This is a genomic window from Pseudomonas sp. S1_G07, from assembly GCF_054668565.1.
Genome location: NZ_CP162778.1, coordinates 1,998,969 through 2,229,654, shown reverse-complemented (window position 1 = coordinate 2,229,654; position 230,686 = coordinate 1,998,969). Strand labels below are relative to the sequence as shown.

General features: G+C 61.0%; 210 protein-coding genes, 1 other RNA gene and 1 riboswitch (2 of these 212 only partly in view). Of the genes, 83 read left to right on the top strand and 128 right to left on the bottom strand.

The features are described from left to right. Window positions 1–138, bottom strand: the start of a protein-coding gene (locus AB4O05_RS10160; RefSeq protein WP_460131261.1) for a Pr6Pr family membrane protein. It extends 486 nt beyond the left edge of the window; the window shows 138 of its 624 coding nt (coding positions 1–138); its start codon is at window positions 136–138; the stop codon falls past the left edge of the window. A gap of 4 nt (window positions 139–142) precedes the next feature. Further along, window positions 143–376 (bottom strand): VF530 family protein, encoded by a 234-nt coding sequence (locus AB4O05_RS10155; RefSeq protein WP_460131262.1) that lies wholly within the window; start codon window positions 374–376, stop codon window positions 143–145. Window positions 377–859: 483 nt separating this feature from the next. On the opposite strand from AB4O05_RS10155, the gene AB4O05_RS10150 reads away from it, so the two are divergent. Then, window positions 860–3,271 carry a glucose/quinate/shikimate family membrane-bound PQQ-dependent dehydrogenase gene (locus AB4O05_RS10150; RefSeq protein ID WP_460131263.1) on the top strand — a complete coding sequence of 804 codons (2,412 nt, stop codon included), beginning with the start codon at window positions 860–862 and terminating at the stop codon, window positions 3,269–3,271. Window positions 3,272–3,389: 118 nt separating this feature from the next. Here the strand turns inward: AB4O05_RS10150 and AB4O05_RS10145 are convergent, their stop codons facing one another. Beyond that, window positions 3,390–5,726 carry a putative bifunctional diguanylate cyclase/phosphodiesterase gene (locus AB4O05_RS10145; RefSeq protein ID WP_460131264.1) on the bottom strand — a complete coding sequence of 779 codons (2,337 nt, stop codon included), beginning with the start codon at window positions 5,724–5,726 and terminating at the stop codon, window positions 3,390–3,392. A 332-nt stretch (window positions 5,727–6,058) separates the two neighbouring features. Between AB4O05_RS10145 and AB4O05_RS10140 the strand changes: the two genes are divergently transcribed. The 6 genes from AB4O05_RS10140 to AB4O05_RS10115 all read left to right on the top strand — a co-directional run bounded on the left by AB4O05_RS10140 (window position 6,059) and on the right by AB4O05_RS10115 (window position 13,236). Then, window positions 6,059–7,285: a hydroxymethylglutaryl-CoA reductase gene (locus AB4O05_RS10140; protein ID WP_460131265.1), complete on the top strand. Its 1,227-nt coding sequence runs from the start codon at window positions 6,059–6,061 to the stop codon at window positions 7,283–7,285. Window positions 7,286–7,289: 4 nt separating this feature from the next. Then, window positions 7,290–8,345, top strand: a complete 1,056-nt coding sequence (locus AB4O05_RS10135) for a mevalonate kinase family protein (protein ID WP_460131266.1) — start codon at window positions 7,290–7,292, stop codon at window positions 8,343–8,345. After that, the gene (gene mvaD / locus AB4O05_RS10130) at window positions 8,345–9,346 is read left to right on the top strand and encodes a diphosphomevalonate decarboxylase (RefSeq protein ID WP_460164868.1); all 1,002 of its coding nucleotides are present in this window, start codon (window positions 8,345–8,347) and stop codon (window positions 9,344–9,346) included. The genes AB4O05_RS10135 and mvaD overlap by 1 nt, the downstream gene beginning before the upstream one ends. Before the next feature lie 215 nt (window positions 9,347–9,561). Then, window positions 9,562–11,982: an endopeptidase La gene (gene lon, locus AB4O05_RS10125; RefSeq protein WP_460131269.1), complete on the top strand. Its 2,421-nt coding sequence runs from the start codon at window positions 9,562–9,564 to the stop codon at window positions 11,980–11,982. Between the two features lie 203 nt (window positions 11,983–12,185). After that, window positions 12,186–12,575 (top strand): protease inhibitor I42 family protein, encoded by a 390-nt coding sequence (locus tag AB4O05_RS10120; protein WP_460131270.1) that lies wholly within the window; start codon window positions 12,186–12,188, stop codon window positions 12,573–12,575. Window position 12,576: 1 nt separating this feature from the next. Continuing rightward, complete coding sequence (locus AB4O05_RS10115) at window positions 12,577–13,236, top strand: lysoplasmalogenase (protein ID WP_460131271.1); 660 nt, start codon at window positions 12,577–12,579, stop codon at window positions 13,234–13,236. A 29-nt stretch (window positions 13,237–13,265) separates the two neighbouring features. Here AB4O05_RS10115 and AB4O05_RS10110 read toward each other — a convergent pair whose 3' ends face one another. Then, entirely contained in the window at window positions 13,266–13,634 is a 369-nt protein-coding gene (locus tag AB4O05_RS10110) for a hypothetical protein (RefSeq protein ID WP_460131272.1), read from the bottom strand. 195 nt (window positions 13,635–13,829) lie between these two features. On the opposite strand from AB4O05_RS10110, the gene cmoA reads away from it, so the two are divergent. Continuing rightward, window positions 13,830–14,573: a carboxy-S-adenosyl-L-methionine synthase CmoA gene (gene cmoA / locus AB4O05_RS10105; RefSeq protein ID WP_460131273.1), complete on the top strand. Its 744-nt coding sequence runs from the start codon at window positions 13,830–13,832 to the stop codon at window positions 14,571–14,573. After that, window positions 14,570–15,526, top strand: a complete 957-nt coding sequence (cmoB, locus tag AB4O05_RS10100) for a tRNA 5-methoxyuridine(34)/uridine 5-oxyacetic acid(34) synthase CmoB (protein WP_460131274.1) — start codon at window positions 14,570–14,572, stop codon at window positions 15,524–15,526. The genes cmoA and cmoB overlap by 4 nt, the downstream gene beginning before the upstream one ends. 39 nt (window positions 15,527–15,565) lie before the next feature. On the opposite strand, the gene tadA is transcribed toward cmoB, so the two are convergent. The 10 genes from tadA to lptF form a co-directional block, all read right to left on the bottom strand. Next, on the bottom strand, window positions 15,566–16,063 hold the full coding sequence (gene tadA, locus AB4O05_RS10095) for a tRNA adenosine(34) deaminase TadA (protein WP_460131275.1): 498 nt from the start codon (window positions 16,061–16,063) through the stop codon (window positions 15,566–15,568). Continuing rightward, complete coding sequence (locus AB4O05_RS10090; RefSeq protein WP_460131276.1) at window positions 16,063–17,445, bottom strand: multicopper oxidase family protein; 1,383 nt, start codon at window positions 17,443–17,445, stop codon at window positions 16,063–16,065. Before AB4O05_RS10090 ends, tadA begins: the two co-directional genes overlap by 1 nt. 154 nt (window positions 17,446–17,599) lie before the next feature. Next, on the bottom strand, window positions 17,600–18,343 hold the full coding sequence (gene pdxJ, locus AB4O05_RS10085) for a pyridoxine 5'-phosphate synthase (protein WP_065906925.1): 744 nt from the start codon (window positions 18,341–18,343) through the stop codon (window positions 17,600–17,602). Between the two features lie 52 nt (window positions 18,344–18,395). Then, entirely contained in the window at window positions 18,396–19,076 is a 681-nt protein-coding gene (recO, locus tag AB4O05_RS10080) for a DNA repair protein RecO (protein ID WP_460164903.1), read from the bottom strand. A 174-nt stretch (window positions 19,077–19,250) separates the two neighbouring features. After that, entirely contained in the window at window positions 19,251–20,153 is a 903-nt protein-coding gene (gene era / locus AB4O05_RS10075; protein WP_438869754.1) for a GTPase Era, read from the bottom strand. Continuing rightward, complete coding sequence (rnc, locus tag AB4O05_RS10070; RefSeq protein WP_460131279.1) at window positions 20,146–20,835, bottom strand: ribonuclease III; 690 nt, start codon at window positions 20,833–20,835, stop codon at window positions 20,146–20,148. The genes era and rnc overlap by 8 nt, the downstream gene beginning before the upstream one ends. A gap of 167 nt (window positions 20,836–21,002) precedes the next feature. After that, window positions 21,003–21,854 (bottom strand): signal peptidase I, encoded by an 852-nt coding sequence (gene lepB / locus AB4O05_RS10065; protein ID WP_460131280.1) that lies wholly within the window; start codon window positions 21,852–21,854, stop codon window positions 21,003–21,005. Between the two features lie 5 nt (window positions 21,855–21,859). Further along, a complete protein-coding gene (gene lepA, locus AB4O05_RS10060; RefSeq protein ID WP_042946587.1) occupies window positions 21,860–23,659 on the bottom strand; it encodes a translation elongation factor 4 in 1,800 nt (599 codons plus the stop codon). 152 nt (window positions 23,660–23,811) lie between these two features. After that, entirely contained in the window at window positions 23,812–24,891 is a 1,080-nt protein-coding gene (gene lptG, locus AB4O05_RS10055; protein WP_460131281.1) for an LPS export ABC transporter permease LptG, read from the bottom strand. Beyond that, complete coding sequence (gene lptF / locus AB4O05_RS10050; RefSeq protein ID WP_460131282.1) at window positions 24,884–26,002, bottom strand: LPS export ABC transporter permease LptF; 1,119 nt, start codon at window positions 26,000–26,002, stop codon at window positions 24,884–24,886. Before lptF ends, lptG begins: the two co-directional genes overlap by 8 nt. Window positions 26,003–26,285: 283 nt before the next feature. On the opposite strand from lptF, the gene AB4O05_RS10045 reads away from it, so the two are divergent. The 5 genes from AB4O05_RS10045 to rlmF all read left to right on the top strand — a co-directional run bounded on the left by AB4O05_RS10045 (window position 26,286) and on the right by rlmF (window position 32,921). After that, window positions 26,286–27,776 (top strand): leucyl aminopeptidase, encoded by a 1,491-nt coding sequence (locus tag AB4O05_RS10045; protein WP_460131283.1) that lies wholly within the window; start codon window positions 26,286–26,288, stop codon window positions 27,774–27,776. Window positions 27,777–27,827: 51 nt separating this feature from the next. Further along, window positions 27,828–28,256, top strand: a complete 429-nt coding sequence (locus AB4O05_RS10040) for a DNA polymerase III subunit chi (protein ID WP_460131284.1) — start codon at window positions 27,828–27,830, stop codon at window positions 28,254–28,256. Window positions 28,257–28,263: 7 nt separating this feature from the next. Continuing rightward, on the top strand, window positions 28,264–28,656 hold the full coding sequence (locus AB4O05_RS10035) for a DNA polymerase III subunit chi (protein WP_460131285.1): 393 nt from the start codon (window positions 28,264–28,266) through the stop codon (window positions 28,654–28,656). A gap of 174 nt (window positions 28,657–28,830) precedes the next feature. Beyond that, on the top strand, window positions 28,831–31,677 hold the full coding sequence (locus AB4O05_RS10030) for a valine--tRNA ligase (protein WP_460131286.1): 2,847 nt from the start codon (window positions 28,831–28,833) through the stop codon (window positions 31,675–31,677). Window positions 31,678–31,904: 227 nt separating this feature from the next. Further along, window positions 31,905–32,921 (top strand): 23S rRNA (adenine(1618)-N(6))-methyltransferase RlmF, encoded by a 1,017-nt coding sequence (gene rlmF / locus AB4O05_RS10025; RefSeq protein ID WP_460131287.1) that lies wholly within the window; start codon window positions 31,905–31,907, stop codon window positions 32,919–32,921. A gap of 179 nt (window positions 32,922–33,100) precedes the next feature. Here the strand turns inward: rlmF and AB4O05_RS10020 are convergent, their stop codons facing one another. Continuing rightward, window positions 33,101–33,382 carry an HU family DNA-binding protein gene (locus AB4O05_RS10020; protein WP_460131288.1) on the bottom strand — a complete coding sequence of 94 codons (282 nt, stop codon included), beginning with the start codon at window positions 33,380–33,382 and terminating at the stop codon, window positions 33,101–33,103. 395 nt (window positions 33,383–33,777) lie between these two features. Between AB4O05_RS10020 and yejK the strand changes: the two genes are divergently transcribed. Beyond that, window positions 33,778–34,782 carry a nucleoid-associated protein YejK gene (gene yejK / locus AB4O05_RS10015; RefSeq protein WP_010212893.1) on the top strand — a complete coding sequence of 335 codons (1,005 nt, stop codon included), beginning with the start codon at window positions 33,778–33,780 and terminating at the stop codon, window positions 34,780–34,782. Next, window positions 34,782–35,132 (top strand): glutaredoxin family protein, encoded by a 351-nt coding sequence (locus AB4O05_RS10010; protein WP_460131289.1) that lies wholly within the window; start codon window positions 34,782–34,784, stop codon window positions 35,130–35,132. The genes yejK and AB4O05_RS10010 overlap by 1 nt, the downstream gene beginning before the upstream one ends. On the opposite strand, the gene AB4O05_RS10005 is transcribed toward AB4O05_RS10010, so the two are convergent. From AB4O05_RS10005 to AB4O05_RS09985, 5 genes are read right to left on the bottom strand one after another with little or no spacing between them, the layout of a single operon-like run. Then, window positions 35,133–36,110, bottom strand: a complete 978-nt coding sequence (locus AB4O05_RS10005) for a FecR family protein (RefSeq protein ID WP_460131290.1) — start codon at window positions 36,108–36,110, stop codon at window positions 35,133–35,135. Further along, a complete protein-coding gene (locus tag AB4O05_RS10000) occupies window positions 36,107–36,685 on the bottom strand; it encodes an RNA polymerase sigma factor (RefSeq protein ID WP_460131291.1) in 579 nt (192 codons plus the stop codon). Before AB4O05_RS10000 ends, AB4O05_RS10005 begins: the two co-directional genes overlap by 4 nt. Then, entirely contained in the window at window positions 36,682–37,020 is a 339-nt protein-coding gene (locus AB4O05_RS09995) for a DUF3325 domain-containing protein (protein ID WP_460131292.1), read from the bottom strand. Before AB4O05_RS09995 ends, AB4O05_RS10000 begins: the two co-directional genes overlap by 4 nt. After that, window positions 37,021–38,598: a PepSY-associated TM helix domain-containing protein gene (locus AB4O05_RS09990; protein ID WP_460131294.1), complete on the bottom strand. Its 1,578-nt coding sequence runs from the start codon at window positions 38,596–38,598 to the stop codon at window positions 37,021–37,023. Beyond that, window positions 38,595–38,897: a DUF3649 domain-containing protein gene (locus AB4O05_RS09985; protein ID WP_460131296.1), complete on the bottom strand. Its 303-nt coding sequence runs from the start codon at window positions 38,895–38,897 to the stop codon at window positions 38,595–38,597. Before AB4O05_RS09985 ends, AB4O05_RS09990 begins: the two co-directional genes overlap by 4 nt. Window positions 38,898–39,066: 169 nt before the next feature. Here AB4O05_RS09985 and AB4O05_RS09980 point away from each other — a divergent pair, with 169 nt between their 5' ends. The 3 genes from AB4O05_RS09980 to fecA all read left to right on the top strand — a co-directional run bounded on the left by AB4O05_RS09980 (window position 39,067) and on the right by fecA (window position 42,923). Beyond that, window positions 39,067–39,555 (top strand): sigma-70 family RNA polymerase sigma factor, encoded by a 489-nt coding sequence (locus AB4O05_RS09980; RefSeq protein ID WP_460137624.1) that lies wholly within the window; start codon window positions 39,067–39,069, stop codon window positions 39,553–39,555. Next, complete coding sequence (locus AB4O05_RS09975) at window positions 39,552–40,493, top strand: FecR domain-containing protein (protein ID WP_460131297.1); 942 nt, start codon at window positions 39,552–39,554, stop codon at window positions 40,491–40,493. The genes AB4O05_RS09980 and AB4O05_RS09975 overlap by 4 nt, the downstream gene beginning before the upstream one ends. Before the next feature lie 90 nt (window positions 40,494–40,583). Continuing rightward, window positions 40,584–42,923, top strand: coding sequence for a TonB-dependent Fe(3+) dicitrate receptor FecA (gene fecA, locus AB4O05_RS09970; protein WP_460131299.1), 2,340 nt, complete (start codon window positions 40,584–40,586; stop codon window positions 42,921–42,923). Between the two features lie 64 nt (window positions 42,924–42,987). Here the strand turns inward: fecA and AB4O05_RS09965 are convergent, their stop codons facing one another. Beyond that, complete coding sequence (locus AB4O05_RS09965) at window positions 42,988–43,398, bottom strand: HPF/RaiA family ribosome-associated protein (RefSeq protein WP_460131301.1); 411 nt, start codon at window positions 43,396–43,398, stop codon at window positions 42,988–42,990. A 611-nt stretch (window positions 43,399–44,009) separates the two neighbouring features. On the opposite strand from AB4O05_RS09965, the gene AB4O05_RS09960 reads away from it, so the two are divergent. After that, window positions 44,010–44,327, top strand: a complete 318-nt coding sequence (locus AB4O05_RS09960; protein WP_460131302.1) for a DUF3509 domain-containing protein — start codon at window positions 44,010–44,012, stop codon at window positions 44,325–44,327. Here the strand turns inward: AB4O05_RS09960 and AB4O05_RS09955 are convergent. Continuing rightward, window positions 44,324–44,812, bottom strand: coding sequence for a phosphate-starvation-inducible protein PsiE (locus AB4O05_RS09955; protein ID WP_460131303.1), 489 nt, complete (start codon window positions 44,810–44,812; stop codon window positions 44,324–44,326). The genes AB4O05_RS09960 and AB4O05_RS09955 overlap by 4 nt on opposite strands. Window positions 44,813–44,931: 119 nt before the next feature. Next, a complete protein-coding gene (locus tag AB4O05_RS09950) occupies window positions 44,932–45,078 on the bottom strand; it encodes an antitoxin PaaA2 family protein (RefSeq protein WP_460131304.1) in 147 nt (48 codons plus the stop codon). 118 nt (window positions 45,079–45,196) lie between these two features. Here AB4O05_RS09950 and AB4O05_RS09945 point away from each other — a divergent pair, with 118 nt between their 5' ends. After that, window positions 45,197–45,457: a YebG family protein gene (locus AB4O05_RS09945; protein ID WP_003188807.1), complete on the top strand. Its 261-nt coding sequence runs from the start codon at window positions 45,197–45,199 to the stop codon at window positions 45,455–45,457. A 54-nt stretch (window positions 45,458–45,511) separates the two neighbouring features. Here AB4O05_RS09945 and AB4O05_RS09940 read toward each other — a convergent pair whose 3' ends face one another. After that, window positions 45,512–46,531, bottom strand: coding sequence for a Leu/Phe/Val dehydrogenase (locus tag AB4O05_RS09940; RefSeq protein WP_460131305.1), 1,020 nt, complete (start codon window positions 46,529–46,531; stop codon window positions 45,512–45,514). Window positions 46,532–46,716: 185 nt separating this feature from the next. On the opposite strand from AB4O05_RS09940, the gene AB4O05_RS09935 reads away from it, so the two are divergent. After that, entirely contained in the window at window positions 46,717–47,520 is an 804-nt protein-coding gene (locus AB4O05_RS09935) for a SirB1 family protein (RefSeq protein WP_460131306.1), read from the top strand. A 15-nt stretch (window positions 47,521–47,535) separates the two neighbouring features. On the opposite strand, the gene maiA is transcribed toward AB4O05_RS09935, so the two are convergent. The 3 genes from maiA to hmgA are packed head-to-tail and all read right to left on the bottom strand — an operon-like array spanning window position 47,536 to window position 50,766. Next, window positions 47,536–48,180: a maleylacetoacetate isomerase gene (gene maiA, locus AB4O05_RS09930; RefSeq protein ID WP_460131308.1), complete on the bottom strand. Its 645-nt coding sequence runs from the start codon at window positions 48,178–48,180 to the stop codon at window positions 47,536–47,538. Between the two features lie 12 nt (window positions 48,181–48,192). Next, window positions 48,193–49,479, bottom strand: a complete 1,287-nt coding sequence (gene fahA, locus AB4O05_RS09925; protein WP_460131309.1) for a fumarylacetoacetase — start codon at window positions 49,477–49,479, stop codon at window positions 48,193–48,195. A 3-nt stretch (window positions 49,480–49,482) separates the two neighbouring features. After that, a complete protein-coding gene (hmgA, locus tag AB4O05_RS09920) occupies window positions 49,483–50,766 on the bottom strand; it encodes a homogentisate 1,2-dioxygenase (RefSeq protein ID WP_460131311.1) in 1,284 nt (427 codons plus the stop codon). A 121-nt stretch (window positions 50,767–50,887) separates the two neighbouring features. On the opposite strand from hmgA, the gene AB4O05_RS09915 reads away from it, so the two are divergent. Beyond that, window positions 50,888–51,667 (top strand): IclR family transcriptional regulator, encoded by a 780-nt coding sequence (locus AB4O05_RS09915; RefSeq protein ID WP_460131312.1) that lies wholly within the window; start codon window positions 50,888–50,890, stop codon window positions 51,665–51,667. A gap of 1 nt (window position 51,668) precedes the next feature. Here AB4O05_RS09915 and dacB read toward each other — a convergent pair whose 3' ends face one another. From dacB to AB4O05_RS09860, 11 genes are all read right to left on the bottom strand, one after another. Continuing rightward, window positions 51,669–53,114, bottom strand: coding sequence for a D-alanyl-D-alanine carboxypeptidase/D-alanyl-D-alanine endopeptidase (gene dacB, locus AB4O05_RS09910; protein ID WP_460131314.1), 1,446 nt, complete (start codon window positions 53,112–53,114; stop codon window positions 51,669–51,671). A 110-nt stretch (window positions 53,115–53,224) separates the two neighbouring features. Further along, a complete protein-coding gene (locus AB4O05_RS09905; RefSeq protein ID WP_460131315.1) occupies window positions 53,225–55,642 on the bottom strand; it encodes a TonB-dependent siderophore receptor in 2,418 nt (805 codons plus the stop codon). A gap of 109 nt (window positions 55,643–55,751) precedes the next feature. Beyond that, window positions 55,752–56,687: a glutathione S-transferase family protein gene (locus AB4O05_RS09900; RefSeq protein WP_460131316.1), complete on the bottom strand. Its 936-nt coding sequence runs from the start codon at window positions 56,685–56,687 to the stop codon at window positions 55,752–55,754. Window positions 56,688–56,762: 75 nt separating this feature from the next. Continuing rightward, the gene (locus AB4O05_RS09895; protein WP_460131317.1) at window positions 56,763–57,038 is read right to left on the bottom strand and encodes a GIY-YIG nuclease family protein; all 276 of its coding nucleotides are present in this window, start codon (window positions 57,036–57,038) and stop codon (window positions 56,763–56,765) included. A 36-nt stretch (window positions 57,039–57,074) separates the two neighbouring features. Next, the gene (locus tag AB4O05_RS09890; RefSeq protein ID WP_460131319.1) at window positions 57,075–57,545 is read right to left on the bottom strand and encodes a nuclear transport factor 2 family protein; all 471 of its coding nucleotides are present in this window, start codon (window positions 57,543–57,545) and stop codon (window positions 57,075–57,077) included. A gap of 117 nt (window positions 57,546–57,662) precedes the next feature. Continuing rightward, window positions 57,663–58,928, bottom strand: coding sequence for a CynX/NimT family MFS transporter (locus tag AB4O05_RS09885; protein WP_460131320.1), 1,266 nt, complete (start codon window positions 58,926–58,928; stop codon window positions 57,663–57,665). After that, on the bottom strand, window positions 58,918–59,577 hold the full coding sequence (locus AB4O05_RS09880; protein ID WP_460131321.1) for a FadR/GntR family transcriptional regulator: 660 nt from the start codon (window positions 59,575–59,577) through the stop codon (window positions 58,918–58,920). The genes AB4O05_RS09885 and AB4O05_RS09880 overlap by 11 nt, the downstream gene beginning before the upstream one ends. 144 nt (window positions 59,578–59,721) lie before the next feature. Then, a complete protein-coding gene (locus AB4O05_RS09875; RefSeq protein WP_003171943.1) occupies window positions 59,722–60,486 on the bottom strand; it encodes an amino acid ABC transporter ATP-binding protein in 765 nt (254 codons plus the stop codon). 11 nt (window positions 60,487–60,497) lie between these two features. Then, the gene (locus AB4O05_RS09870) at window positions 60,498–61,595 is read right to left on the bottom strand and encodes an amino acid ABC transporter permease (protein WP_460131322.1); all 1,098 of its coding nucleotides are present in this window, start codon (window positions 61,593–61,595) and stop codon (window positions 60,498–60,500) included. A 10-nt stretch (window positions 61,596–61,605) separates the two neighbouring features. Next, entirely contained in the window at window positions 61,606–62,787 is a 1,182-nt protein-coding gene (locus AB4O05_RS09865; RefSeq protein WP_460131323.1) for an amino acid ABC transporter permease, read from the bottom strand. A 72-nt stretch (window positions 62,788–62,859) separates the two neighbouring features. Then, entirely contained in the window at window positions 62,860–63,891 is a 1,032-nt protein-coding gene (locus tag AB4O05_RS09860; RefSeq protein WP_460131325.1) for an amino acid ABC transporter substrate-binding protein, read from the bottom strand. A gap of 346 nt (window positions 63,892–64,237) precedes the next feature. Between AB4O05_RS09860 and AB4O05_RS09855 the strand changes: the two genes are divergently transcribed. After that, complete coding sequence (locus tag AB4O05_RS09855) at window positions 64,238–64,894, top strand: alpha/beta hydrolase (RefSeq protein ID WP_460131327.1); 657 nt, start codon at window positions 64,238–64,240, stop codon at window positions 64,892–64,894. 95 nt (window positions 64,895–64,989) lie between these two features. After that, on the top strand, window positions 64,990–66,465 hold the full coding sequence (gene rhlB, locus AB4O05_RS09850) for an ATP-dependent RNA helicase RhlB (protein ID WP_460137626.1): 1,476 nt from the start codon (window positions 64,990–64,992) through the stop codon (window positions 66,463–66,465). Window positions 66,466–66,515: 50 nt separating this feature from the next. Here the strand turns inward: rhlB and moaE are convergent, their stop codons facing one another. From moaE to AB4O05_RS09825, 5 genes are all read right to left on the bottom strand, one after another. Further along, complete coding sequence (gene moaE / locus AB4O05_RS09845; protein ID WP_460131328.1) at window positions 66,516–66,965, bottom strand: molybdopterin synthase catalytic subunit MoaE; 450 nt, start codon at window positions 66,963–66,965, stop codon at window positions 66,516–66,518. Between the two features lie 2 nt (window positions 66,966–66,967). Continuing rightward, entirely contained in the window at window positions 66,968–67,210 is a 243-nt protein-coding gene (moaD, locus tag AB4O05_RS09840) for a molybdopterin converting factor subunit 1 (RefSeq protein ID WP_460131330.1), read from the bottom strand. After that, complete coding sequence (moaC, locus tag AB4O05_RS09835; RefSeq protein WP_460131331.1) at window positions 67,207–67,680, bottom strand: cyclic pyranopterin monophosphate synthase MoaC; 474 nt, start codon at window positions 67,678–67,680, stop codon at window positions 67,207–67,209. The genes moaD and moaC overlap by 4 nt, the downstream gene beginning before the upstream one ends. 139 nt (window positions 67,681–67,819) lie before the next feature. After that, on the bottom strand, window positions 67,820–69,214 hold the full coding sequence (locus AB4O05_RS09830) for a PhoH family protein (RefSeq protein WP_005785025.1): 1,395 nt from the start codon (window positions 69,212–69,214) through the stop codon (window positions 67,820–67,822). Window positions 69,215–69,563: 349 nt separating this feature from the next. Next, a complete protein-coding gene (locus tag AB4O05_RS09825) occupies window positions 69,564–70,688 on the bottom strand; it encodes a polysaccharide deacetylase family protein (RefSeq protein WP_460131333.1) in 1,125 nt (374 codons plus the stop codon). Between the two features lie 120 nt (window positions 70,689–70,808). Here AB4O05_RS09825 and yaaA point away from each other — a divergent pair, with 120 nt between their 5' ends. The 13 genes from yaaA to AB4O05_RS09760 all read left to right on the top strand — a co-directional run bounded on the left by yaaA (window position 70,809) and on the right by AB4O05_RS09760 (window position 88,699). Beyond that, window positions 70,809–71,588, top strand: a complete 780-nt coding sequence (gene yaaA / locus AB4O05_RS09820) for a peroxide stress protein YaaA (RefSeq protein WP_460131334.1) — start codon at window positions 70,809–70,811, stop codon at window positions 71,586–71,588. Window positions 71,589–72,420: 832 nt separating this feature from the next. Further along, window positions 72,421–73,737 carry a nucleotide sugar dehydrogenase gene (locus tag AB4O05_RS09815; RefSeq protein WP_460131335.1) on the top strand — a complete coding sequence of 439 codons (1,317 nt, stop codon included), beginning with the start codon at window positions 72,421–72,423 and terminating at the stop codon, window positions 73,735–73,737. Between the two features lie 104 nt (window positions 73,738–73,841). Continuing rightward, complete coding sequence (gene alg8 / locus AB4O05_RS09810; protein ID WP_460131336.1) at window positions 73,842–75,311, top strand: mannuronan synthase; 1,470 nt, start codon at window positions 73,842–73,844, stop codon at window positions 75,309–75,311. 37 nt (window positions 75,312–75,348) lie between these two features. Beyond that, window positions 75,349–76,515: a PilZ domain-containing protein gene (locus tag AB4O05_RS09805; protein WP_460131338.1), complete on the top strand. Its 1,167-nt coding sequence runs from the start codon at window positions 75,349–75,351 to the stop codon at window positions 76,513–76,515. A gap of 2 nt (window positions 76,516–76,517) precedes the next feature. Beyond that, window positions 76,518–77,912, top strand: a complete 1,395-nt coding sequence (gene algK / locus AB4O05_RS09800) for an alginate biosynthesis TPR repeat lipoprotein AlgK (RefSeq protein WP_460131340.1) — start codon at window positions 76,518–76,520, stop codon at window positions 77,910–77,912. After that, window positions 77,909–79,396 (top strand): alginate export family protein, encoded by a 1,488-nt coding sequence (locus AB4O05_RS09795; RefSeq protein ID WP_460131341.1) that lies wholly within the window; start codon window positions 77,909–77,911, stop codon window positions 79,394–79,396. The genes algK and AB4O05_RS09795 overlap by 4 nt, the downstream gene beginning before the upstream one ends. Beyond that, window positions 79,396–80,985: a mannuronan 5-epimerase AlgG gene (gene algG, locus AB4O05_RS09790; RefSeq protein ID WP_460131342.1), complete on the top strand. Its 1,590-nt coding sequence runs from the start codon at window positions 79,396–79,398 to the stop codon at window positions 80,983–80,985. Before AB4O05_RS09795 ends, algG begins: the two co-directional genes overlap by 1 nt. Before the next feature lie 11 nt (window positions 80,986–80,996). Next, the gene (locus tag AB4O05_RS09785; RefSeq protein ID WP_460137627.1) at window positions 80,997–82,445 is read left to right on the top strand and encodes an alginate O-acetyltransferase; all 1,449 of its coding nucleotides are present in this window, start codon (window positions 80,997–80,999) and stop codon (window positions 82,443–82,445) included. An 8-nt stretch (window positions 82,446–82,453) separates the two neighbouring features. Further along, entirely contained in the window at window positions 82,454–83,563 is a 1,110-nt protein-coding gene (locus AB4O05_RS09780) for a mannuronate-specific alginate lyase (protein WP_460131343.1), read from the top strand. A gap of 191 nt (window positions 83,564–83,754) precedes the next feature. Further along, entirely contained in the window at window positions 83,755–85,287 is a 1,533-nt protein-coding gene (locus AB4O05_RS09775; protein ID WP_460131344.1) for an MBOAT family O-acyltransferase, read from the top strand. An 11-nt stretch (window positions 85,288–85,298) separates the two neighbouring features. Beyond that, window positions 85,299–86,474 (top strand): alginate O-acetyltransferase, encoded by a 1,176-nt coding sequence (locus tag AB4O05_RS09770; RefSeq protein ID WP_460131345.1) that lies wholly within the window; start codon window positions 85,299–85,301, stop codon window positions 86,472–86,474. Between the two features lie 16 nt (window positions 86,475–86,490). Beyond that, entirely contained in the window at window positions 86,491–87,147 is a 657-nt protein-coding gene (locus tag AB4O05_RS09765; protein WP_460131346.1) for an alginate O-acetyltransferase AlgF, read from the top strand. Window positions 87,148–87,247: 100 nt separating this feature from the next. Continuing rightward, window positions 87,248–88,699, top strand: a complete 1,452-nt coding sequence (locus AB4O05_RS09760; RefSeq protein WP_460131347.1) for a mannose-1-phosphate guanylyltransferase/mannose-6-phosphate isomerase — start codon at window positions 87,248–87,250, stop codon at window positions 88,697–88,699. Window positions 88,700–88,892: 193 nt separating this feature from the next. Here the strand turns inward: AB4O05_RS09760 and AB4O05_RS09755 are convergent, their stop codons facing one another. Genes AB4O05_RS09755 through AB4O05_RS09740 form a run of 4 tightly spaced genes read right to left on the bottom strand, consistent with a single transcriptional unit; the run spans window position 88,893 to window position 105,021 of the window. Continuing rightward, entirely contained in the window at window positions 88,893–91,658 is a 2,766-nt protein-coding gene (locus AB4O05_RS09755; protein WP_460131348.1) for an RHS repeat domain-containing protein, read from the bottom strand. Beyond that, window positions 91,655–96,190: a SpvB/TcaC N-terminal domain-containing protein gene (locus AB4O05_RS09750; RefSeq protein WP_460131350.1), complete on the bottom strand. Its 4,536-nt coding sequence runs from the start codon at window positions 96,188–96,190 to the stop codon at window positions 91,655–91,657. Before AB4O05_RS09750 ends, AB4O05_RS09755 begins: the two co-directional genes overlap by 4 nt. Window positions 96,191–96,195: 5 nt before the next feature. Further along, on the bottom strand, window positions 96,196–101,046 hold the full coding sequence (locus AB4O05_RS09745) for a Tc toxin subunit A-related protein (protein ID WP_460131351.1): 4,851 nt from the start codon (window positions 101,044–101,046) through the stop codon (window positions 96,196–96,198). A gap of 30 nt (window positions 101,047–101,076) precedes the next feature. After that, on the bottom strand, window positions 101,077–105,021 hold the full coding sequence (locus tag AB4O05_RS09740; RefSeq protein WP_460164867.1) for a Tc toxin subunit A: 3,945 nt from the start codon (window positions 105,019–105,021) through the stop codon (window positions 101,077–101,079). A 235-nt stretch (window positions 105,022–105,256) separates the two neighbouring features. On the opposite strand from AB4O05_RS09740, the gene AB4O05_RS09735 reads away from it, so the two are divergent. Next, entirely contained in the window at window positions 105,257–106,069 is an 813-nt protein-coding gene (locus AB4O05_RS09735) for an SDR family oxidoreductase (protein WP_460131355.1), read from the top strand. After that, window positions 106,070–106,471 carry a DUF4440 domain-containing protein gene (locus tag AB4O05_RS09730; RefSeq protein ID WP_104501731.1) on the top strand — a complete coding sequence of 134 codons (402 nt, stop codon included), beginning with the start codon at window positions 106,070–106,072 and terminating at the stop codon, window positions 106,469–106,471. Window positions 106,472–106,485: 14 nt separating this feature from the next. Here the strand turns inward: AB4O05_RS09730 and AB4O05_RS09725 are convergent, their stop codons facing one another. The 4 genes from AB4O05_RS09725 to AB4O05_RS09710 are packed head-to-tail and all read right to left on the bottom strand — an operon-like array spanning window position 106,486 to window position 111,270. Beyond that, the gene (locus tag AB4O05_RS09725; protein ID WP_460131356.1) at window positions 106,486–107,346 is read right to left on the bottom strand and encodes an efflux RND transporter periplasmic adaptor subunit; all 861 of its coding nucleotides are present in this window, start codon (window positions 107,344–107,346) and stop codon (window positions 106,486–106,488) included. 10 nt (window positions 107,347–107,356) lie between these two features. After that, complete coding sequence (locus tag AB4O05_RS09720) at window positions 107,357–107,557, bottom strand: DUF1656 domain-containing protein (RefSeq protein WP_460131358.1); 201 nt, start codon at window positions 107,555–107,557, stop codon at window positions 107,357–107,359. After that, window positions 107,547–109,724 carry an FUSC family protein gene (locus tag AB4O05_RS09715; protein ID WP_460131359.1) on the bottom strand — a complete coding sequence of 726 codons (2,178 nt, stop codon included), beginning with the start codon at window positions 109,722–109,724 and terminating at the stop codon, window positions 107,547–107,549. Before AB4O05_RS09715 ends, AB4O05_RS09720 begins: the two co-directional genes overlap by 11 nt. Before the next feature lie 10 nt (window positions 109,725–109,734). Beyond that, window positions 109,735–111,270, bottom strand: a complete 1,536-nt coding sequence (locus AB4O05_RS09710; protein WP_460131360.1) for an efflux transporter outer membrane subunit — start codon at window positions 111,268–111,270, stop codon at window positions 109,735–109,737. Between the two features lie 183 nt (window positions 111,271–111,453). Between AB4O05_RS09710 and AB4O05_RS09705 the strand changes: the two genes are divergently transcribed. From AB4O05_RS09705 to AB4O05_RS09685, 5 genes are all read left to right on the top strand, one after another. After that, window positions 111,454–112,422 carry a LysR family transcriptional regulator gene (locus AB4O05_RS09705; protein WP_460131361.1) on the top strand — a complete coding sequence of 323 codons (969 nt, stop codon included), beginning with the start codon at window positions 111,454–111,456 and terminating at the stop codon, window positions 112,420–112,422. A 108-nt stretch (window positions 112,423–112,530) separates the two neighbouring features. Next, window positions 112,531–113,505, top strand: coding sequence for a 2-hydroxyacid dehydrogenase (locus tag AB4O05_RS09700; RefSeq protein WP_460131363.1), 975 nt, complete (start codon window positions 112,531–112,533; stop codon window positions 113,503–113,505). Between the two features lie 92 nt (window positions 113,506–113,597). Beyond that, window positions 113,598–114,500, top strand: coding sequence for a chemotaxis protein CheW (locus AB4O05_RS09695; RefSeq protein ID WP_460131364.1), 903 nt, complete (start codon window positions 113,598–113,600; stop codon window positions 114,498–114,500). Between the two features lie 3 nt (window positions 114,501–114,503). Then, entirely contained in the window at window positions 114,504–114,986 is a 483-nt protein-coding gene (locus AB4O05_RS09690; RefSeq protein WP_460131365.1) for a GNAT family N-acetyltransferase, read from the top strand. Between the two features lie 109 nt (window positions 114,987–115,095). Beyond that, the gene (locus AB4O05_RS09685; protein WP_460131366.1) at window positions 115,096–115,839 is read left to right on the top strand and encodes a YkgJ family cysteine cluster protein; all 744 of its coding nucleotides are present in this window, start codon (window positions 115,096–115,098) and stop codon (window positions 115,837–115,839) included. A 40-nt stretch (window positions 115,840–115,879) separates the two neighbouring features. Here the strand turns inward: AB4O05_RS09685 and AB4O05_RS09680 are convergent, their stop codons facing one another. Both AB4O05_RS09680 and AB4O05_RS09675 read right to left on the bottom strand, forming a co-directional pair. Next, complete coding sequence (locus tag AB4O05_RS09680; RefSeq protein WP_460131367.1) at window positions 115,880–116,662, bottom strand: transporter substrate-binding domain-containing protein; 783 nt, start codon at window positions 116,660–116,662, stop codon at window positions 115,880–115,882. Window positions 116,663–116,834: 172 nt separating this feature from the next. Beyond that, window positions 116,835–117,068, bottom strand: a complete 234-nt coding sequence (locus AB4O05_RS09675; protein ID WP_460131368.1) for a hypothetical protein — start codon at window positions 117,066–117,068, stop codon at window positions 116,835–116,837. A gap of 213 nt (window positions 117,069–117,281) precedes the next feature. On the opposite strand from AB4O05_RS09675, the gene AB4O05_RS09670 reads away from it, so the two are divergent. The 5 genes from AB4O05_RS09670 (at window position 117,282) to AB4O05_RS09650 (ending at window position 125,216) form a co-directional block, all read left to right on the top strand. Then, window positions 117,282–118,448: an efflux RND transporter periplasmic adaptor subunit gene (locus AB4O05_RS09670; protein ID WP_460131370.1), complete on the top strand. Its 1,167-nt coding sequence runs from the start codon at window positions 117,282–117,284 to the stop codon at window positions 118,446–118,448. Continuing rightward, entirely contained in the window at window positions 118,445–121,534 is a 3,090-nt protein-coding gene (locus AB4O05_RS09665) for a multidrug efflux RND transporter permease subunit (protein ID WP_460131371.1), read from the top strand. The genes AB4O05_RS09670 and AB4O05_RS09665 overlap by 4 nt, the downstream gene beginning before the upstream one ends. Before the next feature lie 9 nt (window positions 121,535–121,543). Then, window positions 121,544–122,221: a heavy metal response regulator transcription factor gene (locus AB4O05_RS09660; protein ID WP_460131372.1), complete on the top strand. Its 678-nt coding sequence runs from the start codon at window positions 121,544–121,546 to the stop codon at window positions 122,219–122,221. Then, entirely contained in the window at window positions 122,211–123,575 is a 1,365-nt protein-coding gene (locus AB4O05_RS09655) for a heavy metal sensor histidine kinase (protein ID WP_460131374.1), read from the top strand. Before AB4O05_RS09660 ends, AB4O05_RS09655 begins: the two co-directional genes overlap by 11 nt. 147 nt (window positions 123,576–123,722) lie before the next feature. Then, a complete protein-coding gene (locus AB4O05_RS09650) occupies window positions 123,723–125,216 on the top strand; it encodes a sensor domain-containing diguanylate cyclase (RefSeq protein WP_460131376.1) in 1,494 nt (497 codons plus the stop codon). Between the two features lie 86 nt (window positions 125,217–125,302). Here the strand turns inward: AB4O05_RS09650 and lpxC are convergent, their stop codons facing one another. The 18 genes from lpxC to rsmI form a co-directional block, all read right to left on the bottom strand. After that, a complete protein-coding gene (lpxC, locus tag AB4O05_RS09645) occupies window positions 125,303–126,214 on the bottom strand; it encodes a UDP-3-O-acyl-N-acetylglucosamine deacetylase (protein WP_003171886.1) in 912 nt (303 codons plus the stop codon). Window positions 126,215–126,326: 112 nt separating this feature from the next. Next, window positions 126,327–127,523 carry a cell division protein FtsZ gene (ftsZ, locus tag AB4O05_RS09640; RefSeq protein ID WP_078823296.1) on the bottom strand — a complete coding sequence of 399 codons (1,197 nt, stop codon included), beginning with the start codon at window positions 127,521–127,523 and terminating at the stop codon, window positions 126,327–126,329. Between the two features lie 162 nt (window positions 127,524–127,685). Beyond that, window positions 127,686–128,948 carry a cell division protein FtsA gene (ftsA, locus tag AB4O05_RS09635; protein WP_460131378.1) on the bottom strand — a complete coding sequence of 421 codons (1,263 nt, stop codon included), beginning with the start codon at window positions 128,946–128,948 and terminating at the stop codon, window positions 127,686–127,688. Between the two features lie 15 nt (window positions 128,949–128,963). Further along, window positions 128,964–129,833, bottom strand: a complete 870-nt coding sequence (locus AB4O05_RS09630; RefSeq protein WP_460131380.1) for a cell division protein FtsQ/DivIB — start codon at window positions 129,831–129,833, stop codon at window positions 128,964–128,966. A 3-nt stretch (window positions 129,834–129,836) separates the two neighbouring features. Then, window positions 129,837–130,805 carry a D-alanine--D-alanine ligase gene (locus tag AB4O05_RS09625; RefSeq protein WP_460131382.1) on the bottom strand — a complete coding sequence of 323 codons (969 nt, stop codon included), beginning with the start codon at window positions 130,803–130,805 and terminating at the stop codon, window positions 129,837–129,839. Beyond that, a complete protein-coding gene (gene murC / locus AB4O05_RS09620; RefSeq protein WP_460131383.1) occupies window positions 130,802–132,247 on the bottom strand; it encodes a UDP-N-acetylmuramate--L-alanine ligase in 1,446 nt (481 codons plus the stop codon). The genes AB4O05_RS09625 and murC overlap by 4 nt, the downstream gene beginning before the upstream one ends. Next, window positions 132,240–133,310: an undecaprenyldiphospho-muramoylpentapeptide beta-N-acetylglucosaminyltransferase gene (gene murG / locus AB4O05_RS09615; protein WP_460131385.1), complete on the bottom strand. Its 1,071-nt coding sequence runs from the start codon at window positions 133,308–133,310 to the stop codon at window positions 132,240–132,242. Before murG ends, murC begins: the two co-directional genes overlap by 8 nt. Next, the gene (gene ftsW, locus AB4O05_RS09610) at window positions 133,300–134,523 is read right to left on the bottom strand and encodes a putative lipid II flippase FtsW (RefSeq protein ID WP_460131387.1); all 1,224 of its coding nucleotides are present in this window, start codon (window positions 134,521–134,523) and stop codon (window positions 133,300–133,302) included. The genes murG and ftsW overlap by 11 nt, the downstream gene beginning before the upstream one ends. Beyond that, window positions 134,520–135,866 (bottom strand): UDP-N-acetylmuramoyl-L-alanine--D-glutamate ligase, encoded by a 1,347-nt coding sequence (gene murD, locus AB4O05_RS09605; RefSeq protein WP_460131388.1) that lies wholly within the window; start codon window positions 135,864–135,866, stop codon window positions 134,520–134,522. The genes ftsW and murD overlap by 4 nt, the downstream gene beginning before the upstream one ends. Window positions 135,867–135,872: 6 nt before the next feature. After that, window positions 135,873–136,955 carry a phospho-N-acetylmuramoyl-pentapeptide-transferase gene (gene mraY / locus AB4O05_RS09600; protein ID WP_057724619.1) on the bottom strand — a complete coding sequence of 361 codons (1,083 nt, stop codon included), beginning with the start codon at window positions 136,953–136,955 and terminating at the stop codon, window positions 135,873–135,875. Next, window positions 136,955–138,325, bottom strand: coding sequence for a UDP-N-acetylmuramoyl-tripeptide--D-alanyl-D-alanine ligase (locus AB4O05_RS09595; RefSeq protein WP_460131390.1), 1,371 nt, complete (start codon window positions 138,323–138,325; stop codon window positions 136,955–136,957). The genes mraY and AB4O05_RS09595 overlap by 1 nt, the downstream gene beginning before the upstream one ends. Next, window positions 138,318–139,781: a UDP-N-acetylmuramoyl-L-alanyl-D-glutamate--2,6-diaminopimelate ligase gene (locus AB4O05_RS09590; RefSeq protein WP_460131392.1), complete on the bottom strand. Its 1,464-nt coding sequence runs from the start codon at window positions 139,779–139,781 to the stop codon at window positions 138,318–138,320. The genes AB4O05_RS09595 and AB4O05_RS09590 overlap by 8 nt, the downstream gene beginning before the upstream one ends. Further along, window positions 139,781–141,523, bottom strand: coding sequence for a peptidoglycan D,D-transpeptidase FtsI family protein (locus tag AB4O05_RS09585; RefSeq protein ID WP_460137628.1), 1,743 nt, complete (start codon window positions 141,521–141,523; stop codon window positions 139,781–139,783). Before AB4O05_RS09585 ends, AB4O05_RS09590 begins: the two co-directional genes overlap by 1 nt. Next, window positions 141,523–141,816, bottom strand: a complete 294-nt coding sequence (gene ftsL, locus AB4O05_RS09580) for a cell division protein FtsL (protein ID WP_460131393.1) — start codon at window positions 141,814–141,816, stop codon at window positions 141,523–141,525. Before ftsL ends, AB4O05_RS09585 begins: the two co-directional genes overlap by 1 nt. Continuing rightward, window positions 141,813–142,760, bottom strand: a complete 948-nt coding sequence (gene rsmH / locus AB4O05_RS09575) for a 16S rRNA (cytosine(1402)-N(4))-methyltransferase RsmH (RefSeq protein WP_460131395.1) — start codon at window positions 142,758–142,760, stop codon at window positions 141,813–141,815. Before rsmH ends, ftsL begins: the two co-directional genes overlap by 4 nt. Further along, window positions 142,757–143,212: a division/cell wall cluster transcriptional repressor MraZ gene (mraZ, locus tag AB4O05_RS09570; RefSeq protein ID WP_460131397.1), complete on the bottom strand. Its 456-nt coding sequence runs from the start codon at window positions 143,210–143,212 to the stop codon at window positions 142,757–142,759. The genes rsmH and mraZ overlap by 4 nt, the downstream gene beginning before the upstream one ends. A gap of 354 nt (window positions 143,213–143,566) precedes the next feature. Further along, window positions 143,567–143,919, bottom strand: an RNA gene (gene rnpB / locus AB4O05_RS09565) — RNase P RNA component class A. A 95-nt stretch (window positions 143,920–144,014) separates the two neighbouring features. Then, window positions 144,015–144,920 carry a 16S rRNA (cytidine(1402)-2'-O)-methyltransferase gene (gene rsmI, locus AB4O05_RS09560; protein WP_460131398.1) on the bottom strand — a complete coding sequence of 302 codons (906 nt, stop codon included), beginning with the start codon at window positions 144,918–144,920 and terminating at the stop codon, window positions 144,015–144,017. Between the two features lie 176 nt (window positions 144,921–145,096). Between rsmI and AB4O05_RS09555 the strand changes: the two genes are divergently transcribed. From AB4O05_RS09555 to AB4O05_RS09540, 4 genes are all read left to right on the top strand, one after another. After that, entirely contained in the window at window positions 145,097–146,908 is a 1,812-nt protein-coding gene (locus AB4O05_RS09555) for a penicillin-binding protein activator (RefSeq protein ID WP_460131400.1), read from the top strand. Beyond that, a complete protein-coding gene (locus AB4O05_RS09550; RefSeq protein WP_460164866.1) occupies window positions 146,908–147,279 on the top strand; it encodes a YraN family protein in 372 nt (123 codons plus the stop codon). The genes AB4O05_RS09555 and AB4O05_RS09550 overlap by 1 nt, the downstream gene beginning before the upstream one ends. Before the next feature lie 92 nt (window positions 147,280–147,371). Continuing rightward, window positions 147,372–147,965, top strand: a complete 594-nt coding sequence (locus AB4O05_RS09545; RefSeq protein ID WP_007904374.1) for a phosphoheptose isomerase — start codon at window positions 147,372–147,374, stop codon at window positions 147,963–147,965. Then, window positions 147,962–148,543 (top strand): BON domain-containing protein, encoded by a 582-nt coding sequence (locus AB4O05_RS09540; RefSeq protein WP_460131402.1) that lies wholly within the window; start codon window positions 147,962–147,964, stop codon window positions 148,541–148,543. The genes AB4O05_RS09545 and AB4O05_RS09540 overlap by 4 nt, the downstream gene beginning before the upstream one ends. A gap of 68 nt (window positions 148,544–148,611) precedes the next feature. On the opposite strand, the gene AB4O05_RS09535 is transcribed toward AB4O05_RS09540, so the two are convergent. The 7 genes from AB4O05_RS09535 to AB4O05_RS09505 all read right to left on the bottom strand — a co-directional run bounded on the left by AB4O05_RS09535 (window position 148,612) and on the right by AB4O05_RS09505 (window position 159,341). Next, entirely contained in the window at window positions 148,612–149,382 is a 771-nt protein-coding gene (locus AB4O05_RS09535; protein WP_460131403.1) for an OmpA family protein, read from the bottom strand. Window positions 149,383–149,601: 219 nt separating this feature from the next. Then, window positions 149,602–150,246: an MBL fold metallo-hydrolase gene (locus AB4O05_RS09530; protein WP_460131404.1), complete on the bottom strand. Its 645-nt coding sequence runs from the start codon at window positions 150,244–150,246 to the stop codon at window positions 149,602–149,604. 92 nt (window positions 150,247–150,338) lie between these two features. Continuing rightward, window positions 150,339–153,068 carry a LuxR C-terminal-related transcriptional regulator gene (locus AB4O05_RS09525; RefSeq protein WP_460131405.1) on the bottom strand — a complete coding sequence of 910 codons (2,730 nt, stop codon included), beginning with the start codon at window positions 153,066–153,068 and terminating at the stop codon, window positions 150,339–150,341. A gap of 224 nt (window positions 153,069–153,292) precedes the next feature. Continuing rightward, window positions 153,293–154,657, bottom strand: a complete 1,365-nt coding sequence (locus AB4O05_RS09520) for a DUF1329 domain-containing protein (RefSeq protein ID WP_460131406.1) — start codon at window positions 154,655–154,657, stop codon at window positions 153,293–153,295. Between the two features lie 44 nt (window positions 154,658–154,701). Beyond that, window positions 154,702–156,564: a DUF1302 domain-containing protein gene (locus AB4O05_RS09515; protein ID WP_460131408.1), complete on the bottom strand. Its 1,863-nt coding sequence runs from the start codon at window positions 156,562–156,564 to the stop codon at window positions 154,702–154,704. A gap of 330 nt (window positions 156,565–156,894) precedes the next feature. Continuing rightward, on the bottom strand, window positions 156,895–158,577 hold the full coding sequence (locus AB4O05_RS09510; protein WP_460131409.1) for a fatty acid--CoA ligase: 1,683 nt from the start codon (window positions 158,575–158,577) through the stop codon (window positions 156,895–156,897). A gap of 131 nt (window positions 158,578–158,708) precedes the next feature. After that, window positions 158,709–159,341 (bottom strand): LysE family translocator, encoded by a 633-nt coding sequence (locus AB4O05_RS09505; RefSeq protein ID WP_460131410.1) that lies wholly within the window; start codon window positions 159,339–159,341, stop codon window positions 158,709–158,711. 83 nt (window positions 159,342–159,424) lie between these two features. On the opposite strand from AB4O05_RS09505, the gene AB4O05_RS09500 reads away from it, so the two are divergent. From AB4O05_RS09500 to AB4O05_RS09490, 3 genes are all read left to right on the top strand, one after another. Further along, entirely contained in the window at window positions 159,425–160,390 is a 966-nt protein-coding gene (locus AB4O05_RS09500) for a 2-hydroxyacid dehydrogenase (RefSeq protein ID WP_460131412.1), read from the top strand. 30 nt (window positions 160,391–160,420) lie between these two features. Next, entirely contained in the window at window positions 160,421–161,419 is a 999-nt protein-coding gene (locus tag AB4O05_RS09495; protein WP_460131414.1) for a methyltransferase, read from the top strand. 50 nt (window positions 161,420–161,469) lie between these two features. Then, window positions 161,470–161,591, top strand: a riboswitch (yybP-ykoY riboswitch). A gap of 88 nt (window positions 161,592–161,679) precedes the next feature. Continuing rightward, window positions 161,680–162,264 carry a TMEM165/GDT1 family protein gene (locus AB4O05_RS09490; RefSeq protein ID WP_005784895.1) on the top strand — a complete coding sequence of 195 codons (585 nt, stop codon included), beginning with the start codon at window positions 161,680–161,682 and terminating at the stop codon, window positions 162,262–162,264. A gap of 129 nt (window positions 162,265–162,393) precedes the next feature. Here the strand turns inward: AB4O05_RS09490 and AB4O05_RS09485 are convergent, their stop codons facing one another. From AB4O05_RS09485 to AB4O05_RS09470, 4 genes are all read right to left on the bottom strand, one after another. Continuing rightward, on the bottom strand, window positions 162,394–163,212 hold the full coding sequence (locus tag AB4O05_RS09485) for a M48 family metallopeptidase (protein ID WP_460131415.1): 819 nt from the start codon (window positions 163,210–163,212) through the stop codon (window positions 162,394–162,396). 128 nt (window positions 163,213–163,340) lie between these two features. After that, window positions 163,341–163,961, bottom strand: coding sequence for an SOS response-associated peptidase (locus AB4O05_RS09480; protein WP_460131417.1), 621 nt, complete (start codon window positions 163,959–163,961; stop codon window positions 163,341–163,343). A gap of 36 nt (window positions 163,962–163,997) precedes the next feature. After that, the gene (locus tag AB4O05_RS09475) at window positions 163,998–164,258 is read right to left on the bottom strand and encodes a putative signal transducing protein (RefSeq protein WP_460131418.1); all 261 of its coding nucleotides are present in this window, start codon (window positions 164,256–164,258) and stop codon (window positions 163,998–164,000) included. An 11-nt stretch (window positions 164,259–164,269) separates the two neighbouring features. After that, the gene (locus AB4O05_RS09470) at window positions 164,270–164,452 is read right to left on the bottom strand and encodes a CPXCG motif-containing cysteine-rich protein (RefSeq protein WP_460131420.1); all 183 of its coding nucleotides are present in this window, start codon (window positions 164,450–164,452) and stop codon (window positions 164,270–164,272) included. Between the two features lie 133 nt (window positions 164,453–164,585). Between AB4O05_RS09470 and AB4O05_RS09465 the strand changes: the two genes are divergently transcribed. Continuing rightward, window positions 164,586–165,749 carry a 1-acyl-sn-glycerol-3-phosphate acyltransferase gene (locus tag AB4O05_RS09465; RefSeq protein ID WP_460131421.1) on the top strand — a complete coding sequence of 388 codons (1,164 nt, stop codon included), beginning with the start codon at window positions 164,586–164,588 and terminating at the stop codon, window positions 165,747–165,749. Window positions 165,750–165,809: 60 nt separating this feature from the next. On the opposite strand, the gene AB4O05_RS09460 is transcribed toward AB4O05_RS09465, so the two are convergent. Further along, entirely contained in the window at window positions 165,810–166,067 is a 258-nt protein-coding gene (locus tag AB4O05_RS09460; RefSeq protein ID WP_460131422.1) for a hypothetical protein, read from the bottom strand. Window positions 166,068–166,239: 172 nt separating this feature from the next. Between AB4O05_RS09460 and AB4O05_RS09455 the strand changes: the two genes are divergently transcribed. After that, window positions 166,240–166,449 carry a hypothetical protein gene (locus AB4O05_RS09455; protein WP_078731597.1) on the top strand — a complete coding sequence of 70 codons (210 nt, stop codon included), beginning with the start codon at window positions 166,240–166,242 and terminating at the stop codon, window positions 166,447–166,449. A 53-nt stretch (window positions 166,450–166,502) separates the two neighbouring features. Here the strand turns inward: AB4O05_RS09455 and AB4O05_RS09450 are convergent, their stop codons facing one another. Next, on the bottom strand, window positions 166,503–167,087 hold the full coding sequence (locus tag AB4O05_RS09450) for a YajG family lipoprotein (protein ID WP_460131423.1): 585 nt from the start codon (window positions 167,085–167,087) through the stop codon (window positions 166,503–166,505). A 194-nt stretch (window positions 167,088–167,281) separates the two neighbouring features. Between AB4O05_RS09450 and AB4O05_RS09445 the strand changes: the two genes are divergently transcribed. Both AB4O05_RS09445 and mqo read left to right on the top strand, forming a co-directional pair. Then, window positions 167,282–167,515: a hypothetical protein gene (locus tag AB4O05_RS09445; protein WP_460131425.1), complete on the top strand. Its 234-nt coding sequence runs from the start codon at window positions 167,282–167,284 to the stop codon at window positions 167,513–167,515. 729 nt (window positions 167,516–168,244) lie between these two features. Beyond that, window positions 168,245–169,753 (top strand): malate dehydrogenase (quinone), encoded by a 1,509-nt coding sequence (gene mqo, locus AB4O05_RS09440; RefSeq protein WP_460131426.1) that lies wholly within the window; start codon window positions 168,245–168,247, stop codon window positions 169,751–169,753. Between the two features lie 57 nt (window positions 169,754–169,810). On the opposite strand, the gene AB4O05_RS09435 is transcribed toward mqo, so the two are convergent. The 4 genes from AB4O05_RS09435 to AB4O05_RS09420 all read right to left on the bottom strand — a co-directional run bounded on the left by AB4O05_RS09435 (window position 169,811) and on the right by AB4O05_RS09420 (window position 171,753). Beyond that, window positions 169,811–170,098, bottom strand: coding sequence for a PA4642 family protein (locus AB4O05_RS09435; RefSeq protein WP_460131427.1), 288 nt, complete (start codon window positions 170,096–170,098; stop codon window positions 169,811–169,813). Between the two features lie 105 nt (window positions 170,099–170,203). Beyond that, window positions 170,204–170,689: a hypothetical protein gene (locus AB4O05_RS09430; protein WP_460131428.1), complete on the bottom strand. Its 486-nt coding sequence runs from the start codon at window positions 170,687–170,689 to the stop codon at window positions 170,204–170,206. A 35-nt stretch (window positions 170,690–170,724) separates the two neighbouring features. After that, entirely contained in the window at window positions 170,725–171,192 is a 468-nt protein-coding gene (locus AB4O05_RS09425) for a WbuC family cupin fold metalloprotein (RefSeq protein ID WP_460131429.1), read from the bottom strand. A 3-nt stretch (window positions 171,193–171,195) separates the two neighbouring features. After that, window positions 171,196–171,753, bottom strand: a complete 558-nt coding sequence (locus tag AB4O05_RS09420; protein ID WP_339417533.1) for a hypoxanthine-guanine phosphoribosyltransferase — start codon at window positions 171,751–171,753, stop codon at window positions 171,196–171,198. Between the two features lie 164 nt (window positions 171,754–171,917). Here AB4O05_RS09420 and upp point away from each other — a divergent pair, with 164 nt between their 5' ends. Together upp and AB4O05_RS09410 are read left to right on the top strand one after the other, a co-directional pair. Next, window positions 171,918–172,556 (top strand): uracil phosphoribosyltransferase, encoded by a 639-nt coding sequence (gene upp / locus AB4O05_RS09415; protein ID WP_460131430.1) that lies wholly within the window; start codon window positions 171,918–171,920, stop codon window positions 172,554–172,556. Window positions 172,557–172,558: 2 nt separating this feature from the next. Beyond that, a complete protein-coding gene (locus AB4O05_RS09410; protein WP_460131431.1) occupies window positions 172,559–173,833 on the top strand; it encodes a uracil-xanthine permease family protein in 1,275 nt (424 codons plus the stop codon). 127 nt (window positions 173,834–173,960) lie between these two features. Here AB4O05_RS09410 and hisC read toward each other — a convergent pair whose 3' ends face one another. The 10 genes from hisC to AB4O05_RS09360 form a co-directional block, all read right to left on the bottom strand. Then, entirely contained in the window at window positions 173,961–175,013 is a 1,053-nt protein-coding gene (hisC, locus tag AB4O05_RS09405; RefSeq protein WP_460131433.1) for a histidinol-phosphate transaminase, read from the bottom strand. A gap of 3 nt (window positions 175,014–175,016) precedes the next feature. Continuing rightward, entirely contained in the window at window positions 175,017–176,333 is a 1,317-nt protein-coding gene (gene hisD / locus AB4O05_RS09400; RefSeq protein WP_460131434.1) for a histidinol dehydrogenase, read from the bottom strand. 126 nt (window positions 176,334–176,459) lie between these two features. After that, entirely contained in the window at window positions 176,460–177,095 is a 636-nt protein-coding gene (gene hisG / locus AB4O05_RS09395; RefSeq protein ID WP_003188599.1) for an ATP phosphoribosyltransferase, read from the bottom strand. Window positions 177,096–177,321: 226 nt separating this feature from the next. Beyond that, complete coding sequence (gene murA, locus AB4O05_RS09390; protein WP_071494136.1) at window positions 177,322–178,587, bottom strand: UDP-N-acetylglucosamine 1-carboxyvinyltransferase; 1,266 nt, start codon at window positions 178,585–178,587, stop codon at window positions 177,322–177,324. A gap of 23 nt (window positions 178,588–178,610) precedes the next feature. Next, window positions 178,611–178,850 carry a BolA family protein gene (locus AB4O05_RS09385; protein WP_027604803.1) on the bottom strand — a complete coding sequence of 80 codons (240 nt, stop codon included), beginning with the start codon at window positions 178,848–178,850 and terminating at the stop codon, window positions 178,611–178,613. Window positions 178,851–178,963: 113 nt separating this feature from the next. After that, window positions 178,964–179,269: an STAS domain-containing protein gene (locus AB4O05_RS09380; protein ID WP_460131437.1), complete on the bottom strand. Its 306-nt coding sequence runs from the start codon at window positions 179,267–179,269 to the stop codon at window positions 178,964–178,966. Next, window positions 179,266–179,913 carry an MlaC/ttg2D family ABC transporter substrate-binding protein gene (locus AB4O05_RS09375; RefSeq protein WP_460131438.1) on the bottom strand — a complete coding sequence of 216 codons (648 nt, stop codon included), beginning with the start codon at window positions 179,911–179,913 and terminating at the stop codon, window positions 179,266–179,268. The genes AB4O05_RS09380 and AB4O05_RS09375 overlap by 4 nt, the downstream gene beginning before the upstream one ends. An 11-nt stretch (window positions 179,914–179,924) precedes the next feature. Continuing rightward, window positions 179,925–180,392: an outer membrane lipid asymmetry maintenance protein MlaD gene (gene mlaD / locus AB4O05_RS09370; RefSeq protein ID WP_247395982.1), complete on the bottom strand. Its 468-nt coding sequence runs from the start codon at window positions 180,390–180,392 to the stop codon at window positions 179,925–179,927. After that, complete coding sequence (gene mlaE, locus AB4O05_RS09365; RefSeq protein ID WP_460131439.1) at window positions 180,392–181,189, bottom strand: lipid asymmetry maintenance ABC transporter permease subunit MlaE; 798 nt, start codon at window positions 181,187–181,189, stop codon at window positions 180,392–180,394. Before mlaE ends, mlaD begins: the two co-directional genes overlap by 1 nt. After that, on the bottom strand, window positions 181,189–181,998 hold the full coding sequence (locus AB4O05_RS09360) for an ATP-binding cassette domain-containing protein (protein WP_247395984.1): 810 nt from the start codon (window positions 181,996–181,998) through the stop codon (window positions 181,189–181,191). The genes mlaE and AB4O05_RS09360 overlap by 1 nt, the downstream gene beginning before the upstream one ends. A gap of 310 nt (window positions 181,999–182,308) precedes the next feature. Between AB4O05_RS09360 and AB4O05_RS09355 the strand changes: the two genes are divergently transcribed. The 10 genes from AB4O05_RS09355 to AB4O05_RS09310 all read left to right on the top strand — a co-directional run bounded on the left by AB4O05_RS09355 (window position 182,309) and on the right by AB4O05_RS09310 (window position 189,329). Beyond that, the gene (locus tag AB4O05_RS09355; RefSeq protein WP_460131441.1) at window positions 182,309–183,283 is read left to right on the top strand and encodes a KpsF/GutQ family sugar-phosphate isomerase; all 975 of its coding nucleotides are present in this window, start codon (window positions 182,309–182,311) and stop codon (window positions 183,281–183,283) included. Continuing rightward, window positions 183,284–183,808 carry a KdsC family phosphatase gene (locus tag AB4O05_RS09350; protein ID WP_460131443.1) on the top strand — a complete coding sequence of 175 codons (525 nt, stop codon included), beginning with the start codon at window positions 183,284–183,286 and terminating at the stop codon, window positions 183,806–183,808. It abuts the gene before it with no gap. An 8-nt stretch (window positions 183,809–183,816) separates the two neighbouring features. Next, entirely contained in the window at window positions 183,817–184,389 is a 573-nt protein-coding gene (gene lptC / locus AB4O05_RS09345; protein ID WP_460131445.1) for an LPS export ABC transporter periplasmic protein LptC, read from the top strand. Continuing rightward, complete coding sequence (lptA, locus tag AB4O05_RS09340) at window positions 184,376–184,909, top strand: lipopolysaccharide transport periplasmic protein LptA (RefSeq protein ID WP_460131446.1); 534 nt, start codon at window positions 184,376–184,378, stop codon at window positions 184,907–184,909. Before lptC ends, lptA begins: the two co-directional genes overlap by 14 nt. Then, window positions 184,909–185,634, top strand: a complete 726-nt coding sequence (lptB, locus tag AB4O05_RS09335; protein WP_004372092.1) for an LPS export ABC transporter ATP-binding protein — start codon at window positions 184,909–184,911, stop codon at window positions 185,632–185,634. Before lptA ends, lptB begins: the two co-directional genes overlap by 1 nt. Window positions 185,635–185,831: 197 nt before the next feature. Next, window positions 185,832–187,325 carry an RNA polymerase factor sigma-54 gene (locus AB4O05_RS09330; protein WP_460131448.1) on the top strand — a complete coding sequence of 498 codons (1,494 nt, stop codon included), beginning with the start codon at window positions 185,832–185,834 and terminating at the stop codon, window positions 187,323–187,325. Window positions 187,326–187,400: 75 nt separating this feature from the next. After that, the gene (gene hpf / locus AB4O05_RS09325) at window positions 187,401–187,706 is read left to right on the top strand and encodes a ribosome hibernation-promoting factor, HPF/YfiA family (RefSeq protein ID WP_003171804.1); all 306 of its coding nucleotides are present in this window, start codon (window positions 187,401–187,403) and stop codon (window positions 187,704–187,706) included. 9 nt (window positions 187,707–187,715) lie between these two features. Beyond that, window positions 187,716–188,180: a PTS IIA-like nitrogen regulatory protein PtsN gene (ptsN, locus tag AB4O05_RS09320; RefSeq protein WP_460131449.1), complete on the top strand. Its 465-nt coding sequence runs from the start codon at window positions 187,716–187,718 to the stop codon at window positions 188,178–188,180. Window positions 188,181–188,182: 2 nt separating this feature from the next. Then, a complete protein-coding gene (gene rapZ, locus AB4O05_RS09315; RefSeq protein WP_460131450.1) occupies window positions 188,183–189,040 on the top strand; it encodes an RNase adapter RapZ in 858 nt (285 codons plus the stop codon). 16 nt (window positions 189,041–189,056) lie between these two features. Beyond that, on the top strand, window positions 189,057–189,329 hold the full coding sequence (locus AB4O05_RS09310) for an HPr family phosphocarrier protein (protein ID WP_460131452.1): 273 nt from the start codon (window positions 189,057–189,059) through the stop codon (window positions 189,327–189,329). Between the two features lie 46 nt (window positions 189,330–189,375). Here AB4O05_RS09310 and AB4O05_RS09305 read toward each other — a convergent pair whose 3' ends face one another. The 6 genes from AB4O05_RS09305 to pmbA form a co-directional block, all read right to left on the bottom strand. Continuing rightward, window positions 189,376–190,269, bottom strand: coding sequence for a ZIP family metal transporter (locus AB4O05_RS09305; protein ID WP_460131453.1), 894 nt, complete (start codon window positions 190,267–190,269; stop codon window positions 189,376–189,378). Window positions 190,270–190,302: 33 nt separating this feature from the next. Beyond that, window positions 190,303–190,914: a superoxide dismutase gene (locus tag AB4O05_RS09300; protein ID WP_460131454.1), complete on the bottom strand. Its 612-nt coding sequence runs from the start codon at window positions 190,912–190,914 to the stop codon at window positions 190,303–190,305. A gap of 1 nt (window position 190,915) precedes the next feature. Further along, window positions 190,916–191,344 (bottom strand): hypothetical protein, encoded by a 429-nt coding sequence (locus AB4O05_RS09295; protein ID WP_460131455.1) that lies wholly within the window; start codon window positions 191,342–191,344, stop codon window positions 190,916–190,918. Between the two features lie 27 nt (window positions 191,345–191,371). Beyond that, window positions 191,372–192,748: a class II fumarate hydratase gene (locus AB4O05_RS09290; protein WP_460131456.1), complete on the bottom strand. Its 1,377-nt coding sequence runs from the start codon at window positions 192,746–192,748 to the stop codon at window positions 191,372–191,374. After that, entirely contained in the window at window positions 192,741–193,136 is a 396-nt protein-coding gene (locus tag AB4O05_RS09285; RefSeq protein WP_460131457.1) for a FagA protein, read from the bottom strand. Before AB4O05_RS09285 ends, AB4O05_RS09290 begins: the two co-directional genes overlap by 8 nt. 147 nt (window positions 193,137–193,283) lie before the next feature. After that, on the bottom strand, window positions 193,284–194,630 hold the full coding sequence (pmbA, locus tag AB4O05_RS09280) for a metalloprotease PmbA (protein WP_460131458.1): 1,347 nt from the start codon (window positions 194,628–194,630) through the stop codon (window positions 193,284–193,286). Between the two features lie 108 nt (window positions 194,631–194,738). On the opposite strand from pmbA, the gene yjgA reads away from it, so the two are divergent. Further along, window positions 194,739–195,260: a ribosome biogenesis factor YjgA gene (yjgA, locus tag AB4O05_RS09275; RefSeq protein WP_460131459.1), complete on the top strand. Its 522-nt coding sequence runs from the start codon at window positions 194,739–194,741 to the stop codon at window positions 195,258–195,260. Between the two features lie 45 nt (window positions 195,261–195,305). Here the strand turns inward: yjgA and tldD are convergent, their stop codons facing one another. The 8 genes from tldD to mreB form a co-directional block, all read right to left on the bottom strand. Beyond that, window positions 195,306–196,748, bottom strand: a complete 1,443-nt coding sequence (tldD, locus tag AB4O05_RS09270) for a metalloprotease TldD (protein ID WP_460131460.1) — start codon at window positions 196,746–196,748, stop codon at window positions 195,306–195,308. Between the two features lie 16 nt (window positions 196,749–196,764). After that, on the bottom strand, window positions 196,765–197,613 hold the full coding sequence (locus AB4O05_RS09265) for a carbon-nitrogen hydrolase family protein (protein WP_460131461.1): 849 nt from the start codon (window positions 197,611–197,613) through the stop codon (window positions 196,765–196,767). 48 nt (window positions 197,614–197,661) lie between these two features. Next, window positions 197,662–201,477, bottom strand: coding sequence for a YhdP family protein (locus tag AB4O05_RS09260; protein ID WP_460131462.1), 3,816 nt, complete (start codon window positions 201,475–201,477; stop codon window positions 197,662–197,664). Between the two features lie 75 nt (window positions 201,478–201,552). Continuing rightward, on the bottom strand, window positions 201,553–203,010 hold the full coding sequence (rng, locus tag AB4O05_RS09255) for a ribonuclease G (RefSeq protein WP_460131464.1): 1,458 nt from the start codon (window positions 203,008–203,010) through the stop codon (window positions 201,553–201,555). A 70-nt stretch (window positions 203,011–203,080) separates the two neighbouring features. Beyond that, window positions 203,081–203,677: a Maf family protein gene (locus AB4O05_RS09250; protein ID WP_460131466.1), complete on the bottom strand. Its 597-nt coding sequence runs from the start codon at window positions 203,675–203,677 to the stop codon at window positions 203,081–203,083. Between the two features lie 51 nt (window positions 203,678–203,728). Continuing rightward, window positions 203,729–204,217, bottom strand: a complete 489-nt coding sequence (gene mreD / locus AB4O05_RS09245; RefSeq protein ID WP_460131467.1) for a rod shape-determining protein MreD — start codon at window positions 204,215–204,217, stop codon at window positions 203,729–203,731. Next, the gene (gene mreC, locus AB4O05_RS09240; RefSeq protein WP_460164902.1) at window positions 204,217–205,329 is read right to left on the bottom strand and encodes a rod shape-determining protein MreC; all 1,113 of its coding nucleotides are present in this window, start codon (window positions 205,327–205,329) and stop codon (window positions 204,217–204,219) included. Before mreC ends, mreD begins: the two co-directional genes overlap by 1 nt. Window positions 205,330–205,467: 138 nt before the next feature. Continuing rightward, entirely contained in the window at window positions 205,468–206,505 is a 1,038-nt protein-coding gene (mreB, locus tag AB4O05_RS09235; protein WP_002555108.1) for a rod shape-determining protein MreB, read from the bottom strand. Between the two features lie 210 nt (window positions 206,506–206,715). On the opposite strand from mreB, the gene gatC reads away from it, so the two are divergent. From gatC to AB4O05_RS09205, 6 genes are all read left to right on the top strand, one after another. After that, the gene (gatC, locus tag AB4O05_RS09230) at window positions 206,716–207,003 is read left to right on the top strand and encodes an Asp-tRNA(Asn)/Glu-tRNA(Gln) amidotransferase subunit GatC (RefSeq protein WP_460131471.1); all 288 of its coding nucleotides are present in this window, start codon (window positions 206,716–206,718) and stop codon (window positions 207,001–207,003) included. Window positions 207,004–207,019: 16 nt separating this feature from the next. Further along, entirely contained in the window at window positions 207,020–208,471 is a 1,452-nt protein-coding gene (gatA, locus tag AB4O05_RS09225; protein WP_460131472.1) for an Asp-tRNA(Asn)/Glu-tRNA(Gln) amidotransferase subunit GatA, read from the top strand. 10 nt (window positions 208,472–208,481) lie between these two features. Then, on the top strand, window positions 208,482–209,927 hold the full coding sequence (gene gatB, locus AB4O05_RS09220; RefSeq protein WP_460131474.1) for an Asp-tRNA(Asn)/Glu-tRNA(Gln) amidotransferase subunit GatB: 1,446 nt from the start codon (window positions 208,482–208,484) through the stop codon (window positions 209,925–209,927). Between the two features lie 159 nt (window positions 209,928–210,086). Continuing rightward, complete coding sequence (locus tag AB4O05_RS09215; RefSeq protein WP_460131476.1) at window positions 210,087–210,458, top strand: septal ring lytic transglycosylase RlpA family protein; 372 nt, start codon at window positions 210,087–210,089, stop codon at window positions 210,456–210,458. Window positions 210,459–210,530: 72 nt separating this feature from the next. Beyond that, window positions 210,531–211,577 (top strand): calcium/sodium antiporter, encoded by a 1,047-nt coding sequence (locus tag AB4O05_RS09210; RefSeq protein ID WP_460137630.1) that lies wholly within the window; start codon window positions 210,531–210,533, stop codon window positions 211,575–211,577. Next, a complete protein-coding gene (locus AB4O05_RS09205) occupies window positions 211,574–211,954 on the top strand; it encodes a carboxymuconolactone decarboxylase family protein (RefSeq protein ID WP_460131478.1) in 381 nt (126 codons plus the stop codon). The genes AB4O05_RS09210 and AB4O05_RS09205 overlap by 4 nt, the downstream gene beginning before the upstream one ends. On the opposite strand, the gene AB4O05_RS09200 is transcribed toward AB4O05_RS09205, so the two are convergent. The 5 genes from AB4O05_RS09200 to kdgD form a co-directional block, all read right to left on the bottom strand. After that, window positions 211,951–212,892, bottom strand: a complete 942-nt coding sequence (locus AB4O05_RS09200; RefSeq protein WP_460131480.1) for an AEC family transporter — start codon at window positions 212,890–212,892, stop codon at window positions 211,951–211,953. The two genes, AB4O05_RS09205 and AB4O05_RS09200, sit on opposite strands and share 4 nt — an antisense overlap. 175 nt (window positions 212,893–213,067) lie before the next feature. Next, on the bottom strand, window positions 213,068–214,621 hold the full coding sequence (gene garD, locus AB4O05_RS09195) for a galactarate dehydratase (protein WP_460131482.1): 1,554 nt from the start codon (window positions 214,619–214,621) through the stop codon (window positions 213,068–213,070). Window positions 214,622–214,631: 10 nt separating this feature from the next. Beyond that, window positions 214,632–215,996, bottom strand: coding sequence for an MFS transporter (locus AB4O05_RS09190; protein ID WP_460131483.1), 1,365 nt, complete (start codon window positions 215,994–215,996; stop codon window positions 214,632–214,634). Between the two features lie 169 nt (window positions 215,997–216,165). Continuing rightward, on the bottom strand, window positions 216,166–217,611 hold the full coding sequence (locus tag AB4O05_RS09185) for an aldehyde dehydrogenase family protein (protein WP_460131484.1): 1,446 nt from the start codon (window positions 217,609–217,611) through the stop codon (window positions 216,166–216,168). A 55-nt stretch (window positions 217,612–217,666) separates the two neighbouring features. Next, window positions 217,667–218,578, bottom strand: a complete 912-nt coding sequence (gene kdgD / locus AB4O05_RS09180; protein ID WP_460131485.1) for a 5-dehydro-4-deoxyglucarate dehydratase — start codon at window positions 218,576–218,578, stop codon at window positions 217,667–217,669. Between the two features lie 399 nt (window positions 218,579–218,977). Between kdgD and AB4O05_RS09175 the strand changes: the two genes are divergently transcribed. Beyond that, window positions 218,978–219,310, top strand: a complete 333-nt coding sequence (locus AB4O05_RS09175) for a hypothetical protein (RefSeq protein WP_460131486.1) — start codon at window positions 218,978–218,980, stop codon at window positions 219,308–219,310. A 15-nt stretch (window positions 219,311–219,325) separates the two neighbouring features. Here AB4O05_RS09175 and AB4O05_RS09170 read toward each other — a convergent pair whose 3' ends face one another. The 8 genes from AB4O05_RS09170 to rplM form a co-directional block, all read right to left on the bottom strand. Beyond that, window positions 219,326–220,075 carry a FadR/GntR family transcriptional regulator gene (locus AB4O05_RS09170; RefSeq protein ID WP_460131487.1) on the bottom strand — a complete coding sequence of 250 codons (750 nt, stop codon included), beginning with the start codon at window positions 220,073–220,075 and terminating at the stop codon, window positions 219,326–219,328. A gap of 156 nt (window positions 220,076–220,231) precedes the next feature. Then, window positions 220,232–220,651, bottom strand: a complete 420-nt coding sequence (locus AB4O05_RS09165) for a ClpXP protease specificity-enhancing factor (protein ID WP_460131488.1) — start codon at window positions 220,649–220,651, stop codon at window positions 220,232–220,234. 17 nt (window positions 220,652–220,668) lie between these two features. Then, complete coding sequence (locus AB4O05_RS09160) at window positions 220,669–221,286, bottom strand: glutathione S-transferase N-terminal domain-containing protein (protein WP_460131490.1); 618 nt, start codon at window positions 221,284–221,286, stop codon at window positions 220,669–220,671. Between the two features lie 146 nt (window positions 221,287–221,432). Continuing rightward, window positions 221,433–222,212 (bottom strand): cytochrome c1, encoded by a 780-nt coding sequence (locus AB4O05_RS09155; protein ID WP_460131492.1) that lies wholly within the window; start codon window positions 222,210–222,212, stop codon window positions 221,433–221,435. Beyond that, a complete protein-coding gene (locus AB4O05_RS09150; protein ID WP_460131494.1) occupies window positions 222,212–223,423 on the bottom strand; it encodes a cytochrome b in 1,212 nt (403 codons plus the stop codon). Before AB4O05_RS09150 ends, AB4O05_RS09155 begins: the two co-directional genes overlap by 1 nt. Beyond that, window positions 223,423–224,016: a ubiquinol-cytochrome c reductase iron-sulfur subunit gene (gene petA, locus AB4O05_RS09145; protein WP_460131496.1), complete on the bottom strand. Its 594-nt coding sequence runs from the start codon at window positions 224,014–224,016 to the stop codon at window positions 223,423–223,425. The genes AB4O05_RS09150 and petA overlap by 1 nt, the downstream gene beginning before the upstream one ends. A 266-nt stretch (window positions 224,017–224,282) precedes the next feature. Continuing rightward, entirely contained in the window at window positions 224,283–224,675 is a 393-nt protein-coding gene (rpsI, locus tag AB4O05_RS09140) for a 30S ribosomal protein S9 (protein WP_002555064.1), read from the bottom strand. A gap of 14 nt (window positions 224,676–224,689) precedes the next feature. After that, entirely contained in the window at window positions 224,690–225,118 is a 429-nt protein-coding gene (gene rplM / locus AB4O05_RS09135; RefSeq protein ID WP_003171742.1) for a 50S ribosomal protein L13, read from the bottom strand. A gap of 247 nt (window positions 225,119–225,365) precedes the next feature. Between rplM and AB4O05_RS09130 the strand changes: the two genes are divergently transcribed. After that, window positions 225,366–226,406, top strand: a complete 1,041-nt coding sequence (locus AB4O05_RS09130) for an NADP(H)-dependent aldo-keto reductase (protein WP_460131498.1) — start codon at window positions 225,366–225,368, stop codon at window positions 226,404–226,406. A 110-nt stretch (window positions 226,407–226,516) separates the two neighbouring features. Here the strand turns inward: AB4O05_RS09130 and AB4O05_RS09125 are convergent, their stop codons facing one another. Beyond that, a complete protein-coding gene (locus AB4O05_RS09125; protein WP_460131500.1) occupies window positions 226,517–227,653 on the bottom strand; it encodes an acyl-CoA dehydrogenase family protein in 1,137 nt (378 codons plus the stop codon). 243 nt (window positions 227,654–227,896) lie between these two features. On the opposite strand from AB4O05_RS09125, the gene AB4O05_RS09120 reads away from it, so the two are divergent. Beyond that, window positions 227,897–228,793, top strand: a complete 897-nt coding sequence (locus tag AB4O05_RS09120; protein WP_460137632.1) for a GlxA family transcriptional regulator — start codon at window positions 227,897–227,899, stop codon at window positions 228,791–228,793. Between the two features lie 131 nt (window positions 228,794–228,924). Here AB4O05_RS09120 and zapE read toward each other — a convergent pair whose 3' ends face one another. Together zapE and AB4O05_RS09110 are read right to left on the bottom strand one after the other, a co-directional pair. Further along, complete coding sequence (gene zapE / locus AB4O05_RS09115; RefSeq protein WP_460131501.1) at window positions 228,925–230,019, bottom strand: cell division protein ZapE; 1,095 nt, start codon at window positions 230,017–230,019, stop codon at window positions 228,925–228,927. A gap of 79 nt (window positions 230,020–230,098) precedes the next feature. Then, on the bottom strand, window positions 230,099–230,686 hold the 3' portion of the coding sequence (locus AB4O05_RS09110) for a tryptophan--tRNA ligase (protein WP_460131503.1). 768 nt of this gene lie beyond the right edge of the window; 588 of the gene's 1,356 nt are visible here — the last part of the coding sequence; its start codon lies beyond the right edge, outside the window — the gene reads right to left on this strand; its stop codon occupies window positions 230,099–230,101.

Here is a 230,686-nt window from a genome sequence, read left to right as displayed (position 1 = left end):
GGTGAAGAAACTGAAGAAGTTGATCAGCCCGCCCAGCAGGCTGGCGTCGGTGGTCCAGCGCGAATAGAAAATCAGGTACTGCTGAATCGCCAACCCCGCCCAACCCGCGAGTGCCGCTGCCGCCACATACCGCTTCATGGGGTCAATCCAACGGGCGTTTGGTGCGCATCAGCTTCACGTACAAACCCTCGACTTTCTCACGCGCCCACGGCGTTTTGCGCAGGAACGTGAGGCTCGACTTGAGGCTCGGGTCACTCTTGAAGCAGCGGATATCGATGCGCTCGGCCAGGCCCTCCCATTCGTAGTGTTCCACCAGGGTGGTGAGCACGTGTTGCAGGGTCACGCCATGGAGCGGGTCGTTGCTTGTCGCGGTCATGCCAGGCCTTTTGCAAAAAGAGGAAACACAGCCGCGCACCTTAGCCGACGGGGCGTACCGGTGGAAGCACTGCATTGAATATAGCCCCCCAGGCAAGGTTGCCTTGCCGACAAACACCGTCCCCCCTTCGGGAGCAGGCCCTCTTGCCTTATTCGGCAGCGACACTGGGTCACTGTTACCAGATCTGAAATGATGCATCTTGCGATTTACGCTTTCTCTCGGCCGTCACTCCCTTTATCCTTCGCACCAACCTGAAACGTTTCACTCCCCCGGTCGACCCCATCTTGCGGATTATTCCCAACTACAAAGACAGCGCTGTCTTACCCCCGAGTGCGCCTGGGGATAAATCGTCCGCCTGTGGATAACCCTCGCCGGTTCCAGAAAAACCGAATTACCGCTGAACCAAGCCGGTGCCGAATCGTCATCTACAGTGAGTGAAGCACGGGGTTACATAATTATTCCAACGTCACGGAGAAACACACTATGAGCACTGATGGTGCTTCAAGTCCAAGCCGCCTGCTGCCCAGGCTGCTAGGCGTCTTGCTGCTAATCATGGGCCTGGCCTTGTTGGCCGGCGGTATCAAGCTGACGATGCTCGGCGGGTCGCTGTACTACCTGCTGGCCGGTATCGGCATCACCTTGACCGGCCTCCTGCTGCTGGCCACCCGCCGCGCTGCGCTGGGCCTGTACGCACTGGTGCTGTTCGCCAGTACCGTGTGGGCCCTGTGGGAAGTCGGCCTGGACTGGTGGCAACTGGTACCGCGCCTGGCGCTGCTGTTCGCCCTGGGCATCGTCATGCTGCTCCCATGGTTTCGCCGTCCATTGCTGCGTGGCCAATCGGCTCCGCTGGCTACCGGCGCACTGAGTGTGGCCGTGGTACTGGCCGGCGCCGCCGCCGTTGCCAGCCAGTTCACCAACCCGGGTGAGATCAAAGGCCAACTGGACCGCGACGCGGTACCGGGCATGGCCAGTGCCGCACCGTCCCAGGCCGATGGCGACTGGAACTCCTACGGCCGTTCGGCGTTTGGCGACCGCTACTCGCCGCTGGCGCAGATCACCCCGGAAAACGCCCACACGCTGGAGCCGGCGTGGACCTACCGCACCGGCGACATCCCTGGCCCGAACGATCCGGGCGAGACCACCGCGGAAAACACCCCGCTGAAAGTCAACGGCATGCTCTACGTGTGCACGCCGCACAGTCAGGTGATCGCGCTGGACCCGGATACCGGCAAGGAAATCTGGCGTTTCGACCCCAAGCTCAGCACCCAGGGTGCCGAGAACTTCAAGGGGTGGGCGCACATGACCTGCCGTGGCGTGGCGTATCACGATGACGCCGTCTATGCCTCCGAGCAGAGCCCGACCGGCAGCGCCAGCTCGGCCGCCGCGCCGAACGCCTGCCCTAAGCGCATCTTCGTACCGACCGCCGACACCCGTCTGATCGCCCTGAACGCCGACACCGGCAAGATGTGTGAAGACTTCGGTGACAAAGGCCAGGTCGACCTGCGCGCCAACATCGGCAGCTTCGCCCCAGGCGGTTACTACTCCACGTCGCCACCGGCGGTGACCAGGAATTTGGTGGTGATCGGCGGCCACGTGACCGACAACGTCTCCATCGACGAGCCCAGCGGCGTGATCCGTGCGTTCGACGTCCACACCGGCAAACTGGTGTGGAACTGGGACAGCGGCAACCCGGACGACACTACCCCGTTGGCCGAGGGCAAGACCTACACCCGTAATTCGCCGAATATGTGGTCCATGTTCGCCGTGGATGAAAAACTCGGCATGCTCTACCTGCCGATGGGCAACCAGATGCCCGACCAATACGGCGGCGACCGTACCGACGATTCCGAGAAGTACGCCGCTGGCCTGACCGCCCTGGACATCGACAGCGGCCATGTAAAGTGGACCTTCCAGTTCACTCACCATGACCTGTGGGACATGGACGTGGGCGGCCAACCAAGCCTGATCGACATCAAGACCGAAGCCGGCGTGAAGCAAGCGGTGATGGCGTCGACCAAGCAAGGCAGCATCTACGTGCTGGACCGCGCCACCGGGCAACCGGTCGTGCCGATCCACGAAGTGGCGGTACCGCAAGGCGCGGTGGCGGGCGACCGCACCTCCCCGACCCAACCGAAGTCTGAGCTGAACTTCATGCCACCGCCGCTCAAAGAGCGTGACATGTGGGGCGTGACGCCGTTCGACCAGATGCTGTGCCGTATCGACTTCAAATCCATGCGTTACGACGGCGCTTTCACGCCGCCTTCGCTGCAGGGTTCCATCGTGTACCCCGGCAACTTCGGCGTGTTCGACTGGGGCGGCATTTCCGTCGACCCGGTACGCCAGATCGCGTTCGTCAACCCAAGCTTCATGGCATTCAAATCGAAACTGATCCCGGCCGCCGAGATCGCCAAGCAAGGCCCACGGGTCAGCGAAACCGAAGGCGTGCAGCCGAACAAAGGCGCGCCGTACGGCGTGATCCTCGAAGCCCTGCTGTCGCCAATGGGCCTGCCGTGCCAGGCACCGGCGTGGGGTTATGTGGCCGCGGTCGACCTGACCACCCACAAGACCCTCTGGATGCACAAGAACGGCACCGTGCGTGACAGCTCGCCGGTTCCGATCCCTCTGAGCATGGGCGTGCCCAGCCTGGGCGGCACCTTTACCACCGCCGGTGGCGTGGCGTTCCTCAGCGGTACCCTCGACCAGTACCTGCGTGCCTATGACGTGAAAAACGGCAAGCAGCTATGGGAAGGCCGCCTGCCAGCAGGCGCGCAAACCACACCGATGACCTACACCGGCAAGGACGGCAAGCAGTACGTGCTGGTCGTGGCCGGTGGTCATGGTTCCCTGGGCACCAAGCAGGGTGACTATGTGATGGCGTTCAAACTGCCGGACTAAGCAATACCGGCGGTAAAACACAGGCGGCTACCCTCACGGGTAGCCGCCTTTTTAATCAGCCATGAAAAGCACAATGGCAGCAGAGCCTGCCCCCTCCCCCTTGGGTTTGCGCCGCTCTTCAGAGCGGCGCACGCTCGCGGCGCATCCACATTTCAAAGGCCATGGCATTCAATGGCCGGCTGATGAGAAACCCCTGGACGGTGTCGCAGTTCCACTGTTTGAGTAACTTGAGGCTGGGCTCGAACTCAACGCCTTCGGCCACCACCTTGAGCCCCAGGTTGTGGCTCATTTCGATGGTGGAGCGCACGATCACGCCGTCGCCGCTGGTGCTGTCGAGGTTGCGCACGAAGGATTGATCGATCTTCAACTCCTGCACCGGCAGGCGCTGCAATTGCGCCAGGGAGGAGTAACCTGTGCCGAAGTCATCCACCGACAGGCTGATGCCACAACCGCGCAGTTGCTCCAGCACGCTGAGGGCCTGTTGCGGGTTGTGCATGATCGCACTTTCGGTGATCTCGAAAATCAGCTGCTGGGCCAACACGCCGTGCTGCATCAGCAAGGTGGTGACGCGAATGGCCAGGTCGTCATTGGCCAGGTCGTCCACCGAGATATTCACCGACAACTGGACCGGCATGCCGCGCTGCGCCCATTCGGCGATCTGGCGGATGGCCTCTTCGATCACCCACTGGGTCAGGCCCGCCATGCTGCCGGTGCGCTCGGCCAGGGGGATGAATTCGGCGGGCGTCACCAGCCCCAGCGTCGGATGCTGCCAACGCAGCAAGGCTTCGGCCTGGAGTACCTGGCCCTGTTTGAGGTCGAGCTTGGGCTGATAACACAGGTACAACTCACCTTCGACGGCAGCCCGGCGCAGGTCACGGATCAGGGTGATCTGGCGCTGGTGAGCGAGGTCGCGGTCCTGCTGGTAAATCTGCAAATAGCCGGGAAAGGTCGCCGCATCATGGCGGGCGATGGCGGCGCGGCTGATCAACTCTTCCACCTGCTGGCCGTCGGTGGGGTAGGCGGCAATGCCCATGCTCACCTCGTGAGTCAGTTCGTCGTTGCCGATGCGCCGAGGTTCGGTGAGCAGCGCGTAGAGGCGATCGGCGCGGGCCACGGCGCGGTCGACCTCGATGTTCTCCAGCAACAGCAGGAACTCACTGCCGGCGATGCGCGCGGCGGTGTCGCTGGCCAACAGGCACATGGACAGGCAGCGGCTGGCTTCACGCAGCATCTCTTCTACGCCCTGGGGGCCGAAACCTTCGTTGATCACCCGGTAGTTCTCGATGCCGACGTACACCACCACCACCGACCGCCGCGCGCTGATCGCACTGCCCAGTCGCTCCATGGCCAGGGCGCGATTGGGCAGGCCGGTGAGTGGGTCATGCAACGCGTTGTGCGCCAGTTGCCGCTCGCGCACGGCAATCCCGCTCTGCATGGCGTTGAAGGCGCGGGCCAACAGGCCGAATTCATCGTGGCCGCGCACCCGCACCGGCGTGTGGTAATCACCCGCGCCGATACGCCCGGCCGCCTCTACCAGCGCATTGAGCGGGCGCGACACGCGCCGCGCCAGGAACAACGCGCCGGCCAACGACACCAGCAGCACCGCCAGGGCAATTCCGAGAAATTGCCGGTCCAGCGGGGCAAAGGATTCCAGGGCATGGTCCAGCGGGCTTTGCAGCAAAACCCGCACTTCATCGCCGGCTCCCGTATTGGCCAGCGGCAGCACCTGGCTGAGCACGCGTCGGCCGTAGAAGCGGTGGATGCGTGGCGCGGGGTTGATGGGCTTCTCGCGCAACAGGCTGAGCAGGTTGGCCTGGTAGGCGTCGGGCTGGGTGCTGAACAGCGCGCCGGGCTTGCCGTCCTGCACACTGAGGAACGACACCTCCAGATTGCTCATGGAACGCAGTTCGTTGGCGAACAGCGTATCCATGGGCAAGCCCATGACGACGCGTGCGATGGGCAGCGGGTCGAGCACGTCATCCTGCACCAGCAAGTAAGGCCGCCCGTTCATGGCCACGATCAACATCTGCAGGCCGGTACGTCGCGCATGGCGCAGCGCGTCGTCATAGGGAAAAAACTGCCCGCGCACCAGCACGGGCAAGGTGCTGACCATCACCTTGCCCTCCAGGCCGAGCACAAACACTTCACTGGAGCGGATGCCGGTGCCATGCCGACGCAGCGCCGCCAGGATCGGCACCGTCTTGCCCTCGGCCACCGCAGCCTTGAACGGGCCATCGGCGGTCAACCAATCGAGGCCGTATTGCAGGCGGCGCCCGCGCAGCTCAATCAGGCGTTCGAACACCTGGCTACCGATCTTGAGTTGGACTTGCGCCTGATTCTCCACGGCGCGAGTGGTGGCGACCTTGACGGCGAAGTAGGTGGCGGCGACCACCAACAGCAACAACAACGCCAGCACCCCGGCGATACGGGTTTGAAACGTGTGGCGCCACGTCATGGCTGTGCCCTCTGGCAGCGTTCGTCTCTTACTGCCACTACGTCCCTGTGTCATGTGCGGTCCTTGCCACAGCTGACTGGCGTCAAAAAAACATCCAACCTGATTGGATATTTAGTTTGAGCAGATTAGCTGGGACAAAGCACATGTGCACCCAATAAAACCAGGGATTTTACTGCCATTTTATTGGCGGCACTTAATTTACGCCTGCTGAGCGAGCCCCCACCTGTGAACTCTGACAGTAGCGGCAGCGTTTGCCGCCGTGAAAGACTTTTGTTCATCGATTGCCGAGCCCGAGCCGCCCGTCACCGCAGCCAGGAAAGAGGACCCACGCCATGCCTGCCCCCCTTTCGACTGAAGACTGGGTCGATGTGCTGACACAAGGCAAACTCCGCTTGCACCAGCTGCCCGCACACCTATCGCCAAGGCAAGCGGCGACGATTCGCCAACGAGCGTTGGAGAAGATCGCCAATACCTCGCTGTCTTGCATCGGCGACTTCAGCTTCGACCCCCACCCCGCCAAATGCGAAAACCTGATAGGCGCCATTCAGGTTCCGGTGGGTGTCGCCGGCCCGCTGCTGGTGCGGGGCCAGCACATCACACCGCAAGAACCGGTGTTCGTGCCGCTGGCGACCACCGAGGGCGCCCTGATCGCCAGCGTCGGCCGCGGTTGCAGCGCACTGCGCGCCGCAGGGGGCGCGCTGGTGCGGGTGCGCGACCGGGGAATCAGCCGTGCGCCGGTGTTTCGCTCCAGCGGGATCGAGCAAACCGATACCTTTATCGCCTGGGTCAACGAGCACTTCGAGGACATCGCGCAATGCTGTGAACAGGTCAGTCGCCACCTCACCTTGCTGGATATCCGCCCCGCAGTGGTGGGTACCACGATTTACCTGCGTTTTCGCTTCGATACCGCCGATGCCATGGGCATGAACATGGCGACCCTGGCCTGCGCTCGCGCCATCGAGCAGTTGATCGTCCCCGTAACAGGCGTGCCCTGCATCAGTATTTCCGGCAATTACTGCACCGATAAGAAACCGTCCATGGTCAACTTCCTGCTGGGGCGCGGCAAACACATCCACGCCGAGGCACACTTGAGCGCCGACATTTTGCGGGACCTGCTCAAGACCGACGCCGCCGCGTTGGTGGAAGTGCAATACCGCAAGAACCTGCTGGGCTCCATCATGGCTGGCGCATTGGGCTTCAACGCCCATCACGCCAATATGCTGGCCGCCTTTTTTATCGCCACCGGCCAGGATCTGGGCCAGGTGGCCGAAAGCGCCGTGGGGGTCACCTGCCTTGAAGCCCGTGACAACGGCGCCCTGTATGCCAGTGTCATGCTGCCGGATACGCCACTGGGGACTGTCGGCGGCGGCACCGGCCTGAGTACCCAACGCGAGGCGTTGGCGCTGCTGGGGATTTATCCGGGCCGCAGAGAACCCGGAGCCGACTGCCTGCGCCTGGCCGAAGTGCTGGGGGCCGTAGTGCTGGCTGGCGAATTGTCGATCATGGCCGCGCAAGCCGGGCATCAACTGGCTGCCGCCCACCAGCGGTTGGGGCGGTAAGGCGATGGTCCAGGCATGCGCACCCGGCAAAGTCATTCTGATGGGCGAACATGCGGTGCTGCATGGCTGCCCCGCGCTGGCCATGGCCATCGGGCTGCGCAGCTGCGCGAGCGCGTCCCTGCGCAAAGATCGGCTGATCAATGCTCAGTTGTGCACGCTGGGGCTGAGCCGCAGCTACCACCGCGAGGCATTGCTGCGCTATACCCGACAGGTGCGCCAGGCCTGGGCGCGGGCAAGACAAAAACCGCTGTCGCACCCTTTCGCCCTGGTCAGGGGCAACGATGCCGATCATCTGATCAAATGCGCCTTGGGCGAAAGCCTGGAACGCTTCAGCGACACAGATAGCCCCGGCCTGGACCTGACCCTGCACTCGGACCTGCCCCTCAATGCCGGGTTTGGCAGCTCTGCGGCCCTGGCTGTCTGCGTGCCCGCAGCGCTGGCCAGTCTGTACGGTTCCCCGGCCACACGGGCAACCTTGCAGACATTGGCGATGATCATTGAGGGCTATCAACACGGCCAACCGTCGGGAATCGACCATATGACGGCCTTGCTCGGTTCGATCATCGAAGTACAACCCCGCCCTCGGGGCCAGCTGCACGTCAGCCCAATGCCCGCAGGCACGGCCGCGCTTCACTTGGCCGGCGCTCAGCTCTACCACACCGGCTGCGCGCGGGAGAGTACCGGTGAAGTCATCGTCGGCACCCGCGCCAGACTGGCCGGGCGCAATAACCCGCTGCTCGCCGATATGCGCCAAACCATCCAGGCGTTCAGCCAATTGCTGCGTGCCCCCAAGGCCGATCGTCCCAGATTGCTGGCGTTGATCCGCGGCTACCAGCAAGCGCTTGAGCAATTGGGCGTGGTCCCCGAGAGTATCCGCCAGGCGGTGCGGGCCGTGGAGCGCGCCGGCGGCGCCGCCAAGCTGTGTGGCGCAGGGGCGTTGTCCGGCGAGAGCGCGGGTTGCCTGCTGGTATTCCCGAGCGCGCAGCCCCTTTTCGAACTGGCCGCTTACCCAAGGATCGACACCGTACTGGCGGCCCCCGGGCTACAGGTGAAAGGGTGATGGAGAAAATCAGCGTTGCAGCCCCCAGCAATATCGCGCTGATCAAATACTGGGGGATGAGCGACAGCCGGCAGACGCTGCCCAACAACCCCTCCCTCTCGATGACGCTGAACCATTGTGTCAGCCATTGCACCGTTGAGCCGTTACCTGCGGCTGGCTGCGACGAAATCCTGTGGAAACCCACGACCGGAGCGCTCGCCCCCGCCCAAGGCGACATGCGCCGTGGCATGGAAAATCACCTGGCGCGCCTACGCCACCACCTGGGCTATCACACCCCCTTGCGTATCGCCACCCGTAACAACTTCCCTACCGGTGCAGGAATCGCCTCCTCGGCCTCCGGCTTCGCCGCCGTGGCACTGGCGTTTGCCCAATTGTGTGGCAAGGCGCTCGATGACCCCGAATCCAGCCTGCTGGCCAGACTGTCCGGCTCAGGTTCGGCGGCACGCTCAGTGTTGGGCGGTTTTGTACAATGGCCCGGAAACACCACGGACCTTGCCGGTCCCGCCCGGAGCATCGCCCCGGCCGCCCATTGGCCATTGGTGGACTTAATCGCGGTGGTCGACAGCAGCCCCAAGCGCGTCAGCTCCCTTGAGGGGCATCGCCGCGCCCTCAGCAGCCCCTTTTACCCGACCCGGCTGAGCTTGTTGCCCGAGCGATTGTTGAAGCTTCGCCAAGCCATACAGCAGCGGGACTTCAAGACGTTGGCCGAGGTTGTCGAGCTGGAAGCCATCGAGTTGCACATGATTGCCATGACCTCGACCCCGCCGATCTTCTACTGGCTGCCAGCCACCTTGCGGCTACTCGCACGGGTCCGGCGACTGCGGCTTGAGGGTCTCGATGTCTGCGCAACCCTGGATGCGGGCCCAAATGTGCACATCCTATGTGAAGCGGCTGATCGCGAGGTGGTGTTTGCCGAGTTGCGCGCAACGCCGCAGGTTCAGGAGTGGATCATCGACACCGTGGGGGACGGCCCGAAACGCCTGCCCGACCATCTGTTTTAGCCCGACCCTCAACCGCGCGCCCGCATGAACCCCTCCCATGCCCGGCCAGTGCACCTGCCATATCTTCATCAACTGCCAGGCTGCTATCGCCGGCAAGCCACAGTGACCGAGCCGCGCCGGTAATTTCATGCAATATGTTGCTATCGCGCGCCCACCATTGAAACCACCACTGCCCTGCCCCATCTAAGCACCATACTTCCTTATGCAGGTGCCCCATGAGCGACCAGCAAGAACTACCCGATATCGACCTCAACGACTACGCCGACCCCGAAAACGCTGAAACCACTTCGTCCAATACCGGTTTGGCCCTTCCTGGGCAAAACCTGCCGGACAAGGTCTATATCATCCCGATTCACAACCGGCCGTTCTTTCCGGCCCAAGTGCTGCCGGTAATCGTCAATGAAGAGCCATGGGCCGAAACCCTCGAGTTGGTGAGCAAATCCGATCACCATTCCCTGGCCCTGTTCTTCATGGACACCCCACCGGAAGATCCGCGCCACTTCGATACCTCCGCGCTGCCGCTGTACGGCACCCTGGTGAAGGTACACCACGCCAGCCGCGAGAACGGCAAGCTGCAATTCGTCGCCCAGGGCCTGACCCGCGTGAGGATTCGCACCTGGCTCAAGCACCACCGCCCGCCGTACCTGGTGGAGGTCGAATACCCGCACCAGCCCACCGAGCCGACCGACGAGGTCAAGGCCTACGGCATGGCGCTGATCAATGCGATCAAGGAACTGCTGCCGCTCAACCCGCTGTACAGCGAAGAGCTGAAGAACTACCTCAACCGCTTCAGCCCCAACGACCCGTCGCCCCTTACCGACTTCGCCGCCGCGCTGACCTCGGCCACCGGTAACGAGCTGCAGGAAGTGCTGGACTGCGTGCCCATGCTCAAGCGCATGGAGAAAGTGCTGCCGATGTTGCGCAAAGAGGTGGAAGTCGCGCGCCTGCAAAAAGAAATTTCCGCCGAGGTGAACCGCAAGATCGGCGAGCACCAGCGTGAGTTCTTCCTCAAGGAACAGCTCAAGGTGATCCAGCAGGAACTGGGCCTGACCAAGGACGACCGCAGTGCGGATGTCGAGCAGTTCGAGCAGCGCCTGGAAGGCAAGGTGCTGCCGGCCCAGGCGCAAAAACGCATCGACGAAGAACTGAACAAACTGTCGATCCTGGAAACCGGTTCGCCGGAATATGCGGTAACGCGCAACTACCTGGACTGGGCCACGTCGGTGCCATGGGGCGTGTACGGCGAAGACAAGCTCGACCTGAAACACGCGCGCAAGGTGCTGGACCAGCACCACGCGGGCCTGGATGACATCAAGAGCCGTATCCTCGAGTTCCTCGCGGTGGGCGCCTATAAAGGCGAGGTCTCCGGCTCCATCGTGCTGCTGGTGGGCCCGCCGGGCGTGGGCAAGACCAGCGTGGGTAAATCCATCGCCGAATCCCTGGGCCGGCCGTTCTATCGCTTCAGCGTCGGCGGCATGCGCGACGAGGCCGAGATCAAGGGTCATCGCCGCACCTACATCGGTGCCATGCCGGGCAAGCTGGTGCAAGCGCTCAAGGACGTTGAGGTGATGAACCCGGTGATCATGCTCGACGAGATCGACAAGATGGGCCAGAGCTTCCAGGGCGACCCCGCGTCGGCGCTGCTGGAGACCCTGGACCCGGAGCAGAACGTCGAATTCCTCGACCACTACCTGGACCTGCGCCTGGACCTGTCCAAAGTGCTGTTCGTGTGCACCGCCAACACCCTGGACTCGATCCCCGGCCCGTTGCTCGACCGCATGGAAGTGATTCGCCTGTCGGGCTATATCACCGAAGAGAAAGTCGCCATCGCCAAGCGCCACCTGTGGCCGAAGCAGTTGGCAAAAGCCGGCGTGGCGAAAAACAGCCTGAGCATCAGCGACGGTGCCCTGCGCGCCTTGATCGACGGCTACGCCCGCGAAGCCGGGGTGCGCCAGCTGGAGAAACAGCTGGGCAAGCTGGTGCGCAAAGCGGTGGTCAAGCTGTTGGATGAGCCCAAGTCGGTGATCAAGATCGGCACCAAGGACCTGGAAAGCTCCCTGGGCATCCCGGTGTTCCGCAACGAGCAGGTGCTGTCCGGCACCGGCGTGATCACAGGCCTGGCCTGGACCAGCATGGGCGGCGCCACCTTGCCGATCGAGGCGACGCGCATCCACACCCTCAACCGCGGCTTCAAGCTCACCGGGCAGTTGGGTGAGGTGATGAAGGAATCCGCCGAAATCGCCTACAGCTATATCAGCTCCAACCTCAAGTCGTTCGGCGGTGATCCGAAGTTTTTCGACGAAGCCTTCGTGCACTTGCATGTGCCGGAAGGCGCCACACCCAAGGACGGCCCGAGCGCCGGCGTGACCATGGCCAGTGCGCTGCTGTCGCTGGCGCGTAACCAGCCGCCGAAGAAAGGCGTGGCCATGACCGGCGAACTGACGTTGACCGGGCATGTACTGCCGATTGGCGGCGTGCGTGAGAAAGTGATTGCCGCGCGCCGCCAGAAGATCCACGAGTTGATTCTGCCGGAGCCGAATCGGGGCAGTTTTGAAGAGTTGCCGGAGTACCTCAAGGAAGGCATGACCGTGCACTTTGCCAAGCGCTTTGCGGATGTGGCGAAGGTGCTCTTCTGATAGTTATCTAGTGCCTGAGCTGGCCCTTTCGCGAGCAAGCCCGCTCCCACATGTGGACCGCATTCCAAAGAATGTACTCGGTCAAGTGTGGGAGCGGGCTTGCTCGCGAAGAGGCCAGCCTAATCAACACAACACCCCGCCTTGTCACACCTTGTCTCATCTTCGGTTATGCTCGCCCTTCGTCGTGAATGAACGGAGCCCCCATGACCGCTGCCCGCCTGTTTCTCCCCTTGAGCCTTGCCCTGCTGGCCGCCTGCGCCAGCGCCCCCAAGCAAAACGTCAGCGTGGAAAACCAGAGCGCCTGCCCGCTCCAGCTTAAAAACGGGCAAAACCTGATCCTCACCCTGCCAAGCAACCCCACCACCGGTTATCGCTGGGCTGTCCAGGATTCTGCCGGCGGCGTGCTGCGCGCGTTGAGCCCCGAGGTCTACAGCAGCACAGAATCCGGCGTGGTTGGCGGCGGCGGCCAGTCCACCTGGCGCTTCCAGGCGTTCGCGGCGGGTCAGGGCCGTTTACGCCTGACCTCCCAGCAACCCTGGGAGCCGGAAGCCGAGCCTGTCGAGACCTTCGAATGCGCTATCACGGTGAACTGATATGCCATGGCTGATTCTTGCGCTGATGGGCGCCGTCACCTTTATCTACGGCCTGAGCACCCACGCGGCGTTATTGTGCCTGCTGGTCAAACCCTTGCCGGTGCTGGCGCTGTTGGGTTGGCTGCATGATGCGCCGCCCACCGACTATCGACGCTGGGTCAGCCTGGGGCTGATTTTCTCTCTGGTGGGCGATGTGTTGCTGGCGTGGCCGGGCGACCTGTTTATCTTCGGCCTGGGCGCGTTTCTATTGGCGCACCTGGCGTACCTCAAAGCCTATCTCAGCGATTGCCGGCGTTTGGCCCTGCTGCCACTGATCATCGCACTGGGCATGGGGACGGTGCTGCTGAGCATCCTGATCGCCCATGGCCTCGGCGACCTGCTGATTCCCGTCGTGGTCTACGCCTTGGTGATCAGCGCGATGCTCTGGCGCGCGCTGGCGCGGTTGGGCAGCAGCGTGCCGAAGCGCTCGGCACTGCTGGCGGCGGCGGGGGCCGTGTCATTCGTGTTGTCGGACACGCTGATTGGCATCAATCGGTTCGTGCTGGCGTTCGAGGCGGCGCCGTATCTGTTGATCACCACGTATTGGCTTGGCCAGTGGGGCATCACGGCGTCCGTGTTCGGACAGACGTCCGACAGCGAGGTTTGGCGCGCTTCCCGGTAAAGCCTGAGGAGCCCGCCAAACTTCTGCTTCTACAATCGTTCCAGCATCGATTTGTAGCTGATCACGGTGTAAGCCAGCTGGACTTCAACGGCTTTCTTCAACAGCGCCTTTTCGGCTTCTTTTACGGCATTTTTTGCAGGGTCGGCGTTATCCCGCACGCCCAGATCAAGACGACGCGCTTCCTGGGTGAGCATTTTGATCGCATCCGCGAGGATGTCGGCCGCATTGGAGATGATCCGTAAGTTATCTTTGAAATCCAGGCGTTTGCTCTTCGCGACCTCATCATCCGCGTGCTTTCTGAAATTACTGAACTCTAAGACAGAGACATTTTCATCCTTCAGGATCGCCTTGATCTGCGCATCCAGTTCCGAATCGGTCGAAACAATTGTAAGACTCATCTTCCAAGCCCTCTAACCAAGTCATCGTAGTGTTCACTGCCCAGCTCAATTCAATTTAGAGCGCAGGCTAAGAGGGCGTCTACTGTCAGAACTGACAGGTAGACCCGGTTGCCTGACTAACGGTCCGATCAATCATGCATCCCCCAGCCAACTTGGCTAAAATGCCGGCCTTTCCCCATCGCCGCCGGACCCACCGTGAGCAAAGAACCCGATCGCCTTTTCGCCCAGCCCCTGCCCCAGGTGCCGGACTTCGCCTTCAACGAAGATGTGGTGCGGGTGTTCCCGGACATGATCAAGCGCTCGGTGCCCGGTTACCCGACCATCGTTGAAAACCTTGGCGTGCTCGCCGCGCAATTCGCCCAGCCGGGCAGCGTGCTCTACGACCTGGGTTCATCGCTGGGCGCCGTGACTCAAGCCCTGCGCCGTCACGTGCGCACCGACGGATGCAAAGTGATCGCTGTGGATAACTCGGCGGCGATGGTCGAGCGCTGCCGCGAATACCTCAACGGCCAGGACTCGATGTTCCAGGAGTTGCTGCCGGTGGAGGTGATCGAGGGCGATATTCTCGCCTTGCAGTTCCAGCCGGCGTCGGTGGTGGCGTTGAACTTCACCCTGCAATTTATCGCCCCCGAAGAGCGTCTGGCGTTGCTCGGGCGTATTCGCCAGGCGTTGTTGCCCGGCGGTGCGTTGATCCTCTCGGAAAAGCTGCGCTTCAACGACACTGAAGAACATGCGCTGCTCACCGACCTGCATATCGCGTTCAAGCGCGCCAACGGCTACAGCGAACTGGAAATTGCCCAGAAGCGCAGCGCCATCGAAAACGTCATGAAGCCCGACAGCCTCGAAGAACACCGCGAACGCCTGCTGGCAGCCGGGTTCTCGAAAGTCGTGCCGTGGTTCCAGTGTCTTAACTTTGCCTCGTTGATTGCCCTGCCATGATTGATTTGTCCCCCCTCGCCCGCCACCTGGTCGGCACTCCTTTGGCCGTGTGGGCCCAGGGCCTGCAAGCGCAACTCGACAGCAAAATGGAAAAGGGTCATGGCGACCTGGAGCGTTGGCAGAGTGCGTTGGATGCGCTGCCGCAGATTCAGCCCAGCAATGTCGACTTGTTGAACGGCCTGGTGCTGGATACCGATTGCGACGAGGCGACCCGCACGCAAATGCACAGCGCCCTGATGGGCTTGAGCCCATGGCGCAAAGGCCCGTTCCACCTGTTCGGCGTGCACGTGGACACCGAATGGCGCTCGGACTGGAAATGGTCCCGCGTGGCGCCGCACCTGAACCTCAAGGGCAAGCGCATTCTGGATGTCGGTTGCGGCAACGGCTATTACATGTGGCGCATGCTCGGCGCCGGTGCCGACAGCGTGATTGGCGTGGACCCGAACTGGCTGTTCTTCTGCCAGTTCCAGGCGGTGCAGCGCTACCTGTCCGAGCCTAAGGCGTGGCATTTGCCGTTCCCGTTCGAAGACTTGCCGGCGAACCTGGAAGGCTTCGACACGGTGTTTTCCATGGGTGTGTTCTACCACCGCCGCTCGCCCATCGAACACCTGCTGGCGTTGAAGGACACACTGGTCAAGGGTGGCGAGCTGGTATTGGAAACCCTGGTGGTGGAAGGCGATCAGCAGCAGGTGCTGGTGCCGGAAGACCGTTATGCACAAATGCGCAACGTGTGGTTCCTGCCTTCGGTACCCGCGCTGATGCTGTGGCTGCGTCGCGCCGGGTTCAGTGATGTGCGTTGCGTGGATGTGAGCGTCACCACGGTCGAGGAACAGCGGGGAACGGAGTGGATGAAGTTTCAGTCGCTGAGTGATTACCTCGATCCTGAGGATCACAGCAGGACCATTGAAGGGCTGCCGGCGCCGATGCGGGCAGTGATCATCGCCAAGAAGTAGGCCCTGATTTCCCTGAATAAATGGAAATCCCTTGGTTCTTCAGAGTGCCGGCTTGGCGCGGCGGGCCTTGAAGAACTCACTCAACACCGTACCGCACTCCTCGGCCAGCACACCGCCTTCGAACAGCACCCGATGGTTGAGAAAGCCCTGGGTAAAGAACTGCCCCTGGCTCTGCACAATCCCGGCCTTGGGCTCCAGCGCGCCATACACCACCCGTGCAATGCGCGAATGCACGATCAGGCCCGCGCACATGCTGCACGGCTCCAGGGTCACATAGAGTGTGCTGCCCGGCAGGCGGTAGTTGCTGACGGCCTGCGCCGCGGCGCGGATGGCGACCATCTCGGCATGGGCGCTGGGGTCGTTGCCGCTGATCGGGCAATTGAAGCCGCGGCCGATGATTTCACCGTCCTGCACCAGCACCGCGCCCACCGGCACTTCGCCCAGCGCCGCGCCTTGCGCGGCGAGTGCCAGGGCTTCGCGCATGAAATCCTGATCGCGGCTGCGGTCGATGATCGCGTTGGAACGAAACTGGCGCATCACGCCACCTCGATGGCGGCCATCAGGCCGGTTTCCATGTGGTCGATCACGTGGCAATGGAACATCCACACCCCCGGATTATCCGCCACCAACGCCACGCGGGCGCGTTCGTTCTTGCCCAGCAGGTAGGTGTCGGTGAAATAAGGAATCACCTTGTGACGGTTCGACGCGATGACCTTGAAGCTCATGCCGTGCAGGTGGATCGGGTGCTGGTACTGGGTCATGTTCTTCAATTCGAAAATGTAGCTCTTGCCTTTCTCCAGCTTGGCAATCGGGCGGTCGGCGCAGGTCTTGTCGGTGATGTCCCAGGCCTGGCCGTTGATCTGCCACAGGCTCGGCGGCTTGCCGTTGTCGACGTTGACCGACACCGAGCCCACCCACTCGAAATTGAAGTTGAGTTTCTCGGCGTTGGCCAGGTCCGGCTCGGCAACCGGGTTGGCCGGCAACGCCGGTGGCCACTCGGTGGGTGCGTCGGTGTTGGTCACCGAGCGGAAGGTGCCCAGGCGCACCGGGCCGTTACGGATAGACAACTCTTCACCCGCCGGCGGCGCCTTGATCGCCAGGCAGATGCGCATGCCGGGGCCCAGCCAGTATTCCTTGCCCAGGGGGCGTGGCTCGATGGGATTGCCGTCCAGCGCGTAGATCTGTGCTTCGACGTCGGGAATATTGATGCGGTAAGTCAGGGTGTTGTCGAGGTTGAGCAGACGCACGCGGGTGATCTGCCCGGCCGGCAAGTCGATCACCGCCTGGGATACGCCATTGATGCTCGACAAACGCCCGGCGGTACCGCCACGCGCCGCCTCACGGGGAACGCTGAAGGCGACGAAAGCGCCCTCTTCGTCCACGTGCCAGCTTTTCAGGCTGAGAGTGCGTTCGTGCTTGAAACCGGTGGGTTCGCGCTCTTCGATGATCAGCGGGCCGACCAGGCCACGGCCCAGTTCTTCGCTGCTGTTCACATGGGGGTGATACCAGTAGCTGCCAGCGTCCGGCACGCGGAACTTGTAGTCGAAGTATTCGCCAGGCAGCACCGGCAATTGCGAGACGTAGGGCACGCCGTCCATTTCCAGCGGCAGGCGGATGCCATGCCAATGGATGGTGGTCGCGACCGGCAGGTGGTTGATAAAGCGCACCCGCAGCCATTCGCCCTGACGCACGCGCAGCTCAGTGCCCGGTGCCGAGGGGCCGAATGCCCAGGCTTGGGTCGTGTGGCCCGGCACCAGTTCGACATCCAAGGGTGCGGCGATCAGTTCGTAATCGTGCCCGGCCTCGGCCTCGGCGACTTTCCCCAGCCAGTAGCGATAGCCGCCACCGGCACCGACGCCCACTACGGCCAGGCCTGCAAGACCACCCAGGATTTGTCGACGGGAAAAGGATCGGGACACAACAACCTCACGTATATACCGCAAGCCAGCGGCCTGCAAAGGGCCGATACGATACACCTGCATCGGCTAAACAGTAAGGCTTCGCATTGCCGCATAGCACAAAGACGGCTGAAACCTGTAGGAGCGAGGGGGACGCCTACAGGTTGATGTGCGGTCAGGCCTTGGCGGCGGCCAGGATCAGGGCTTTCATCTCGGCCACCGCGCCTTTGAACCCGACGAACAGCGCGTGCGCCACCAGGGCATGGCCGATATTCAGCTCGTTGATGCCCTTGATCGCGGCCACCGCTTCGACGTTGTGATAGTGCAAGCCATGGCCGGCATTGACGATCAGGCCTTCATTAAGGCCGCAGTTCACACCGTCGATGATGCGTTGCAGCTCATCGGCCACTTCGGTCGGGGTGGTGGCGTCGGCGTAGCGGCCGGTGTGCAACTCGATGGCTGGCGCGCCGACTCGGCGCGAGGCTTCGATCTGGCGCTCATCAGCGTCGATGAACAGCGACACTTCGCTGCCGATCTTTGACAGGCGCTCCACCGCCGCCTTGATCCGCGCTTCCTGGCCGGCCACATCCAGGCCGCCCTCGGTGGTGAGTTCCTGGCGGGTTTCCGGCACCAGGCAGATATGCGCCGGGCGGATGCGTTCGGCGAAGGCCATCATTTCTTCGGTGACGCCCATCTCGAAGTTCATGCGGGTTTGCAGCACGTCCTTGAGCAGCAGCACGTCGCGCTCCTGGATGTGCCGGCGGTCTTCGCGCAGGTGCACGGTGATACCGTCGGCGCCCGCTTCTTCGGCGTCCAGCGCGGCCTTGACCGGGTCAGGGTAACGAGTGCCCCGGGCCTGGCGCAGGGTGGCGACGTGGTCGATGTTGACGCCAAGAAGAATGCGATTGCTGGTGGTCACGGAAGCGCTCCTGAAAAGGGGAAAGAAACGCTGCACAGCATACACGGGGATGTCAGGGCTTTCGAAACAACTCGCGGCTGACCAGTGGCCGGCCGCCCAGATGCACGGCCAGGGCCTGGCGCATTAAGCGCTTGGCGGCCGATAACGCCCCCGGCGCGGTCCAATCCGCTTCGCTCATGGCCAGCAGCTCGGCGCCTTGGAACAGGCCCGGTTGCAGCAGGTAGACGCGCTCCAGGCCCGCATCCACCTGCAGACGGTACAGGCCGTCGGCGGCGATGGGCTCACCGTGCAGGTCGTTGCTTAGTTCGAAGCCGTAGCCCAGGTCGTCGAGCAGGCGCCATTCGAAGGCACGCAGCAATGGCTCCAGCGGGCGGCCTTCGGCCAGTGCGAGCAAGGTGGCGGCGTAGTGATCGAAGACCGCTGGGTGCGGGTCTTCGGCGGGCAGCAGGCGGATCAGCAGTTCATTGAGGTAGAGGCCGCTGAACAGCGCATCGCCATTGAGCCAGGCGGACGTGCCGACGCTTTCCAGGCGGCCGACGTTTTTCAGCTCGCCCTTGCCGCGAAACTCCACATCCAGGGCCACGAAGGGCCGCGCCAATGTTCCCGCCTTGCCCCGCGCGCTGCGCAACACCGCGCGCAGGCGGCCCTGGGGCGTGAGGAAGTCCACCAGGGCGCTGGTCTCGCGGTAGGCGCGGCTGTGCAGGACGTAGGCGAGTTGGCTGGGGGTGGAGATTGGGACATGAGGTTCTCGTTGACGGAACACGGTCTTGAAAACTACGACTATCCAATGTGGGAACGGGCTTGCTCGCGAATGCGCAGTGCCAGCCCATACATCAGGTGACTGATCCACTGCATTCGCGAGCAAGCCCGCTCCCACATTTTGCCCTGCGGTGTTACTGAAGAGCGCTTACAGGTCGCCGTAGCCAAGGGAACGCAGTGCGCGCTCGTCGTCGGACCAGCCACCCTTCACCTTCACCCACAGGTTGAGCATGATCTTGGAGTCGAACAGCAACTCCATGTCCTTGCGCGCCTCGGTGCCGATGCGCTTGATGCGCTCGCCTTTGTCACCAATGATGATTTTCTTCTGGCCGTCACGCTCGACGAGGATCAGCGCATGGATATGCAAGGTCTTGCCCTGCTGCTTGAACTCTTCGATTTCGACGGTGATCTGGTACGGCAGCTCGGCACCCATCTGGCGCATGATTTTCTCGCGGACCAGTTCGGCGGCAAGGAAACGGCTGCTGCGGTCGGTGATCTGGTCTTCCGGGAAAAAATGCTCGTTCTCCGGCAGGTGCTGGGCGATCACGCGTTCCAGGGCATCGAGGTTGTGACCGTGCTGGGCCGAGATCGGGATGATCTGGGCGTTCGGCAGTTGTTCCTGCAGCCAGCTCAGGTGCGGCATCAGTTCGGCTTTGTCTTCGATGCGATCGGTCTTGTTCAGCGCGACGATCAACGGGCCGGTCACGTATTGCACGCGCTCGAGCACCATCTGGTCTTCGTCGGTCCACTTGGTGCGGTCGACCACGAAGATCACCACGTCGACGTCTTTCAACGCCGCCGAAGCGGTCTTGTTCATGTAGCGGTTAAGGGCTTTCTCGCCCCCCTTGTGCATGCCCGGGGTGTCGACGTAGACCGCCTGCACGTTGCCTTCGGTCTTGATACCCAGCATGTTGTGACGGGTGGTCTGCGGTTTGCGCGAGGTGATCGCCAGCTTCTGGCCCAGGATGTGGTTCAGCAGCGTGGACTTGCCCACGTTCGGGCGACCGACGATGGCAACATAGCCACAGCGTGTTGCGGTTGAATCAGTCATGGCCATTCTCCACGCCCAGGGCAATCAGTGCTGCAGCGGCCGCTACCTGTTCGGCAATACGACGGCTCACACCCTGACCTCGGCTTTTTTCATTCAATAAGGTGATTTCACATTCCACGAAGAATACGCGGCAATGGGGCTCACCCTGGATATCCACCACTTCGTAGCGTGGCAGTTCGCAGCCGCGTGATTGCAGGAACTCCTGCAGGCGGGTCTTGGGATCTTTGTTGGTGTCGACCAACGTGAGGCTTTCGATCTCGGAGGTCAGCCACGCGGTGACGCGCTCCTTGGCCGCATCCATGCCCGCATCCAGGTAGATGGCACCGATCAGCGCTTCGAGGGCATCGGCCAAAATCGATTCGCGGCGGAAACCACCGCTTTTCAATTCACCGGACCCCAGGCGCAGGTACTCGCCCAGGCCGAAACCGCGGGCCAGCACGGCCAGGGTCTCGCCTTTTACCAGGCGTGCGCGCAGGCGTGACAACTGGCCTTCACGGGCTTGCGGGAAGCGCTCGAACAGCGCTTCACCGGCAACGAAATTGAGGATGGCATCACCGAGGAATTCCAGGCGCTCGTTATTGCGCCCTGCAAAACTGCGGTGTGTGAGGGCAAGGATCATCAGTTCCTGATCCTTGAAGGTGTAGCCGAGCTGGCGCTCGAGACGACTTAGAGAAACGCTCACGGTTTAGCCATACCTGGTTGATGCATATCGAGTTCGTGGCACCGGGGGCCAGCGACGATTGACGCAGTGTTCACATTCAAATCCTGGTGGGTGCTGCATGAGGCCGGACAACGATTTGTCCCGGCCCCAGAAAAGCATTCGGCGCTGTGTTCACAGCGCCGCTGGTTTTACTTGATCAGCCCGACTCGCGAGAAATTCGGAAAGTGGCTGAGTTTGGGCTCGGGCCAGCTCATCCAGACCGCGAAGGCCTTGCCGACGATATTTTCGTCGGGGACCATGCCGAGCATCTCCTTGGGAATGCTGGCGTCATCCCAATAACGGCTGTCATTGGAGTTGTCACGGTTGTCACCCATCATGAAGTAGTGACCTGCCGGGACGGTCCATTGCCCACCGGGCATGGAACGCCCCATGGCTTTATGGACAAGGTGCTCGGACGCGCCGACCTGCTCCTTGTAGACCGCCACATCACCCAATTGCGGATCGTAGGTGGTGCCGATCATCTGGTCGGTGATCAACTGACCGTTGACGTACAGGTGCTTGTCGTTGGTATACCGCACGGTATCACCGGGCAAGCCGATGACACGCTTGATGTAGTTGACGCTGGGGTCGGCCGGGTAGCGGAACACCATCACGTCGCCGCGCTGCGGGTCGCCGATCTGAATGACTTTCTTGTCGAGCACCGGCAGGCGAATCCCGTAGGAGAACTTGTTCACCAGGATGAAGTCGCCGACGTCCAAGGTAGGTTTCATCGACCCCGAAGGGATCTGAAACGGCTCCACCAGGAACGAACGCAGCACCAGCACGATGAACAACACCGGGAAGAAGGACTTGCCGTATTCAACCAGCAAAGGCTCTTTGTTCAGCTTCTCGATCACCACGCCATCGGGCTGGCTGACGCTGCCCTGATAGGACGCGATAGCCGCCCGCCGACGCGGGGCGAAGAACACCAGATCGAGCAACGCCAGGAGACCGCAAACGGCAACGGCGATGACCAGCAACAGCGGGAAATTTAGCGACATAGGACCTAACTATCCAACCTGAGCACCGCAAGGAAGGCTTCTTGTGGAATTTCCACGTTGCCCACTTGCTTCATGCGTTTTTTACCGGCCTTTTGCTTCTCAAGCAGCTTGCGCTTACGGCTTACGTCACCGCCGTAGCATTTGGCCAGTACGTTCTTTCTGAGAGCCTTGACGGAGGTCCGCGCAATGATCTGCCCGCCAATGGCGGCCTGGATCGCAACGTCGAACATCTGGCGCGGAATCAGTTCTTTCATCTTTTCGGTCAACTGGCGCCCTTTATAGTGCGCGTTGTCCTTGTGCACGATCAGTGCCAGTGCATCAACCTTGTCGCCGTTGATCAGCACATCCAGTTTCACCAGATTAGCCGATTGGTAACGATCGAAATGGTAATCCAGCGAAGCATAGCCGCGACTGGTGGATTTGAGACGGTCGAAGAAGTCCAGGACCACTTCGTTCATCGGCAAATCGTAGGTCACTTGCACCTGGGTACCGAGGAACAGCATGTCGTGCTGAACGCCACGCTTTTCGATACACAGGGTAATGACGTTGCCCAGGTGTTCCTGCGGCACAAGAATATTGGCCCGCACGATCGGTTCGCGCATGTCTTCGATGGAGGACAGGTCTGGAAGCTTGGACGGGTTATCGACGTAAATCGTTTCACCGTTTTTCAGCAATAGTTCGAAAATAACGGTCGGCGCGGTGGTGATCAGGTCCAGGTCGTATTCGCGCTCGAGGCGCTCCTGGATGATCTCCATGTGCAGCATGCCGAGGAACCCGCAACGGAAGCCGAAGCCCAGGGCGTCGGAGCTTTCCGGGGTGTACTGCAACGACGAGTCGTTGAGGGTGAGCTTTTGCAGGGCTTCGCGGAAGTCTTCGAAGTCGTCGGAGCTGACCGGGAACAGGCCGGCGTAGACCTGCGGCTGAATACGCTTGAAGCCCGGCAGCACATCGACGTCCGGGGTGGAGCTCAAGGTCAGGGTGTCACCGACCGGCGCACCGTGAATGTCCTTGATACCGGCGATGATGAAGCCGACTTCACCGGCCTTCAGGTCAACGGTGGCGGTGTGCTTGGGGTTGAACACACCGACGCTGTCCACCAGGTGGATCTTGCCGGTGGACTTGACCAGGATCTTGTCGCCCTTCTTCACGCGGCCGTGGCGCACGCGGACCAGGGAGACAACGCCCAGGTAGTTGTCGAACCAGGAGTCGATGATCAACGCCTGCAGCGGATCTTCGATGTTGCCGGTCGGCGCGGGGATGGTCTTGACCAGGCGCTCGAGCACTTCGTCGACGCCCAGGCCCGTCTTGGCGCTGCATTCGACGGCGTCGGTGGCGTCAATGCCGATGATTTTTTCGATTTCTTCCTTTACGCGGTCCGGATCGGCCTGGGGCAGGTCGATCTTGTTCAGCACCGGCATGACTTCCAGGCCTTGCTCGATGGCGGTGTAGCAGTTGGCCACGGACTGGGCTTCAACGCCCTGCCCTGCGTCCACCACCAGCAGCGCGCCTTCGCAGGCCGCCAGGGAACGGCTGACTTCATAGGTAAAGTCGACGTGGCCTGGGGTGTCAATGAAGTTCAACTGGTACTTGATACCGTCTTTGGCGGTGTAGTACAGGGTAACGCTGTGGGCCTTGATGGTGATCCCGCGCTCGCGTTCGAGGTCCATGGAGTCCAGTACCTGGGCTTCCATTTCACGCTCGGCAAGGCCGCCGCACATCTGGATGAATCGATCGGCCAGCGTCGACTTACCATGGTCAATGTGGGCGATGATGGAGAAATTGCGGATATGACTCAAATCACTCACGGATCAACACTCAAAAAGGCTGCAGGCAGATTGCCCGCTGAAAAATAGCCGGGAATTGTACCTGATGCTCAGGCCAGACGTCATCTTTGCTGACCAGAACAAAAAATGCCCCGATCTCTCGAGCGGGGCATTTTTTGTTCATAAGCGTGCTATCAACCGGCTCTGCGCAGCAGCCAGAACCCTGCCAAGGCGCAGATGGCGGTCGGCACCAGCACCGCAAACAGCGGTGAGAAGCCGAATACCAGGCTCGACGGGCCCAGCAGGTCCTGGGCGATGCGGAAGGTGAAGCCTACCAGCACGCCGGTAAATACCCGCTGGCCGAGGGTCACGGAGCGCAACGGGCCAAAGATGAACGAGATCGCCATCAGCACCAGCGCGGCGGTCACCACCGGCTGCAGCACCTTGACCCAGAACGCCAGCCAATAGCGGCCATTGTTCAAGCCCTGGTCCTTGAGGTAGTGGATATAGCTCCAGAGCCCGGAGATCGGCAGGCTTTCGGGGATCATCACCACCGTATTGAGCAATTCGGGCTTGAGCGCGATGTCCCACTCCTGGCTCGGCACATTGATCACTTCGGTGCTGGCCTTGGTACCCTGGCCGACATTATGGAAGTACGTGGTGGTGATATCGTTCAATTGCCATTTTTCGCCACTGTATTGCGCACGTTTGGCGAAACTCGACGATAGCATGTGACGCTCATTGTCAAACGTATAGCGCGTCACCCCAATCAACAGGCCGCCCGGTTGCACGGCGTTGATGTGGATGAACTCTTCACCCTGACGGTGCCACAGGCCGTGCTTGGCGCTCTGCGCATCACCCGACCCCTGGGCCAGGGCACGATTGGCCTGAGCGGTGCTTTCGGCCGGCGGCGCCACGTATTCGCCGATCAGCACGCTGCATGCCATCAGCAGCAGCATGGGTTTCATCACCGCCCAGACGATACGGCCGATGGACACCCCGGCGGCACGCATGATGGTCAGTTCGCTGGCACTGGCCAGGCCGCCCAGACCGATCAGGCAGCCGATCAGCGCGGCCATGGGCATCATGTCGTAGAGACGACGCGGCGCGGTGAGCGCCACGTAGCTCAGCACGTCCCACACCGTGTAGGTATCGCTGACGTTGCCCACTTCATCGATGAAGGCGAACAACGAGGCCAGGCCCAGGATGATGCCCAGTACCGCCAGGATGGCGATCAGGACGCTGCTACCAATGTAGCGATCGAGCTTAGCCACGAGCCAACTCCTTCTGGCCACGACGGCTCGACATTTTCAGACGTATAGGTTCCCAGTAAAGCAGCCCCAGGCCGATCATCAGGAAGATCCCGTGCACCCACCACAGGCCCAGGGTCGGCGACAGGTTGCCCTTCTCCAGGGAGCCGCGGGCGGAAATCAGGATGGTGAGGTAAGCCATGTACAGCAGGATCGCCGGCAACAGCTTGAGGAAACGGCCCTGGCGTGGGTTGACGCGCGACAGCGGCACGGCCATCAAGGTCACGATAAACACCAGCAGCGGCAGGGAAATACGCCATTGCAGCTCGGCGATGGAGCGCAATTCCTTGCTGCCCAACAGGTCCTGGGTGGGGATTGCATCGCGGTCGGTGACTTCGCTGCTGACGTCCGGGCGGGCGAGCATCACGCCATAGGTGTCGTATTTGATCGCGCGGTAATCGGCCTGGCCGGGGCTGCCGTCATAACGGTAGCCGTTTTCCAGGATCAGGTAGCGACTGCCGTCCGGGCGCACTTCCTGGCGGCCGGAGTCGGCCACCAATACGGAAATGCCACGGTCTTTCTTGTCCTGGCCCAGGCGCTTTTCGGAGATGAACACCCCGCCCAGGTTCGCACGGTCTTCGGTGAGGGTTTCGGTGTAGGTCACCCGGGTGCCGTCATTGAGCGCCTGGAAGCGGCCCGGCTCGAGGGTGTCGAACTCGGTCATCGCATCCTGCTTGTTCAGCACCAGCTGGAACTGCATGGCACCCTGGGGGGCCAGGCTCAGGCTCAGCCAGGCAACGATCAGCGCAACGCCGGCAGCCGGGATCATGGTCATGCCCAGCAGGCGCTGCTGGCTCATGCCGGTAGCCGACAGCACGGTCATCTCGCTTTCAAGGTACAGGCGGCCGTAGGCCAGCAGGATCCCGAGGAACAGGCCCAATGGCAGGATCAGTTGCAGGAACCCCGGCAGGCGAAAGCCCATGATCAGGAACAGCGAGCCTGGGTCCAGGGCGCCGGAAGCAGCCTGGGCCAGGTATTTGACGAAACGACCACTCATGATGATGACCAGCAATACCGCACTCACGGCACTCAGGGTCAACAGGACTTCGCGGGACAGATAACGGAAGACGATCAAACCAGACACTCCAGGGTTGTCAGGCTAAGGCGGCCAAACAAGCAAGCATACCGAGTCAGCCCGTTTACAAGGGCCGGCTAAAAAGATGGCGCATTATCCTGTGATTGACCGCGCCTGTCACTGCGCAACCTCATGTGCACGCACAAAGCCTGCGCCAAGGGTTGTCAGGCTCCGCCGGCGAGGTTCAAACTGCGGCCTTTGTCGCGGGCGGCTTACACAGCTGCCACGTTTTAAAGCCTGGGTACCCACGCCAGGCTCCCAGACCTTTATAAGGGACCCGAAAATGGAATTGGTTGTAAAAAGCGTTAGCCCCGAAACGTTGAAAACCGCCACCCTCGTGGTCGCCATCGGCGAAGGCCGCAAGCTCGGCGTTGCCGCCAAGCAACTCGACGAACTGAGCGGCGGCGCCATCAGCGCGGTGCTCAAGCGCGGCGACCTGGCCGGCAAAGTCGGTCAAAGCCTGCTGCTGCAAAGCCTGCCCAACCTCAAGGCCGACCGTGTTTTGCTGGTGGGCGTGGGCAAGGATGCCGAATTGGGCGACCGCCCGTTCCGCAAGATCATCAGCGGTATCCTCAGCACCCTCAAGGGCCTGGGTGGCAGCGAAGCGACGCTGGCGCTGGATGAAATCGTGGTAAAAGGCCGTGACAGCTATGGCAAGACCCGCCTGCTGGCCGAAACCCTGGTGGATGGCGGTTATATTTTCGAGCAGTTCAAGAGCCAGAAAGCCGACCCCCGTGCCCTGAAAAAAATCACCGTGCTGACCATCAAGGCCGCCCAGGCTGAAGTCCAGCGCGCCGTGACCCACGCCCAGGCCATCGCCAACGGCATGTCGTTCACCCGCGATTTGGGCAACCTGCCGCCGAACATCTGCCACCCCACCTACCTGGGCGAACAGGCCAAGGCATTGGGCAAAGAGTTCAAGGGCCTGAAGGTCGAGGTGCTGGACGAGAAGAAAATCAAGGAACTGGGCATGGGCTCGTTCTATGCCGTGGGCCAGGGCAGCGACCAGCCGCCACGCCTGATCGTGATGCAATACAACGGCGGCAAGAAGACCGAGAAGCCTTACGCCCTGGTGGGTAAAGGCATCACCTTCGACACCGGCGGCATCAGCCTCAAGCCGGGCCTGGGCATGGACGAGATGAAGTACGACATGGGCGGCGCCGCCAGCGTGTTCGGTACCCTGCGTGCCGTGCTGGAACTCAAGCTGCCGATCAACCTGGTGTGCATCCTGGCCTGCGCCGAGAACATGCCAAGCGGCGGCGCGTCCCGTCCGGGCGATATCGTGACCACCCTGAGCGGCCAGACCGTCGAGATCCTCAACACCGACGCCGAAGGCCGCCTGGTGCTGTGCGATGCCCTGACCTACGCCGAGCGCTTCAAGCCCCAGGCAGTGATCGATATCGCCACCCTGACCGGCGCGTGCATCGTTGCCCTGGGCTCCCACACCTCGGGCCTGCTGGGCAACAACGACGAGCTGATCGAGCAACTGCTCAGCGCCGGCAAGGCCGCCGACGACCGCGCCTGGCAACTGCCGCTGTTCGATGAGTATCAGGAACAACTGGACAGCCCGTTCGCCGACATCGCCAACATTGGCGGCCCGAAAGCCGGCACCATCACCGCGGCTTGCTTCCTGTCGCGCTTTGCCAAGAACTTCAACTGGGCTCACCTGGACATCGCCGGCACCGCCTGGACCAGCGGCGGCAAGGACAAGGGCGCAACCGGTCGTCCGGTTCCGCTGCTGACCCAATACCTGCTGGATCGCGCCAAGGCCTGACACTGAAGATTCCGGGGCGGCCATCACGCCGCCCCGGTCTCAGGAAACGTAATGACCCAAGTCGACTTCTATATATTGCCCAGCGCCGACCCGCTCGCGCGCCTGGACTTTGCCTGCAAACTTACCGAAAAAGCCTGGCGCATGGGCCACCGCATTTACCTGCATTGCAGCGATGCCGCCCAACGTGACGAGCTTGACGCCCGCCTGTGGCGCTTCAAGGGCGAAAGTTTCGTGCCCCACGGCCCCGCCGAGTCCGAACCCGAAGGCCAGGTAGCCCTGGGCGTGGGCGACAGTTGCGGCGATCACCATGACCTGCTGGTCAACCTGGACCTGAAAGTACCGCCGTTTGCCAAAGCTTTCGCCCGTGTGGCGGAAGTGGTGGTGGAAGATCCGGCTATTCGTCAGGCCGCACGGGAGAGTTTCCGTTTCTACCGCGAACAGGGCTATCCTTTGCAGGATCACCGGCTACAACGACTTTGAGCACACGATGGACACTTCCAACCCTGTAAAAAAAGATGACCACCTGCTGGACGACCTTGAGTCGATCCGTCAGTTGCTGGGTGATGATGACCGGCAACCGCCGCTGCTGACCGAATCGCTCAATGGCGAGGTACAGATCCCGCTGTTGTTCGACATGGTCGGTGGCAAGCAGGTCGCGCCGGAGCCGGTCGTCGAAGCCGCCGCCGAAACCGAGGCCGCGCCGCCCGCCGCCGAAAAGACGCCCGATGCCCTGCTCCTGCACCTGGACAAGGAACTGCGCGCCGCCGCGCAACTGATCATGCAAGACGTGATCGACGACTTTGCCCCGCATATCGAAACCGAGATCAAGCGCCGGATGGATGCGCGGATGGAACGGCTGCTCAGCCAATACCAGAACTAGCGCCCCTGTAGGAGCGAGCTTGCTCGCGAAAATCGTCAACGATGGCGCGGGCATCCTGAATGAACGCGCCGCCCTCCAGTTTTTCGCGAGCAAGCTCGCTCCTACCCCTCTCCCCTATCCCCCGTTATACTTGCCGGCTTTCCTGAATTAATGCCAACTAGGGTCCCGCCGCGCATGGATAAGACCTACCAGCCGCACGCTATTGAAACTTCCTGGTACAACACCTGGGAGTCCGAGAACTATTTCGCTCCGCAAGGCGCGGGCGAGTCCTACACCATCATGATTCCGCCACCGAACGTCACTGGCAGCCTGCACATGGGCCATGGCTTCAACAATGCGATCATGGATGCGTTGATCCGTTTCCGCCGCATGCAGGGCCGCAACACCCTGTGGCAGCCAGGCACCGACCACGCCGGTATCGCCACCCAGATGCTCGTGGAGCGCCAACTCGAAGCCACCGGCCAGAACCGCCACGACCTGGGTCGCGAGAAATTCCTGGAGAAAGTCTGGGAATGGAAAGACCAGTCCGGCGGCAACATCAGCCGTCAAATCCGTCGCCTGGGCTCGTCCGTCGACTGGAGCCGCGAGCGCTTCACCATGGACGACGGCCTGTCCGAAGCCGTGAAAGAAGCCTTCGTGCGCCTGCATGAAGACGGCCTGATCTACCGCGGCAAGCGCCTGGTCAACTGGGACACCAAGTTGCACACGGCGATCTCCGACCTCGAAGTGGAAAACCACGACGAGAAAGGTTTCCTGTGGAACCTCAAGTACCCGCTGGCCGACGGCGCCAAGACCGCCGAAGGCAACGACTACCTGATCGTCGCCACCACCCGTCCGGAAACCATGCTCGGCGACGCCGCCGTAGCGGTTAACCCGAACGACGAGCGCTACCAGGCGCTGATCGGCAAGTTTGTCGAGCTGCCACTGGTTGGCCGCCGTATCCCGATCATCGCCGACGACTACTGCGACCCTGAATTCGGCACCGGCTGCGTGAAAATCACCCCGGCCCACGATTTCAACGACTACGAAGTCGGCAAGCGCCACAACCTGCCGCTGCTGAATATCTTCGACAAAAACGCCGCCATCCTGCCGGCCTGCCAGGTGTTCAACCTGGACGGCACGCTGAACGACAGCATCGACGGCAAGATCCCGGCCGAATACGCCGGCCTCGACCGTTTCGAAGCACGCAAGCAGATCGTGGCCGCCTTCGACGCCGCCGGTTTGCTGGTGAGCGTCGACGACCACGGCCTGAAAGTGCCGAAGGGCGACCGCTCCGGTACCGTGATCGAGCCGTGGCTGACCGACCAATGGTACGTGTCCACCAAGCCGCTGGCAGAACCTGCCATCGCTGCGGTGGAAGACGGCCGTATCCAGTTCGTGCCTAAGCAGTACGAAAACATGTACTTCTCGTGGATGCGCGACATCCAGGACTGGTGCATCAGCCGTCAACTGTGGTGGGGCCACCGCATTCCGGCCTGGTACGACGAGTCTGGCAAGGTCTATGTCGGCCGCGACGAAGCCGAAGTGCGTGCCAAGCACAACCTCGGCCCGGATGTAGCGCTGCAACAGGACAACGACGTCCTGGACACCTGGTTCAGCTCGGGCCTGTGGACCTTCTCGACCCTGGGCTGGCCGCAGCAGACCGAATTCCTGAAGAAATTCCACTCCACTGACGTACTGGTCACCGGCTTCGACATCATTTTCTTCTGGGTTGCCCGGATGATCATGCTGACCATGCACTTGGTGAAGAACGAAGATGGCACGCCGCAGGTTCCGTTCAAGACCGTGTACGTGCACGGCCTGGTCCGCGATGGTCAGGGCCAGAAGATGTCCAAGTCCAAGGGCAACGTCCTGGACCCGCTGGATATCATCGACGGCATCGACCTGGAAAGCCTGGTGCAGAAACGTACCTCGGGCCTGATGCAACCGAAACTGGCCAAGAAGATCGAGAAGCAGACCCGCGACGAGTTCGCCGACGGCATCGCCAGCTACGGCACCGACGCCCTGCGCTTTACCTTCTGCTCGCTGGCTTCCACCGGTCGTGACATCAAGTTCGACATGGGCCGCGTCGAAGGCTATCGCAACTTCTGCAACAAGATCTGGAACGCTGCGCGCTACGTGCTGGATAAAGGCGAGGACTGCGGCCAGAACGGCGAAGCCTATGAGCTGAGCCTGGCCGACCGCTGGATCATCTCGCAGTTGCAACGCACCGAAGCCGAAGTGACCCGCCAGCTCGACCAGTTCCGTTTCGACCTGGCCGCACAGGCCTTGTACGAGTTCATCTGGAACCAGTATTGCGACTGGTACCTGGAACTGTCCAAGCCTGTGCTGTGGGACGAAAACGCCCCGATCGAACGCCAGCGCGGCACCCGTCGCACCCTGGTGCGCGTGCTCGAAGTGGCGCTGCGCCTGGCGCACCCGTTCATGCCGTTCATCACCGAAGAGATCTGGCAGCGCCTCGCGCCACTGGCCGGTATCGAAGGCAAGACCATCATGCTGCAACCTTGGCCGGTGGCCAACGAAGCCCGCATCGATGAGGCCGCCGAAAGCGATATCGAATGGCTCAAGGCCCTGATGCTCGGCACGCGCAACATCCGCGCCGAGATGAACATCGGGCCGGGCAAGCCACTGGCGGTGTTCGTGAAGAACGCCAGTGCCGAAGACCAGCGCCGTCTCAGCGAGAACGATGCGCTGCTCAAGAAGCTGGCGAAGCTGGAGTCGATCACCGTACTGGCTGATGGCGCCGAGGCACCGTTGTCCGCCACCGCATTGGTCGGCGAGATGGAAGTGTTGGTGCCGATGGCCGGCCTGATCGACAAAGGCGCGGAACTGGCCCGTCTGGACAAGGAAATTGCACGCCTGCAAGGCGAAGTGCAGCGGGTGGGCGGCAAGCTGTCCAACGCAGCGTTCGTCGACAAGGCGCCGGCGGAAGTGATCGACAAAGAACGCGCCAAACTGGCCGAGGCTGAGCAGGCCTTGGGCAAATTGGCCGAGCAACATGCGCGGATTGCCAGCCTGTAAGGTGGATGCAGTGTAAGAAAGGGGCCTTCGGGCCTCTTTTTTTTGAGCTTGAAACCCAATCATTGTGGGAGCGGGCTTGCTCGCGAATGCGATGCGACAGTCGACATCTTCATTGACTGACACACCGCATTCGCGAGCACGCCCGCTCCCACATTTAACCGAGGTGAACTTCGGAATGTGTGACAATAGCCGCCACTTTTGAAGCAACCCCAGAATCGACGTAGCCCATGACCGCCCCCAGCACGCCAAAACCTCCACGTAAGAAGCCTAAAACCGCCGCCACGGCCAAACCCGTCGCGCCGCGCAAAGAGGCTACCCTGCACCCGCGCAACCGCCACACGGGGCGTTACGACTTCCCGGCGTTGATCAAGACCACGCCGGAACTGGCGCAGTACGTGATCCTCAACCCCTATGGCAAAGAGAGCATCGACTTCGCCAGCCCGGACGCGGTGCGCGTGTTCAACCGTGCGCTGCTGAAAGCGTTCTATGGCATCCAGCATTGGGACATCCCGGCCGATTACCTGTGCCCGCCGGTCCCTGGGCGTGCGGATTACGTGCACTTTCTGGCCGACCTGCTGGCCAGCGTCAACGACGGCAAGATTCCCCGTGGCTCAATCATCAAGGTGCTGGACATCGGCATGGGCGCCAACTGCGTCTACCCGCTGATTGGCTACATGGAGTACCGCTGGAATTTCCTCGGCTCGGAGGTCGACCCTACCGCGGTGGCCGCGGCCAGGGCGATCGTGCAGTCCAACGACCTGAGCAAGGTCATCCAGCTGCGCCAGCAAACCAACCCCAAGCACATCCTGCTGGGCTTGCTGGAGCCGGGCGAGCGTTTTGACCTGACCATGTGCAACCCGCCGTTCCATGCGTCCATGGACGAAGCCACCAAGGGCAGCGAGCGTAAGTGGCGTGCCCTGGGCAAGGCCGATCCCAAGCGCAAATTGCCGGTGCTGAACTTCGGTGGCCAATCGGCCGAGTTATGGTGCGAAGGCGGCGAAGCACGCTTTGTGACGCAGCTTATCGCTGAAAGTGCGCACTTTGCCCACAAGGTGTTGTGGTTCAGCACCCTGGTGTCAAAAGCGTCGAACTTGCCCGCAATCGAGATCGCCTTGAAAAAAGCCGGCGTGCTGGAAAGCCAGGTAGTGGAGATGTCTCAGGGGCAGAAGCAGAGCCGTTTCGTCGCCTGGACCTTCCAGACCAAGAACGAACAGCAGATCTGGCGCCAGCGCTGGGTGCGCTGACGCCAACCTGTAGGAGCGAGCTTGCTCGCGAAAAACGCCAAGACACCGCATTCATCCGGGATGGCCGCGTTATCGTTAACGGCCTTCGCGAGCAAGCTCGCTCCTACAGGTAAAAAATCCCAGGCAACAAAAAACCGTGCCCGGATCGCTCCGGTGCACGGTTTTTTTAATGCTGCGTCTTACTTGTTAACAGCGTCGGTCAGGCCTTTGGCCACAACCAGCTTGATAACTTTCTTGGCAGCGATTTCGATGGCAGCGCCAGTCGAAGGGTTACGGCCAGTACGGGCAGGACGCTCGGTCAATTTCAGCTTGCCAACACCTGGCAGAGTGATTTCGCCGCCATTTTCCAGCTGATCAGCAACAACTTGGCTCAGTTGGTCCAGCAGAGCGCGCACGGTGGTTTTCGGTGCGTCTACTGCTTCAGCCAGGTCAGCGATCAGTTGGTCTTTAGTAATAGCCATTGTGGTGTTCCTTCCCTATCAAATTCATATGGATTGCAGAGTGCAGTGTCAGCCGTCGAGCCCGACCGTCACGGCCTGGCACCCCCGGCTATAACCACGGAGATCGGGGTTATAGATGCTTGAAACGGGGATTGGTTCGACCTGACAGATGCTGAATGCACGCTTAACGCCGAGACGTGGCGTAAGACGGGGCAAAACTAGCACAGAGACGGGGAAATATCCGCCTCTACCTACCCATTTGGTCAGCTTTATCGCTCTAAACCGTAAAAAAAAGGTATATGCCCCGCCGGACGTTGGCCAAAACCGCCGTCGAGGCCCGTCTTGCCCAATGGTGCGGTACACTTGGCGACTTTTCGGGGAGGCCCACCGCTCCCCTTCAACCAGCCGAGAAGCCTATGCCGATCCGTCATTGCATCGTCCACCTGATCGACAAAAAACCCGACGGCACACCCGCAGTTCTCCATGCCCGCGACTCCGAGCTTGCCGAGTCGGCCGCCATCGAGAACATGCTTGCCGACCTCAACGAGAGCTACAACGCCAAACAAGGCAAGGCCTGGGGGTTCTTCCATGCCGAGTCGGGCGCGCACCCGTTCAGCGGCTGGTTGAAGGAGTATTTCGACGGTGGCCAGGATTTCACCACCTTCAGCCGCACTGCGGTCGAACACCTGCAGAAGCTGATGGAGGAGTCCAACCTCTCCACCGGCGGCCACGTGCTGTTTGCCCATTACCAGCAAGGCATGACCGACTACCTGGCCATCGCCCTGCTGCACCACAGCGAAGGCGTGGCGGTGACCGACGAGCTTGACGTGACCCCGTCCCGTCACCTGGACCTGGGCCAGTTGCACCTGGCGGCGCGCATCAACGTGTCCGAATGGCAGAACAACAAACAGTCCAAGCAGTACATCTCGTTTATCAAGGGCAAGAACGGCAAAAAGGTCTCGGAGTATTTCCGCGACTTTATCGGCTGCCAGGAAGGCGTCGACGGCCCGGGTGAAACCCGCACCCTGCTCAAGGCGTTCAGTGACTTCGTGGAAAGCGAGGACCTGCCGGACGAATCCGCCCGGGAAAAAACCAAGACCCTGGTGGACTACGCCAGCAGCCAGGCCAAGCTCGGCGAGCCCATGGGCCTGGAAGAACTCTCGGGTTTGATCGATGAGGATCGGCCAAAGGCGTTCTACGACCATATCCGCAACAAGGACTACGGCCTGTCGCCGGAAATCCCGGCCGATAAGCGCACACTCAACCAGTTCCGCCGCTTCACCGGGCGCGCCGAGGGACTGTCGATCAGCTTTGAAGCGCACCTGCTGGGCGACAAGATCGAGTACGACGAAGCCGCCGGCACCTTGATCATCAAGGGCCTGCCGACCCAACTGACCGACCAGCTCAAGCGCCGTAACTGATGCTCGGCGGGGTGTTCAAGAAAGTCCTGCTGGTGTTGCTGGTCGTGGTGGCGGTGCAGAACTGGGGCAAGATCGAGCGGGTGTTCAACCCCTCGCAAGTGGCTCCGGAGCCGATACGCGCCTCGGCGCGCGTGGTGCTCTACACCACCGAATGGTGTGGCTACTGCAAACAGATCCGCCGCTTCCTGGACCAGAAAGGCATTCCGTACCAGGCGTTCGATATCGAGAAGGACGCCCAGGCGCGCAAGACCTATGAGGCGCTGGGGGGCGGCGGGATTCCGTTTGTGGACGTGAACGGGACGCTGATTCGCGATTACAACCCTGACGCGATCATGGCGGCGCTGAAGTAATCAGCGCACCACGATTATCCGCCCCAGCAGGCTGTGCTGCTCAAACCCAAGCACTGCCTGCAGCGCATTCAGCACCGCCTGCGGGTCGTTGCTCGGGAAGCTGCCACTGACGCGCCTGGCACCCATCTCGTCGTTGAGCAGCAGGATGCGGCCCGGGAAGTAACGCCCCAAATCGTTGAGCACATCGGCCAACGGCGCCTTGTAGTAGTTGAGCCAACCCTCGCGCCAGGCCAGGCGCGACGCGCTGTCCACCGTGTGCGGGGGCTCAGCCACGCCATCGGCGTAGGCCACTTGCTGATCCGCCGTCAGAATGTGCTGTTGGCCCTGTTTCGACGGGGTCACGCCGACCCGGCCGGACAACACTGTCACCTGCGCCCCCGCCGGTTGCAACCGCACCTCGAACTGCGTGCCGAGCACCCGCGCTTCGCCGCCGCCGGCTTGCACCACAAACGGCTCGCCCGTGTGGGTGACGCTGAAAAAAACCGCGCCGCGACGCAGTTGGATATGCCGCTCGCCATGACTGAAATCCACGGCAATCGCGCTGTCGGCGTCGAGGGTGACTTGGGATTGATCGGCCAGGGTGACGCTCTTCACCTGCCCCGGCGCCGTGACGTAATCGGCGCCGAAGTCATCGACCCAGCGCGACGGCTGCCAACCGGCGCCCATCGACACCATCAGCAGCAGGCCGGCGGCCATGGCCAAGGCGCCGGTCCAGCGCAGCCCCCGTGAGCGCTTCGGGGTATCCAGCGCATTGAGGTAGCCCTGCAACGCCAGGGCCTCTTCGTCGGCCAGCTGGCGCGCGGGCACTTCGCTCAATTCCCACAGCACCTGGGCCTGGGCATAGGCCTCGGCATGTGCCGGGTCAGCGCGCAACCAGCGGCTGAACGTCGCCTGGTCGCCGCTGCTGGGCTGGTCGTGCAGCAGGCTGAGCCAGGCCAGTGCGGCGCGTTCCTGGTCGGGCGTGGGGGTGATGTTCACGGTGCTGTCCCTGGCGTGCGTGGGGGCGGTGGCTCACGAAGGCTGGCCTTGCAGGCTTCGAGGGCCCGCATCATATGTTTTTCCACGGCACTTTGGGACAGCCCCATGGCCTTGGCGATTTGCGCATACTTGCGGCCGTGAATGCGGTTGAGCAGGAAAATCTGGCGGGTGCGCTCGGGCAGGCTGCGCAAGGCGGCTTCGACATGCCGCAGATCGTTGCCGGCCTCCAGTGCGGCCTGGGGTTCACAGCCTTGGTGGTCCTGTTGTTCCGGCAACCAGCCTTCGCTGCTGCGCGCTCGTGCGCCTTCGCTGCGCAGGTGGTCAATGGCGATATTGCCCGCGCACCGCAGCAGGTAGGTGCTGAGTTCTTCGACCTGCACCAGGGGTCGTCGCCAGAAGCGCAGGAACAGGTCCTGCACCAGGTCGGCCGCCGTGGCGCGGCAGCCCACGCGGCGGCTCACCAGGGCTTCCATCTGCGAACGCTGGGACAAAAACACCTGCAGGAAATGCGCACGCCCGCCCGCCGTATCAGCCTGCGGGCGGTCCTGGGGTTCGGGTGGCGTGCTGATCATCATGGCAGGGGGCAGCGGGTGGCGAAGGCCGCAACGGGGCTCGCCAGCAGGCCGATGCCCGCCAGGATCAAGGCCAGCCTTGGCCAATACGGCAGCAACAACACCAGCAACAGTGCGCTGAACATCAGCACCGCACACCACTCCACCAGGCCCTGGCCCCAACCGGCGCCGGTCACGGCGGGCCAGATCGAGACGCTCAACAGCAACCCTCCCGCCACGCGCAAACTCTGGCGGCGACGGGGCGACGGCTGGCTGTGCAGCAGTTCGCCATGGTGACGGTCGGTGGCCAGGCACAGTGCGGCAAATCCGGCGTAGCACATCATTAGCGCGATGAGCATTCAGTGCACCTGCTGCTTGAGGCGCAATGAGCGCGCGCGTTCGGCCTTGGACTGCCGGGGCGCCGTGCGACACTGCATCTTCCAGGCCGCCCAGGCGAGGAACACGCCGCTGGCCAGGCAGGTCAGGTCAACACCCGCCATGGCCCAATCGCCCCGGGCGATTGAGATACCGAGGTGGTCAGGCGTGGTGAGCGCGTTGAGCAACGGCACGCCAGTAAACAGCAGCGCGGCGACGCTCAATTGCTCGACCCAGCCCTGGCGGCCTCGGCGCAGGAGCGCATGCGCCAGGCTCAAGCCCCAGGCGATAAAGAAGGTCTGCACTTCCCAGCCCGAGCGCTCGGCAAGGCTCACCGGCAGCAAGCGGTTGGCACAAAAGAACGCGGCAATGGCGATCAATAACCCAGCCATGCTGGCGATGTTGAGCACCTCAACCAGCCGCAGCTCAAACGGCATCACAGCGTTTTTTGCGTGCTTGAGCTGGCGTTTGCCGAGCCAGATCACCAGCCCGGTGCCGATCATCGCGGTGCCCGCCAGGCCACAGATAAAGTACAACCAGCGCAGCACCGGGCCGGCGAAATGGCCCATGTGCAGGCCATAGAAACTGCCCCCGATGACCGCCGGCAGCGACGGTTCGCCGCTCACCCGCAACAGCTCACCGGTGCTGCCGTTGAACGACACGGTACTGCCGACATCATGGACCACGCTGTCGGAGCCGGCGCGGAACACGCTCACCGAGGCGTTGACATCACTCGGGTTATTCACCGCGATACGTCCGACGTGCCCGCCCGCCCACTGCGCCCGCGCTTGCTCGTACATCGGCAGCAGCGGCAGCAGTTTGCCCGGCTGGCCCTGCGCAGGTGGGGTGTGGGTCGCCGGGAAGACCTCATTGAAGAAGGCGCGGCTGTCGTTGCCATAGGCGGCCAGGATCGGCGCCGGCATCACCATGTTCATGAAGATCACCAGGCTGCTGTAGGTGATCATCAGGTGAAACGGCAACACCAGCACGCCCACCGCGTTATGCCCATCGAGCCAGGAACGCTGGCCCTTGCGGGGGCGGAAGGTGAAGAAGTCCTTGAAGATTTTCTTGTGGGTGATGATGCCGGTGATCAGCGCCACGAGCATCATCATCGCGGCACTGGCGGACAACCAGCGGCCCCAGGGGTACGGCATCTGCAGCTGGAAGTGGAAACGGTAGAAAAACTCGCCGCCCATGCTTTCACGCGCTTCGACGGCCTGGCCGGTGATGGGGTCGATGGTTCTTTGCGTGAAGTCGCCACGTTTGCCGGGATCGACCTTGTCTTGCCACATCACCGACAGGCGGGGGTCGCGGCTGTCCGGCAGCGTGATGAACCAGCGTGCGGCCGTGGGTGCGGTGTGCTGCAGGTAGGTTTGGGCGACGCTCAGGCTGCGCGCGTCATCCAAGGAATGGGCCTGCACCTCGGGTTGCATCCAGTGGCTGATTTCAGCCTTGAAGTAGGCCAGGGTGCCCGTCAGGAAAATCGCAAACAGCAACCAGCCGAAGATCAACCCGGCCCAGGTATGCAGCCAGGCCATGGCTTGGCGAAATCCCTCTTTCATGGGCGCGCCATCCACAGCCCCACACCCGCGAGGGTGGCCAATGCCGCGCTCGGCAGCATCACGCCGAACCAGGCGCGCGCGGCACTGCGGCAGGCAAAACACCAGAGCACGGCGAGTAAATAGAACACGAACGAACTCATCATCCCGGTGATCACTGCATCCGCACGGGCGCCGGGCATCCACAGCGCCAGGCAGATGCTGGCCAGGGAAGCCAACAGATAACCGCCGATCACAGCCGCCAACACGCGCGAGGTCACGGCAAAGCGGTAAGCAAGGGGCAGTGAGGTTTTGCTTTTCATACGGGACGCGCCAGGTTCTTCAGCGCGCAATATTAATGATAAATATTCTCATAAGCAAAACACAACGGATGAATCACTGCCGAGACGGATTGCCGAACCCTGTTTTGCCCCCTACAATGCGAACAATTCTTGTTCTCTAAAGCATGTCAATGCGTACGGAGTGTTCGTGTTGCAGCAGTCCAACACCGTCGAAGTCCTGTACAACGACCACCACCCCTGGCTCATCGGTTGGTTGCGACGCAAGCTTGGCTGCCCGGAAAGTGCCGCTGACCTGGCGCAGGACACCTTCCTGCGCGTCCTGACTGCCCGTGAAACGCCCACGCTGATCGAGCCCCGCGCCTTCCTCACCACGGTCGCCAAGCGCGTGTTGTTCAACTTCTACCGGCGCCAGGACCTGGAACGCGCCTACCTCGACGCCTTGGCGCAGATGCCAGAACACATAGCGCCCAGCGAGGAAGAACGCGCGATCATCCTGCAAACCCTGATCGAGCTGGACCAACTGCTCGACGGCTTGCCCATTCAGGTCAAACGCGCCTTCCTGCTGGCACAGCTCGATGGCCTGACCTACGCACAGATCGGCACTGAACTGGGCATCTCCGTGGCCACCGTCAAACGTCACCTGAACAAAGCGGCCATGCGCTGCTACTTCGCCCTATGAATTTCTCGACCCAAACCGCCGAACAAGCCGTGCATTGGCTGATGGAAATGCAGCAAGGCGCCCTCAGCCCACGCCAGCAGGCCGCCTGGCAGCACTGGTTGAATGCCCACAGCGAACACCAGCGCGCCTGGGACCACATCCAGCGCGTCAACCAACGCCTGCGTGGCATGCCCTCGCCGCTGGCCCATGCGGCGTTGAATGCGCCGACCTCCAGCAGTCGACGCCAGGCACTGAAGTTGTTGTTGATCCTCGGCGCCGGGTCGGGCCTCGCCTGGGGCCTGCGCCAGCAACACATCCTGCCGCCGATGAGCGCCGACTACCGCAGCCCTGTCGGACAGCGTCGCAAGGTGCAATTGGCCGATGGCAGCCAGTTGCAGCTCAATACCGGCAGCGCGGTGGATGTGCATTTCGATGGCCGGCAGCGCCTGATCCGCCTGCTCGAAGGCGAGATCCTGCTGGCCACCCAGGCAGACAACATGCCACTGCACGTGCTCACCGACCAAGGCGTGCTGACCAGCCTGGCGGCGCGCCTGAACGTGCGCCAGTTCAACGACCACACCCAACTGGCGGTGCTCGATGGCCAGGTCGAGGTGATGCCCACTACCTACAGCGGCTTGCCGCTGACAGTCGCGGCCGCGCGTCAGGTCAACTTCACCCGTAAAGGCTGGGACAGCCCGCGCCCTACCGACGCCAACAGCGGCGCCTGGGCCGATGGCATGCTCGTCGCCGCGCACATGCGCCTGGAGGACTTCCTTGGCGAACTGGGCCGCTACCGGCGTGGCCAGGTCAATTGCGATCCGCAGGTCGCCAACCTGCTGATCTCCGGCAGCTACCCGCTGGACGACAGCGAACGCATCCTCGACCTGCTGGAAGTCAGTTTGCCGGTGACAGTGCGGCGATTTACCCGCTACTGGGTGACCGTACAGGCACGCGTCTGAATTAATTTAAAAAACGGTGAGCCGTTTTCCCAGCCTCGCGTGACAGAGAAGGAAAGCCACCTTGATCCTTCCTTCTCAGGACCGCTCTTCATGCCCCAGCAGCCAACCCTCATCGCCCGCACCTTGCGCCAACTGTTACTGGGCGCCAGCCTCAGTTTCACCATGCTGCCTTGCGTATTGGCGGCCGACGCCAAGCCTTATCACATCGCCCCGACCTCGCTTGAGGCCGCGCTGAACCAGTTTGGCCGCGAAGCCGGCGTGCTGATTTCGTTCGGCTCCGACGTCACGGCGGGCATGCACAGCCCTGGGTTGTCCGGCAACTACAGTGCCGCAGAGGGCCTGCAAAAACTGCTGGAAGGCACCGGCCTGCAAGCCCGTGCCGAAGGTGACAATGCCTTCAGCCTGCAACCGGCCGCAGTGCCGGCGGCAATCGAGTTGGCGACCTCCAGCGTAGTCGGCGACTGGCTCGGCGAGGCGGCGCAGACCAACGTATTCGAACACCCCGGCGCCCGCGATGTGATCCGCCGCGAGGCATTCGAACGCCAGGGCGCCACCCAGGCCAAGGACGTGCTCAACCGCATTCCCGGCGTCAATGCCCCGGACAACAATGGCACCGGCAGCCACGACATGGCGCTGAACTTCGGCATTCGCGGGCTCAACCCGCGCCTGGCGTCACGCTCAACGGTGCTGATGGACGGCATCCCGGTGCCTTTCGCGCCGTACGGTCAGCCGCAGCTGTCCTTTGCGCCGATCAGCATGGGCAACATGGACGCCGTGGACGTAGTGCGCGGCGGCGGTGCCGTGCGTTACGGCCCGCAGAACGTCGGGGGCGTGGTCAACTTCGTGACCCGCGCGATCCCGGATGCCCCCACGGTCAAAGGCGGCTTGCAGACCGAGACCAGCCCGTCCTCCAGCCACGACGGCTTCAAGACCACCGGCAACCTGCTGGCCGGCGGCACCGCCGACAACGGCCTGGGCGGCGCGCTGCTGTACTCCGGCACCCGCGGCGGCGATTGGCGCGAAAACAGTAATACGCGCATTGACGATCTGATCCTCAAGGGCAAATACCAGCTCGACGACGCCAACAGCTTCAACGCCATGGCGCAGTACTACGAAGGCCAGGCCGATATGCCCGGCGGCTTGAACGTGGCGAACTACAAGGCCGACCCGTATCAGTCCACACGGCCCTACGACAAATTCTGGGGCCGCCGTACGATGTTCAATGTCGGTTACCGCTATGAACAGGACCGCCGCGAATTCACCGTCAACAGCTTCTTCACCAAGACCCTGCGCAGCGGCTACCTGGACCAGGGCACGTTCCTCTCGCTGTCCCCTCGGGAGTATTGGGTACGCGGCCTGGAAACCCGTTTCGCCCAAGGCTTTGACCTGGGCCCGACCCGTCATGAAGTGGGCGTGGGCCACCGCTACATCAACGAAGCCGGCCACGAACTGCGCTACCGCACACCGATTTCGGCCAACAACCAGCAAATCCCCACGACCAACAGTCGCAACGACCGCGACACCCGCGGCGGCACCGAAGCCAATGCATTTTTCATCGACGACCGGATCGATATCGGCAAATGGACCATCACCCCGGGCATTCGCTACGAGATGATCGAGTCCCAGCAAACCAACAACCTGAGCAACGTCAAATACAAGGGCGACTACAACACCGCCCTGCCGGCGCTGAACGTGCTGTATCACCTCACGGACGACTGGAACCTCTACGCCAACACCGAAGGCTCGTTCGGCAGCGTGCAGTACAGCCAGATGCCCAACCGCGTGACCAGCGGCGAAGTGAAACCGGAAAAAGCCCGCACCTGGGAACTCGGCACACGCTACGACGACGGCACCCTGCGTGCAGAGATCGGTGCGTTCCTGATCAACTTCGACAACCAGTATGAAAGCAACCAGACCAACGACTCGGTGATCGCCCGTGGAGAAACCCGTCACCAGGGCATCGAGACCAGCGTCAACTATGCTCTCGACGGCTTGAGCCCGGCGCTGGCCGGTTTCGATGTATACGCCACCTACGCCTACGTCGACGCCACCATCCGCGAAGACGGCCCGAACAAGGGCAACCGCGTGCCCTTCTCGTCCAGGCACAAAGGCACCCTCGGTGTGGGTTACACCGAAGGTCGTTGGAAACTCAATGTGGACAGCAGCTACCAGAGCAGCCAGTTCGCCGACAACGCCAATACCCAGGCAGAAAGCGCAGACGGCGCCAACGGGCGCATCCCCGGCTACATGCTGTTCAGCAGCCGCGCGGCGTATGACTTCGGCCCGCAGCTGTCGGATTTGAATGTGGCGGTGGGCGTGAAGAACATCTTCAACAAGCAGTACTTCACGCGCTCGTTCGACGACAACAACAAGGGCAAATACGTAGGTGAACCACGCACAGTGTATGTGCAGACGTCCATCGCGTTTTAAGGCACACCAACGAAAACGGGCCTGCATTGGCAGGCCCGTTTGTAGGGGGGGGGTGAAAAACCCGTCAGCCGTTGATCACAGCATTTTCGTTTTCCAGGAATTCCTCTTCCAGCGCATCTTCATTCACTTTGTTGATGGGCTGGTTTTTTCCGACAGCGCGGGGCTTGCCTTGCAGTTTGCCGAACAGATGTTCCAATGCGTGTTCAAGCTTGGTCGCAGCACTGTCAATCGCCTGTTCCAGGGTATCGCCCTTGGCGGACACTGACAGCGGTTGATGACCTTTTGGCCGTGCTTCCAGGCGGCAACTTAAATCGTGGGGACCGGGCTTGTCGCCGTTCTCATCCCGCAGGTAGACCTCCACTCGGGTCAGGTCTTCTTCATAACGTTCGAGCGTGCTCTCAATGGTCGTACGTACCCACTCCTCCAGTCGGATGCTGCTTTCAATATGGTTATCGCTATTGACTTGGATTTGCATAGTTCTTCCCTTATTTCAGCTAGCTCGCGAGAGGTCACAAACTGCAACACCGGGGTGGTGAAACCATGACCTCCTGATTACACAATTGAGCAGCCAGCGAAACAATTCAACCCCTTTGCAAAGATAAATCCTACATTACAAATTAACCCTGACGACGAGCAAAAACGCTGTTAGGGTAGGGAGTTAGTTACATCTCCTTACGCCTCGCGATCCTCATCGTTACCCCTCCCCGCGCGCCATCTTTACGCCAGTATTCACGCCAACGGCCGAACCTGTCTGTGCAGGTGATTAGCTTGACTGCGCTGTCCGCGACCGTTTTTTCCGTGCCGCCCTGAAATAGATCACTGACCTGAAAAAAACATAAAACAACGGTACTAGAGGGCTTGCTCCGATCGATGTCTTTGCACCGAGCATTCATTGGCGAATGCACCGTCATCGGGAGCAAACCTGCTCCCATATTCGGCGCTCACCGCCTGGAAGACCGCTATACGGCACGCCCCTTGCTGTAGAGCTAACGAGGGAGACGGACTTTGGCCGGTGGTCAGGCAACGCGAACTAATCCCGACACCGGTCGTCAATGACTGCATGTTCTTATCAGGCGGTAACGCACCATGGACAATCCTTTTCAGATCATCACCGACACCTTCACCCCGACATACCGGGTCAATCTGAGTATTCAACGACTGGACGGCAGCATCATGCTCACCCTGTCCAATGAGGAGGGCGTGGTGGCCAAGCGCATGATCAGCGCCGAACAACGCAACGATCCGCAACGGCTCAAACGCCTGGTGCAGAGCATCCAGTTCGGCATTGCCATCGAGCAGGGCCACAGCGCCATGGAGATCCTGGCAATGATGACGGATGGGGATACCCACAAACTGCCGCAGCGACCGCCCACCCGCACCCTGCCCTTCAGCGTCGGGCTTTAAAGCTCGCCCTTCTCCGTTTCCAGGCTCGCCTCGCCCTTGCGACGCGGGCCCTCGACCTTCACCGAAGGGAACGACGACGACGCATAGCGCACCACCAGAATTGCAAAGGCCAACAGTAGAATGCCGCCGCACAGGTAGATGATACCCAGGTCAGGCGGGTTGTGGTGCGACACGTTGGAGATCAGCAGCCGCGTCAGCGCAGTGATCGCCACGTAGATCAGGAAGCGCACCGGCATGTGGTTGGTCTTGAAGTAAATCCCGACCATCGCCCCCAATTCGAGGTAGATGAACAGCAGCAAGATGTCATCGATCTTGATGTGCCCGTTCTCCAGCATCCCCAAAAATTCCATCACCGCCGCCCACGCAGTCACCGCACCAATGGCGAACAGCGCCAGGTAGTGGAACGTCTCCACAAACAGATTGCCCAGCGACTCGGCCAGCCCATGGACTTGATGACGCAGCTTTTCGGCCCAGTTGATTTTCACGAAGGTACTTCCTTAGGTCGGTTCGACCGGATAATGCGGGTTGGACGTGACGGTTGTTCTGCATGCAGAAAAAAGGCCAGGGCTGGGAAGTGAGAGGGTGGCCGGGTGATATTAGGCACTTAATCGGCTGGATGGGTTGAAAGCCTGGAGTCGATCAGTGCTTTCATCTCACTCATGGCTTCTTCATGAGGAATACCTGGGCGAGGGTCATCCAAGGCCGCTTGCACTTGCTCGCGCTGGGGTGCGAAGCGCCCCCACCTCCCCATTTCCCGACTACATTAAAAAACCTACTATCCAAACCCCCGCGTTTGGCATATGCTTTTAGCTGTATATCAATACAGTAGTAGCAAAAGACAACTATCGTGAAGGCATGTGAGGTGGTAAATGGCCGTCGAAGTGGTATACCGCAGCAGCCGAGATCTGGAGCGTTTGTTCATGGATAAAGCCGAAGCTGACCGTCATGACAAGATGCTTGAACTCGCTGAGTTGCTGGCAGAAGTGTTGCAAAAAGCCGTGCCGTCCCTGAGCGAGCAGCAGGTGGAGGAAGCCGGGATCTACATGGCGAAGAACCGCGATGTATTTGCCAAGGCGTTCAAGAGCCAGCCGGACGCGTTGTCCGAGTTGCTGAACCCGGCGGCAGAATAAAGCCCGAATTGAACAGGCCCTGAATCACTGATTCAGGGCCTTTTTAATGCCCGGTCATTGGTAGAGCAGGCGTTCGGCCAGTTCGTCCGCCACCCGTGCGGGGGAGCGTTTTTCCGCCTGGGCGTGAGCGTAGATCTCGGTCAGGCGCTTGCCGATGTTGGACAGGTGCGCGGTGATGGTCGGCAGTTCGGCGCCGCTGTGTTTGAGGGCGACGTAGATCAGGCCGCCGGAGTTGATCACGTAGTCCGGGGCGTAGAGGATGCCGCGACCTTCCAGTTGGTCGGCCACTTGCAGGTTGGTCAGTTGCGCGCTGGCAGAGCCGGCCACGGCGGCGCAACGCAGTTGGCCGACGCTGGTGCGGTTGAACACGGCGCCCAGGCCACAAGGCGCGAGGATGTCACAAGGGGTGCTGAGCAAGGCGTCGTTGGCGATGGGGTGCGCGCCAAGCTGCTCCATGGCCAATTGCACCTTGCCATGGTCGATGTCGCTGACCAGTAATTCGGCGCCGGCGGCGTGCAGTTGTTCGGCCAGGGCATAGCCGACGTTACCCAGGCCCTGGATCGCCACGCGCAGGCCTTCAAGGTTATCACTGCCCAGGCGCGCCATCGCGGTGGTGCGGATACCGGCGAACACGCCCATGGCCGCATGGGGCGAAGGGTCGCCGGCGGCGGTGGTGCTGGTGACGAAACGGGTGTGCTGGGCGATGCAATCCATGTCGGCCACCGAGGTGCCACTGTCGATCGCGGTAATGTAGCGGCCCTCGAGTTGCTCGATACAGCGCCCAAAAGCTTCAAACAACGCCGCGCGACTTTCCACATGGGCGGGGCGCAGGATCACAGCGGTGCCGCCCCCCACTGGCAACCCGGCCAGGGCAGCCTTGTAGCTCATGCCTTGGGCCAGGCGCGCGGCATCGGCCACGGCGCTTTCGTCGTCGGGGTAGGCGAGATAGCGACAGCCGCCCAAGGCGGGCCCCAGGCGGCTGTTGTGAATGGCGATAACCGCCTTGAGCCCGGTAACCGGGTCGACGCTCAGGTGCAGCGACTCAAGGCGGTTGCTGTGCATGAGAGCAAACATCGACGAGCTCCCGAATCACTTCTTGTGTCGCCAAGTATAGGCTTGCGGTAGAAAACTGCCGAAGTGCGCTGGAATAAGTCACCCGGTTTTGCGGGCCTTGGGGCATAAGCAGGCGGGATATTTCTTAAGCCACTGGACGAACATTCACAGCAAGGCTAAAACGAGGGCATCCGTCGGAGAAAGCAATGAAGCCCCGCCAAGCCTTTTTCGCCTGCCTGCAACGTTCGCCTCCGGCGCTGTTCGAGGCCGCGCTGTGGATCGCCGCCGAGCACGACCCGACAGTGCAGCCGATGACCGTCCTGCAGGAACTGCTGGTGCTGCAGCAACAGGTCAGCCAGGGCATGCCCATGCTGCCGGCAGATGAATTGGGCCAGCCGCTGCTGCGGTGCCTGAATGACCTGGGATTCGCCCAGGACGACTTTACCCCGCTGCGCCCCGCCGCCGCGCTGCTGGACAAAGTGTTGCAGCGCAAGCGCGGGCAGCCCCTGGCCATGGGCCTGATTGCCATGGAACTGGCGCGACGCCTGGGTATCCCCATGGCTGGTGTGAACTTTCCCGGCCACTTCCTGGTGCGGGTACCTGGCGCCGATCACCTGCTCGACCCTTGCGGCGGCCGCCGTCTGTACCCCAAAGACTGCCGCGAACTGCTGCACCGCCAATACGGCCCCAACCTCAAGTTGCAGGCTGACCACCTGCTCCCAGCCGACCCGCGTTCAATCCTGCAACGGCTGTCGCGCAACCTGCGGCAACTGCACCTCGCCAACGACGCACCGCTCGATGCCCTGATCGACGCCGAACGCGTGCTGGAACTGGGCAACGCCAATGCCGCCGATTACCTGGCGCGAGCCAGTCTGTACCAGCGCCTGGATTGCCCCAACGCCGAGCGTTTCGACCTGGAACATGCATTGATGCTCAGCGAAGACCCGATTCAGCGCCTGCGCCTGACCGAGCGGCTGGGGCATCTGCCGCCCAATTCCGTGGTGCATTGAGCGCCAGGCGCGACGCTAGGGCGTATCAGGGGTATCAGGCTGGTTGGCCGGGTGCGCCTGGATAAAGGCCGGATGCTGCGCCGCCAAGGCCGCCACCCGTCCGATGCGCGGGTACGCCAGCAAGGGCACCTTGAAGCGCTGCGCCGCATACACCTGGGGAATCAGAAACGCATCGGCCATCCCCGGCTGCTCGCCAAAGCAAAACCCCGTATCGCCGATCAACTGCTCCACGGCGCCAAGCCCCCGGCTGATCCAATGGTCGATCCATTCGAGCAGTTGCCCCTCATCGTGGCCCCACTGGCGCAGCAGGTGCTGGGTACTGGAGTTGTGCAGCGGGTGAATATCGCAGCCGATGATCGACGCCACCGCCCGGGCATGGGCGCGGGTGGCCAGGTCGCTGGAAAGCAGCGGCGCCTGTGGATAACGTTCCTCCAGGTACTCGATGATCGCCAGCGACTGGATCAACAGCCCGTCGTCATCGGTACGCAAGGCCGGCACGCGGCCTTGCGGGTTGATCGCCAGGTACTCCGGCTGACGATTGGCACCGCCCGCCGGTACCAGGAGGTTGACCGGCACCGCCGTGAAATCCAGGCCCTTGAGCGTCAGCGCAATGCGCACCCGGTACGACGCCGTGGAACGGTAGTAGGTATAGAGTTCCATCCCCCTGCCCTCTTAACGTGCCGCGACCACGGTGCCCCGGCATTCGCCAAAGCCGATGGAGGCAAAGCCTTCACGGCTGCAGCGGGCGCGCAGGATAATTTCGTCGCCATCTTCGAGGAACCTGCGCACCTCGCCGGAAGGCAATTCGATGACCGTCTTACCGCCTTCGGTCATCTCCAGCAGGCTGCCGAACTGCCCGGCCTGCGGGCCGGACAAAGTGCCTGAACCGAACAGGTCACCGGCCTGCAGCTGGCAGCCGTTGACGCTGTGGTGTGCCACCAATTGCGCCACGGTCCAGTACATATGCAGGCTGTTGCTCAGGGCCAGGCGATGGGCCGGCAGGTCCTGTTCACGCATGACGGCGGTGGTCAGCAGCACCTCCAGCTCGATATCCAGCGCGCCGTTCGCCTGGTCACGTTTATCCAACAGGTACGACAACGGTTGCGGGTCGCCCTCGGGGCGCGCCGGTTGCGCCTTGCGGAACGGCTGCAGGGCTTCGGCCGTGACAACCCAAGGTGAAACGCTGGTGATGAAACTCTTCGACAGGAACGGCCCCAGCGGCTGGTATTCCCAGGCCTGGATGTCCCGCGCCGACCAGTCGTTGAGCAGGCAGAAACCGGCGATGTGCTCGGCCGCGTCGCCAATGGCAATCGAGTCGCCCATGGCATTGCCCTGGCCGATCCAGATACCCAGTTCCAGCTCGTAATCCAACCGCGCGCACGGGCCGAAGGTCGGTTCGGTGTGGCCGGCCGGCAAGGTCTGGCCCTTGGGGCGGCGCACCTCGGCACCCGAGGCGCGAATGGTCGAGGCACGGCCGTGATAACCAATCGGCACGTATTTGTAGTTGGGCAGCAACGGGTTGTCGGGGCGAAACAGTTTGCCGACGTTGCGCGCATGCTCGATGCCGACGTAGAAATCGGTGTAGTCGTTGATCTTCGCCGGCAAGTGCATCTGGCAATCGACTGCGCGGTGCAGCACCTGTGCCTCACGGGCTTGCAACGCGCTGCCTTCGGCCAGCAGTTCCAGCAGACGCTCACGCAAGGCCACGCGAGGGCCACGGCCCAGTTCGAAAAAACCATTCAGTTGGCCGCCAGCGGTGGCTTCAACGGCGCGCCGGGCTTCGCCGTCAAAGGCGTCCAGCGCGGCATGCAGGTCGAGGATAGAGTCGCCGATCGCCACGCCGCTGCGCGGTGCCGAACCGTTGAGGCTGAACACGCCCAACGGCAGGTTTTGCAAAGGAAAGTCGCGGTGCCCGTTGGCGGAGGCCACCCAGCTGCGGGCAAGCGTTGGTTGAGTCATGGGTTATCTCCGGTCCGGGTTGAAGGTGGTGGGCAGCGAGGCCCAGCACGCGTCATAAGAAGGTTGCAGTTGCACGCAGTCCAGGGCGAACCGGGTCGGGCGCAGCACCTGGCTGGTCTCGAACATGAAGGCCATGGTGTTATCGATCTTGTGCGGCGCCAGGTCGACGTTGATGGCCTTGGTGCAGGTCTCGCCGTCCGGACCGTGGGCACTCATGCAGCTGTGCAGTGACGCGCCGCCAGGCAGGAAACCTTCGGCCTTGGCATCGTAGGCGCCCTGGATCAGGCCCATGTATTCGTTCATCAGATTGCGATGAAACCAGGGCGGTCGAAAGGTGTTCTCGGCCACCATCCAGCGCGGCGGGAAGATCACAAAGTCGAGGTTGGCCAGGCCGTGGGTGCTGGTGGGCGAGGTCAATACGGTGAAGATCGACGGGTCCGGGTGGTCGAAGCTCACGGTGCCGAGGGTGTTGAAACGGCGCAGGTCGTATTTGTACGGCACGTTGTTGCCGTGCCAGGCCACCACGTTCAGCGGTGAATGGTCCAGCTCGCACGCCCACAGTTCACCGAGGAATTTCTGCACCAGCGTGGTCGGTTGCTTGAGGTCTTCGTAGTGGGCGACCGGCGTGAGGAAATCGCGCGGGTTGGCCAGGCCGTTGCTGCCAATCGGCCCCAGATCAGGCAGGCGCAGTGGCGCACCATGGTTTTCGGCAACGTAACCGCGAGCTTGCGCATCCAGCAGTTCAACGCGAAATTTGAGGCCACGGGGCAGCACGACAATCTCCAGCGGCTCGACGTCCAGCACGCCCAGTTCGGTGGCGATGCGCAGGCGGCCCTGCTCGGGCACGATCAACAGTTCGCCGTCGGCATTGAAGAACACACGGTCCATCGACCGATTGGCGCAGTAGTTATAGATGCTGATACCTGAGGGGTTTTCCGACCCTGAGTTGGCGACCATGCCGACCAGGCCGTCGATAAAGTCCGTCGGCTCACTCGGAATATCCAATGGGTTCCAGCGCAGCCGATTGGGCGTCACCGCGCCCAACGGCCCACCGACCAATTGCCGTTCCAGTTTGGTAAACGCCGGGTGGTTGGCCGACGGCTGGATACGGTACAACCAGGTGCGCCGGGCTTCGTTGCGCGCCATGGTGAAGGCGGTACCGGAGAAGAGTTCAGTGTAGAGCCCATAGGGCGCTTTCTGCGGGGAGTTTTGCCCAACGGGCAGCGCGCCGGGCAAGGCTTCGCTGGCGAATTCATTGCCGAAGCCCGACAGGTATTCGAGGTTCATGGATCGTCCTCTGTGCGGAAGTTGTTTTTATCGTAATCCAGTTACGCATAACGTAATTTGATCACTGTCGACCGTCAAGCTATAAAGACGCCCATTCATCTCTCGGATTCTCGCCCCCTCCATGGAAAAGCCCCGCGACACCGGTAAACAGAAAGTCCGCTCGGCCGAAGTGGGCACCGATATCCTCAAGGCCCTGGCCGAACTGTCGCCGGCCACCTCGCTGTCGCGCCTGGCCGAGCACGTGCAGATGCCGGCGAGCAAAGTGCATCGCTACCTGCAAGCGCTGATCGCCTCGGGTTTTGCCGAACAGAACACCGCCACCAACCATTACGGCCTGGGCCGCGAAGCGTTGCGCGTGGGCCTGGCCGCGCTGGGCAGCATGGACGTGCTGAAAGTCGGCGCCCTGCCCCTGGCGGAGTTGCGCGACGAATTGAATGAAACCTGCTTTCTGGCGGTATGGGGCAACCAAGGCGCGACCGTGGTGCACATCGAACCGGCGGTGCGCGCGGTCACGGTGGTGACGCAGTTGGGGTCGGTGCTGCCGCTGCTCAGCTCTTCCACCGGCCTGGTGTTCAGCGCGTTCCTGCCCGCGCGGGAGACCGTGGAGCTGCGCGAGCGCGAGATCCAGGCCGGCATCGCCCATGCCCTGGCGGACGACCAGGCCTACGCCACCACGTGCGAACAGATCCGCAACCGTGGCCTGCACTTTGTACATGGTTTGCTGATGCCGGGGGTGGATGCGTTGTCCGCACCGGTGTTCAACGCGGTGGGGCAAGTGGCGGCGGTGATGACCGTGGTCGGCCCTACCTCGCTGTTCCATGCCGACGAAGATGGCCCGGCGGCGCAGCGTTTGCTGGCGGCGACCCGGGCCGTGAGTTGGCGGATGGGCTATCAGCCCTGAGTCAGTCGTGCCACTGCGTCAGGGCCACGGCCAGGCGATTTTCCAAGGCGCGGATCGGCGCAGCGTCGCTCAGGTAGTTGTTGCTGACCATCGAAAACACCAGGCGCCGCCCCTGGGCGTCGGTGATGTAGCCGCTCAACGATGACACCCCGGCCATGGAGCCGGTCTTGGCGTGCAGGTTATTGTCGGCCGCTGTGCCGCGCAGGCGATAGCGCAGGCTGCCGCCGGTCATGCGGTCCGCGTTACCGGCAACCGGCAAGGCGTTGTACCAGGCCTCGAACCAGGGCTGTCTGGCCGTGGCCAGCAGCAGGTCAGTCAGGTTCTGCGATGACAGCAGATTGCGCCGCGACAAGCCCGAGCCGTCCACCTGGCTCAGCGTCGTCGGGTCCATGCCCTGACGTTTCATGAACGCCGCCACTGCTGCCACACCCGCCTGCGCGGTGCCTGCATTGGCGGTCTTGCGCCCCATGGCCTTGAGCAAGGCTTCAGACATAGCGTTGTTCGACAGTTTGAGCAGCGGCGTGATCAATGCCTGCAACGGCGCCGACTGGTGCTCTGCCAATAGCGTTGCCGTGGCCGGAGTCGCACCGCCGATCACCCGTCGGCCCACTATCTGGATGCCCTGCTGCGCCAACGCCTGTTCAAACAGGTTGGCCACCAGTTGCGTCGGCTCCCACACGCTGACCCACTGCCGGCTTTGCTTGCCCGGCGCCAGCGCGCCGGTCAGTTGCAACAGGTTGGTACCGTGCTGGCGGGTGATGGCATACGTGTTGCCAGGGCCACTGACCGCGCGATTGCTCAGTTGCACATAATCGGTTGCAGGGCTCACCACGACGCTCACCGGCTGGCCAGCTATGCCAGGTGCCTTGGCCGTAACGATCAGCGTACCGGCATCAAAGTCCGTATTCGGCGACACCGTCAGCGCTGAAATCTGCGCGCCATAGTAGGTGCTTTCGTCATCCTGGGCCCAGTCGATGCCCAGGCGTTCGGCGTCGAACCAGGTGTCGTCGAACACCAGTTCGCCTTGCACCTGGCGCACGCCCTGGCTCGCCAGTTGCGCGGCCAGCGCCTGGTAGTCGGCGAACTGCAGGGTCGGGTCGCCCAGGCCGCGCAGGTAGAGGTTGCCGGTCAGGCGCTCGCCTTGCCGCATGCCGTCACTCAGCAACTGCGTGGAGAACCGGTACTGCGGCCCCAGCACATCCATCGCCGCGGCGGTGGTCAGCAATTTGAGGTTGGAGGCGGGAATCAGGCGCGTGCGCGGGTTGTGTTGATAAAGCGTGCGGCCGCTGCCAGCGTCGCGCACCATCAGGGAAACGGTGGCGCCGCTGAGGGCCGGGTCGGCCACGAGATGGTCGAGGCTGACGGAGGTGGAGGGTTGCGAAAAGCCGGCGCAACCACTCAGTAAAAAGCTCAAGCCAACCAGGTGTAACCATCGTCCATAGTGCATCAGTCACGCGTTCCGCAAAGCTATCAGTGGCGGCAACGCTAACAGCTCACATCCCTTGTGGCGAGCGGGGCTGTTGCGGCAAGCCCGTCACTCGCACTCCATCAACAGGGTCAGAATTGCAAGGTACTGGACACCGACACCTGCCGCGCATCCCCCATGGATACAAACAAGCGGCTGGCCGCCGAGGTGTAGTAGGTGCGGTCAAACAGGTTCTTCACGTTGAGCTGGAACTTGACCTTCTGCCCTTCGATCCTGGTGTCGTACGTGGCGAACGCATCCGCCACGGTGTAACCCGGCAGGTTGAAATCGTTGGCGGCGTCGCCTGCGCGCTCGCCCACATAACGAGCGCCCGCGCCCACGCGCAACTGGTCGCCGCCGAACACGTTGCCAAAGTCATACACCGCCGACAGCGAGCCGGTGTGCTTGGCCACGTTTTGCAGGCGGTTGCCTTGCAGGGTCGGGTCGTTGTCCTTGATGTCTTCGGCGTCGGTGAAGGCGTAGCTGCCGATCACGCTCCAGCGCTCGGTCAACTGGCCGCTGGCGTCCAGTTCCAGGCCACGGGAGCGCACCTGGCCGGCGATGCTGTAGAGGGTGTTCGGGCCGGAACCCATCGAGACCAGCACATTGCGCTTGTCGATATTGAACAACGCCGCGCTGGCGGTAATGCGCCCTGGGATGTCGAGCTTGGCGCCCAGTTCCCACGACTTGGACTCCTCCGGCGTGAGGTCGCCGGTCAACGTGCTGCCATCAAGCAATGGGGCGATGGTGGAGTTGGGCTTGAACGACTCGGTGTAGCTGCCATAGAACGACAGCTCATCGGTGTAGCGATACACCAGCCCCGCGCGTGGCACCCAGGCCTGGCCGTTGCCATTGGTGTTGACCTTGAACGGCACGCCCTTGCCGGCGTACTGGTCGTAAATCTGGTAACGCGCACCGGCCACGAAAATCCACTGGTCGGTGAGGTGAATCGCGTCCTGGAAGAACAGCGAATCGCTGCGCAGCAGGTCGGTCTGGGCACTGTCGGCGGGGCTGACGCTGGTGCCCGCCACTTCGTTGCCGTACACCGGGCTGTTGTAGTTGAACGTTGTGCGCGAGGCCTGGCGAATCAGGTCGGCGCGGTAGATCTTGCGGTACTCGTCGTCCAGGCCGAACACCAGGTCATGCTGCATGCCCAGCACATTGACCTTGCCTTGCAGGCTGGCAGTGGTGAAACGGTCGGTGGTGATCGCGCCTTGGGTGCCGTCCATCTTGCGAGTCAGCGTGCCATCGGCGTTCACCGCGCTGACGCGCACCTGGCTGGCGTCGTAGGTCTCGCGGTTCCAGCTGTAGCCGAAGTGGGCTTTCCAGTCGTCGTTCAAGTCGTGGTCGGCTTCGAAGCGGTACAGGTCGGAGCGGCCTTCCATGTCGTTGAACGGCTCATCCAGGCGCCGCGTGGACGGAATGTCCAGCGGGTGGTTGGATTTGTCGATGGCGGTGCCACGGTCGAACGGCGAGAGAAATTCGCGGTGCTCATAGGCAAACAGCAGCGTGGTGGTGTCGCCGTACCAGGCGAGGGACGGTGCCAGCAAGGTCTCGCGGTGAGTACCGAAGTTGCGCCAGTAGTCTTCGTCTTCATGGTCGACGATCAGGCGATAAGCCAGCCCGGAATCACCGACCGGCCCGGTGGTGTCGAGGCTGCCGCCGCTGCCGTTCTTGCCGTCACCGAAGGTGGAGCCGCGTACCGTCAGGGCGGTGGATTGGGTCAGTTCGGGCTTTTTGCTGACGATGTTCACCACGCCGCCTGGGTCCTGGATGCCATACAGCAATGAGGACGGGCCCTTGAGCACTTCGACGCGCTCCGCGGTGGCGTTCAAGGCGCGGCCCTGCACCACCGGCATGCCGTCGCGCATGATCGAGCCGTTACGGTTGTCGCCAAAGCCGCGCAGCATCACCGCGTCCTGGGTGCTGGCCAAGGTGTTGGCCTGGGTGATGCCGCTGACATTGCCCAGGGCGTCATCCAAATTGCGCGGGGTTTGATCGCGCAACACTTGGGCCGGCACCACGTTGACGGTTTGCGGGGTTTCCAGCAGCAAGGCACGCGAACGCATCACCGAACTGGTAGGCGGCGGCTGGTAGCTGGTGCTGTCCTCAGGTTGGCCAATGCCGCTGATAGTGGTGGCGCCGAGGCTGATCGCACCGTCGGTGGGCACGGGTTCCAGAGCCAGGGTGCGCGCGTCGATACGACGGAAGGTGAAGCCGGAGTTGCCCAGCAGGTGTTGCAGAGCCTGGGTTGCGCTCATCTGCCCGTTGACCGCCGAGGCACTGAGGCCGTAGGGCGCTTCATCGGTGTAGATCACGCTGATTCCGGTGACCCGGCTGAAATCGCTCAGGGCCTGGGGCAGCGGTTTGGCCGCCAGGGCAAAGTTGAACTGGGTGCTTTGCTGCTCCTGCGCCTGAGCCACGCACAGGGGCAGCAAGGCCAACCCCGACACCGCCAATACCGAGGCTCCCAGCCACTGTTTAACCAAACCGCCCGCCGTCGACTTCATGCTGTGAGAACCCGTGTAGAAAACGCTGTTAATGCGAATAGATCGCAGTTTCAAGCACTACACGGATGGGCCGACGATTTACCTCACATTTATGTGCAAATATTTTTGGTTATTGCGCCTGAATGCGGAAACCCAAGCGCGGGAAGTGCACGTGCAACGTGCCGCCGCGCGGGTCGGTGCGGCGCAGGATCATCTCCTCGCGCCCGGCAAAGAGCAATTCACCGGCGACCGGATCGACGCCGTAATCGATGGCGCTGATGGTGACCTGCTGACCGGCCTGGAAGCCATTCAAGTCCTCGAATACCTCTTCCGGCAACGGCGCCGGTGTGGCGGTGCGCGCAACCTCCAACGCTTGGTCAGCGCTCATCTGGCTGGCCGTGCCGTGGCCAAAACCGAGCACGCGCCCCAGCCACGCCGACACGGCGGGATACGCCTCCACCAACGGCGCAGTCACCGGTGTGGCCTTGAGGAACCACAGCGAATGGGCCAGGGCAAAATCGGCAATCGACGGCTCGCCAAACAGGAAGTCTCCCGGCTCGCGCTGCAACTGCTGCTCCAGCCGCGCCATGATCGCCGGCCATTGGTGCTTGGCCAGTTCGGCCGGCAGTTTGCTCGCGCTGCCACCACTGAACAGCGCGGCGCGGTCGGCAAGGAACGCCTTGATCGCTTCCGGCGGCAATTTGCCGAAGCGTACCGCCACCGATTCCGGCTGGAACACCAGGCTCACCGCGTGGCCAAACACCACGCTGTCGGCCCAGGCGGCGAAGGTTTGGGTGACCATTTCCTGGCCCAGCGGGAACAGCGCCGGCACCGCTTTTTCCTGCTCCAGCCGGCGGGCGATCAGCGCAGTGTCGCAATAGATATCGGCGCCGACCTGCAGCACCGGGGTTTTACGGTAGCCACCGGTCAAGGCGGTCAGGTCCGGTTTGGGCATCACCGGCGAGATGTGCACTGAATGCCAGGACAAGCCTTTGAAGCCCAGCAGCAGCCGAGCTTTTTCCGCAAAGGGCGAGGTTGGATAGTGGTGCAGGATTAGCTCAGACATACTGGGGCCCATTTAACAAATGAACCCACAGCTTAGCGCGCAAACAGCGGTGAAGGAGTGATGGACGCCCATCAGTCAAATCAATGAGCCACTGGCCGCCAGGCATTCCTTGGCGCTCTTCTTCAATTTCTTGATCAAGCGCTCCTGTCGCAACGCCTCGCCCTTGCTCACACATTGTTCGGTGTACACCAGCGCTACCGCCGGGCTGGAGAGAAAAAAGCGCGCGCCCTTGCCGCGCTGGTGCGAGGCGAAGCGGCGTACCGGGTCATTGCTGATACCGCAATACAGCGCGCCATTGGCGGCGCGCACCAGGTAGACGAACCAGGGTTTGGTTTCAGGAGTATCAGTCACGGGTCGGTTCAACACAGCACAAGAGCGCCAAGTTTATCAACGACTGGCCTGGAAAGCCTTCAAGCCTTTGTTTGCCTGAGTGCGCACGGCATTCTTCACCAGTGGCGTCCAGCCCAGCAACAGGCCCTTGGTGCCCAATGCCTGGCGCGACCAGCGCCACAGGTCGAAGCTGTCGTGGTGCTCGCAGATTTTGCCGTCGCGGAACCCAAAACGCGCCTGGATATCGTTGACCACTGTGTTGCCGGTGGCGCTGAACAGGTAGGTGGCGACCCAATGCGCGCCGCCGCTGCGGTCATCGCTGCGCACGTTGTCGAAGGTCAGGGAGAAATCCTTGGCGCGGGTGGTCAGCATGCGCCACATGTCGCCGGCATCCCGCCCGCGCAGTTCGCCGAAGACGGGGTCACTGAACACCACGTCGTCGGTGTAGCAGGCGGCCATGGCTTCGGCGTCCAGGCGCTGGAACGCCTGGTAAAAACGGGTGATCAGGGCGGTGTGGGCATCACTCATGGGTGGGTTCCGTGATTATCGACAAGTGTGCAGCACGATAATCCGCGGCGGCGGGGAAAGCCATATTCATTCACCCGCGCAATAACACATCCTCGGCACGGCCTGGCAGTGGCGGCGTCACGCCTTCTCGCTGGTCACGCCCACGTACAACGCCCGGCCGGCACCACACCCGGTGATGATCGCGCCCAGGCCGATCACGCCAAACACCCAGCCGGTGGCACCCCAGCCACCGGTCCAGTCATGCAGCACACCTACCGCCAACGGCCCCATGGACGCCAGGGTGTACCCGATGCCCTGAGCCATGCTCGACAGGTTTGCGGCCACATGGGCGTCCCGCGAGCGCAGCACGATCAGGGTCAGCGCCAGGCTGAAAGTACCGCCCTGCCCCAGCCCCAGCAGGATTGCCCAGCCCCACAACCCGTCGAGCGGCGCATACAGGCAGCCGAACAGGCCGCCCAGCGTCAGCAGCATCACCACCACGATCGCCGGGCGCTGGTCCGTGCCACGGGTGGCCAGCCAGGGCGCCGCCAGGGAGCTGACCAACTGCACGATGATCGAACCGGACAGCGCCAATCCCGCTTCGGTGGCGCTCAGGCCACGACCGATCAAGATCGACGGCAGCCAGCCAAACACGATATAGGACAGCGAAGATTGCAGGCCCATGTACAAGGTGACCTGCCAGGCCAATGGGTCGCGCAATAGCCCCCTCACCCGATAAGCGACACGGTGCGTGCCGTGCTTATGCCGGATTTGCGGTAACCAGAACAACGCCGCTACCAGCGCCGGCAGGAACCAGAAGCCCAGGCCAAGTGCCCAACTGCCGCCGAAGTACTGACTGAGCGGCACCGAAGCCCCGGCCGCCAGTGCCGCGCCCAGACACAGCGCCATGGTGTAGACGCCAGTCATGGCGCCCGCCTGCCTGGAAAAATCACGCTTGACGATGCCCGGCAAGAGCACGCCGATAATGCCGATACTCGCCCCAGCGATCAGGCTGCCGGCGAACAACCCGACTTCGCCGAACGAGCTGCGCAGGATGATCCCGGCGGCCAGGGTCAGCAGGATGCCCAGCACCACACGCTCGGCCCCAAAGCGTCGCGCCAGGATCGGTGCGGTGGGCGCGAACAGGCCCAGGCACAGCACCGGCAAGGTGGTCAGCAAACCGGCCTTGGCGGCCGACAATCCGAGGCTGCCGGACACCTCGCTGAGCAGTGGCGACAAGCTCGACAACGCCGGGCGCAGGTTCAGTGCCACCAGTACCAGGCCCACCAGCAACAACCAGGGGCGGCTCACTATCGGCTGCATCTGTTGCACCACATCGTCGTCGGCTTCGGCGTCGATCAACAGCTCTTCGAGTTCGGTTGTGCGCTGGGTTTCAAGGTTCATTGATCAACTGCCGGCAAAGGGATTTGGCACGTTCCGCGTCCTGGTGTTCCACCGCGTCGAGCAGAGCGATGTGCAAGTCGAACACCGCCTGGCGACGCGGCGAAATATTCAGGGTCTGGCGCAACTGGGCACCGACGATGGCGGAAAAGTAGTGATACAGCTCGCTCAACGCCGGGTTATGCGCGGCGTCCACCAGGCGTTTGTGGAACACCAGGTCGGCGCTGATGTAAGCCTCCAGGTCGCCGTGATACAGCTCGGCGCTGGCGTCGAGGGCCCGACGCAGCTCGCCGAGATCCTCTTCGGTACGGCGCAGCGCCGCGAGACCGATGGCCTCGACTTCGAGGATCTGCCGCGTCTCTTGCGCCTGCTCCAACGTGCAATGGGACAACGCCCGCATCGCCCCCAGCGGGTCGGTCATCGAGCGCAGGTAACTGCCATCGCCCTGACGGATCTCGATCAACCCGGAAAACGCCAGCACGCGCATCGCCTCGCGCACGGTATTGCGGCTGATGCCCAGCTCGGCGGACAACTCGGGCTCGGTGGGCAGGCGCTCGCCGACCGTCCACAGGCCCTGGGAGATACGCAGGCGCAGTTGCTCCAGAGCCTGGTCGACCAGGGAGCGTTTGATCAGGGGTGCGATGTCTGTCATGGATTTTGCGCTTTCGTCCAATCATAGGATGAATTTTCCCACAGGCTATTAGGAGTTTCGTGCAAAGACAAGGCAGCAGGGCTTCAGACAGGCAAAAATAAACCCGGCGCCAGGCCGGGTTTATGTTCAAGCGTCAACCATCGATCAATGCAAAATCTGGCTCAGGAACAACTTGGTCCGATCATTCTGCGGGTTGTCGAAGAAGTCATTCGGCGCTGCCTGCTCAACGATCTCGCCCTTGTCCATGAAGATCACGCGGTTGGCCACGGTGCGGGCAAAGCCCATTTCGTGGGTCACGCACAACATGGTCATGCCGTCTTCGGCCAGGCCGATCATGGTGTCCAATACTTCCTTCACCATTTCCGGGTCCAGCGCCGAGGTCGGCTCGTCAAACAGCATGATTTTCGGCTTCATGCACAACGCGCGAGCAATCGCCACACGCTGTTGCTGGCCGCCGGACAATTGCCCCGGAAACTTGTGCGCCTGCTCCGGGATGCGCACGCGCTCCAGATAGTGCATGGCGATTTCTTCGGCCTTGCGCTTGGGCATCTTGCGCACCCACATCGGCGCCAGCGTGCAGTTCTGCAGGATGGTCAGGTGCGGGAACAGGTTGAAGTGCTGGAACACCATGCCGACTTCGCGGCGGATCGCTTCGATCTGCTTGAGGTCGTTGGTCAGTTCCACGCCGTCGACCACGATGCGGCCCTGCTGGTGCTCTTCCAGACGGTTGAGGCAGCGGATGGTGGTGGACTTGCCCGAGCCCGACGGGCCGCACAGCACGATACGCTCGCCCTGCTTGACGTTGAGGTTGATGTCTTTCAACACGTGGAACTGGCCGTACCACTTGTTGACGCCCTGCATCTGGATAATGCCTTCAGGGCTCACAGGCTGTTTGATCGCTTCGCTCATAACAACAACTCCTAACGCTTGTGGCCTGTGTCGAGCTTGTGTTCCAAATGAATGGAATAGCGCGACATACCAAAACAGAAAATCCAGAACACCAGGGCGGCAAACACGTAGCCTTCAGTGGCCATGCCCAACCATTTCGGGTCGGCGGCGGCTTGCTTGACGCTGTTGAGCAAGTCGAACAGGCCGATGATGATCACAAGGCTGGTGTCCTTGAACAATGCGATAAACGTGTTGACGATGCCCGGGATCACCATTTTCAGGGCCTGCGGCAGAATCACCAGGCCCATGCTGCGCCAGTAACCCAGGCCCATCGCCGCAGCGGCTTCGTACTGCCCCTTGGGAATCGCCTGCAACCCGCCGCGCACCACCTCGGCCACGTAGGCCGACTGGAACAGGATCACGCCGATCAGCGCCCGCAGCAGCTTGTCGATGCCCATGCCCTCCGGCAGGAACAACGGCAACATCACCGAGGACATGAACAGCACCGTGATCAACGGCACGCCGCGCCAGAATTCGATGAAGGTCACGCAGACCACCCGAATCGCCGGCATGTTCGAGCGCCGGCCCAAGGCCAGCACAATGCCCAGCGGCAAGGCACCGGCGATGCCGACGGTGGCAATCACCAGGGTCAGCATCAAACCGCCCCATTGGCTGGTCGCCACATTCGTCAGGCCGAAGATCCCGCCATGCAACAGGAAGTAGGCAATGATCGGGTACAGCACCAGGAAGCCCAGGCCGTAGATCGCCTTGCGTGGGAAACGCGAGATGAACAACGGCGCCACGCCGACAATGGCCAGCCACACGGTGAGGTCTACACGCCAGCGCAGGTCGCCGGGGTAGTAGCCGTACATGAACTGCCCGAAGCGCTGTTGGATGAACACCCAGCAGGCGCCGCCCTTGGTGCAGTCGGCGCGAGTCGTCCCGACCCAGTTGGCGTCCAGGATCGCCCAGCTCAGGATCGGCGGCACCACCAGATAGATCAGGTAGAACGCCAGCAACGTCAACAGGGTATTGAACCAACTGGAAAACAGGTTGGCGCGCATCCATGCCATCGGCCCGAACACTTTGTTCGGCGGCGGCATATCAGGTTTGAAAGTATGCGAACTCATGTGCGTTTCCTCACCGCTCGATCAGCGCAATGCGCTTGTTGTACCAGTTCATCAGCAGGGAAATGCTGATGCTGATCGCCAGGTACACGCTCATGGTGATGGCAATGACTTCGATGGCCTGGCCGGTCTGGTTGAGGACCGTGCCGGCAAACAGCGAAACCATTTCCGGGTAACCGATACCGGCGGCCAGCGACGAGTTTTTCGCCAGGTTCAGGTACTGGCTGGTCAGCGGCGGGATGATCACCCGCAGGGCCTGCGGGATGATGACCTTGCGCAACGTTGGCCCAGGGCGCAGGCCCAGGGAACGCGCGGCTTCGGTCTGGCCATGGCTGACCGACTTGATGCCCGAACGCACGATCTCGGCGATAAACGCCGCCGTGTACACGGTCAGCGCCAGGGTCAGGGCCAGCAGTTCAGGGATCAGTACCCAGCCGCCGACAAAGTTGAAACCTTGCAGCTTGGGCATTTCCCAGTGCAGCGGCGCGCCGAAGATCAAGGCACACAACGCCGGGATCACGATGAACAGTGCCAGGCCCGCCCAGAACTTATGGAAGGGTACGCCGGTCGCTTCAAAACGTTTGTTGGCCCAACGCGCCATCAACACGATTGCCACGATGGCAACGACGATGCTGGCCACAAACGGCCAGAACCCGTCAGCGGCCAGCGCTGCCGGCATGTTCAGGCCACGGCTGCTGACAAAGAAGGTGTCGCCGAAGTTATGGCTATTGCGTGGTCCCGGCATGGTCAGGAACACCGCGAAATACCAGAACAGGATCTGCAGCAACGGCGGAATGTTGCGGAACACTTCCACATATACCGTCGCCAGCTTGTTGATCATCCAGTTCGGTGACAGGCGCGCCACGCCGATGATAAAGCCGAGCAGGGTCGCCAGGACCACACCGATCACAGTCACCAGCAAGGTATTAAGCAGACCGATCACGAAGACCCGGGCATAGCTGTCCGATTCGGTGTAGTCGATCAAATGCTGCGCGATGCCGAAGCCGGCACTGCGTTCAAGAAAGTCGAAACCCGAGGTAATGCCCCGGTGTTGAAGGTTGGTTTGGGTATTGTTGAAGAGGTACCAGCCCAGCGAGACCACCGCCACAATCGTGATGATCTGGAAGAGCCACGCACGCACTTTAGGATCGCTGAAGCTGAGCTTCTGCTTTGGTGCGCCGATTTGATTTTGCATGAAGTGCCCCGGAAAGAATGGAACAGAACATCACCCGGCGGTTGGCCCACCGGGTGACAGAACCATCAGCGATCAGCGCACAGGCGGTGCGTATTGAATGCCGCCGTTGTTCCACAGCGCGTTCAGGCCACGGTCGATTTCCAGCGGAGTGCTCTTGCCGAGGTTGCGCTCGAACACTTCGCCGTAGTTACCCACTTGCTTGACGATCTGTACGACCCAGTCTTTCTTCACTTTCAGGTCTTTGCCGTATTCGCCGTCAGCACCGAGCAGACGGGCAACGTCCGGGTTCTTGGTGGACTTGGCTTCAGCTTCAACGTTTTTCGAGGTGATACCCGCCTCTTCAGCGTTGAGCATTGCGTAGCCAACCCAGCGCACGATGGCCAGCCACTCGTCGTCGCCATTACGCACGACCGGGCCCAGCGGTTCCTTGGAAATGGTTTCCGGCAGAACCACGTAGTCCGTAGGCGTTGCCAGCTTGCTGCGCTGGGCAAACAGTTGGGATTTGTCGGAGGTCAACACGTCGCAACGACCGGATTCCAGCGACTTGGCGCTTTCATCGGACGTATCGAAAGTGATCGGGGTGTATTTCAGACCGTTGCCACGGAAGTAGTCGGAAACGTTCAGCTCAGTCGTGGTACCGGCCTGGATGCAGATGGTTGCACCGTCCAGTTCCTTGGCGCTCTTGACGCCCAGCTTTTTGTTTACCAGGAAGCCGATGCCGTCATAGTAGGTAATGAAACCTGGGAATTTCAGGCCCATGCCCGCGTCGCGGGAGCTGGTCATGGTGGTGTTACGGGAGAGGATGTCGACTTCACCGGATTGAAGCGCGGTGAAACGCTCCTTGGCGTTCAACTGGCTGAACTTGACCTTGGTCGCATCGCCGAAAACAGCTGCGGCCACGGCACGGCAAACGTCAGCGTCGATCCCGAGGATCTTGCCGGTAGCATCCGGTACCGAGAAACCCGGCAAGCCGTCACTCACGCCACATTGCACAAAGCCTTTCTTCTGCACGGCGTCCAGGGTGGCGCCGGCTTGGGCAAAACCACTGACACCCAATACAGCGGCCGCGGAAACGATGGCCAGGGTGGATTTCAATACCTTCATTCAAACCTCCAGTTGCTCTTGTTGTGTCGGAGCTCGAACCTCAGCGCACCCTTATGAGGCGATATCGACCCGTGTTGGCTTTTTTTAGGGTCAAGCGGCATGAGGCTGTCGCGGTAATTCCAGCGGCTATCCCACAAGCGGCAGTCACTGATAGTGTTACCGTCTTGAGGATAGTTCTGACATCGACCTACACGTAGCAAGGCCCGTACCAGAGTGGCGGCTGAGTCGATTCAGCCTGTGGTCAATAGAAAAAGAGTCAACCTTGCGACATTCTCTTAACAGATCAACCTGTCGCGCACCGTTACATCGCACTCAATCGGAGCGCGCGCACACTTATGGAGCAAACATGACCGACCCCTTGATTCTTCAGCCCGCCAAGTCCGCGGACGCCTGCGTAATCTGGTTGCATGGCCTGGGTGCCGATCGTTACGACTTCCTGCCGGTGGCCGAAGCACTGCAGAAAACGCTACTGAGCACGCGCTTCGTTTTACCCCAGGCACCCACCCGCCCGGTGACCATCAATGGCGGCTACGAGATGCCCAGCTGGTACGACATCAAGGCGATGAGCCCGGCCCGCTCCATCAGCCTGGAAGAGCTGGAAGAGTCGGCAAAAATGCTCACTGGCCTGATCAAGGAGCAGAAAAGCAGCGGAATAGACGCCTCAAGAATTTTCCTCGCGGGTTTTTCCCAAGGCGGCGCGGTGGTTTTCCACACGGCATTCAAGAAATGGCAAGGTGCCTTGGGTGGCGTTATTGCCCTCTCTACCTACGCGCCCACCTTTGACGATGCGCTGGAATTATCCGCCAGCCAACAGCGCATTCCCGCCCTGTGCCTGCACGGCCAGTACGACGAGGTGGTGCAGAACGCCATGGGGCGCAGTGCTTATGAGCACTTGAAACACCGTGGTGTCACCGTGACATGGCAGGAATACCCAATGGGCCACGAAGTGTTACCCCAAGAGATACACGATATCGGCACCTGGTTGAGCGAACGCCTGCGCTGAAACCCGCGTTTATGTAGCCGTATGACAGACGCACTACGCCGCGCCCGATTCTTGCATTACACTGGCCGGCGTACATTCCTTAACCAATTAATGAGATCACCGTGCTCAAAGCACTCAAGAAGATGTTCGGCAAAAGCGAGGCTGAGCCGCTCGCGCCTGTTCCCAGTGCTCCTGTGTCGACAACCGGCAGCCGCAATGACGGTCAACAGCCCGGCCGCACCGCACCTGTCGCCCAGCCGAAGAAGCCGACGGTGACACCGCCTGAACAGGCACCGGCTGCCGTGGTCGAGGCCGCACCCGCCCCTCAGCCCAAAGCGCCTCGCCGCGAACGCGCGCCCAAACCCGTGGTGATTCCCTGGAAACTCGAAGACTTCGTCGTCGAACCCCAGGAAGGCAAGACCCGTTTCCATGACTTCAAACTGGCCCCGGAACTGATGCACGCCATCCAGGACCTGGGCTTCCCTTACTGCACGCCGATCCAGGCGCAGGTGCTGGGCTTTACCCTGGCGGGCAAGGATGCCATCGGCCGCGCCCAGACCGGCACCGGCAAGACCGCCGCGTTCCTGATCTCGATCATCACCCAGTTGCTGCAAACGCCGCCGCCCAAAGAACGCTATATGGGTGAACCGCGCGCGCTGATCATTGCCCCCACCCGGGAACTGGTGGTGCAGATCGCCAAGGACGCCGCCGACCTGACCAAGTACACCGGCCTCAACGTCATGACGTTCGTCGGCGGCATGGACTTCGACAAGCAACTCAAGCACCTCGAAGCCCGTCACTGCGACATCCTGGTGGCCACCCCGGGCCGCCTGCTGGACTTCAACCAGCGCGGCGACGTGCACCTGGACATGGTCGAAGTGATGGTGCTGGACGAAGCCGACCGCATGCTCGACATGGGCTTTATCCCGCAGGTGCGCCAGATCATTCGCCAGACCCCGCCAAAGGCCGAGCGTCAGACCCTGCTGTTCTCCGCGACCTTCACCGAAGACGTGATGAACCTGGCCAAACAGTGGACCACCGACCCGTCCATCGTCGAGATCGAGGCGTTGAACGTCGCCAGCGAAAACGTCGAACAGCACATCTATGCCGTCGCTGGCGCTGACAAGTACAAGCTGCTCTACAACCTGGTCAATGACAACGGCTGGGAACGCGTAATGGTGTTCGCCAACCGCAAGGACGAAGTGCGCCGCATCGAAGAGCGCCTGGTGCGCGATGGCGTCAACGCCGCGCAACTCTCGGGCGACGTGCCGCAGCACAAACGCATCAAGACCCTGGAAGGCTTTCGCGAAGGCAAGATTCGCGTGCTGGTGGCCACCGACGTGGCCGGGCGCGGGATTCACATCGACGGCATCAGCCACGTGATCAACTTCACCCTGCCGGAAGTGCCGGATGACTACGTGCACCGTATTGGCCGTACCGGTCGCGCGGGAGCTGCGGGAGTGTCGATCAGCTTTGCCGGGGAGGATGACTCGTATCAGTTGCCGTCGATCGAGACCTTGCTGGGGCGCAAGATCAGCTGCGAGACACCGCCGACGCACTTGCTGCGGGCTGTAGAACGCAAACGCCCATAAGCTGAATGCGATAAAAATTTGGGAGGGGGCTTGCTTCTGTGTTCGGCTGGTTATTTCCAGCGATCCGCTGCAGCGTGGTCGCTGTCCCGCCCTTCCACCCAGCGCGCGCCCTCACTGGTGTTTTCCTTCTTCCAGAACGGCGCACGGGTCTTCAAGTAGTCCATCACAAACGCACAAGCATCGAATGCCGCCTGGCGATGGGCGCTGGCAGCCGCGACAAACACGATGGGCTCACCTGGCTCCAGGGCACCGACGCGGTGCAGCACCTCCAGCTTGAGTAATGGCCAGCGCTGTTCGGCTTCCACCGTGATCTTGGCCAGAGCTTTTTCGGTCATGCCCGGATAGTGTTCGAGGAACATCCCGGACACATCGCGGCCGTCGTTGAAATCGCGCACATAGCCGACAAAACTCACCACCGCGCCCACGCCCACATTCGCGGCGTGCATGGCGTTGACTTGCGCGCCGGGGTCAAAGGCCTCGACCTGTACACGAATCGCCATGTTCAGCCTCCGGTCACGGGCGGGAAGAACGCGACTTCATCACCGGCCTGCACCGGCTCATTGAGATCGCATAGCTCCTCGTTGCGCGCACACATCAGGCTCGCCTCGTTGAGTACGGCAAACTCGGGGTCGCTGGCCAACGCCAGGCGCACGGCATCCACGGTGGCAAACTCGCCTTCCATCTCCAACGAGTCGAAGCCCACCGCTTCGGCGTAACGCGCAAAAAACAATACGTGGATGCTCATGCCTGGTCCGCCTTGAAATGCCCGCTCTTACCGCCGAGCTTTTCCAGCAGGCGAATGGTTTCGATGGTCATGCCGCGATCCACCGCCTTGCACATGTCGTAGATCGTCAACGCCGCGACACTGGCGGCGGTCAACGCTTCCATCTCCACGCCAGTCTGCCCGGACAGCTTGCAGCGCGCCACGATATGCACCGCATTCTCACCCTCGGCGCTGAGCTCGACCTTGACCCCCGTCAACATCAGCGGATGGCACAGGGGAATCAGATCACTGGTTTTTTTCGCAGCCTGGATCCCGGCAATGCGGGCCACGGCAAACACGTCGCCCTTGGGATGGGCGCCGTCGACAATCATTTGCAGGGTTTCGGGCAACATGCGCACCCGCGCTTCGGCCACCGCCTCACGGAACGTCGCGGACTTGTCGGTGACGTCGACCATATGGGCGCGACCTTGGGAATCGAGATGAGTCAGCACAGCGATACTCCTGATCAGGAGCAGCGATTGTAAACCCTGTAGGAGTGAGCTTGCTCACGAAAAACTCAAGACCACCGCGTGCATGCTGATTGAACGCGGCGTTCTCAGGTTCTTCGCGAGCAAGCTCGCTCCTACACGTTTACAGGTGAGATTCGGCGTACTCGGCCAGAATCGAACGAGGCACGCCCTGCAGCGCGATATGCACGCCGTTCGGGAAGTCCTTGAAGCGTTCCGTCAGGTAAGTCAGCCCGGAGCTGGTCGCGGACAGGTAAGGGGTATCGATCTGCGCCAGGTTGCCCAGGCACACCACTTTGGAACCGGCGCCGGCACGGGTGATGATGGTTTTCATCTGGTGCGGGGTGAGGTTCTGGCATTCATCGATCAGAATCAGACTCTGCTGGAAGCTGCGACCTCGGATGTAGTTGAGGGATTTGAACTGCAACGGCACTTTGCTGAGGATGTAGTCGACGCTGCCATGGGTGTTTTCGTCATCCATGTGCAAGGCTTCGAGGTTGTCGGTGATCGCCCCCAGCCACGGCTCCATTTTTTCCGCTTCGGTGCCGGGCAAAAAGCCGATTTCCTGGTCCAGGCCCTGCACGCTGCGGGTGGCGATGATACGGCGATAGCGCTTGGTCACCATGGTCTGCTCGATGGCAGCGGCCAGGGCGAGGATGGTTTTCCCCGAGCCTGCGGCGCCGGTCAGGTTGACCAGGTGGATGTCCGGGTCGAGCAGCGCATACAACGCCAGGCTCTGGTAGATGTCACGCGGTTTCAGGCCCCAGGCTTCCTGGTGCAACAGGGGTTCCTGATGCAGGTCGAGGATCAGCAGCTTGTCGACCTGGATCTCCTTGATCCAGCCCACGAAGCCCTGTTCGTCGACGATGAACTCATTGATATGCACGGCCGGCAGGTTATCGATCAGTTGCACCTGGTGCCAGGTGCGGCCGTGATCCTGACGGGTTTCGACCTTGCTTACGCGGTCCCAGAACGAGCCGGTCATCATGTGATAACCACGGGACAGCATCGACACGTCGTCGACCAGTTGGTCGGTGCTGTAGTCCTCGGCCGCGATCCCACATGCTCGGGCCTTGAGGCGCATATTGATGTCTTTGGTCACCAGCACCACGCGCAGATCCTTGTCGCGAGCATGCAGGTCGATCAATTGGTTGATGATTTTGTTGTCGTTCAGGTTTTCCGGCAGCAGGCTGTTGGGCTCGCTGCGCTTGCTCATCAGAATCGACAGCAAGCCCTTGGGCCCGCTCTTGCCACGCTGGATCGGCACGCCGACTTCAACGTCCTCGGGCGAGGCTTCGCCCAGGGTCTTGTCGATCAGGCGGATGGCCTGGCGGCATTCGGCGGCGACGCTGTGGTGCCCGCTTTTGAGTTTGTCGAGCTCCTCAAGCACGATCATCGGGATGGCGACGTGGTGTTCTTCGAAATTGAGCAGTGCGTTTGGATCGTGGATCAATACGTTGGTATCAAGCACATAAAGGATTGGCTGGTCGGAAGAAGGGTTACGTCCATGATCATCCATACTCGGTCACCTTTGTGGGAGCCATTCGACGCAATACCACGACAGTGCTGCGCCTCGATTCGACCACCGACTGCACCTTAAGTGACGTCAAGCGCAGTGCCCACATGAGGAGTCTTGGAAGACGCCACCTGTGTTGCAGGTTTCGGCGGTCTGACTTCGTAATACCGCAAAACCCATGACAGGAAAAAGCACTTTGACGCTTTTTTGAAGTTTATTTTTCAGGATGACGAATAGCACTAGCCGAGTGCCACCTGCACCGTTAAAGTCGGAAGTCCGCCTGCATCGAAATGTCGCACAAAATTGCCCCATAATTGTCCTGAACCCAACAGGGCCGGGCATTTCATCGTTTTTAACGAAAAGCTTCCCGGCAGTCCTGCCACCCCAGGCCACTCTGCGCCGTTGCCTGTAACAACAGCGGCAACGCGACCCGCGCCTTGTCCTGGGTGTCGTGAAACACAATCACCCCTTTGCGCCACAACAACATCAGTGTGAGCACCCGCTGCGCCGACTCATCGGCCTTGAGCTTGCCCGGCTCGTCCTGGGAATCGATGTCCCACAACGCCACCTGCAACCCCTGAGACTGGAAGAACCCCTGGCTGTCCGCACGACGCTGGCCATAGGGCGGGCGGAACAGCGGTACGTAGTTCTCGGGCATCAGGTTCTGCACCAGCGCGGCGCTGCGAGTGATGGAGCTTTGCCAGTCCACCCAATGGCTGTGGGAGCGATACTGCCAGCCCTGGGTGCCGACACACTGGCCTTGGTACAACGCTTCCACCTCGGCGGCGGAACTGCGTTCCACACGGGTTTGCAGGCCGCTGCCAAGCACAAAGAAGGTCGCGTTCATCTTCTGCTTGCGCAGGTAGTCGGCGAGCCAGTCGGTATTTCCGCTCACCGGTGCCGGGCCGCCATCGAAGGTGAGCAGGAATAGACGATCGTTGAATTCATCGCCATTGCGCTCATGGTCGCCAAACCGCGCGACTTCACTGCTGATCTGTGGGAACAGCGCGGCCTTGCGCAACAGCTCGTCCAGATAACGCTCATGGAATGCATGGCTGGGGGCGGCCCAGCCTATATAGAAGGAGTCTGCGCCGACCTCGAACTTGCCGGCCTGCTCGCGCAGGTCGTCCATGTTTTCCACCAGGTAGCAGAACGAAGCATCCTCCTCGCAGCTTTGCTGAGCGAACGTATAGTTCTCCAGCAGGCGTTGCCAGAGCTGGCGGCGCAGGTCGTCGATAGCCGCCAGGTTGATGATCTTCAAGCCCAGGCGCTGCTTGAGCGCGGCTTCGTCCAGGGCCTCGCTGGCGATGAGGCTGCGCGCGAACATCAGGATTTCCGCGCGCGAGGCCACATCGAACAGCGCCGGGCTGCTGAGTTTCTCGGGCCAGGTGCCGCGGTCGAGGCTGGCCACATCCACCGGCGCCGCGTGGGCGCCCAGGCATAACAGGCAAGCCGAGAATAAAAGCGCTATTCGCACACAGGGTCTCCCTCTCCAGAGTCGTCGGCCACTATAGCGGATCGCGCCTATCGCCATCATAGGTGGAGTCAAAACGCCTCAGCCCCTAGAATCGCGCCCACGATTACAGGAGACGACTTCATGCTGATGGTGATTTCCCCCGCCAAGACCCTCGACTTCGAGTCAAAGCCGGTCACTGCGCGCTTCACCCAACCGCAATACCTGGACCACTCCCAGGCGCTGATCGAGCAGCTGCGCGAACTGAGCCCGGCGCAAATCAGCGAGCTGATGCACGTATCCGACAAGATCGGCGGCCTCAACGCCGCACGTTTCGGCAGTTGGACCCCGGCCTTCACGCCAGAAAATGCCAAGCAGGCCCTGCTCGCCTTCAAGGGCGATGTGTACACCGGGCTCAACGCCGAGACCTTCAGCGACGCCGACTTCAGCTACGCCCAGGACCACCTGCGCATGCTCTCGGGCCTCTATGGCCTGCTGCGCCCCCTGGACCTGATGATGCCGTATCGCCTGGAGATGGGCACCAAGCTGGCCAACGCCCGTGGCAAGGACCTGTACGCCTTCTGGGGCACGCGCATCAGCGAGTGGCTCAACGAAGCGCTGGCCGAACAAGGCGATGACCTGCTGCTCAACCTCGCCTCCAACGAGTACTTCTCGGCAGTCAAGCGCACGGCCCTGAACGCGCGGATCATCAATACCGAGTTCAAGGACCTGAAAAACGGCCAGTACAAGATCATCAGTTTCTACGCGAAAAAGGCCCGCGGCATGATGAGCCGTTTCGTGATCGAAGAACGCATCAACGATCCTGCCCGGCTCAAACAGTTCGACGTGCAGGGTTATCGCTTCAATGCGGAGCAGTCCAAGCCGGACAACCTGGTGTTTTTGCGCGATCACGCACCGGAATAAGGCTCCCGAGAGCACTGATGCTCAAATGTGGGGGCTGGCTTGCCAGCTCCCACATTTTTATCTGCATTCCAACCCGCGGAACGTCATTTTTATGACGCCAAAAAAACCTCAACCCAAATCTTTAACAATTCTTCACTCGACATTCATCATTTTTTTTCGTAGTGGCACCTTTTTTTTAAAACACTAGTGGCACAAAACTATCTCTGCGCCGCAACTCCCCATAACTACTGCCCCAAATAGCAAGTGCTATCAATATAGTACTAGTGCCATCTTTGCTCATATTTCAAGAAATTTCAGGAAACAGGATGAGCGGCCCGGAACTTCATCCTAAAGCACCGCTCATACCACCGGTAACGAAATTCCCTGATTCTGTAGGAGATGACTTACATGAGCGACCAACGGAAGTAGCGAAGTTTTCACATTGAACTTTGACTCAGTGGTCATATAACACATCGATTAGTTGAGAGCGGCGATAAGGATCCATTGCCACAAACTATAAGGCCAAGGCCGTGCTAACCCCAATGGGTCAGTGAGACAACCCAAGGCATTGATATAAAAAGGCTTTAAGCCTGTATCGAGGCCCTGCGGCACTGACGCCAGGTCCTTCTCCCTGGAAGGCTGGCTGCATTTGAGGGCAGGCCCCAACAACAAGGCCAAGTTTCGCACAACTTGAGTGCAATAATTAGTCACTCGTTATTCAACATGCCTGCACGCGGTAAGTCGGCGTCTATTCGCCCAACTTTCGCGGCACTTGTGACGTTTGCAAACATGAACTCCGGCCATTTACTGGCATGATTTTAATACCGTCTTCAATGACAAAGAGGTAATTGCGATGCGCATCAGCATATTTGGTTTGGGTTACGTTGGCGCAGTGTGTGCCGGTTGCCTGTCTGCCCGTGGCCACGAAGTGGTCGGCGTAGACATCTCCAAGGAAAAGATCGACCTGATCAACGCAGGCAAATCGCCAATCGTTGAACCGGGTCTGGGCGAACTGTTGAGCCAAGGCATCGCAACCGGTCGACTGCGCGGCACGACCAACTTTGCCGAAGCCATCCGTGATACCGACCTGTCGATGATCTGCGTTGGCACGCCAAGCAAGAAAAACGGCGACCTGGAACTCAACTACATCGAAGCGGTATGCCGCGAGATCGGTTTTGTCCTGCGTGACAAGACCACCCGCCACACCATCGTGGTGCGCAGCACCGTATTGCCGGGCACCGTGGCCAATGTGGTGATCCCGATCCTCGAAGACTGCTCCGGCAAGAAAGCCGGCGTCGACTTCGGTGTCGCCGTCAACCCGGAATTCCTGCGCGAATCCACCGCCATTGCCGACTACGACCTGCCACCGATGACCGTCATCGGCGAGTTCGACAAAGCCTCCGGCGATGTTCTGCAGTCGCTGTACGAAGAACTCGACGCGCCGATCATCCGCAAGGACATCGCCGTTGCCGAGATGATCAAGTACACCTGCAACGTGTGGCACGCCACCAAGGTGACCTTCGCCAACGAGATCGGCAACATCGCCAAGGCCGTCGGTGTCGACGGTCGCGAAGTGATGGAAGTGGTCTGCCAGGACAAGACCCTCAACCTGTCCCAGTACTACATGCGCCCAGGCTTCGCGTTCGGCGGCTCGTGCCTGCCAAAGGACGTGCGTGCCCTGACCTACCGCGCCAGCTCCCTGGACGTGGAAGCACCGCTGCTCAACTCGCTGATGCGCAGCAACGAGTCCCAGGTACAGAACGCCTTCGACATCGTCTCCAGCCACGACAAACGCAAAGTTGCCCTGCTGGGCCTGAGCTTCAAGGCCGGTACCGATGACCTGCGCGAAAGCCCGCTGGTCGAGCTGGCGGAAATGCTGATCGGCAAGGGCTACGACCTGAGCATCTACGACAGCAACGTCGAATACGCCCGTGTACACGGTGCGAACAAGGACTACATCGAAGGCAAGATCCCGCACGTGTCGTCCCTGCTCAACTCGGACTTCGACGACGTGATCAACAACTCCGACGTGATCATCCTGGGCAACCGTGACGAGAAATTCCGCGCCCTGGCGCAGAACGCTCCGCACGGCAAGCAAGTGATCGACCTGGTGGGCTTCATGTCCAAGGCCACCTGCACGACGGGTCGTACCGAAGGCATTTGTTGGTAAGGAGCAGCGGTACGTTTTAAGCGGCAAGCGGCAAGTTGGAAGCGCTCGCTTTTCAGCTTGTAGCTTGCCGCTTGTGGCCCTACTCCCCCGTGACGGACACCAATATGCAAAGGCTAAACCAAGCGACTGGCTGGCTACTATTTCTGGGGCTCTTAGCGCTTCTAGCTCTGGCTCTGCCAGCCAGCACCTTCGACTCCGAGTCGAAGAATTTTATTTTCCTGATTGGCGCCGTCGGTATCTGGCGCTACTCGATGGGTGCTACGCATTTCTTTCGCGGCATGCTGTTCTTGTACGTGGTCTACCCCCACCTGCGGCGCAAAGTGCGCAAGCTGGGCAAGGCCGCCGACCCGTCCCACGTGTTCCTGATGGTCACCAGTTTCCGCATCGATGCGCTGACCACCGCGCAGGTCTACAGCTCGGTGATCCGCGAAGCCATCGAGTGCGGTTTCCCCACCACCGTGGTCTGCTCGCTGGTGGAAATGTCCGATGAGCTGCTGGTGAAGAGCCTGTGGGAACGCATGAACCCGCCGGACCACGTGAAGCTCGACTTCGTGCGCATCGCCGGTACCGGCAAGCGCGACGGCCTGGCCTTCGGTTTCCGCGCCATTTCCCGCCACCTGCCGGATGACCGCGCCGTGGTTGCCGTGATCGACGGCGACACCGTGCTCGCCGAAGGCGTAGTGCGCAAGACCGTGCCGTGGTTCCAGCTGTTCGGCAATGTCGGCGGCCTGACCACCAACGAATTCTGCGAAGTGCGCGGCGGCTACATCATGAGCGAGTGGCACAAGCTGCGCTTCGCCCAACGCCACATCAACATGTGCTCCATGGCCCTGTCCAAGCGCGTGCTGACCATGACCGGTCGCATGTCGGTGTTCCGCGCCAGCGTAGTGACCGACCCCGGCTTTATCGCCGACGTGGAAAGTGACTCGTTGCAACACTGGCGCCTGGGCCGCTTCAAGTTCCTCACCGGCGATGACAAGTCCAGCTGGTTCAGCCTGATGCGCCTGGGCTACGACACCTTCTACGTGCCGGACGCCGCGATCAACACCGTGGAACACCCGCCGGAAAAGAGCTTTATCAAGGCCAGCCGCAAGCTGATGTTCCGCTGGTACGGCAACAACCTGCGCCAGAACTCCCGAGCCCTGGGCCTGGGTGTGCGTCGGTTGGGCCTGTTCACCAGCATCGTGTTGTTCGACCAGCGTGTGTCGATGTGGACCTCCCTGCTCGGCCTGACCGTGGCGATCATCGCCACCGTCAAGTACGGCGGCGCGTTCATCCTCGCCTACCTGCTGTGGATCGGCATCACCCGCCTGATCCTGACCCTGCTGCTGTCGTGCTCCGGCCACAAGATCGGCCCGGCTTACCCGGTGATTCTCTATTACAACCAGATCATGGGCGCGTTGGTGAAGATCTACGTGTTCTTCCGCCTTGATCAACAGTCCTGGACCCGCCAGGACACCAAACTGACCCGCGATTTGGCCAGCTTTCAACGTTGGTTCAACACCTGGTCGTCTCGGACCATGACCTTCTCCGCCGGCAGCATCTTCGTTGCCGTGTTGCTGATGATGGTCTGACCCTGCCAAGCCTGAATTAACTAGGAACTAAAATATTATGAACAGCCGAGTAAACGCCAACGTTGTCCACGAATCCGAAGCCCAGCGCCAACACGCCCGGGTCAAAATCCCGGCCAAGCTGCGTTTCTTCAACACCGACCGTACCCAGACCGAAGCACGGGTGATCGACCTGTCCGCCGGTGGCCTGGCGTTCACCGCCACCCAACCGCTGGTGGTGGGCGAAGTGCACAAAGGCCGCCTGCAATTTGTCATCGATAACCTCGGCCTGGCCATGGACGTGGAGCTGCAGATCCGCTCCTACGACCGCCAGACCGGCCGCACCGGTTGCCAGTTCCAGAACCTCGACGCCCAGGATATTTCCACCCTGCGCCACCTGATCACCTCACACTTGTCCGGTGACATCGTGACCATGGGCGACGTACTGGCCACCCTGCAACGTGACAACTTCACCAAGGCACGCAAGGTCAAGGACGGCGGCAGCAACATGAGCGCCTTCGGCCGCCTGCGCGCCGTGACGTTCAGCCTGGCGATCTTTCTGGTCGGCCTGGCGGCGTTCGGTTTTGTCTTCAAGTCGGTATACGGCATGTACTTCGTCAGCCACGCCCAGGCCGGCCTGGTGAGCGTGCCTGGCATGAACGTGACCATGCCGCGCGACGGCACCGTGCAAAGCCTGCTCAAAGGTGACTTGGTTGCAGCCAAAGGCGCGCCACTGGCGACCTTCAGCACCAGCATGCTGGATGTGCTCAAGGGCCATCTGGATGAAGACCAACTGCAACCGGCCAAGGTCGAAGAGCTGTTCGGCAAACAAATGACTGGCACCCTGACCTCCCCTTGCGACTGCGTAGTCGCCCGGCAACTGGTCGCCGACGGCCAGTACGCCAGCAAAGGTGACGTGATCTTCCAACTGGTACCACGCGGCAGCCTGGCCAATGTGGAAGCACGCTTCTCCTATCGCCAGTTCGGCGACGTGCGCCCCGGTACTCCAGTGAGCTTCCAGGTCGCCGACGAAGAACAAGTACGTACCGGCACCATCGTCAGCAGCACCAGCCTGAACAGCGCCGACCTGTCCTCCGACATCCGCGTGCAGATCAAGCCAGACGCCCCGCTGGACAGCACCTATGCCGGCCGCCCGGTGGAAGTGACCAGCGACCGTGGCCCATCGCTGAACTGGCTGATCGATAAAGCCATGGCTGCGGGTCTTTAATCATGAGCGCCCTTCGAACCCTGCCGGTGCCCCTGGTGCTGGCCATCGCCCTCGCCGGTTGCGCCGGTCTGCCCGACCAACGCCTGGCCAATGAAGCGCTCAAGCGTGGCGATACCGTCACCGCGCAGCAGAATTACCAGCAACTGGCAGAGCTGGGTTACAGCGAGGCCCAGGTTGGCCTGGCCGATATCCAGGTAGGCACCCGCGATCCGGCGCAAATCAAACAGGCCGAAGCCACTTACCGTGCAGCGGCCGATACCTCGCCGCGCGCCCAGGCTCGCCTGGGTCGCCTGCTGGTGGCCAAGCCGGGCTCCACCGAAGCCGAGCAGCATGAAGCCGAAGGCCTGTTGAAAAAAGCCTTTGCCAATGGCGAAGGCAATACCCTGATCCCGCTGGCGATGCTGTACCTGCAATACCCACACAGTTTCCCCAACGTGAATGCCCAGCAGCAGATCAGCCAATGGCAGGCGGCGGGTTACCCGGAAGCCGGTCTGGCCCAGGTGCTGCTGTATCGCACCCAGGGCACCTACGACCAGCACCTGGATGACGTGGAGCGCATCTGCAAAGCCGCGCTGAATACCACCGATATCTGCTACGTCGAGCTGGCCACGGTCTATCAGAAAAAACAGCAGCCAGAAAAACAGGCCGAACTGCTCAAACAGATGGAGGCCGACTACAGCCGTGGCACCGTTACCGCGCAACGTGTCGACAGCGTCGCCCGCGTACTCGGCGATGCCACCCTCGGCACGCCGGACGAAAAAACCGCCCAGGCCCTGCTGGAAAAAATCGCCCCCGGCTACCCGGCGTCCTGGGTCAGCCTGGCGCAACTGCTCTACGACTTCCCCGAACTGGGTGACGTCGACCAGATGATGAAGTACCTGGACAACGGCCGCGCCGCCGACCAGCCGCGCGCCGAACTGCTCCTGGGCAAGCTCTACTACGAAGGCAAGTGGGTACCGGCGGACGCCAAGGCCGCCGAAGCACACTTTCAAAAAGCCGTGGGCCGCGAAGTGGCCGCCGATTACTACCTCGGCCAGATATATCGCCGTGGTTATCTGGGCCAGGTCTACTCACAAAAGGCCCTGGACCACCTGCTGACCGCTGCGCGCAACGGCCAGAACAGCGCGGACTTTGCCATCGCCCAGTTGTTTTCCCAAGGCAAGGGCACCAAGCCCGACCCATTGAACGCCTATGTCTTCAGCCAATTGGCTAAAGCCCAGGACACGCCAGAGGCCAATGACCTGGCCGCGCAGCTCGAAGCCCCGCTCACGCCAGAACAACGTGCACAGGGCCAACGCCTGGTGCAGCAAGAACTGGCCGCGCGCGGCACCCTGGCCCAGAGCACGTTGCAACTGCACGCCCTGGATGAAGAAGACGACGGCGAGGAATCCCTATGAAGCTCAATCCATTCGTCAAGGCCGGTATCGGCCTGACCTTCGCCCTGCTGTGGTCGTGCCCGACCCTGGCCGCGCTCACCGAAGCCAAGAACTTCGGCCTTGAAGTGAAAGTCACCGGCCAGTCCGAAGACGACCGTGACCTGGGTACGCAAAAAGGCGGTGACGTCAACGGTGTCGGTATTGACCTGCGCCCGTGGATCTACGGTGAAAGCGGCAACTGGAGCGCCTACGCCATGGGTCAGGCGGTTGCGTCGAGCGACATCATCGAGACCGATACCCTGCAACAGTCGGCCGATGACGAAAACCAGCAGACCACCAACAGCGACCGCAAGACCAAGAAAAACTACTTGGCCATGCGCGAGTTCTGGGTGGGTTACAGCGGTTTTACGCCCTACCCCGGCGAAATCCTCAAGCTCGGCCGCCAACGCCTGCGCAATGACGACGGCCAATGGCGCGACACCAATATCGAAGCGTTGAACTGGACCTTCGACACCACCCTGCTCAAGGCCAATGTCGGCGTCGCCGAACGTTTCAGCGAATACCGCACCGACCTCAAGGAACTGTCGCCCAAGGACAAGGACCGTCAGCACCTCTACGCCGACGCCGCCTACCAGTGGACGCCGGGGCAGTGGATCGGCCTGCGCGGTCACCACACCCATGACAACGGCAAGCTCGACTACCCGGAACCGGGCGTAGCCACCGACTCGCTGGACAAACGCGAAAACGGCGACCTGACCTGGCTCGGCATCGAAGCCAACAGCGACGCCTATAACTGGCGCAACACCAACACCGTCAACTATTGGGCGAGCATCACCGGGGTGAAGGGCGACCGCGACACGGTCAACGCCTTGAACGCCGACGGCACCCGCCCGACCACGGCCAAGCGCAGCGACGATGTGAGTGGCTGGGCCACCGACCTGGGTATCCGCCTGCGTCTTGACCCGCAGTGGCAAGTGGGTGCGGCCTATTCCCGCGCCAGTGCCGAGTACGAGCAGAACGGCCTGCAAAGCAACCGTTCGAACTGGACCGGCACCCAGTCCCGCGTGCATCGCTTCGGCGAAGCGTTTCGCGGCGAGATGAACAACATGCAGTCCATGAGCCTGTTCGGTTCCTGGCAGCTGCGCGAGGACTATGACGCCAGCCTGGTGTACCACAAATTCTGGCGCGTCGACGGCAACAAGCCGGTGGGCAGCAATGGCATCGATGCGGTGCAGAACAACACCGACGACGTGACCGGCGCGATCCTGTCCAGCACCTCTCTGCCGCTCGAAGACGGCAAGAAGGACCTGGGCCAGGAGATGGACCTGGTGGTCACCAAGTACTTCAAGAAAGGCCTGTTGCCGGCGGCGTTGAGCCAGTCGGTGGACGAACCGTCGGCCCTGGTGCGTTTGCGTGCAGGCGTGTTCAAACCGGGTGATGCCTATGGCAGCCAGGTCGACTCGTACATGCACCGCGCGTTTGTCGACGTGATCTGGAAATTCTGATGGGAGCCTGCGCAATGATTGCTCATCCCTTCACGGGCAGACGCTTGCTGGTAGCCGCGATGCTGATGGCGAACGCCACCGCCTTCGCCGATACCGCGCAGCCGGTCAAGGCGCCGACGATCGCCAAAGAACTGCAACAGGCCAAGACCTACACCATTTCCAGCCCGCCGACCGCGCCACTGGAAATGGCCAAGCCGGCCCTGCCGGACCTGTCCGGCTACACCGCCGCGGCAATGGAAAAGAAAATTGTCAGAACCAAGCCCGGCAAAATCAGCATCCGTCGCATGATGCAGGAAGACGCCCTCAAGGACTTTATCGGCGGCGATAACAAGATGGCCGAATGGGTGGTGCGCCAGCACGGCATTCCCCAGGCCATCTTCGTCGACGACGGCTACATGAACCTCAAGGACCTGCTGGGCAAAGTGCCCAAGCAGTACTTCAGCGAAACCTCGCCGGGTGTGTTCCTGGCCAAATTGCCGATCGTGGTCGGGCGCAAGGGCATCCTCGACATCGATAAAAAGACCCAGGAGCTGCGCCTGTCCCAGCAAGCCGGTTCGTTTCTGATCAACGACGGCCAACTGTTTGTGCATGACACCAAGATCACCGGCTGGGATGAAAAGGCCAATGGCCCGGCACTGTTCAAGTCGCCCAAGGAATTCCGCCCGTTCCTGCTGGCCTGGGGCGGTACCGAGACCTACATTTCCAAGACCAAGATGGCCAGCTTCGGCTACGCCAACAGTAAGTCGTACGGGGTGAGTATTTCCCAGTACACGCCGAACATGGCCAAGGTGCTCAAGCGCTCTGAGCCGACCGGATGGATCATCGACTCCGAGTTCTCGGACATGTGGTACGGCTTCTACTGCTACGAGACCGAAGGCTTCGTGATCAAGGGCAACACCTACAAAGACAACATCGTCTACGGCATTGACCCCCACGACCGTTCCCACGGCCTGATCATCGCGGACAACACGGTCTACGGCACCCAGAAGAAGCACGGCATCATCATTTCCCGTGAGGTCAACGACAGCTTCATCTTCAACAACCGCAGCTACGACAACAAGCTCTCGGGCCTGGTGATCGACCGTAACAGCGTGAACAACCTGATCGTCGACAACGAGATCTACCGCAACCACACCGACGGCATCACCCTCTATGAGAGTGGCGACAACCTGCTGTGGGGCAACAAGGTGATCAGCAACCGTCGTCACGGCATCCGCGTGCGTAACAGCGTGAACATCAAGCTGTACGAAAACACCGCGATGGCCAACGGCCTGACCGGCGTGTACGGCCACATCAAGGATCTGACCGACACCGACCGCGACATCGCCCTCGACCCGTTCGATGCCAAGGTCTCGCTGATCGTGGTCGGCGGTGAGCTGGCGGGTAACGGCAGCGGGCCGCTGTCGATCGACTCGCCGTTGAGTATCGAGCTGTACCGCGTATCGATGCTGGCGCCAACCAAATCCAGCGGCATCAGCTTCTCCGGCGTACTGGGCGAGCGTCAGGAAGAAATTCTCGACCTGCTGGTGCGCCAGCGCAAAGCCGTGCTGATCGACCCTGTCGAACGCCAGACCGAAATGCAGGACTGAGGATGACCCTTATGCACCCACACATGATCAAACTGCTGAGCCTCTCGGGTCTGACCCTCGGCCTGCTTGCGGCCAGCCAGGGCGTGCGCGCCGACGAAGTGAAGGCTCCGACCTTCACCGCCGAACCGTGCTGCAGCCTGTGCCCGGCCGCCCATGACGCGAAGAACTACACCACGCGCTACCAGCAGAACTTCACCACCCTGGTACAAGCCCAGGGCGACTGGCTGTTCCGGACCCAGGAAGATTTGCGCACCGAATTCGACACCAGCCCCGCCGGCTACAAACGCCTGCAACAGCTGCACGATGCGTTCAAGAGCAAGGGCGTGGAACTGGTGCTGGTTTACCAGCCGACCCGTGGCCTGGTGAACCGCAACAAGCTCAACCCTGCGGAAAAAGCCGCGTTCGATTTCGACAAGGCCCTGGGCAACTACCAGACCATGCTCGGCCGTTTCGCCAAGATGGGCTACGTGGTGCCGGACCTGTCGCCGTTGACCAACGAGCAACTGCCGGACGAATTGCCGGCCCACGACTTCTACTTCCGCGGCGACCAGCACTGGACCCCGTACGGCGCCCAGCGCACCGCGAAAATCGTCGCGGCCAAGGTCAAACAACTGCCTGAATTCGCCGATATTCCCAAGCGCGAATTCGAAACCAAGCGCTCCGGGCGCATGGGCAAGACCGGCACCCTGCACAACATGGCCGGGCAACTGTGCGGCACCAGCTACGCGATCCAGTACATGGACCAGTTCACCACCGAGCCCAAGGGCGAAGCGGGCGACGGCGACCTGTTCAGCGATTCGGGCAACCCGCAGATCACCCTGGTGGGCACCAGCCACAGTGGCAAGAACTACAACTTCGCCGGCTTCCTGCAAGAGGAAATCGGTGCCGACATCCTCAACGTCGCCTTCCCCGGCGGTGGCCTGGAAGGCTCGATGCTGCAATACCTGGGCAGCGACGAATTCCAGAAAACCCCGCCAAAGATCCTGATCTGGGAATTCTCGCCGCTGTACCGCCTGGACCAGGAAACCATCTATCGCCAGATGATGTCGCTGCTGGACAACGGCTGCGAAGGCAAGACCGCGCAGATGTCCGCCAGCGCCACGCTCAAACCCGGCAAGAACGAATTGCTGGTCAACAGTTCGAACAAAGACCTGCGTAATGCCAATCACCAGGTTGATATCCGCTTCGCCGACCCGTCGGTGAAAACCTTGCAAGCCACCCTCTGGTACATGAACGGGCGCCACGAGGACATCAAGATCGAGAAACCCGAAACATCCGATACAGACGGGCGTTTCGCCTTTGAACTGCGCACTGATGAAGACTGGGCCTCGCAGAACCTGCTGGCCGTGGAAGTGCAGGGCCCCGAAGCGGGCGCTGCTGCGCAGAAAGTCGAAGCGAAAATTTGCACACGCAACGTATTCCCGGCGGGGGGTCAACAGACCGCCTCTGCCGGGCAATGAGGTTACCTATGCAGAAGTTATTGATCCCAACGCTGCTGGGCCTGGCAATGTTTGCCGGCTCGGTCAACGCCGCCGCGCCCTTGCGTCCGCCCCAGGGCTATTTCGCACCGATCGAAGCGTTCAAGACCGGCGACTTCAAGGAAAACTGCGACACCATGCCGACGCCCTATACCGGGCCTCTGCAGTTTCGCAGCAAGTACGAAGGCTCCGACAAGGCCCGTTCGACGCTGAATATGCAGTCGGAAAAGGCCTTTCGCGACAGCACCGCCGACATCACCAAGCTGGAAAAAGACACCAGCAAACGCGTGATGCAGTTCATGCGCGACGGCCGCCCCGAGCAGCTCGAATGCACACTGAACTGGCTGGTGTCGTGGGCCAAGGCCGATGCATTGATGTCCAAGGACTTCAACCACACCGGCAAGTCCATGCGCAAATGGGCGCTGGGCAGCATGGCCTCGGCCTATGTACGCCTGAAGTTCTCCGATTCGCACCCGTTGGCCAACCACCAGCAGGAATCCCAACTGATCGAAGCCTGGTTCAACAAACTGGCCGATCAGGTGGTGAGCGACTGGGACAACCTGCCCCTGGAAAAAACCAACAACCATTCCTACTGGGCCGCCTGGTCGGTCATGGCCACGTCCATCGCCACCAACCGTCGCGACCTGTTTGATTGGGCCGTCAAGGAATACAAGGTCGGCGTCAACCAGGTCGATGACCAGGGCTTTTTGCCCAATGAGTTGAAGCGTCAGCAACGCGCCTTGTCGTACCACAACTACGCCCTGCCGCCGCTGTCGATGATCGCCAGTTTTGCCCTGGTCAACGGTGTTGACCTGCGCCAGGAAAACAACAGCGCGCTCAAGCGCCTGGGCGACAAAGTGCTGGCCGGGGTCAAGGACCCGGAAATCTTCGAGCAGAAGAACGGCAAGGAACAGGACATGAAAGACCTCAAGGAGGACATGAAATACGCCTGGCTTGAGCCGTTCTGCACCCTCTACACCTGCGCTCCGGATGTAATCGAACGCAAGCACGGGATGCAACCGTTCAAGACCTTCCGCCTGGGAGGAGACCTGACCAAGGTCTACGACCCAGCGCATGAAAAAGGCAACAAAGGCAGCTAGTCGCTGATCGTTCCCACGCTCTGCGTGGGAATGCAGCACGGGACGCTCTGCGTCCCAAAGCGTGACGCAGCGCGTCACAAGAGGCATTCCCACGCAGAGCGTGGGAACGATCAAAGCTTCCCCCGACACCGTGGGGGGGTTTGGGGGGGCCATTGGCCCTTGACTGTTGGTTTAAACATGGAGAGATCGGGATGGTTTTCTCGTCCAATGTGTTCCTGTTTCTGTTCTTGCCGATCTTTCTCGGCTTGTACTACTTGAGCGGGCAACGCTACCGCAACCTGCTGCTGCTGATTGCCAGCTACGTGTTCTACGCCTGGTGGCGAGTGGACTTCCTGGCCCTGTTCGCCGCCGTCACGCTGTGGAACTACTGGATCGGCCTCAAGGTCGGTGCGGCGGGCGTGCGCACCAAGCCGGCCCAACGCTGGCTGCTGCTCGGCGTGGCGGTCGACCTGTGCATCCTCGGCTACTTCAAGTACGCCAACTTCGGCGTCGACAGCATCAACGTGATGATGAAGTCGGCGGGCCTGGAGCCGTTCATTCTCACCCACGTGCTGTTGCCGATCGGGATCTCGTTCTACATCTTCGAGTCCATCAGCTACATCATCGACGTGTACCGCGGCGACACCCCGGCCACGCGCAACCTGATCGACTTCGCGGCGTTCGTGGCGATCTTCCCGCACTTGATCGCCGGCCCGGTGTTGCGTTTCCGTGACCTGGCCGACCAGTTCAACAACCGCACCCACACCCTCGACAAGTTCTCCGAGGGCTGCACGCGGTTCATGCAGGGCTTCATCAAGAAGGTCTTTATCGCCGATACCCTGGCGGTGGTGGCCGACCATTGCTTCGCCCTGCAGAACCCCACCACCGGCGACGCCTGGCTGGGTGCGCTGGCCTATACCGCGCAGCTGTACTTCGACTTCTCCGGCTACAGCGACATGGCCATTGGTTTGGGCCTGATGATGGGTTTCCGCTTCATGGAAAACTTCAAGCAGCCGTATATCAGCCAGTCGATCACCGAGTTCTGGCGCCGCTGGCACATCAGCCTCTCAACCTGGCTGCGTGACTACCTGTACATCACCCTGGGCGGCAACCGTAAAGGCACGCTGACCACTTACCGCAACCTGTTCCTGACCATGCTGCTCGGTGGCCTGTGGCACGGCGCGAACATCACCTACATCGTGTGGGGTGCCTGGCACGGCATGTGGCTGGCGATTGAAAAAGCCATCGGCCTCAACACCGCGCCACGCAGTTTCAACGTGCTGCGTTGGGCCTTCACCTTCCTGCTGGTGGTGATGGGCTGGGTGATCTTCCGCTCCGAGAACCTGCACGTCGCCGGCCGTATGTACGGTGCGATGTTCAGCTTTGGCGAATGGTCGCTCTCGGAGCTCAACCGCGCCAACCTCACCGGCCTGCAAGTGGCAACCCTGGTGGTGGCCTACGCCACCCTGGCGTTCTTCGGCCTGCGCGACTTCTACACCAACCGCCCAGCGGAAAAGACCAAGCCGGCCGACCCGAGCCTGATCAAGGCCGTACCCGGCGACACTCCAGGCAGCATCCATGAGCCCGGCTTCACCGTGGGCCGTGACGCGGCCGTGCAACCGGCCTACTGGACCGCTGACTGGCCACGCTACGCCATGCGCGCTGCGGTGCTGCTGCTGTTCGTGGCGTCGATTCTCAAACTGTCGGCGCAGAGTTTCTCGCCGTTCCTTTACTTCCAATTCTGAGGGAGCCGACCATGACCCGATCATTACGCGTCCTCTATATCAGCCTGTTCATGGTGGTGCTGCTGGCCCTGGGTGCCTGGTCGCTGCGCAGCTTCATGGGTTTCAGCACCAACGCCGATGCGACCGTGCTCAACGGTCGCTGGACCAAGGCCGTCGAGACCCACTACGACGAGGAGTTCCCGATCAAGCGATTGGGCACCAACCTCTGGGCCGCGCTGGACTACAAACTGTTCAATGAAGGCCGCCCTGGCGTGGTGCTGGGCCGCGATCACTGGCTGTACAGCGACGAGGAATTCAACCCCGCCGTCAACGAAGACCAGAACCTTGAAGGCAACTACGCGCTGGTCGAGGGCGTGCGCCAGAAGCTCAAGGCCCAGGGCATTCAGTTGGTCATGGCGATCGTGCCGGCCAAGGTGCGCCTGTACCCGGAACACCTGGGTGAGGTGAAACCGGCGAGCATTCACGCCAACCTGTACCAGGACTTCCACGCTCGTGTGGCGGCCGACAAGATCATTGCCCCTGACCTGCTCGGTCCGCTGCAACAGGCCAAGCTGGGTGGCAAGCAGGTGTTCCTGCGCACCGATACCCACTGGACGCCGGACGGTGCGGAAATCGCCGCCAAGCAATTGGCCAAGACGATTGCCGACAAGACCCCGCTGAGCGGCGAGCCGCAGCGCTTTGTCACCGAAGCGGAAACAACCGAGCCGCACAAAGGCGACCTGCGTCTGTTCCTGCCGCTGGATCCGCTGTTCGAAAACCTGATGCCGCCCAAGGAGCCGCTGCAAAAACGCGTCACGCACCTGGCCGAAGAGAAAGGCGACGACGCGCTGTTCAGCGACAGCGAAACCCCGGTGGCCCTGGTGGGTACCAGCTACAGCGCCAACCCCAACTGGAACTTCGTCGGCGCCCTCAAGCAAGCCCTGGGCAGCGACGTGGTGAGCTACGCCGAAGACGGCCACGGCCCGATCCTGCCGATGCTCAGCTACCTCAAAAGTGACGACTTCAAGAACAGCCCGCCACAAGTGCTGATCTGGGAGTTCCCTGAACGCTATCTGCCCGTCAACAACGAAATCGGTGATGCCGACCCGGCATGGGTTGCGCAGCTTAAAGAAGCCGGTTCGCGCCAACAAAACATGGCACAGAACACCCTTAAAAAATCCGAGACGCCCGACCGGGCGCAAAACTGAAAGAGAGGTAACTCACATGACTTTCACTACTACTCCGCGTCGTCTCGCCAAGACTCTGGCTATCGCTGCCGGCTTGAGCTTCGTATCGATGTCTGCCTTCGCCGGTGGTGACGCCGCGCTCTATGGCCCGACCGCGCCAAAGGGTTCGAGCTTTGTGCGCATCTACAACGCCAGCAACCAGGAGGTCAGCGCCACTGTCGGCAACACCAACCTCAGCGAGGTTGCGCCACTGGCCAGCAGCGACTTCAGCTTCATGCCAGGCGGTGACTACAGCGCCAAGGTCGGCAGCCAGACCGTACCGGTCAAACTCGCCGCCGACCACTACTACACCCTGGTCAACAGCGGCAGCGGCCAGCCACAGCTGATCGAAGAACCGCCGTTCAAGAACAAGCAGAAATCCCTGGTACGTGTGCAGAACCTCAGCGACAAGGCCCTGACCTTGAAAACCGCCGACGGCAAGACCGACGTGGTCAAGTCGGTGGCCGCCAAAGGTCGTGGCGAGCGTGAAATCAACCCGGTGAAAGTGAGCCTGGCGTTGTATGACGGCGACAAGAAAGTCGGCGACGTGAAGCCGGTTGCGTTGGAACGCGGTGAAGCGGCGGTGCTGTACGTCACCGGTTCCGGTAGCAGCCTGTCGCCAGTGTGGGTCAAGCGCCCGGTGTCGACACGCTGATCGCGTGAGCAATGAGCGACACGCTTCAAGCTGCAAGTGAAGAGCTGTTATTTGCAGCTTGGGGCTTGCAGCTTCCAACTATCTTTTAGGAGAAACCCCCATGATTCCAGTTATCCTTTCCGGTGGTAGCGGCTCACGTCTTTGGCCGCTTTCCCGCAAACAGTTCCCCAAGCAATTCCTGGCCCTGACCGGCGAACACACACTGTTCCAGCAAACCCTGGAACGCCTGGTGTTCGAAGGCATGGACGCCCCCATCGTGGTCTGCAACAAGGACCATCGTTTCATCGTTAACGAGCAGCTGAGCGCGCGCAAGCTGGAAAGCCAACGCATCCTGATGGAACCGTTCGGCCGCAACACCGCACCGGCTGTGGCCCTGACCGCGATGATGCTGGTCAATGAAGGCCGCGACGAGCTGATGCTGGTGCTGCCCGCCGACCACGTGATCGACGACCAGAAAGCCCTGCAACGCGCCCTGGCCCTGGCCACCGTGGCCGCCGAGCGTGGCGAGATGGTGCTGTTCGGTGTGCCGGCGACCCGCCCGGAGACCGGTTACGGCTACATCAAGTCCACCAACGATTCGCTGCTGCCCGAAGGCGTGAGCCGCGTGCAGCAGTTCGTGGAAAAGCCCGATGAAAAACGCGCCGTCGAGTTCGTCAAAAGCGGCGGTTACTTCTGGAACAGCGGCATGTTCCTGTTCCGCGCCAGCCGCTTCCTCGAAGAACTGAAAAAGCACGACCCGGACATCTACGACACCTGTGTGCTGACCCTGGAGCGTAGCGAACAGACCGCCGACACCGTGACTTTCGACGAAGCCACCTTTGCCTGCTGCCCGGACAACTCCATCGACTACGCGGTGATGGAAAAAACCCAGCGCGCCTGCGTCGTACCCCTGAGCGCCGGCTGGAGCGACGTGGGTTGCTGGGCCTCGCTGTGGGCGGTCAACGATAAAGACGCCAACGGCAACGTGAGCAAAGGCGACGTGGTGATCCAGGACAGCCGCAACTGCATGGTGCATGGCAACGGCAAACTGGTCTCGGTGATCGGCCTGGACAACATCGTAGTGGTGGAAACCAAAGACGCGATGATGATTGCCCACAAGGACAAGGTCCAGGGCGTCAAGCAGATGGTCAACACCCTCAACGAACAGGGCCGCAGCGAAACCCAGAACCACTGCGAAGTCTATCGTCCGTGGGGCTCCTACGACTCGGTGGACATGGGCGGGCGCTTCCAGGTCAAGCACATCTCGGTCAAGCCGGGCGCGTGCCTGTCCCTGCAAATGCACCACCACCGAGCCGAACACTGGATCGTGGTGAGCGGCACCGCCGAAGTCACCTGTGACGAGAACGTGTTCCTGCTCACCGAGAACCAGTCCACCTACATCCCGATCGCCTCGGTGCATCGCCTGCGCAACCCGGGCAAGATCCCGTTGGAGATCATCGAAGTGCAATCGGGCAGCTACCTGGGCGAAGACGACATCGAGCGCTTTGAAGATATCTACGGTCGCTCGACGCCAATTGAACGTGGCGTGTCGGTGAAAACTATCGCGCAGTAAAACAGTCGTACAAGAAGCCCTCGCCCAGCCCATTGCGTCCCCTATCCGCAGTGGGTTGGGTGGGGGCTTTTTCTTGGGCTTTGGGTGACGGTAAGGGCCTTGCCGGCATCGCTCGCCCCTGCGGTCGGTCCCATCAAACCAAACACCCTGAAAATAGCCTGGCGTGGGTGATAAGTGCAGGAGACCTCAAACCTTACTCACTGAGCCCTGGGACCTTGCGCACGTGCTGAACGAACAGTTGGAATAACAAATGGGTTGGAGCGGACTGCCCCATGACGAGGCTAAAGGGGCCTATATTCTCAGACTTCATACCAATGTATCCCGGCAGATTGCCTTCTCCTCCCGCCGCCACTTTATATTCAACTTGACTATCCAACGCGGCGATCTGGGGAAGAATACTCGTCGCCCCTTTCCCCCCCGCCGCCAACGCTACATAGTCTTGGGAAAATAACAGTGCATGTGCCCCGGGCTTGAGGGTAAATTCCATCACGCTTTCATCCTGTTGTTTAGCGTATTCCCTGGCCTGATCAAAATCACCCAAGTGACCACTGATCGGCATAATTTCCAAATTATTACCTTTCACTAGCCGAGAGGTTAATTGACTGGCCGATAGTTGCTTCGCCTCCTGACTTCTTATGAACATCTCTACATTGAGCTTACTGTTCACATCCCAGTGCATTATTGCTTCGGCCTGATCATTTTTCATGCCCCTGTATAGCCTTAGAACTTCCGGGCTATTTGTGCCTTCCTGTACTAAACGCTCCAACAGCGGCGGGGCTACTTCCTTGACAATATCAACCAACCTTCTTTTTGGCGCTTCTTCTTTTTTCTTCTTTTTCCCTGCAACCACTTTTTTCCGAGGTACACCTTTGGCTCCCTCACCCGTTAATTGTTTTTGCTTATCCAACAGGATTTTTTTCCAATATTCATTGGTTAGCCTGTTTTGCACAGTGTTTTCACCCACCGCATCCAACGGTGCCTCATGGGGAATTCGCCCATCGACATCAACATAAGTCAAAGGGTTATTCCTGACCATTCGAAATAAATTAAGTCCATCGATATCACCGGCGGGGTCTGGATTCAACCATCGTTGCAACCAAGGCACGTAATACCGGAGCCCATAATAATAAAGCCCTGTCGCATCGCATTCCTTGCCCGAATAACGCAACGTGCGATAACTCTCCTCGCTCGAATCCCCCCGCTCATGGAATGCTGTCGTGCCAAACGGATGGTAGGTTTCCCGGCTGACGACGCGGGCCTCGCTGTCCAACTCCAGCGAGCAGGAACCGAGGTGGTCGTTCAGGGTGTAGCGGTACTGGTCATTGGCGAGCTGCCGGGGTGAGGAAGACTGCCAATGCAGCACTTGCACCGTTCCACGCCCCGCCTGGGCGGTGACGACATGCAACACCTCACCGTCGACGGTGCGCGTTTCCAACCCCGGTAAATACCGGGTTTCGCTGAGTACCGTACGGGCATTGGTCTGCATTGAGCGCACCTTGCGCTGGCGCATACCGTCGACGTCATAGACGTAGCGCTCCGTATCATCGTGCAGGAATTCGCGTTCTACCGGCGTGACCTGCCGCAGTTGATTTCGTCCATCCCAGCGCAACATGCGGTTGGGTTCCAGCGTCAGCAGATTGCCGTTTTGATCAAACGCGGCGGCAATTTCGCCTTCGGTCGGCGGCACGCCATTGCGTTCAGGCAGGCAGCGGTTGCTATGCCTGGCGGCCGTCAGCACGCGGCCATGTTGTTGCGGGCCATGGTGGATCAACGCCAACAAATTGCCGCCCGCATCGTAACGATAGGTCTGGCGGTAATTGGCCACCGCGGCCGGGTCTTCAAGGTGGGCAGGCCCCCGGTTCTGGGTGCCGGCTTCCCAACCGGTGGCTTCGATCAGCTGGTACAGGCTGTCATAGACATAACGGTTGATCGGTTCGATACGCTGGTTGGCGAAATAGCGAGTCGGCAGGGCCTTGTCCTCGAGGCTGAGGATATTGCCCACCGGGTCGTAGCCGTAGTTCAAATCCTGCAGCGGTTCGCCACCGACTCTCCTGGCTCGCAAGCGCCTCAAGCGTGCATTTTTCGGATCGTAGTCAAACAGGCTGACCACCTCATTGCCAGCAGTTTGCCGCTCGACCTGACCTTCGGCGTTGTAGTCAATATCACTGACTACGCGCTGGGGTTGGGGCGCACTTTCAAGGTGCAGCCAAGCGTCGCGTAACAGCCCGTCAACCGTTTGGTTAAACAGTTGCCGATTGCCCGCAGCATCGGTCTGCTCCAACAACTCGCCCAACGCGCTGAAGCGAAAAACGCTGTGAGCACCCGCTCCCGGTTCGAGCAAGACATCACGTTCACTCACGGGCAGCGGCCAGTCAGGCGAGTCCAGCGCTCGCAGGAAATGCCGTCGCTCATCGAGCACAGCGCCCGTGAGACCAAACATATTGAAGTGGTGTGTCCCGGCCGGATCATCATGGCGGATCAGTCGACCACATTGGTTGTGCTCGGCGAAGGCGTGACTTCCCACGCCGTAAACCATGCGTTCCGTGCAAGATTCCTCACCAACGGCCGCTTGCTCGAACACCGCCAAGGGCCGCAATTGATCGTCATACGTCCAACTACGCCGCGTGCCACGACCGTCCCAACTGTGTATCGGCATACCGGTTTCGCCCAACAGATTGACGCGCCAACCCGCATCGACACTGCGGGTGCACAACACAGCACCGGACAATCCACGGAGCAGGGTCAGGTTGGCCGGGGCAGCAGCCTCTTGGAACAGCCGAGGATCCCACTTGGCCAGTAGCCTGCCGACAGCGTCAAACACGTTGCGATGGATGTGTGCATGCGCCTGCTGATCGGGCGAGCTGCGCCAGTACCGCAACTGGCGAACCGTCAGCCCGCGAGGATCGCTAACATTCAAGGTGGGCGTATGTTGGTGCATCGCCAAACTGTTACTGTTCATTGAACCTCCCTATCCACCGCGTCCTTTGTCGCCTTCACCTCCTCCCAGGTATCATTTTCATCCTCATAAATGCTGTACCAGGACAGGTAGGTATGGCGGCGCATATAGCCTTCCTTCGCTAGAACGGTGCGCGTCGGACGGCCCAGCGGGTCATAGAATTGCCGGTCGTAGTAGCCGTGTTGCCTGAAGCTGGCGTCGTTGATGTAGCGGTAATGATCGGCAAAATAGGGCCGGTACGTTCGTACTGTCAGCCCCTTATTGTTGTATTCGACCCGCTCGCTGACTCGCCAACGTGGAACATCCGACACCGTGACCGGCCGGCCAGAGTCATCCAGTACCAACGAACCGTCTTCATCCACCTGATAGGCATACCCACGCTCGACCTTTTGCTTGCTCTGCAAGGCGCGAGCAAAGCCGTCCCAACAGCCGATGGCAATGCGGATCTGTCGTTGCGGGTCATTTGGGTAGCGATCAGCCTGCAAGGTCAGGGTGTGCACAGGTTCGCGCTGCGCTCGCGCGATCAACGCCAGCAAGCGTTGCCGCGCCGGCGTCAAGACATCGGACGGCAAGAGCCGCCGGGCCGGTGCGCGAATGTACCCGCTGGGCAGCAAATCGCCTTGGGCCACGCACTCGTCCAGCCATTCCTGGTCTTGCAGGTCGGCGGCGGGCACCCGGCCCATCCAGCTGAAAGGGGCCTCGAAATACGCGGTGGCCGCCCCTTGCAACGCGCTGTCCGGCGCTTCGATGACCTCGCTCGGCGTGTCCCCTTCAGGCCGCTGGTAGTCGGTGAGTGGCGCAAAGCCAACGGGTTGACCTCGTTCAGTACCTTGGAAACTGGTGGCGACAACCTGGCCGAAGGCACCGTAGAGCGCCTCCTGAGTGTTTTGATTAGGGTCGATGATGCGCGCCGGTTGCAGGAAGCGATAGTCGATCGCCTCGACACGTATCTCATAGCCGTCCGGCAAGCGTACGCCAGTGCTCAGGCACCCATAGGGGTCATAGCTCAATTGGGTGACGCCATGGCTGCGGGTTTGTTGGACGCTGAGTACGTTATAAAAACCGGCCAGCCCGGCGTAGGTATTGAAACCGCGCTTGATCGACCACAATGGCCCTTGCTGTTCAGCACCGGCAGACAAGATCCATGGCATGTTGTGGTAGCCAACCTCGAAGAGCTTCTGCTCCAGGTCGAACGGCAGCTCGCCTTGATCGTCACGCAACAGGTCATAGGCGGTGAGCGCGCTCTCGTCCAGTTCGGCGACTTCCTGCTCATCAGCCAGCGCCACGAAAGTGGCACTCCCGTCCGGCAACGGGTTGACCCCGGACAGGTCCCGATAGCGTTGTATCGATTGCCCTACCAGTACGCGCTCGGCCTGAGGGTTCAATGGGTTATCCGCAGTTTGCGCTATAAAGGCTTCATAACTGATCAAATGGGGTTGCAGACCACCGGAGCCCGATCCCTTGTTTATGACCAACGCATTTTCGCGCTGCAAATAAGGCAAGCCCAGGCGCCAGCCTTGCGGGTCCGTCAGGTGGATGTAGCGCGCCAGGCTTTCACTCAGGTAATAAGCCTGCTGCGCTTGATCATGGGCGTCACACCACCAGCGCTGGTGCGGTTCGATTTCACGGGGGTCCACCTGGCAGGCCGGATCATCCTCGGCCGTCAAACGCCGGGCATAACTGACCCTGACGGTATGGGTCAGGCTGCCGAAGGCATCCCAGCACAGGTTGATTGCGTGCTCACACTGCGGGTCATCGGCTCGCTGTTCGTAGCGGTAGGCAATCGACTCCAGCGTGAGCGCCTGCATCACCCTGTAGGGTGCGAATTGACCGCCCACCGGCCGCTCCAGTAAGCGAATGAGGTAGCGGTTTTGTTCGACGGCGTAGGGAACGTCACTGAGGTTGTCACCCGCGTAGGTTTCAACACGCAACACATGCCCTGCCAGCACATAGAGCATGTCCGGGATCTGGGCGTCCGCAGGAACGGCAGGCTGATCGACACCCTCCTGTTCGTGATAGTGGCTGAACAGGGTAGCGCCCAATGGATGGGCCTTGTGATCGCCCTTGAAGTAATCATCGCCGGTTTGTTCGACCTGTTGCCCGACATGAAACCAGGTCTTGCGCAGCACCGGTTCGCTAAAGCCTGGTTCTCGTGCCACTTCGGCAGCGGCCTCGGTGTCCACCGACTTCAGCAGCGCAAAACCTCGGAACGAGCGCGCCTGACCGTCGTAAAAGCCCTTGCGGTATTCGAAGCGTTGCACCAGCCGATTGCCGGTGATTTCGTCGTACTGGACCTGCGCACTCACCACGGGGATGGGGAGCGGTAAAAGGCATACGGCCGGCTGGTTGTCAGCGACCAATTGCTGTTTTTCATCCAGCCACTCCTGCGCCGAACTGCGGTACTCCACCGCCGCCGCCGCGCCCTGGTTGTTATTGGTTGCGCTTAACAAATAGGGTTTGGCGGCAACAAAGTCATACCGCCAATGCCTGGGCGACATATGGGGCACCGTCATTACCAGGCTGGAACAGCCCAGCCCTTGCAGGTCGGCGATACTCACCTGGCAGAAGCGGTCGTAGAGCACACCGTCGGGCCAAGGTAACTCGACGGCGGCGTCGAAGCCGTTGCCACACCGGTTCATGAATATCAGCGCGCACTCGGACTTCAGATAGATCAGATCCGAGCCCCCGGAACCATCCAGATCCGCCAGCAACACCCGTGATGCCTCAAACGCCTCATAAGCAAAAGGTAACTCACTGAATTCAAAACCTTTGCCAAAACGGCCCCGCCCCAGATTGGGCCAGCACGTCAGGGTGTTATGACGGATACGGATCAAATGCTGCTGCCCGCTGCCCAGCACATCACTGAACGCCACCAGTTCGGTGGTGGCGTTGCTGATCAGCGGCAAATCGTCTTCGCCAGGCTCGCGCGGAACTTGAATGGCCGTGGCAAACCCCGACGCTCGCCGGTTGGCATACAAGCGCACGCTACGCGGGCCGATCATCGCCAGGTCAGGCAAACCGGTACCCATCAGATTCGCCAATTGCCTCTCAGGATGAAAAAACTCACTGGGGAAAGCCGCCAGGGTCGTGTAGTTCGACCAGCTGCGATCCGGATTACAGCTGAAAAAACCGCACAACCCAGGTTGGGCCATGATCCAATCGAGGCGCCCGTCCCTCGTGAGGTCGCTTAGAAACTGACGCGGTGACTGCTGAGTGTCGGCTACCGGAATTTTTTCCAGTTCACGCCATTCGTCATAGGCCACGTCGTCGGCATGGTTGGCGTCCGCGGCACGCACGGGTGCACGGTAGTACCAGGCTTTGTCGTCACGGTACAAAATGCCCGGCAGGCCCTCGCCATACAGGTCGACGAACTGGTAGCGCCTGCCATCATTGAGGCCGGGCATCCTGTCGAAGGGCTGGTAATTGCGGGGCTCGGGCTTGAGTTCGAAAGCGTTATAACTGAACTCCATCGGCGGCCGATCCAGAAGCCTGCCCAGCGGGTCAAAAGCCTGTTCACGGGCCGCACTCAAGAGGCTGAACCCCAATGATGTTTGCCGATGCTCCAACAACAGGCGGCGCACCAGCACGGGGTCCGGGCCCAGGCTTGGCTCATCCGGGAAGTAATGAAACATCAGCACCTGGCGGCACAGTTGCCGGGTCTTGAGTTCAAAACCGTAGGCATAGCTGGAAAAGGGATCGCTGCGTCCAGGCCATGCCTGGCTGTCGTCGTCAACGGAGAAAGACGCCATGGCAGCAGGACGTTCGCCATAGTCGAACACCAGTTGAAAGTGCCAGCGCACGCTCTGCCAACCGTCAACGCGCCAGGCGTACAGCTGATCATCTGCGTGCTCATTGCCATACAACACCTTGCTCAAGTAGCGCTGGGCAGGCGCCTGCCCATCGGCCTTGTATTCGTAGGCAATATGTTCGCCACGAGGGTTCAGGCTTTCATCCAGCAGCCACTCCCCTACACGCTGCGGGGCGTCTGGATCGGCACGCCGCGAAGCGTGGGTCTTGCCGTACAGGTGCAGGTTGCCATCGGCCGTGTGGATGAGCCAGAAACCGGCGGGGTCGGCACTATCGGACCAATGCTCGATCCGTGCAAAAGCTCCCTCGACCCGCGGCCAGTAGCGCACAACAACGTAGGGGCCTACAGGCAGCCCGTTATAGGCATTCACCGGCCGGGAGATCAATGCACCGTTGTCCGGATTGCGCTCTGGCATCCATGGCTCCCCCTGCGGCCCCAGGATCACATCTGCCTCGGTGTAGGCGGGCACCCCCCTGCCGGCGCGTCGCCTGATCACGCTGACCGCGGTGCTCCAACCAAACCCAAAGGCGCTGTTGCCGCTCGTACTGCTGTAATACAGCGCCAGTGCGGGGGCAAAACCACGTCCGGGGCTGACAGGTAAAGGCAGTTCAAACGAAGCTGCGCCGGTGGCGCCAACCGGACCCAGGTGATTGCCGATGCTCTGAATGGCACCACCGCCCTTGGGCAGTGAAGGACTGTTGATAGTCAGTGTCTCGTCATTGTTCATGATGGTCACTCCTGCCCGGCCTTGGCGGTATAATTCACGTGCACAATGATGTCGCTCAGCGATGCGATCTGCCGGTTGCGCCACGTACTGTCTTGCTCGGTAAAACGTAACTCCCAGCGAGAAATAGCCCCCGTGCCCTCAAACGCGGCGTAACGCCCGTCATCGCCCCCCGTGAACCGGCCGTCATCATCGACCCCGCTGGACAGCGCGATCTGCTGGCCGGCACGCAGGTTTTCCTTGAGCCCCACGCCCATCTGTACGGCGCTCCAGGTTTGGCTCAAGGTTGCGCAGACATTCTCATACGGCCCAAGAACCACCGGCAGTGTGACGCCCACCCGCCGGATCCGTCGCAGAAAGTGTCGAGGGAAATCATCGTCGAACATCTTGGCGCTCAGTTCGAACTCAACCGCGCCTCGACTCGACAGATCCGCGAGAATCGCCTCCCAGTCCTTGTTGACGTCCGGGTCCAGGGTTTTGAGACGCTTGAGCGACACGGTCTTGGTGATCTCCAGGCGGCGCTCGTTGCGACTCAGGTAGGCCGACCCCATTTGCAACAGCTGCAACTTCAACGCCTCGCCCGCCCCCAACCCGCGATAACTGTCGTTCCACACACCGGCCCTGATAAACCGCCGGGAATAATCGGCAATCTCAAACTGCCAACAGGCTTCGGCGGCCAGGCACAACGCCAGGGCGGCGTCATATGCCTGATAGTAAAAGGTGGAAAATTGGCCATTGAGCCACTGATACAGCTGGGCATTGCTAAAGCGCTTACCCAAAAAGGCGTAACTGGCCACTGCCTGGTCGCGGCGCTGTTCCGCTTGCTTGATATGCAGAGCAGTGGCTTGGCTTTGCGCCTCATGGCGCAGCAGTTGCGCATCTATCTGCTCGATTTCCAGCGTGGCCTGATCGCGGGCACGCCTCCATTCCTCGTGGCGGCGCCGTAACAGTTCGACGCGGTCCAATGCTTCGGCCGCACCATGGCTCATGGTCGCCGCCCCCGCTGCAGCCGCCACCGCCATTTGGGGGAGACCTTCCAGACGCCAGCCACCCGCCGAGGCGAACCCGAAAGCGCCTGCGCTGGGAACAGGCGGTATACCGGGGCATACGCCCCCTACCCCGCCTCCGCCGCCCCCTATCGCGTTAGGTGGAATAATCACCGCTGCGGCGACTATATCGGCCAACGCCCCCACGCCCTCCGCAACACGCCCCACCATATGCAGTGACGCGGCGCTGACCTCCTCGGCGCTCACCACCTCATCGGCCAATCGGCGGTAATACGCCTGGCGCCCCTCAGCCATCGCCCGGCTCGCCAGCAAAGCGTTTTTCTGCTCCAGATCGACCTTCTGCGCCTGCTTTTGCAGGTCGATTGCAAACTGCGCCAACTCCCAACCCTGCTGAGCTTGCATCTCCTCGAACTGCGCCCGCTCTTTACGTTCGATCAACGACAACAGGGTATTGCCGAACTGGATCAGAGTGTCTACCGCACTCATGGCACGGCTGTGCATCACCTGGAAACGATAGTGCGGCACCTCTTGGGCCAGCAACCGCCCCGCCCCACCCGCCGACGCGCCCTGGCCGAAGGCCGCAAGCAAATCTTTCGGGTTCAGCGGTGCCGCGAACAACGGCAGCGACAAGGGTTTGCCGTCCAGGGTGCGGTGGTTGCGCAGGTTGGCCAGGCGTGACTCGGCGATGTCCCAGGTCTGCACCAGGTGCCGGTTAATCGGCAGGCGCAGGTGGCCGTTGTCCAGGTCGCTCAAGGTGGTGTCGGGAGTGAAGGTGCGCAGGTACAACCCTGGGCCGGTAAAAATAGGCAGCGCCAGGTCTTCATCACCCTCGACAGCGTCATCGCGCGGCAGGTCCTGGGCGATCAGCTTTTGCTCGAACGCCCGCAACTCAAGGTTGGTGGAGTTGCTCAACGCTTGCAGGGTCATCGGCGTCCAGTGGTCCACCAGCTTGATATCCGGACGCGGCCCCAGCAGATCCAGCACCCGGACGTACCACAGCTTGGCTTCGCCCAGGCTGTCGGGGGTCAGTTGCCGGTAGGCCATATCGCCACGGTCCAGCAGGTTTTTCAGGTAGTGCAGGTACACCGCCTTGCGGTAGCGCACCGGGTGGCTGCTGGCGATGCCGTCCGGGTCATCGGGGGCACGGCTGACGTAGTCCATCTCCACCGGATCGGCCATCAACGGCCGTACGTTCCAGTAGTCAGGGCGGCCACTGCTGTCGCGCTTGCGTGCCGGGTCGAAGATAAACCCCAGCCACTGTTCGGCGCCGTCGAACTGCTGCTCCAGGTTCAGACGGTGGCTGACCATGAACGGCAGGTGCAGGAACAACTCCCAGAAATACTTGCCGTTGGCGCCGTGAAAATCCATCAGGTTGGTGGCGGCCGGCGGGGTCAAGGGCGGCTCTTCCAAGCCCTGGGTTTCCCAGGACAGCAGGTTTTCCAGGGCGATATTGGCGCGGTTGATCAGCTCACGGGCGAACAACGTGTTCATGCGGATCGGTTGGCGGGCGACGGTGGTGGACCCATCGGTGTACCGAATATCGGAGCCGGCGAAGTCGATGAACTCGGCCACGCCCAGGGTGGGACTGGCGCGGGTGTTGATACGCGGGGCGATCAGCGGGTTGACGGAGACTGGTCGCAGTTCCAGTTCGACGGTGGTGAGCTTAGTAGCCTGCCCTGCTACAGAGAAGTTTTCAAAAACTCTGAGGCCATGAATCAACGGAATTTTCTTTAAACCAGCCGGCCAGCTCACCGCCCAGTCCGGTAGCAACGTTTCTGAATCAATAGGCAAAAACAACGTTAATGAACTCGGAGGCGCATGTTCTGGAACAAGCGATCCTCCAGAAGTCAAAGTGACCATATCGGAATATTTAATAGGCTGAAAATCATACATATTCCCAGGGCTTAAAACACGCCGAACCGAAAGACCGCTAACAGGAACTACAGACGTTGTAATCGGCGTATAAATAATTTGCCGCAAATACATGCCACTTGAATTAAATTCTGTCACCCTCATTGAGGATAACCCAACGCCACTTCGAAAATTCTTGACGGCCACTACCGGCATTACCTTTCCAGAAATGGATATGACACTCTCACCTATTACATTTAGCGTACATTTCGTATCCTGAGGTGAATCCCTTACAAAGTCACGCCCCTCAGGGTCGTCATAATTATTATGCTGGTGACGCAAACTGAAATGAAAATATCTATTTGCAGTCATTTCGGATATTGATGGGAGCCCAACGAATTGGGCTGTCGACCCCGCCAAAAAGGTCACATAGTCAGAGCCTGATAAATCAAAAGGCAGCACAAATTTAAAAAATATATACCCAGAGCCCTGATAGCCCCTGCCCGCCGCAAACTCAATTACCTGCACTAACGAGGCAGTCGAGCCAAGTTTGAAATTACACGCCAATCCTTTCCTGACCGGGTCATAATTAATATCCACGCCCTTCACTGGTTCTGCAACGCAGCTCTGCAAACCACCGTAATTCCATGACTGTTTGTCAGAGTGCGGCGACGTCGTCACAACATCCTTCAACCCAATAGTGTAGCCAGTCATCCTGAACTGAAATCGTCCTTTATTATCATGCGCAAACAACCGCCCCAACCTTAACACCTGAGGCGCTTTAATGTCCGAAGCTGTTCCGATACTGGGCACATACCCCCGCTTTGGAAACAACGGTGTGACATTAAAGTTCTTGTCAATTAACGCTGTTTTCAAGAAAGCATATTGATCCTGCGAACCGTCCAAACTACTGCCCGCGACATACCCGCCATACATCGCCACAAACATCGAATCCGGCGTACTCGAACCGTCATGCACCGCAATACTCTCGACCCACTTATCCAGGTCTTCAGTCTTGAACTGCGGGGCCTCGCTCCAGGCTTCGATGATGGTTTGCGGCACACTCCAACTGTCATCGTATTTCTTGTAGACCAGGTTCAGGCGCAGCATCGGGTTGCTCTTGACCGTGGTCACCGGGGTGCCGGGCGCCGGAGCCTGGCTGTGTTCGACCGTCAGTGCATCCGGGCTGCTGTCGATGCACTCGACCCAGAATATGAACAAGCGATTGTTGAACAGCACCGGGCGGATCGTGCGCTCAATGGCACTGGCCGAGATCGGCAGGTTGGCTTTGTGCCAGTCCGACCAGGCCCCCGGTTGCGGGTAATCGAACTTCGGCCGGTCGGGGTTAGGGCTGTTGAGGTCCTTGTAGGTACGCTGGGACATGTCCACCGAGCGCCAGTAATACACGCTTTCGGCTCGGGACTTGCCGATGAAGTAGTACATGCCATTCCTGAAGTCATCGGTGCTGATGTAGCCATTGATGATCGTCAGGTTGGCCACCTCCTCGAAACTGGCCAGGTAGGCCAGTACCGCTTCCTGGGTGGTGTCGATGTGGATCTTGTTCTGGTTCAGGTCGTTTTCCAGTTGCTGGAAATAACTCGACTTGCTCAGCCGCAACGACGGGTCGATGTACACCTCCGGGTAATAGCGCAACTGCTGGTTGGCCGCCCAGATCGGGTACTGGCTGTTGATATCGCGCCATTGGGTGATCAGGTGATCTTCCATCACCTTGGTTTCGTACCCCGGCTCCATGCCCATCAGCGCCGCGTTGATGTATTGCTGCACACTGGCGATCGCCGACGCCACCGGGCTGGTAGCCACGGCTTGGCTGACCTGCACATCCAGCAACTTGTATTCGTAGAGGTCGTTGGCGGTCTTGATCCGTGTATGGAGCCCGGTGCTGACAAATTCGCTGGCGTTGGGCACCACCTCGTCCAGGTAATAGCCCACCAGGGCATCGCGCAAGGTTTCGTTGAGCTGGCTATCAATGGATGTGGGCATTCTTAACCCTCCGCGGGGCGATGCACTCGGTCAACGGCTGGCGGCCATCACGGCTTCGCCTACCGCCTGCCAGGAAGCCATGCTGCTGGCGGCAGTCAACTGCGTGGTGCCCAACACATCTGCCGCCGACAAACCACTTTGGTTACACACCTGCTGGCAGCGCCGTACCCAGTCCACCTCGGCCATGGAGCACGCACGGCCTTTGGGAAAATGCGCGAACAAGCGCCTGACTTCTTCCGGGCGCCATCCCAACAGCGTGGCCAGCGCCTCGGCCATCTCGCCGTTAAAGGCATTGCGTGTGGCTTTGCTCGCGCGCTTGGGCTGTGGCCGGTTACTGTTGATGAAATACCCCAACAGCGCTTCCTCGGCCCGGCTCTGGCCATCGAACCATTGGCTGTAGCGGCCCAATAAATAGAAACTTTCGAATGACAATGCCGCGCTTGCCCACGCCTTCAGCCAATCGGGCTTGACCAGGAAGACCCTTAAGGCAGCGGTGCTCAAACCCAGCTGCAGCGCCACCTGCGCGTGACGCAATACCGATTGAAGCTGGTCGATCAACGAGACGGCCATTGGCTCGGCCCCCTTGCGCAAGCCCGCCTCATCCAACACGGACGACAGGAAGTCGTAGACGGTGGTTCCTGCCCAACGCACCACCACCAGGGTGCGATCCATGGGCAGGTTAGCCATTTCCTGGGCCAGCCCTTCAATGACACGCAACTGCTTATCGTGCGCGGCCAACAGCAACCCGCCCAGCTTGTCCAGGCACTGGGCCTTGACCTCTGGCGCTAGCGCCAGAGGCGCAAGCAAACCGCTCAGGGCCGCTAACAACTGGCCCTGAGTGTTATCGACGATCTGCAGCAGCAAGGTCTTGACCAAGCCTTGTTGATCAAGAAGCGGCATCAGGATCTGGCGCCAGTCGATGGCTACGCCAGGTTCCGCGGCGTTGCGGGCCGGCTCATGAGTCGGCAGGTTCAAATCCAGCAGTTGGCGATCCGTGACGAGGGCCGCCACGGTCTCCTCGACCATGGGCGCCACGCGGTCGGTCAAGCCCTTGGGCGGTAGGTAATCACTGGCGTCAAGCCCCAACAACGCTCGCACCTGGCTGACGCTTTGCCTGGTTTCCTTGAGCCAGTTGACGGCCCAATCCATTTGCATGAGAACATCAAGAATGTCATTGACGCTTCCACTGAAATAATGGAACGCCGTCGTGGTCACCGCCAGCTCTTGCCGGGTCGCTACCCCGCGCCGTACCAGCAAATGCTTGCCCGTCGTCGGGTTATTAAACAATGCTTGCAGCCCGTCTGAACGCACCCGACAGCCACTCAACGAGAGGCGGCCTCCTTGCGCTACAGGCGCAAGGGTCAGTGGACCTCCGTCAGGGTTCATCAAGAAACCGTCCAGATCGCCAAGATCTGGTGCCCGCACCACTGTGAACTGCGTCAACCCCATCGGCGTATCGAAATAATCCCCCACCATTACGTGCAGCGTCGAACCTGGTAACAGGTATATTTCATGTCCCTCCTCACTACTCTCTACAACCAGCCTCAACTGGATATCCAGATCGGCATCGGCAGAGCGGCCCGTCAGTCGAAACTCTTCGAGTCTCAACTGTTTCTGCGCGGGCAGTCGACCTGTGCAGAGCAAACGCTGGAAATGTTCCCCCCCCAACAAATCGACCAATGCCATACCTTCCCGCGCCGATAAGCCGAACAATTGCGCGATGCGGGCTTGGCGGTACAAGGAGGACACCGTAGCCAGGTCGCGCTTGAGCGTACCGACATAGGCGACTGTACGGCTGGCAAAGTGCAGGAAGGACGTTTCGGTGGGCTGTAACCCGAGGCCGGCACACAGTTGCGATACCGTTCTCTTCGACGTGGCGTCCATGCCCGAACCTGAAGCTTGGAACGGCTGCTGATCGAGGACCAGCGGTGCGCCAAACAGCGCCGAGCCATCTACGTTGAAGACCTGATCGAACAGCGACACACGATCGCCCGTGGCATAGGGCGTAAGGTCATGCAGGAACGCCGCAAACTCCTCGGGCTGCACGCTATAGCGCTGGCTGAGGTAGCGATACACCCCCAACGTGCGCAGGGTATTGGTGTTCAGGTCCATGCCCAGGTTGTCTTCGCCCTCGCTGCGAATGGCGCTGATGATCAGCGTATCCAATTCGGCAAACGGGATACCGAACCACCTCTGCAAACGGATCATGCGCTGCAGGCGGTCGAGGCGGTTTGCCGAGGTCTTGGTCAGGTACCAGCTCGCGCGATTCTCTTGCTTAACCTCACGCAACCCCATCGAGTTATCAAATTGATCCTTGCGAATAGACGCCGTGGTGGCGGGCACGACACTGTCGTAGCGGTCGGAACCGTGACCGTTGACATAGCAGGCGCCGTAGTGATTGGCGTGGGGATAAGGGGCGCCAATATTCGGGGACAGGTGCTGCGGGTTTTTCGACGGGCAATTGGGCGACAGGCGAGGAGCGTGCGTGCGCTGTGACAAGAGCGCCTCGACTTGTTCGGCGTTCAATTCCGTCTGCTGCATGAAATGCTTCAGGTCGATCAACGCTTCGCTATGCAAGCCATAACTCTTTTGGAAGAACGCCTCCTGCGCATCGGTCCAGGTAACGGTGTCATCCAGTATCAGCGTAAAGCTGAGTGTCGCCAGCTGAGTGGGTGAGGCCACAGGCCCCGCAGTCGTGGTCACCGTGAACGAGGTGCGGTAACCCGGCTGGGATGGAAACGGTACGGTAGGCCTCCAGCGAATACTTGGACCAATGACATTACTTGAAGCTGTGTGCGCATGATTGAAACGCCAAATAGAGGCGCTCCTTGGTGTGGTTGACCCCAACTCAACCGCGCCTAAAGACACTGGCGACTGCCCAGCCGCGGAGAACATCAGGGTGGCCAGATTGATACCGCTGGAACCGACGATCAACTTGTCCGCATAAGGCTGAACATTCAGGACTGTGAGCTGTATCAGAGGCAGTACAAACCCCGAGCTAAGCGCCGAATGCGGCCGCAAATGCGAAGTCCCCGGCCCTCTCCAGTGCTTACCTGCCGACAACTCAGTCTTCGATAAATAAAACGTGCTGAACAATGAAGGTTCTATCAGCAGTTGCTGTTGTTGCGGGCTCAGCCCGGTTAACAACTTCTGAGACTCCAGGGGTGAATAATTCACGGAGCCGAACTGGCTGAACACCTCTTGAGTCAACGGCAGCGCCATACTGGCGCGATAATTCATCACACCCAATTCAAGTTTCTTCGCGGTCAACCCAAGCTGGCATTGATGATGGGCAAAGTTATAGGGAAACAGGAAGGGGTGACGCCGCTCGGCCAGCACCTCGTAGATCGGTTTGTTCTGATCCGGCTTGCCTTGCAGGTACTTTTGGATATCGTTCTTGAGCACATCATTGACCAGCTCCAGCATAGGCCTGGGGGTAAACGTGCTGTGCTGGTCGATCACCAGGCTGGCGATATCGGGACGCCGCGTATTGAGCCTGATTTTGGGTTGCGTGCCTTGCCCGGACGTTTCCAGGGTGCGCGTGGCGAAGTGAAACAGCGAGTTGAGGTAAGCCACCGGCGAATCGAGCGCTGCCAGGGCGCCGACTTTGCAGAACTGGTCCCAATTTTCCTTGAACAGGTTGGGGTAACCGGGGCCCACATCGACCAGTGCCCGCACGCCACTGCGCTGACTCTGGTGCTGGGATCGCCCGCTGGACACCTGATGTTCACGGAACAGGCTGGCGATTTGCCCGGCGTAACACATGGCATTGTCGTAGGCCAATGAACCGTCGGCCTCACATATCTCGCCCAGGCGCTCGACAAACTGCGTCTTCGACTGGCGAATGATGTCAAACACCGACTCGATACCCAGTTCTTGCATGGCATCGATGAAACTGACTTTGCCTGCTTCCGAGTGCACCGAATCCGGCGAGTCAACAAGGTTGCGCAGTAGACGATCGTTGTTCGATTCCATAGCTGTTTACCACCTTGGCGATAATCCCCCAACATGGATCGAAACATAGTCTGCAGAGGGGTAAAAAAGAACCTGTGAGTTCTGACAGGCTCTGCGTAAAAACAGACCAACGGCTAAATTGGTTTTTCCCCCACAGGCCGTTAGGATCGGTGTTTACCAGAGTGCCAACGTGCCCCTGCCGTGCGCCAAAAACCACGCGCGCCAATAGCTGCTCGGCTCAAACAAGGACTGATCCATGCCCAACGTACTCATCACCGGTTGCTCCAGCGGCATCGGCCGCGCCCTCGCCGATGCCTTCAAGGCGGCGGGCTATGACGTGCTGACCAGCGCCCGCCGCGAAGACGACGTGATCGCCCTCAACAATGCCGGCTTTCATGCCGTGCTGCTGGACGTGAACGACGCCGAAGCGCTGAAAACCCTGGCGGCAAACCTGAGCGAACTGGATGTACTGATCAACAACGCCGGCTACGGCGCCATGGGTCCGTTGCTCGACGGCGGCACCGAGGCGATGCAGCGCCAGTTCGAGACCAATGTGTTCTCTATTGTCGGCGTGACCCAGGCACTGTTCCCGGCCCTGCGCAAACGCAAAGGCCTGGTGGTGAATATCGGCAGCGTGTCCGGCGTTTTGGTCACGCCATTTGCCGGCGCCTACTGCGCCTCCAAAGCCGCCGTGCATGCGCTGAGCGACGCATTGCGCATGGAGTTGGCACCGTTTGGCATCCGAGTGATGGAAGTGCAGCCCGGCGCCATCGACACAAGCTTTGCAAAAAACGCCGGCGCCCAGGCCGAACTGTTGATCAACGAACAATCGCCGTGGTGGCCGTTGCGCGAGGGGATTCGCGCACGCAGCCAAGCCTCCCAGGACAAGCCGACGCCTGCCAGTGAGTTTGCGGCGGATGTGCTCAAAGCCGTGCAACAGCCCCAGCCACCACGCCTGCTGCGTTCGGGCAATGGCAGCCGGGCGTTGCCGTGGATGGCGGCGTTGTTGCCCAAGGGATTATTGGAAACCGTGTTGAAGAAACGCTTTGGTTTGAAGGGGAGTTTGTAAATGATCGACTACAGCGATTTTTTCGAAGAAGTGATCCAGACCCACGTCGAGATCGAACAATGGTTTGCCGGCGTCGCGCCTGAGGGCACCCTGCAAAATCTGCTGGCGCGCTTCTCGCCTGAATTCAGCATGGTCGCCCCCGCCACCGGCACGCGGGTGAATGCGGCCGGAGTCAATGCCCTGTTCACTCGCCTGGGCGGGATGCGCCCGGGGTTGAAGATCACCCTGAGCGAAATGACCGGGATTGATCGGCATGCACGGGGTGCGACGGTGACCTATCGCGAGCATCAGGTCGATGACAGCGGCACGCGGACGGATCGGCGGGCCACCGTAGTGTTCGAGAAGCAGGCCAGTGGCGCGCTATTGTGGCGTCATCTGCATGAGACCTTTATCAAGGCCTGACACGCTCCCACATTTTAGTTTTTCGTCGGGTCAACGATGACGGTGCAGGTGATGCCGGCCGCCAACAGTACACCCTCCGGCACCTGATCAATATGAATCCGCACCGGCACCCGCTGGGCCAGGCGCACCCAGTTGAACGTGGGGTTCACATCCGCAATCAGCTCCCGGCTTTCGGGGTTGTCGCGGTCATAGATGCCGCGCGAGATGCTTTCCACATGCCCCTTCAGCGTCTCGCCGCTCATCAACTGCATGTCAGCTTTATCGCCCACCTTCACATGGGGCAATTTGGTCTCTTCAAAGAAGCCATACACCCAGAACGAGTTCATATCCACCACCGCCATCTTCGCTTCGCCGATGCGCGCGTAGTCGCCGCGGTGCACGTTGAGGTTGGTGACATAGCCGTCGACGGCCGCCAGCACTTGCGTGCGCTTGAGGTTGAGTTCGGCCGCTTCCAGTTGCGCCAGCGCGTGTTGGTAATCGGCGAACGCGGAGTCGGCAATGTTGCTGGCGTCGTCGCGGTTTTCCCTGGAGATCACCAGCGCGTCGAGGTCGGCGCGGCGGTGGGCGTTGTCCTTGCGCATTTCCCAGGTGGCTTTGCGCGAGGCCACAAGGGCTTGTGCCTGTTTGACGGCGAGGCGGTAGTGCTCGGGGTCGATCTGCATCAGCAGGTCGCCCTTTTTCACCAACTGGTTATCGCGCACCGGTACGTCGACCACAACGCCTGTGACGTCGGCCGCCACGTTGATGATGTCGGCGCGCACGCGGCCGTCGCGAGTCCAGGGTGTTTCCATGTAATGCACCCACAGCGTGCGGCCAATCCAGATCGCCAAGGCCAGAACCAGCAACGTGGCGAGCAGGCTGAAAAACTTTTTCATCGGGGCATTCTCAACGGTAGACGCTCAGCGCCAGGGCGCCGAACAGGCAAACGAACAGGCTCAGGCGCAGCAACGCCGGGTGCCAGAAAAAACGGTACAGGTCGAACCCGGCCAGGAGGCGGTCCAGGGCCCAGGCCAATACGGCGGCAACCAGGAACATCAGGGTCATGGTCGGCATGTAGAGGCCGTGGAAGGCGATTTCACGGGGCATTCGGGGTTCCTTTGAGCGCCGCCAGCGGCGATTGCGGGTCCAGCAATGAGGTGCGGATAAAATGCAGGTAGCTTTTCACCCGGCGCAGGGCCGAGGTGTCGAAGTGCGGGGCGAAGGGTTCGTCGGTGGCCTGCACGCGGCTGATAGCGTGGTCGACGGCGATCAGCCCGCGCTCCAGGTTGCTGGCGCTCGGCTGCAGGAACAGGCGTACCAGCGAGCGGCCCATCACGCGGATAGCCTGGCGCCACGGCTGGGATTCGGCGTACGCCGGGTGCACCGGCAGGATCGCCTGTTCCTTGCGCAACTCGATGATCGCGTGGCCCACTTCCAGCACCACGAACATCCAGCGCAGCAGGTCGCGCTGTACTTGAGGCTGGCCGCCGGCGAGGCCGTAGGCCTGGTGTAACAGATCGCGGGTACGGCTCTCGAAACTCGACGCCAGGCCCTTGAGCTTGCCACTGATCGCGTACACCACTTGCTCGCGCAGGTCTTGCTCCAGGCGGCGCCACAACCAGCCGCTGTTGGGCGGCAGGATGATTGCGCCAGCGGCGGCGCACACCAACATGCCGATGACCATGGCGATGTAGTCGTTGATAAAGGTGTAGGGGTTGTAGACCGTGAGGTTGTCCGGCACCGAACCGGTGCTGAAGAAAATCAGCAGGCCTACGCCGACACCCGCGTATTGCGGGCGTGACGCGAGGAAAGCGCCGAGGATGATCACCGGCGCGAGCATCAGGCACAGCAGCGCAAAGCCGTCGATCCAAGGGAACACGAAGAACATTTCGACAAACCCCACCAGCGCACCGATCAAGGTGCCGCAGGCCATCTGGAATGCCATGCGCTTGGGGTTGGGCGTGGCGGCGGACAGGCCGACGGTGGCGGCGGCGATCAGGGTCATGGTGGCGCCACTGGGCCAGGCCGTGGCCACCCAGTAACTGCCCAGCACAATCAGGATAAATGACGCGCGAATCCCCGAAGCGGCACAGGCCAGCCAGTTGGTCTTGGGGGTAAAGGTTTCATCCCACTGCTCACGTGCATGGCTGTGGTCGGCCAGGGACGCATGGGTCTGCGCGTAGTTGTGCAGGTCGTCGACGAAGCGGTAGAGCAACTCGTAGGCGGTGTGAAAGTCCAACTGCTCGTCTTCGCTTGGCTGACCTTCCTGGAAACGCGCGCGCAGGCTGCGTACCTTGGCCGGCAGGCCGTCCTTGTAGGCGCTGAGCTGGTTGACCAGGCGTGCGGCGTCGGGGCTGGTGAGCGCGCGGCCGGAGAAACCGTCGAGCACTTCGGCCAGGTCCTGCAGGCCGGGTTTGATCGCGGCCACCACGTGATCGGCGGCGTCGGTGCGCAGCCGCTCCAGCAACTGGTGCAAGGCGTTGAAGCGTGTGGTGATGCTCATGAATTCGCTGTTGAGGCGACTGAGCCGACCGTTGCGCCGCCGCATGTGCGGGTCTTCAAACACCGTGACGCTGCGCAGCCCTTCCAGGCCCACGGCTTCGGCGATAAAGCGCACGTTACTGGCCTCGAACCCTTCGCGCCGGCTACGCCCACGCAGGCCGTCGGTGACAAACAACGCGAATACGCCAAAGCGCTGGTACAGCGCGTTACGCATGGCGGCGCTGGAGGTCTGCGGCAGGATCGCCGCGCTGACCAGCGTGGAGCACAGAATCCCCAGGGAGATTTCCAGCACCCGCCACACCGCCGCCATAAAGGCACCTTCTGGATGGGCCAGGGCCGGCAAGCCGACCATCGCCGCCGTGTAGCCGGCCAATACAAACCCATAGGCGCGGAAGTTGCGGTTGCGCGTGGCGCCGGCGGTGCAAATGCCGACCCAGATCGCCAACGCGCCGAGGAACAGTTCGGTGTTCTGCGCAAACAACGCGATCAGCAACACCATCACCGCCGATCCGGCCAGAGTGCCGAGGAAGCGATAGAAGCTCTTGGCGAACACCTGGCCGCTCTGCGGTTGCATCACGATAAACACGGTGATCATGGCGGTGCGCGGTTGCGGCAGCTCCAGGCGCATGGCCAGCCATAGGGTGAGGAACGCGGCGATCAGCACCTTGAAGATGTATACCCAGGTCACGCCATCGCTGCGTGCCCAGTCGAAAAAACCACGCCGCCACTCAAGGGCAAGCAGCCAGCGAAGGGGGGCGGGCAAGGGCGTCATCAAATCCTACTCAGTGATCAAACACGGCCAGCGCCGCCGGGGTTTTGCTGGGGAGGGTCTTGGTGTTCGGGGGTACGTCCCTGCCGGCCTCGAGGCCGCCGCCCAGGGCGGTCACCAGTTCGGCGTGGGCGCTCAGCCGAGCGGCCTGTACCTGCTGCTCGACCTGTTGTTGTCGAAACAGCAGGGTCTGGGCGTTGAGCACATTGAGGTAATCGGTGAGGCCGCGCTGGTAGGCGATCATCGCGATGTCGTAGGTTTTCTGCGCCGAGGCCACCGACTGCGCCGCGAAGGTCGCTTGCTTGTGCATGGATTCGCGGCGGATCAACTGGTCGCTGATGCCCTTGAGCGCGTTGACCAGGGTCTGGTTGTAGCGCGCCACGGCGATGTCGTAACCGGCGCTGGCTTCGCCCAGTTCGGCACGCAGGCGGCCACCGTCGAAAATCGGCAAGGTGATCGCCGGGCCGACGCTGTAGTTGAATTTTTTTCCGGCCAGGAACTCCAGCATGCCGCCACCGGTGGCCATGTAACCGAGGCTGCCGACCAGATCGACGTTGGGGTAGAAACCGGCGTGTGCCACATCGATGCCGCGCGCCTGCGCTGCCACTTGCCAGCGGCTGGCGACCACGTCCGGACGCTGGCCGAGCAATTGCGCGGGCACGCTGGAGGGCAGTTTCAGCGGCGCGGCAAGGGACAGGCTCGGGCGTTGCACCTGTGCGCCCAGCCCCGGCCCCTTGCCCGCCAACGCCGCCAGCTGGTTACGGCTCAGGGCGATTTCTTCGTCGAGAGCGTCCAGTTGGCGGTGGGTTTCCGGCAACGGGGTTTGCGCCTGGCTTACGTCAAGATGAGTGCCAAGGCCGGCGTCGAGGCGTTTATTGGCCAGGTCGAGGATCTGCTGTTGCTGGGCCAGAGTGGCGGCGACGATATCGCGGTTGGCGTAGTGCAACGACAGTTGGATATAGGCGCGCACCACATTGTTTTGCAGTTCGAGCTGGGCCTGGCGCGCTTCGGCGGCGCTCATATGGGCCAGGTCCACGGCGCGCTCGGTGGCGTTGCTTTCACGGCCCCACAGGTCGAGGGCGTAGCTCAGGCCCAGGGACGCATTGTTGTCCCAGGTGTTGGCGCCGCTCAGGTCACCGGGGCCGTAGAACTGATCCTTCGGCCAGTTGTGGCGCTTGAGGGTGGTGTCGCCGTTGATCTGCAACGACTCGGCCGACTCGGCGACCCCGGCCATGGCCCGCGCCTCACGCACCCGCGCGGCGGCCATGGCCATGCTCGGGCTGTCGCGGGTGGCGAGTTCGACCCAGCGGTTGAGCTGGGGGTCGCCGTAGGCTTGCCACCATTGTGCGGTGGGCCAGTGTGCGTCCCTGGCGGCGCTCTGGATCGCTTCGTCGGTGGCCAGGGTATTGGCGTTGAGGGCCTGGCCTTGGGGGGCGATTCCTCCGGTTCCGATGCAGCCGCTGATTGCTAACGATAAGGCGCAGACACTGAGAGCCTTCAGCCCCCTGTAAATGAGAGTCTTCAGCTCTCTGCTGATGCGACGCGGCACGGCGAACGAATTCCTGGGATGGTGTAGCGGGGAGAGGTGGCGCAATTCTAGGCGGCGCCACGAAGGACGATAAGCAGGCATTCCTGTGAATCTTTGTTACCGTTCAAGCGATAATCCATTGGTAGGGATCACTGGTCTGCGTAACTTTCTGTCACAATTTGTCATCTCCCTTGAGAACACTCCATGGACACTTTGCAAAACATGCGCGCCTTCAGTTGCGTGGCCGAAGCCGGCAGTTTCACCGCCGCCGCCGCGCAACTGGACACCACCACCGCCAACGTCTCGCGCGCGGTCTCCAACCTTGAGGCCCATCTGCAAACCCGCTTGCTCAACCGCACCACTCGCCGCATTGCCCTCACCGAGGCGGGTAAACGCTACCTGCTGCGCTGTGAACAGATCCTGGCGTATGTCGAGGAAGCCGAGGCCGAAGCCAGCGATGCGCATGCGCGCCCCGCCGGGCAGTTGAAAGTGCACACCATGACCGGCATCGGCCAGCATTTCGTCATCGACGCCATTGCCCGCTACCGCCGCACTCACCCGGACGTAACCTTCGACCTGACCCTGGCCAACCGCGTGCCGGACCTGCTCGATGAGGGCTACGACGTGTCCATCGTGCTGGCCAGCGAGCTGCCGGATTCGGGCTTCGTGTCCCAACGCCTGGGCATCACCTACAGCATCGCCTGTGCCTCGCCGGATTACGTCAAGGCCAAGGGCTGCGCGCACCGCCCCCATGACCTGCTCAACCACGCCTGCCTGCGCCTGGTCAGCCCGGTGATCCAGCTGGACAAGTGGACCTTCAACGGCCCCGAAGGCCAGGAAAGCGTGGCGATCAACACGTCGCCGTTCCTGGTGAACTCGGCCGACGCGATGAAAACCGCGATCACCAGCGGCATGGGCGTTGGCCTGTTGCCGGTGTACGCGGCTATCGAAGGGCTGCGCAATGGCACGCTGGTACGGGTGATGCCTAATTACCGCTCCCAGGAGCTGAACCTGTACGCCATCTACCCATCGCGCCAGTACCTGGATGCGAAGATCAAGACCTGGGTGGAGTACCTGCGCGGTTCATTGCCGGAGATTCTGGCGGCGCACCAGGCGGAATTGGTGGCGTATGAATTGAGCGGCAGTTTGGGCGGTGTGCGGATGGCGAACTGATTTCTACCGGACGCTGGAGATCAAATGTGGTTCGGCGCAACCCTGACAATCTCAATCAGGAATGTTAGCGTGCCTGGCATTCTTCCGTAGTCGATGAGCCCGCCTGCCATGAAAAAGACTGTCCTCGCCTTCAGCCGCATCACCGCGCCCATGATCGAGCGCCTGCAACAGGATTTCGAGGTGATCGTGCCCAACCCCAAGCTGGGCGACATCAGCGCGCAATTCAACGACGCCCTGCCCCACGCCCACGGTTTGATTGGCGTGGGCCGCAAGCTGGGCCGCGCACAGCTCGAAGGCGCGAGCCAGCTGGAAGTGGTGTCGAGTGTGTCGGTGGGCTACGACAACTACGATGTGCCGTACTTTAATGAACGCGGGATCATGCTCACCAACACCCCTGACGTGCTCACCGAAAGCACCGCCGACCTGGCGTTCGCCCTGCTGATGAGCAGCGCGCGGCGGGTAGCCGAGCTGGACGCCTGGACCAAGGCCGGCCAGTGGACAGCCAGTGTCGGCGCGCCCTTGTTTGGTTGCGACGTGCACGGCAAGACCCTGGGCATCGTCGGCCTGGGCAATATCGGCGCGGCCGTGGCCCGTCGCGGGCGCCTGGGCTTCAACATGCCGATTCTGTACAGCGGCAACAGCCGCAAGGTCGAGCTCGAGCAGACACTGGGCGCGCAGTTCCGCAGCCTGGAGCAGTTGCTGGCCGAGGCGGATTTCGTTTGCCTGGTGGTGCCACTGAGCGAAAAAACCCACCACCTGATCAGCACGCGCGAGCTGGGCCTGATGAAGCCGAGCGCGATCCTGGTGAATATTTCCCGTGGCCCGGTGGTAGACGAACCGGCGCTGATCCAGGCCCTGCAGAACCGGACCATTCGCGGCGCCGGGCTGGACGTGTATGAAAAGGAACCGCTGGCCGAGTCGCCACTGTTCCAGTTGAGCAATGCCGTGACCCTGCCGCATATCGGCTCAGCCACGGATGAAACCCGCGAAGCCATGGCCAACCGCGCCGTAGACAACCTGCGCAGCGCCCTGCTCGGCCAGCGCCCGCAAGACCTGGTGAACCCGCAGGTGTGGAGCGGCTGATACCAAGGGCCCTGATCGCGCCTACAGTTTCCAGCGACTGGGTCGATAACCCTCTATAGAAGATTGTCATCCCTGATCCACAGAAGGTTTTTATGTCCACCACCAAAGCCCGCGCAGACTCACTCTCGCTTCTGCTCTTTACCTTGCGCAGCGGCAAGCTGATGGCCATCAACCTGCTGAAAGTCAGCGAAATCATCCCCTGCCCGCCGCTGACGAAGCTGCCGGAGTCCCACCCCCACGTCAAAGGCATCGCCACCTTGCGCGGTAACTCATTGGCGGTGATCGACCTGAGTCGCGCCCTGGGGGAAATGCCCTTGGAGGACCCGGACGGTGGCTGCCTGATCGTCACCGACGTGAGCCGCTCCAAGCAGGGCCTGCATGTGCAGGCGGTGAGCAAGATTGTGCATTGCCTGACCACCGATATCCGCCCGCCGCCCTACGGCTCCGGCGGTAATCGCGCGTTTATTACGGGAGTGACCCAGGTCGAAGGCGGCCTGGTACAGGTGCTGGACATCGAAAAAGTCATCCACGGCATCGCGCCAGCACCGATTGAAGTGGCGCCGACCGACCTGACCATGGAAGAGGCCGAACTGCTCGGCAATGCACGGATTCTGGTGGTGGATGACAGCCAGGTCGCCCTGCAGCAATCGGTGCACACCCTGCGCAACCTCGGCCTGACCTGCCATACCGCGCGCAGCGCCAAAGAGGCAATCGACGTGCTGCTGGAGCTGCAAGGCACCGGCGCGCAGATCAATGTGGTGGTGTCGGACATCGAGATGTCCGAGATGGACGGCTATGCCCTCACCCGCACCCTGCGTGAAACCCCGGACTTCCAGGACCTCTACGTACTGCTGCACACCTCGCTGGACAGTGCGATGAACAGTGAGAAAGCTCGCCTGGCCGGGGCGGATGCGGTACTGACCAAGTTTTCCTCACCGGAATTGACCAAGTGCCTGGTGGTTGCCGCCAAGAGCGTGGCCGAAAAAGGCCTGTAAGCGGTGCCTGAGTATTTCCAGCTGCTGCGCCGCGACCTGCGCGGCAGCCTGCCCGCACCGCAGTGGCCCAGCAACACGCGGCTGGAGCATTACCGCGACGAACTCGCCCCGGCGATTCATGCGGTGCTGCGCATGGCCCAGGAACAAGGCGGTGGCCGCGTGTCCAACCTGCACACCTGGCAGCAGCAGTTCGTCACCGATGCCGAATTCGATCCCACGCTGTGCCTGGTGGCCAGCAACGACGCGGGCATCCTCGGCGTGGCCCAATGCTGGACCAGCGCATTCATCAAGAACCTCTGCGTGCATCCCTGCGCCCAGGGCCAGGGACTGGGCCGGGCCTTGTTGCTGCACAGCTTCCAGGTGTTCAAGCAACGCGGCGAACCCTATGTGGACCTCAAGGTACTGGAGCGCAACCTGCGCGCCCGGCACCTGTATGAAAGCGCGGGCATGGTCTTTGTACTGCGGGACATCGTCAGCGACGACTGACAGGCGCTGGCGCATAACTTGCTTCCAGACCCAGGGGAGCGGAGAACAGAGGTAAAAACCCGTCACCGCTCCAGCGTGCCCTCCGACCTAGCCTGGTAACAGATCCGCCATGAACACTCATTTTTCCTGCGTAGGTTGTGGCAAATGCTGCTCCGACCACCATGTGCCCCTGACCCTCGCCGAAGCCCGCATGTGGGCGGCGGACGGCGGTAATGTCATCGTGCTGGTGGAGGGTTTCCTCGGCAATGGCCTGGGCCTGCCGCCACAGCAACGCGAGCATGCCGAACGCCGTTCGGTGGTGGTGCCCAGCGGCAATACCCAAGCGTTTGTGGCAATCACTTTTGCCGCCTACAACGCCGGACGCTGCCAGAATCTTGACGAGGACAACTTGTGCCGCATCTATGCGCGGCGCCCATTGGTGTGCCGCATCTACCCGATGGAGATCAACCCGCACATCCCGTTGAACCCCGCCGCCAAGGATTGCCCGCCGGAATCCTGGGAGCAGGGCCCGGCGCTGATCGTGGGTGGAGCGTTGGTCGACCCGGAGCTGACGGAGCTGATCCGCCTTTCACGCCAGGCCGACCGCGACGATGTGCAGACCAAGGAAGCGGTCTGCGCCTTGCTGGGCATTCGCACCACGGCACTCAAGGGTGATGGGTTTACCGCCTACCTGCCGGACATGGGCGCATTCGCCCAGGCGATTGAACAGGCGATTGAACAACCGTCCGTGACCAATGAATGGGTGTTTCATGTGTCCGGGCTGGACATCGCCGAACAGGTGCTCGATGCCGGCGCGCGGATTGCCACCGAGGTGCCGGCCAATTATGCGTTTATCGCGTTACGCGCGGCGTAGTGTGGATTCCTGAAGGATGGGTGTGGTGACCGATACGGATTCATGGCGTGGCGGAAGTGTCGTCCAGCCGGTAGGGCTGGATGATCCGTTGGTACTCGCCGTTGTGCATCAGTTGCTCTAGGGCGTGGTTGAGTTCGTTGCGCAAGGCCGTGTCGGGCTTGCGCACCGCGATCGCTACGCCGTCGCCCAACAGATCGGTTGAAATGGCGGGGCCGAGGAAGTCGAAATGCTCGCCGTCGGCGGTGTCGAGCAGGGCTTCACGAATTTCCACGGTGCCCTGCAAGGTCGCATCGATTTCCCCCGCCACCAGGCTGCGGACCAGATCGTCATTGAGCCAGAAGCTCTTGATGATCACGCCCCTGCGTGCCCACTTCGACCGCGCGAAGGCTTCGCGGTTGCTCCCCAGCAAAACCCCAACCCGCTTGCCCCTCAGTGACTTTACATTGGGCAGCAGGCCGGAGTTCCTATGGGCCACCAGGCGCGTGGTGAAGGGATAGAGATTATTGGTGAAGCTCGCCCAGCGCCGACGTTTCGTCGTGGGGGCCATGCCCATGATCGCATCGAACTGCCTGGCCTCAAGGGCGCTGAAATCTTCGACAAGCACCTGGTCAACCCAGGTACAGCGCACATTCATCTGCGCACATAAAGCGTTGCCCAGCTCGATGTTCAGGCCCACCAATTCCCCTTGCGGGTTTCGGCTCTGGAACGAAGGAAATTGCGCGGCAACGCCAAAACGGATTTCGCCGCGAGCGTGATCATCGGCTGCCACGGCATCGACCGACAGCAACAGGGCAAGCAGTACACAGATGTGTATCAGGGCCACGGGGAACGTCCTTTTCCAGAAAGAGCCGCCTCACCGCACCCCGTTCCGGTTAAACCGTGGAGGGGGTACGGCAAAGGCTGTGCAAACTTTCAAGAAAGGGCCGCAAGCCTACAATCAGAAATTTCAGCCGGTTTTGTAGGCAATAGTCGACACAGCGTGCGACTTATTACCCTCAGCGTTTACCCATGGACCGACGCGTACCCGGTGGCGCCATGCCTGGCGACTTGGTGTGGCCGTTCTTGGCGCCGTTTTTGTACCACGGCTGTGCGGCATTCTTTGCCCCTGCCAGTTCACCCGGCTTGAACGGAAACTTGAACGCCGGGATCTCGGCTTTTTCAACGCCGTCGGCGCTGGCCGGATCGACGATGTCGGCCGCTTCAACAGGGGGTTGTGTCGGGGAAGTCATGAAAGCTCCGGGGCGTGCAAAAAAAATGAGGGCCGGCTTGCCGGCCACACTGGCGCGCAGTATACCTGCGCGCCTCGGATCTTTAACCACCGGCTGTACGAACGGTTGGAGTTGGCTGACAGCGCTGTCAGTTAGCAGTCACCGTGCTGACCGGGTTGGCGGGCTATAAAGACCGCTCACTCTCCCCATCCTTTGCACCGGCGCCTCACCCCAATGCACATTCAACGAAAAACCGCCCTGATCGCGGGTATCCTCGTGGTAGTCGCCGTTGCGGCCTGGGCGCTGACCCGCCCGGCCAAGACCAAACTGGCGGCACCGACCGCGATCCCGGTACGGGTGGTGAGCGTGGCGCAGCAGGACATCCCGCGTTTCGTCAGCGGTATCGGCACGGTGTTATCACTGCACAGCGTGGTCATTCGCCCGCAGGTCGACGGCATTCTCACCCAACTGCTGGTCAAGGAAGGCCAATTGGTCAAGGCCGGCGACCTGCTGGCCAAAATCGATGATCGCTCGATCCGCGCCAGCCTCGCCCAGGCCAAGGCGCAATTGGGCGAGAGCCAGGCGCAATTGCAGGTGGCACTGGTCAACCTCAAGCGCTACAAGGCTTTGAGCGTCGACGACGGCGTGTCCAAGCAGACCTATGACCAGCAACAAGCCCTGGTGAACCAGCTCAAGGCCACAGCCCAAGGCAACCAGGCCGCGATTGATTCGGCGCAAGTGCAATTGTCCTACACCCAGATTCGCTCGCCGGTCAGCGGGCGCGTGGGTATTCGTAACGTGGATGAAGGCAACTTCCTGCGCACCAGCGACATCCAGGGCCTGTTCTCCGTGACCCAGATCGACCCGATCGCCGTCGAGTTCTCCCTGCCGCAACAGATGCTGCCGACCCTGCAAGGCCTGATCGCCGCGCCCACCCAGGCCAGCGTCGACGCCTACCTGGGCGCCGACACCGACGGCCAGACCGGCGACTTGCTCGGCGAAGGCCACTTGAGCCTGATCGACAACCAGATCAGTTCCACCACCGGCACCCTGCGCGCCAAGGCCGAGTTCAACAACCCCTCGCAACGCCTGTGGCCGGGGCAACTGGTGAGCATCAAGATCCAGACCGCCCTCGACAAGAATGCTCTGGTGGTGCCGCCTACCGTGGTGCAACGCGGCCTGGACTCGCATTTCGTGTACCGCGTCAACGGGGACAAGGTCGAGGTGGTACCGGTGCAAGTGACCTTTCAAGACAGCAACGTGAGCATCATCAACGGCGTGCGGGCCGGGGATATCGTGGTCAGTGATGGCCAGTCGCGCCTCAAGACCGGTGCGCGAGTGGAGGTGTTGAAGGAGCCGCCGCAGGTGATCCAGACCGTCGATGCCAAGGTGCAGCCATGAGCCGTTCGCCATCAGCCTGGTGCGTCGACCACCCCGTCGCCACCCTGCTGCTGACCTTCGCCCTGGTATTGCTCGGGATGATTGCCTTCCCGCGCCTGGCTATCGCCCCACTGCCGGAAGCGGAATTTCCGACGATCCAGGTCAGCGCACAGTTGCCCGGCGCCAGCCCGGACACCATGGCCTCCTCCGTGGCCACGCCGCTGGAGGTGCAATTCAGCGCCATCCCCGGCATGACCCAGATGACCTCCAGCAGCGCCTTGGGCTCAAGCCTCCTGACCCTGCAATTCACCCTCGACAAGAGCATCGACACCGCCGCACAGGAAGTGCAGGCGGCGATCAACACCGCGTCCGGCAAACTGCCCAGCGATATGCCGAGCCTGCCGACCTGGAAGAAGGTCAACCCGGCGGACAGCCCGGTGCTGATCCTCAGCGTCAGCTCCGACAGCATGCCCGGCACTGAGCTGAGCGACTATGTGGAAACTCTGCTGGCGCGGCAGATCAGCCAGATCGACGGCGTCGGCCAGATCAACATCACCGGCCAGCAACGCCCGGCGATCCGCGTGCAAGCCTCTCCCGACAAACTCGCCGCCATCGGCCTGACCCTCGCGGATATCCGCCTGGCGATCCAGCAATCGAGCCTGAACCTGGCCAAGGGCGCGATCTACGGGAAGCACAGCGTGTCGACCCTGTCGACCAACGATCAGTTGTTTCACCCCGATGACTACGCGCAACTGATCGTGTCCTACAAGGACGGCGCACCGGTTCAACTGCGTGATATCGCCAAAGTCATCAACGGCTCGGAAAACGCCTACGTGCAGGCCTGGTCCGGTGACACACCTGGGGTGAACCTGGTGATTTCGCGCCAGCCCGGCGCGAATATCGTCGAGACCGTGGACCGCATTCAAGCCGAGCTGCCGCGCCTGCAAGGCATGCTGCCAGCCTCGGTGCAGGTCAGCGTATTGAGCGACCGCACCAAGACCATCCGCGCCTCGTTGCATGAGGTGGAGGTGACCCTGCTGATTGCGATTTTGCTGGTGGTGGCGGTGATGGCGCTGTTCCTGCGCCAGCTGTCGGCGACGCTGATCGTGTCCAGCGTACTCGGCGTGTCGCTGGTCGCCAGCTTTGCGCTGATGTACGTGATGGGCTTCAGTTTGAACAACCTGACCCTGGTAGCGATCGTGATCGCCGTGGGTTTTGTGGTGGACGATGCCATCGTGGTGGTGGAAAACATTCACCGTCACCTGGAAGCCGGTCTCGACCAGCGCGAAGCGGCGATCAAGGGCGCCGGCGAGATTGGCTTTACCGTGGTGTCCATCAGCTTCTCGCTGGTGGCGGCGTTTATTCCGCTGCTGTTCATGGGCGGTGTGGTCGGGCGTTTGTTCAAGGAGTTTGCGCTGACGGCAACCTCGACCATCCTGATTTCGGTGGTGGTGTCGTTAACCCTGGCACCGACCCTGGCCGCGCTGTTCATGCGCGCGCCCACCCACCCGGCCCACGACAAACCCGGCTTCAGCGAACGCCTGCTGGCCGGTTACGCGCGCAACCTGCGCCGTGCGCTGGCTCATCAACGCAGCATGCTGGCGATCTTCGTCGCGACCCTGGCCCTGGCGGTGGTCGGCTACGTGTTTATCCCCAAGGGTTTCTTCCCGGTGCAAGACACCGGTTTTGTGCTCGGCACCAGTGAAGCGGCGGCCGATGTGTCGTACCCGGACATGGTCGCCAAGCACAAGGCCCTGGCCGAAATCATCAAGGCCGACCCGGCGGTGCAGGCGTTTTCCCACTCGGTGGGCGTGACCGGCAGCAACCAGACCATCGCCAACGGGCGCTTCTGGATCGCCTTGAAGGATCGCGGTGACCGCGATGTGTCGGCCAGCCAGTTCATTGACCGCATCCGTCCGAAACTGGCCAAAGTGCCGGGCATCGTCCTGTACCTGCGCGCGGGCCAGGACATCAACCTCAGCTCCGGCCCCAGCCGCGCCCAATACCAATATGTGCTCAAGAGCAACGACGGCCCGACACTCAACACCTGGACCCAGCGCCTCACCGAAAAATTGCGCGCCAACCCGGCATTCCGCGACCTGTCCAACGACCTGCAACTGGGCGGCAGCATCACCCACATCAGCATCGACCGCCAGGCCGCCGCGCGCTTTGGCCTGACCGCCACCGATGTCGACCAGGCGCTGTACGACGCGTTCGGGCAGCGTCAGATCAATGAGTTCCAGACCGAGATCAACCAGTACCAGGTGGTCCTGGAGCTCGATACCCAGCAGCGTGGCAAGGCCGAGAGCCTGAACTACTTCTACCTGCGATCAAAGCTGACGGATGAGATGGTGCCGCTGTCGGCCCTGGCCAAGGTCGATCCGCCCACCGTGGGGCCACTGTCCATCAGCCATGACGGCATGTTCCCGGCGGCCAACCTGTCATTCAACCTCGCGCCCGGCGTGGCCTTGGGCGATGCGGTGATCATGCTCAACCAGGCCAAGAACGACATCGGCATGCCGAGCACCCTCATCGGCAACTTCCAGGGCGCCGCCCAGGCCTTCCAGAGTTCGCTGGCCAGCCAGCCATGGCTGATCCTGGCGGCGCTGGTGGCGGTCTATATCATCCTCGGTGTGCTGTATGAGAGTTTCGTGCACCCGCTGACCATCATCTCCACCTTGCCGTCGGCCGGCCTGGGCGCGCTGATCATGTTGTGGCTGCTGGGCCAGGACTTTTCGATCATGGCCCTGATCGGCCTGGTGCTGCTGATCGGCATCGTCAAGAAAAACGGCATCCTGATGATCGACTTCGCCCTGGAAGCTCAACGCGTGCGCGGGTTACCGCCCGAAGAAGCGATTTATGAAGCCTGCGTCACGCGGTTCCGGCCGATTATCATGACTACCCTCGCCGCCCTGCTCGGTGCCGTGCCGTTGATGCTCGGTACCGGCCCCGGCGCGGAAATGCGCCAGCCATTGGGTATCGCGGTGGTCGGCGGGTTGCTGGTGAGCCAGGCGCTGACACTGTTCACCACACCGGTCATATACTTGTACCTTGAGAAATTTTTCCATAGACCCAAACCAGCGCCCGCGCTGGCGACCACACATTGAGGCGGGGTCATGCGTGTCCTGATTATTGAAGATGAAGAAAAAACCGCGGACTACCTGCACCGCGGCTTGACGGAACAGGGCTACACCGTCGATGTGGCGCGCGAAGGCGTCGAGGGCCTGCACCTGGGCCTGGAAAACGACTACGCGGTGATCGTGCTCGACGTGATGCTGCCCGGCCTCGACGGCTTTGGCGTATTGCGGGCGCTGCGCGCGCGCAAGCAGACGCCGGTGATCATGCTCACCGCCCGCGAGCGCGTAGAAGACCGCATTCGCGGCCTGCGCGAAGGCGCCGACGACTACCTCGGCAAACCGTTTTCGTTCCTCGAACTGGTGGCGCGCCTGCAGGCCCTGACCCGTCGCAGCGGCGGTCATGAGCCCGTGCAAGTGACCGTGGCCGACCTATGGATCGACCTGATCAGCCGCAAGGCCAGTCGCAACGGCCAGCGCCTGGACTTGACCGCCAAGGAATTCTCGTTGCTCAGCGTGCTGGCGCGGCGCCAGGGCGAGATCCTGTCCAAGACCGCAATTGCGGAGATGGTCTGGGACATCAATTTCGACAGTGACGCCAACGTGGTGGAAGTGGCGATCAAGCGCCTGCGCGCCAAGCTCGATGGGCCGTTCGAACACAAACTGCTGCACACCATTCGTGGCATGGGCTACGTGCTGGAGAACCGCAGTGTCGGCTAATTCCATCGCCCTGCGCCTGAGCGGTATGTTCACCCTGGTGGCGCTGCTGATCTTCGTGCTGATCGGCGGCGCGTTGTACCAGCAGGTGGACCGTGGGCTGGGCCTGTTGCCGGGGGCGGAGTTGGATGCGCGCTACAGCGTGCTGGAATCCTCGGTGAATCGCTTCGGTACGCCGGACCATTGGGTGAAGATCAAGGCCAAGCTCAAACTGCTGGGCGAGGAAGACAAGCGCATCCGCTTCTGGGTGGTCAGCAGTGACCCGAGCTACGAATACGGTGAGCCGAATGCGCAGATCCGGGCCTTTGCCGCAGGTCCCACGGGTAAGCGCGACTTGCACCTGCCCGGCCACGATTATCCGTTCAAGGTGCTGGTGAGCCAGTTTGCGGCCAAGGAACAACGCCCGCCGCTGCGCTTCATGATTGCCATCGACACCGAAAACTTCCGCGCCACCCAGCACCACCTGCTGGTGGCCTTGGTCAGCCTGGCGCTGGTCGGCGTGGTACTGGCGGCGCTGCTTGGCTTCTGGGTCTCGCGCATCGGCTTGAAGCCTTTGAGCAAACTTTCCGATGAAGCGCAGAAACTCGCGCCGCCGAAGCTCTCCGGGCGCCTGCAGCTGTCGCCGCTGCCGCCCGAGTTGAGCCAGTTCGTCAACTCCTTCAACGCCACCCTCGACCGTGTGGAGCAAGCCTACTCGCGCCTGGAATCGTTCAATGCCGACGTGGCCCATGAACTGCGCTCACCGCTGACCAACCTGATCGGCCAGACCCAGGTGGCGCTGACGCGTGGGCGTTCGGCCGAGCATTATTTCGAGGTGCTGCAATCGAACCTCGAAGAACTGGAGCGCCTGCGCTCGATCATCAATGACATGCTGTTCCTCGCCAGCGCCGACCAAGGCAGCAAGGCCACCAAGCTGATCCAAAGCTCCCTGGCCGATGAAGTGGCGACCACGCTCGACTACCTGGACTTTATCCTTGAAGACGCCCAGGTCCAGGTGCGGGTGCGGGGTGACGCCCAGGTGCAGATCGAGAAGGCCCACCTGCGCCGCGCCTTGATCAACCTGCTGAGCAACGCGGTGCAGCACACCGCGCCGGGCGAGGTGATCGACGTGAACATTCAAACGCAGGAACACCAGGTGGCCATCAGCGTGACCAACCCCGGCGAGGTGATCGCCAGCGAGCACTTGCCACGCTTGTTCGAACGTTTCTATCGGGTGGATGCGTCACGCAGTAACAGCGGGGCGAATCATGGCCTGGGCCTGGCCATCGTCAAGGCGATTGCGCTGATGCATGGCGGCGATGTGTTCGTGCACAGCGACGGTGGCGGCAATACCTTTGGTATCACGTTGCCCATCTAACCCCCCTGCTGCCAGAGGAACAATGGCCATTAGCGACGGCGCTCCGATTGACGTATTCCAGCGCGCGTACCTTTCTTTTTAACCAGGTGTTTAATTTTTATCAGGCACCACTAAACTGCCATTATCCTCACCGCTGAAGCCTCCCCGATGAGTCAACATCGTCTTCGTGCACGCCCCGCACACCCCGAACTGCTGCTGATGCTCGGCAGTGGCCTCACCGTTGTTCTGATCGTGATCATCGTCGCTGTGCTGTTGATGCGCGAACATGCCAGCACCCTGTCGGCGGCCAAACGTTCAACCACCAACATCACCCAACTGATCAATGCCGACGTGCTGCGTAACGTCGAACTGTATGACCTGGCCCTCAAGGGGTTGATTGCCGCCAAACAACGCGAAGACCTGTCGCGGGTGGCCGAGAATATCCAGCACCTGGTGCAGTTCGACCTGTCCACGGCGGCCCCTTACAAGGGTGAAGTGCTGTTGCTGGACGCCAATGGCGCCGTGATCGCTGACTCCTCGACCCTGCGCCCCACCCCGCGCAATTTTGCCGACCGCGATTATTTCCAGGTACATATCAAGAATGCCGAGGCCGGTTTGTTTATCAGCCGCCCGTTCGAGATCCATTGCGACTGCGATCAGGTCTGGCGCATGGCATTCAGTCGACGCGTATCGGGCCCCAACGGCGAATTCGCCGGTGTGGCGGTCGCTACCATGCGCCTGGCGTATTTCGACCAACTGTTCAGCAGCCTGACCATCGGCAACAGTAGCAGCGTCAACCTGCTGAGCACCAACGGCGTGCTGTTGGCCCAGCAGCCGCTGCTTGAACGCGACATGATCAACAAGGACCTGAGCGAGCGAGCAAACTTCAAACGCATCCTGAGTGAAGGCAGTGGCAGCTTCCAGGCCGTCTCGACCATCACCGGCAAGAAACGCCTGTACACCTTCACCAATGTGGGTGAACTGCCGCTGATTGTGGTGGTGGCTCTCTCCAGTGAAGACGTATTCGCGCCATGGAAACGCGCCGCGCTGTTGACCAGCGGCGCCACGGGCATTCTGTGTATCGGCCTGTTGTGGCTCACCTGGATGCTGCGCCGGGAACTGCGCCGGCGTTATCGCGCCGAGCGGGTGCTGTCAGAACTGGCAGCCACCGACGCCCTGACCGGGCTGCCCAATCGGCGCATTCTTGACGAGCGCCTGCGCCTGGAATGGGACCGCGCCCAGCGCTCGACGGAGCCACTGACGTTGCTGATGATCGATGTAGACCACTTCAAGGCATTCAACGATCGCCATGGTCATAGCGGCGGGGATGAGGCGCTGCGCATCGTATCCCAGGTAATCGGCAGCAATATCCGTCGCCCGGCCGACCTGGCGGCGCGCTACGGCGGTGAGGAGTTTGCAGTAGTGCTGCCCGATACCGACGCCAAGGGCGCCTGGGTAATCGCCGAACATATCCGCAGCAACGTCGAGCATTTGCCACGGATGGCGGGGGATGAACAGCCGATTACCGTGAGTATCGGCATGAGCACCTGGCATAAACACCGGCGCATATCGCTGGAGGCCTTGCTGCACAGTGCGGACCTGGCACTGTATGAGGCCAAGCACTCGGGGCGTAACCGGATCGTTGATACCACCAAGCTTTGATCGGCCCGCTCACCACAAAAAATGCGATCCATAAAAAAAGGCCACCCGAAGGCAGCCTTTAAAAACTAAAGAAAGAGAGTTGTTACTTACACCGCCGCAACGGGACGCATGTAAGAGATCGGTGCGGTGCTGGCATCTTCGAAGGTCACGACTTCCCAAGCGTCTGTCTGCTCAATCAACTTGCGCAGCAGCTGGTTGTTAAGGGCGTGGCCCGACTTGAAGCCTTTGAACTCGCCTATCAGGCTATTGCCCAGCAGGTAGAGGTCACCGATTGCATCGAGGATCTTGTGCTTCACGAATTCGTCTTCGTAGCGAAGGCCGTCTTCGTTCAGTACACCATCCGCGTCGACCACAATGGCGTTTTCAACGCTGCCGCCGAGTGCGAGGTTGTGCTTGCGCAGGTACTCGATGTCACTCATGAAACCAAAGGTACGGGCGCGGCTGACTTCTTTTACGAACGAAGTGCTGGAAAAATCCACGCTTGCACTTTGGGTGCGGTCACGGAATACCGGGTGATCGAAATCGATCTCAAAGCTCACTTTAAAGCCTTCGAACGGGACGAAGGTGGCGCGCTTGTCGCCGTCTTCTACTGTCACTTCCCGCAGAATGCGAATGAACTTCTTGGCTGCGTCCTGTTCTTCCAGGCCGGCAGATTGAATCAAGAATACGAAGGGTCCAGCGCTGCCATCCATGATAGGGACTTCGGACGCGGAGAGCTCGACGTAGGCGTTATCGATGCCCAAACCGGCCATGGCCGAGAGCAAGTGCTCCACCGTGTCCACTTTGACGTCACCGTTGACCAATGTGGTCGACATGGTGGTTTCGCCAACGTTTTCCGCGCGAGCAGGAATCTGCACCACAGGGTCCAGGTCGGCACGCACAAACACGATGCCGGTGTCGACAGGTGCAGGCTTGAGGGTCAGGTAGACCTTTTCCCCGGAGTGCAGACCTACACCTGTGGCACGAATAATATTCTTCAGGGTGCGTTGTTTAATCATGGCTTGGACCGCTTCAGCGCAAATTGCGAACTGGTATCAACAAAGGCTGGCGATAATAGCAGACCAGACCTTTGCTGAACACCAATCACCTTCATAGCCCTGATACATTCCATTAATCGGCCTGGCGACGCAGGAAAGCCGGGATGTCCAGGTAGTCCAGATCATCTTGCGGATTCGGGCTGCGGGACGCCGCGGCACCGGCCTGAGCCTGATTGCGCATTACGGTCGGACGGTCCAGGTCGCGGTAGTTCACCGATGGCAGTTCCTGGCGCGCAGGCGCTGGAGCGGCAGCCGCCTGGCTGGCCTGGCTGCCGTGCAGCGTGTTGTCGATGACCTTCACAGGCTTCTCGATTTTTGCGCCCAGGCCAGTGGCCACCACGGTTACGTGCAGTTCGTCGCGCATGTCCGGATCGATAACGGTACCGACCTTGACCATGGCGTGCTCGGAAGCGAAGGCTTCGATGATGCTACCCACGTCGGAGTACTCACCCAGGGACAGGTCAGGACCGGCGGTGATATTCACCAGAATGCCGCGTGCGCCTTGCAGGTTCACGTCTTCGAGCAACGGGTTGCGGATGGCCGCTTCGGTGGCTTCGCGTGCACGGTTCGGACCGCTGGCGCAGCCAGTGCCCATCATTGCCATGCCCATTTCGCTCATCACGGTGCGCACGTCGGCAAAGTCGACGTTGATCATGCCCGGGCGCTTGATGATGTCGGAGATACCGCGAACGGCACCGGCCAGTACATCGTCAGCCTTGGCGAATGCGGACAGCAGGCTCGCGTCCTTGCCCAGGATGGTCAGCAGCTTCTCGTTGGGGATGGTGATCAACGAGTCGACGCTTTCAGACAGCAGACGGATACCTTCGTCGGCGATCTGCATGCGCTTGCGGCCTTCGAACGGGAACGGACGGGTCACGACGGCGACCGTCAGGATCCCCATTTCCTTGGCCACTTCGGCAATGATCGGTGCAGCACCGGTACCGGTACCGCCGCCCATGCCAGTGGTGATGAACACCATGTTGGTGCCTTGCAGCACTTCGGCAATACGCTCACGGTCTTCCAGGGCGGCTTGACGGCCGACTTCCGGATTGGCGCCAGCGCCGAGGCCCTTGGTCACGGCTGTGCCCAATTGCAGGATGGTCCGCGCGCCGATACTTTTCAGCGCCTGGGCATCAGTGTTGGCGCAGATGAACTCGACGCCTTCAATGTTGCTCTTGACCATATGGTTGACAGCGTTGCCGCCGCCACCGCCGACACCGATCACTTTGATGACCGGGCTGGCGGGAATGTTGTCTACGAGTTCGAACATGTTCCCTCTCCTTTCATTTTCTCTAGTTTTTTCGCCTACCACTTACAACGCATTTCATGCTGCTTTTACTGCGGTAGGAGCTCCAAGCTGCAAGCTATAAGCCGCAAGCCTGAAACGCCGTACCTCTTGAAGCTTGTAACTTGCCGCTTGAAGCTAACTTCATCAGAAGTTCCCTTTTACCCAAGCCTGCAACCGCTCGAACAACGGCGCTTTGGCTTCGTCGTCGCTGCGGTAGCCGTCACGGTTGCTCGGGCCCGACAGGGAAATGCCGTCGGTCTGCTTTTGCAGCCCGTACAACAGCAAGCCCACACCGGTGGAATAAATCGGGTTGCGCACCACGTCGCCCAGGCCTTTCACGCCATGGGGCACGCCCAGGCGCACCGGCATGTGGAAGATCTCTTCGGCCAGTTCGACCGCGCCTTCCATCTTCGAGGTGCCGCCGGTCAGCACGATGCCGGCCGGGATCAAGTCTTCGTAGCCGCTGCGGCGCAATTCGGCCTGGATCAGCGTGAACAGCTCGTCGTAGCGCGGCTCGACCACTTCGGCCAGGGCCTGGCGCGACAGTTCGCGCGGTGGGCGATCGCCTACGCTCGGCACCTTGATGGTTTCACCGGCACCGGCCAGCTTGGCCAGGGCGCAGGCGTAGCGGATCTTGATTTCTTCGGCGTACTGGGTCGGTGTACGCAACGCCATGGCGATGTCGTTGGTGACCTGGTCGCCGGCAATCGGGATCACGGCAGTGTGACGGATCGCCCCCTCGGTGAAGATCGCGATGTCGGTCGTACCGCCGCCGATGTCCACCAGGCACACGCCCAGTTCTTTTTCATCGTCGGTCAGTACCGAGTAGGCCGAAGCCAGTTGCTCGAGAATGATGTCGTCGATTTCCAGGCCACAGCGGCGCACGCACTTTTCGATGTTCTGTGCGGCGTTGACGGCGCAGGTCACCACGTGGACCTTGGCTTCCAGGCGCACGCCCGACATACCCAGCGGCTCGCGAACGCCTTCCTGGTTATCGATCACGTAATCCTGCGGCAGGGTGTGCAGCACGCGCTGGTCCGCCGGGATCGCCACGGCCTGGGCGGCGTCGAGGACGCGCTCAAGGTCGGCCGAGCTGACTTCGCGGTCGCGGATCGCCACGATGCCGTGGGAATTCAGGCTGCGGATATGGTTGCCCGCCACGCCAACGAACGCCGAGTGAATCCGGCAACCGGCCATCAGCTGCGCTTCTTCGATGGCGCGCTGGATCGATTGCACGGTGGACTCGATGTTCACCACCACGCCCTTCTTCAGGCCCCGGGACGGATGCGTGCCAATACCGACGATTTCGATCGTGCCGTCTTCCCCGACCTCGCCCACCAGCGCCACCACCTTGGAGGTGCCGATATCGAGACCGACGATCATTTTGCCGCTTTGCACGTTTGCCATGGGTCCTGCCTCTTCTTAATTCTTCGCGACAGCGGGTTGCGCTGCCGTGGGCGCAGCCGGTTCACGCCAGCCGACGGCAAGGCCGTTGGCGTAACGCAGGTCGACGCTCGCAATGTTCGTAATCTGTTCTTTCAAGGTCTTGTCATAGATGGCGATGAAGCGGCGCATCTTTTCCACCAAGCGGTCGCGTCCCAGCAACAACTGGATGCCCGGGCCGGAACTGCCTGCCCCGGTCGTCAAAAACCAGCTGCCCCGTTCACGCAATTCCAGGCGTGCAATGGAGAAGCCCAGTGGCCGCAGCATCTGGCTCAGGGCCTGGTACTGCTGCATCACTTGCTGCTGCGCCCGCTGCGGCCCGAACAGCTGCGGCAGGTGCTCATAGTTGGCCAGCTCACGCGGGGTGAACGCCTGGCCCTGGTTGTTCAACAGCGCTTCGTCACCCCAACGGGCCACGGGCAGTTGTTCTTCCAGGCGGATCGTCACCTGGTCCGGCCATACGCGTCGCACCTCGGCGTGGGCGATCCACGGCATCAGTTCCAGCTCCCGACGCATGCCCGCCAGGTCGATGGTGAAGAAACTCGCGGCCAGGAACGGGCCGATACGCTGCTGCACCGCCTGCTGGCTGATGTAGCTCAAATCGCCCTGCACGCTGATCTTGGTGATCGGCCGGTCGGCATACGGCAACAGACGCTGCGCACCTTCGTACGTGCCAAAGCCCAGTACCACCAGCAGCACCGGCCAGAACAGCGCCTTGAGGAAGGCAAAGTTGGCTTTCGGCAGGCGCGCCGACATCGGCTCTTTAGCCACCATGCGGCTGGCGCCCCGTGGCACCGGCTTGCGGCTCGGGGCTTGGGGGGGCTGATGACGAAGCGATGCGCCTTTCATGTCTTAGCCTCGCTGCCTTTCTTCATCGGCCACGCTGGCCGCCAGGATCGCCAGCACCAACTGCTGGAAATCCAGGCCGGCTGCGCGAGCGGCCATCGGGACCAGGCTGTGATCGGTCATGCCCGGTGCGGTGTTGACTTCCAGGAACCAGAAATTCCCTTGGTCATCCTGCATCACGTCTGCCCGCGCCCAGCCGGCGATACCCAGCGCCTCACAGGCTTTCGCCGTGAGGTCCATCAATTCCTGTTCTTTGGTTGCGTCCAGGCCGCATGGGATCCGGTACTGGGTATCGGAAGCCAGGTACTTGGCGTCGTAGTCGTAAAAAGTGTGGGGTGTGCCCAATGCGATGGGCGGCAATACCTGGCCACGCAGGGTGGCGATGGTGTACTCGGGACCCTGGATCCACTGTTCCACCAACACTTGCGAATCGTAGGTACTTGCCGCTTTCCATGCGTCGATCAATTCGGCGGCCGAGTTCACTTTGGCCATGCCGATACTGGAGCCTTCATGGGCAGGTTTGACGATCAAAGGCAGGCCCAGTTCCTTGGCCGCAGAAATACAATCGTCTTCACTGCACAGCACGCTGTGACGCGGGGTTGGAATCCCCAGGCTGTGCCACACCTGCTTGGTGCGCAACTTGTCCATCGCCAACGCCGAGGCCAGGATGCCGCTGCCGGTGTAAGGGATGCCGGCGCACTCAAGCAAGCCTTGCATGCTGCCGTCTTCACCGCCACGGCCGTGAAGAATGATGAAGGCGCGGTCGATTTTCTCGGCCTGCAGGCGGGCGAGGAAGTCATCGCCCACATCGATACCGAACGCGTTCACGCCAGCGCTTTGCAGGGCTTCGAGCACCGCGTTGCCGGACTTGAGCGACACTTCGCGCTCGGCGCTCTTGCCGCCGAACAGCACGGCCACGCGGCCGAAGTCGGCAGGCGCAATAGTGGAGAACAGAGAGGCGTAGTCAGTGGTCATTTCGACGCCCCTTTCTTGGCCGCAAACAGCGGGCTCGCCAGCAATTTAGGGGCAAGGCCGCCGATATCACCGGCGCCTTGGCACAGCAGAATGTCACCGGCACGCAGCAGTGGCTTGACGATCGGCGCCAGGTCCACACCGCGTTCGATGTAGATCGGGTCCAACTGGCCACGCTGACGGATGCTGTTGCACAGCTTGCGGCTGTCGGCGCCCGGGATCGGTTCTTCACCGGCCGGGTAGACCTCCATCAGCAGCAACACGTTGGCATCGGCCAATACATTGACGAAATCGTCATACAGATCGCGAGTGCGGCTGTAGCGGTGCGGCTGGTACACCATCACCAGGCGACGCTCCGGCCACCCACCACGCACGGCCTTGATCACCGCGGCGACTTCGGTGGGGTGGTGCCCGTAGTCATCCACCAGCATCACGTCGCCACCGTCTACCGGCAACTGGCCGTAGACCTGGAAGCGACGGCCCACGCCGGCAAAGCGCGACAGGCCTTCGACGATGGCTTCATCGCTGACGCCTTCATCGGAGGCGATGCAGATGGTCGCCAGGGAGTTCAACACGTTGTGGTTACCCGGCATGTTCACCGACACATCCAGCGGCTCGCGATCAGGGCGCAGTACGGTGAAGAAGGTTTGCATGCCTTCCTGGCGCACATTGATCGCGCGCACGTCGGCGTCTTCACTGAAGCCGTAGGTCACGGTCGGGCGTTTGACCTGTGGCAGGATCTCGCGCACCACCGGATCGTCCAGGCACACCACGGCCAAACCGTAAAACGGCAGGTTGTGCAGAAACTCGACGAAGGTCTTCTTCAACTTGTTGAAGTCACCGTCGTAGGTGGCCATATGGTCTTCGTCGATGTTGGTCACGACGGCCACCAGCGGTTGCAGGTGCAGGAAACTGGCGTCACTTTCATCGGCTTCGGCGATCAGGTAACGACTGGTGCCGAGCTGGGCATTGGTGCCGGCTGCATTCAGGCGACCACCGATCACGAAGGTCGGGTCCAGGCCACCGGCAGCGAACACCGAAGCGATCAGGCTGGTGGTGGTGGTCTTGCCGTGGGTACCGGCGACGGCGATGCCGTGGCGATAGCGCATCAGCTCGGCCAGCATCTCGGCACGTGGTACCACGGGTATGCGACGTTCGAGGGCGGTGGCCACTTCCGGGTTGGAGGTGTTCACGGCGCTGGAGACCACCAGCACATCAGCCTCGGCGGCGTTCTCGGCGCGGTGACCGATAAATATCTGTGCACCAAAGGACTTCAGACGCTCGGTGACCGGCGACTCCTTCAAGTCCGAGCCGGACACCTGGTAGCCCAGGTTCAGCAAGACTTCGGCAATGCCACACATGCCCACGCCGCCGATACCGACGAAGTGGATGCGACGGATGCGGCGCATCTCGGGTTGCGGCATGGCTTTTTGATTCTCAACCATGGGCCACCTCCAGGCAGATATCGACCACGGTGCGGGTTGCGTCAGGTTTGGCCAGGCGGCTTGCGGTGCTCGCCATGCTGTTGAGTCGTTCCGGTTGCATCAAAACCTCGGTCAGGCGTGCGGCCAAATCGGCGGCGCCAGTCGTTCTTTGCGGCAGCAGGAAGGCAGCGCCCTCCCCGGCCAAATATTCGGCGTTGCGGGTCTGGTGATCGTCGATCGCGTGGGGCAAAGGCACCAGCAAGGACGGCAGACCGGCGGCGGCCAGTTCACTGACGGTCAGCGCACCAGCGCGACAGACCACCAGGTCGGCCCAGCCATAGGCATGGGCCATGTCTTTGATGAAGGGCTGTACGTTCGCCTCGACACCGGCTTCGCGGTAGCGCGTGGCAGTCACTTCATCGTGGTGCTTGCCAGCCTGGTGGAAGATCTCGGGACGCAATTCTTCAGGGAGTTGCGCCACCGCTTCCGGCAGCAACTTGTTCAATGGCTCCGCGCCCAGGCTTCCGCCGAGGATCAGCAGGTGCGCCTTGCGCCCGGCCAGGGCCTGCCGCGCGATCCCCATAAACAGTTCGGTGCGCACCGGGTTGCCGGTGGTACGGCGTTTGTCCGAAGCGTCGAAGGTATTCGGGAACGCTTCACAGACTCGCGCGGCCAGGGGCACCAGCAGGCGGTTGGCGGTACCGGCGACGGCGTTCTGTTCGTGCACGATCACCGGCACGCCGGCGAGCCTGGCGGCCACGCCACCAGGACCGGTCACGTAACCGCCAAAGCCGAGCACGCATACCGGCTGCAATTCACGGATAACCTTGCGTGCCTGCCACACCGCCTTGAGCAACACGAACGGCGCCTTGAGCAGGGACAACTTGCCCTTGCCGCGCAGGCCGGTGACGTTGATCAGGTGCAACGGCAAGCCGGCGCTCGGCACCAGTTCGTTTTCGATGCCGCGCGGCGTCCCCAGCCAATGCACGCTGTAGCCACGGCTCTGGAACTCCCGCGCACACGCCAGGGCCGGGAACACGTGGCCCCCGGTGCCGCCCGCCATGATCAGCACATTAGCGCCCATGGGTCGGCTCCTCGGCGAAGTCGCTTTCGCTGAACTCCATCTCTTCGCTGCCCAGGTGGGTTCGGCTCTCCCACTCGATACGCAGCAACAAGCCAAGACAGGCGCAGCAAATCACCAACGAACTGCCACCGTAACTGAGGAATGGCAAGGTCAGGCCCTTGGTCGGCAGCAGGCCGACGTTCACCCCGATGTTGATCAGGAACTGGCCGATCCACAGGAACGACAAGCCGTACGCCACATAGGCGGCGAAATATTGTTTGGCCTTCTCGGCCCACAAACCGATGTACATGCCGCGCACGCAGACGAACACGAACAGCGCGACGGTGCACAGCGAACCGACCACGCCCAGTTCTTCGGCCAGTACCGAGAACACGAAGTCGGTGTGCGCTTCCGGCAGATAGAACTGCTTCTGCACGCTGTTGCCCAGGCCCACGCCCAACCACTCGCCGCGACCGAAGGCGATCAGTGCCTGGGTCAACTGGTAGCCGGAGCCGAACTGGTCGGCCCACGGGTCGGTAAAGGTGATCAGACGGGCCATCCGGTAGGGTTGCGCCTGCACCAGCACGGTGACCGCTGCCACTGCCAGCACCACCATCAGGGTGAAGCGGAACAGCCCCACGCCACCGAGGAACAGCATCGCCGCCGCCGCGCCCATCATGACCACCGTGGCACCGAAATCGGGCTCCATCAGCAACAGGCCGGCCATGGGCAGCAGCACAATGAACGGCTTGAAAAAGCCCATCCAGCTTTCGCGCACTTCTTTCTGGCGACGCACCAGGTAGCCGGCAAGGTAGATCACCACGAACACCTTGGCGATTTCCGACGGCTGCACGTTGAACGCACCGAAGCCGATCCAGCGCATCGAACCGTTCACTTCGCGGCCGATGCCGGGCAGGATCACCATGATCAGCAGGCCAAACGCACCGAGCAGCATCATCCAGCCCAGGCGCTGCCAGGTAGCGATGGGAATCATCATGGTGACGATGCACGTGCCCAGGCCGATCACCAGGTAAACCAGGTGACGGATCATCATGTACAGCGTGTTGCCCGACTGCACGGCGGCCACTTCGGAGGATGCCGAGGTGATCATCACCAGGCCCAGGCCCAGCAGCGCGAGGCAACCGGCGAGCATCGGGAAATCGAGGTCGATGCCGCGCCCGGTGATGATCGGCGACGGGTACGGCTTGATGATGTTTCTTAAATCGAGGCTCATGCCAAAGCCTCCACGGCGCGGACGAACAGCTGGCCGCGCTCTTCGTAGTTCTTGAACATGTCGAGGCTGGCGCAGGCCGGCGACAGCAATACGGCATCGCCGGGCCGGGCCAGGGCTTGGCACCGGGCAATAGCATCGTCCAGGGACGTGGCGCGGACCTGCGGCACGGCGTCGCCCAGGGCGGCGGCGATCAAGTCGGCGTCGCGGCCCATCAGCACCACGGCGCGGCAATGCTCGGCCACCGGGCCTTTAAGGTCCTTGAAGTCGGCACCCTTGCCGTCGCCACCGGCGATCAGCACCAGCTTGCCGTCGATATCGGCCCCCAGGCCCTCGATGGCAGCCAATGCGGCACCGACGTTGGTGGCCTTGGAATCGTTGTAATAGCTGACGCCATTGAGGTCGCGCACCCACTGGCAGCGATGCTCGAGGCCGGCGAAGGTACGCAGGCTCGACAGCATGGCGTCGAAGGGCAAGCCCACTGCGTGCCCGAGCGCCAGCGCCGCCAAGGCATTGGCCTGGTTATGGGCACCACGGATTTTCAGCTCACGTACCGGCATCAGGTTCTGGAATTCGAAGGCCAGGTATTTCTCGCCGTTCTCTTCACGAATGCCGAAGGCCTTGAAGTCGGGCTTGCTCAGGCCGAAGGTCCAGCAAGGCATGCCCTCGCCCATCAGCGGACGGCTCAGGGCATCCTGGCGGTTGACCACAAACTGCTTGGCGCCGCGGAAGATCCGGTGCTTGGCCAGGTGGTACGCCGGCAGGCCGCTGTAGCGGTCCATGTGGTCTTCACTGACGTTCAACACGGTCGCCACTTCGGCACCGAGGTCGTGAGTGGTTTCCAGCTGGAAGCTCGACAGCTCCATCACGTACAGCTCGATGTCGTCGCTGAGCAGGTCCAGCGCCGGCGTGCCGAGGTTGCCGCCCACGGCCACGCGCTTGCCGGCCGCAACCGCCATCTCGCCGACCAGCGTGGTCACGGTGCTTTTCGCGTTGGAGCCGCTGATGGCTACGATCGGCGCCTTCGCATTGCGCGCAAACAGGTCGATATCACCGGACAGCTTCACGCCACGCGCCGCCGCCGCTTGCAGGGCCGGGGTCGCCAGGGCCAGGCCGGGGCTCACGTAGAGCTCATCGGCGCGGCACAGAAACTCGACATCCAGCTCGCCACAACGCACTTCCACGTGCGGGTAGTCACGGCGCAGCGTGACCAGCTCCGGTGGATTTTCCCGCGTATCGGCCACGGCAAACGACGTGCCCTGGTTCGCCAGGAAGCGAACCAGGGACATGCCGCTCTTGCCGAGGCCGACAATGATGCGGAAGTGGTCTGAAGCGATCAGAGACACTCGTTTCTACCTCAGTTTCAGGGTGGCAAGGCCGACCAGTACCAGAATCACGGTGATGATCCAGAAACGGACAATCACGCGCGGCTCGGGCCAGCCCTTGAGTTCAAAGTGGTGGTGAATCGGCGCCATGCGAAACACGCGGCGCCCGGTCAACTTGAAGGAGGCCACCTGGATGACCACCGACAGGGTCTCCATCACGAACACACCGCCCATGATGAACAGTACGATTTCCTGGCGGACGATCACCGCGATGGTGCCCAGGGCCGCGCCCAGCGCCAGTGCGCCGACGTCGCCCATGAACACTTGTGCCGGATAAGTGTTGAACCACAGGAAGCCCAGGCCGGCACCGATCAGCGCGCCGCAGAACACAATCAGCTCACCCGCGCCCGGTACGTACGGAATCAGCAGGTATTCAGCGAACTTCACGTTACCCGACAGGTAGCAGAAGATGCCGAGCGCGCCGCCCACCATCACCGTCGGCATGATCGCCAGGCCGTCGAGACCATCAGTCAGGTTGACCGCGTTGCTGGAGCCGACGATCACGAAATAGGTCAGCACCACGAAACCGATACCCAGCGGGATGCTGGCGTCCTTGAGCATCGGGATGATCAAGGTGGTTTCCACCGCACTCGGCGCGGTGGTGTACAGGAAGATCGCGGCGGCCAGACCGAATACCGACTGCCAGAAGTACTTCCAGCGGCTTGGCAGCCCCTTGGAATTTTTCTCGATGACCTTGCGGTAGTCATCGACCCAGCCAATGGCGCCGAACAACAGGGTCACCAGCAGCACTACCCACACATAGCGGTTGTGCAAATCGGCCCAGAGCAAGGTGCTGACGCCGATGGACGACAGGATCAGCGCGCCGCCCATGGTCGGGGTGCCGGACTTGGACAGGTGCGACTGCGGGCCGTCATTACGAACCGATTGACCAATTTGCAGGTTCTGCAGGGTGCGGATCATCCACGGCCCCAGGAACAGCGACAAACACAACGCGGTCAGCACACCCAGGATCCCGCGCAGGGTCAGGTACTGAAAGACCGCGAAGCCTTTGTGGAACTGTTGCAGATACTCAGCCAGCAGCAGCAGCATTAATGTTTCTCCGTACTTGAGCCACACAAGGCCGCGACGACGTTTTCCATCACCGCGCTGCGCGATCCCTTGATCAAAATGGTTGTGTGTTTATCTTGTTCCGCCACGCCCAGCGCCTGGATCAGCTCGGCCTGGGTTGCGAAATGCCGCGCACCGGGGCCGAAGGCGGTGACGGCATGCGCCATGTTCGGGCCGACGGCGTAGAGGGCATCGACTTTCCCGGCGGCATACGCGCCGACTTCGCGGTGGCCTTGTTCAGCCCAGTCGCCCAGCTCACCGATATCGCCCAGTACCAGCACTTTGCGCCCGTCAAAACCCTTGAGCAGGTCGACAGCCGCATTAATGGAGGACGGGTTGGCGTTGTAGGTGTCGTCAATCACGCGCATGCCGTTGGTGGCCAACTGCGCCACGGTGCGACCTTTGACCGGCTGCACCGCACCCAGCCCGGTAGCGATGCCGAACAGCGACACGCCCAGGGCGTATGCGGCAGCGGCAGCAGCCAGGGCGTTTGCGACGTTATGGTTACCCAGCAGGTTCAGTTGCACATGCTCACGACCTTGCGGAGTGTGCAAGGTGAAGGACGGGCAACCACGGGCATCGACGGTGATGTCGGATGCATGGAAATCGGCTGCGGCGTTCAGCACGGAAAACGTCAGGACCTTGCGCCCGGCGGCGCGTACACGCCAGGTCTCGAACGCCTTGTCGTCGAGATTCAATACCGCGGTACCCGAGGCATCGAGGCCTTCGAGGATCTCGCCCTTGGCTTCGACGATTTTTTCCGGGCCGCCGAACTCGCCGACATGGGCGGTACCGGCATTGTTGATAATTGCCACGTGAGGCTTGGTCAGCGCCACGGTGTAGGCGATTTCACCGATGCGCGAGGCACCCAGCTCGATCACCGCCGCCGTATGTTCCGGGGCCAGTTCGAGCAGGGTCAACGGAGCGCCGAAATCGTTGTTCAGGTTGCCACGGGTTGCGAGTACCGGGCCGCGCGTACGCAGCACGCCGGCGAGCAGCTCCTTGACCGTGGTCTTGCCACTGGAGCCGGTGACGGCGGCAACGGGCTTATCGAAAGCTGCGCGGTTCAGCGCGCCCAATTGGCCCAGGGCCAGGCGAGTGTCGGTCACCAGCAGTTGCGGCAAGGTGGCGTGCGCCACTTCGCGCTGCACCAGAGCCCCCACGGCCCCTTTGGCGGCGACGTCATTGAGGTAGTCGTGGCCGTCGAAACGCGGGCCGGTCAAGGCAACAAACAGTTGCCCCGGCTTGATGTTGCGACTGTCGATACTGACACCGTCGAAGCTGCAATCGCTCGACAGCACACGGGCCGACAGGGCCTGGGCCAGTTCGCTGAAGGTCATCGCTTTAAGCATGGGCGACCTCCCAGGCGGTCAAGGCGTGATCGGCCTCGACCAGGTCTGAGAAGGCGTGGCGTTCGCCATTGATTTCCTGATAGTCCTCGTGACCTTTGCCGGCCAGCACCACCACATCGTCAGCACTGGCGCTGGCGATCAATTGGACGATGGCGGTACCGCGACCGGCGACAAAGCGGGCCTTGGACACGTCTTTGAAGCCTGCGCGAATGTCGTCGAAAATCTGGTTCGGGTCTTCGCTGCGCGGGTTGTCATCGGTGACCAGCACGCCGTCAGCCAGGCGCTCGACGATCTCGGCCATCAGCGGGCGCTTGCCGCGATCGCGATCACCGCCGCAACCGAACAGGCACAGCAACTTGCCCTTGGCATGAGGGCGCAAGGCTTCGAGGACTTTTTCCAGCGCATCCGGGGTGTGGGCGTAATCGACCACCACCAACGGCTGAGTACCGCCACCGAGGCGCTGCATGCGACCGGCCGGACCTTCCAGCTTCGGCAGCACCTTGAGGATTTCGTCGAGGGCGTAATCCAGGCCGAGCAACGCGCCGATGGCGGCGAGCACGTTGCTCAGGTTGAACCGCCCGAGCAAGGTGCTGCGCAGGTGGTGCTCGCCCTGAGGCGTCACCAACGTGGCGCGCACGCCTTCGTCGCTGAAGTGGGCGTCGCGGCAATACAGGTAAGCGCTGGAATCTTCCAGGCTGTAGCTGATCAGGCGCGCTTCGCTGTCTTTGGCAGCCAGTTGGCGGCCAAAGGCATCATCCAGATTGACCACCCGGCACTTGAGGTCATTCCAGGCAAACAGCTTGGCCTTGGCGGCGGCGTACGCCTCCATGGTGCCGTGGTAATCCAGGTGATCGCGGGACAGGTTGGTCATCACCGCCACATCAAAGGCCAGGGCGGTGACGCGGCCCTGGTCGAGACCGTGGGACGACACTTCCATGGCAACCGCCTTGGCTCCGGCCTTTTTCAGGTCGGCCAGGGTCGCTTGCACGGCGATGGGGTTCGGCGTGGTGTGCAGGCCGCTTTGCAGCGCGCCATGGAAACCGCTGCCCAGGGTGCCGACAATGCCGCAGTGCTGGCCCAGCAGGTCAAGCGCCTGCGCAACCAGTTGGGTCACGCTGGTCTTGCCGTTGGTGCCGGTCACGCCCACCAGGTTGAGATGGCGGCTTGGCTCGCCATAGAAGCGCCCGGCAATATCGGACAACTGCTTGGCCAGGCCCTTGACCGGAATCAGTGGCACATCCGTGATCGGCAGCACGGTGGCGCCTTCGACTTCATAGGCCACGGCTGCAGCGCCGCGCTGCAAGGCGTCGGCGATGTGCGCGCGACCATCGTATTTGCCGCCGGGCACGGCCAGGAACAGGTCACCGGCGCGCACATTGCGGCTGTCCAGGGCCAACTCGCGGATCAACAGATCGCGGCCAGCATGGGCAAAAATCTTGTTCAGGCTAAGAGACATCAGCCGCGCCCTCCATTGGCTTTTGCTGCAGCGGCCGGCGGTCCGGCGTTCGCTTGTTGGGTCGGCGGCAGGTTGTCCGGTGTGACGTTCATCAGGCGCAGGGTCCCGGACATCACTTTGCTGAACACCGGCGCCGAAACCAGGCCACCGAAGTAACCGGCTTTGCTCGGCTCATCGATCACCACGACAATGGCGTAGCGTGGGTCGCTCATCGGGCCGAAGCCGGCGAACAACGAACGGTACGAGTTTTCGGCATAACCCTTGGTACCCACCGAGGTCTTGCGCGCGGTACCGGACTTGCCCGCCACGTGATACGCCGGCACCTGGGCACGGAATACGCCACGCGGAGCTTCGATCACTTGTTGCAGCATGCCTTGCATGGTCTTGGCGACGTTTTCCGGAATCACCTGGGTCGATTTCGGCGCTTCGTCGATATGGATCAAGCTCAGTGGCACCATGCGACCATTGTTGGCCAGCACCGAGAAGGCGTGAGCCAGCTGGATCGCGGTCACCGACAGGCCGTAGCCGTAGGACAGCGTGGCGGTCTCGGCTTTTTTCCATTCACGGTAGTTCGGCAGGTTGCCCACGCGCTCGCCCGGGAAATCCAGGCCGGTGGGTTGGCCCAAACCGATCTTTTGGGCCAGGTGGTAGATGGTTTCGCCGCCGATATCGAAGGCAACCTTACTCATGCCCACGTTACTGGAGTTGATCAGGATACCTGTCAGATCCAGCACCGGGCCTTCGGTACGCGACACGTCACGAATGGTGTATTTGCCCAACTGCAGGGTGCCTGGGTACACCTCGACCTTGTCGCTGGGTTTCCAGCGTCCGGTTTCCAGGGCGGCGCTCATGGAGATGGCTTTCATGGTCGAACCTGGTTCGAACACGTCGATCATGGCGCGGTTGCGCATCATCGCCGGTTGCAGGTTGCGACGGTTGTTCGGGTTGTAGGTCGGCTGGTTGACCATGGCGAGGATCTCGCCGGTCTTCACGTCCATGATCACCAGGCTGCCGGCCTTGGCGCCGTTCTCGATGATCGCGTTACGCAGCTCGCGGTTGGCCAGGTATTGCAGGCGCAGGTCAATCGACAACGCCAAGGGCTTACCGGCCTTGGCGTTTTTGGTGACCTGGACATCCTTGATCAGTCTGCCGCGCCGATCCTTGATGACCTGTCGTTTGCCGGGAACCCCGGCCAGCCATTCATCGTAGGCCAGCTCCACACCTTCACGGCCGTGGTCATCGATGTCGGTAAAGCCAACCATATGCGCGGTGGTTTCACCGGCCGGGTAGAAACGACGGAATTCCTCGATGCCGTAGACACCGGGGATTTTAAGGTCGAGCACCTGCTGCCCCTGCTCGGGAGTCAGGCCACGAACCAGGTAGATGAACTCTTTACTGGCCTGGGCGTCCAGGCGTTCGGCCAAGGCTTTCGGATCCTGGCCCAGGGCTGTGGCCAACTGCGGCCACCTGTTTTTGACGGCCTGCAGTTCCTTGGCGTTGGCCCACAGGGTCGTCACCGGCGTACTCACGGCCAGGGGCTCGCCATTGCGGTCGGTGATCAGGCCGCGGTGCGCGGGAATCGGGATATGCCGCAGGCTGCGGGCATCGCCCTGGCCGATCAGAAAGTCGCGGTCGACCACCTGCAGGTCGATGATCCGCCAGGCGATCGCCCCCACCATCAATGCCAGCAAGCCGAGCATCAGGCGGAAGCGCCATGGGTAGAGTGCGCCCTCGAGCTTCATCATGGCGCCACCATGCGAACGTCGGCAGCGTCAGGGATGTGCATTTTCAGCTGTTCGGTGGCCAGCGTTTCGATACGGCTATGGGCCGTCCAGGTGCTTTGCTCGAGGATCAACCGACCCCACTCCGCCTGTGCTTTGTCGCGCACGCTCAACTCCCCGTACAGGGTGTTGAGCAGTTGACGGTTGTAGTGGGCGCTGTAGGACACCGCAATCGCGGATACCAGTACACCGATAAACAACAGCAACATAAAGAAGCTGCCGCCCGGGAGGGGCTTGGCGAAAAGCTTGCTCACCGCAACTTCTCCGCGACACGCATGACGGCGCTGCGCGAACGTGGGTTGGCCTTGAGTTCTGCTTCGGAAGCGAACTGTGCCTTGCCAAGGATCTTGATTTTCGGCACGAAGGCTTCGAAACGCACCGGCAGGTTGCGTGGCAGGTTGTCGGACTCGCCCTTGACCAGACGGCGCATGAACAGTTTGACGATACGGTCTTCAAGGGAATGGAAACTGATCACCACCAGGCGGCCGCCCACTTCCAGGGCTTCCAGGGCGGCTTCGAGGCCGGCTTCCAGGTCGCCCAATTCGTTGTTGACGTGAATACGCAGGCCCTGGAATGCGCGAGTCGCCGGGTTCTTGCCCTTTTCCCAGGCGGGGTTGGCGACTTTCAGTACTTCGGCCAGGTCGGCGGTACGTTCGAAAGGCTGGACCTCACGGCGCTCGACCACGGCACGGGCCATGCGGCCGGCAAAGCGTTCCTCACCGTACTCCTTGAAGACACGGGCGATTTCTTCCACCGGCGCGGTGGCGATGAACTGCGCGGCACTGACGCCACGGGTAGGGTCCATGCGCATGTCGAGCGGGCCGTCATTCATGAAACTGAAGCCGCGCTCGGGGTCATCAAGCTGTGGCGAAGACACGCCGAGATCGAGCAAAACCCCGGCCACCTTACCGGCCATGCCGCGCTCGGCCACTTCGGCACCCAGCTCGGCAAAGCTGCGCTGCACAACGACAAAGCGGCCGTCTTCGGCCGCTAGCGCTTGCCCGCTGGCAATCGCTTGGGGATCTTTGTCGAACCCGAGGAGTTTACCGTCGGGCCCGAGCTGGCTAAGTATCAACCGGCTGTGCCCGCCCCTGCCGAAGGTGCCATCCAGATAGCAGCCATCCGCGCGTACGGCGAGAGCCTCAACGGCTTCGTCAAGCAGTACGGTGATGTGGTTAAAGCCGCTATCAATAGTCACAGGATCAAATCACGCAGTTCATCAGGCATGGCGCCCGGTTGTTGAATAGCAGCCAGGTCTGCTGCGGAAACAGCATCCCAGGCATCTTCGTCCCACAATTGGAACTTGTTCAGCTGGCCGACCAGCATTGCGCGCTTGTCCAGCTTGGCGTACTCGCGCAAACGCGGAGGCACCAGGAAACGACCACTGCCATCGAGTTCGAGGTCGACGGCATTACCAATCAGCAAACGCTGCAGGCGGCGGTTTTCTTCGCGCAATGAAGGCAGGGCACGCAACTTGGTTTCAATCACTTCCCACTCATCGAGGGGGTAAACACATAAACAAGGGTCAACGGCATCGATGGTGATGATTAACTGCCCGGAACTTCGCGAAATCAGCTCGTCACGATACCGGCTCGGCATAGCGAGACGGCCTTTTGCATCGAGACTGATAGCGTTAGCTCCGCGAAACACAGATGCGTTTCTCCAAATTTTAGCGTTTTACGTTCAAAAAACCCACTTTGTGCCACTTTTCGCCACTTGCGCACACTATAGGAATGCGCCCACCACACCGTCAAGGCGCGGATTCAAGGAAAAGCCTTACAGAACGGAGATTTAGGAGCGTAAAGGGAGGAGAAACCAGAGTTCGACGATGTTTTTAGCCCAATAAGCGCAAACAGCTCATAGAGCTACGCCTTAAAGTTAAAGTAATTTATTAAGAGTAAGATTTTTTTGGTATTACGAAGATGCATCTGCCAATGATTTGGCAGGGAGGGATTCTTGCGTTACTACCGGGTTTCTGTCCGAGATTCGAACAGAAGGAAAAAGGTGGAGAGTCGATCTGTAAGCCGGGTTCTGTCTTGAACAGTCATTCGTCTACGATGGCCATCACTGGACATCTTTAGCAACCTACCCGGTCCCAGCGCGGGCCACGCCTTGGGACCCTATTTGGTCTTGCTCCAAGTGGGGTTTACCTAGCCACGAACTGTTGCCAGACGTGCGGTGCGCTCTTACCGCACCTTTTCACCCTTACCGGCACCGAAGTGCTTAGGCGGTTATTTTCTGTGGCACTTTCCGTAGGCTCACGCCTCCCAGGCATTACCTGGCACTTCGCCCTATGGAGCCCGGACTTTCCTCCCCCCCTAATTTTCATAGAGGGCAGCGACTGTCCAATCGACTCTCCGCCGCGCAGGTTAACGGCACGACGGCTTCAGGACAAGTATTAAAAGCACAGCGTGCCATCATGTTCGGACCGAATATCGGTTTGGGCTCGGAACTATTCGGCTTTCTGTTTATCCAGCGCAACTTGATACAGTACGTTCTTGCGCACGCCGGTAATTTCCGCGGCCAGGGCCGCCGCGCGCTTGAGCGGCATCTCCTTGAGCAACAGGTCCAGCACGCGCATGGCTTCGCTGCCGAGCGCATCTTCAGCCTCGGGCGCCGTCCAGCCCGCCACGAGCACCACGCATTCGCCACGCTGCTGGTTACTGTCACTCTCGACGAACGCACGCAGCTCTGCCAGCGGCAGGCCCTTGAGAGTCTCGAAGGTTTTGGTCAATTCACGGGCCAACAGCGCCAGGCGCTCGCCGCCGAACACCAGCTCCATGTCCTGCAGGCATTCCAGGATGCGGTGCGGGGCTTCGTAAAAGATCAGGGTACGAGGCTCTTCCTTGACTGCCTGCAGGCGCGCGCGCCGCCCCACCGCCTTGGCCGGCAGGAAACCCTCGAAAATAAAGCGGTCCGAGGGCAAGCCCGCCGCCGACAATGCCGCAATCAACGCGCACGCCCCCGGAACAGGCACTACATTGATACCAGCGGCCCGCGCCTGGCGAACCAGGTGATAACCCGGATCGGAGATCAACGGTGTGCCCGCATCGGAAATCAACGCCACATCGTCGCCCGCCAGCAAGCGAACGATAAAGCGACTGCCTTCCTCCCGCTCGTTATGCTCATGACAGGCGGCTAATGGCGTGCTGATACCAAAATGCTGCATCAATCGTTGGGAATGCCGCGTGTCTTCTGCCGCGATCAATTTAACCTCGCGCAACACTTTCAGTGCACGAGCACTGATGTCGTCCAGGTTGCCAATGGGCGTCGCCACGACAAAAAGCGAGCCTGCAGTGGAATTCAAAGGACCTGGAGCAGTCAAAACGCACACCTCGATGGTTGGCAAAAGCCACATTGTAGCGCGTAGGCGCCTTTAAAATATGCCATCACGGCCGATGCCTTTTCAGTCGTTGCTGACCTGCTGCAACATTTGCACGACCTAAATCGACGGTTTCACGCCAGTAACATCGCGCCTGGGCCAGTGCTTGGGTACACTTCCACGCTAATTTGATCGGTATCAGGAACACTTACATGATCGCTTGCCTGCGGCTGCTCTCCGCCCTCTGCCTCGCTGCCTTACTGGCCGCCTGCGCCAGCTCGCCCTCGTCCAGCCTTGGCGACCTTCCTCGGACCCCTGACGCCAGTATCGAGCAACTGCTCGAACAGGCCACCACCGCCAAGACGCCAGAAAAGGCCGCTTTACTGCGCCTGAGTGCGGCCGACATGGCCTACAAACAGAACAATCCTGGCCGTTCGTCGCAGATTCTTGCGCAGGTTCCCCTGGATGCCCTCAAGCCGGCCGCGCAGGTATTCGCCAGCACCCTGGCCGCCGAACTGGCCATGACGCGCAATCAGCCCAAGGCTGCATTGGCCGCGTTGAATCACCCAAGCCTGCAGAACCTCAAGGACCTGCCGCCGGAACAGCAGATCCGCACCGGCAGCGTGCATGCCCGTGCTTATGAAGCCGATGGCCAGACGCTGGCCGCGGCTCGCGAACGGGTCGCCATGGCCCCCCTGCTGACCGGCGATGCCGCCAAAAGCAACCACGAAGCCATCTGGACCTTGATTGCCGCCCTGCCTGCCGAACAACTGCAGGCCAGCGGCAACCCGATTCTGGACGGCTGGATCACCTTGGCCCAGTCGGTCAAGGGCGCCGGTACGCTGGAGCAACAACAAGCGGCGATCGACACCTGGCGCGCGCAGAACCCGGCCCACCCCGCGGCGCTGCAACTGCCAACCCCGCTGGTCAAGCTCAAGGAGCTGGCGAGCCAACCGCTGAACAAGATCGCCCTGCTGCTGCCACAGGAAGGTCCGCTGGCCTCCGTCGGCAAGGCGTTGCGTGAAGGTTTCATGGCGGCCCACTACCAGGCGGAACAAGCCGGTCAGAAGCCGCCGGTGATCGAGTTCTATGACAGCTCGCGCCTGAGCTCCATTGATGATTTCTACGCCAAGGCCCAGGCAGCCGGTGTGCAACTGGTGGTCGGCCCGCTGGAGAAGCCGCTGGTCAAACAGCTCAGCGCACGCCCGCAATTGCCTATCACCACCCTGGCGCTGAACTACAGCGAGACCGATCAAGGCCCGGCGCAACTGTTCCAGTTCGGCCTGGCGGCAGAAGATGAAGCTCGCGAAGTGTCGCGTCGCGCCCGTGCCGATGGCCTGCATCGCGCCGCAGCGATGGTGCCGCGTGGCGAATGGGGTGAGCGCGTCTACAAGGCGTTCCGCCAGGATTGGGAAGCCCACGGCGGTACGGTCGTCGGTGTCGAGTACGTCGACCAGCCGGTGGCCCTGGCCCAGCAGATCGCCGACCTGTTCCAACTGCGTAAAAGCGAAGGGCGCGCCAAAAGCCTGCAAAGCACAGTCGGCACCGACGTAGCGGCACAGCCCTCGCGTCGCCAGGACATCGAGTTCATCTTCCTGGCCGTCACGCCGCAACTGGCCCAGCAGATCAAGCCGACCCTGAACTTCCAATACGCCGGTGATGTGCCGGTGTACGCCACGTCCCATGTGTTCAGCGCCAGCGGCGACAAGAACCAGTACCTGGACATGACCAACGTGATGTTCTGCGAAACCCCTTGGCTGCTCAACACCACCGACCCGTTGCGCAACCAGGTTGCCGCACAATGGCCGCAAGCCAATGGCAGCCTCGGTCGCCTGTATGCGATGGGCGTCGATGCCTACCGCCTGGCGCCACGCCTGGGCCAGCTCAAGGCACTGCCAGACACCCGGATTGACGGTCTGTCGGGCAACCTGGGCATCAGCGCCAACCAGCGCGTTGATCGCCAGATGCCATGGGCGAAGTTTGTCGGTGGCGAGGTCCAACGTCTGCCGGACACCCCGCGCTGATGCCCGAGCGGTCCAGCGCACAAAGCGGCAAGGATGCCGAACTTCAAGCTCTGAACTACCTGCAACAACAGGGTCTGCGCCTTCTGGCGCAGAACTGGTTGTGTAAACGCGGCGAGCTTGATCTGGTCATGCTTGACGGCGATACAGTAGTATTCGTCGAAGTACGCTACAGAAAACACGCACAATGGGGGGGAGCGCTCGCCAGTATCGACGGGCGCAAGCGTCAGAAGCTGATACTCGCCGCGCAGTTTTTCCTGCAAAAGGAGCATCGCTGGGCCGACGCCCCCTGCCGTTTCGATGTGGTTGCCATGGAAAGCACCCCGTCAGGCAAAGCTGATCTGAGCTGGCTCAAAGATGCCTTCGACAGCTGATTCGCCGGACATCTTCACCCTACACTTTTGCTCTTTGCTTTGCGGGCTGCACATTCCTGTGCCAAACAGCCGCGCTACTTAAGGTCACACAGATGGACATGCAATCCCGAATTCGCCAGCTTTTCCAGGCCAGCATCGACACCAAGCAACAGGCGATGGACGTACTTGCACCGCACATCGAGCAAGCCAGTCAGGTCATGGTCAATGCCTTGCTCAACGAAGGCAAAATGCTTTCGTGCGGCAACGGCGGTTCGGCCGGCGATGCCCAGCATTTTTCCTCCGAGCTGCTCAACCGCTTCGAGCGTGAGCGCCCGAGCCTGCCGGCTATCGCCTTGACCACCGATTCGTCGACGATCACCTCGATCGCCAACGACTACAGCTACAACGAAATCTTCTCCAAGCAAATCCGCGCCCTGGGCCAACCGGGCGATGTACTGCTGGCGATTTCCACCAGCGGCAACTCGGCGAATATTATTCAAGCGATCCAGGCCGCACATGATCGCGAAATGATTGTCGTAGCATTGACCGGACGCGATGGCGGCGGCATGGCCTCGCTGTTGCTGCCTGAAGACGTGGAGATTCGCGTCCCGGCCAATGTCACCGCACGTATTCAGGAAGTCCACCTGCTGGCGATCCACTGCCTGTGCGATCTGATCGACAGCCAACTGTTTGGGAGTGAAGAATGACCGTTAACCGCATCAGCCTTTTGGCCATTACGCTGTGTCTTGCCATCAGCGGCTGCAGCACGGCAATCACCGCGACGCGTGACACCCCTATTCAGGATGACAAGGGCACCCGCACCTTCGGCAGCAAGATTGACGATTCGCTGATCGAAACCAAAGTTGAGGTCAATATCGCCAAGGCCGCCCCGGACCTGGGTAACGGTGCCTCGCGTATCGTCGTGACCAGCTTCAACGGCGTGGTACTGCTCGCCGGCCAAACGCCACGTGCCGACCTCAAGGCCCAGGCCGAACAAGCCGCCTCGACTGTGCAGCGGGTCAAGAAAGTCCACAATGAACTGCAAGTCATGGACCCGATCACCCTGCTGGCGATCAGCAACGATGCCTTGCTGACCACCAAGATCAAGGCGCAGATGCTCACCGATAACGCCATCCCCGGCTCGCGGATCAAAGTCATCACCGACAACGGTATTGTCTACCTGATGGGTCTGCTGACCCAGGCAGAAGCCACCCGTGCCGCCAACCTGGTACAGGGCGTATCCGGCGTGCAAAAAATCGTGAAGGTGTTCGAATACATCGACTGATGTAACCGACGACCACAAAAAAGGGCGCCGTGCATTGACTGCACGGCGCCCTTTTTTGTGGCCAGCGTTTATTGGTACTGCTGGTATGGGTTGCCTTGGAACTGGTTGTTCTGCTGTGGCGCTTGCTGCTGAGCAGGCTGGCCGTACTGTTGGCCGGGGATCGGCCCCAGGTTGACCTCTACGCGACGGTTCTGCGCACGGCCATTGACGTCGGCGTTGCTGGCAATCGGGTTATCCGGGCCGGCACCGCGCGCGCTCAGGTTGGCTGGGCTGACGCCTTGGGAAGTCAGGTAGTTGGCCACGCTCTGCGCGCGACGCTGGGACAGGTCCATGTTCAGTTGGCGGCTGCCGGTGCTGTCGGTGTAGCCGACGATCTGGATGGTGTTCTGGTTGAACTGCTTGAGGGAGTTGGCCAGGTTGTTCAGCGGCGTGTAGAAGCTGCTGGCGATTGCGTCAGAGTTGGTGGCGAAGGTGATGTTGCCCGGCATGATCAACTTGATCTGGTCGCCCTGGCGCTGAACTTCAACCCCGGTATTGGCCATGCTTTCGCGTAGCTTCTTTTCCTGCTGGTCGGCGTAGTAGCCGTAGCCTGCCGCACCTGCGCCCGCCACCACGGCACCGATCAACGCGCCCTTGCCACGGTTGTTGTGGTCGATGGCGGCACCTGCCAGCGCGCCCGCCAGGGCACCCAGGCCACCGTACTTGGCGGTTTTGCTCATACCGCCGGATTCATTACTCGCCTGCCCCTGGCTGCCGCCATCATAAGGATTAGGTGAAGCGCAGCCGGACAACAAGGCTACGGCGGTAGCGATAACAAGCAGACGACGCGGAGTGAACATGAAGGAAGCTCCTACTTTTGCATTCTGAGATGCAAAGGACATTGGCAATGGACCTGTGCGGAGTTTGGAACGCGACAAATGGTAAAAATTCCGTCGCCACTCGCCCACCTGTAACAAAAGGTTGGCCAGCATCTCCGCTAGAGAAACCGTAGCAGACACAGGCTGAACGCGGCCTGCGTTTTTGCTACAACGAGTAAACAACGCCCGCCAACTATTGCCTCACGCCCGAACAAACGGGTTCTCACGCATCTCGTCCCCCAGGCGCGTGTCTGGTCCGTGGCCGGCCACCACGGTTGCGTCCTCGTCCAGCGTATACAGCCGTTGCTTGATCGAACGCACAATTGTCGCCTGGTCGCCGCCCCACAAATCGGTACGCCCCACGCCACGTCGAAACAGCGTGTCCCCGGCGATCAGCAGTTTGGCATCGGCAAACCAGAAGCTCATCGACCCCGGCGTGTGCCCCGGCGTATGCAGCGCCACACCGCAACCGCAGGCTAACTCCTCATCATCGGCCAGCCAGCGGTCCGGCGACGGCACCGGGGTATAAGGCACACGAAACATCTGGCACTGCATTTCCAGGTTGTCCCAGAGAAACTGGTCGTCCTTGTGCAAATGCAACGTAGCACCGGTTTTCTCTTTCAACTGGCCTGACGCCAGGAAGTGATCGAGGTGGGCGTGGGTATGGATGATGCTGACCACCTTCAAGCCCAAGGCGTCGAGGCGTGCCAGGATCATTTCATGATTGCCGCCTGGGTCGACCACGATGGCTTTTTTGGTGATGGGATCGCCGATGATGGTGCAATTGCATTGCAGGGGCCCGACGGGGAAGGTTTCGCGGATGAGCGCGGTTTTTGTGGGTTCCATGGACGACTCTCTGGTGCAATTCAAACAGCGCTTTCGAGTGACTATCACTCGAGTCATTGCACTATTAAAACAGAAGGGAAGCGCTTCGCGCGTCAGCCGATCAACCTCAACTCCTGCGCCCGCGCCACTGCCTGGGTGCGTCGCTCCACGCCGAGCTTACTGTTGATATGGCTGGCGTGAGTCTTGACCGTGTGCAGGGAGATAAACAACCGATTGCTGATCTCCTGGTTGGAGCAGCCTTGGGCGATCAGTTGCAGGACTGCCAGTTCGCGCACGCTCAGGGTTTCGTGGTTAAGCGAGGTGTCGACTGCCGCAACCTCCGGCAGCAGTGCCAACAGGCTTTGATTCAGCAGGCCATGGGGGTCTTTGCCCAACTGCTCGCGCATCCAGTCCGGGTAGCTTTCCAGCAAGCGTTGGAACGGCTGCAACGCCCCTCCAGCGCCAGCTTCAAGAGCGCGGGCCAATACAGGTCGGGCTTCGGCTTCCTGGCCGCAGTCGAGCAGCAACTGTGCCTGCTGGGTCAGTGCCATCAGGGCAATCATCTGGCGCCCGCTGTCATGGGCGTGTTGCACCAGTGCTTCGAGCCGTTGCAGTGCCGCGTCTGGCTGATGGCGGACGGCATCGAGTGCGGCCTGTTGCAGGCCGACATGTTGTGGCAGGTGCGGGTGGAACTCCGGCGCGGCGGCGGCCTGTTCGCCGTTGTAGGTTTGCCCCAGCCGCGTCAGCCAGGCATCCGCCAGGTCGGTGCGACCCTGGGCCAGCCACAGCTCGCATTTGATCAGGGTAATCATCGCCAGGTAGTAGATCGGCGGCACATCCCAGATATGCATCAAGCGCTCGGCCTCGGCCAGTTCGGCAAAGGCCTTGGGGAAATCGCCGCGCCGCCCTTCGAAGCTGGCGATCACGCAATGGCCGATCAGCACACTGATGTCACGACAGGCGCGGGCTTCGGCCAGCCCCGCACGCAGGTGCGCGATACCGGCCTCAGGCTGGTTGCGCACCAACAGCAAATAACCTTCGTAGAGCGACAGGCGAGCGCGCACCGCATACAAGCGCTGCGGCGCCAGGCCATGCAAACGCTCCAGGCCCTGGCGGACCTCATCCAGGGAACGCAGGATTTCGCCGCGCGCCTGCAATACCCGCGCGCGGTCGTAATGGGCCAGCGCCTCGAACAACGGGTTGCCGACGCGCTGCGCCAACTCCAGGGACTCGCGGTTCAAGCCACGGGCGCGCCACATATCACCATCGGCGATGGCCAGGTTGGACAGCGTCGACAGGCACACCAGGCGCTGGCCGTAGCGCCGCTGCGGCAGGCTCTCCAACGCTTCGCCGCAATAGCGTTGGGTCAGTTCACGATCACCTCGGCCACGGGCAATGATCCCGCTGAGGGCCAGCCACTGGGCCAGCATCGAGCGCTGCGCGGTGGCCGAGGGCGCCGGCAGGAAGCGGCTGAGGTAGGCGGACAGTTCTTCCGCCGCATCCAGCTGGCAGGCCAGCCCCAGTGCCCAGCTGTACAGCACGATCAAACGCGGCGTGCTGATCAGCAGGCTGTCGGGCAAGTCCATTTTCCAACGCAGCAGCATGCCGACGTTCTGCTCGGCCAGCAGTTGCTCTTCGGACAGGTTCTGCACCAGGTTGGCCGCCACGTCGAGGTGGCCTGCGCGCAACGCCTGCTCGACCGCCTCGTCGATCAAGCCCTGGGCATTGAACCAGCGGCAAGCGCGCAGATGCAGGCTGGCGGCCGGCAATACGTTGCTGCTCTCGCGGCGGGTGCGCAGCAGGTCTGAGAACAAATGGTGATAACGGTACCAGTGGCCCTGCTCGTCCAACGGCACAAGGAACACCTGATGGGCTTGCAGGTAACGCAGGATGTCGGCGCTGTCATGGGCTTCGCGCACGACATCGCACAGTTCGCTGCAAAAGCGCTCCAGGGGAGCAGTGTCGAACAGGAACCCCTGCACGTCGGCCGGCAGGCAGTCGATCACTTCTTCGAGCAGATAGTCGCGGATCAGCCCTTCGCCGCCATTCAGGCTTTGTGGCAAGGCCCCTTCGCTGCCGGCTTCGGACGCAGCCAGCAACCAGAAACGCAGACCGGCCACCCAACCTTCGCTGCGGCGGACCAGATTGTCGAGGGCCTCGCCCTGCAAGGAGCTGCTGTGGCGATCCAGCACCGCCAGGGACTCGGCGTGGGTCAGGCGCAGGTCTTGTTCGTGCAACTCCAGCAAGCCCCGCGACAGGCGCAGACGCGCCAGATGCCAGTCCGGGCGCTGGCGACTGGTCACCAGCAGCACCAGGCCATCGGGCAAATGGTTGAGGAAAAACTGCAGGCAACGGTCCAGCACCGGGCCCTGGGCCAGGTGATAGTCATCCAGCACCAGCAACAGCGGCGCGCGGGTGGTCAAGTGCACCGTCAGCTCATCGAGCAGGCCATCGAGCCATTCTTCAAAGGCAAAGGGTTGGTGACGCTGGCGCATTTTCAGCAGGCCCAGGGATTGGGCGCCGAGTTGCGGGAAGTACTGCTGCAACCCTTCGAGCAGACGCTCGAGAAAACGCCCGGGGTCGTTGTCCCGCGGGCTCAGGCCCAGCCACAGGCTTTGCCAGTGGGCCGGCAGGCCCTGGCAGAATTCCACCGCCAACGAACTCTTGCCAAAGCCCGCCGGAGCGCTGACCAGCAACAGTCGCCCTTCCAGCCCGGCACCCAGCCGTTCGCACAAGCGGGGTCGCGGCACATAGCCGTCGGGCAGCGGAGGCCTGTAGAAGCGACCTTCCAGGGTCGGGATTACCGCACTGGCAGGCCCTTGGATTCGGGACAGATCAGTCATCGCCGGGCTCTTGTAGAAGGCTGTTGTCGGCATTGCAGATGTCCGCAGACTAGCGGTAAAAGCGGCGGCTTTGTAGATCTTTGCAACATTTGCCTGGAAAAGAACTGCGACAAGAAATGTGAGAGGGGGCTTGTCCCCGATGGCGGCGGATCAGTCAACCTCTGCATTGACTGATCCGCCGCCATCGGGAGCAAGCCCCTCCCCCAGTGGATTGCTAGCGTGGCTTAGCGAACACCGCTCTGGCGCAGGGCCGCCGGGGAGAAATCGGCGGTGGTAGACGTGAACCCGAATTCATAGGCACGCTTCTCTTCGTTCTTCATGCCCAGGGCCAGGTAGCGACCCGATTGCAGGTCATACAGGGTTTCCAGGGCATACCACGGTACTTGCTTGTCGTAGTAGTTCTCGGAGTGGGCTTCGGCGACGCGCCACAGTTGGCCACGGCCGTCGTAGTGGTCGATCACGGCGGCTTGCCAGGTGTCTTCGTCAATGTAGAAGTCACGTTTGGCATAGATATGACGCTGGCCTTCCTTCAAGGTGGCGACCACATGCCACACGCGGCGCAACTCATAACGCGCCAGGTCCTGGTTGATATGGCCGGCCTTGATGATGTCGGCGTACTTGAGCTTGGGATCGTCGATCTTGTAGCTGTTGGAGGCGATGTACATCTCTTTCTTGCCTTCCAGTTTCCAGTCGTAGCGATCCGGTGCGCCGTTGTACATGTCAAGGTTGTCGGACGTACGCAGGCCGTCAGCAGCGGTACCCGGCCCGTCATAGGACACTTGCGGCGCCCGGCGTACGCGGCGCTGGCCGGCGTTGTAGACCCACGCCGAACGCGGCTCCTTCACCTGGTCCAGGGTTTCGTGCACCAGCAGCACACCACCGGCCAGACGTGCTGGCGCGGTCACTTCCTGCTTGAAGTAGAACAACACGTTGCCCGGGTTCTTCGGATCGAAATCCTTCATCTTGTCGCGGAACACGAACTGATCCTGGAAGTACACCAGGCTGTAGGAGCCATTGGTCTGCGGGGTGGCCTGGGTGACCAGGCGCGTCACGCTGCCGCCACGATAGCGGGTGATGTGGTTCCAGATCACCTCGACGCCGCTTTTCGGGATCGGGAACGGTACCGCCGTTTCGAAGTTTTCCAGGCCATTGCCACCGGACACCAGATTGGTGCTGGTGGCGTTTTTCTTGATGGCCGCGAACACCTCCGCCGGCACGGTAGCGCCGCGATGCGTCGGGTAGACCGGCATCTTGAAGGTTTCCGGGTAGCGCTTGAACATCGCGTACTGCCCCGGCGCCAGCTTGTCCTTGTACTGCTCGACGTTCTGCGCGGTGATGGTGAACTGTGGTTGCTCACTGGCGTAGGGGTTGGCCAGGAAACCACGGGCGTCGACCGCGCCGGCGTTGGTGGGCAGCGGTGTCCATTTAGGGATAGTGCCCGCCGCGTTACCGGCCATTTCGGCGCCCATCGGGGTAAGCGTCGTGCCCAGCTTGGCGGCTTCATCCGCCGACACTGCCGCCATGACGTTGCTCGCCAGGATCGACAGCCCAAGCACACTCACTTGCAACAGACTTTTGGTTATTTTCATGTTCTTGCTCTTCCTGAAATGCATGCAACTTGAAAAGAGTGTGCTTAGAAGTTGGCACCGAAGCTCAACGCGACGAAGTCGCGGTCAGACGAGGTGTTGAAATCGCCACCAAAGAAGTTGGTGTACGCCAGGCTCGCCGTGTAGGTGTTCTGATATTCGGCGTCCAACCCCAGGCTCACGGCTTTGCGACCCTCTTCAAAGTTGCCGCCAGGGCCTGGCGAGTAACCTTTGACGTCATGCGACCACGCCACGTTAGGCTTGAGGTTGACGCCGGCGAACACATCCGGGTATTCCCAGATCGCACGTGCGCGGTAGCCCCATGAGGTGGAAGTGGTGAAGCCATCGTTGTTGCAGTTGGTGTTGAGGTTGGCCGCATTGGCCAGCCCCCCGCCTTGAGCGGTGGAGTTGTTGAGTGCGGTACAGAAACCACCAGGCAATTGGCCCGGACCGAACACTGGATCGCGGCCATAACGCGCCTCGGACCTACTCTCCAGACCACCGACGTGGGTCACGCCGATTTCACCAACGGTGGTCAAACGGCTAGCGCCCATGACTTGATCGAAGAAGTGCGTAAAGGTGGTTTGGAACTGGGTGATTTCCTTACGGTTGTAGCCGTGCAAGTCCTGACCCGGAGATCCCTTCAACACAGACGCATTGCTGAAGGGCGGAAGAGGTGTGACACCGGCGTAAAGAATGTCTGTCGTGCTCAGTTGTACCGGTGCATTAGGGCGATAGCTCAACTCGCCACTCCATGCGGTCCCCGTTGGCAAGGTGGTAGAGAAGCTCAAGCCATAGAGCCGAATATCCTCCGGATACTCAACGAAATAATTGGAATTGCCCGCGACCACCAACGGCCGCAACTGGCCAGGTACCCCTGGCGTTGCGCCGGTGTAGGCCGATTGGGGGGCGCCCTGGGCACTGAAGATCGGCGCACGACTGTGGTAGTTCATGAAGTAAGCACCGAACTCCGTATCCAGGGGCTCGAAGTTGTAATGGAACGCGACACCGAACTGACCACTGTCGCGCGCATCACGGTCGGGGCCACGACGAACGAGAACACCCTCGTTGTTGACGTCGACACCATTGGCTGCGAGACCAGGCAAAACCGCACCGGGCAAGAACCGACGGCTGTTCAGCACCCTCAGGTTATTGCTGCAACCATCGGAGATAACATCAGGCTGAGAGAAGAACGTCCCGCAGTTGTCCGTGACGGTCTGGTCCCATTCCAATTGATAAAACGCTTCGGCCGACAAGTTATCGGTCAGCGTTTGCGACACATAGAACATGTTGACCGGAATCAAGCCTTCCTTGATCTCAGCCCCCGGACGACGGAATGCGGACACGTCGATCGGGTTGATGGAGTTGATGCCGCCACCGATGAAGGTACTTTCACCCCAGCTCACGACTTGTTTACCGAACCGCACGTTGCCGGGCTGATCGGCAATGGCGTAGTTATGGTAGATAAACGCATCGAGGATCTGCCCGCCGGAAGACTTGGCGCCCTCTTTGCGGTTGTTGTCGCTGATGTCCTTGAACTCACGGCTTTCGTCCTTGAGTTCGAAGTCATACCAATACTTGCCGCGCACAAACACACCGGTATCGCCGTATTTCAGCTCCAGATCGTGAATGCCCTTGAAGATTTTCGAGAACGTTTCGCCACGTTTGAAGTTCAAGTGGCCATCGTCGGAGGTCTGGGATAACCCCTTGCCGCCGTTATTGACACCGATAAGATCGCGGTCGGGCTTGGCTGTACTCCAACTGGCCCCCACAGACAGCGACGAGTCAAAACTCCCTTCGATTTCACCAATGTTGAAACTGACGCCGAATGCGGGCCCGGCGAGCGTAGAGGCGAGACTGACAGCCAGAGGCAATCTTGCCCGGCGCCAGAACTGGTTTACTGAGGTCATCGACGCTACTCCATGTGCATTATTGTTATGGCAGAGAGTTCTTTCTGTGATGCTTGTAACGGCCGGAATACAACGATTCCAATGCCGCCTGGCAACTGAACCTCCATGGCCCGAAGCGACGCATCCTTGAAAAACTCAGGGTGGACTATAGCCAGCGGGGGGTACTGCTTGATCCCTCTAAAGTGTGATTTGCATCACCAACCCGTCTGCCACAGCCCTTTCGCCATATCGGCGAAGGCCGATGCGGAGAGGATGGCTGAAAATCTGCAAATCACAAGTAAAGGCGCGAGATAGAGCATTGCCGTGCCCGGATGGGCACGGCGAGGAGTGTCAGAGGGTGGAGAGAAAGGTGCTGTTGTTGGCCTGCCATTCAATGATGTCAATGCGGATACGTTTTTTGTCGAGTTTTCCTACGCTCGTCTTGGGAATTTCAGTAACAACGGCGATCTGGCTTGGAATTGCCCACTTGCTCAAGTGGCCCAACTCGACAAAAGGCTTGAGGTGTTCCTTGAGCTCGCGGGCCCCTATCACATGGCCATCACGCACCACCAACAGCGCGAATGGGCGCTCGCCCCACTGCGGGTCGGCGATGCCCACTACCGCTACTTCGCGTACCGCCGGGTGACGGCTGACCAGGTCTTCGAGGGCCAGGGATGAGATCCACTCGCCGCCGGTCTTGATCACATCCTTGATGCGGTCGCGAATGTCGATCACGCCGAACGCATCCAGCGTGGCGACATCACCGGTGTGCATCCAGCCACCCGCCCACAACTCGGCGCCCTTCTGCGGCTCGTTGTAATACCCCTCGGTCAACCACGGCGCGCGCAGCACCAACTCGCCCTGGGACTCGCCGTCGGCGGGCAGGAAATTACCCTCAGCGTCCATGATCGCCGCTTCCACCAACGGCCCGGGCACCCCGGCCTTGATGCGGTAGGTGATACGCTCGTCCTCGGTGCCGGCCATCAGCTCTTCGTTGAGGTGAGCGCAGGACACCAGCGGGCCGGTCTCGGACATGCCGTACGCGGCGGTCAGTTGAATCCCACGTGCCTTCGCCGCCTCATACAGCGTGCGGTTGAGGGCGCTGCCACCGATGACGATTTTCCAGCCACCAAAATCGACGCCTTGGGCGGCCTTGGCATTGAGCAGCATCTGCAGGATGGTCGGTACGCAGTGGGAGAACGTGACCTTCTCCTTGCGCCACAACTCCACCAGGAATTCCGGGTCGTAACGGCCGGGGTAAACCTGCTTCAGGCCGAGCATGGTCGCCACATACGGCAGGCCCCAGGCATGCACGTGGAACATCGGCGTGATCGGCATGTACACATCGTTGGTACCGAGCAGGCGCACGCTGTCGACGCTGCCCATGATGGTCGCCACGCCGATGGTGTGCAGCACCAGTTGGCGGTGGGTGAAGTACACGCCCTTGGGGTTGCCGGTGGTGCCGGTGGTGTAGAACGTGGTGGCGACGGAATGCTCGTCGAAGTCCTGGAACTCGTACTTCGGGCTGGCGGCGGCCAGCAGGGTTTCGTACTCGCCCACCAGATTGGGCAACTCGGCGGTCTTCGCGTCGCCGTCGGTCAGCAGCAGGGTCTTGTCGACGGTGGTGAGTTGCCCGGCAATAGCCTGGTAAAGCCCCACGAACTCGCTGTTGACCAGCACAAAGCGGTCCTCGGCGTGGTTCATGGTGTAGAGAATCTGTTCCGGCGACAGGCGCACGTTAATCGTGTGGATCACCGCGCCGATCATTGGGATGGCGAACATGCATTCCAGGTAACGGTGGCTGTCCCAGTCCATCACCGCCACGGTATCACCGGCCTTGACCCCGGCGTCGGTCAGCACATTGGCCAGGCGCGCGACCCGCTCGATCAGGGTCGGGTAGGTGTAGCGCAGTTTGTCGCGGTAGACGATTTCCCGGGTTTTTTCGTAACGGGCGCCGGACATCAACAGGCGTTTGATCAACAGCGGATATTGGTACGCACCTTCGGCGGGCGGGATAACACGGGTCTGCAACATACGAATCCCTTTTATGACTGCACGGTCTTGGCTTGAAGACCTGAACTGTAGAGACCTTATGTTTCAGCCAAATCAGCCAAAGGAATGATTTGCAGAGGGCGGCAAATGCTAGCCTTACGCCAGTACCCGCCTTATTTCATGCTGGTAAACGCCAGCTTCACTCCGATGGCAATCAACACCGCGCCCATGGTGCGATCAAACCAATGCCCCATCCGCGCAAACCCGGCGCGTACACGCTGCTGGCTGAACAACATTGCCACCAGGCAGAACCACAACGCCGTCGCTACCGCCAGGTACACGCCGTAACCGGCCTGGATCGCCAGCGGTGTGTGCGGGTTGATCACCACGGTGAACAGCGAGAGGAAGAACAATGTCGCCTTGGGGTTCAGCCCGTTGGTGACGAAGCCTGCGGTAAACGCACCGCGCGGGGTGCGCTCGCCCGCTTCGCGGTGCAACTCGCCCTCGGGGGCAGGCTTGGCAGGTTTTGCGCGCAGAGCCTTGAAGCCGATATACAGCAGGTAGGCAGCCGCCGCCCATTTCAGCGCGTTGAACAACACGATGGACTGGGACACGATCAGGCCGATGCCCAGCAGCGAGTAACCCACATGCAGGAAAATCGCCGAGCCCACGCCCAGCGCGGTCCAGGTGCCGGCGCGACGGCCGTGGGTCACGCTTTCACGCACCACCACGGCGAAATCCGGGCCGGGGCTGGCCACCGCCAACAGGTGAATAAGGGCTACGGTCAAAAACTCGGCGGCGTACATACTCACTCCATAAGTAACGGATTATTTCATCTGATAGGCTCGGCAGATTACGCCTTCGAACCCTGTCGCAAAAGGTACAGTTGATGACGAACAATCGCCGCGCCGTCTTCCTTGATCACCCCTCCCTGGACCTGGGAGATCTCGACCTCAGCGAGCTGCGCAGCAGCTTCAGCGACTTGCAGTTATTCGAGCAGACCACACCGCAGAATGTGGTCGAGCGCTTGCAGGGGGCACAGGTGGCGATCAGTAACAAAATCCCGCTCAACGCCGAAACCCTGGCGGCCTGCCCGGCGCTCAAGCTGATCCTGGTATCGGCCACCGGCACCAATAACGTCGACCTGGAGGCCGCCCGCGCCCATGGCGTCACCGTGAGTAACTGCCAGGGTTACGGCACGCCGTCGGTGGCGCAGCACACGATCATGCTGCTGCTCAACCTGGCGACGCGCCTGAAAGACTATCAACGTGATGTGGCCGCCGGTAAATGGCAGCAAGCCAAGCAGTTCTGCCTGCTGGACCACCCGATTATCGAACTGGAAGGCAAAACCCTTGGCCTGTTCGGTCATGGCGAGCTGGGCAGTGCCGTGGCGCGCCTGGCCGAAGCCTTTGGCATGCGCGTGCTGCTCGGGGCGATTCCGGGTCGCCCCGCCCGCGCCGATCGCGTGCCGCTGGATGAACTGCTGGCCCAGGTCGACGCAATCACCCTGCACTGCCCGCTCAACGAACACACCCGCGACTTTATCGGCGCCCGCGAGTTGGCGCTGCTCAAGCCCGGCGCGTTGGTGGTCAACACCGCGCGGGGTGGCTTGATCAACGAACAGGCCCTGGCTGACGCCTTGCGCAACGGCCACCTGGGTGGCGCGGCAACGGATGTGCTGAGCGTGGAGCCGCCGGTCAACGGCAACCCGCTGCTGGCTGGCGATATTCCTCGCCTGATCGTCACGCCACACAATGCCTGGGGCAGCCGTGAGGCGCGCCAGCGCATCGTCGGCCAATTGACGGAAAACGCCCGGGGCTTTTTCAGTGGCGCCCCGCTGCGCGTCGTCAGTTGATAAACTGCGCCCCTTTTCGAGGAGCAGACCATGGATCCGCGCAGTGAAGTACTGCTTCGCCAGGCCGAACTTTTTCAAGGCAACCTGCTGTTGGTGGGCTTGCCCGCCGATGACCTGCTGGGGCGCCTGCCCAATGCCCATGGCTGGTGCTGGCATGCCGGCGATCAGGCGGCACTCGACGCACGCTTCCCGGAGCGCAGTCAGTTCGGGGTGAATGTGCCCGAGCGTGGGTTTGATGCGGCGGTGATCTTCCTGCCCAAGTCCAAGGACCTCACCGATTACCTGCTCAACGCCGTGGCCGCGCGCCTGCCAGGCGCCGAGCTGTTTCTGGTGGGCGAGAAAAAAGGCGGTATCGAAAGTGCCGCCAAGCAGATGGCGCCCTTTGGCAAACCACGCAAGCTCGACAGCGCGCGGCATTGCCAACTGTGGCAAATCAGCGTAGCCAATGCCCCGCAAGCGGTTGAACTGGAGAGCCTGGCACAGGTGTTCGACGTACCGCTGGCCGACGGGCCGCTCAAGGTAGTGAGCCTGCCAGGCGTGTTCAGCCACGGTCGCCTGGATCGCGGCACCGAGCTGTTGCTGGAGCACCTGGACAAGCTGCCCAGCGGCCATTTGCTGGACTTCGGTTGCGGCGCCGGCGTGTTGGGGGCAGCGGTTAAACGTCGCTACCCGCACAACACCGTGACGATGCTGGATGTGGACGCCTTCGCCGCCGCCAGCAGCCGCTTGACCCTGGTCGCCAATGGCCTGGAAGCCGACGTGCTGACCGGTGATGGCATCGACGCCGCGCCGATGGGTTTGAATGCGATTCTGAGCAACCCGCCGTTCCATGTCGGCGTACACACGGATTACTTCGCCACCGAGAACCTGCTGCGAAAAGCGGCGAAACACCTGGCAAAAGGTGGCGAACTTCGCCTTGTCGCCAATAGCTTCCTGAAGTACCAGCCGCTGATCGAAGAGCACCTGGGCGTGTGTGCGGTGAAGGCCGAGGGCAATGGGTTTCGCATCTACCGCGCCAAGCGCCCCTGACGCGCGTTTGAAAAAGAAGGCTTGCCGAATGGGTTTGGCCTAGGCAGAATCCGCAGCGTCCTAGGGGAGTAGTCTCCCACGAGCGCCATGCTCGTCCGGCATACGTCAACATACTTGGTCAGCAGACCATGGCGTATGCGACCCAGGAGTCCGCACAGACGGACCGGGGTTTGACAAGACCTATGACACGCACACCTTACCCGGGGCGGGAAGGCTGTACGTGTCATAGCCGTGTCGACCCGCCCCTGGAAACCTACCTGATGCTGGATTCATTGCTCGTTCCTACCGCAATCGTTGCCTTGGCCGAAATCGGCGACAAGACGCAACTGCTCGCGCTCATCCTTGCCGCACGCTTTCGCAAACCCTGGCCGATCATCGCCGGCATCGTCGCCGCGACCCTGGCCAACCATGCGGCCGCGGGTGCCGTGGGCGCCTGGTTTGGCAGCTTCTTCTCGGATGCGGTGCTGCACTGGATCCTCGCGGCAAGCTTTTGCGCCACCGCCCTGTGGACCCTGGTGCCGGACAAGCTCGACGACGACGAAGCCAGTACCACGCGCAAGTTCGGGCCGTTCCTCACCACGCTGATTGCGTTCTTCCTCGCCGAAATCGGTGACAAGACGCAAATCGCCACAGTGATGCTGGCGGCGCAATACCCGGAGCTATGGCTGGTGATTATCGGTACTACGCTGGGCATGTTGATTGCCAACGTACCGGTGGTGCTGGCGGGGAATTTCGCAGCGGAGAAACTGCCGTTGACCCTGATTCGTCGACTGGCGGCAACAGCGTTCTTTGTCCTGGCAATCGTGGCGGTGTACAAGGCCATGCAAAGCAGCGGGTGGATCTAGAGCCAAGAACCAAAAATGTGGGAGCGGGCTTGCTCGCGAATACGGAGTATCAGTCAGCACTGCGTTGACTGAACCACCGCTTTCGCGAGCAAGCCCGCTCCCACATTTAGAGCGTCGCCACCTGAAATATCAGGATTTTTTGGCCTGTTGGTAAAGCGGCATCACCTTCGGAATCGCCGCCTGCAACGAAGCGATTCGGCTGTCGGACGCTGGGTGAGTACTCATGAACTCCGGTGGCGAACCTTCGGAAGCCTTGGCCATCTTGTTCCACAGCGTGATCGCCGCGTTCGGGTTGTAGCCGGCGCGGGCCGCCAGTTCCAGGCCGATCAGGTCGGCTTCGTTTTCATTGCTGCGGCTGTTGGGCAAGGTCATGCCGTAGTTGGCCACGGTGTCGGCCAGTGCCAGGCTGTCCTGGCCCAGGCCGAACAATGCGCCGGCGCCTTGCTTGGCCATTTCGATGCCGTAGGCCTTGGACATGGCCTCACGACCGTGTTCACGCAAGGCGTGGGCGATTTCATGGCCCATCACGGCGGCCAGTTCGTCATCGGTGAGCTTGAGGTTGTCGATCAACGCGCTGTATACGAATATCTTGCCGCCAGGCCCGCAGTTGGCGTTCATCTCGTCGCTCTTGATCAGGTTCACTTCCCACTTCCACTGCGCCGCATCGGGACGGAAGGTGGGCGCCTGGGCGATCAGCCGATTGGCGATAGCCTGCACGCGCTTGGCGTTGGCGCTGGTCTTGTCCACCAGGCCTTTGCCACTGGCTTCGCCCAGGGTCTGCTGGTAGGACTGGGCATACATCTGGTCGACTTCCTGGCTCGACAGCATGCTGAACATGTATTGCTTGCGCTCAACCCCAACGGCACCGCCGCTGGTGGTGTTGACCGACTGACAACCGGCCAGCAGCATCGCCGCCGCCAATACACTTACCACCAATGTTTTCTTCATCAACACTCTCTCCCTGAAAAACGCCCTTGAGACATGGCGCGTATCGTAGGCGCTCATTCGTATCGACGCCAGATACACCAGACATGCAGTCGCTGATTTTCAGATACATCCCACCACCACCTTCAGGCTTAAGCCGGCGTCAGGCACTCCGGCCCGTTAAGCTTGGGATCGTTGACCATATTGGCCAGGACCCGTTCGCGCAACGCGACAGGCTCACTGGCCAGCATGCCTTGCAGCACATGCAGCGGCGTCTCGGGATCGAGCCAGGCCGCCTGCCCCGCCGCATCCAGAATCAATGGCCGGCGCTGACTCTGCGCGGCCTGGGTCACCACCGCCGTACTCAGCCACACTTGTTCCTGCACCGGGTAAGCTTCCCAGATCGCGGCAAAAAACAAGGTGGAGCCCTCCCCCGGCGTCAGCCAGTACGGGCGTTTGCGCTGGGTGCCGCGCCACTCGTAAAACCCATTGGCTGGCAGCAGGCAACGACGCTGGCGGAACGCTTCGCGGAACATCGGTTGCTCGGCCAGGGTTTCGGCACGGGCATGAGCAGGGGTGCGGGAAAGGTCTGTCAGCCAGGGCGGGGTCAGGCCCCAGCGGGCGCGGGCCAGGGTACGTTGCTCGCCGTCCTGGCGCTGGATCAATACCGAATCATTGGGGGAGATGTTCCACTGCGCCTGCTGGTCGGCCGGAAAGCCCGGCAGGGCGGCAAAGGAGGGGTTCCAGCGAAACAGGGCATAACGTCCACACATGGGGCAACATGACTCTTGGGTAAACCGACCGACAGCCTAACAGACCAGCACGTCGGGGAAGCTGTCGGGTTCATCGCCGGGCAAGGGTTGCGCGCCGATGTAGGCGGTGATCAGCTCGCGGGCATCGGCGGCCTGGTCGTTGCCCACCTCCAGCCCCAGCAAGCCGAAAATCGGCAATTCGCCGGTGCCGCCGAGCAAATGGCGGCCCACCAGGTGCGCCTCGATGCCCTCACTGGCGAGCATCTGTTGCAGCAACTCGCCTTCCATCAGGTTTTCCGGTTCGTAGATTCGCTGCATGGGCGTACCTGCTATTCGTTTTCACTGCGGGTTTCGAGCATCCACTCTTCACCATGGACCTGCAGGTCGAAAATGATCGGCCTGCAACACACCTGGCAGTCTTCTATATAGATCTGATCACCACCAGACAAATCCACCGTAGTCTCCACCGTCTCACCACAATAAGGACAATCGTACAGCGCAGTTTCCAGCATCGCAGTCTCCCAGGTGACTTGTGCGTATAATCGCCGGTCTATTTACAGGGTTATCGCACGGCTGAGCCCATTACTCAGGCCGCATCCTGGTATTTCCTCTACTTACCCTAGCCGTTTCTAACAAGAGAGCATGATGGGCGAATTCGATACCATCCGACCTTACAACGACAGCGAAGTCCCGGCAGTGCTGGCCCGACTGTTCAGTGACAAGGCCTTTCTGGACATCCTGACCCACTTTCGTTTCCCGCGCTTTGCCGGCGCCCTGGGCTGGCTGCTCAAGCCGATGATCGCCCGCAAATTACGCCGTGAATTCGCCGGCGTCACTACCGTGGCGACGCTGCAGGACAAAGTCGAGTACTACGTCGACCACACCATTGACCGCGCGACCGACGGCGTGACCTATACCGGTGTCGAGCAGCTCAAGTCCGGCACCGCTTATCTGTTTCTGGCCAACCACCGCGACATCGTGATGGACCCGGCCTTTGTCAACTATGCCGTGTATCACGCCGGCCTGCCGACGCCACGGATCGCCATTGGCGACAACCTGCTGCAAAAACCGTTTGTCAGCGACCTGATGCGCCTGAACAAGAGCTTTATCGTGCACCGCTCGATCACCGGGCGAAAGGAAAAGATGGCGGCCTTCAACCTGCTGTCGGCCTACATCAACCATTCGATCCGCAACGACTGCCAATCGATCTGGATCGCCCAGGCCGAAGGCCGTGCCAAGGATGGCGATGACCGTACCGAGTCGGCGATCCTCAAGATGTTCCACGTCAGCCGCAAGGACGAGCCGTTTGCCGAAGTGATCCAGTCGCTGAACCTGACACCGGTATCCATCAGCTACGAGTACGACCCGTGCGACGCGGCCAAGGCTCGTGAGCTGTATATCCGCGCGACGACCGGCACCTATGTGAAGGCGCAGGGCGAAGATGATGTGAGCATTGCACTGGGTATCACCGGCTACAAAGGCCGCGTGCATATCAACTTCGCACCACCGATCACCGAACGCTTCGAAGACACCAAAGTGCTGGCGGCAGAAATGGACCGGCAGATTCTGGGCGGTTATCGGTTGTTCCCGGTGCACTACCTGGCCTACGCCCAATGGAGTGACGCCGACCCGCAATTACAGGTACCTAAAGCCGACGAACTGTTCCCGGCGGATGAGTTGGCCAAGGCGAAGGCGGAGTGGGAGCGGCGCTTGAATGAATGCCCGGCGGAGCACCGACCCTTCCTGGTGGTGCAATATGCGACGCCGGTGCGCAATCAGTACCGCGTAAAAGCCGGCATACCTTTGTAGAACACCGAACAAGATGTGGGAGCGGGTTTGCCCGCTTCCGCATTCGTTTCGTGGTGTTTTTTAGAGATGGGTGCTGAGCCAGGAGATGGTCAGCGCCAGCCCCATGCAGGCGAACCCGATGCGATACGCCAGACGATGGGCCCGCTCGGTGCGCACGTCCAGAAACAGCATGGGCAGGTCGAAAGCGCGGTCTTTGCTTTGTGCGCTCAGGTCAGCCATCGCGCGTTGCTCGTGCAGGCGGGTAACGGCCAACAACGCCGCGCCCGGGCAGGCCACGGCTAACGCGATAACGTTGATCAAAAGTGCGGGCAGCGCCATCGCAAACCTCAGTGAAACAGTGTGCGGGTATCGGCTCAGATACACACCTGAACGATAGTGGCGTCCAGCACCACCTCCCCTGTACAGCTAATGTATCCAGTAATTTACAACGTCACCTGAACGTCACCTTAACAAGCCACTCTGTTGCCCTTCGAACGTTCGGGAGCTTGTCATGTTGCACGCGCACAACCAGGATCGGCTGTATTTGATCGCCCAAAGCGATGAGCAGGAGGCGCTGATCGGCGGCCTGGCGTTCAACGTGCAGGACCGCCATTGGCTGGTGTACTGCGCCCTTGGCGGGCACCAGCATGCGGACCTGCCGGAGGCCGATCTATTGACGGGAGTGAGCTTACTGGACTTCTGCATCGACACTGCGGCATGAAACTGAAGGCAAAAAAAACCGGGCTCCCAGGAGCCCGGTTTTTTATGTGGCGATTATTGCGAGCTGAGCAACTGACCGATGCTGGGATCCTTGAACAGGCGGGTCAAGGCGTCACTCAGCACGTCACTGACCAGCTTGGTGTTGGTTTCCTGATTCGGCGACATGCCGAAGCGCTGATTGAGCGACGCACCGTAACGGCCACTGTAGCGACGGGTACCGGCGGTGACGTCGGACTTGAAAGTGGCGCCGATGGACGCTTCGGTCACATACAGGCCGTCTTTGGGCGACTGGTACTTCAGCTCGGCCAGGGTGATGGTCAACTGAGGCGCACCCGGCGAGTTGGCAGGGGTGAAGCCCAGCAGGCGCACGGCCGCTTCGGCCTGGGCCTGCAGCTTGGGCAGTACATCCTGGCCGGTCACCGAAATGAGCGCAGTCTCCGGATACAGGCCGCCACGCGAGCCGAGCGTAGGCGACGGCCGGCCGTCCACCACACGCACCGATACCGGCTGGCCGTGGCCTACCGGCGCCAGCTGCGTGGTGAGCTTCGGTTGCGGGCTCAGTTGTTGCGGGCTATTGGCGCAGCCAACCAGGGCCAAGCTGGTCACAGTGATCAAACCGAACAACAGGCGTTGCAACATGCTCTTCTCTCCAAAAAAACGAGTACCGACAGGCCGGCAGTATAGCGGGCGGCCCACGCCGGGAACTAGCATCAGTTACAACCTACGACTCGCGGGCATTGTAGGGGTTCGATGTCACCGATATGTCACAACCGATACATAGTCCCGTCATGCCTGGCAGGCATGCTTGGCCTCAATTTCAGGAGGCTGATTCCATGCATTTTCTCTGGTCGCTGTTCACGCGCAAGCCCGCCCTTCGCCAATTTGCCCTGCTCGATGCGCAAGGCCGCTGCCAGGCTTTCAAAGAGTGCAGCCACCCGCCGGTCGGCGATGGCTGGGTGGAAATCGAAGAAATCCGCTTGAGCTGGATGCACCGCCCCCTGCCCGCCAGCGCCCGCATCAGCCCTCGCCCTGCGCGGTCGCCACGCCACCAGCCGTTGGCCGCCTGACCGAAGACCTAATAAAAGTCATAAAACACGCCCATTTCCCTGGCGTTCTTCGCTACAATCTCCCCCCGATTATAAGGACGTCTCCTGATCGGGCCTCGCAGCATCGTTAATGCCTCGGCATTAACCTCCAAGAATCGCCCACAGAGAGCCGCCCACACAGATCGAGTGAAGCTGGCGCGCTTGCTGTTTCCTTTGCAAACCACCCGCCTTTACCGAATCTGCCAGAGCTGCCATTGCGCTCGGCCACCTGAGTTGTTTGCCCGTTTTGCCGCTTGCCGGCAAAGGTGTTGCGGGCCAGGTGCCAGGCTGGGGCAGCCCTTTTTTGAGGTTCACGTCTTCAAAAGAGCGTGAAAAAACGGGTTTTCACAACTTCACAAGAGTGTGGCGAGCAAATGAATAGTTTGGCGTTTGTACAAGCACCATCAGCGTCTGGAACAGCCCAACCACACAGGACCGAGTACTCCTTAAAAGCCGGAGCTTGAGCCTGTCCGCTACGGATTGGTTGCACGAGTCGCACGCTTTGACCATAAGTCGAATTGCCACAGGCGCCCATGAATGCGTTCATAGGCAGATTAGGCCGGGCAGGAAGCGTGCGCTGAAGTTGCAAAGAATTGCGAATCGGACATGGCGATCCTGGCCATGGGTAATCTGGGGCAACACGTGAAACGCCCCGTCACTCCTGGCCGCCATGCCGACAATTTGGTGCTGCAGATTTTGGAGACGCGTTAAATGGCGCATAACGAAGCAGTCGACGTAGTACTGGTAGGGGCCGGCATCATGAGTGCCACCCTCGCCGTGCTGCTCAAAGAGCTCGACCCCGGCCTCAAGCTGGAAGTCGTTGAGCTGATGGATTCGGGTGCCGCGGAGAGTTCCAACCCGTGGAACAACGCCGGTACCGGCCACGCCGGGCTGTGTGAGCTGAACTACACGCCCCAGGCCGCCGATGGTTCCATCGACATCAAGAAAGCCGTGCACATCAACACCCAGTTCGAGGTGTCGAAGCAGTTCTGGGCATACCTGACCAAAAAGGGCACCTTTGGCTCGTCCAAGTCCTTTATCAGCCCGGTGCCGCACCTGAGCTTCGTGCAGGGTGACAAGGGCGTGGCGTTCCTCAAGAAGCGCTTTGAAACCCTCAGCCAGCACCATGCGTTCTCGGACATGCACTACACCGAAGACCGCAGCGAGATGGCCGAGTGGATGCCGCTGATGATGCCGGGCCGCCCGCTCGATGAAAAAATCGCCGCCACTCGCGTCATGAATGGCACCGACGTCAACTTCGGCGCCCTGACCAACCAGTTGCTCGGCCACCTGACCAGCTCGGCCGATGCGCAGGTCAAGTACTGCAAGCGCGTCACCGACCTCAAGCGTAACGGTGCCGGCTGGACCGTGAGCATCAAGGACGTCAACAGCGGCAACAGCCGCGACGTGGACGCCAAGTTCGTCTTCCTGGGCGCCGGTGGCGCGGCACTGCCATTGCTGCAGGCCTCGGGCATCGAAGAGAGCAAGGGGTTTGGCGGCTTCCCGGTCAGCGGCCAATGGCTGCGTTGCGACAACCCGCAAGTGGTCAGCCAGCACCAGGCCAAGGTCTACAGCCAGGCCGCCGTGGGCTCGCCACCGATGTCGGTGCCGCACCTGGACACCCGGGTCGTCGACGGCAAGAAGTCCCTGTTGTTCGGGCCCTACGCCGGTTTCACCACCAAGTTCCTCAAACACGGCTCGTTCCTCGACCTGCCGATGTCGATTCGCGCCGGCAATATCGGCCCGATGCTGGCCGTGGCCCGCGACAACATGGACCTGACCAAGTACCTGGTCAGCGAAGTGCGTCAGTCCATGGAACAGCGCCTGGAATCCCTGCGCCGCTTCTACCCTGAGGCGAAAGCCGAAGACTGGCGCCTGGAAGTGGCCGGCCAACGGGTGCAGATCATCAAGAAAGACCCGAAGAAAGGTGGCGTGCTGCAATTCGGCACCGAACTGGTCGCCGCCAAGGATGGTTCGCTGGCGGCGCTGTTGGGCGCGTCTCCAGGCGCTTCGGTGACAGTTTCGATCATGCTGGAACTGATCGAGCGGTGCTTCCCGGCCAAGGCCAGCGGTGAATGGGCGGCCAAGCTGCACGAGATCTTCCCGGCCCGTGAAAAGGTGCTGGAGACCGATGCCGAGCTGTATCGCAAGATCAACACGCAAAACAACATCAGCCTTGAGCTGGTTGAGCACAGCAATGAGGCCGAAAGCTACGCTTGAGGCCTTGCTGCCATAAAAAAACGCCCCGAGCAGGGCGTTTTTTTTGGCTCGACATAATCAGCCGCGGGCGTTATCGATCAGCTCAATGTACTCAGCGGCATTGCGCTGGTCCTTGATCAGATCAACGAAGGTCTGGCCATGCTCGTCCTTGCCGTCCAGGTCCAGGCCGGCGTCCTTGAAGAAGCCCAGGAACCGCTCGAAGTCGTCGATACGCAGGCCACGGTAGGCCTTGATCAGTTTGTGCAGGGACGGTGAAGTCGCGTCGACTGGCTCGAAGTCCAGGAACAACTTGATCTGTTCGTCGCCGATCTCGTCACCAATCACCTGTTTCTTATCTTTACGCATTACCGACTCCAGCCTGCAGACATGTACACGGGAAACGCAGTTTACCTGCGAGGAACACGCTTCGGAAGCAAGCCCGCTCTCACAGCAGGTTATGCAGTGCACTCATTACCGAGAGCGAACAGAACCGGTATGCAAATCCGCCCAGATATGCCCGTTGGCATAACTGAGGAACTGCACATACACCGTGTCATTGCGCAGCAGGTCAACGATCACCCGGTATTGGGCAGTTGGGTAAGACAGGGTCAAGGTTTTGCTCTTGTCATCGAATGCCGGTTTTTTCAGGCTTTTGCTTTCGGCGTCGAAGTTGAGCACCACCTGGGCGATGCTCGCACCTTTGTTCAGGGGCTTGCCCTTGAGGCGGATCATCAGCGGTGCGGTGACCGGGATCGGTTGCTGGGTGGATTGGCGCTGGTTGCCCACCACCACCGCGTATTCGGTGACTTGCAGTAGTTGCTGTTGGGCAGGCGTTTCGGCGCGCAGGGCCAGGTCATCCGGCGGCAGAAATTGACCGTGCATCAGCGCCGGGGCAGCGGCCAGGGGCAAACTGCAGGTCAGCGCCAGGAGGGTGCAGGTACGAATCAACAGGCTCATGGGCCGCTCCGTGCGAAGTAGCCCAGCACTGTAGCTCAATCGAACTGGGCAAGCATCCAGCGTTGATAATCGGCCACATCGGCATCACCTTCACGGGGAGCCCATTGTGCCAATTCGCCCTCACTTACCGGCCGGTACGGCCCGGCCTTGCATTCGAACATCACCGTGTCGGGCTCCAGCACCACCAGGCCATGGAATACACCCGGCGGCACGTCAACGCCGCAACACTCGCCACCGGCCTGCAGCACGCGCTTGGCGATCACTTCACCGCTGTTATCGAACACCAGCAAACCCAGACGTCCCTGGAGCACCAGCAACGTCTCAGCCTTGTCCGCACTCAAGTGCCGATGGGGTGGTACGTAGGTGCTCGGTTGCAACCCCACGGCCATGCGATGGCACGGCTCTTCCATCTGATGAAAGTTGCAGTGATGCCGGCCGCGAGGACTCGCGGCCGCTTTCTCGGCCAACTCGGCAAACAGCGTCTGATCAAGAAAGCGGGTCATGGTTTACATTCCTTTGACGGCGTAGATGCCATTGGCATTGCGCCAGTAGCCTTTGTAGTCCATGCCGTAACCGAAAATGTAGCGGTCGATGCACGGCAGGCCGACGAAATCGGCCTTCAGCTCAGGGCGGGCCTTGCGGTCGTGGTCTTTGTCGATCAGCACGGCGGTGTGCACTTTGCGCGCGCCGGCGTGCTTGCAGAAGTCGATGATCGCGCCCAGGGTGTGGCCTTCATCGAGGATGTCGTCGATGATCAGCACATCACGGTCGATGAATGAGACTTCGGGCTTGGCTTTCCAGAACAGGTCGCCGCCGGTAGTTTCATTGCGATAGCGGGTGGCGTGCAGGTACGACGCCTCCAGCGGGAATTGCAGGTGGGTGAGCAGCTTGCCGGCGAAGATCAGGCCGCCATTCATCACGCAGAAGACCACCGGGTTGGTGTCGGCCATTTCGCGGGTGATGTGTGCGCCCACCTTGGCGATCGCTTCTTCGACTTGCGCTTCGGTGTACAGGCAGTCAGCCTCGCGCATGATTTGACGGATATGCTCGAGATCAGCGGACATGGCGCTCTCCAAGGGGATGCTGTGGCAAGAAAAGCGGGCGAAGGTACGCCTCTCATGCGCTCCGGGCAAGCCTTAATGGACTAACGTACGAGATGTCTATAGGACAACACCCTCGGATAGATTAATCTAGGCCGGTTTTTTTGCCCGCCGCCGGAGCCTTTCCCATGCCCACTCGCGAGATCCGCCACCCGCTGATCCGACACAAACTCGGCCTTATGCGCCGCGCCGACATCAGCACGAAGAATTTCCGCGAGCTCGCTCAGGAAGTTGGAGCGTTGCTCACTTACGAAGCCACCAAGGATTTGCCGCTGGAGACCTACGATATCCAGGGCTGGGCCGGCACCGTCCAGGTCGAGAAAATCGCCGGTAAGAAAATTACCGTAGTGCCGATCCTGCGCGCCGGTATCGGCATGCTTGAAGGTGTACTCAGCCTGATCCCGGGCGCCAAGGTCAGCGCCGTGGGCGTGGCCCGTAATGAAGAAACCTTGCAGGCCCACACCTACCTGGAAAAACTCGTCCCGGAAATCGACGAACGCCTGGCGATGATCATCGACCCGATGCTCGCGACCGGCAGTTCCATGGTCGCCACCATCGACCTGCTGAAAAAAGCCGGCTGCAAGGACATCCGCGCCATGGTGCTGGTCGCGGCACCCGAAGGCATCGCCGCCGTCGAGAAAGCGCACCCCGACGTGCAGATCTACACCGCGTCCATCGATGAGCGCCTGAATGAACACGGCTACATCATCCCTGGCCTGGGCGACGCCGGCGACAAGATCTTCGGCACCAAGCAGAAGGACGCGTGAGCATGCAGGACGAATTCAACGACCCGCTTTGGCGCCAGATCCTGTCTGGCGCACAAATGCTCTTCGTAGCATTTGGCGCGTTGGTGTTGATGCCACTGATCACAGGCCTTGATCCAAACGTCGCACTGTTCACCGCTGGCCTGGGCACGCTGTTGTTCCAGGTCGTGACGGGGCGGCAGGTGCCGGTATTCCTGGCATCGAGCTTTGCCTTTATCACCCCGATCATTCTCGCCAAGGGCCAGTTCGGCCTCGCCGCGACCATGGGCGGGGTAATGGCGGCCGGTTTCGTTTATACCTTCCTGGGCCTGGCGGTGAAGATCAAGGGCACCGGTTTTATCGACCGGCTGCTGCCGCCGGTGGTGATCGGCCCGGTGATCATCTCCATCGGCCTGGCCATGGCGCCGATTGCCGCGAACATGGCGATGGGCAAGTCCGGCGACGGTGCCGAGCTGATCCATTACCAGACGGCAATGATGATCTCGATGCCGGCACTGCTGACCACGTTGATCGTGGCGGTGTTCGGCAAGGGCATTTTCCGCCTGGTGCCGATCATCTCCGGCGTGCTGGTGGGCTTTGCCATGGCGTTCTACTTTGGCGTGGTCGATACAGCGAAGGTCGCCGCCGCCCCGTGGTTCGCCCTGCCCCACTTCACCGCGCCGGAATTCAACTGGCAGGCGATCCTGTTTATCGTCCCGGTGGCCCTGGCCCCGGCGATCGAACATATCGGTGGTGTGATTGCGGTGGGCAGCGTGACCGGCCGTGACTACCTGAAGAAACCCGGCCTGCATCGCACCCTGCTGGGTGATGGTATCGCCACCACCGCCGCCGGCCTGTTCGGCGGCCCGCCGAACACCACCTACGCCGAAGTGACCGGCGCAGTGATGCTGACCAAGAACTACAACCCGAAAATCATGACCTGGGCGGCGGTGTTTGCCATCAGTCTGGCGTTTATCGGCAAGTTCGGCGCACTGCTGCAGAGCATTCCGGTGCCCGTGATGGGCGGGATTCTCTGCCTGTTGTTCGGCTCGATTGCCGCCGTGGGCATGAACACCCTGATCCGCCACAGGATCGACCTGGGCGAGGCGCGCAATCTGGTGATTGTCTCGGTCACTCTGGTGTTCGGGATTGGCGGCGTGCTGGTCGGTACCGGCACCGGCCCGGATGATTTCGGCCTCAAGGGCATCGCCCTGTGTGCGGTGGTAGCGATTGGCCTGAATCTGCTGCTGCCGGGCAATGATGGCTGGAAGAACAAGAAGCCGGATGAGCCGCTGCTCTAATTAACGTCGCAAACCAAATGTGGGAGCGGCTTGCTCGCGAATACGGAGTGTCAGTCGATGAATATGTGACTGATACACCGCTTTCGCGAGCAAGCCCGCTCCCACATTGTTTGGATCTCCAGTGTGCTTAGAGCTCACCGAGGCCGTCGATCAGCGCCTGGTTCTGCTCCGGTGTTCCGATGCTGATCCGCAGGAATTGAGCAATTCGCTCCTGCTTGAAGTGCCGCACGATCACCCCCTGCTCACGCAATTTGGCCGCCAGGCCAGCGGCGTCGTGCTGCGGGTGGCGGGCAAAGATGAAGTTGGCCGCGGATGGCAGCACCTCAAAGCCCTTGGCTTCCAACTGGGCAACCAGCGTGTTGCGGCTGTCGATCACCAACCGGCAAGTCTTCTCGAAGTACTCACGGTCATCGAACGCCGCCGCCGCACCGACAATCGCCAGCCGATCCAGCGGATAGGAGTTGAAGCTGTTCTTGACGCGTTCCAGCGCTTCGATCAGGTCCGGGTGGCCCACGGCCAGGCCCACGCGCAAACCGGCCAGTGAGCGCGATTTGGACAGGGTCTGCGTCACCAGCAGGTTCGGGTAGCGGTCCACCAGGCTGATGGCGGTTTCGCCGCCGAAGTCGATATAGGCTTCATCGACCACCACCACCGAATCCGGGCTGGCCTTGAGGATCTGCTCCACGGCGTCCAACGCCAGCACGCAGCCGGTCGGCGCGTTCGGGTTGGGGAAGATGATCCCGCCGTTGGGCCTGGCGTAGTCCGCTGCACGGATCTGGAACTGCTCGTCCAGCGGCACCGGGTCGGACTTGATGCCATAGAGGCCGCAGTACACCGGGTAGAAACTGTAGCTGATGTCCGGGAACAACAGGGGCAGCTCGTGCTGGAACAGGCCGTGGAAGATGTGCGCCAGCACTTCATCGGAACCGTTGCCGAGGAACACCTTGCTGGCGTCGACCCCGTAAAATCTGGCCACCGCCTGCTTGAGCAGGTCGCTGTTCGGGTCCGGGTACAGACGCAGGTTGTCGTTCAACTCGGCCTGCATTGCGGCCAGCGCCTTGGGCGACGGGCCGTAGGGGTTTTCATTGGTGTTGAGCTTGACCAGCCTGGTCAGCTTCGGCTGCTCGCCGGGCACGTAAGGCACGAGGTCCTTGACGAAGGGGCTCCAGAATTTGCTCATGCCTTACTCTCCCTTAACGATGCGATATTCGGCGCTGCGTGCGTGTGCGCTCAGCGATTCACCACGGGCCAGCACCGAAGCGGTCTTGCCCAGCTCGGAAGCGCCCTGCGGCGAGCAGAAGATGATCGACGAACGCTTCTGGAAGTCATACACCCCCAGCGGCGACGAAAACCGCGCGGTGCCGGAGGTCGGCAGCACGTGGTTGGGACCTGCGCAATAGTCGCCCAAGGCTTCGCTGGTGTGGCGGCCCATGAAGATCGCACCGGCGTGACGAATAGACGGCAGCCAGGCTTGCGGGTCGGCCACGGACAGCTCCAGGTGCTCCGGGGCGATACGGTTGGCCACTTCGATGGCCTGGTCCATGTCGCGCACCAGGATCAGCGCACCACGACCATTGATCGACTTCTCGATGATCTCGGCGCGGTCCATGGTCGGCAGCAGCTTATCGATGCTGGCGGCGACCTTGTCGAGGAACTCGGCGTCCGGGCTGACCAGAATCGCCTGGGCATCTTCGTCGTGCTCGGCCTGGGAGAACAGGTCCATGGCGATCCAGTCCGGGTCGGTCTGGCCGTCGCACACCACGAGGATTTCCGAGGGGCCGGCGATCATGTCGATACCGACCTGGCCAAACACGTGGCGCTTGGCGGTAGCCACGTAAATGTTACCGGGGCCGACCACCTTGTCGACCTTCGGTACGCTTTCGGTGCCATAGGCCAGGGCGGCAACGGCCTGGGCACCACCGATGGTGAACACACGGTCGACACCGGCGATGCAGGCTGCCGCCAGCACCAGCTCGTTGATTTCACCGCGCGGGGTCGGCACGACCATGACCACTTCGGTCACGCCGGCCACCTTGGCGGGAATCGCGTTCATCAGCACCGACGAGGGGTACGAGGCTTTACCGCCTGGCACATACAGGCCGGCACGGTCCAGCGGCGTGACCTTCTGGCCCAGCACGGTACCGTCGGCCTCGGTGTAGCTCCAGGAATCCTGTTTCTGTTTTTCATGGTAGCTGCGCACGCGCGCCGCCGCGATTTCCAGGGCTTCGCGCTGAGGCGCGGTGATGCGCGTAAGGGCCAGCTCCAGGCGTTCACGGGGCAGGATCAGGTCCGACATGGACGCGACGTCCAGGCCATCGAACTGCCGTGTGTAATCCACCAGCGCCGCATCGCCGCGCTCGCGCACGGCCTTGATAATGTCGAGTACTCGCTGGTTGACCGAGTCGTCGGACACACTTTCCCAGCTCAGCAGATGATCCAGATGATGGGCGAAATCCGGGTCGGCAGCGTTGAGTCGGGCAATTGCAGTGGACGTGGTCATAGCGAGGGCCTCATAGGATTGGCAAAAACTCAGGCGCCCTAAACTACCGTTCGCTCCGCTTGGGCACCTGAGAATTCTGGCTATGAGGCGGATAGACGGGCGCAGCTGTTGGGCTACGCGGGTGAGTCAACCGCGGTGTCGCGACTCCACTGCCTTGCGCAGGGTGTCGATCAACGCCTGGATACGAGCGTGCTGCATCTTCATCGAAGCTTTGTTGACGATCAGGCGGGAGCTGATGTCGGCAATAAAGTCCTGGGGCTCGAGGCCGTTGGCACGCAGGGTGTTACCGGTATCGACCACGTCGATGATCTTGTCAGCCAGGCCGATCAGCGGCGCCAGCTCCATCGAACCGTAGAGTTTGATGATATCGACCTGACGGCCTTGCTCGGCGTAGTAGCGCTTGGCGACGTTGACGAACTTGGTGGCCACGCGCAGGCGACCTTTGGGCTCGACATCACCGACACGACCGGCGGTCATCAGCTTGCACAGGGCAATACGCAGGTCCAACGGCTCGTACAGGCCCTGGCCACCGTATTCCATCAGCACGTCTTTACCCGCGACCCCCAGGTCGGCCGCGCCATGTTCAACGTAGGTCGGCACGTCGGTAGCCCGCACGATCAGCAGGCGAACGTCGTCCTGGGTCGTAGGGATGATCAGCTTGCGGCTCTTGTCCGGATTCTCGGTCGGCACGATGCCCGCTTCAGCCAGAAGCGGCAAAGTGTCGTCAAGGATGCGGCCCTTGGACAGTGCGATGGTCAACATGGGAAATGTCAGTCCTTCATCAGGCTATTGCTGTCCGGTCGCAAATGGCGCCAGACACAGATCGAGGCCATTACAGCCCCGATTTGAAACAAACCAGTGTTTGTAGGAGCGAGCTTGCTCGCGAAAACGTCAACGATAACGCGTTTATTCAGACTCAACGCGGTGCCCACGAGTTCTTCGCGAGCAAGAACTAGGCGTCCCCCTCGCTCCTACAGTGCAGCTGGGACTAGCCCGGTACGCGGCGGATTTTCGCGCCGAGCATCTGCAGTTTTTCCTCGATGCACTCGTAGCCACGATCTATGTGGTAGATGCGATCGATCAGGGTATCGCCTTCGGCGATCAGCGCCGAGATCACCAGGCTCGCCGAAGCGCGCAGGTCGGTGGCCATGACTGGCGCGCCCTTGAGCTTCTCGGTGCCGGTGACGATGGCGGTGTTGCCTTCGACCTGGATCTTCGCGCCCATGCGGTGCAGTTCGTACACGTGCATGAAACGGTTTTCGAAGATGGTCTCAATCACAGCGCCGGTACCTTCGGCAATCGCGTTCAAGGAGATGAACTGCGCTTGCATGTCGGTCGGGAACGCAGGGTACGGCGCGGTACGCACGTTGACGGCTTTTGGCCGCTTGCCGTGCATGTTCAGCTCGATCCAGTCTTCACCGGTGGTGATTTCGGCACCCGCTTCGCGCAGTTTTTCCAGGACCGCTTCCAGGATGGTCGGATCGGTGTCCTTGACCTTGACGCGACCACCGGTAACGGCGGCGGCGACCAGGTAGGTACCGGTCTCGATGCGGTCAGGCATGACCTTGTAGGTGGCGGTATGCAGACGCTCTACACCATCGATGGTAATGGTGTCGGTGCCGGCACCGGAAACCTTCGCGCCCATGGCGTTCAGGAAGTTGGCCAGGTCGACCACTTCCGGCTCGCGCGCAGCGTTTTGCAGCACGCTGCGGCCTTTGGCCAGGGCCGCGGCCATCATGATGTTCTCGGTACCGGTCACGCTGACGGTATCAAAGAAGAAGTTCGCGCCACGCAGGCCGCCTTCCGGTGCCTTGGCCTTGATGTAACCGCCTTCGACGTCAATGACTGCGCCCATGGCTTCCAGGCCACGGATGTGCAGGTCCACCGGACGCGAGCCAATGGCGCAACCGCCAGGCAACGCCACTTCGGCTTCGCCGAAACGGGCAACCATCGGGCCCAGCACCAGGATCGACGCACGCATGGTTTTCACCAGCTCGTACGGGGCGATCAGGGTCTTGATGGTGCGCGGGTCGATTTCGACGGACAGTTTCTCGTCGATCACCGGCTCGATACCCATGCGACCGAACAGCTCGATCATGGTGGTGATGTCGTGCAGGTGCGGCAGGTTGGCCACGGTCACCGGGCCATCGCACAGCAAGGTCGCGGCCAGAATTGGCAAGGCAGAGTTTTTCGCACCGGAAATGCGAATCTCGCCATCAAGGCGGGCACCGCCGGTAATAATCAATTTATCCATAAGAATCTCGACGCCTTGGGGGCTCAGGTGCGCTCGGCCCAGGCCGCGCGGCTGAAAAATTTCATAGTGACCGCATGGATGCTGCCATCGGTGATCCATGGGTTCAAATGGGCATAGATCTGCTGCTGACGCTTGACCGGGCTCAATGCCGCCAGTTCATCGCTAATCACGTTCAGCTGGAAGTTGCAGCCTTCGCCTTCAACTTCTACGTTCGTATCCGGCAGCTTTCCTTCAAGGAAGCTCTTAACTTCTAGGGCCTGCATGCTCAACCTCTATTGGCGCCCAGTGCGCACGGGTCGCACATCATACAAAAAAGCCCCGCGCCTGCGAACCCCGCATAGCAGGACTCTGACGGGGGGCTTTCGAATAATGGCTATTAAGGATGCGTCAACAGCTCGGTCAACCCGGAAACCTCGGCGATTTCACGCATGTCTTCGGGCAACGCACGGATACTGACCGTTTTTTTGACCGCCTCGGCATCGCGCATGAAACACAGCAGCAATGACAAACCGACGCTGCTGGACTTGGTCACCGCCGAGCAATCCAGCACCAGCGCAGGCGCTGTGCTGCCGTTGATCAGCGCCTGGCCCTGCTTGCGCAGGTCGGGGCCGGAGCGGTAATCCAGCACGCCGCTGAGAAACAACTCGCCGGCGTCGCCAAGACGAACAGCCGATTCGGTCATTGCACAGTCTTCCCGGCGGATTTGTCGGTTTCTTCCTTGGCCTTGGCCACTTCACCGGCCCAGCCATTGATGGTCTTGTCCAGGTCATTGCCATTGCGCTGCATGGCGTCGGCGAACTGGTCACGGAACAACTTGCCGATGTTGATACCGTTGATGATCACATTACGCAGTTTCCATTCGCCGCTGATCTTCTCCAGGGTGTACTGCACCGGATAGATGGCACCATTGCTGCCCTTGACGCTCATGTTGACGCTGGTGCGATCGCCCGACTCATCCCCGGCGGGAGCGACGGTGATGCCCTGGTTGTTGTACTCAAGCAAAGCGTTGCCGTAGAACTGGAACAGACCTTTCTTGAAGTTCTCCTGGAACGTCTGCATTTGCGCAGGCGTCGCTTTGCGCGAATATTTGACCGTCATGATGCTGCGCGAAATGCCTTCGGCATCGACCACCGGACCGACAATGGTGTTGAGGGCATCGTAGAACTTGGTCGGATCTTGCTTGTACTGTTCTTTATTGGCAGTCAGGTCAGCCAACATCTTGTTGGTTGTGTCCTGCACCAGTTCGTGCGCAGAACCTGCCGCGTTGGCCATCAACGGCAGTGCCGCCAGCAATACCAGCAGGCCACGTCGCAAGGTAGAGATCATGAACAGGTTCCTCATTTGGCGTCTTTATTGACCGTATTGAGCAAAAATTTTCCGATCAGGTCCTCGAGCACCAGCGACGACTGCGTGTCGTGGATGGTCGAACCATCCTTGAGCAGGGCCGTTTCCCCGCCCACGCTGATACCGATGTATTTCTCGCCCAGCAGACCCGCGGTGAGGATGGATGCGGTGGAGTCGGTCGGCAGATTGTCGACCTTCTTGTCCAGTTGCATCGTCACCCGACCGGTGAAGCTGTCGCGGTCCAGATCGATTGCCGAGACCTTGCCGATGGTCACACCGGCCATGGTCACTTTAGCTCTGACAGTCAAACCGGCGATATTGTCGAAGTACGCGTAAAGTTTATAAGTATCGGCCGTGGGGCTGGCCGAAAGGCCGCTGACTCGCAGGGCCAGCAACAGTAAAGCCAGGATGCCAGCCAGCAAGAAAAGGCCGACACCGATTTCCACAGTGCGGTTTTGCATCAGAAATCTCCAAACATCAAGGCGGTCAAAATGAAGTCAAGGCCCAGTACTGCCAGCGAGGCGTACACAACGGTCTTGGTGGTGGCGCGACTGATCCCTTCTGAAGTGGGCTCACAGTCATAGCCTTGGAATACGGCGATCCAGGTCACTACAAAGGCGAAGACGATGCTTTTAATGATGCCATTGAGCACATCGCCGTTGAAGGTCACGCTGTTTTGCATGTTGGCCCAGTAGGAGCCGTCGTAGACGCCCAGCCAGTCCACCGCCACCCACGAACCGCCCCAGATACCCACCACGCTGAAGATCATCGCCAGCAATGGCAGGGATATGAAACCGGCCCACAGGCGCGGGGCAACAATGTATTTGAGCGGGTCCACGCCGATCATTTCCAGGCTGGACAATTGCTCGGTGGACTTCATGTTGCCTATTTCGGCAGTCAGCGCGGAACCCGCACGCCCGGCGAACAGCAACGCGGTCACGACCGGCCCCAGTTCACGCAACAGTGTCAGGGCAACCATCTGCCCTACCGCCTGCTCCGAACCGTAGCTGGAGAGGATATTGAACCCCTGCAGCGCCAGCACCATGCCGATGAACACCCCGGAGACCACGATGATCACCAGGGACATCACGCCCACCGAATGCAGCTGCTTGACCAGCAGGCCAAAGCCGCCACCAATGCCACCGCGCCCGAGCAGGGCGTGGAACAGGAAAATCGTCGAACGCCCCAGCACTTCGACGATGTCGATGCCGGAGCGACCGAAAAGGCGAACCTTCTCGATAAGAGATGTCTTGCGCATCAGCGCTTCCCCAGAAGATCTGAGCGGTAATCCGCTGCCGGAAAGTGAAAAGGCACAGGGCCGTCGGGATCGCCGGTCATGAATTGGCGAATGCGCGGGTTGTCGGCGTTCATCAGCTCTTCAGGCGTGCCTTGCCCCAGCACCTGGCCATCGCCGACTACATAGAGGTAATCGGCAATGCTCGCGGTTTCTGCAAGGTCATGGGAGACCACGATACTGGTGATGCCCAGCGCATCGTTGAGCAGGCGGATCAGGCGCACCAGCACGCCCATGGCAATCGGGTCCTGGCCCACGAAGGGCTCGTCGTACATGAGGATCTGCGGGTCGAGGGCGATGGCTCGCGCCAGGGCCACGCGGCGCTTCATGCCACCAGAGAGTTCGTCGGGCATCAGGTCGATAGCGCCACGAAGGCCAACGGCCTGCAGTTTCAGCAATACAATGTCACGAATCATTTCATCGGACAGCTGGGTATGCACCCGCAGCGGAAACGCCACGTTCTCGAATACATCGAGGTCGGTGAACAGCGCGCCGCTCTGGAACAGCACGCCCATGTGCTTGCGCGCATCGAACAGATCGCTGCGCGAAAGCGTCGGCAGGTTCTGGCCGTTGACCCACACTTCGCCTGCATTGGGGCGCAATTGCATGCCCATCAGGCGCAACAGGGTGGTCTTGCCGCAACCGGAAGGCCCCATGATGCCCGTGACCTTGCCGCGGGGAATGCGAATATCGACGTTATTGAAGATGCTGCGCGTCCCGCGCTTGAAGGTCAGACCCTTCAGCTCGACCGCGTAGGCGTTATCGGCACTCATCTAAACTCCTTGGGATGCAGCCTCTCACTCAGACACCACGCATGCGATAAACGTTTGCAACGGCTGCGCAATAGATAGCCACATGGGCTGGGCGGACCGAACTGGCGGCGAACTATATCACTGCTGGTGCAACGCGCCCAAGGCCGGAACAGCGCTTGTTCAGATCCGGTACAGGGAAAATCCGTTGCCGGTTGTGTTACCGAGAGGGAATCTTCCGTCCCCTTGGAATAAAGCCTGACGAACTTACGTGAGGGAATTGATCATTACCGCTATAATCGCCGACTTTTCGTCAGGCTATACGATTTCAGACATGAGCCAATCCAGCGACCTTATTCAATCCGCGCAACGCACCATCCGCCTCGAGCTTGAAGCCGTAGAAGGCTTGCTGGCCCACATCGACGCGGATTTCGTGCGCGCCTGCGAGATGATTCTGGCCAGCAAGGGCCGCGTTGTGGTGGTCGGCATGGGCAAGTCGGGCCACATCGGCAATAAGATCGCCGCCACCCTGGCCAGCACCGGGACCACCGCGTTTTTCGTGCACCCGGCCGAAGCCAGCCACGGCGACATGGGCATGATCACCAAGGATGACATCATCCTGGCGCTGTCCAATTCCGGCACCACCAACGAAATCGTGACCCTGCTGCCGTTGATCAAGCGCCTGGGGATCAAGATGATCAGCATCACCGGCAACCCGGAGTCGACGCTGGCCAAGGCCGCCGAAGTCAACCTGAACGTGCACGTGGCCCACGAGGCCTGCCCGCTGAACCTGGCGCCGACATCGTCCACCACCGCCGCCCTGGTCATGGGTGATGCCCTGGCCGTCGCGCTGCTGGAAGCCCGCGGGTTCACCGCCGAAGACTTCGCGTTTTCCCATCCGGGTGGCGCCCTGGGCCGCCGACTGCTGCTGAAAGTGGAAAACGTCATGCATTCGGGCGATGAATTGCCCCACGTCCCGCGTGGCACCCTGCTGAAGGATGCCCTGATGGAAATGACCCGCAAGGGCCTGGGCATGACCGTGATCCTGGAAGCCGATGGGCGCCTGGCCGGTGTCTTCACCGACGGCGATTTGCGCCGCACCCTGGACCGCACCATCGACATCCATACCGCCACCATCGACGCCGTGATGACGCCCCACGGCAAGACCGCACGCCCTGAAATGCTCGCAGCCGAAGCCTTGAAGATCATGGAAGACCACAAGATCGGCGCACTGGTGGTGGTCAATAGCGACGACCACCCGGTGGGCGCCCTGAACATGCACGACTTGCTGCGTGCGGGAGTGATGTAAATGACCAACGATCTGTTGCAACGCGGCAAACACATCAAGTTGGCGATTTTCGACGTTGACGGTGTGCTGACCGATGGGCGCCTGTACTTTCTCGAAGACGGCAGCGAATTCAAGACATTCAACACTCTCGACGGCCAGGGCATCAAGATGCTGATGGCCGCCGGCGTGCAAACCGCGATTATCAGCGGCCGAAAAACCCCCGTTGTGGAACGCCGCGCACAAAACCTGGGTATTCCTCACCTGTATCAGGGCCGCGAGGATAAACTGGTGGTCCTGGACGAGCTTCTTGGCCAACTCAACCTAAGCTATGAGCAGGTCGCCTACCTGGGCGATGACCTGCCCGACTTGCCGGTGATCCGCCGCGTGGGCCTGGGCGTGGCCGTTGCCAATGCGGCGGCGTTTGTTCGCGAACATGCCCACGGCATTACCACCGCCCGTGGCGGCGAAGGTGCCGCCCGCGAGTTCTGCGAGCTGATCCTGCGTGCCCAGGGCAGCCTTGAAGCCGCCCACGCCGCCTACCTATAGAGCTTTTTATGCTAAGCAAAAAGATTCGCAACTTCCTGCTATTCGGGGTCATCGCCGCGCTGTTCCTGGCGGTGGGCTACTGGAATATCAGCCCGGAGCGCTTCCTCGACCAGCCTGCCGCGCAGGTCGACGACGGCGCTATCGACTATTACGCCACCAATGCCTACAGCATACAGTTCCTGCCCGATGGCAAGGTGCAGTACGAAATGACCTCGGACAAGGTCGAGCATTTGAAGGCCTCCGAAGTCACCCTGCTGACCAACCCCGACTTGAACCTGTACCGCGGCACCGAGTTTCCATGGCACGTCACCAGCAAGCGTGGCGAGGTGAACCCGGACGGTACCGAGGTGGAACTGATTGACTCGGTGCGCGTCGCACGCACCGACGCCCAGAACCGCGACACGGTGATTACTTCCAGTCGCATGACCGTATTCCCGCAGAAGCAATATGCGCAGACCGAGCAAGACGTTAGAATCGACGGCGCTGGCGGTGTATCGACTGGCAAGGGAATGAAAGCGTATTTGAAAGAAAGCAGGATACACCTGCTATCGAACGTAAGAGGACAGTATGAGGCTCGTTAAAACTCTCCCTATTTTGCTCAGTCTGGGCGCAGCACTGGGAAGCGTGAGCGCCTGGGCTCTGCCGAACGATAGCCAGCAACCGATCCATATTTCGGCAGACGATGCGCAACTGGATGACAAGCAAGGCGTCGCCACCTATACGGGCGGCGTGATCATCACCCAGGGTTCAATGAAGATCACCGGCAACACAGTGACATTGACGCGCACCCCGGCAGGCGACATTGACGTGGTGACGTCGGTGGGCAACCTGGCCTACTTCGAACAGAAGCAGTCCGCTACCGACACCGGCCCGATGAAGGGCTACGGCAAGACCATCCAGTATCACGCCCAGCAAAACCGTATCGTGCTGATCGACCAGGCCAAGGTGCTCAGCCCCGATGGCAACTCCACGGAAGGTGAGAAGATCACCTATGACACCGTGAAACAGGTGGCCAACGCCGGTCGCGCCAATGGCACCAAGGTAACCGCGCCACGTCCGCGTATCGACATGGTTATCCAGCCGAAGAAGAAGGCCGAGTAATGGCAACCCTGAAAGCCCAGCATCTGGCCAAGGCCTATAAAAGCCGTCAGGTCGTGCGCGATGTCAGCCTGTCGATCGACAGTGGCCAGATCGTCGGCCTGCTCGGCCCCAACGGCGCCGGCAAGACCACGTGCTTCTACATGATCGTCGGCCTGGTCCAGGCGGACCAGGGGCGCGTGCTGATCGACGACCTGGATGTCAGCCACCAGCCCATGCACGGCCGCGCTCGTGCCGGTATCGGCTATCTTCCTCAGGAAGCGTCGATCTTCCGCAAGCTCTCGGTGGCCGACAACATCATGGCCATCCTTGAGACCCGCAAAGAACTCGACCGCGACGGCCGCCGGCAGGAGCTGGAAAGCCTGCTGCAGGAATTCCACATCAACCACATCCGCGACAACCTTGGCATGAGCCTGTCCGGTGGTGAGCGCCGCCGCGTGGAAATTGCCCGCGCCCTGGCCACCGCGCCCAAGTTCATCCTGCTGGACGAACCGTTCGCGGGCGTCGACCCCATTTCGGTCGGCGACATCAAGCAGATCATCCATCATCTCAAGGCCAAGGGTATTGGTGTGTTGATCACCGACCACAACGTACGTGAGACCCTCGATATCTGCGAAACAGCCTATATCGTCAACGATGGCCAACTGATCGCCGAAGGCGACTCTGCCACCATCCTGGCCAACGAACTGGTCAAGGAAGTGTACCTGGGTCACGAGTTCCGCCTGTAAACCTGCCAGTGCAAACACGGTGGTGGCAGGTCGTTTGCCCGAAGCGCGGGAGTCAATGAAAACCTTCGGATTTTTATTGTTACTGCGCTCTAGGCAAAACCTTCGATATCAGGCATATAATTTGCTTATGTTTGGCGCTCACGCGCCCTGTCGTGGATGGCGCATTGCGCCGGCGAATAAGGTGTTAAGCCCCTGCCATGAAACCATCGCTAGTCCTGAGAATGGGCCAGCAGCTGACGATGACACCGCAGCTGCAACAGGCCATCCGCCTGCTCCAATTGTCGACCCTGGACCTGCAACAGGAAATCCAGGAGGCCCTGGAGTCCAATCCGATGCTCGAACGCCAGGAAGAAGGCGACGACTTCGATAATGCAGACCCCCTGGCCGACAACATCGAGCAAAAACCCAATTCCGACGTGCAGGAACCCTCCTACCAGGAAACCGCCCCTACGGTGGATAACCTCGAGGAAGGCGATTGGAACGAACGCATCCCCAACGAGCTGCCGGTGGATACCGCCTGGGAGGACGTCTACCAGACCAGCGCCAGCAGCCTGCCCAGCAATGATGATGACGAGTGGGATTTCACGACCCGCACTTCCGCAGGCGAAAGCCTGCAGAGCCATCTGTTGTGGCAACTGAATCTTGCGCCGATGTCGGATACCGATCGGCTGATCGCCGTCACCCTGATCGACTGCATCAATAACCAGGGCTATCTGGACGAGACACTCGACGAGATCCTTGAGGCCTTCGACCCGGAACTGGACATCGAGCTGGACGAAATCGAAGCCGTCCTGCACCGCATCCAACAATTCGAGCCGGCCGGTATCGGCGCGCGCACTCTTGGCGAGTGCCTCTTGCTGCAACTGCGTCAGTTACCGGCCAAGACCCCTTGGCTCGCCGAAGCACAGCGCCTGGTCACCGATTACATCGACCTGCTGGGCAGCCGTGACTACAGTCAACTGATGCGCCGCATGAAGCTCAAGGAAGACGAGTTGCGCCAGGTGATCGAGCTGGTGCAGAGCCTCAACCCGCGCCCGGGCTCGCAAATCGAGTCCAGTGAAGCTGAATACGTGGTCCCTGACGTGATCGTACGCAAGGATAACGAGCGCTGGCTCGTGGAGCTGAACCAGGAGTCAGTGCCACGCCTGCGGGTCAACCCGCAATACGCAGGTTTTGTACGTCGCGCCGATACCAGCGCCGACAACACCTTCATGCGCAACCAGTTGCAGGAGGCCCGCTGGTTCATCAAGAGCCTGCAGAGTCGCAACGAAACCCTGATGAAAGTCGCCACCCAGATCGTCGAGCACCAGCGCGGCTTCCTGGAGTACGGTGACGAAGCGATGAAGCCTTTGGTCCTGCATGACATCGCCGAGGCGGTTGGCATGCATGAATCGACGATTTCCCGGGTAACCACGCAAAAATTCATGCATACCCCACGGGGTATATATGAGCTGAAATACTTTTTCTCCAGCCATGTCAGCACCTCCGAAGGCGGCGAATGCTCGTCCACGGCGATCCGCGCGATCATCAAAAAACTGGTTGCCGCGGAAAATCAGAAAAAGCCGTTGAGTGACAGCAAGATCGCTGGTTTACTGGAGGCACAAGGCATTCAGGTCGCCCGTCGAACCGTCGCCAAGTACCGCGAATCCCTCGGGATCGCGCCTTCCAGCGAGCGTAAGCGTTTGATGTGACGGGCGGGCCACAGCGTTCCAGTGGCGGGTATTCCTACCCGCCGCTTTATGCACTGGCAACGAAGGAGAAGCTGTATGCAAGTCAACATCAGTGGACACCAACTGGAAGTCACCAAGCCCCTGCGCGAGTACACCGAGAGCAAGCTGAACAAGCTTGCGGGGCATTTTGACAAGATCACCAACGTGCAGGTCATCATGGAGGTCGATAAGCTCAAGCAGAAAATCGAAGCCACCCTGCACGTACCGAATGCCAAGCTCGTCGCCAATGCGGAACATGAAGATATGTACGCGGCGATTGATTCGCTCTACGACAAGCTCGATCGTCAACTCATAAAGCATAAGGAAAAGAATCTGCACCTGATGCAAGGTACAGGTCGTTAACTCCCCCCCATGATCCGACTTGAAACCATCCTGACCCCCGGCCGTTCACTCGTGAACGTGCCGGGCGGCAGCAAGAAGAAAGCCCTCGAAGAAATTGCCAAGCTGATCCACCGCGAAGTGCCGGATCTGGAGATGCAAGATGTCTTCGAGGCACTGGTTGCCCGTGAAAAACTCGGCTCCACCGGTTTTGGCAATGGCATCGCTATTCCTCACTGTCGCCTCAAAGGCTGTGATACGCCCGTCAGCGCCCTCCTGCATCTGGAAGCCTCCATCGATTTCGACGCCATCGACGGCGCCCCGGTCGACCTGCTGTTTGTTCTGCTGGTGCCAGAGGCCGCCACCGATGCACACCTGGAACTGCTCCGGCAGATCGCCAGCATGCTCGACCGCGAGGACGTACGCGACAAGCTGCGCAGTGCCAACAGCAACGAGGCCCTGTACCAAGTTGTCCTGGATGAACAAAACAGGCAGTAATCATGCGTTTGATCATCGTCAGCGGCCGTTCAGGCTCGGGTAAAAGTACCGCCCTCAATGTTCTCGAGGACAGCGGCTTCTATTGCATCGACAATCTGCCGGCCGGCTTGCTGCCGGAGTTGGCGGAGCGTGCGCTGATCCATACCGAACTGGCGCAACCCCTGGTCGCCGTTTCGATTGACGCCCGCAACCTGCCCAGCCACCTCACGCGGTTCCCGGAATTGCTCGAAGAGGTGCGCGCCAAGCACATTCATTGCGACGTGCTGTATCTGGATGCCGACGAGGAGACGCTGCTCAAGCGCTTCTCCGAGACCCGTCGTCGCCACCCCCTCAGCAGCCCCCACCGCTCCCTGGCGGAAGCCATCGAGGACGAAACCAAGCTGCTGGGACCGATCATTGACCTCGCCGACCTCAAGATCAACACCACCAGCCTCAACCTGTATCAGCTGCGCGATGCGATCAAGCTGCGCCTGCTGAACCAGCCGGAGCCGGGTACGGCGTTTCTCGTAGAGTCGTTTGGCTTCAAGCGTGGCATGCCGGTAGATGCGGATTTGGTGTTCGATGTACGCTGCCTGCCCAACCCCTACTGGAAGCCGGAATTGCGTGAGCAGTCCGGGTTGGACCAGCCAGTGGCCGAGTACCTGGCGGCGCAACCGGACGTGGAGGAAATGTTCCAGGATATTTCCAGCTACTTGCTCAAATGGCTGCCGCGCTTCGCCGCGAGCAACCGGGCCTATGTCACCATTGCCATCGGCTGTACTGGCGGCCACCACCGCTCTGTCTACCTGACCGAACGCCTGGGCCAGGTACTGCAACAAACCCTAAAGAATGTCCAGGTTCGCCACCGCGACCTTAGCTGAAAGGAACACCCCCGCGATGCCTGCTCGTGAAATTGAAATCATCAACAAGCTGGGTTTGCACGCCCGGGCCTCAGCCAAGTTCGTCGGCGTTGCCGGTAAGTTTCCTTGCCAGATTCGCGCCGGGCGTACTCCAGACTCCATGGTCGATGGCAAAAGCATCATGGCCATGATGATGCTGGCGGCCGGCAAAGGCACCAAGATTCACTTGAGTACCGAAGGCGAAGAGGAACAGGACGCACTGGATGCACTGGTGGAGTTGATCAATAACAAATTCGACGAAGGCGAATAACCCATCCTGACGGCGCAAGCAGACTCACGCCTGCAAAAAGTACGGTCTAACCCAGCGCCGTATCCATCACCATCATCAAGCAAAACCCGATGCACAATCCCAGGCTGGCGAGCTTTTCATGACCATTGCGCCGCGACTCTGGAATCACTTCGTGGGTGACCACCAACAACATTGCCCCCGCGGCCAATGCCAGGCCCAAAGGCAACAGCACCTCGGCCAGGGTCACCAGCCAGGCGCAGAGCACGGCGAACACCGGCTCCACCAAACCTGACGCGGCGCCGATCAGGAATGCCTTGACCCGCGACATCCCCGCTCCGGCCAATACCAACGCAATCACAAGACCTTCGGGCACATCCTGCACAGCAATGCCCATGGCCAGGCTGTCGGCATCCGGCATTCCGCCGCCAGCGGAAACGCCCACGGCCATGCCTTCGGGGATATTGTGGGCGATGATGGCAAACACGAACAGCCAGATCCGCGGCGCGATCACCGGTTTACCCGGCGCGCCCACCAGCATCTCCGGGCTCGCGCCGGAAACCTTGCGGTCGACCAGGTACAGCCCGAATGCGCCCAGCAGGATGCCGAAGCTGATCAGGCCGCCGGCGCCCCAAGGCGAGAGCCCGAGGCTTTCAGCGGCGCCAATACCCGGCACGACCAGCGAAAAGGCGGTGGCCGCGAGCATCACGCCCGCACCAAAGCCCAATAAGGTATCGCTCAACGCCACCGGCATACGCCGGATAACCAGTACCGGCACCGCGCCCAGCGCCGTGCCGAGCGCGCAGATCGCGCCGCCTTGCAACGCACGCAGGATGCGCGGCTCCAGGTCCAGCCAGGCCAGCGCGTGAGCCACCAGCAATGCGGTACCTGCTAATAGCAACAGCGAGCCGAACGCATAACGAAACATGCGAACGCCGCTGACCGCCAGTATTTCAGTGCCCATAGACGACCTTGGATCCGGTTAAGGAAGTGGGGGTCAGACCAACGCGGCCTGATAGCGTGCGGCAACTTCCGGCCAGTTAATGACACTGTAGAAGGCATTGATGTATTCAGGGCGACGGTTCTGGTATCGCAGGTAGTAAGCATGTTCCCAGACATCCAGGCCGAGGATCGGCGTGTTGCCATTCATCAGTGGGCTGTCCTGGTTGCCGCTGCTTTCCACAATCAGGACCTTTTGCGGGGTGACGCTGAGCCACGCCCAACCACTGCCGAAGCGGGTCAAGGCGGCTTTGGTGAAGGCCTCCTTGAAGCTATCGAAACCGCCCAACTGCTCTTCGATGGCTGTCCCCAGCGCCCCGTCGGGCTTGCCGCCGCCTTTAGGCGACATCACCGCCCAGAACAACGAGTGATTGGCGTGACCACCGCCTTGATTGATCACCGCCGCGCGCAGTTTTTCCGGCAGTTGCTGCACGCGGGACACCAGTTTTTCCACTGGCCAACCAGCATACTCGGTACCTTCAACTGCGGCATTGAGGTTATTGATGTAGGTCTGGTGGTGCTTGGTGTAGTGAATTTCCATGGTTTGCGCATCGATATGCGGTTCCAGGGCATCGTATGCATAGGGCAAGGCAGGCAAGGTGTAAGTCATTTCAATGTGCTCCGTATTGAGGCGTGATCGGCTGCGCGGCAGTACCGCCCAGTAAGCGATCGGTACGTGGGTACTCGCCGTGATCGCTGATGAAATTCAGTAGTTCAACGTAGGTCTTGCTGCTCTGGCGCAGGGCCGCTTCGCGCAGTTGCGGGCTGAGTCGCGGGTCTTGGATGGCCTGCAACAGGCGCTGATGGATGGCGCAGAGGTACTCGGCGCTTTCTTCCGGTTGATTCAGGCGCAGGTGCAGATCCGCCAGGTTGTGATGGGAGATGACGCAAGCCGCGACTGCTTCGTCGGCATCCGCCCAGCGTTCGAACAGCACTTGAGCCAGGGCCAGGGCTTGCAGATAGGCCTCGCGAGCGTCAACCCATTCGCCCGCCATAAAGCAACGATTGGCCCGTTCGATCGTGCGTTTCCAGTGCTCCATGGTCAGCCTCCAAAGCAGGGTCGGTGATTACACGCCGCCGGCCGTGAGTTTTTCCGGATCCAACAGGACTTCCAGTTGGCTGCGAGGCAGGTCGGTGTGCTCGAGAGCCACATCGATGATCGGACGGCCTTGCTGATAAGCCTTCTTGGCGATTTCAGCGGCCTTTTGGTAACCAATGATCGGGTTGAGCGCGGTGACCAGGATCGGGTTGCGCGACAGCGCTTCCTTGAGCTTGGCGTCATTAACCTTGAAGCTGGCAATGGCTTTGTCCGCCAACAGACGGCTGGAATTGGCCAGCAACTCGAGGCTGCTGAGCAGGTTCTGGGCGATGATCGGCAGCATCACGTTCAGCTCGAAGTTGCCGGATTGGCCGGCAACGGTGATCACCGTGTCGTTGCCAATCACTTGCGCGGCAACCATGGCGGTGGCCTCCGGGATGACCGGGTTGACCTTGCCCGGCATGATCGAGGAGCCGGGCTGCAGGCCCTCCAGCTCGATTTCCCCCAGGCCCGCGAGCGGGCCGGAGTTCATCCAGCGCAGGTCGTTGGCGATTTTCATCAGTGATACGGCGGTGGCTTTCAACTGGCCGGAGACGGCGACGACGGTATCCTGAGAGCCGATCAGCGCGAACAGGTTCTTGCCCGGCGTGAATTTCACGCCAGTGAGACTGCTCAATTGCTGGCTGAAACGCGCGGCGAATTGCGGGTGTGCATTGATCCCGGTGCCCACCGCCGTGCCGCCCTGTGCCAACGCTTGCAAGCTCGGCAGCATGTCTTGCAGGTGGCCGATATTGGCCCTGAGTTGCTGCGCCCAGCCATTGAGCACCTGGCTCATGCGTACCGGCATGGCGTCCATCAGGTGCGTGCGGCCGGTCTTGATGAACGGGTGAACGTCTTCGGCTTTGCGCTCGATCACCTCTACCAGGTGCTGCAACGCAGGCAACGTTTGCTCATGGAGCACCAGTGCGGCACTGACGTGGAGGGTGGTCGGAATGATGTCATTGCTGCTTTGGCCGCAGTTGACGTGATCGTTAGGGTTGACCGCCTCGCCCAGCAAGCGGCTGGCGAGGGTCGCGATCACCTCGTTGGCGTTCATGTTTGAGCTGGTGCCGGAGCCGGTCTGGAAGATATCCACCGGGAAGTGGCGCATGAAATCACCTTCCAGCAGACCCTGGGCGGCATCGACGATGGCCTTGCCCTGCCCTTCGCCGATCTGCTTGAGCTCGACGTTGACCTTGGCCGCCGCGACCTTGGCCAGGATCAGCGCACGAATGAATTGCGCCGGCATACGTTGATGGCTGATCGGGAAGTTGTTAACCGCGCGCTGGGTCTGCGCGCCATACAAGGCCTCGGCAGGTACTTGCAGTTCGCCCATGCTGTCGCGTTCGATACGGGTGTTACTCATCGGAAGATCCTTGCGCCAGGTCAGAAAGGGAAATCGAAGGCTGCAATTCGCATGTCGCCAATTGCCAGGCAAAGGCCTGCCAGCGCTTGAGGCGGCAGGCACAGTGGGAAAGTCGTTCCAGGTCACGCAGGGGGCGCCAGGCCTGGTCAAGGCACAGGGAGCGCCAGTGCCAGGGCAGCGCGATATCGCTGGCGGTGTCGATCAATAAACGCAGTGACGTTTCGGCGATCGTCCACGGATGGGTCGCGGTGCAGCACGCCAAATATCGTCCCTCGTTGAGGTAATGTTCGATCAGGCGAGGCTCATCGGGATCGAGGCCACAGCGAATCTGACGACTCATCCAGCGCCAGCTTTCCAGGTACGGATCCTCATGCAGGACAGAACTCATGATCCACGCTCACTCGGTAATGATATTTATTATTAAATGATATTAAGAATCAAAACAAGCTCGGCGCATTAATCGTCCTGAATCACGCCCACAAAAAAGGCGCGCCATCTGCGGGATGGCGCGCCTTTTTTGTGAAGCGAGGGAGGGTCAGCTACCGGCGACGGTCATTCGCTCGATCAACACCGACCCCGTGCGAATGTTGCTACGCAATTCCAGGTCGTTACCCACCGCGACGATTTGCTTGAACATGTCGCGCATATTGCCGGCGATGGTCACTTCCTGGACGGCGAACTGGATCTCACCGTTTTCCACCCAGAACCCCGCCGCGCCCCGGGAATAATCACCAGTGACCATGTTCAGGCCATGGCCCATCAATTCGGTCACCAGCAGGCCACGCCCCATACGCCGCAGCAGCGCCGCCTGGTCTTCGCTTCCATGGCTCACGAACAGGTTATGGACGCCGCCTGAGTTGGCGGTGCTTGGCAGGCCGAGCTTGCGACCCGCGTAGGTGCCCAAAATGTAGGACACCAACTCGCCTTTTTCGACGAACGGCTTGGCATAAGTGGCCAGGCCATCGCCGTCGAACGCCGAGCTGCCCATCGCACGCATCAAGTGCGGACGCTCATCGATCGTCATCCACTCAGGAAACAGCTTCTGGCCTATTGCACCTTCAAGGAACGAAGACTTGCGATACAGATTGCCGCCGGAAATTGCCCCGAGGAAACTACCGAACAAACCACCGGCCAGCTCCGCAGAAAACAGCACAGGCACTTCACAAGTCGGCACCGGGCGGGCGCCCAGGCGGCTCGCGGCACGTTGTGCGGCGCGCTGGCCAATACTTGCCGGGTCGGCGAGCAATTCGCCCTGGCGGCTCACGTCGTACCAGTAGTCACGCTGCATCTGGCCATTGGCCTCGGCGATCATCACGCAGCTCAAGCTGTGACGCGTGGAGGCATAGCCACCGATAAACCCGTGACTGTTGCCATAGACGCGGCACCCCTGGTGAGTGCTCAATGTGGTGCCATCGGCATTCTTGATGCGGGCATCGGCATCGAACGCGGCGGCTTCACAGGTCAAGGCCAGTTCGATGGCCTGCTCAGGGGTGATGTCCCAGGCATGGAACAGATCGAAATCCTTCACGTCCTTGGCCATCAGCGCCTTGTCGGCCAGGCCCGAGCTTTCGTCCTCGGAGGTATGCTTGGCGATCGCCAAGGCGGCGGCCACGGTCTCGCGGATGGCTTCCGGACCGTTGGCCGAGGTACTGGCCGAGCCTTTGCGCTGGCCCACGTACAACGTGATGCCAAACCCCTGGTCGCGGTTGAACTCGACGGTTTCCACTTCCCGCTGACGCACCGATGTCGACAGCCCCTGCTCCAGCGACACAGCGACTTCACAGGCGCTCGCCCCCTGGCGCTTGGCCTCGGCAAGGATCTGCTCGACTTGTTCCTGAAGGGCCGGTAACGCTTGCGGACCGACGCTTTGGGCTGCACTCATGGTTTTCTCCACTCAAATTCTGCTTTCGGTTAAGGCCATCGAGCGACCGGGCCGGACAAGCGGCCCCCGACTGGTTATCATGGCGGCGTTTCTTTGCGGACTGCCACCATGGTTGATTCTTACGACGACTCCCTCGATGGGGAGAAAAGCAAAACCCAGGTCAAACGCGAGCTGCATGCTCTGGTTGACCTCGGCGAGCGCCTTACAACGCTCAAGCCTGACTTGATCGCAAAACTGCCACTGACCGACGAAATGCGCCGGGCCTTGAAGGATGCGCCCAAGCACAGCGCGAATATCGCGCGTAAACGGCACATCATGTTTATCGGCAAACTGATGCGTGATCAGGACACTGACGCCATTCTGGCCTTGCTTGATCAAACCGATGCCTCCACCCGCCAGTACAACGAACGCTTCCATAACCTGGAGCGGTGGCGTGACCGCCTGATCTCAGGCGATGACGCGGTGCTGGAGAAATTCGTGCTGGACTACCCGGACGCGGACCGCCAGCAACTGCGCTCCCTGATCCGTCAGGCCCAGCACGAACTGGCGCATAACAAGGCGCCGGCCACCAGCCGTAAAATCTTCAAGTACATCCGTGAGCTGGACGAGACTCAACGCGGCCTGCGCTGATGCCCTTCCCCGGGTGGCGGTCTTCGCCACCCGACGCTCCACCGCTTACGACCCCGTGCCACCCACGGTGATCGCATCGATTTTCAGCGTTGGCTGGCCGACACCCACCGGCACCGACTGCCCATCCTTCCCGCAAGTGCCCACGCCGCTGTCCAGCGACAGGTCGTTACCGACCATCGACACCTTGCTCATGGCTTCCGGCCCGTTACCTATCAACGTTGCGCCTTTGACCGGCGCGGTAATCTTGCCGTCTTCGATCAGGTACGCCTCGCTGGTGGAAAACACAAACTTGCCGCTGGTAATATCCACCTGGCCACCACCGAGGTTGGCGCAATAAATGCCGCGCTTGACCGAGGCGATGATTTCCGCCGGGTCGCTTTCGCCACCGAGCATGTAGGTGTTGGTCATGCGCGGCATCGGCAAGTGCGCGTAGGACTCACGGCGGCCGTTACCGGTACGCGCCACCCCCATCAGGCGGGCATTGAGCTTGTCTTGCATGTAGCCCTTGAGCACGCCGTTTTCGATCAAGGTGGTGCATTCGGTGGGCGTGCCTTCGTCATCGACGCTCAGCGAACCCCGACGACCGGCCAGGGTGCCGTCATCGACGATGGTGCAGAGCTTGGACGCGACCATTTCCCCCATGCGCCCGCTGTAGGCAGAGCTGCCCTTGCGGTTGAAGTCACCTTCCAGGCCGTGGCCCACCGCTTCGTGGAGCAACACCCCGGACCAGCCCGACCCCAGCACCACCGGCAAGGTACCCGCCGGCGCCGGAATGGCCTCCAGGTTCACCAGCGCCTGACGCAGCGCTTCACGGGCATAGCCCATGGCCCGGTCCTCAGCGAGAAAATAACGGTAGTCGGTACGCCCGCCGCCGCCATGGCCTCCGCGCTCTCGGCGACCGTTCTGTTCGACGATCACGCTCACGTTAAAACGCACCAACGGTCGCACATCCGCCGCCAGGCCGCCGTCGGTGGAAGCCACCAGGATGCGTTCCCACACACCGGCCATGCTCACGGAGACCTGTTGGATACGCGGGTCCAGGGCACGGGTGGCCACATCGATACGCTTGAGCAAGTCGACCTTTTCCGCGCGGCTGATCACGTCAAGGGGGTTATCCGGCGCGTACAACTGGGTCACGTCCTGGGTACTGAACGCCTGCACCGTGCCATGTTGGCCGGCACGGGAAATCGAGCGCGCCGCACGCGCGGCCAGGCCCAAGGCTTCCAGGGTGATTGCGTTGCTGTAGGCAAAACCGGTTTTTTCGCCGGACTGCGCCCGCACGCCCACGCCTTGGTCGAGGTTGAAACTGCCTTCCTTGACGATGCCATCTTCCAGGGACCAGGACTCGGAGATCTGCCCCTGGAAATACAGGTCGGCGGCGTCGATGCCCGGCCCGGCGAGATCGCCCAGCACCGCTTGCAAGCTTTCGATGGTCACGCCACCGGGTGCCAGGAGGTGTTCACTGACTGAGGACAACAACTCGCTCATAGGTTTGGCCTTAAATTCATCGTTCCGAAGCAGGCCGCTGTGCGCCCTGCGAGAAAAAGCGCCGATGGTTGACCACCGGCATGCGCGCCCGTATCGACGCCTGTTCACTCTTGTCGCGCTCGGCCAACAGCACCGCATCGCCTTGATCCTGTTGTGCCAGCACCCGCCCCCAGGGGTCGACAATCGCCGCATGCCCATAGGTTTCCCGTGGTCCCGGATGCACGCCGCCCTGGGCAGCCGCCAGCAGGTAGCACTGGGTTTCGATGGCGCGTGCACGAATCAGCACATCCCAGTGCGCGGCGCCGGTCACCGCGGTAAACGCCGAGGGCGCGGTAATCAGTTCCGCCCCGGCCGCGCGCAATTCGCTGTACAGCTCGGGAAAGCGCAGGTCGTAGCACACCGTCAGGCCCAAGCGGCCGACCGGCGTATCCGCCACCACCACATTGCCACCCAACGCATAGTCATCAGACTCGCGATAGCGACCTCGAGCGTCCGCCACGTCGACATCGAACAAATGCAATTTGTCGTAACGAGCGACGATCTCACCCTGATCATCGACCAGCAGCGAGCAGGCATTGGCCTTCGCGTTTGGCTGATCCTTGGGCGGCAACGGCAATGTGCCAGCCACTATCCATAAGGTGAGGTCGCGTGCGGTCTGTTTCAACCACGGCAGAATCGGACCTTCGCCCAGCGCCTCGGCACGACCGATATCCGCCACATCGCGACGCCCCATGGCCGCGAAGTTTTCCGGCAATACCGCCAGCTTCGCGCCGCCCGCCGCCGCTTGCTCCAGCAGGCGCCGGGCCTGGGCCAGGTTCGCCAGCACATCGCTCTGGCTGACCATTTGAATTACCGCAAAGGACATGGGCCGACACTCCTCAATGGGCTTGCCGTCATGCTACTCCACAGGCTCTCAGTTTGGTTTTTCAAATGGCTTGTCAAAGGTGATTTTTGGATCCTTCCAAGGCCCTTCCACTTTGTATTGCACACTGGCAAAGCGCGAAACCCGGTCACCGATCAGCTTGTCGATCAGAAACAAGGCACCGCCAATCGCCGGCGCGCCGACGATCAACGCAGCGATCGGCAGGTTGTTGGTCACCGGCAGGGTCACCAGCAGTTTGGCATCGACGCGGTCGGCCACCAGGTCAAGGGTGCCGTTCAGTTCCAGGTTGCTCGAAGGCCCGGTCAGGGTAATCGGCTCACGGGTCACGAATACACCATCACTGGCGGCCAACAGGCCTTTGACCCGGTCGTAGCTCAAGCCTTTACCGAGCAGGTCGGAGAAGTCCAGACGCAATCGGCGCCCGATGGAGTTGAAATTGAGCAGGCCAAATACCCGCAGGGCTTGGGCGCCGCCTTCCACTTCAACGAACTGGCCTTTGCGAAAGGCCGCATCCAGGCTGCCGGAAAAGCGCTTTGGCCCGACCCAGGCAGGCGAACCTGGCCACCGCCCGTCAACGTCCAGATGGAAGTCTTCGCTGGTGACTGTGGGTGCATAGCCCCAGCCCTTGAGCACATCGCCGATGTTCTTGCCGTCCAGTCGCCCTTTGTACCAACTGCTGCTGTCACCCGCTGCGCCTTCCCAGCCGCCAGCCCCCTTGAGCTCCATGCCCTTCAGCCCCAGGTCCAGATTGTTGAAGGCCAGGCCCTTGGCGGTCGGACGGATTTTCAGCGACCAGGCGCCCACCAGGTCGGGGCCCTGGAACAGTTGATCAATGGCAATATCCAGTGCCGGAATGTCCTTGGGATCGATGCTGGCCAGTGGGTCCGGCGCATTTTCATCAGCCTGCACCGTAGGATCCACCGCCGGCAGCTTCACATAGTTCAGATTGACCGCAATCGGCGCGCCCTTGGCGTCCGGCAGGTCCACGCGCCCCTTGGCCTGCAGGCTATCGAGCTGCAAGGCCCAGGCGTCGGGTTTACGGTCCAGATGCAGGGTGACCTGATCGAATCGAGTCCCCAACCCGGTGAGCTTGCCCACCTTGAAATCGGCACCGCTGAGCAACTGCTTGGCACTGCCGCCAGGATCATTGCCGGCATATTGGTTAACCAGTTTTCGCCAGGGATCGATGTCCAGCTCCGAGAGCACGCCACGAATGCGCAAGCCCTTGGCACCTGGCAGCACCGCCTCGCCATCGCCCAGGAACAACTCGCCACGGCCATCGCTGAATTTGTCCGGCGGCGCGGCAAAGGTGAAGTTCGCCAACTCGCCATAGCCGAACCAATAGCGGCGCTCGGCGCCCTGCAACGTCATGCGGAATATGCTGTCACGCCCTTGGCTGGCCGGCATGCCGAACGGCGCCGGCAAGTCCACCGCCACCCCCTTGAGGTTGGAGCTGACCATCAGCTGGCTGTCGGCACCGTCCAGGTTGAGCTGCAACTGATACGGAATATCGCCGGACACCGGCAACGGCTGAGTCATTTTTAACCAGTCCGTCAGCCTCTTGACCGTAACCTGGCCCTTGGCGACCACACGGGTGCTGATATCCCCAGGCTTGCCATCGGCGAAAATCTGCGCGGTGATCGGCCGGTCGAACGCCTGGGCCGTGATGTTCTGGCCGCTGAGGCCCTTGGCGCTGTCAAAGCGGAAATCGCCCTTGAGCTGCGTCAGGTCCAGAGTCGGCTCGGCCAATTGCAGGCGCGCCTTGTCGGTCTGGAAATCCACCACGATCCTGGGCTCCAGCCCCTTGTCCAGGGGAACATCCAGGTCCAGCTTGCCCTGCAGGTCACCTTCGCCTTTCCAGCCAGCGAAGGTGGACGCCGTACCAATCGGCGCCTCCTGCAGGATTTTCAGGCCATCGCCCAGGCCACCGGCAAAACCACCCGTGAGCAACAGATGGCTTTCCTTGCCGGCGGGCGCGTGAGGAATATTGACGTAGACATCCTTGACCTTGGTATCGAGCAATTGGCCCTTGCTGGCCAGGATGCGTACGCCGCTTTCCTCGACAAACACCTCGCCATTGACCTTGCTCACATGAGGCCAGCCCGGCTGGAATGCCAGTTCGGCGTCATGCACCTTGAAGAACAGGCTGATATTGCGCGAAGCCGGCAGCGCATCGTGGTTCAACGAACCCTGGTATTGGAAGAACCCCTGGTCCACCGCGCCCTTGAGAATGGCGGTGCGCAGCCACTCGTCCAGCGCCGGGCTCAACACCGCCGGCAGGTATTTCGGGGTAAAACGCCCATCGCCATCGACCATGCCGACCCGCAGGTCCATATAGTCTTCCTGGTTGTGGTCGAAACTCAGGCGAATCAGGAAGTCGGCGGCGATCTTGCCCTCCTCCCCCAGCACTTTGATATAGGGGGCGATCAGCGTGAAGCCTTGCTTATCAAGCTTCCAGGTCAGGCGCGCGTTGGCCTGAAGGTATTGCCAGGGCTTGGCGAAGATCGGATCGAGGTGCAGGGAAAAATCCTTGCTGTCCATGCGCAACTCGCCATGGCCCAGGTCGCCGCTGATGCTGCCGGACACGTTGCGCGCGGCCGGGGCGCCGAAGTAAGCGTCAAAGCCCACGCGCTCCAGGTTGGCGGCGAAACTGACTTTCTGATCGCTGCTGTCCTGCGGGCGGAAATCCACCAGCACATTACGCAGCAGGCCGGTGGCTTTAAGGTGTTCGACGGTCTTGGCGAAGCCTTCCGGCAGCGGCGCCAGGGCGTTGAGCAGTGGTGTGATGGGGGTCAGGTCCAGGCGGTCGGCCTGCAGCTTCCAGACCTCCAGGTCCTTATCGGTCGCCAAGGTTTGCTGCAACTGCAGGCGCGACTCCCAACGGGTATCCCCCAGGCTCATCGCCAGTGAATCGAACAGCACCTTGAGGCCGGTCTCACTGCGTTGCAGGTAGGCCGTCAGCGCGAGGTTTTCAATGTGCACCGGCTTGCGGTCGGCGTAACGGCCCTTCACCTGGGGCGAGTTGAGGCGCACCACCGCGCGTTGCACGGTGCCGCCGCCCCAGCTCAACCAGAATTCGCCACCGGCCTTGAACTGCGAGAGTGTCCACTGCTGGGTCCACTTGGCCGGGATCCACTTCGCCCAGTCGCTCTGCGGCAGGCTCAGGTAGGCCTCGACTTCAGCGTCCCGCCACTGGCTGGCACGGATGCGACTGCTCAGGCTCACCGCGAGGGGCTGGCCATCGGGCAAGGTCAGGCGTGCGTCCAGGCGCTGGCGGGTGATGCCCGTGTGCAGGCTCAGGCCGACATAGGTCAGGGTCAACGGTGACTGCTCGAAGGGTTGCAAGGTGACCTGGCTGTCGAGCACCGACACACGCTTAACCATCTGCAGGCGTGTGAGCAATTGCTCCGGGGCCAGCGGCTGGTCGTCCTGCACCGGCAGGCCCTGCAGCGCCCAATGACCGTCCTTGTCTTCCTTTACGCTCAGTTGCAGGCCACTGACACGCAGATGAGCGAGGCGTACTTCACGCGCCATCAGGCTGGCCCAGATATCCGGTACCACTTCGACCTGGTCCAGGCGCAAGGCATTGCTGCCCTCGCCCACCATCACGTCGTGGGCCAGCAACACCGGCGCAAACCCGCTCCAGCGCCCCTCGAGGCTGCCGACGTGCAGGGGCATGCCCAACGCGGCCTCGGCCCTGGTTTCGACTTCGGCACGGTATTCGGCAACCAGCGGGGTCAACTCACGCCCCAGGCTCACGTATACCGCAGCCAATACCAGCAGCAAGGCGCACAGGCCCAGACCCCAGCGAGTCAAAGCGGCAAAAAAGCGCGTAAGACGCTCCATGTCAGGCGACCCTCAAGGCAGTAGGCGGACAGCAGATCAAGGCCTGCCGGATCAACAAAAGAAAGCGAATGAGGATCAGAGCAGCACCACGTCGTATTGTTCCTGGGAATACATGGTTTCAACCTGAAAACGAATCGTGCGACCGATAAACCCTTCCAACTCGGCAACGTTACCGGACTCCTCGTCCAGCAGGCGGTCGACCACTTTCTGGTTGGCAAGCACTCTATAACCTTCGGCCTGATAGGCCCGCGCCTCTCGTAGGATTTCGCGGAAAATCTCGTAGCAAACCGTTTCAGGGGTTTTCAACTTACCGCGCCCCTGGCAACTGCTGCAGGGCTCGCACAACACCTGCTCCAGACTCTCGCGGGTACGCTTGCGGGTCATCTGCACCAGGCCCAGCTCGGTTATGCCGATGATATTGGTCTTGGCGTGATCACGCTCCAGCTGTTTTTCGAGGGTGCGCAACACCTGGCGCTGATGCTCCTCATCTTCCATGTCGATGAAGTCGATGATGATGATGCCGCCCAGGTTGCGCAGGCGCAGTTGGCGGGCAATCGCGGTGGCCGCTTCGAGGTTGGTCTTGAAGATGGTTTCTTCGAGGTTGCGATGACCAACGAACGCGCCCGTGTTGACGTCAATAGTGGTCATGGCTTCCGCCGGGTCGACCACCAGATAGCCACCGGACTTCAGCGGCACCTTGCGCTCCAGGGCTTTCTGGATTTCGTCCTCGACGCCATACAGATCGAAGATCGGCCGCTCGCCAGGGTAATGCTCCAGGCGGTCGGCAATTTCCGGCATCAGCTCGGCGACAAATTGCGTGGTGCGCTGGAAGGTTTCCCGCGAGTCGATGCGAATTTTCTCAATCTTGGGGCTGACCAGGTCGCGCAGCGTGCGCAGGGCCAGGCCCAGGTCTTCATAGATGACGCTTGGCGCACCAACGGTCTTGATCTGCGCGCCGATCTGATCCCACAGGCGGCGCAGATAGCGGATGTCCATCAGGATTTCATCGGCACCGGCCCCTTCGGCGGCGGTACGCAGGATAAAGCCGCCCGCCTCCTTGATGCCCTCAGCGGCCACGCAGTCGCTGACCACCTTTTTCAGGCGCTCGCGCTCGGCTTCGTCCTCGATCTTCAGGGAAATACCGACATGAGCGGTACGCGGCATGTACACCAGGTAACGCGACGGAATCGATAACTGGGTGGTCAGGCGTGCACCTTTGGAGCCGATGGGGTCCTTGGTCACTTGCACCACCAGGCTCTGCCCTTCATGCACCAGGGCGCTGATGCTTTCCACCGTCGGGCCTTCGCGCAGGGAAATTTCCGAAGCATGGATAAAGGCAGCACGGTCCAGGCCGATGTCGACGAAGGCTGCCTGCATCCCCGGCAATACTCGCACCACCTTGCCCTTGTAGATATTGCCAACGATTCCGCGCTTCTGGGTGCGCTCGACGTGCACTTCTTGCAGAACACCGTTCTCTACCACCGCCACGCGCGATTCCATCGGCGTGATATTGATCAGAATCTCTTCACTCATGGCTGGGTCTCGTTCAGGCGTTTTCACAATAGTGACCGATCGCTTAAGGCTGGGCGCTGGCATGCAGCGTTCAGCGCGCGGTAAGGTTTTGCCAACAGGGTATGCCGAATTGGCCAAGCAGTTGCGCGGTTTCGCACACCGGCAGGCCTACCACGGCCGAATAACTGCCATTGAGCCCGGCCACGAATACCGAGCCAAGCCCTTGAATAGCATAGCCGCCGGCCTTGTCTTGCGGTTCGCCACTGTGCCAGTAGGTTGTAGCCTCCTCGACAGAAATCCCGCGAAAACGTACACGACTGCTTACGCATCGAGTGTCGCAGCGCTCACCGTCGGTGAGCGCGATGGCAGTGAGCACGTCATGTTCGCGCCCCGCCAAAGCCATCAGCATTGCCAGGGCATCAGCCTGATCCACAGGCTTGCCGAGGATCTTGCCGTCGATAATCACGGCAGTGTCGGCGCCCAGCACACAGGCGCCCGCAGAATGCTCAAGCGCGGCAAAACCCGCCGTGGCTTTACCGCGAGCGAGACGCTCAACGTAGGCGACGGGGGTTTCGTTTGTAAAAGGGGTTTCGTCAATGGCGGCGCTGACCACGGTGAAGGGCACACCGATCTGGGTCAGCAGTTCACGCCGCCTCGCAGAGCCCGAGGCCAGATAAAGCGAATTCATTGCAGACTCTCCCTGTGGGGTTCGATAACCAGGCGGAGCCTCGCAATCCATTCAATTGATTTTATAGCGGCGACGTAATCCACGCAGGCCGAAACTGATCCAGGGCCACAGCAAGGCACTGACCAGGGCCGGCAGCACCAGTGCCAACGTCGGCTGGCGGTTACCGGTCAAGGCGCTCAACCACAGCTGCACCAGTTGCGCCAGGCCGAAGATCACCAGGATCACCAGGCACTGCTGCCACATCGGGAACATGCGCAGGCGCTGCTGCAACGACAGCACCAGAAAAGTAATCAGGGTCAGGATCAACGCGTTCTGGCCCAGCAAGGTGCCATACAGCACATCTTCCGCCAAGCCCAGAAACATGGCCGTGACCATCCCCACTTTATGGGGCAGGTTCAGCGACCAGAAGGCCAGCAGCAGCGCCAGCCACAACGGGCGCAGGATTTCCATGAACTGCGGCAATGGCGAAACACTGAGCAGCAAGCCGACAGCGAACGTCAGCCAGACGATCCAGCCATTGCTCGAATGAGTACCGGCCATTATTCCTCCCTCTGGCGCGTGGTTGCCGGCGCCGCCGCAGGCCGAGTTGCCGGGGCCGCGCTGGCGGGCGTAGCCGTTGCCGGTTTGGCCGGGCGAGCGCTGTGCACCGCAGGCTTGGCCGGTTTGGCCGGCGTGGTCACGGGCGCCGCAGTTGCCGGGGCAGTGACAGGTGCGGGCGCCCCCACGGGCGCCGGTTTTGGCACCGTGGCAGGCACGGTTGGCGCTACCCCGTTCTTCTGATCTTCCGCTTCCTGGGCCTGGGCGGCGTCGTTGGCACGCTCTTCCGGGGTGCGGTTATCACTGAACACCAGCAGCAGGTAACGGCTGCGGTTGAGGGCGGCAGTGGGCACCGCGCGCACAATGGCGAACGGCTGGCCGGAATCGTGGATCACCTCCTTGACCGTCGCCACCGGGTAACCCGCTGGGAAACGCTGACCCAGGCCGGAGCTGACCAACAGGTCGCCCTCCTTGATATCGGCGGTATCAGCTACATGGCGCAGCTCAAGACGCTCCGGGTTACCGGTACCACTGGCGATCGCGCGCAAGCCGTTACGGTTGACCTGCACTGGAATGCTGTGGGTCGTGTCCGTCAACAGCAATACCCGCGAAGTGTAGGGCATCAGTTCCACCACCTGGCCCATCAGGCCACGGGCATCGAGCACCGGCTGACCAAGGACCACACCGTCGCGCTCACCCTTGTTGATAATGATGCGATGGGTAAAGGGGTTCGGGTCCATGCCGATCAACTCGGCCACTTCGACCTTCTCGTTGACCAGCGCCGAAGAGTTGAGCAACTCGCGCAGCCGAACGTTCTGCTCGGTGAGGGCGGCCAGCTTTTGCATGCGCCCCTGCAGCAGCAGGTTTTCTGTCTTGAGTTTTTCGTTTTCGGCGACCAGCTCGGTGCGGCTGCCGAATTGGCTGGCCACGCCCTGGTAGAGACGTTGCGGCAGGTCGGTGATCCAGTAGGTCTGCATCAACACCAGCGACATCTGGCTACGCACCGGCTTGAGCAGTGCAAAGCGGGCATCGACCACCATCAGCGCGACCGAAAGCACGACCAGCACCAATAAGCGCACGCCCAATGAGGGGCCTTTGGCGAAAAGCGGTTTAATAGGCCGCTCCTCCCAGGCAAATGTTCTCTCTATTCATACGGCATCAAACCGGCCTGGATGCAGATTGGAGAAGATAAACGCCAACAGGCAGCACTGCAAAGTGCTGCCTGCCAGCGAAACATGGCGCAACCAACGATCTTATTCGCTGGAAAGCAGGTCCATGGTGTGTTTATCCATCATTTCCAGTGCACGGCCACCGCCACGGGCGACGCAGGTCAGCGGATCTTCGGCGACGATCACCGGCAGGCCGGTTTCCTGGGCCAGCAACTTGTCGAGGTCACGCAACAAGGCGCCACCACCGGTCAGCACCAGGCCGCGCTCGGCGATATCGGAAGCCAGTTCCGGCGGCGATTGCTCCAGGGCGCTCTTTACAGCCTGAACGATGGTGGCCAGGGACTCTTGCAGAGCTTCCAGCACTTCGTTGGAGTTCAGGGTAAAGGCACGTGGCACGCCTTCGGCCAGGTTACGACCGCGAACATCGACTTCGCGCACTTCGCCGCCCGGGTAAGCGGTACCGATTTCCTGCTTGATGCGCTCGGCGGTGGATTCGCCGATCAGGCTGCCGTAGTTACGGCGCACATAAGTAATGATCGCTTCGTCGAAGCGGTCGCCACCTACACGCACGGATTCGGCATACACCACACCGTTCAGGGAAATCAGGGCGATTTCAGTGGTACCACCACCGATATCCACCACCATCGAACCGCGCGCCTCTTCAACCGGCAGGCCGGCACCGATCGCCGCAGCCATTGGCTCTTCGATCAGGAATACTTCGCGGGCACCGGCGCCAAGGGCCGATTCACGGATGGCTCGACGCTCCACCTGGGTGGACTTGCACGGAACGCATATCAGCACACGAGGGCTGGGCTGCAGGAAACTGTTTTCGTGAACCTTGTTGATGAAGTACTGCAGCATCTTCTCGCAGACACTGAAGTCGGCGATCACGCCGTCCTTCATCGGACGAATGGCGGCAATATTGCCTGGTGTTCGGCCAAGCATGCGCTTGGCCTCGGTGCCGACGGCAACGACACTTTTCTGATTACCATGGGTCCGGATGGCCACAACCGATGGCTCATTCAGGACGATACCGCGCTCGCGCACGTAAATAAGGGTGTTGGCAGTGCCCAGGTCAATGGAAAGATCGCTGGAAAACATGCCACGCAGTTTCTTGAACATGGGGAAAGGACCCTAGGCAACGCGTGGGTAAAAAAGTGCGGCAAACTCTAACAACGACAGGGATTTTGGGCAAGGCGCCAATGTGCTAAATTGGCCGACTTTCTGTGCACCAAACCCCACAATCGCGGCCGTAAGACCGTAGAAATGCGGTAGTGTTCCGACAATCTAACACACGGACAGCCTCCGTTCTGTTTTCCACAGGAGATTCCCATGGCGCTTGAACGCTCCGACGTGGAAAAAATCGCTCATCTGGCCTCGCTTGGCCTGAATGAAGTCGATCTTCCACAGACCACCGCAGCCCTGAACAGCATTCTCGGGCTGGTTGACCAAATGCAGGCCGTGAATACCGACGGCATCGAGCCCCTGGCTCACCCGCTGGAAGCCAGCCAGCGCCTGCGCGTAGACGTCGTGACCGAAGTCAATAATCGCGAGACCTACCAGTCCATCGCGCCAGCGGTCGAAAACGGCCTGTACCTGGTTCCGAAAGTCATCGACTAAAGGGAAAGAGCCTTTCATGCATCACATGACTCTGGCCGAGATCGCCCGCGGTCTCGCCGACAAAAAGTTTTCTTCCGAAGAGCTGACCAAGACCCTGCTCACGCGCATCGCCGCGCTTGACCCCAAGGTCAACAGCTTCATCAGCCTCACCGAAGAGCTGGCCTTGAGCCAGGCCAAGACCGCCGACGCACGTCGCGCCAACGGTGAAAACGGCGCACTGCTGGGCGCGCCGATCGCCCACAAGGACCTGTTCTGCACCCAGGGCATTCGCACCAGCTGCGGCTCGAAGATGCTCGACAACTTCAAGGCACCCTACAACGCCACCGTGGTGTCCAAGCTGGCGAGCGCCGGGGCCGTGACCCTGGGCAAGACCAACATGGACGAATTCGCCATGGGCTCGGCCAACGAGTCGAGCTACTACGGCGCCGTGAAAAACCCATGGAACCTGGAACACGTGCCCGGCGGTTCGTCCGGTGGTTCGGCCGCAGCAGTCGCCGCACGCTTCCTGCCGGCCGCCACGGCCACCGACACCGGCGGCTCCATCCGCCAACCGGCAGCGTTCACCAACCTCACCGGTTTGAAGCCGACCTACGGGCGCGTTTCCCGCTGGGGCATGATCGCCTATGCCTCCAGCCTCGATCAGGGCGGCCCTCTGGCCCGCACCGCCGAAGATTGCGCGATCCTGTTGCAAGGCATGGCCGGCTTCGACACACAGGACTCCACCAGTATCGATGAGCCCGTGCCGGACTACAGCGCCAGCTTGAATACCTCGCTCAAAGGTCTGCGCATCGGTGTACCGAAGGAATACTTCAGCGCCGGCCTCGACCCGCGTATCGCCGAGCTGGTGCACAACAGCGTCAAGGAGCTGCAAAAGCTCGGCGCCGTGATCAAGGAAATCAGCCTGCCGAACAACCAGCACGCGATCCCCGCGTACTATGTGATCGCACCGGCGGAAGCCTCCTCGAACCTGTCGCGTTTCGACGGCGTGCGTTTCGGCTACCGCTGCGAAAACCCGAAAAACCTGGACGACCTGTACAAGCGCTCCCGCGGCGAAGGCTTCGGCGCCGAAGTACAACGTCGCATCATGGTCGGTGCCTACGCCCTGTCGGCCGGCTACTACGACGCCTACTACCTCAAGGCGCAGAAAATCCGGCGCCTGATCAAGAACGACTTCATGGCGGCCTTTGCAGAAGTCGACATCATCCTCGGCCCAACCACGCCGAACCCGGCCTGGAAGATCGGCGCCAAGACCGGCGACCCGATCGCCGAGTACCTGGAAGACCTGTACACCATCACCGCCAACCTCGCGGGCCTGCCGGGCCTGTCCATGCCCGCCGGCTTCGTCGATGGCCTGCCGGTGGGCGTGCAATTGCTCGCCCCGTATTTCCAGGAAGGCCGCCTGCTCAATGTGGCGCATCAGTACCAGTTGAACACCGACTGGCACACTCGCACCCCTACCGGCTTCTGAGGAGAACACTATGCAATGGGAAGTTGTGATCGGGCTGGAGATTCATACCCAGCTCGCCACCCAATCGAAGATTTTCTCCGGTAGCGCCACCACCTTCGGCGCAGAGCCCAACACCCAGGCCAGCCTGGTAGACCTGGGCATGCCCGGCGTGCTGCCGGTGCTGAACCAGGAAGCGGTGCGCATGGCCGTGATGTTCGGCCTGGCGATCGACGCCGAGATCGGCCAGCACAGCGTGTTCGCGCGTAAGAACTACTTCTACCCGGACCTGCCCAAGGGCTACCAGATCAGCCAGATGGAACTGCCGATCGTTGGCAAGGGCCACCTGGACATCCCGCTGGAAGACGGCACCATCAAACGTGTCGGCGTCACCCGTGCCCACCTGGAAGAAGATGCCGGCAAGAGCCTGCATGAAGAATTCCCTGGGGCCACCGGCATCGACCTGAACCGTGCCGGCACGCCGCTGCTGGAGATCGTGTCCGAGCCGGACATGCGCAGCGCCAAGGAAGCCGTGGCCTACGTCAAGACCATCCACGCACTGGTGCGCTACCTGGGCATCTGCGACGGCAACATGGCCGAAGGTTCGCTGCGTTGCGACTGCAACGTGTCGGTGCGGCCAAAAGGCCAGGCCGAATACGGCACCCGTTGCGAGATCAAGAACGTCAACTCGTTCCGCTTTATCGAGAAGGCGATCAATACCGAAGTGCGTCGCCAGATCGAACTGATCGAAGACGGCGGCAAGGTGATCCAGCAAACGCGTCTGTACGACCCGAACAAAGACGAAACCCGCGCCATGCGCAGCAAGGAGGAAGCCAACGACTACCGTTACTTCCCCGACCCGGACCTGTTGCCGGTGGTGCTGGAGGACTCGTTCCTCAGTGACATCCGCGCCACCCTGCCAGAGTTGCCGCAGCAGAAACGCGAGCGTTTCCAGGAACAGTTCGGCCTGTCGATCTATGACGCCAGCGTGCTGGCGTCCAGCCGCGAGCAAGCGAACTACTTTGAAAAAGTCGTGAGCATCGCCGGTGACGCCAAGCTGGCCGCTAACTGGGTGATGGTTGAACTGGGCAGCCTGCTGAACAAGCAGGGCCTGGAAATCGACGAAGCCCCGGTGACCGCGGAGCAGTTGGGCGGCATGCTGCTGCGCATCAAAGACAACACCATCTCCGGCAAAATCGCCAAGACCGTGTTTGAAGCGATGGCAGCGGGCGAAGGCTCTGCCGATGAAATCATCGAGAAGCGCGGTCTCAAGCAAGTCACCGACAGCGGCGCAATCTCGGCCGTGCTCGATGAAATGCTCGCGGCCAACGCCGAACAGGTCGAGCAATACCGTGCGGCAGACGAAGCCAAGCGCGGCAAGATGTTCGGCTTCTTTGTCGGCCAGGCAATGAAAGCGTCCAAGGGCAAGGCCAACCCGCAACAGGTGAACGAACTGCTCAAAAGCAAGCTCGAGGGCTGATAGCGGTGAATGGTCCGGGGGGAGGTTTCGTGCTCGACCCCGGATCCCTTGTGGGAGCGGGCTTGCTCGCGAAGGCGGTGGATCAGTGAAGAAACATTTGGCTGACACACTGCATTCGCGAGCAAGCCCGCTCCCCCATTTGATCGGGGCAATTTGAAAATGAAGCGTCTACTCGGCCTCCTGGCCTTGTTCTCCCTGCTGGCAGGCTGCGCCAGCGGCCTCATCGACCCCAACGGCTACGACGAAACCGGCACCGCGTCCTATTACGGCGCCAAACACCATGGCAAACGCACAGCCAGCGGTGAACCCTTCAACCAGAACGCCCTGACCGCCGCCCACCGGCAACTGCCGTTCGGCACCCAGGTCAAGGTCACCAACCTCAACAACGACAGGTCTGTCGTGGTCCGTATCAATGATCGCGGCCCGCATACGCGTGGGCGCCTGATCGACCTTTCCCGCAAGGCGGCCGAGCAACTGGGTATGCTCAGCAGCGGTACCGCACGGGTTCGCGTGCAAGCCATGGGCAACTGAGCCCCCCCAAAAGACAAAGGAGCCCTGGCCATTTTCGGATTAACCGCCCTCTCGCCCTGGAGCCTGCTCGAACTGCTCAGCGGCCTGGTGCTGCTGTTCATCGGCGCCGAGATCCTGGTGCGCGCAGCCGTGCGCCTGGCCGCCAGCCTCAAGGTTCGGCCGCTGATCATCGGCCTGACGATCGTAGCCTTCGGCAGCAGCGCACCGCAGATGACCGTGAGCCTGCAAGCCACCCTGGCCGGCAATACCGACATCGCCGTGGGCAGCGTACTCGGCAGCAGCATCTTCAACACCCTGGTGACCCTGGGCCTGTCGGCGCTGATCATTCCGTTGCGGGTCTCGCGGCAACTGGTGCGCGTGGATATCCCGGTGATGATCCTCGCCGGCCTGCTGGTGTTTACCCTGGCGGCCAACGAAGAACTCACGCCGCTCGACGGCCTGTTGCTGCTCGTCGCCCTGCTCGCCTACCTCGGCGTGCTGCACTACCAGACCCGCCACTCCCGTCGCCCGCGCACACTGCACACCCTCGCGCGCGCGCCCTGGCTGAGCAGCGTGCTGCTGATGCTGGGCGGCTTATTGATCCTGGTACTGGCCGGGCACCTGTTGCTGGGTGCGGCAGTGAACGTGGCGAGCGACCTGGGCCTGTCGGAACGCATCATTGGCCTCACGCTGATAGGCGTCGGCACTTCGCTGCCGTGCCTGGCCACCTCGCTGATTGCCGCCCTGCGCGGCGAGCGCGAAATTGCCGTGGGCAACGTGATCGGCAGCAACCTGTTCAACCTGCTCGGCGTATTGGGCCTCACCGCGCTGCTGGCGCCGTCACCGCTGTCGGTGTCACCCAACGCCCTGGACTTCGACCTGCCGGTGATGCTCGGCGTGGTGGTGCTGTGCCTGCCGGTGTTCTATACCGGTTACCGCGTCACCCGTGCCGAAGGCCTGGTGCTGCTGGGCCTGTACCTGGCGTATGGGCTGCATGTGATGTCGTTCACCACCGGCATGCCGCTGGCCAACAAGCTTGAACAATTGATGCTGCATTACGTCTTGCCAGCGCTGGTGGTGTTCCTGTTGTTCACTTCGCTGCGCGCCTGGCGCCGCCAACACAAGAGGGAATCGCAATGACCGCACAGAAAAAAACCGGGGTGCAGATGCGTCGCCAAGTGATGGGCGATGCATTCGTCGATCGCGCCCTGGGCAACGCCACCGACTTCAGCCAGCCGCTGCAGGATTTTGTCAACGAACATGCCTGGGGCAGCGTGTGGAGCCGCGAAGGGTTGCCGTTGAAAACGCGCAGCTTGATCACCCTCGCCGCGCTCACCGCGCTCAAGTGCCCGCAAGAGCTGAAGGGCCACGTACGCGGCGCGCTGAACAATGGCTGCACCGTGGAAGAGATTCGTGAGGCACTGCTGCATTGCGCGGTATATGCCGGGGTGCCGGCGGCGATCGACGCGTTTCGTGCGGCCCAGGAAGTGATCGATACCTACCAGAAAGAAGGCTAGATCCAGCCGCCCGCCTGCAACACGAAAATACCGATATTCGTGGTCACCGCCGCCATCAGGGTGGTGATCACGATAATTGCCGCCGCCAGCTCATGATTACCGTCGGCCGCCCTGGCCATCACGAAGCTCGCCGCCGCCGTCGGCGCGCCGAAATACAGGAACAGAATCCCCAGTTCCGGCCCGCGAAAGCCCAATAGCCAGGCGCCCAGCGTGGCGATCAGCGGTAACCAGACCATCTTCACCAAACTCGCGCTCACCGCCATGTTGCCGCTCTTGCGCAGTGCCGCCAGGGACAAGGTGCCGCCGATGCAGATCAATGCCAATGGCAGGGTGGTGTCCGCCAGGTACTGCGCGGACTTTTCCAGCCAGCCAGGCAAACCCAGCTGAAAGTAGGCGAACGGCGCAGCCACGATCACGCTGATGATCAATGGGTTAGCCACTACACTTTTGAAGATGCTCCACGGGTCTGACTTGATCACCGGGCTGTACACCGCCAGCACAATGGTCGACAGCGTGTTGTAGAACAGGATCACCAGCGCCGCGAGAATCGCACCGAGGGAAATACCGTAGTCGCCATACATGCTGGCGGCCAGGGCCAGGCCAATCACCCCATTGTTGCCGCGAAATGCGCCCTGGGTGTAGATGCCCCGGTCTTCAGGCTTGCAGCGAAAGATCGCCCAGCCCCAGGCCAGGGCAAAGCTCAGCAGCGTGGCCACGCAAAAGTAGATCAGCAAGCCCGGCTTGAGCGCCGAGTGCAGGTCGGCATGCAGGATGCCCAGGAACAGCAACGCCGGCATGGTGACGTTGAACACCAGGGACGACGCTGTGTGAATGAAGTTGTCGTTGATCCAGTTGATGCGCTTGAGCAGCACCCCTAGAAACAGCATGGCAAACACCGGTGCGGTGATGGTGAGGGTGGAGAGGAAAATAGCCAGCATGCCGCGGAGAACCTTGGTGAGCGTCGTTAGGTGGCTAATGATAAGCCATGCAGCCCCGCGGCGTCTGGTATGACGCCTTCGCGAGCAAGCCCGCCCCCACACTTGATCGAGTTCCAACGTTGGAATGCGGGCGAATGTGGGAGCGGGCTTGCTCGCGAAGGCAGGCGACCAGGTCTCAGGTAATGGGTGCCGGGTTGAACAACGTGATGTCGTTGTGCAGCTTGTGATGCTCTGCCCACGTCTGCTTCCTGCCGCTGGCCACGTCCAGGTAGAAGTGGAACAACTCCCAGCCCAGCTCCTCGATGGTCGCGCGCCCGGTGGCAATGCGTCCGGCGTCGATATCGATAAGGTCCGGCCAGCGCTGTGCCAGTTCGGTGCGGGTCGAGACCTTCACCACCGGCGCCATCGCCAGCCCATAAGGCGTGCCGCGCCCGGTGGTGAACACATGCAGGTTCATCCCCGCCGCCAGTTGCAAGGTGCCGCACACAAAGTCGCTGGCCGGCGTCGCGCAAAAGATCAGCCCTTTGCCCTTGACGCGTTCGCCCGGGCCCAGCACGCCGTTGATCGCGCTGCTGCCGGATTTGACGATCGAGCCCAGGGACTTCTCGACGATATTCGACAACCCGCCTTTCTTGTTGCCCGGCGTGGTGTTGGCGCTGCGATCGGCTTCGCCCTTGGCCAGGTAACGGTCGTACCAGTCCATTTCCCTGACCAACTCTTCAGCTATTTCCTTCGTCTGCGCACGAGAAGTCAGCAAGTAAATGGCATCACGTACTTCGGTGACTTCGGAAAACATCACCGTGGCGCCGGCCCGCAGCAGCAGGTCCGAGGCGTACCCCAGTGCAGGGTTGGCGGTGATGCCGGAAAACGCATCACTGCCGCCGCACTGCATGCCCAAAATCAGCTCGGACGCCGGTACCGTTTCGCGGCGGCGCTGGTCGAGTTTCTTCAGGCGGGTTTCGGCCAGCGCCATGATCTGCTCGATCATTTCGGTAAAGCCGTGGCTGGAATCCTGCAGCCTGTACAACCACGGCTCGCTCAGGTCGACGGAGCTGTCGTTGTCATGCATGACCTGCCCGGCCTGCAATTTCTCGCAGCCCAGGCTGATCACCAACGCTTCGCCGCCCAGGTTCGGATTACGCGCCAGGTTGCGCACGGTGCGGATCGGGATGTAGGCATCCGTCGCGGTGATCGCCACCCCACAGCCGTAGCTGTGGGTCAGCGCCACCACGTCATCGACGTGGGGGTACTTGTGCAGCAATTCGTCCTTGATGCGTTTGACCGCATGGTCCAGCACCCCGGTGACACACTGCACCGTGGTGGTGATGCCAAGGATATTGCGCGTGCCCACGGTGCCGTCGGCGTTGCGATAGCCCTCGAACGTGAAACCTTCCAACGGCATCTGGGCCTGCGGCACCTCGGTGGACAGAGGCAGGCTGTCCAGCGGTGGCGCGGTGGGCATGCGCAGCTGGTCTTCCTGGACCCAACTGCCGCGCGGAATCGGCGCCAAGGCGTAACCAATGGTCTGGCCATAGCGAATAATCGGACCGCCCTCGGGGATATCTTCCAGGGTCACCTTGTGGCTCTGGGGAATGAAATCCACGGTCACCAGGCCATCCGGAAACTCGGTCCCGGCCGGTACGCCCTGGTCATTGACCACAATCACTACGTTGTCACGCTCGTGTAAACGAATGGAGCGTGGCGAGTCGGCATGTTCAATCAACTGCATCACACGAACCTCAGGAATGCGCTTGGTTAAGTTGGGTCAACTCGGGGCCTTGGCTTGGCGGCTCCTTGAGCACCACACGCTTGATCGGGCCGACGATGACCAGGTAGCTGAACACGGCCACCAGCGCGTTGGCGCCGACAAACACCAGTGCCCATTTGAACGAGCCCGTGGTGCTGATGATGTAGCCGATCACAATCGGGGTGGTGATCGACGCCAGGTTACCGAAGGTGTTGAACAAGCCACCGCTGAGGCCGGCGATTTGCTTGGGCGAGGTGTCGGACACCACCGCCCAGCCCAGTGCGCCAACGCCTTTGCCGAAGAAGGCCAACGCCATAAAGCCCACCACCATCCATTCAACGTCGACGTAGTTACACGCGATGATACTGCTCGACACCAACAGGCCGGCGATAATCGGCGCCTTGCGCGCGAAGGTCAGCGAATGGCCCTTGCGCAACAGGTAGTCGGAAATCACCCCCCCGAGCACGCCGCCGATAAAGCCGCAAATGGCCGGCAACGACGCAATGAAACCAGCCTTGAGGATGGTCATGCCGCGGTCCTGCACCAGGTACACCGGGAACCAGGTCAGGAAGAAATAGGTGATGCCATTGATGCAGTACTGGCCCAGGTACACGCCAAGCATCATGCGGTTGGTCAGCAACTGGCGGATGTAATCCCACTTCGGCCCGTCGGTTTTCTTACCCTTGCCCTTGTCCTGGTCCATATCGACCATCGCGCCATTGGCCGCAATGTGATTGAACTCCGCCTCGTTGATCATCGGGTGCTGGCGCGGGCTGTGAATGACTTTCAGCCAGACCAGCGAGAACACAATGCCAATCACGCCCATCACGACAAAGACGTGCTGCCAGCCGAAACGGTAGACGATCCAGCCCATCAGCGGCGCGAACAGCACCGTGGCGAAGTACTGCGCCGAGTTGAAGATCGCCGACGCCGTACCGCGCTCGGCGGTCGGGAACCAGGCCGCTACGATCCGTGCGTTCCCCGGGAAGGATGGCGCTTCGGCCAGGCCCACCATGAAGCGCAGCATAAACAGCGCAACAACGGCAGTGGAGACCCCGAACTCACCGACGTAGCCTTGCAGCACGGTGAACAGTGACCAGGTGAAGATGCTCAGGGCGTAGACTTTTTTCGAGCCGAAACGGTCCAGCAGCCAGCCACCGGGAATTTGCCCGGCCACGTAGGCCCAACCGAATGCGGAAAAGATATAACCGAGGGTGACCGCATCGATGCCGAGGTCTTTTTGCAGGCTGGAACCCGCGATAGCGATAGTGGCCCGGTCGGCGTAGTTGATCGTGGTCACCAGGAACAGCATGAGCAGGATCAAATAACGGACATGGGTCGGCTTGGTCGCTTGCATGTAGAAGTACTCCCACTAATTATTTTTTTTGCGGGTGATGGTTATGTGTCACTGGGGGCCGGCCCCTGTAGGAGCGAGCTTGCTCGCGAAAAATGTCAACGAATACGCAGGCATTCAGGATGCATGCAGTGCCCTTGAGTTTTTCGCGAGCAAGCTCGCTCCTACAGTGTTACGAACCGATGTAGCTGGTTTTCACCACGGTGTAGAACTCTTGCGCATAGCGACCTTGCTCACGCGAACCATAGGATGAGCCCTTACGCCCACCGAAAGGAACGTGATAATCCACGCCGGCGGTCGGCAGGTTGACCATCACCATCCCGGCCTGGGAATGGCGTTTGAAGTGGTTGACGTATTTGAGCGAGGTGGTAGCAATACCCGCCGACAGACCGAACTCGGTGTCGTTGGCCATGGCCAGTGCCGCCTCGTAGTCCGCTACGCGCACCACGTTGGCCACCGGGCCGAAGATCTCTTCACGGCTGATACGCATGGCGGCTTCGCTGTCAGCAAACAAAGTCGGTGCCAGGTAATAGCCTTCGGTGTCGCACGTCACCAGGCCACCGCCGCTGACCAGCCGAGCCCCTTCGCTTTGGCCGATGTCGATGTATTTCAGGTCCTGGTCCAACTGGGCCTGGGATACCACCGGGCCAATGTCGGTACCGCTCTTGAGCGCGTGGCCAACCTTGATCGACTGCATGCGCTCGGCCATGGCCGCGACGAACCGGTCGTGAATACCGGCGGTGACGATCAAGCGGCTTGAGGCCGTGCAACGCTGGCCAGTGGAGTAGAACGCGCTCTGTACCGACAACTCGACGGCCTGCTTGAGGTCGGCGTCATCGAGAATGATCTGCGGGTTCTTGCCGCCCATTTCCAACTGCACCTTGGCCTGGCGCGACACGCAACTGACCGCAATCTGACGCCCCACGCCGACGGAACCGGTGAAGCTGATGCCGTCGACTTTCGGGCTGTTGACCAGCACATCGCCGACCACCCGGCCACTGCCCATCACCAGGTTGAACACACCGGCGGGGAAGCCGGCGCGGGAGATGATTTCCGCCAGCGCCCAGGCGCAGCCTGGTACCAGTTCGGCCGGCTTGATCACCACGCAGTTGCCGTAAGCCAGGGCCGGGGCAATTTTCCAGGCGGGGATCGCAATCGGGAAGTTCCACGGGGTAATCAGGCCGACCACACCCAAGGCTTCGCGGGTCACTTCGACGTTGACGCCCGGGCGCACCGACGGCACGTAGTCGCCGGACAGGCGCAGGCACTCACCGGCAAAGAATTTGAAGATGTTACCGGCGCGGGTCACTTCGCCGATGGCTTCGGGCAGGGTCTTGCCCTCTTCTCGAGCCAGCAGGGTGCCAAGCTCTTCGCGGCGCGCGAGAATTTCGCTGCCGACTTTATCCAACGCGTCATGGCGCGCCTGGATACCGGAAGTGGACCAGGCCGGGAACGCAGCACGGGCGGCGTCTATAGCGGCGTTGACTTGAGCGACGTCAGCCTTGGCATATTCACCAATGACATCAGACAACTCCGACGGGTTGAGGTTGACGCAATAGTCGGCACCGGCCACCCATTGGCCGTTGATGTAGTTTTCAAAACGCTGGGCTTGGGACACGAATCTTCTCCTGACGCAAAAGGCCGCTGATTGCTCAGCGGCCTTTATGGATGGGTTATTGCGGGCCTTGCTTGTCGATCAGCGCGGCCAGGGCTTCGTATTCTTCCGGCAACAGGTCGGTCAGCGGCGTACGCACAGGGCCGGCGTCGTAGCCGACGATTTTCGCACCCGCCTTGACGATGCTCACGGCATAACCGGCCTTACGGTTACGGATGTCCAGGTAAGGCAGGAAGAAGTTGTCGATGATCTTGGCGACGGTGGCGTGATCGTCCTTGGCAATCGCGTGGTAGAAGTCCATCGCGGTTTTCGGGATGAAGTTGAACACCGCCGAGGAGTACACCGGTACGCCCAAGGCCTTGTAGGCAGCGGCGTAAACCTCTGCAGTCGGCAGGCCGCCGAGGTAGCTGAAACGGTCGCCCAAACGACGGCGGATCGACACCATCAACTCGATATCACCCAGGCCATCCTTGTAGCCGATCAGGTTCGGGCAACGCTCGGCCAGGCGCTCCAGCAACGGAGCAGTCAAGCGGCAAACGTTACGGTTGTAGACCACCACGCCGATGTTTACCGACTTGCACACAGCTTCCACGTGGGCGGCAACACCGTCCTGGCTGGCTTCGGTGAGGTAGTGCGGCAGCAGCAACAGGCCCTTGGCGCCGAGGCGTTCGGCTTCCTGAGCGTATTCGATGGCCTGGCGAGTCGAGCCGCCGACACCGGCCAGGATCGGCACACTGGTGGCGCAGGTATCAACAGCCGTCTTGATCACTTGGGAGTATTCGCTGGCCGCGAGGGAGAAAAACTCACCGGTACCGCCTGCCGCAAACAAAGCGGTGGCGCCGTAGGGGGCCAGCCACTCGAGGCGCTTGATATAGCCCGCCTGGTGGAAGTCACCCTGGGCGTTGAAATCGGTCACGGGGAAAGACAACAGACCGTGGGAGAGGATGGACTTCAGTTCTTGTGGATTCATTATTCGAACACCCTGGGTAAAGACTTTCTGTCGAAAGGTTGTTGTTGGTTTTGGTGATGTCGTACGTCATCGTACAACTATAAATGAATTCGTCAACTGCAATTCATCGACCTTCACCTCGGCCAGGGCTGAACAAGGGATGGTGAACACATCGCCGCCGCCGGCGACATGCTGGGTGGGGTGGACTACGTGGTGGTTGCTGAAGGGCTAATAAGCCGCAGCCTTGACATGAGCGTCCGCCATGCATGACCAGGTTGGCGTGGATGGGACCGTTTATCGCAACTGTAATTTCTGACAGTTTCGTAGGCCTTGTCAGATCGGGTAAATGGGCTGGAGCACCAAAAACCTGATTATTTGGTGATAGTCCTTAACCATTGCGCCTTTAGATGAGATCTCATCATGAACAATCCAGCACCTACCCTGAGCATTCTGATATCGACACTGCAGAGTGTGGAACTCCTGCTCCTTCCCGAAGACGAGGAGGTGAAAAACGCTACCGCACGAGCGATTTTGTTTGAAAGGAATCCAGAGGATGAAGAGGACCCCGAGTACTACGAATCGGTCGCTGGGCCCCCACTGGAACTCCCTGTGAAGGCGGTTTCCGGCATCAAGCTTTCCTCTGATGAAGAGAGCCGCCTCAAAGGCAAAACCGTAGAGCTGTGCTACCGAATTACGCAGCATGAATCTCAACTGGAAACAGATTCCACCCACTTAAAAATTCAGCTCAGGTAGCAAGAAACTGGTCGTTTAGCCCCGCTGCGCCTGCGCCTCTTCATGCGCATGGCGCAGCCGCTCGCGGCTATTGGTCAGATGCAAACGCATTGCCGCCCGAGCTGCATCCGAATCCTGGCGCGCAATCGCTTCATAAATCTCTTCGTGCTCACGGCTCAGGCGGGTCATGTAGTGCTGCTGGTCATCATGGGCCAGACGCGCCGAGTTCAGCCGGGTACGCGGAATGATGCTGGTGCCCAGGTGGGTCATGATGTCAGTGAAGTAGCGGTTGCCGGTGGACAGGGCAATTTCCAGGTGGAACGCAAAGTCCGATGCCACCGCATCGCCCGCATGCGCCGCGCTTTCATTCAACGCATCGAGTGCCGCGCGCATGGCGGCCAGTTGCTCATCGCTGCGACGCAAGGCCGCCAGGCCGGCGGACTCCACTTCCAGGCTGATACGCAGCTCCAGAATGGCCAGCACATCACGCAAAGTGACGACCGTGGCCGGGTCGATGCGAAAGCCGCTGGGGCTCGGCGTGTCCAGCACGAAGGTACCGATGCCGTGACGGGTTTCCACCTGCCCTGCCGCCTGCAGGCGCGAGATGGCTTCGCGCACCACGGTGCGACTGACTCCATGGGCGTCCATGATCGCCGACTCGGTCGGCAGCTTGTCGCCACGCTTGAGTTGGCCGTCACGGATCTGCTCGGACAACACCGTGACCAATTCCTGGGCAAGGCTGCGGCGCTTGCGGGGAAGACGAGGGGCGGTGGTGGGGTTTTCCATGTGAATCATCTATCTCGGTGGACTAAGGCAGCATCATAGCCCATGGCGGTTGTACGATCACCGTTCAGTCACGACTTTCCTCCATATCCTGCGCGCAAAAAAATACCTCGACACAGGTCGAGGCATTTTTCAGGTTCGCCCAAGGGCAAGAACCGCTTACTTCACCACTTTCAGGCTCGGCCGGCCGCTTGGGCGCGGAGGCTCCGCATCCGGTGGCGGCAGATCATCACCGCCTTCGCTTTCGATCGCTTCGTCGTCCTCGAAAGGCGACTCCAGATCAAACACCATGCCCTGGCCATTTTCCCGGGCGTAAATCCCGAGGATGGCGCCAATCGGCACGTACAGCGTATGCGGCACGCCGCCGAAACGCCCTTCGAAGCTGACCGCTTCGTTATCCATGTGCAGATGGCGCACCGCACTGGGCGATACGTTCAGCACAATCTGTCCGTCACTGGCAAAACCCTGCGGCACCTGAACCGCAGGAAATTCGGAATTGACCAGCATGTGCGGGGTGCAATCATTGTCCACAATCCACTCATAGAGCGCGCGGACCAGGTAGGGTCGACTGGAGTTCATCAGCGGCTCCTTAAGCCTTAGCGCATATCGCGTTCGACACCAGACAGACTCGCCTGGAAAGCCTCACGCGCAAACTGGCGCTCCATATAATCAAGTAATGGCTTGGCCGGCCGTGGCAATTCAATGCCCAGGATCGGCAAGCGCCAGAGTATGGGTAATAGGCAGCAATCCACCAGGCTTTGTTCCTCGCTGAGGAAAAAAGGTTTGTCGGCGAATAACGGCGAAACGCCGGTCAGGCTCTCGCGCAATTCCTTGCGCGCCACGACACGGGCCGCCTCTTTGCTGCGCGAATCCAGAATCAGATCCACCAGCCCACACCAGTCACGCTGGATCCGATGGATCAGCAGGCGGCTGTTGGCACGTGCCACCGGATACACCGGCAGCAAAGGTGGATGCGGGTAACGCTCATCCAGATATTCCATCACCACGGTTGACTCCCACAACGCCAGGTCACGATCGACCAGGGTGGGCAAGCTGCCGTAAGGGTTCACTTCGATCAGTTTCGGCGGATGACGACCTGCCTCCACACTGATGATCTCGGCGCTGACACCCTTCTCTGCAAGTACGATGCGTACTCGGTGGGAATAGTGGTCGGCGGGGTCGGAGTAACAGGCCAACCGATTGGTCACGCCCATGGCGGTCCTCCTCGCTTGTTGAAATTATGGAAAGCTCAAAAACGAGCGCGCCCAGAAAGCATCTCTGCAGGACCTGATGACCAGGTCGCTACGGGCTAGAGATGCCGCTGGGCGCGCAAGATTAACAGCAATTGCTTACGGTTGGATCAATGCACATCCTTCCAGTATTCGCGTTTGAGCAGATAGGCGAATACGAAGAAGAAGGCCAGGTACAGCAAGACGTACGTCCCGATGCGCTGGTGCTGCAGTTTGACCGGGTTGGCCGAGTAGGCCAGGAAGGTCACCAGGTTCTTGACCTTCTCGTCGAACTGCTCTTCATTCAGCGCACCAGGGGTTTCTATCTTCAGCTGATCGCAGGCTTCATGAGTCAGAGGCGTGCCGGTCAGCGGATCGTATTGCTTCTTGCCGTCTTCAACCACCTGAACCTGCTTGCATCCTACCACTTGCTTGCCCTGCAGGCCGACCAGAACGTTAGGCATGCCGACATTCGGGAACACGCGGTTGTTCACTTGATAGGGGCGCGCCGGGTCTTCGTAGAAAGACTTCAGGTAGCTATACAGCCAGTCGGTGCCACGCACACGGGCCACCAGGGTCAGGTCGGGCGGTGGGGCACCGAACCACGTCTTGGCGTCTGCCGGCTTCATACCGATGTTCATGTGGTCGCCAATCTTGGCGCCGGTGAACACCAGCTTCTCCAGCATCAACTCGTGAGGGATGCCGAGGTCATCGGCAACCCGCTCATAACGTTGGTACTTGGCGCTGTGGCAGCCCATGCAGTAGTTGGCGAACGTCCGCGCGCCGTCTTGCAGGGCAGCCTTGTCAGAGACGTCGATATCGACTTTTTCCAGTTCCGGACCGCCGGACTCGGCAGCGAAGGACAGTAGCGGCAGCGCCGCAAGCATCAATGCAACGAATAATTTTTTCATCAGCCAGTCACCCTTTCCGGAACCGGTTTGGTCTTCTCTAGCCGGGTGTAGAACGGCATCAGAATGAAGTAGGCGAAATACAGGAAGGTGCAGACCTGCGACAGCAACGTACGCTCAGGGGTTGGCGCCAGTACGCCCAGGATACCCAGGATCACGAATGCGATGCAGAACACCCACAGCCAGATCTTGCTCAGCCAGCCCTTGTAGCGCATGGACTTGACCGGGCTTCGGTCGAGCCAAGGCAGTACGAACAACACGGCAATGGCCGCTCCCATGGCCATCACGCCCATGAGCTTGTCGGGGATCGCCCGCAGGATTGCGTAGAACGGCGTGAAGTACCAGACCGGGGCAATGTGCACAGGGGTCTTGAAGGCGTTGGCCGGTTCGAAGTTCGGCTTCTCCAGGAAATAACCGCCCATTTCCGGGAAAAAGAACACGATCGAGCAGAACACGAACAGGAACACGACCACACCGACGATGTCTTTGACGGTGTAGTACGGGTGGAACGGAATGCCATCCAGCGGGATGCCGTTCTCGTCCTTGTGCTTCTTGATGTCCACGCCATCCGGGTTGTTGGAGCCCACTTCGTGCAGCGCCAGGATATGCAGCACCACCAGGCCCAGGATCACGATCGGCAGGGCCACGACGTGCAAGGCGAAGAAGCGGTTCAGGGTAATACCGGAGATCAGGTAGTCACCACGGATCCACTGGGTCAGGTCGTTGCCAATCACCGGGATCGCACCGAACAGCGAGATGATCACCTGGGCGCCCCAGTACGACATCTGGCCCCATGGCAGCAGGTAACCCATGAAGGCTTCGGCCATCAGCGCCAGGTAGATCAGCATGCCGAACACCCACACCAGCTCGCGGGGCTTCTGGTACGAACCGTAGAGCAGGCCACGGAACATGTGCAGGTAGACCACGATAAAGAACGCCGAGGCGCCGGTGGAGTGCAGCAGGCGCAGGATCGAGCCGTACTCGACGTCACGCATGATGTATTCGACGGAAGCAAATGCCTCTTCCGCCGAAGGCGTGTAGCTCATCGTCAGCCAGACGCCGGTGACGATCTGGTTGACCAGCACCAGCAGGGCCAGGGAGCCGAAAAAGTAGAAGAAGTTGAAGTTTTTTGGTGCGTAATATTTGCTGAGATGGTCTTCCCACATTTTAGTGGCGGGGAAGCGCACATCCACCCAATCCATGAACTTGCTCATCACGCGTTCTCCTTATCGAGGCCAATGACAATGAGGTCGTCAGTTTCGTAGGTATGCGGAGGCACGGGCAGGTTCAAGGGCGCAGGCTGGGATTTGTAGACGCGACCAGCGAGATCGTAGTGGGAGCCGTGGCAGGGGCAGAAATAACCGCCAACCCAGTCCTTGCCCAGATCGACTGGCGCAACTTCCGGGCGGAAGGTCGGTGAGCATCCCAAGTGGGTGCACAGGCCAACCAGCAGCAGAATCTCCGGCTTGATCGAGCGTACTTCGTTTTTGGCGTAGGCGGGTTGGTCGGATTTCTCGGATTTGGGGTCAGACAACTGACCTTCGATCTTTTTCAGATTTCCCAGGATTTCCTCGGTACGACGAACAATGAACACCGGCTGGCCGCGCCACTCAGCAATCATCTGCTGGCCTGGCTCGATCTTGCTGACATTCACCTTCACCGGTGCACCTGCGGCTTTCGCCTTGGCACTGGGAAACCATGACCCCACGAACGGGACCGCAGCCCCCACCGCTCCTGCAGCACCCACCACGGATGTGGCTGCTACCAAGAAGCGACGCCGGCCTGCATTCACGCCGTCATTGCTCATTCAGTCCTCTCCCATCAGCTTTTTGGCCTGTTAAATCAGGCGTCTACTAAGTATTAAATCTGAACTTATAAAAATTTTGCCGAATGGTAATGAAAAGCCCCACGTCTGACAAGGGAATTGCCCGAGGCTCAGCCCCCAGGCCTTGTAGTATAGGGGGTCTACGGATGTGGCAAGTTGTCACGGTAAAAAATGTGCATAAATCGCAGACAATAAAAAACGCCCAGCTCCGTAAGGAGGCTGGGCGCTTTTGTGGAACGTAAAGCGAATTAACGCTTCGAGTACTGCGGACGCTTACGCGCTTTACGCAGACCGACTTTCTTACGTTCAACTTCACGGGCATCGCGAGTCACGAAGCCAGCTTTGCGCAGAGCGCCACGCAGGGTTTCGTCGTACTGCATCAGAGCACGAGTGATGCCGTGGCGGATTGCGCCAGCTTGACCACTTACACCGCCACCGATGACGGTGACATAGATGTCGAACTTTTCAACGGTCTCGGTCAGTTCCAGCGGCTGACGAACTACCATGCGGGCAGTTTCGCGGCCGAAGAAGTTGTCCAGGGAGCGGTTGTTGATCGAGATGTTACCAGTGCCCGGACGCAGGAAAACGCGTGCGGTTGCGGTTTTGCGACGGCCAGTGCCGTAATTTTGAGTCGCCGACATAATGAACTATTCCGTTAAAACTTCAGTTCTTGGGGCTGCTGAGCAGCATGAGGGTGTACAGCGCCCGCATAGACTTTCAGCTTGCGAAACATATCGCGACCCAGTGGGCCCTTCGGCAGCATGCCTTTGACCGCGATTTCGATCGGGGCTTCAGGCTTCTTGGAAATCAGGCCTTCAAAGTTGGAAGACTTGATACCGCCTGGGAAACCGGAGTGACGGTAGTACATTTTGTCTTGCGCTTTGTTGCCGGTAACACGTACCTGCTCAGCGTTGATGATCACGATGTAGTCACCGGTGTCAACGTGAGGGGTGTACTCAGGCTTGTGCTTGCCACGCAGACGGCTGGCGACTTCAGTGGCCAGACGACCCAGAGTCTGACCAGCGGCGTCGACGACAAACCAGTCGCGCTGAACTGTTTCCGGTTTTGCAGTAAAAGTTGTCATTCTTTAATAGCCTCAGGGGCCGCCCTGTAAATTAGACGGCGGATCTTACTGAATAGTGCGTACTTTGACAAGTCAAAGGCAGCCGGATACAGACGCTATCGGGGGCTCGGGTCAGCGCGTCCGTTCAACGGCAAGATTCTTCGGCAGGCGGCGCATCACTTCCACTGCAGAAAGAGGTGGGCAATTATGCAGATTGCGAAAAAAAATTCAACCTGCTTTTATGATTGTTTTCCCGAAGGAGCACCCGATGGATTATCGACAGCTGGGCCGTACGGATCTGAACGTGAGCGCGATAGCCTTGGGCACCATGACCTGGGGCGAGCAGAACAGCGAGGCAGAGGCCTTCGCACAGATCGAACGGGCCAAGGCCGCGGGGATCAACTTCCTCGATACGGCGGAAATGTACCCGGTACCGCCCCAGGCCGACACCTACGCCACCACCGAGCGCTACATCGGTAATTACTTCAAAAGCCGTGGCGACCGCGCCGACTGGATCCTCGCCAGCAAGATCGCCGGCCCCGGCAACGGCATTGACTACATCCGCGATGGCCACCTGCGCCACAACCGCAAGCATATCGCCCAAGCCTTGGACGCCAGCCTCAAGCGCCTGCAAACCGACTGGATCGACCTCTACCAATTGCACTGGCCGGAGCGCAGCACCAACTTCTTCGGCCAACTGAGCTACAGGCACAAGGACGAAGACGACCTGACCCCGCTGGAGGAAACCCTCGAAGCGCTGGAGGAGCAGGTAAAAGCCGGCAAGATCCGCCACATCGGCCTGTCCAACGAAACCCCGTGGGGCACCATGAAATTCCTGGCCCTGGCCGATGCCCGTGGCTGGAGCCGCGCGGTCTCGATCCAGAACCCCTACAACCTGCTCAACCGCAGCTTTGAGGTGGGCCTGGCGGAAGTCGCCATTCGCGAGCAATGCGGCCTGTTGGCTTATTCGCCCTTGGCGTTCGGCATGCTCAGTGGCAAGTACGAGGGTGGCGCACGCCCGGCCAAGGCGCGACTGACCGAATACAGCCGCTTCAGCCGCTATTTCAACCCACAGTCGGAAGCGGCCTGCAGCCGCTATGTGGCGCTGGCGCGCGAGCATGGTTTGGACCCGGCGCAGATGGCGCTGGCGTTTGTGACGCAGCAGCCGTTCGTGACCAGCAATATCATCGGCGCTACATCGCTTGAGCAGTTGGACAGCAACATCGCCAGTGCTGATTTGAAACTGTCGAAAGACGTGCTGGAGGGGATTGAGGCGATTCAGAAGGATCACCCAAACCCGGCACCTTGATTGATCCATAGACCATTTCGCGAGCAAGCCCGCCCCCACATTTGACTGCATTCACATCAAAATGTGAGAGCGGGCTTGCTCGCGAAGAGGCACTCAGCAGCACAGCCCCACTAGAGCGCCCGCGCAATAATTTCCTTCATGATCTCGTTGGTCCCCGCATAAATGCGCTGCACTCGCGCATCCGCCCAGGCCCGGGCAATCGGATACTCCCACATGAACCCGTAGCCGCCATGCAGTTGCACGCACTCGTCGAGCACCTTGCATTGCAGGTCGGTGGCCCAATACTTGGCCATTGCGGCGGTGGGCACATCGAGCTTGCCCTCCAGGTGCAGCGCCATGCATTTGTCGACAAAGACGCGGCCAATCTGGATCTCGGTGGCCATCTCTGCCAGCTTGAAGCGGGTGTTCTGGAAATCGGCAATGGCCTTGCCGAACGCCTTGCGTTCACGGGTATATTCCAGGGTCCACGCCAACGCCGCCTCGGCAGACGACAACGCGCCAATAGCCACCGTGAGGCGCTCCTGCGGTAATTCCTGCATCAAGTACGCAAAGCCCATGCCCGCCTGGCCCAGCAGGTTTTCCTTGGGCACGCGCACATCCTGGAAGAACAGCTCCGAGGTGTCCTGGGCCTTCATGCCCACCTTCTCCAGGCGCTTGCCCTTATCGAAGCCCGGCGTATCGGCCTCCACCAGAAACAGGCTGGTGCCCTTCGCGCCGGCTTTGGGATCGGTCTTGGCCACCACAATCACCAGCTCAGCGAGATAGCCGTTGGTGATGAAGGTCTTGGAGCCGTTGATCACGTATTCATCGCCGTCCAGCACCGCGGTGGTCTTGACGCCTTGCAGGTCGGACCCCGCCCCCGGCTCGGTCATTGCAATGGCGGTGACCATCTCGCCAGCGATCAGTTTTGGCAGGTATTTGTGCTTCAGCGCCTCACTGCCGTAATGCAGGATGTACGGCGCGACAATATCCGAGTGCAGGGAAAACCCGATGCCGGTCAGGCCCAACCGGCTGATCTCCTCGATCACCACGGCGCTGTAGAGAAAGTCTGCGCCCAGGCCGCCGTACGCCTCCGGCACATGGGAACACAGCATCCCCGCCTCCCCCGCCTTGCTCCAGAGACCACGGTCGATATAACCCTGTTTTTCCCACTGCCCATGGAACGGCGCGGCGTCTTTTTCGAGGAAGGTGCGCACGCTCTCGCGGAAGAGTTCGTGCTCCGGGCTGAACAAGGTTCTGGGGATCATGGGTCACCTGCGTGGATTGTCGAACAAAGACGAACCCAAGAGCCTATGCCCCGACGGCGTCACAGGACACTGGACACATGCGACAAAAAATAAGACGATCCAGCCGTCTGGTGACCACTTTCCCCTATAAGAATAAATGAAATCATGTCTAACCAACTCTCCACGCCCTTGCGGCGCGTCAGCATTCTGGCCATTGACCGGGTATTCGCTTCAACCCTCATGCAGGCCAAGGATTTCTTCCATCTGGCCAGCCTGCGCTATGGCAAACAACAGGGCCTGGGCCTGACGCCAGCGTTCGAAACGCGCCTGGTCAGCCCCGACGGGCAATCGGTGCGAAGCTTCAGCAATGTGATCATGCCGGTGGATGGCGGCCTGGAAGATGCCGACATCATCGTGTTGCCCGCCTTCTGGGATGACTTCGACGCCCTGTGTGTCCGCTACCCGCAAGTGCTGCCATGGCTGCGCGAACAACACGCGCGCGGCGCGGTGCTCTGCGGCGAAGCTACCGGGGTGTTCTGGCTGGCCGAAGCCGGGCTGCTCGATGGCAAGGAGGCGACCACCTATTGGCGGTTCTTCAACGCCTTCAGCGAACGCTTCCCCAAGGTCCAGCTCAACCAGGACAAGCACCTCACCGACGCCGACAACCTGTATTGTGCCGGCGGCACCACCTCGGCATGCGACCTCTATATCTACCTGATCGAACGTTTCTGCGGCGCCAACATCGCCCAGGCGGTGGCCCGCGACATTCTGTATGAAGTGCAGCGCAGTTACTCGCCGGGGCGTATCGGCTTTGGTGGGCAGAAGTTGCACCAGGATGTGATCATCCTGCAGATCCAGCATTGGCTCGAAGAGCACTTTGCCGACAAATTCCGCTTCGAAGACGTCGCTCGCGAACACGGCATGAGCATCCGCAACTTCATGCGCCGCTTCCAGACTGCCACCGGCGACAAGCCACTGCATTATCTGCAACGCTTGCGCATCGAGACAGCCAAGGGCTTGCTTTCGGGGAGCCGCAAGAGCATCAAGACCATCAGTTACGAGGTGGGTTACGACGATGCGAGTTTCTTTGCGCGGTTGTTCAGGCAGCACACAGAGTTGTCGCCGAACCAGTATCGCCAGCAGTTCCAGCAAGCGGCCTGAAGCACCCTACTGCAGGAGCGAGCTTGCTCGCGAAGGCCGTTAACGATAACGCGGGGCATCTGATGCACCGCGTTGGTCATGAGTTCTTCGCGAGCAAGAACTAGGCGTCCTCGCTCCTACAGGGTGGGGCGTTAGGGTTTGTGCCCGCGCGACAGGAACTCGTGGGACTGCATCTCCAGCAAGCGGCTGAGGGTGCGCTGGAATTCGAAGTTCAAGCGACCGCCGGTATACAGATCCTTGAGCTCGACTTCCGCCGAGATGATCAACTTGACGTTACGGTCGTAGAACTCGTCGACCATGTTGATAAAGCGCCGCGCGATGTCGTCGGTGGTGACGCTCATCTGCTCCACGCCGCTGAGGATCACCGCGTGAAAGATCTTGCCCAGTTCGATGTAGTCGTTCTGGCTGCGCGGACCGTCGCACAGTTGGCGGAATTCGAACCAGGCCACGTCATCGCAGGTGCGCAGCGCGATGATTTCGCGGTTCTCGATCATCAACTTGTCGTTTTCCACCGCCTGGGTGCATTCCGGCGTGAGGGCGCGGAAGCTCTTGCGCAGGCTTTCGTGTGCGGCTTCATTCAGCGGAAAGTGGAACAGCTCCGCCTGCTCCAGGTGACGCAGGCGATAGTCGACGCCGCTGTCGACGTTGACGATCTCGGTGTGCTGCTTGATCAGCGCGATGGCCGGCAGGAAGCGCGCGCGTTGCAGGCCGTCCTTGTACAGGCCGTCGGGCACGATGTTCGAGGTGGCAACCAGGGTTACGCCGTTCTTGAACAGCTCTTCCATCAGGGTACCGAGGATCATCGCGTCGGTGATGTCGGAGACGAAGAACTCATCGAAACAGATCACTCGCGCTTCATCGGAGAAACGCTTGGCGATGATGGTCAGCGGGTTTTTCTCGCCCGGCAGAGTCTTCATCTCTTCGTGCACGCGCTTCATGAAGCGGTGGAAGTGAGTACGGACCTTTTCCTTGAACGGCAGCGCTTCGAAGAAGGTGTCGACCAGGTAGGTCTTGCCGCGGCCCACGCCGCCCCAGAAATACAGGCCCTTGACCGGCGCGCGGTCTTTCTTGCCAAACAGCTTGCCGAGCATCCCTGGCTTGCTTTGCGAGGCCGCGAGCAGGTCGTCGTACAGGCGCTGCAAATGACGCACCGCCGTTTCCTGGGCCGCATCATGGAAGAATTCAGGGCGTTTCAGATCAGCTTGATATCGTTCTAGGGGCGTCATAATTTCGTTAGCAAGGCAACAAAAACGGGCCGTCACTGTAACGACGGCCCTGGATAATGGCAATCAACCCTTGGTCGGGTTAATCCTCGATGGGGGTCAACGCAACGCGCAAGGCTTCAATCCCGGCATCTCGCAGCGCATCACTCGCATATATTGCCGAGCTTTGCGCCACGCATTCGCCGTCGAGCCAAACGTTGAAGCCATCCTTTTCGGTGCGAATGTCCAAGGTTTGACCCGACTGCAATTGCTTAAGAACCGCGCCAGCCTTTTTGCCATCAGCAAACTCGCTCGACAGCAACAATTGCGAGCCATCGGCGGCAAGCACACGGAAGCGGAAGCTATCACCTTCGCGGAAACTGAGGACACGAGATGATTTCGCGACTTTCTTCTTGGTGGCGACCGGCGCCGCTACCGGGTTGACGAACGAGCGCAGGCCCACCGCTTCGCGCAACTCGGCCAGGAACGGCGCGGCAACGGCACGGGCTTTCCTGGCGCCAACCAGCAACAGGTCTTCCATGTCCGAGGGGCGCGACATCAACTGGTGATAGCGCTCACGGGCTTCGCCCAGTTGATCATCCAGCAGCTGGAACAGGCGGTTCTTCGCCTCGCCCCAACCCAGGCCTTGCAGCAGTTCGGCGCGGAACGCTTCTTCCTGGGCCTTGCTGGC

Coding starts and splice junctions, on each gene's coding strand:
- AB4O05_RS09515 (WP_460131408.1), bottom strand. CDS start 156,564: ATGACCTCAGTAAACCAGTTCTGGCGCCGGGCAAGATTGCCTCTGGCT.
- AB4O05_RS09450 (WP_460131423.1), bottom strand. CDS start 167,087: ATGTTGCAACGCCTGTTGTTCGGTTTGATCACTGTGACCAGCTTGGCC.
- AB4O05_RS09905 (WP_460131315.1), bottom strand. CDS start 55,642: ATGAAGTCGACGGCGGGCGGTTTGGTTAAACAGTGGCTGGGAGCCTCG.
- fahA (WP_460131309.1), bottom strand. CDS start 49,479: ATGACTCAACCAACGCTTGCCCGCAGCTGGGTGGCCTCCGCCAACGGG.
- AB4O05_RS09375 (WP_460131438.1), bottom strand. CDS start 179,913: ATGATCTCTACCTTGCGACGTGGCCTGCTGGTATTGCTGGCGGCACTG.
- mlaD (WP_247395982.1), bottom strand. CDS start 180,392: ATGCAAAACCGCACTGTGGAAATCGGTGTCGGCCTTTTCTTGCTGGCT.
- lon (WP_460131269.1), top strand. CDS start 9,562: ATGAGCGACCAGCAAGAACTACCCGATATCGACCTCAACGACTACGCC.
- zapE (WP_460131501.1), bottom strand. CDS start 230,019: ATGACGCCCCTAGAACGATATCAAGCTGATCTGAAACGCCCTGAATTC.
- AB4O05_RS10040 (WP_460131284.1), top strand. CDS start 27,828: ATGACCCAAGTCGACTTCTATATATTGCCCAGCGCCGACCCGCTCGCG.
- AB4O05_RS09700 (WP_460131363.1), top strand. CDS start 112,531: ATGAAAAAGACTGTCCTCGCCTTCAGCCGCATCACCGCGCCCATGATC.
- AB4O05_RS10035 (WP_460131285.1), top strand. CDS start 28,264: ATGGACACTTCCAACCCTGTAAAAAAAGATGACCACCTGCTGGACGAC.
- mreB (WP_002555108.1), bottom strand. CDS start 206,505: ATGTTCAAGAAACTGCGTGGCATGTTTTCCAGCGATCTTTCCATTGAC.
- AB4O05_RS09815 (WP_460131335.1), top strand. CDS start 72,421: ATGCGCATCAGCATATTTGGTTTGGGTTACGTTGGCGCAGTGTGTGCC.
- petA (WP_460131496.1), bottom strand. CDS start 224,016: ATGAGCAATGACGGCGTGAATGCAGGCCGGCGTCGCTTCTTGGTAGCA.
- AB4O05_RS09520 (WP_460131406.1), bottom strand. CDS start 154,657: ATGAAAATAACCAAAAGTCTGTTGCAAGTGAGTGTGCTTGGGCTGTCG.
- era (WP_438869754.1), bottom strand. CDS start 20,153: ATGACTGATTCAACCGCAACACGCTGTGGCTATGTTGCCATCGTCGGT.
- AB4O05_RS09445 (WP_460131425.1), top strand. CDS start 167,282: ATGCATTTTCTCTGGTCGCTGTTCACGCGCAAGCCCGCCCTTCGCCAA.
- mqo (WP_460131426.1), top strand. CDS start 168,245: ATGGCGCATAACGAAGCAGTCGACGTAGTACTGGTAGGGGCCGGCATC.
- AB4O05_RS09875 (WP_003171943.1), bottom strand. CDS start 60,486: ATGAGCGAAGCGATCAAACAGCCTGTGAGCCCTGAAGGCATTATCCAG.
- ptsN (WP_460131449.1), top strand. CDS start 187,716: ATGATCCGACTTGAAACCATCCTGACCCCCGGCCGTTCACTCGTGAAC.
- AB4O05_RS09735 (WP_460131355.1), top strand. CDS start 105,257: ATGCCCAACGTACTCATCACCGGTTGCTCCAGCGGCATCGGCCGCGCC.
- AB4O05_RS09475 (WP_460131418.1), bottom strand. CDS start 164,258: ATGCAGCGAATCTACGAACCGGAAAACCTGATGGAAGGCGAGTTGCTG.
- gatA (WP_460131472.1), top strand. CDS start 207,020: ATGCATCACATGACTCTGGCCGAGATCGCCCGCGGTCTCGCCGACAAA.
- AB4O05_RS09595 (WP_460131390.1), bottom strand. CDS start 138,325: ATGCTTAAAGCGATGACCTTCAGCGAACTGGCCCAGGCCCTGTCGGCC.
- murC (WP_460131383.1), bottom strand. CDS start 132,247: ATGGTTGAGAATCAAAAAGCCATGCCGCAACCCGAGATGCGCCGCATC.
- AB4O05_RS09150 (WP_460131494.1), bottom strand. CDS start 223,423: ATGAGCAAGTTCATGGATTGGGTGGATGTGCGCTTCCCCGCCACTAAA.
- AB4O05_RS09975 (WP_460131297.1), top strand. CDS start 39,552: ATGAATTTCTCGACCCAAACCGCCGAACAAGCCGTGCATTGGCTGATG.
- AB4O05_RS09305 (WP_460131453.1), bottom strand. CDS start 190,269: ATGGGCACTGAAATACTGGCGGTCAGCGGCGTTCGCATGTTTCGTTAT.
- lpxC (WP_003171886.1), bottom strand. CDS start 126,214: ATGATTAAACAACGCACCCTGAAGAATATTATTCGTGCCACAGGTGTA.
- AB4O05_RS09510 (WP_460131409.1), bottom strand. CDS start 158,577: ATGTTGCAGACCCGTGTTATCCCGCCCGCCGAAGGTGCGTACCAATAT.
- AB4O05_RS09525 (WP_460131405.1), bottom strand. CDS start 153,068: ATGACTGATCTGTCCCGAATCCAAGGGCCTGCCAGTGCGGTAATCCCG.
- AB4O05_RS09985 (WP_460131296.1), bottom strand. CDS start 38,897: ATGAAAAGCAAAACCTCACTGCCCCTTGCTTACCGCTTTGCCGTGACC.
- rng (WP_460131464.1), bottom strand. CDS start 203,010: ATGAGTGAAGAGATTCTGATCAATATCACGCCGATGGAATCGCGCGTG.
- murG (WP_460131385.1), bottom strand. CDS start 133,310: ATGGGCGCTAATGTGCTGATCATGGCGGGCGGCACCGGGGGCCACGTG.
- AB4O05_RS09535 (WP_460131403.1), bottom strand. CDS start 149,382: ATGTTCACTCCGCGTCGTCTGCTTGTTATCGCTACCGCCGTAGCCTTG.
- hisD (WP_460131434.1), bottom strand. CDS start 176,333: ATGACCACGTCCACTGCAATTGCCCGACTCAACGCTGCCGACCCGGAT.
- AB4O05_RS09935 (WP_460131306.1), top strand. CDS start 46,717: ATGAAGCCCCGCCAAGCCTTTTTCGCCTGCCTGCAACGTTCGCCTCCG.
- AB4O05_RS09480 (WP_460131417.1), bottom strand. CDS start 163,961: ATGTGTGGACGTTATGCCCTGTTTCGCTGGAACCCCTCCTTTGCCGCC.
- dacB (WP_460131314.1), bottom strand. CDS start 53,114: ATGCACTATGGACGATGGTTACACCTGGTTGGCTTGAGCTTTTTACTG.
- AB4O05_RS09545 (WP_007904374.1), top strand. CDS start 147,372: ATGGACATGCAATCCCGAATTCGCCAGCTTTTCCAGGCCAGCATCGAC.
- AB4O05_RS10000 (WP_460131291.1), bottom strand. CDS start 36,685: ATGATGATCAGCACGCCACCCGAACCCCAGGACCGCCCGCAGGCTGAT.
- AB4O05_RS09670 (WP_460131370.1), top strand. CDS start 117,282: ATGCACATTCAACGAAAAACCGCCCTGATCGCGGGTATCCTCGTGGTA.
- rplM (WP_003171742.1), bottom strand. CDS start 225,118: ATGACAACTTTTACTGCAAAACCGGAAACAGTTCAGCGCGACTGGTTT.
- AB4O05_RS09470 (WP_460131420.1), bottom strand. CDS start 164,452: ATGCTGGAAACTGCGCTGTACGATTGTCCTTATTGTGGTGAGACGGTG.
- AB4O05_RS09290 (WP_460131456.1), bottom strand. CDS start 192,748: ATGAGTAACACCCGTATCGAACGCGACAGCATGGGCGAACTGCAAGTA.
- AB4O05_RS09505 (WP_460131410.1), bottom strand. CDS start 159,341: ATGTACGCCGCCGAGTTTTTGACCGTAGCCCTTATTCACCTGTTGGCG.
- AB4O05_RS09660 (WP_460131372.1), top strand. CDS start 121,544: ATGCGTGTCCTGATTATTGAAGATGAAGAAAAAACCGCGGACTACCTG.
- AB4O05_RS09285 (WP_460131457.1), bottom strand. CDS start 193,136: ATGAGTTCTGTCCTGCATGAGGATCCGTACCTGGAAAGCTGGCGCTGG.
- ftsZ (WP_078823296.1), bottom strand. CDS start 127,523: ATGTTCGAACTCGTAGACAACATTCCCGCCAGCCCGGTCATCAAAGTG.
- AB4O05_RS09500 (WP_460131412.1), top strand. CDS start 159,425: ATGACGAACAATCGCCGCGCCGTCTTCCTTGATCACCCCTCCCTGGAC.
- AB4O05_RS10140 (WP_460131265.1), top strand. CDS start 6,059: ATGCCTGCCCCCCTTTCGACTGAAGACTGGGTCGATGTGCTGACACAA.
- AB4O05_RS09665 (WP_460131371.1), top strand. CDS start 118,445: ATGAGCCGTTCGCCATCAGCCTGGTGCGTCGACCACCCCGTCGCCACC.
- gatB (WP_460131474.1), top strand. CDS start 208,482: ATGCAATGGGAAGTTGTGATCGGGCTGGAGATTCATACCCAGCTCGCC.
- AB4O05_RS09420 (WP_339417533.1), bottom strand. CDS start 171,753: ATGTCCGCTGATCTCGAGCATATCCGTCAAATCATGCGCGAGGCTGAC.
- AB4O05_RS10010 (WP_460131289.1), top strand. CDS start 34,782: ATGCTCGGCGGGGTGTTCAAGAAAGTCCTGCTGGTGTTGCTGGTCGTG.
- AB4O05_RS09775 (WP_460131344.1), top strand. CDS start 83,755: ATGGTTTTCTCGTCCAATGTGTTCCTGTTTCTGTTCTTGCCGATCTTT.
- AB4O05_RS09190 (WP_460131483.1), bottom strand. CDS start 215,996: ATGCAAGCGACCAAGCCGACCCATGTCCGTTATTTGATCCTGCTCATG.
- AB4O05_RS09165 (WP_460131488.1), bottom strand. CDS start 220,651: ATGAACTCCAGTCGACCCTACCTGGTCCGCGCGCTCTATGAGTGGATT.
- mreD (WP_460131467.1), bottom strand. CDS start 204,217: ATGGCCGGTACTCATTCGAGCAATGGCTGGATCGTCTGGCTGACGTTC.
- kdgD (WP_460131485.1), bottom strand. CDS start 218,578: ATGAATCCACAAGAACTGAAGTCCATCCTCTCCCACGGTCTGTTGTCT.
- garD (WP_460131482.1), bottom strand. CDS start 214,621: ATGCAGTTGATTGAACATGCCGACTCGCCACGCTCCATTCGTTTACAC.
- yjgA (WP_460131459.1), top strand. CDS start 194,739: ATGGTTGATTCTTACGACGACTCCCTCGATGGGGAGAAAAGCAAAACC.
- AB4O05_RS09860 (WP_460131325.1), bottom strand. CDS start 63,891: ATGAAGGTATTGAAATCCACCCTGGCCATCGTTTCCGCGGCCGCTGTA.
- AB4O05_RS09485 (WP_460131415.1), bottom strand. CDS start 163,212: ATGAAGAAAACATTGGTGGTAAGTGTATTGGCGGCGGCGATGCTGCTG.
- AB4O05_RS09785 (WP_460137627.1), top strand. CDS start 80,997: ATGCACCCACACATGATCAAACTGCTGAGCCTCTCGGGTCTGACCCTC.
- lptB (WP_004372092.1), top strand. CDS start 184,909: ATGGCAACCCTGAAAGCCCAGCATCTGGCCAAGGCCTATAAAAGCCGT.
- AB4O05_RS09915 (WP_460131312.1), top strand. CDS start 50,888: ATGGAAAAGCCCCGCGACACCGGTAAACAGAAAGTCCGCTCGGCCGAA.
- rsmI (WP_460131398.1), bottom strand. CDS start 144,920: ATGTGGCTTTTGCCAACCATCGAGGTGTGCGTTTTGACTGCTCCAGGT.
- AB4O05_RS09355 (WP_460131441.1), top strand. CDS start 182,309: ATGAGCCAATCCAGCGACCTTATTCAATCCGCGCAACGCACCATCCGC.
- AB4O05_RS10020 (WP_460131288.1), bottom strand. CDS start 33,382: ATGGCTATTACTAAAGACCAACTGATCGCTGACCTGGCTGAAGCAGTA.
- tldD (WP_460131460.1), bottom strand. CDS start 196,748: ATGAGCGAGTTGTTGTCCTCAGTCAGTGAACACCTCCTGGCACCCGGT.
- AB4O05_RS09310 (WP_460131452.1), top strand. CDS start 189,057: ATGCCTGCTCGTGAAATTGAAATCATCAACAAGCTGGGTTTGCACGCC.
- AB4O05_RS09435 (WP_460131427.1), bottom strand. CDS start 170,098: ATGCGTAAAGATAAGAAACAGGTGATTGGTGACGAGATCGGCGACGAA.
- moaE (WP_460131328.1), bottom strand. CDS start 66,965: ATGGCGATTCGTGTACAGGTCGAGGCCTTTGACCCCGGCGCGCAAGTC.
- AB4O05_RS09730 (WP_104501731.1), top strand. CDS start 106,070: ATGATCGACTACAGCGATTTTTTCGAAGAAGTGATCCAGACCCACGTC.
- AB4O05_RS09965 (WP_460131301.1), bottom strand. CDS start 43,398: ATGCAAATCCAAGTCAATAGCGATAACCATATTGAAAGCAGCATCCGA.
- AB4O05_RS09805 (WP_460131338.1), top strand. CDS start 75,349: ATGAACAGCCGAGTAAACGCCAACGTTGTCCACGAATCCGAAGCCCAG.
- AB4O05_RS09890 (WP_460131319.1), bottom strand. CDS start 57,545: ATGAGTGATGCCCACACCGCCCTGATCACCCGTTTTTACCAGGCGTTC.
- algG (WP_460131342.1), top strand. CDS start 79,396: ATGGGAGCCTGCGCAATGATTGCTCATCCCTTCACGGGCAGACGCTTG.
- AB4O05_RS09555 (WP_460131400.1), top strand. CDS start 145,097: ATGATCGCTTGCCTGCGGCTGCTCTCCGCCCTCTGCCTCGCTGCCTTA.
- AB4O05_RS09465 (WP_460131421.1), top strand. CDS start 164,586: ATGGGCGAATTCGATACCATCCGACCTTACAACGACAGCGAAGTCCCG.
- mlaE (WP_460131439.1), bottom strand. CDS start 181,189: ATGCGCAAGACATCTCTTATCGAGAAGGTTCGCCTTTTCGGTCGCTCC.
- AB4O05_RS09460 (WP_460131422.1), bottom strand. CDS start 166,067: ATGGCGCTGCCCGCACTTTTGATCAACGTTATCGCGTTAGCCGTGGCC.
- AB4O05_RS09385 (WP_027604803.1), bottom strand. CDS start 178,850: ATGCAGGCCCTAGAAGTTAAGAGCTTCCTTGAAGGAAAGCTGCCGGAT.
- AB4O05_RS10135 (WP_460131266.1), top strand. CDS start 7,290: ATGGTCCAGGCATGCGCACCCGGCAAAGTCATTCTGATGGGCGAACAT.
- alg8 (WP_460131336.1), top strand. CDS start 73,842: ATGCAAAGGCTAAACCAAGCGACTGGCTGGCTACTATTTCTGGGGCTC.
- AB4O05_RS10030 (WP_460131286.1), top strand. CDS start 28,831: ATGGATAAGACCTACCAGCCGCACGCTATTGAAACTTCCTGGTACAAC.
- AB4O05_RS09745 (WP_460131351.1), bottom strand. CDS start 101,046: ATGCCCACATCCATTGATAGCCAGCTCAACGAAACCTTGCGCGATGCC.
- AB4O05_RS09200 (WP_460131480.1), bottom strand. CDS start 212,892: ATGCTGGCTATTTTCCTCTCCACCCTCACCATCACCGCACCGGTGTTT.
- AB4O05_RS09265 (WP_460131461.1), bottom strand. CDS start 197,613: ATGTCCTTTGCGGTAATTCAAATGGTCAGCCAGAGCGATGTGCTGGCG.
- gatC (WP_460131471.1), top strand. CDS start 206,716: ATGGCGCTTGAACGCTCCGACGTGGAAAAAATCGCTCATCTGGCCTCG.
- moaD (WP_460131330.1), bottom strand. CDS start 67,210: ATGAGCATCCACGTATTGTTTTTTGCGCGTTACGCCGAAGCGGTGGGC.
- AB4O05_RS09830 (WP_005785025.1), bottom strand. CDS start 69,214: ATGGATGATCATGGACGTAACCCTTCTTCCGACCAGCCAATCCTTTAT.
- AB4O05_RS09900 (WP_460131316.1), bottom strand. CDS start 56,687: ATGTCTGAGCTAATCCTGCACCACTATCCAACCTCGCCCTTTGCGGAA.
- tadA (WP_460131275.1), bottom strand. CDS start 16,063: ATGCGCCAGTTTCGTTCCAACGCGATCATCGACCGCAGCCGCGATCAG.
- AB4O05_RS10155 (WP_460131262.1), bottom strand. CDS start 376: ATGACCGCGACAAGCAACGACCCGCTCCATGGCGTGACCCTGCAACAC.
- AB4O05_RS09630 (WP_460131380.1), bottom strand. CDS start 129,833: ATGAAAGGCGCATCGCTTCGTCATCAGCCCCCCCAAGCCCCGAGCCGC.
- AB4O05_RS10110 (WP_460131272.1), bottom strand. CDS start 13,634: ATGAGTCTTACAATTGTTTCGACCGATTCGGAACTGGATGCGCAGATC.
- maiA (WP_460131308.1), bottom strand. CDS start 48,180: ATGGAACTCTATACCTACTACCGTTCCACGGCGTCGTACCGGGTGCGC.
- AB4O05_RS10150 (WP_460131263.1), top strand. CDS start 860: ATGAGCACTGATGGTGCTTCAAGTCCAAGCCGCCTGCTGCCCAGGCTG.
- AB4O05_RS09795 (WP_460131341.1), top strand. CDS start 77,909: ATGAAGCTCAATCCATTCGTCAAGGCCGGTATCGGCCTGACCTTCGCC.
- hpf (WP_003171804.1), top strand. CDS start 187,401: ATGCAAGTCAACATCAGTGGACACCAACTGGAAGTCACCAAGCCCCTG.
- AB4O05_RS09995 (WP_460131292.1), bottom strand. CDS start 37,020: ATGCTCATCGCGCTAATGATGTGCTACGCCGGATTTGCCGCACTGTGC.
- AB4O05_RS09720 (WP_460131358.1), bottom strand. CDS start 107,557: ATGCCCCGTGAAATCGCCTTCCACGGCCTCTACATGCCGACCATGACC.
- AB4O05_RS09725 (WP_460131356.1), bottom strand. CDS start 107,346: ATGAAAAAGTTTTTCAGCCTGCTCGCCACGTTGCTGGTTCTGGCCTTG.
- yejK (WP_010212893.1), top strand. CDS start 33,778: ATGCCGATCCGTCATTGCATCGTCCACCTGATCGACAAAAAACCCGAC.
- hisC (WP_460131433.1), bottom strand. CDS start 175,013: ATGAGCAAATTCTGGAGCCCCTTCGTCAAGGACCTCGTGCCTTACGTG.
- AB4O05_RS10115 (WP_460131271.1), top strand. CDS start 12,577: ATGCCATGGCTGATTCTTGCGCTGATGGGCGCCGTCACCTTTATCTAC.
- AB4O05_RS09175 (WP_460131486.1), top strand. CDS start 218,978: ATGAACAATCCAGCACCTACCCTGAGCATTCTGATATCGACACTGCAG.
- AB4O05_RS09125 (WP_460131500.1), bottom strand. CDS start 227,653: ATGATCCCCAGAACCTTGTTCAGCCCGGAGCACGAACTCTTCCGCGAG.
- AB4O05_RS09295 (WP_460131455.1), bottom strand. CDS start 191,344: ATGGAGCACTGGAAACGCACGATCGAACGGGCCAATCGTTGCTTTATG.
- AB4O05_RS09760 (WP_460131347.1), top strand. CDS start 87,248: ATGATTCCAGTTATCCTTTCCGGTGGTAGCGGCTCACGTCTTTGGCCG.
- AB4O05_RS09770 (WP_460131345.1), top strand. CDS start 85,299: ATGACCCGATCATTACGCGTCCTCTATATCAGCCTGTTCATGGTGGTG.
- AB4O05_RS09250 (WP_460131466.1), bottom strand. CDS start 203,677: ATGAATTCGCTTTATCTGGCCTCGGGCTCTGCGAGGCGGCGTGAACTG.
- AB4O05_RS09530 (WP_460131404.1), bottom strand. CDS start 150,246: ATGGAACCCACAAAAACCGCGCTCATCCGCGAAACCTTCCCCGTCGGG.
- AB4O05_RS10145 (WP_460131264.1), bottom strand. CDS start 5,726: ATGACGTGGCGCCACACGTTTCAAACCCGTATCGCCGGGGTGCTGGCG.
- AB4O05_RS09940 (WP_460131305.1), bottom strand. CDS start 46,531: ATGTTTGCTCTCATGCACAGCAACCGCCTTGAGTCGCTGCACCTGAGC.
- AB4O05_RS09160 (WP_460131490.1), bottom strand. CDS start 221,286: ATGGGCGTGACCAATCGGTTGGCCTGTTACTCCGACCCCGCCGACCAC.
- AB4O05_RS09300 (WP_460131454.1), bottom strand. CDS start 190,914: ATGACTTACACCTTGCCTGCCTTGCCCTATGCATACGATGCCCTGGAA.
- AB4O05_RS09590 (WP_460131392.1), bottom strand. CDS start 139,781: ATGTCTCTTAGCCTGAACAAGATTTTTGCCCATGCTGGCCGCGATCTG.
- mvaD (WP_460164868.1), top strand. CDS start 8,345: ATGGAGAAAATCAGCGTTGCAGCCCCCAGCAATATCGCGCTGATCAAA.
- yaaA (WP_460131334.1), top strand. CDS start 70,809: ATGCTGATGGTGATTTCCCCCGCCAAGACCCTCGACTTCGAGTCAAAG.
- mraY (WP_057724619.1), bottom strand. CDS start 136,955: ATGCTGCTGCTGCTGGCTGAGTATCTGCAACAGTTCCACAAAGGCTTC.
- AB4O05_RS09685 (WP_460131366.1), top strand. CDS start 115,096: ATGAACACTCATTTTTCCTGCGTAGGTTGTGGCAAATGCTGCTCCGAC.
- fecA (WP_460131299.1), top strand. CDS start 40,584: ATGCCCCAGCAGCCAACCCTCATCGCCCGCACCTTGCGCCAACTGTTA.
- AB4O05_RS09705 (WP_460131361.1), top strand. CDS start 111,454: ATGGACACTTTGCAAAACATGCGCGCCTTCAGTTGCGTGGCCGAAGCC.
- ftsA (WP_460131378.1), bottom strand. CDS start 128,948: ATGGCAAACGTGCAAAGCGGCAAAATGATCGTCGGTCTCGATATCGGC.
- AB4O05_RS09425 (WP_460131429.1), bottom strand. CDS start 171,192: ATGACCCGCTTTCTTGATCAGACGCTGTTTGCCGAGTTGGCCGAGAAA.
- AB4O05_RS09585 (WP_460137628.1), bottom strand. CDS start 141,523: ATGAAGCTCGAGGGCGCACTCTACCCATGGCGCTTCCGCCTGATGCTC.
- AB4O05_RS09960 (WP_460131302.1), top strand. CDS start 44,010: ATGGACAATCCTTTTCAGATCATCACCGACACCTTCACCCCGACATAC.
- AB4O05_RS09885 (WP_460131320.1), bottom strand. CDS start 58,928: ATGAACCTTGAAACCCAGCGCACAACCGAACTCGAAGAGCTGTTGATC.
- AB4O05_RS09750 (WP_460131350.1), bottom strand. CDS start 96,190: ATGAACAATGACGAGACACTGACTATCAACAGTCCTTCACTGCCCAAG.
- AB4O05_RS09865 (WP_460131323.1), bottom strand. CDS start 62,787: ATGCAAAATCAAATCGGCGCACCAAAGCAGAAGCTCAGCTTCAGCGAT.
- AB4O05_RS09205 (WP_460131478.1), top strand. CDS start 211,574: ATGACCGCACAGAAAAAAACCGGGGTGCAGATGCGTCGCCAAGTGATG.
- AB4O05_RS09765 (WP_460131346.1), top strand. CDS start 86,491: ATGACTTTCACTACTACTCCGCGTCGTCTCGCCAAGACTCTGGCTATC.
- AB4O05_RS09350 (WP_460131443.1), top strand. CDS start 183,284: ATGACCAACGATCTGTTGCAACGCGGCAAACACATCAAGTTGGCGATT.
- upp (WP_460131430.1), top strand. CDS start 171,918: ATGCCCACTCGCGAGATCCGCCACCCGCTGATCCGACACAAACTCGGC.
- AB4O05_RS09330 (WP_460131448.1), top strand. CDS start 185,832: ATGAAACCATCGCTAGTCCTGAGAATGGGCCAGCAGCTGACGATGACA.
- AB4O05_RS09490 (WP_005784895.1), top strand. CDS start 161,680: ATGCTGGATTCATTGCTCGTTCCTACCGCAATCGTTGCCTTGGCCGAA.
- AB4O05_RS09550 (WP_460164866.1), top strand. CDS start 146,908: ATGCCCGAGCGGTCCAGCGCACAAAGCGGCAAGGATGCCGAACTTCAA.
- AB4O05_RS09430 (WP_460131428.1), bottom strand. CDS start 170,689: ATGAGCCTGTTGATTCGTACCTGCACCCTCCTGGCGCTGACCTGCAGT.
- AB4O05_RS10045 (WP_460131283.1), top strand. CDS start 26,286: ATGGAATTGGTTGTAAAAAGCGTTAGCCCCGAAACGTTGAAAACCGCC.
- AB4O05_RS09945 (WP_003188807.1), top strand. CDS start 45,197: ATGGCCGTCGAAGTGGTATACCGCAGCAGCCGAGATCTGGAGCGTTTG.
- algK (WP_460131340.1), top strand. CDS start 76,518: ATGAGCGCCCTTCGAACCCTGCCGGTGCCCCTGGTGCTGGCCATCGCC.
- AB4O05_RS09155 (WP_460131492.1), bottom strand. CDS start 222,212: ATGAAAAAATTATTCGTTGCATTGATGCTTGCGGCGCTGCCGCTACTG.
- AB4O05_RS09950 (WP_460131304.1), bottom strand. CDS start 45,078: ATGGGGAGGTGGGGGCGCTTCGCACCCCAGCGCGAGCAAGTGCAAGCG.
- hisG (WP_003188599.1), bottom strand. CDS start 177,095: ATGTTGACCATCGCACTGTCCAAGGGCCGCATCCTTGACGACACTTTG.
- AB4O05_RS09855 (WP_460131327.1), top strand. CDS start 64,238: ATGACCGACCCCTTGATTCTTCAGCCCGCCAAGTCCGCGGACGCCTGC.
- rapZ (WP_460131450.1), top strand. CDS start 188,183: ATGCGTTTGATCATCGTCAGCGGCCGTTCAGGCTCGGGTAAAAGTACC.
- AB4O05_RS09215 (WP_460131476.1), top strand. CDS start 210,087: ATGAAGCGTCTACTCGGCCTCCTGGCCTTGTTCTCCCTGCTGGCAGGC.
- ftsW (WP_460131387.1), bottom strand. CDS start 134,523: ATGAGCCTCGATTTAAGAAACATCATCAAGCCGTACCCGTCGCCGATC.
- murA (WP_071494136.1), bottom strand. CDS start 178,587: ATGGATAAATTGATTATTACCGGCGGTGCCCGCCTTGATGGCGAGATT.
- AB4O05_RS10120 (WP_460131270.1), top strand. CDS start 12,186: ATGACCGCTGCCCGCCTGTTTCTCCCCTTGAGCCTTGCCCTGCTGGCC.
- rpsI (WP_002555064.1), bottom strand. CDS start 224,675: ATGTCGGCGACTCAAAATTACGGCACTGGCCGTCGCAAAACCGCAACC.
- hmgA (WP_460131311.1), bottom strand. CDS start 50,766: ATGAACCTCGAATACCTGTCGGGCTTCGGCAATGAATTCGCCAGCGAA.
- AB4O05_RS09715 (WP_460131359.1), bottom strand. CDS start 109,724: ATGACGCCCTTGCCCGCCCCCCTTCGCTGGCTGCTTGCCCTTGAGTGG.
- AB4O05_RS09740 (WP_460164867.1), bottom strand. CDS start 105,021: ATGGAATCGAACAACGATCGTCTACTGCGCAACCTTGTTGACTCGCCG.
- AB4O05_RS09260 (WP_460131462.1), bottom strand. CDS start 201,477: ATGGAGCGTCTTACGCGCTTTTTTGCCGCTTTGACTCGCTGGGGTCTG.
- lptA (WP_460131446.1), top strand. CDS start 184,376: ATGAGGCTCGTTAAAACTCTCCCTATTTTGCTCAGTCTGGGCGCAGCA.
- AB4O05_RS09675 (WP_460131368.1), bottom strand. CDS start 117,068: ATGACTTCCCCGACACAACCCCCTGTTGAAGCGGCCGACATCGTCGAT.
- AB4O05_RS09455 (WP_078731597.1), top strand. CDS start 166,240: ATGTTGCACGCGCACAACCAGGATCGGCTGTATTTGATCGCCCAAAGC.
- AB4O05_RS09495 (WP_460131414.1), top strand. CDS start 160,421: ATGGATCCGCGCAGTGAAGTACTGCTTCGCCAGGCCGAACTTTTTCAA.
- AB4O05_RS09755 (WP_460131348.1), bottom strand. CDS start 91,658: ATGAACAGTAACAGTTTGGCGATGCACCAACATACGCCCACCTTGAAT.
- AB4O05_RS09130 (WP_460131498.1), top strand. CDS start 225,366: ATGGATTATCGACAGCTGGGCCGTACGGATCTGAACGTGAGCGCGATA.
- AB4O05_RS09780 (WP_460131343.1), top strand. CDS start 82,454: ATGCAGAAGTTATTGATCCCAACGCTGCTGGGCCTGGCAATGTTTGCC.
- AB4O05_RS09380 (WP_460131437.1), bottom strand. CDS start 179,269: ATGACCGAATCGGCTGTTCGTCTTGGCGACGCCGGCGAGTTGTTTCTC.
- AB4O05_RS09695 (WP_460131364.1), top strand. CDS start 113,598: ATGTCCACCACCAAAGCCCGCGCAGACTCACTCTCGCTTCTGCTCTTT.
- pmbA (WP_460131458.1), bottom strand. CDS start 194,630: ATGAGTGCAGCCCAAAGCGTCGGTCCGCAAGCGTTACCGGCCCTTCAG.
- AB4O05_RS09650 (WP_460131376.1), top strand. CDS start 123,723: ATGAGTCAACATCGTCTTCGTGCACGCCCCGCACACCCCGAACTGCTG.
- rlmF (WP_460131287.1), top strand. CDS start 31,905: ATGACCGCCCCCAGCACGCCAAAACCTCCACGTAAGAAGCCTAAAACC.
- AB4O05_RS09540 (WP_460131402.1), top strand. CDS start 147,962: ATGACCGTTAACCGCATCAGCCTTTTGGCCATTACGCTGTGTCTTGCC.
- AB4O05_RS09870 (WP_460131322.1), bottom strand. CDS start 61,595: ATGAGTTCGCATACTTTCAAACCTGATATGCCGCCGCCGAACAAAGTG.
- lptC (WP_460131445.1), top strand. CDS start 183,817: ATGCTAAGCAAAAAGATTCGCAACTTCCTGCTATTCGGGGTCATCGCC.
- AB4O05_RS09170 (WP_460131487.1), bottom strand. CDS start 220,075: ATGGAAAACCCCACCACCGCCCCTCGTCTTCCCCGCAAGCGCCGCAGC.
- AB4O05_RS09410 (WP_460131431.1), top strand. CDS start 172,559: ATGCAGGACGAATTCAACGACCCGCTTTGGCGCCAGATCCTGTCTGGC.
- cmoB (WP_460131274.1), top strand. CDS start 14,570: ATGATTGATTTGTCCCCCCTCGCCCGCCACCTGGTCGGCACTCCTTTG.
- AB4O05_RS09625 (WP_460131382.1), bottom strand. CDS start 130,805: ATGACCACTGACTACGCCTCTCTGTTCTCCACTATTGCGCCTGCCGAC.
- lepB (WP_460131280.1), bottom strand. CDS start 21,854: ATGTCGCTAAATTTCCCGCTGTTGCTGGTCATCGCCGTTGCCGTTTGC.
- AB4O05_RS09880 (WP_460131321.1), bottom strand. CDS start 59,577: ATGACAGACATCGCACCCCTGATCAAACGCTCCCTGGTCGACCAGGCT.
- AB4O05_RS09990 (WP_460131294.1), bottom strand. CDS start 38,598: ATGAAAGAGGGATTTCGCCAAGCCATGGCCTGGCTGCATACCTGGGCC.
- AB4O05_RS09360 (WP_247395984.1), bottom strand. CDS start 181,998: ATGAGTGCCGATAACGCCTACGCGGTCGAGCTGAAGGGTCTGACCTTC.